This is a genomic window from Bacillus cereus group sp. MG9 (genome assembly GCF_040459995.1).
Classification (GTDB): domain Bacteria; phylum Bacillota; class Bacilli; order Bacillales; family Bacillaceae_G; genus Bacillus_A; species Bacillus_A mycoides.
In genome coordinates, this window is record NZ_JARVHC010000001.1 from 3,716,569 (window position 1) to 3,947,254 (window position 230,686).

Genomic DNA, 230,686 nt, shown 5'->3' on the forward strand with positions numbered 1-230,686 from the left:
GATAAAGCGGCGGTAAGTCATTACCGTTCATTTCAATCTCTTCTATCTCCCCGACTTCTTCTTCCAATTCCTCTAATTCAAAATCGTCATCGTTGCTAGTCCATTCCTTTTCCTCTCGAACCGTTTCTTCTATTACCGGCTTAGAGGATGGCTGCCAGCTTTGCTCTTCTCTTACGAGTGACTGTGGTGGTTGCCATTCTTGCTTCGGCGGTTGCCACAGTTGTGCTGGTTGTTTTACAGTCGTTGTTTCTTCTTGTTTCTCATCCATTCCTGTTGGTAAAACGATGTTAGGCATAGATGATTCTCTCGGTTTTGTATGCTCAAACTTGAACTGTTCTTGCACACTTTCATCTTTTTCTTTTTTCTTCGTTGTTACACCCGCATCTGGAATGAGTTGTATTTTTTTGAATGCAGCTTGCAATGTTTCTTCGATAAGCTTTAGCAATTCTTGTTCTTTACTAAAGCGTACTTCTAATTTTGCTGGATGTACGTTGACATCAACAAGCATTGGATCCATTTCAATTGATAAGAAGCCGATTGGGTATCTTCCGATTGGCAATAACGTATGATATCCTTGCTGAATTGCTTTCATTAATACGAAATTTCGAACGTAACGGCCATTTACAATCGTTGACATATAGTTACGCGACGCTCTCGTTACTTCTGGTAATGTTACATAACCTTTAATTGTAAAGTCTAGAGACTCAGCTTCAATCGGAATAAGCTTCTTCGCAACTTGAATGCTGTAAATCGATGCAAGTACTTGTCTTACATCACCGTTTCCTGATGTATGAAGCAATTTCTTTTCATTATGAAACAGTTTTAACGATACTTCTGGATGTGACATTGCAATACGATACACGATATCTGTAATGTTCCCAAGCTCTGTATGAATCGTTTTCATATATTTAAGGCGCGCTGGTGTATTAAAAAATAAGTTTTGTACAGTAATATCTGTTCCTTTTCGGCTTGCCGTTTTCTCTTGTTTTATAATGTCTCCACCTTTAATACTAAGGTGTGTACCAGGCGCATCACCTGTGCTCGTAATTAATTCTAATTCACTCACTGAGGCAATACTCGGCAAGGCCTCTCCGCGGAAACCGAGCGTTCTTATACGAAATAAATCATTTTCATCTTTAATTTTACTCGTTGCGTGTCGTTCAAATGCAACGATACAATCTTCTTCAGCAATACCATCTCCATTATCGATGATGCGAATCTTCGATAATCCAGCTTCTTCTAAGTGGATTTCAATAGATGTACTATTCGCATCGATGGAATTTTCCACGAGTTCTTTTACAACTGAGGCAGGGCGCTCTACTACTTCCCCTGCCGCAATTAAGTTAGAGAGTTGATCATCGAGTTTGCGAATTTTCCCCATCTACTTACTCATCCTTTCTTTAACTTTTTCTGTAAACGATACAGTTCATTCATCGCTTCTAAAGGCGTCATATCGAGTAAATCAATCTTTTTAATTTGTGCAAGTACTGCCGTTTCTTTTGCATCTAGAACCGACTTGTCTTGTTTTTTCGAAGACTGTTCTCCACCAAAGAATGATAATTGCGATTCTTCCTCAGTCTCTACTTTCGTCTCTTGTATTTCTGCTGGTTCTTCTTTTACAACAACTGGTTCTGGAGCGACTTCTGGCACTTTCACTTCTACTCGTTTCGGAATAACAATTTCTTCCTGTCCTTCTAGTTGTGCTAACACTTCTTTCGCGCGAGCGATTAAGCTCTCTGGAAGCTCGGCAAGTTGAGCAACGTGAATTCCGTAACTTTTATCAGCCGCTCCATCTTGAATTTTATGAAGGAAAACTACTTTTCCATTCTCTTCAATTGCTGAAACATGTACATTCTTTAGTTGGTCTAAACTTTCTTCTAACACTGTTAATTCATGATAATGTGTAGAGAATAATGTTTTCGCACCAATTTGGTCATGAATATGTTCAATGATTGCTTGCGCAAGTGCCATACCATCATACGTAGATGTACCGCGTCCAATTTCATCGAATAAAATTAAACTTCTCTCTGATGCATTTGCAATTGCATTTTTCGCTTCTAACATTTCAACCATAAATGTACTTTGACCTGAGATTAAATCATCCGCTGCACCAATTCTCGTAAAGATTTGATCGAAGACAGGTAATACTGCTTCTGTCGCTGGTACAAAACAACCAATTTGTGACATAACAGTAACAAGTGCTAATTGTCTCATATACGTACTTTTACCAGACATGTTCGGTCCTGTAATTAAAAAGACATCCATCTTCTCCGGCATAATACAATCATTCGGTACATACAATTTCCCGTTCAATACTTTTTCAACGACAGGATGACGACCATCTTTAATAAAGATTTCGCGCTTATTTGTTAAAACAGGTTTTACAAACTGCTCTTCTTCACTAACTGTCGCAAAGCTTTGCAGTACGTCTAGTTCACTAATTACTTTCGCTAAATGCTGTAATTTCGGAATGAATACTTTTACTTCTTCGCGAAGTGCTGTAAATAAATCGTATTCTAATTGTACAATTTTCTCTTCTGCTTCTAAGATTAATGTTTCTTTTTCTTTTAGCTCATCTGTTATGAAACGCTCTGCATTTGCAAGTGTTTGTTTACGCTCATAGCGCCCTTCTGGAAGTGCTGCAAGATTAGCCTTCGTCACTTCAATGTAGTAGCCGAAAATACGGTTGTACCCGATTTTTAACGATTTAACCCCTGTAATATCACGCTCTCGTTTTTCAAGCTCAGCAATCCACGTTTTTCCGTTTTTACTAACGTAACGATATTGATCAAGCTTATCATTATAGCCATCTTTAATAATATCTCCATCTTTAATAGAAAGCGGTGGGTTTTCTTGAATACTTCTTCCTAGTAATTCAGTTAAGCTCTCACATGGATCTGCACCTTGAATTAACCTTGCTGCATAAGCATTATCTAAAAGACTAATCGCTTCTAAAATAGCTGGTACTTGCAGTAAAGAACGTCTTAATTGTAATAAGTCCCGTGCATTTACATTACCAAATGCAACTTTCCCTGCTAAACGCTCTAAATCATATACTTCTTTTAACTTTTCTTTTAAATCTTCACGTAAGAAGTAATCATTTACAAACGTTTCAACCATTTCTAAACGCTCTTCAACTTTTTCTTTCTGGATAAGTGGACGTTCCATCCACTGTTTTAACATACGCCCACCCATAGCCGTTTTTGTTTTGTCTAATAGCCATAATAATGAGCCTGTCTTTTCCTTCGTGCGAAGAGTCTCTGTTAACTCTAAATTGCGTTTTGAATGCACATCAATTTTCATAAATTGATTCGTGTAATAAATTTCTACTGGTTGCAAGTGATCTAACGAACGTTTTTGTGTTCTTATCACATAGTTAAATAAGCGTCCAATTGCTTTAATTAATTTTGCTTGGGAAACACTTTTCACAAGATGTTCTAATCCTTCTGGAATAGTTGTTGTATCTTCATACGAAATCGTCATTTTTAATGTTTCAGTTAACTTATTTAATTCATCTTTTGAAAATGTAGAATCTACAACAATTTCTTTTGAACCAGTCGCATACACTTCTAATAAAATATCTTCTACTGAACCAGTTAATAACGTCACTGTATTTTGTCCAGTCGTTAAGTCATTACAAGCTAGCGCATAAGATCCATCTTCGAAATGTGTTAATGCTGCTAAGAAGTTATTCTCCTTCTCGTCTATTGTACGCCCTTCCATCATCGTTCCTGGCGTAATTAGTTGTACTACTTCACGACGTACTACACCTTTAGCTGTTTTTGGGTCTTCCACTTGCTCACAAACAGCTACTTTATATCCTTTTTCAACAAGTTGTTCAATATAATTTTTAGCTGCATGATGCGGTACACCACACATCGGTATACGTTCACTACTACCACCATCTCGGCTCGTTAATGTAATTTCAAGTTCATGAGCTGCTTTAACCGCATCTTCAAAGAACATTTCATAAAAATCACCTAATCGGAAAAATAAAAAGGCATCTTGATAGTCTGCCTTAACCTTTAAGTATTGCTGTATCATAGGCGTATATTGCGTCATGTCTTTCCTCCATAATTCTTACATAATAATCTATATTCATATATGTCACACTTCACGGACATCCATATCTCCTATTCCAGGAGTCTTTCCTCATTATAGCACATTTCATAAGGAATCATGTTCATGCAGAACCACTTATGTACTGTAAAAAGCTAGGAAGAACTTCTCCCTAGCTTTCTCTTACTCTTCTTCTGCATCGACGATAAAGTTCGGATCTAATTCTTCAAACTCATCATCATCGACTTGGAAATCCTCGTCTGATTCTACGCAACCTTCAGGATTTACACTTACACAAATTTTCGTTTCCCCAACTACTTCTGTTACAAATTCACGTTCTACCGTCACAACAATTTTATTACCATTTGGCGATACAAGAGCTTCTAAACAATTTGGCGGCTGAATTACACGAGCGATAATTTCTAAATCGTCACCAGAGAAGTTTTTATCACGATACCCAATACTTACTTCATCATTGTAGTTAACACGTTCTGTTACAACTTCAGTCTTTGTGTTTCCATCAAATGAATACCAAGTGTTTACATCATAGAAACCTTCAATTTCCACATGTTTTCCATTCTTTCTCGCTTCGTACGAATGGTTAATTACCCAGCACCCTAAAATACTTGTTGGCTCATTATTCGATTCACATGTATGCGTTGACTTTGTATACTTACGTCCTTTTCCAACCACTGCTTTTGTAATAATCTCTCTAAATTCGGACATTCGTAACCCTCCTCAATCACTATTCACTTAATCATATGCGTGACAATAGCGGAATGTGTCATTCTTTTTTTTGAGAAGAATTTCCGATATAACCCACTAAAAAAAAGAGATGTCAATAAGACATCTCTTTAACAACCACAATTTCCTTTTTTACTTTCTACTGCTGCACCAGTTTCACCCTTCAACACATCGCCGCCAGTTGAAACTAATATTTCATCTGTTACATTGTTAGAAATGGTACTAGCAACTAGCTGTAGTAAGTCATTTACATACGTTTGTGAAGATTTAAACTCCTGTACAACTGGGATATTATCTAACTTATCTTGAAGTGCATCAATTTCAGCTTCTACTTTTTTCAAAGCTTCCCATTTCCCATAATGTTGCAAGTTTACTGCTTGTTTTTGCAAAGCTTTTATTTCATCAATTGCTCGCTTTACATTTTCATTTTTATGAATTTGTGCTTCTGCTCGCTTAAAGAAATCGACTTCTTCTGTTTCAGAGATCATTTTCGCTAATTCTTTCGCTTGCTCAACAATTTCATCTTTCGTATATACTTTCATCTATTATTTCACCTCAATCGGCTCCTTAACCAATTCCCCGTTAAGAGACCAAGTTTTTGCTTCCGTTATTTTTACTTTCACAAGCTGACCAATTAAAGATTTTGAAGCAACAAAGTTTACAAGTTTATTCGTACGTGTATATCCCGCAAGTACTTCAGGATTATTCTTACTTTCTCCCTCAACTAATACTTCTACAATTTGACCTATATAACGCTTATTCTTATTAACTGCATATTCATTCACTAGTGTATTTAAGCGTTGTAATCGCTCTTTCTTCACTTCCATCGGAACATTATCTTGCATTTTTGCAGCTGGTGTACCTTCACGCGGAGAATAAATAAATGTAAATGCCGTATCAAATCCTACTTCACGATATAACGACATCGTCTCTTCAAACTGCTCATCCGTTTCATTTGGGAAACCAACGATAATATCAGTCGTTAGCACTGCATTCGGAATTGTTTCTTTAATTTTTCGTACAAGCTCTAAATAGTGTTCTCGCGAATATTTACGCGCCATAATTTTAAGCATATCTGTACTACCAGATTGAACCGGTAAGTGGATATGTTCTACTAGGTTACCACCTTTTCCAAGAACATCAATTAAATGATTGTCAAAATCACGTGGATGGCTTGTTGTAAAACGAATACGCGCGATATCGATTTTACGAAGTTCATCCATTAAATCGCCAAGACCATATTGTATATCTTCAAAGTCTTTACCATATGCGTTTACGTTTTGTCCAAGTAACGTAATTTCTTTATAACCGTTCGCAGCTAAATGGCGAATTTCTTTAATAATATCTTCTGGACGTCTGCTGCGCTCTTTTCCGCGTGTATACGGTACAATACAATATGTACAAAACTTATCACAGCCATACATAATATTTACCCAAGCTTTAATATCACCACGACGTACTTTCGGAAGGTTTTCAATTACATCCCCTTCTTTTGACCAAACTTCAACTACCGTCTCTTTTGAGAACATTGCGTCCTTTAGAATATACGGTAATCTATGAATATTGTGTGTACCAAACACCATATCTACATGCTGATTTTTTTGCATAATTTTATTTACAACAGATTCCTCTTGAGACATACAACCACATACACCAATTATAAGATCCGGATTTCTTCGCTTTAATGATTTTAAATGACCAAGTTCACCGAACACTTTATTTTCAGCATTTTCACGAATTGCACAAGTATTTAATAAAATCACATCTGCCTCTTCAGTTGAAAAGGTTGGCTCATATCCAAGTGTTGTAAAAATCCCAGCCATTACTTCTGTATCATGCTCATTCATTTGACAGCCATATGTACGAATGTAAAACTTTCTTCCTGCGCCAAAATCGCGAAACTCTTTAGGTAGGCCAAAATCTCTTTCAATTTTAACTTCTTCTTTCCCACGCTTTTTCGCCAATTTCAAGGAAGGTGGTTGGTATACACTTTCAAAGTATTTACTATAATCTTTCTCTTCCTTTTTCGTAGAGGAATTTGCTTGTCGACTTGCTAATCGTTGTTGCTCGTTCATCGGTAATCTCCTTTCACCCTTAACTATACACACACTCTGTAGTCCATTTTAATGCGCTTAGACCCATCTCAATGATGTTAGATAGCATGAAAGATAACTTGCCCTTTGAAACTTGAGTAATCGATCTAATCATCCGTAAGAATGAAGTCTTCCCCACACAAATAGACATTCCCTTTTTTATTTCATCTTGTCCTACCCAAAAGTATATTGCTTTATCCCTATACACATTATCATAGTATAGAGCCTTTAGCCAACTTTAACGAAGAAGGCTTCTTATCCTATATTTCATTTCACAGTTATTGAACATGCTATTTTTATACAACGATTTATATATTATTTTATCATTCTGAATTTTCTAAGTAAACAAATCTATTAATTATTTTTATTCACTCAAAAAGAAGGTTACCAAGCGGCAACCTTCTCTCCGATTATTACATAAATTCAGCAACAAGCTCATCAAACATTTTCTGATCCATATTCAAATCAGCTTGCACTAAAGGTTTTTCACTATAGTCTTTTACAAGCTCTTGGTAAGAAGGCTGCTTTGTGTTTTGATAAATTAAACCTGTTACTAACCCGTTCTTTTCCATTAATGTTTGCATAGCCATCATGCGGTTAGATGGATCATATCCTTCTACTGTACTTAGTTTCGTTAAATTCTCTTTAAACCAATCATAAGTATTTACTTTATTATAAGTAACACATGGACTAAATACATTAATTAATGAAAAGCCTTTATGGTTAATACCAGCTTCAATAATTTGCGTTAATTCTTTTAAATCACTTGAAAAGCTTTGCGCCACAAATGTCGCACCAGCTGTTAAAGCCATTTCCATAACATTTAGTGATGGTTCAATTGAACCTTGTGGTGTACTTTTCGTTTTAAATCCAGCTTCACTACGTGGTGAAGTTTGCCCTTTTGTTAATCCGTAAATTTGGTTATCCATTACGATGTACGTAATATCAATGTTACGACGAATAGAATGGATTGTATGTCCCATACCAATCGCAAAACCATCACCGTCACCACCGGATGCAATAACTGTTAAATCACGATTTGCCATTTTCACACCTTGTGCAATTGGAAGAGCACGTCCGTGAATACTATGCAAACCATATGAATTAATATACCCTGAAATACGACCGGAACAGCCGATACCAGAAATAACAGCTAGCTCATCTGGATTTAAACCAACGTTAGCTGCCGCACGCTGAATCGCAGCCTGCACCGAGAAGTCTCCGCAACCTGGGCACCAGTTTGGTTTTACACTGTTACGAAAGTCCTTAAATGTTGCCATTTAATACAACCCCTTTTTTACATTCGTTGTAAATCTCTTTCGGCAAGAATGGATTTCCATCGTATTTTAAAAGACTAGAAATTTTCTCGCCATTGCCAAGATTCATTTTCATAATGTTAGCAAGCTGACCAGTTGCATTGTTTTCTACTACTACAACACGCTTCGCTTTTTTCACAAGTGGATCGATTTCAGCTGTTGGGAACGGATGAATTAAACGTACATGGGCATGGTTTACTTTCATTCCTTCTTGTTCTAAACGCTGCATTGCCTCTTCGATCGCACCACGAGTTGAGTTAAAGCCTACTAACAATACGTCTGCGTCATCATGCTTAGCATTTTTGTAAATAGGGGTATTAAACTGTAAATTCGCCATTTTACGGAAACGTTTGTCCATTTGATCTTTACGATTTAACGCTGATTCAGATGGTTTACCCGTTTCATCATGTTCTACACCTGTAACATGGTGAATACCATTTTTCATACCAGGTAAAACACGTGGTGAAATTCCATCTTCTGTTACTTCATAACGCTTGAAGTATGCTTTATTTTCACGTTCTGGTAATTCTACTTCTAAATCAAGCTTACCACGACGAATTTCCACTTTATCTAACTTAAGTGGTTCTACTGTTTGCTTTCCTAAAGAAAGCTGTAAATCTGTTAAGAAAATAACAGGCACTTGATATTCTTCTGCTAAGTTAAACGCTTCTACAATATCATAGAAAGCTTCTTCAACTGTACTTGGCGCCATTACGATTTTTGGAATTTCACCATGTGTTCCGTAAATCATAGCCATTAAGTCAGACTGCTCTTGTTTTGTTGGTAAGCCCGTACTTGGACCACCGCGTTGTGTATCAATGATAACTAGCGGTGTTTCAGTAATACCTGCTAAACCAATTGCTTCCATCATTAAAGAAAGACCAGGACCAGCAGATGCTGTTAATGTACGAACACCAGCGTAGTTTGCACCGATCGCCATTGTACAAGCTGCGATTTCATCCTCAGTTTGGATTACTGTTCCGCCGACTTTCGGTAACTTTTTAATTAAATATTCCATAATTTCAGATGCAGGTGTGATTGGATATGCAGACATAAAGCGAGCGCCACCAGTTACCGCACCAAATGCGATTGCGTCGTTTCCAATCATAAACATGCGTTTCTTACCGTCAGCTTTTTCAAGCTGCATCATGTTTACTTTCTCACCAAGCAATTCTTTCATGTATTGAGAGCCGCGTTTAATTGCTTCCATATTCTTTTGAACGACTTGCTCTCCTTTACGACCAAAGATTTCTTCAACAACCTCTAAATAAGCTGTTTCGTCTAATCCTAATACCGCACTAGATGCCCCAACAGCAACCATATTTTTCATTAAAGATGTGCCTAATTCTGAAGCAATATCTGTAAACGGTATCACATATAGATTTACATCTGTATTATCAGGTATTGTCGGATTAAATTTCGCATCCGCAACTACAATTCCGCCCGGACGTAGTTCGTGGAAGTTAAAATCAATTGTTTCTTGATCAAAAGCAATTAAAATATCTAAATCATCTGAGATCGCGCGTACTTCTGTTGTACTTACACGAATTTTATTATTTGTATGGCCGCCTTTAATACGTGATGAGAAGTGGCGGTAACCGTATAGGTAATATCCTAATCGGTTTAATGCAATACAGAAGATTTCCCCTGTACTTTCAATTCCTTCACCTTGTTGGCCTCCAACTTTCCATGAAAGTTGACTAATCATCTCCTACACCCCTTTTGGCTGCATTCATTGTAGTGTATTTTTTTACAGTATTAGTTTAGCATTTTTTATGCAAATAAACTACAATGGACGCAAATTATGCCTCTTCTGTTTTCCCTGAATCTTTAGTATAATGCTATTTCGTTTACCATTCTAGTATTAGGTCTTAAAAAAATCAATAAATTCAAGTGAATTTATTTTAATTCTTCTGAATTTTTAAAACATATTCTTTAGAACGTTATACAGTCAACAAAATTTTTATACAAAAATCGCTCTACAGTTGATTCATTATACTTTTTACACAGTTGATTAATTATATTTTCATAATCCCTATATACTTCTACACCTACAACAGTTTCTAAAATCCCATCAAAATCAGAACCGAATCCTATATTTTTTTCTCCACCTAATGAACAAATATATTCCACATGCCTTAATATATCTGCTATATTCGCTTGTCTTTCATTCGTTAAAAACTGCGGTACGAAAGTAATACCAATAATGCTATTTTTCTTTATAAGGGCTCTTATTTGTTCATCGGTTAAATTGCGTGGATGCCCACAAAGTTGATAACAGTTTGAATGAGATGCAATTGGGTTTTTAGCAATTTCAATAACATCCCAAAAGCTTCTTTCATTTAAGTGAGACACATCGGTCCATAAATGTAACGTATTAAGTTCTTGTACAACTTGTCTACCAAATGTAGTTAAACCTGCTCCACGTGCCTCTAGCGCTCCATCAGCTAACAGATTGGCATAGTTCCATGTCAATCCAAAGGAACGTACACCTAAGCGATAAAACAAACGTAATTTCATCTCTTCTTTTCCAATTGCTTCGCATCCTTCTAATGTTAATAATGCTCCAATCTCGTCCTGTTTTAGCATGTTAATATCGTTTTTTGTCTGAATAAACTTCATTCCTGGTAGCGATAGAATTTCATTATGAAAAATATCTATCATTTGCAGCGCAACTTCAAAACGCTTTTCATACGCTACTGTTTCTGGTATATATATAGCAAAGCATTGTATACTTCCTTTTCTTTTCATTAATTGTTCAAATGTAATATGTAATTGTGAATCGTTTTGAAAGTCTTTTTTTCCCTTTGCACTCCATAACTGAAAGAGTACATCGCAATGTGCATCAAAAATTTTCATTTTCATTCCTCCATTACAAAAACAACCTGTTTGCATACATGCAAACAGGTTGTTTCAACTTAACGAGGTTCTACAATTAATTTTATCGCTGTACGCTCTTCACCATCAATCATAATATCTGTAAACGCTGGGATACAAATCAAGTCCAAACCGCTAGGCGCTACAAATCCTCTTGCAATTGCTACTGCCTTTACCGCTTGGTTCAATGCACCTGCACCAATAGCTTGAATTTCTGCTGTTCCGCGTTCGCGAATAACACCTGCAAGTGCACCAGCTACAGAATTAGGGACCGACGTTGCTTTAACTTTTAATATTTCCATTCCGCGTTTCCTCCTCGTTTCTATAAAAAGTAATAGCAATTATTTCACTTTAACTTATATTCACGAGGAATGGCACGTATTCCTGCTAAATTTCTGTAATTTTTCTAAAAAATTAAAATATAACGAATTCTCTAACTTTTCGTTAAAAATCAGTCAAAAAATGGCTGGTCATCATTAATTAAAATGCGCTCAATTTTCTTTGCTTTCCCTGTATTAGGATCCACATCAATTAACACTGCACTTAATTGTGTTCTACCATTCGTCACTTCAAAACGCACTGGTAAGTTCGTTAAAAACTTCTTCAATACCGCTTCGCGATCCATACCTAAAATCCCATCATATGGGCCTGTCATACCAACATCTGTAATATAAGCTGTTCCGCTTGGTAAAATACGATTATCAGCTGTAGGAACGTGTGTATGTGTACCTACTACCGCTGTAGCACGACCGTCTACATACCAACCTAACGCCTGCTTCTCACTTGTTGTTTCAGCATGAAAATCAACAAAGATAATGTTTGTACGTTTTTTTGCAATACTGATTAACTCATCCACTTTACGGAATGGACAATCAATTGGAGGAAGGAAAGTACGTCCTTGTAAGTTAATAACTGCAACTTCTGTTCCATTACAATTTACAAAGATAAGCCCTTTTCCCGGCGTTCCTTCTGGGAAGTTAGCTGGTCTTGCAAGATATTTTGCATCATCGATAAATTCAAATACTTCACGGTTATCCCAAGCGTGGTTTCCAAGCGTAACCGCTTGTGCCCCGCACTCTAAAAAGTTTCGATATATTTTTTCCGTAATTCCACGTCCACCCGCAGCATTTTCTCCATTAATAATTGTTACTGTCGGTGTATATTTCTTCTTTAATGCCGGTACGTACTGTTGAATCATGTCTCTACCAGGAGATCCTACTACATCCCCAACAAATAATATTCTCATATGTCTTACCCTTTCTATGTACTACATTTTTTATTACCATACTATAACCTTAAAGCTATTTCCTTACAACAGTTACAATTTATCTATTATAAGTTTCTTTCACTTGCATACTGCTCATAAATAATTTTCTTTATTTTACCCAATTCCAACACAAAAAAATAAAGTGGTGTTTCACCACTTTATTTTGCGTATTCCACTGCACGTGTTTCACGAATAACAGTTACTTTAATATGTCCTGGATAATCCAGTTCATTTTCAATACGTTTTCGAATATCACGAGCTAAACGATGAGCTTCTAAATCATCAATTGTATCTGGTTTTACCAGAATACGAACTTCACGTCCTGCTTGAATTGCGAAAGATTTTTCTACGCCTTCATAAGACTCTGAAATTTCTTCTAACTTTTCAAGACGACGAATGTAATTCTCAAGCGTTTCACTACGAGCTCCCGGTCTTGCAGCTGATAATGCATCTGCTGCAGCAACTAGAACTGCAATGATAGAAGTTGGTTCTGTGTCACCATGGTGAGATGCGATACTGTTTATTACAACAGGATGCTCTTTATATTTCGTTGCGAGTTCAACACCAATTTCAACGTGACTACCTTCTACTTCATGATCGATTGCTTTTCCGATATCATGTAATAGACCAGCACGTCTTGCTAGTTTTTCATCCTCACCAAGCTCCGCTGCCATAAGTCCAGTTAAATATGCAACTTCCATAGAGTGTTTTAAGACGTTTTGTCCGTAACTTGTACGGTATTTTAAACGACCTAAAATTTTAATTAAATCTGGATGTAAGCCATGAACACCCACTTCAAACGTTGTTTGCTCTCCGACTTCACGAATATACTCGTCCACTTCACGTCTTGATTTTTCGACCATCTCTTCAATACGCGCTGGGTGAATACGTCCGTCCTGTACTAGTTTATCAAGAGCGATACGAGCTGTTTCACGACGAATCGGGTCAAATCCAGATAGAATTACCGCTTCTGGTGTATCATCGATAATAAGGTCAATACCTGTTAACGTTTCTAACGTACGAATGTTACGACCTTCACGTCCGATAATACGTCCCTTCATTTCGTCATTTGGAAGATTTACAACCGAAACGGTTGTTTCAGCAACATGATCAGCTGCACATCTTTGCATTGCAAGAGATAAAATCTCTTTTGCCTTCTTATCCGCTTCTTCTTTCGCGCGAACTTCACTTTCTTTTACCATAACGGCAATTTCATGAGAAACTTCACTTTCCACTTTACCAAGAATAATTGCTTTCGCTTGTTCGCGGGTCAGATTGGAAATGCGCTCTAATTCTGTTTGTTGCTTTTGAACTAACTCTCCCACTTTGCTTTCCAACTCTTCAATCTGTTGTTGTTTCGCTACAAGAGATTCCTCTTTCTTTTCTAACTGTCGCTCGCGGTTATCGAGCGTTTCGTCTTTACGATCAAGGTTCTCTTCTTTTTGCATTAAACGATTTTCTTGTTTTTGTAATTCGCTTCTACGGTCACGAATTTCTAATTCAGCTTCTGTACGAAGTGTATGAATTTCATCCTTTGCTTCTAAAAGCGCTTCTTTCTTAAGTGCTTCAGCATCACGATTCGCTTCGTCTAGAATACGTTTTGCTTCATTAGCTGCACCATTAATCTTCGCTTCAGCAATAGACTTTCGAACAAAAAAGCCAACAACTGCACCGACTGTTGCAAGCAAAATGGAGATGAGTATCCAAACTGTACTACTACTCATGATTTCACCTCCCCTTGCTATGAATGAAAAAAGACTGTCGGCATGTACATTGAATTACAACGTACAGCAAAGACCGTCGTCCCGCTTTTTTAAGGGACTTTCTTCATTTCACAATTAAAATGTCATATTATTATTTCGGCAAGATTTAAGTCTTACTCCGAATATTACTTCTCTTCTTGAGAAGAGTATATCGTATATAAGAAAAAATATACATTCTCATTGTATCTATCGCAATTTTCATTGTCAAGCGTTGTCTACTTTTACTTTCTTTACCTTAAGCCCTGAATCTTATATGGATTTAAAAAACAGACAGCATATTATCCTGGAAAACCTTAGAAAATCCCAATTCATTCACTTAAAATACATGAATATTCCCCTTTACACATAGCCTTTTGGATAGAATAAATATTTTATCTCCAGCTATATATAACGCTTTCATAGTGGATTAAAAAATAAAAGACACGGGACCGTGTCTTTTATTTTTTAATCTTGACGAGTTGAATCTTCCGTGTCTTCAACACCAGAGTTTTCACCAATTCCGTGATGTTCACGAACAAAGAAGGCAATTTCTTCTCTTAAATCCGTATTCTCTTTTAAGAATTGCTTCGAATTTTCACGACCTTGTCCTAAGCGTTCTTCATTATAAGAGTACCAAGCACCGCTCTTTTGAACGATATCAAGTTCAGAAGCCATATCTAAGATTTCACCTTCTCTTGAAATACCTTCTCCGTACATAATATCAACTTCAGCAACACGGAATGGCGGTGCTACTTTATTTTTAACTACTTTTACTTTCGTTTTATTACCAACAATATCGTTACCTTGCTTTAACTGCTCAGCACGACGTACTTCAAGACGGACAGTTGAATAGAATTTCAACGCACGACCACCTGGAGTTGTTTCTGGGTTCCCGAACATAACCCCAACTTTTTCACGAATTTGGTTGATAAAGATTGCGATTGTTTTTGATTTGTTGATTGCACCTGAAAGTTTACGAAGTGCTTGTGACATTAAACGTGCTTGTAAACCAACGTGAGAGTCACCCATGTCCCCTTCGATCTCAGCTTTCGGTACAAGAGCTGCCACAGAGTCAATTACGATAATATCAACCGCTCCACTTCGTACAAGTGCTTCTGCGATTTCTAGTCCTTGCTCCCCTGTATCAGGCTGTGATAATAGTAATTCATCTATGTTAACACCTAATTTTTGTGCATATACAGGATCCATTGCATGCTCCGCATCAATGAACGCTGCTTGTCCACCTTGACGCTGTACTTCCGCGATTGCGTGTAATGAAACTGTTGTTTTACCTGAACTTTCAGGTCCATAAATTTCAATAACACGGCCACGTGGGTATCCGCCTACCCCTAGTGCCACATCAAGTGCTAAAGAACCACTTGAAATTGTAGAAATTCTACGCTCCGCTTGTTCTCCTAATTTCATAATTGAACCTTTACCGAATTGCTTCTCTATTTGTTTTAACGCCATATCTAATGCCGCTTGACGATCGCTCATTCAAAATTCCTCCTTAACTAAATTGCTAATCTTATTATACCTATTTTCAATTCAATTTGCCAACAAAAATCGAACATTTATTCGATTTTTTTATTTTATATCGAATAAAACTAGGTTTTCCAACAAAAAAAACTAGAAGAAATTTATATCTCTTCTAGCTTTTTAAATAAATGATAAAATCCATATTTTGTAGAGCGTTCTCTAATTTGTTGACGACTTCCACTTAAATTAAGCGAGAAGACTACAGCTGGTTCATCTTTAATCACCAATCCAATAAATACTGTTCCTGGTTCTTTATGCTCTGAAGCATCCGGTCCTGCCACCCCAGTGAAACTAATTCCGATATCTGCTTTTAACAGTTCCTTTACATTTTCAGCAAGATAGCGAGCACACTGTTTACTAACCGCGCCATCAGTACGTAACACTTCTTCAGGCACATGTAAAATTTGTTGCTTCACATCATTTTGATAACAAATGACACCGCCTTTAAATACAGACGAAACACCAGCATTTTCTGTTACTTGATTTCCAAAAAGACCACCTGTTAAACTTTCTGCACACGCTAAAGTTAACCCTTTTTCCTTCAATAGCCTTATTGCCTTGTAATGAAGGAAATCTTGGTCATATCCGTAGAAAAATTCTCCTACTCTTTCTAAAATCAAATCTTCCACATGCTGAATCAGTTTCTCCGCCTCATCAGCATCATGATGTTTGGCAGTTAAACGTAATGTCACTTCTCCATCATTTGCAAGTGGTGCAATGGTTGGGTTCGTTTGTCCATCAATTAAATCTTGAACTTTCACCTCTAATTGAGATTCCCCAATACCAAAAAAACGAAGAACACGAGAATAAATATTTTCCCCCGTTGTAAACTTACATAAAAAAGGCTCTACGTAACTTATATACATCGGCTTCATTTCTTTTGGTGGTCCTGGTAATAAAATATAAACTTTTCCATTCGTATTTAATCCCATACCAGGCGCCATACCGTGATCATTCGCAAATACAGTCGATCCATTTAAAACGAGCGCCTGCTTTTTATTATTCTCCGTAAATTCACGGCCTGTACGCTTAAAATAATCGCTTATCGATGTTAATGCCTTTTCATCATACACAAGCTCTTCATCTAAACTAGACGCTATTGTTTCTTTCGTTAAATCATCTTTTGTCGGTCCTAATCCACCTGTAAAAATGAGCATATCAGCTCGTTCTTCAGCCAATTCAATTGCCTTCTGTAATCGCTTGTTATTATCCCCAACAACAGTATGGTAGTACACGTTAATTCCGATTGAAGCTAACTTTTCAGATAAAAACTGGGCATTTGTATTTGCAATTTGTCCAAGTAATAATTCCGTTCCAACCGCAATAATTTCAGCATTCATCCCAATTCCCCCATAAACTTCTATTTTGAGTTTACAAAAGCATCTTTATTTTTCCAGAAATAATCCCATCCTGAAATAACGGTAAAGAATAATGCAATCCATATGAAAATATCTGCAACTGGAATATGAAGTAGATTTAACGGTACATCATGTAATAAGTATGCTGCAATTGCAATAATTTGTGTCCATGTCTTAATTTTCCCTAGCTGATTTGCTGCAACTACTTCCCCTGTCCCAGCAAGTACAAGGCGTAAACCTGTTACTGCAAACTCACGGCTTATAATTACAATAACGATCCAAGCAGGTACATATTGCATTTCTACCAATGTGATAAGTGCTGCCGAAACAAGTAATTTATCTGCTAACGGGTCAAGGAATTTCCCTAAATTCGTTACAAGATTATACTTTCTTGCATAATGTCCATCAATCCAATCTGTAGCCGAAGCAATAATAAAGATAAGTGCCCCTACTAAATGTTGAATTGGTAACTCTACATCACCAATTATAAATGAGCCCCACTCAAAGGGCGCTAACATAATTACCATAAAAATTGGAATTAAGAAGATTCTAGATATTGTAATTTTATTTGGTAAATTCACAGCTATTCCTCCATCATGTCAAAAACATTTGTTCATTGAAAAAAGTCATCGAAGCGATGACTGTTATTGCGCAGCTTGCCCTATCCCTTGGTTTTTTATCACCAATCTTTGGTGATATTCTTTTGCTGGATCTAATGGGAAAGTAACCACTTGGCCATTCAGTTTAATTTCAACATTCGGTGCACTTCCAATATTAAGCCGCACTTCTTTTACTGTTGATAAATCACGTTTTTCTGTTTGACCACTTTGTACTGTAGTGTTTAGAATTTCGTTACCCGCATCATCTTTAACATCTACATAGCTTGCACCCTTCGCTGAAATTTCCAGTTCTAATGTTTTATTATTATGAATTTCCAAAGTAGATACCTTACCACTCGTTCCAACTACCTTCACTTCTTGTTGTCCAGTTGGTTGCGCTGGTTGCTCTTCTTTCTTTGGTTCTTCTTTCTTTGGTTCTTCTTTTTTTGGTTCTTCCGCTTTCGCTTCATCTTTCTTCGTATCTAACGGAGAATTTTTTGCTTTTTGAACCTCAATTTTCTCACTTTGAGCATTTTGAACTTGCCTATCATCTTTTCCAGTTAACGCTTGAATAACAAACCAGACTACCACTCCAAATGCGATTACTAACAACGCAATCAAAATTTTGGGCATATGATCCGCAATTGGCCATGATGAAGATTTTTGCATTGTTTCTTGTGTTTTTTGTCCAGTTGATACTTGTGGAACTTCACGTTTTTCAGACTGTGGTATCGTACTCTGATATTCCACAAGCAGTTCCTCTCCATTTAATCCAACAGCATCTGCATATTGTTTAATGAATGCACGCGCATAAAAAGCTCCTGGCAACACATCATAATTGCCTTCTTCAATCGCTACTAAATGGCGTTTTTGAATTTTTGTAATCTCATGCAGCTGATCAATAGATAAGCCTTTCGCTTCTCTTGCTTCTGTCAGCTTTTGTCCTAATTCCGTCACTACTAACACCTCAATATTTCTTTAAAAGTCGAACATAGAGAAATTGTTTTGCGTACCTTGCTCAATTTCATCTACTAAATTATATTGAATTTCTTCATCATAATCGTTACGCAATTCGATAATATAATCAAAATCATCCAATGTGTATTCTGACTGACTCACAAACACATCCGGATGTTCCACAACTTTCGTTGCAGGCAATCTCATGATTTCACGAACGAGCTGCCAGTGTCTTTCATTTGCACGCTTTGTCGACACAATTCCATCTAGTATGAAAATATTATCGTCGCTATACTCATCTTCAATCAATTGGCTACGAACAGTTTGCTTAATGAGAGTAGATGATACGAATAACCATCTCTTATTTGCACAAACACTTGCGGCAACAATAGATTCTGTTTTTCCGACACGAGGCATTCCTCGTATCCCAATTAATTTATGACCTTCTTTTTTCATTATCTCCGCCATAAAGTCTACAAGCAATCCTAATTCATCACGCACAAATCGAAATGTTTTCTTATCATCTGCATCTCGTTGTATGTACCTACCATGTCTAACTGCTAGCTTATCTCTAAGCTTTGGCGGACGATATTTCGTTACCGTTATATTATCCATCGTATTTAAAATTGATTCAAGTCTAGAGATTTGCTCTTGATTATCACACATAAGCAAAAGTCCACGTCGTGCATTATCTACACCATTAATTGTGACAATATTGATGCCAAGCATACCGATTAACGAAGAAACGTCACCAAGTAAGCCAGGTCGGTTTTTATGTATTTCATATTCAAAATACCATTCAATCATCCAAGATCACTCCCCTACGCTTACTTTACACCTACGTACTATATTATATGATTTCACCTTAATAGGGAAGCTAAATGTATAATCTATTCCTCCTAATTACTATACAAAAAAAGTAGAGAGGAGAAGCTCCTCTCTACTTTTACTTATGTTGTACAAACTTCACCATTAAATTTGCAATTGTATGTTGCTCTTGTTCATCAGCAACTTTCCAAAGCTCAGACAATAATTTTTCTTGATCGTTGCGCGCTTCTACTTCATTTGCTAAATAATCACCAACACGAAATGCCATATCTGATACGGCACCACCATCAAGCCCTTTTCCCCCCGCTTGTTCTAAACGTTCTCCTAAAAAGCTCTTCCACTGATCAAAATTATCTAACACTGACATGTTTAAGCACCTCACTATTTTAGTAATAGAATCATGCTTAATTTGTACAATTTCTTGTTTTTTATGTAAGAATTTTTTAGCAATGCCAACCGCCATTCACTCCGATAATTTGCCCCGTAATATAAGAAGCTCCTGGCGAAACGAGGAATGATACTGTTTTTGCTACCTCTTCGGGTAGTCCTATTCTACCTAATGGAATATCTTCAGCAATTTCATTTTTATCATCTTCTGAAAATACATTTAACATTTCTGTTTCGATCGCACCTGGCGCTACCGCATTAACGCGCAATCCACTTAGAGAAACTTCTTTCGCTAAAGCCTTCACATATGAATTTTGTGCACCTTTCACCATTGAGTACAGCACCTCACAAGACGCTCCTATTTGCCCCCAAATGGATGAAATAACAACAACATTACCACTTCTCCGCCCGATCATCGGTGGAAGCGCCATCGATAAAAGTCTATATACACTCTTCACTTGAAGCTCCACCATATAATCTAATTCTTCATTCGTAACATCCGTTACTAATCCAAATATACTCTTTCCAGCTGCGTATACAATAACATCAATAGGATGTTCGATTTGTCCCCACAATTTCTCTGCTCCATCGATAGAAGCTAAATTTGCTTGCACAGGAATCACTGCATCAAACTCCTTTTGTAACCCCCTTACCTTCTCTTCGCTTTTATTGTAATGAATATAGACTGTATAACCATCCTCGATTAACTGCTTCGAAATAGCAGAGCCAATCCCTCCGCTTCCTCCAGTTACTAATGCATACTTTTTCATAAATTCCCTCTCTTATCTTTTTATATATAAATAAATAATACCCTCATCTTACCATTTGGCAATAACCAAACGTTAGATGAGGGATATAGATACTGCGTTTTTTATTCACATGTTACTTCATTTTTTTGGTAACACTTGGCAGACACTCATTTTCTCTTCAATTAATAATGTTTTTGCTGCTTGTTGTAGGTCTTGAACAGTTAATCCTTCTAACACTGTAAGAGCATCAAATAAACTAGATTCATTAAACGCATATCGTGTAAACTGATTTGCAATATATTCAGGTGAATTCAACGATCTTAAAAATCCGCCAATTTTCTTTTTCTTCACCCGTTCCAGCGCAGTCTCATCTAACTGATCATAATTCGTTTGTAGTAAAATACCTTTTAATCGCTCTGCCAATTCATCAGGGTGCTTCGTATCTCCACCAACCATTGCAAAACCGAAGTTATTTTCTTCTGTATAGTCATACGAGAACGAATCATCAATAAGACCTTCATTATATAAAGATTCGTAATGAACTGACCCTTTTCCAAATAAATAATCTAAAAGTAATGTAAGTGCAATTTCTTGTTTTAACAGAGCTTGCCCTCTTTCTTTTAAATTCGTTGCCTTAATACCAACTAAACATTTTGGAGTTTGAACAGGCATTGAAATAATCTTTTTCTTTTCATTTACTTCTTCTGGTTCCTCTTCAAAAGAGCGAACGATTTCTGGTTGATTTTCGTAATCTTTTTTCGCTTGATTTTCACGAACTAAATCCATTGTTTTTTCAGGATCAATCGCTCCAACAACAAATAATAACATGTTGCTCGGATGGTAAAAAGTCTCATAACATTCATACAGTAGGTCTTTTGTAATTTTACTAATAGACTCAATCGTCCCTGCAATATCAATTTTAATTGGATGTTTCACAAACAAACTATCGATTAACCCAAAGTATAAACGCCAGTCTGGGTTATCTTGGTACATTTGAATTTCTTGACCGATAATACCTTTTTCTTTTTCAACCGTTTTTTCAGAGAAATACGGTTCTTGTACAAAGTCTAACAACGTATTTAAATTTCTCTCTACATTTGATGTACAGGAAAAGAGATAAGCGGTTCTTGTAAAAGATGTAAAAGCGTTCGCTGAAGCACCTTGTTTACTAAACAATTGAAACGCGTCATGGTCCTCTTTTTCAAACAATTTATGCTCAAGGAAATGAGCAATTCCATCTGGTACACGAGTCATGTCTTCTTTTCCAAGCGGTACAAATGTATTATCAACAGAACCGTACTTCGTCGTAAATGTTGCAAATGTTTTGTTGAAGCCTTGTTTCGGTAAGATATATACGTCTAATCCATTCGGAAGTTTTTCATAATATAGCGTCTCTTTTAATTGCTCATACACAATTTTCTCCATTTATTCTCCCTCCGTTCCATGTAAAAAGTAAATTGTATCTAGTTCAATATTATTAGCAACTTTCACAATCTCTTCTTTCGTCACGCTTTCTATGCCCGTTAGCCATTCTTCAACTGGACGCGTACGCTCTGAAATCACCCCGTGATAAAGCATTTCAACAAAACCACGTGGTGTATCAATTGCCTCTAAGATTTGATTTTGAATTACACTTTTCGTTTGCTGAATCTCTTCCTCTGAAAAATCACCGCTTTGCATTGCTTTCATCTGTTCTTTAATAATTTCAACAGCTTTTTCAAAGTTCTTCGCTTCAATTCCAGACATAACGAAGAGCAAACCTTTATGACTTTCAAATCTCGATGCTGCATAGTACGCTAAACTATTTTTTTCACGGACATTTACGAATAACTTCGAATGAGAAAACCCTCCAAATAATCCGTTAAACAATTGTAATGCAAAATAATCTTCATCTTTATACGTAATGAATGTGCGATAGCCGATATTTAATTTACTTTGCTTTAGTTCTTGTTTTTCAACAATTTCTTTTTCTTCATTATTTCGTTTATGAAGAAGTACATTTCTCTCTTTCATAGCGCGAGGTGAGATCGAAAAATACTTATTTACAAGCTCCACAGCATCTTCCGAAATATCACCAATGATATATAAATCCATTTCATCTTCAGCTAACACTTTTTGATAATATTGATACAAACTTTCATTTGTAATAGAAGCAACACTTTCTTTTTTTCCATTTGCACTTAAGCGATATGGTTCTACTTTGCACATTTCTGCAATTAAACGCTCATTTGCATAACGCATTTTATCATCATAAGTAGCTTCAATTCGTTGCAAGAGTGCTCGTTTCTCACTTTCTACAATAGAAGATAGAAAACCGTCCCCTTCTGTTGCTGGATGTAAAACAATATCAGATAACATAGAAAGCGCTTTTTCAAATAACGGTGGTGCATCGCGTAAATATGTTTCATTTGCAATGTCTACATAAATAGAGATGATATGGTCTTCCCCTTTTTTACTTACATCTACCGCTAAAGAAGATCCATATAATTCTTCTAAATATTGACGAAGACGAATTACAGAAGGCAGTTTTTCTGTCGCACTTTGCAATACGTACGGCAATAGGGCACGCTCTGTCACCGTCTCCTCATTTAAAGGTGCTTTAAAACGAAATACAAAGGTATTTGTTTTAAATTTATCAGTCGGAATAATATGTACTCGCAAGCCACCTAATTCATGCAGTTGCTGTTCCATTAGTTTCATTAATAGCCCTCCTTTACGTATGTAGGAATATTCCTCTTCAATATACAGTTTTTAGAAATAAAAAATCAACTTTTCTTCCTTATTATGCTTACATTTGAGTCTTTCTAAAAACTTTAATATGTAAGGAACATAGTAAAATTCCGTATTAAATATATTCTATGTAAAAAAGCCCGCACTAATGTGCGAGCTTTTTTTATACTTTCTAAATACTCATCGTTTTCCTTTTTCATAAGGCGTTCCTAATGCTTTCGGAGCTTCAGATCGGCCTACAAAACCAACAAGTGCTAATATTGTAAATACATACGGTAATATCGTTAAGAATACACTTGGAATTTCTTTTAATATAGGAATTGTACCACCTGTTATCCCAAGTGATTGAGCAAATCCGAAGAACAATGCTGCTCCAAGAGCACCAAGTGGATTCCATTTACCAAAGATCATAGCTGCTAGTGCTAAGAAACCTTGTCCAGTAATTGTAGCACCTGAGAAGTTACCAGAAATCGACATTGCGAAGACCGCACCACCCACTCCTGCAAACATTCCAGATATACAAACTGCAATATAACGCATTTTATATACATTAATCCCCATCGTATCTGCTGCCATTGGATGTTCACCAACAGCACGTAGACGAAGACCGAACGGTGTTTTATAAATAATGTACCAAACAACAAATGCTAAAATAATGGCAATATACGATGTTAACGGTACGTTTGAGAAAAATATTTTTCCGATAACTGGAATATCTGATAGACCTGGGACATCGATTTTTTCAATACGGTATTGAATAAAATCTGTCTGCCCTTTATCAAAAATCTTCTTAATCGCAAATACTGTTAAACCAAGAGATAAGAAGTTAATCGCTACACCACTTACAACCTGATCAGCACGGAACGTAATAGATGCTACCGCGTGAAGTAATGCAAATAATCCACCACCAATTGCCGCAAATAGTAATGCAATCCATGGAGTCATCGTTCCCCAAGTATCACCCATTAATAAGGTTGTAACAATTCCAACAAATGCACCAAATAGCATTAGTCCTTCTAACGCAATATTTACAACACCTGATCGTTCACTAAATACACCACCTAATGCTGTAAAAATTAAAGGTGCTGATGTATATAACGTACCTGTCACAAGAATGGCTAATATATCTAAAAAGCTCATTTATTTCCCCTCCTTGCTCATGCGTGTAAGCGCCCATCTTAAAACATAACTACATGCAACAAAGAAGATAATACATGCAATAATTACGTTAATAAGTTCTGATGGTACATCTGCCTCAAAGTTCATTTGAGGGGAAGCACTTTTCAAACCACCAAATAACAATGCTGAAAGGATAATACCAAATGGATTATTTCCTCCAAGAAGCGCTACGGCAATTCCGTCAAATCCAATCCCTGTAAATGAAGACATTGCTGTCATGCTTTGGAATGTTCCTAACCCTTCCATTGCTCCACCAATCCCAGCAAATGCACCAGCAATTGTCATGGAGAATACTACATTACGAGAAACCTTCATACCTGCATATTGAGAAGCATGTTGATTAAATCCTACTGACTTTAATTCATAACCTAGAGTTGTTCGATCTAATAAGAACCACATTAAGATTGCTACTAAAATTGCAACAATAATTCCCCAGTGAAGACGTGAACCATCAGTTATTGCAGCTAACCAATCTGAAGATAAAGATGCACTCGCTTTAATATCGTATGTTTTATCATTGCCCTCATGTAAAAAGCGTTTAATTATGTCATACGTTACATATAACGCGATATAGTTCATCATTATTGTTACAATAACTTCATTAACCTTAAACTTCCCTTTTAAATAACCAGGAATAAAGCCCCATATTCCACCCACCATTGCTGCAAATAAAATAGATAATGGAATATGAAGAAACGCTGGTAGTGAGACCGCATAACCGAACCAAACTGCCGCAAGCCAACCAACTAATAGTTGACCCTCTACCCCGATATTAAATAAACCTGTACGAAATGCAAACGCCACCGATAATCCAGCAAGAATAAGTGGTATCATAGTGCGAAGTGTCTCACCAATCGCACTAGCACTGCCGAACATACCTGTCCAAAGCGCACTATAACCAACAATTGGATCATAGCCACTAACCAGCATTACAATCGCTCCAACAATTAAACCAAAAATAACGGATAGTACTGGGACTAAAATATTTATCGTTCGCTCTGTTAAAAGTTTTTTAGCCATTTGTACCCACCTGCTCTTTCTCTGTTCCTCCAGCCATTAGCAAACCAAGCTGTTGTTCATTTGTGCCTTTCGCATTCACAATTGCTACAATTTTCCCTTCATAGATAACCGCAACCCGATCACTCACATTTAAAATTTCTTCTAATTCTAAAGATAAAAGAAGAACCGCTTTCCCATTATCTCTCTGCTCGATTAATTTTTTATGAATAAATTCAATTGCACCTACATCTAAACCACGTGTTGGCTGTGCTGCAATTAATAAATCCGGATTACGATCTACTTCACGTGCAATAATAGCTTTCTGCTGATTCCCACCAGATAGAGCACGCGCTAATGTTTGTTCGCTAGGTGTACGTACATCGAACTGTTCAATAAGTGCCTTCGCTTTCCCTGTGATTTTGCTAAAGTTTAAAATCCCCTTCTTTGAAAATGGATTTTTATAGTACGTTTGCAAAACTATATTGTCTCTAACAGAAAAATCAAGAACTAGTCCGTGCTTATGACGATCTTCTGGAATATGACCAATTCCTTCTTCTGTAATTCTTCGAACAGGCCAATTCGTTATTTCTTTCCCTTTAATTGCAATAGAACCTGACTCAACTTTTCGTAAACCAGTAATTGCTTCTATTAATTCGCTTTGTCCATTTCCATCGATTCCTGCAATACCAACAATTTCCCCCGCACGAACAGTTAAGTCAAGGCCTTTTACAGCAGGCAGTTGGCGTGCATCGTGAACAACAAGATTTGCAATAGAAAGTACCTCTTCTTTGGGCGTAGCGTCTATTTTTTCTGTTTTAAAATTCACTTGACGTCCGACCATTAATTCTGCAAGTTTATGTTCATCCGTATTTGCAACGTCAACAGTTCCAATCCCTTTTCCTTTGCGAATAATTGTACAACGATCGCAAACTTCCATAATTTCTTTCAATTTATGAGTAATAAGAATGATAGATTTTCCTTCTTGCACAAGCTTTTTCATAATTTGAATCAATTCATGAATTTCTTGTGGTGTTAACACTGCAGTCGGTTCATCAAATATTAAAATTTCCGCTCCACGGTAAAGTGTTTTTAAAATTTCAACACGCTGTTGCATACCAACAGAAATATCCTGTATTTTCGCGTATGGATCTACAGCTAAACCATATTGTTCAGACAACTTTTGAATCTCTTTAGCAGCTTCTTCAACAGCTATTTTCCCTTTTTTCTTCGGTTCATTACCGAGAATGATATTCTCTGTAACTGTAAAATTATGAACAAGCATAAAATGTTGATGGACCATCCCAATACCAAGATCATTCGCAATATTCGGATTTGTAATTTTTACAGGTGTTCCTTTAATTTTAATTTCACCCTGTTCTGGCTGATACAAACCGAATAGTACATTCATCAATGTGGATTTCCCTGCACCATTTTCTCCAAGTAAAGCATGTATTTCTCCCTGTTTTACTTGCAGCGTAATATCATCATTCGCTACAATGCCTGGGAATACTTTCGTAATATTATTCATCTCAATTACGTATTCCATTTCGTTCCTCCTTTTAACAGGGAACATTCCCCTATTACACTATTAACTTATTAAGCAATTTGGAAGTTTTATACATACAAAGGTTAGTTCTAAGAACTAACCTTTGCTATTTCTCTATCTTTATTTTTTTAGAGAAGCTTCATATTCTTTATATTCTTTATCTGTAGCTGGTACTTTAATTTCTCCAGCTGTAATTTTCTTTTCAAATTCTTCTACTTTTGTTAAAATCTCAGGGTTAACTTTTTTCACGTTATCAGTTGTTTTTGCAATACCAACACCGTCATCTTTTAAGCCAAACGCTTCAATTTTACCACCTTTTAATTTTCCATCTTTCGCTTCTTTTGCTACTTTTTGTACAGCGATATCAACACGTTTTACCATTGAAGTTAATGTTACGTTTTCAGGCATACCCTCTTGATTTTGGTCACGGTCAACACCGATTACCCAAACGTTTTCACCTTTTTTCTTACGGTTTTTCGCTTCAGTGAATACACCGTTACCTGTACCACCAGCAGCATGATAAATAACATCTACGCCTTGACCATACATTGCTGACGCAAGAACTGTACCTTTTTCAGGCTTATCGAATGCTTCAGCATATTCAGATACGATTTCAATATTTGGATTCACTGCCTTAGCACCAGCTTTAAATCCATTCTCGAATTTACTAATTAAATCACTCTTCATTCCACCAACAAATCCTACTTTATTCGATTTTGTTGACATAGCTGCCACCGCACCTACAAGGAATGACCCTTCATGATCTTTAAATGTAATACTTGTTACGTTTGGTGCATCTACAACAGTATCAACAATTGCAAATTGTTGTTTTGGAGATTCTTTTGCTACTTCTTTAATTGCTCCCTCTAATTTATACCCAATACCGAAAGCTAAATCATACTTATCTTTTGAAAATTTCTTTAAGTTCGGAATATAATCCGCTTCTTTTTCAGATTGAAGATAACGATAATTTGTCTTCTCTTTTAATCCATTATCTTTACCAAACTGTTGTAATCCTTCCCAAGAAGATTGGTTAAATGATTTGTCATCAACGCCCCCAACATCTGTAACCATACCAACCTTAAACTCTTTATCCCCTTTTTTGTCACTATCCGCTTTATCCGAGTTACCACATGCACCTAACACTGTACTTGCTGCTAACGTTAACGATAATAAAAGACCTGTTTTTTTCTTCATACTAGAAACCCCTCCTGAAATGTTTTGTCTAATGATTCATACGCTGCTGTCCCTTACTTCTTGCTGTCACCTCCCTAAAAAGGAACTTCCCTACATACGTTTTCTTAATACGTGGAAGCTAAACTTATCAGCTCTAAAGTAATTAATAGAATATAAGATTGGCTCATCATTTTGATCATAGTGCATTTGTTTTAAAACTAGCAGTGCCGTTTCAGGTTCACATTCTAAAATCGGTGAAATTTTCGGATGATAACCAATCGGTTCAATGTGAGCAACTGCGTATGTGATACGCTTGTGCGTATTATTATGTATTACTGTAAGCAGCGATTCCTCATTGTATCCCGATAAATCTGGTAATATCTCTTTTGCCAGTTTATCAATGCAATATACAACTGGTTCCCCATCCGCTGTACGAACACGTTCAATCATTACTGCGCTAAAAGCATCTTCACAATTAAATTTCTCTTTTTCTTCTTCTGTTAAAGTTGTTGTAGATGATGATAAAAAGATTGTTCCTGGTGTTTTCCCCACACTAGAAATCATATCTGTAATACTAGAAAGTTGCTCTATTCCGGAAGAAAATAACGGCTTCGCATTTACAAATGTCCCTACACCATGTCTACGAATAACAACATTTTCTTCTTCTAAAATACGTAGTGCTTCCCTTAAAGTTGCCCTACTTACACCAAGTTCTTTCGCTAGATCAAACTCTGAAGGTAACTTTTGTTTTTCTTTGTAAGCCCCATCTTTAATTTTTCCTTTGATGTGATCAATCACCCGCAAATATAGGTGACGACTATCGGATTTTACTGACATAAGACTCCCCCGCATTTCAATTATTCGACCTCTGATGTAAGACTTCTTTTCTCTTTTTTCAACTTACAACATAGTATAAATTACTAAATACTAAAAATAAGCGTAATTATCGAATAAATATTAATAATTTTTCAAGATGAAATTTTCACACTTTATTCCATAAAAAAAACTTTGTACCATAAACATTTCTCATATAGAGAAAAAGTTCGGCACAAAGATTCCTTACATCCTTTGTTACACACTTTTCCCCTCATAGTCTAGCAATTCATGGTTGCCAGGTAGAAACTTATGGACCTTATCTCCAAGATTATATGAGGCAGTGATTCTTTTCGAAGTAATCTTACCACTTGCTCCCATATGTGTCAACAGATTTCAACATTTTTCTACATTAAATATCGAACGTTTTGAAAACCAAAACGATAAGCATTCGTATTCTAAAGGACCCTTAAAAATGTAAGCCCTTTCTTAGTCGATGACTATAGTATATAACAAAAACAGCATATAAAAAAGCCTAATTGTAAAAACAATTAGGCTTTTTTTAAGAACTTTTTTCTTGCACATCTTTAATGAGTACTCCCCTTGGTTTACTACCTTCATAAGGACCTACTACACCATTCATTTCCATGGCATCAATTAAACGAGCTGCTCGCGTATATCCTACTCTAAATCTACGTTGTAACATAGAAACAGATGCTGTTTGCATTTCTACTACAAGCTGAACCGCTTCATCGTATAATTCATCTTCTACTTCCTGCTTTGTTTCAGGAACATCTTGTGGAATCATATCCTCTTGATATTGCGCTTTTTGCTGCGCAATAACAGATTCTACGACTCTCTCAACTTCATCATCTGATAAAAATGCCCCTTGTACACGAACAGGTTTCGATGCACCAATTGGTATGAATAACATATCTCCACGACCTAGCAACTTTTCTGCACCACCACCGTCAAGAATCGTTCGAGAATCTATTTGGGAAGATACAGCAAATGCAATACGCGATGGAATATTCGCTTTAATAACACCTGTGATAACATCAACTGACGGGCGCTGAGTCGCAATAATTAAATGAATACCAGCAGCACGTGCCATTTGCGCTAAACGCATAATCGCATCTTCTACATCCGAAGAAGCAACCATCATTAAATCAGCTAACTCGTCCACAATTACTACAATATATGGTAATTCAGGTTGTTTCGCTTCCGATTGGCTATTATGTTCTTTAATATAATCATTATATCCTTCAATGTTACGCGTACCGCTATGCGCGAATAATTCATAACGACGCTCCATTTCACTCACAACTTTCTTCAAAGCCTGTGATGCTTTTTTCGGATCAGTTACGACTGGTGTTAATAAGTGCGGAACACCGTTATATACATTTAACTCTACCATTTTCGGATCAATCATCATTAATTTTACTTCATGCGGTTTTGCACGCATTAAAATACTTACAATAATTCCATTAATACATACACTCTTTCCACTACCAGTCGCACCAGCTACTAATAAATGGGGCATTTTATTTAAACGTGCCAATACAGCCTCTCCTGTAACATCACGTCCAAGACCGATTAATAACTTCTCTTCTGGGTGGTTATTCGCCTTTGAATCAAGAACTTCTCTCAGCGTTACCATAGAAACTTCTGAATTCGGAACCTCAATCCCTACAGCTGATTTCCCGGGAATAGGTGCTTCAATACGAATGTCTTTCGCTGCTAAAGCAAGCGCTAAATCATCACTTAAACTAACAATTTTACTTACCTTTACTCCCATATCAGGATACACTTCATATTTCGTAACTGCAGGACCTCTATGTACTTTTGTTACTTTCGCTTTCACACCAAAACTTTGGAATGTACGTTCCAATTTACGAGCATTTTCATAAATTTCCGCATTTTCATTTGTAACTTGCTTATTTTGGGGAAACTTTAATATATCAAGCGAAGGAAGCTTATAATCTTTATTTTCCACATTAGAAAATTGCATAGGAGGTGCTTTCGTTTCACCTTCTAGCGATTCAACGATTTTTTCTCCTCGTTTCTTGTGAGGTTGTTCTTCTGGCGCAGGCGGAACTGCCTCTTCAATAAACGGAGGAGTGATTAAATCATTTTCTTCTATCTGCTTTTCCGTCTCTTCACGTACTGGATAATTCTCAGTAAAATTCGAAATAATTGGTGGACCAATTTCTATTTCTTCTACTGGCTCAATAGCTTCTTCTTGTTCAGCAACACGTTCACGCCTCTTGCTTCTTGTTGTTTTTTTCTTTTCAGTTTGCTCGGCGACCCTTTGAGATTTCCAATCTTTATAATCCCCTTGCATTACTTGAAACTGACTTCTAAGAATTCTCCCTACCGGAGCAAGTACTTCTCCAATATGTTTATTTGTTATACAAAGTATTCCAAGAATAACTAAAATAATTCCAATGATATATGCCCCTACTTCGTCAAATAAGAAGTAGCACGTTGCGAACATCAATGCACCGAACATACCACCACCTAAATGAACACTATCCGGGCCCTTTTTCATTTCAAGGAAGAAGTAATCTTTTGTACTAACAATTACAGAAGTATTTTGCACAGCTCCATCTTTCGTAAGCAGGTTAAATAATGTAATATGACTAAACATTAATATTGCTAGTACAATTAAATAAACACCTATTAGCCGTTTATTTAAAAGGTTGGGCCATCCCCGCTTTATTACAAACGCAACAGATAAAGCTATTACACCTAACACACCAATTATGTACCACTCACCAAAGAAGAAGCGAAAAAATAACACAAACGATTTCCCTACAACACCTAGCTGTAAAATCGTAATAATCGAAAGTGCAAAAAGAGTCAACCCGACGATTTCATAATACAAAGTTGGCTTTATCGTACGTCTTGCCTTAGCCTTCGTCCCTCTTTGCTTTTGTTTTGCCATTTCTTCACCTCGTGTTCTAGAAATTAAGTACAACTTTCTTATAAAAAAGATCTACTTACATGTCTTTCTCTCTATTTTTCAGGTCTTTATACCTTCTATTTTTACACTTCTTGTAAAATGTTAAATAAACAGAAGAAAGCAGCCTACTCATGGCTGCTCAACCGTCTTGTTTTTTATATTATACCATAGCTCCTAAACAAAATCCTTCTTTTTGCTAAAAGGTAATTTTCTGTCCAGGCTCAAACTCTAGGTAGTGAGACGGATTCGTACTTAATACACGTACAATAGAGTAACATTGATTATCCTCCTCAGAAACCACTAATTCCACGCCATTTATATTCACAACTTTTTGGCTTTCGCATTGTGAATAATCGGCCGGATACACAAGTTGCTCTGGCATAATTGTATATAAAATCATTGTAGCATTGTCCCTTCTGTACTATTATCCTTGCGTTCATCAATTAATTCGTTTAATTTTCGAAGTGCGCTACCAATACCACCGACACCATCTATAAGACCATACTTCACTGCATCTCCACCTATTACATTCGTCCCAATATCTCGCGTCAAATTCCCTTTTGCAAACATAAGCTCTTTAAAACGATCTTCCGTTACTTTCGAATGCTTTGTCACAAATCGAATGACTCTTTCTTGCATTTTATCCAAATACTCAAATGTTTGTGGCACACCTATAACAAGACCTGTTAAACGAATTGGATGAATTGTCATCGTCGCTGTTTCGGCAATAAATGAATAATCAGTTGAGACCGCAATCGGTACACCGATTGAATGCCCTCCTCCTAAAACAAGAGATACAGTTGGTTTTGAAAGCGAAGCCACCATTTCAGAAATCGCTAATCCAGCTTCAACGTCACCCCCAACTGTATTTAATATTAACAGTAAACCTTCAATTTTTGGATTTTGTTCAATCGCGACAATTTGCGGAATGATGTGTTCATATTTTGTTGTTTTATTTTGTGGTGGCAACTGAATATGACCTTCCACCTGCCCAACAATTGTTAAGCAATGAATACGCGATTCATTCATTTGTGGTACATTTGTCTGTCCAAGTTGCTGAATTTTCTCCACTATAGAAGCCTCTTTTGGAACTTCTTTCGGCTCAGCTTCTTTTTCTTCATTTGTATAACGATCACGTTCTGTCATATCGCATCCCCTTTCACTCGTATATAACTATTATTTCTTAAGTTATGAATTTCATTCGATAGGGTTAAAAAAGAAAAAGATCACCTGTAAAGGTGACCTTCTTTATACTTCCATAATAATCGGTAAAATCATTGGCTTTCTCTTCGTTTCTTCGTACAAGAACTGCCCTAATAATTCACGAATATTTTGTTTCAACATAGACCATTCAATTGTATATTCTTTAATTGATTGTTCAACAATCATACGTACAATATCTGTGGATCGTTCGATTAATGCTTCTGATTCACGAACATATACAAAGCCGCGTGAAATAATTTCTGGACCAGAGATTATTTTCTTTTCATCCTTACCAAGTGTTACAACAACAACTAAAATTCCATCTTGAGATAACATCTTTCTATCTCGAAGAACGATGTTACCGACGTCACCTACACCTAATCCATCAATTAAAACATTACCAGCTTGCACTTTACCAGCTAATTTTGCTTCATCGTCACCAAAAGCAATTACATCGCCTTTTTCTACGATAAAGATATTCTCTCTCGCAATACCTACATCTTCCGCTAAATACGCATGTGCTTTTTGCATACGGAACTCACCATGTACGGGTACAAAATACTTCGGCTTCATTAAATTTATCATCAGCTTTAATTCTTCTTGGCTACCATGACCTGAAACGTGAACTTTTCTTTCACCGTAATAAATAACCTCAGCACCAGATCTAAATAACAAGTCAATAATTTTTGATACAGATACTTCATTTCCTGGAATTGGAGAAGCTGCAATAATAACAGTATCACCTTTACGAATTGAAATTTGTTTATGAGCTTGTTTCGCCATTCTAGAAAGGGCTGCCATCGGTTCCCCTTGACTACCAGTCGTTAAGATAGCTACCTTTTTTTCCGGGAAATTGTCTATTTCTTGTAATGAAATAACCATACCTTCTGGAACATCTAAATAACCAAGACGTCTTGCAATATCTACCACTTTCACCATGCTACGTCCTACTACCGCTACTTTCCTTCCAGTTTCAGCAGCTGCATCAAACACTTGTTGAATACGGTGTACATTCGATGCAAATGAAGCAACAATAATACGTCCTTCTGAACTATAGAATACTTTAGAAATCTCTATACCAACTTCTTTTTCCGAACCTGTATAACCAGGACGTTCAGCGTTTGTACTATCAGATAACAAGCAAAGTACGCCTTCATTTCCAATTTGCGCCATTTTCCCAAGATCTGCTCCACTATTTCCGGTTGGAGTTTGATCAAATTTAAAGTCTCCTGTATATACTACAGCACCTTTTGATGTATGGAAACAAACACCCACAGAATCCGGAATACTATGTGTCGTTCCGAAGAATGACACATTTGTTGAATTAAACTCTACTGTTGAATTCGAGTCAATTGTTTTTAAGTCTACACGGCCTAACATTCCTGCTTCGCCAAGCTTTTCTTGTATAAGTCCTACCGTTAATTTCGTCGCATATACTGGAATAGATAATTTACGAAGCACATAAACAATTCCACCAATATGATCTTCATGACCATGGGTAATAAATAGTCCTTTTACTCGCTCTTGATTTTCTACTAAATATGTAATGTCAGGAATAACAATATCAATCCCAAACATTTCATCTCCCGGGAACATCAATCCGGCATCTACAATAAAGATTTCAGAATCAATTTCAACACAGTACATGTTTTTTCCGATTTCACCTACTCCGCCAAGAGCAAATACTTTAACAGACTCATTCTCTTTTCTCTTCATGTTGTTGCCTGGTTTAAAAATCTTGCAAACACTGATTTCACTAAAATTGCAGAGACACCAGGGGAAACTCTACAACCACCATATATTCACCGTCCAAGACGAATGTCCTTACCGTTATGCGATATCATGTCCTTGTTAATTTTTTAAACCAGGTTTCACCTCTCTTTCATTATATAAATCAAATATCTTATTCGATATGATATGAAAATTTCATTAAATCTTAATTTTTACCAATTTTGCTAAGCATACCCGTACTAAGCTACTTAGCCATATTATAACTGATACAAGAAATAGAACACAAGTTAAATTATGCGAAAGACAAGAGAAGACACTAAAATGAGATTATAATTTAAGAGGGCAAAATTCATATCAGTTTTACTATTTTCCCTACGTAATAAGAGTTTGATGGAAAATATTCATGTAAATTCTTTACATAAACATGAAACGATATTCACTAAAAAAATCTTATCTCTGTAATCAGTTTCTTACTAATTCTCCCCCCTGCCATCCCCTTCTTATTACAGCCTATTAACTATAGCTAATTTTCATCACTTACATATAGTTAGTCAAAATAAAAATGACCTAGTTTCACACTAGGTCATTTTTATTAACGAGGAATAGATTGCATTACGGATTGTAACGTTATTCTTTCTTCTTCCGTTAATGGAAGAAGTGGCAAACGTACAGAACCTACATCTAATCCCACCATTTGTAATGCTGTTTTTACTGGTGTTGGGCTCGGCGCCATAAATAGTGCATCCGTTACTTTTACTAGTAATTGATGTAATTTCTGCGCTTTTTTGAACTCTCCAGCTTGGAATGCAGCAATCATTTCTTGCATTTCATTCCCGATAACATGAGATGCTACAGAAACAATACCTTTTGCTCCAATTGCCATAGCTGGTAATGTTAAACCATCATCACCGCTGTATACTGCAAAGTCGTCCGCTGTTTTTTCAATGATTTCTGTCATTGTTAATACATCGCCGCCTGCATCTTTAATCGCAACAATGTTTTCTATTTCTGATAAACGAACAACTGTATCAACGGAGATTTGTACAATAGATCGTCCTGGAACATTATATAGCATTACCGGAAGCGGAGTGCTTTCAGCGATTGTTTTAAAGTGCTGGTACATCCCTTCTTGACTCGGTTTATTATAATACGGTGCCACTAGCATAACTGCATCAACACCAACTTCAGTTGCCTTTTTTGTTAAATCGACAGAAGCATGCGTATTATTGCTACCTGTTCCAGCGATGACGGGCACCCTTTTATCGACAACAGATACGACATGGCGATATAACGCTACTTTTTCTTCTGATGTTAATGTAGGAGATTCTCCAGTCGTCCCTCCTACCACGATTGCTGTTGTACCGTTATCAATTAAATAATTTACCAATTTCGTTGTCTTTGCAAAATCGATATTACCATTTTTATCAAACGGTGTTACCATCGCGGTTGCAATTGTCCCAAAATCTATCATGATCTCACTCCTTATTGTTCCAGTTGCTTTTCTTTTGAAAGCTCAAATGCACTATGTAATGCATTCACAGCCTCCACTAAATCGGCTTCTTTTACAAGAACCCAAATTGTCGTATGACTATCTGCTGATTGCAGAATTTGAATACCTTTTTCCGCTAAAGCTGTGACAATTTTCGCTGTAACCCCTGGAATACCTGCCATTCCAGCACCAACGATAGAAACCTTCGCACAATGCTCTGTCACCACTGGATCATATCCAAGGTGCTTTAAAACCTCAACTGCACGCGCTGATACACTATCCTTTACTGTGTAAGCTACACCAGTAGGAGAAATGTTAATTAAGTCCACACTAATCCCTTCATTAGCCATTTCTTTAAACACGTGTTGTTGTAAATCATATGCAGTTTCTTTTGCAAGCACTTTAATTTGCGTTACGTTTGACACATGGGCAATCCCTGTAACAGGACGTTCTTCTACATCCTGCCCTTTTGTAGCACCATCATATGCCGCAATAAGCGTACCTTCACTATCAGAATACGTAGAACGTACACGAAGTGGTACTTTTGCATGCATCGCAATTTCAACCGCACGCGGATGAACAACTTTCGCACCCTGATAAGCCATGTTACAAATCTCGTTATATGTTACAGTTTGAAGATGACGTGCATCTTTTACGATACGAGGATCCGCAGTCATAACACCTTCAACATCTGTGAAGATATCGATATATTCAGCATGAAGCGCAACACCTAATGCTGAAGCTGAGGTATCACTACCTCCGCGTCCAAGTGTTGTCGTATCTCCATTTTTCGTTTGACCTTGGAATCCAGTCACGACGATAACATCTACATTTTGTAACTCTTCATGTATACGATCGCAATTCATTTCAATAATCTTAGCATTCGTAAAGTCATTATTCGTTACAAAACCAGCTTGCGCACCATTTAATGCTGCTGCTTTTATACCATTCTCATTCAACATGTTAGAGAAAACAATTGCTGAGATTAATTCTCCGCATGATAATAATAAATCTTGCTCACGTTTAGAAATATTAGGTTCCTCTTGATTTACAAGACTTAATAACGTATCAGTTGCATACGGTTCACCTTTACGGCCCATTGCTGATACAACAGTAACTACTTTATAACCAGCAGCTAACGATTTTTTTATATGGTGAAGCGCATGCTTGCGCCCATTGTCATCACGTACTGATGTACCACCAAATTTTTGAACAATAATTTTCATATTTTGCACCTTCTCTTAGCCGTTTACACTAATTGTAATTTTACTAAGCGCTCTGCAATTTGAACAGAATTCCATGCAGCGCCTTTTAATAAGTTATCAGATACGACCCAAAGGTGGAATCCTTTATCATTATTTAAATCTTTACGGATTCTTCCAACGAATACTTCATTTTTACCTACTGCAGTAGCTGGCATTGGATATAACTGCTCTGCTGGATTATCTTGCAGTACAATACCTTCTGCATTTGCAAGTAAGTTTTTCATTTCTTCTACTGTTACGCCTTCTTTATCTACTTCAATGTACACAGACTCTGAATGACCCGATACAACTGGTAAACGTACACATGTCGCAGCTACTTCTAATTCAGGCATATGCATAATTTTTTTCGTTTCATTAATCATTTTCATTTCTTCGAATGTAAATCCATTATCTTGGAATTTATCAATCTGTGGAATAGCATTAAAAGCGATTTGGAAATGCTTTTCGTCACCTGATACAGGTAAAACATTCGCCTTTACTTCTTCGCCATTTAAGATTGCTTGTGATTGTTCATGAAGTTCTTCAATAGCTGCCGCACCAGCACCTGATACAGCTTGATATGTGGAAACGATTACTCGTTTTAAACCATATTGCTGGCGAACTGGTTCAAGAGCTACTACCATTTGAATTGTAGAACAGTTTGGATTTGCAATAATACCATTATGTTCTTTTAAATCATTTTCATTTACTTCAGGTACAACAAGTGGCACGTTTTCTGTCATACGGAATGCACTTGTATTATCAACAACAATTGCACCGCGCTTTGCTGCTTCTGGCGCTAATTGTTTCGATACAGATCCACCTGCACTAAATAGTGCAATATCTACTCCTTCAAAACTTTCAGGAGTTGCCTCTTGAACTGTAAATTCTTCGCCTTTAAATACAAGTTTCTTACCTGCAGATCGTTTAGATGAAAGTAACGTTAACTTCCCAATTGGAAATTCTCGTTTCTCTAAAGTATTTAACATTTGTTCACCAACTGCGCCGGTTGCTCCAACTACAGCGACATGAAAAGTTTTTTGCTTTTCCATCACTATGCCCCTTTCTAGATACCAATCCTTCTATAACTTAGAATTAGAAGGAGCTTACAATGCCCCCTCTAATCTTAATAACGTTAATTTTATCATATTCTACAGTAAGAATGATGGTTTCAACAAAAATTGTACGTTTTTTTCGTTTTTTAATTCATATATCTGAATTTTTCTACAACAACAGGTTGTAATTGTTTTCCTTGTAGCGCTTCCAATACTGTATCTTCAAGTAACTCCATACGAGCTACCATTGAGTTCGGTTTTTTCTCTGGTGCATCTTGGCCAAATGGTACGAAGTAGATGTCTTTTGTAGCCATTAGGCGCATGAGGTTGACGCCAACAGGGTGATGACAATATAAACATTTTTTCTTCTATTATATATATTCATTTCAAATCCTGTAAATTTATTTTCATTTTCAAGCATGTATATCATATTTTTCATTAATACAATAAATAAATCCAAAGTTAAAGATGAAAATCTGTATATCTTATTCATGTAATTTATGTTATGGTTTCACATGTTAATTAATTACAATTCTTTTAAAAAGGAGTATACATAATGAAAGCAAAAAAACTAGCATACGTAGTTTTACCAATCATGTTACTAGGGGTAGGTTGTGGGATATCAAAAGACCATCCGAAAGAGTCAGCTTCACAAGAAACTGTATCGGAGACTTCTACGGAGTCATCAAGACACAAGACTTTAAATGATAAGTCCTTCACATATACGAATTCCTTATTTGACCTAAGTGATGAATTAAGCAAAGCTACGAGTGCTGTATATGATGCAGTTGGTGATGATAATTACAAGATTGCACTTAACGATTTAAAGAAAGTAACTCTTAAATTCGAAGATTTAGAGCCTAGTGATGATTACAAAGACATTCATGAGAAAGTACTTCAATCAATGAAAACGAGAAGAGATGGTATAGAGTTACTATTATCAAACATAGATGATAAAACAACCAGTGATTCCTTGAGAGGGTCATATCTTCTTGGGGAAGCAATTGATTCTTATATGGATGTAATAAGGGAAATAGCACATAAAAACAAAGGATAAAGTATTAAATTTCATTAAAGCTGAATGTGAAGTTAAAGAAAAGAAATAATACATACTTAATATATAATTTCTTTTAGGGGGCATCTTCATGAAAGTTGTACGCTCTATATTTAAAGGCTTTCGTTTAATAGGTTTAATTGTAAAGCCAGTACTTAAAGCATTATCTAAAAGTAAATTTTAAATCTCATAAATATTAAAATCCCCTTCTGCATATAGGTGCAAAAGGGGATTTTTTTCAAATTATTCTATTCGTTCTACAGACAGTACTCATAGATAAATAAGAAACGGTGTATATTTACACTAACATTTATAAAGATGAAAATCAATATATACTTATCTGCATATATGACCAGATAATAATTTTTATTCATAAAACTATTCTTTTGTAAGAAAATATTTAACATATATATAGGCTTCATTTACAATTAAGCAGATTCTATTTCATGCGAATATTATTATATTAATCTAAAATTTCTGTATTTACATTTTTTTCTTTTTGTCTCATAATTTTAATTGAGGAAGGGAGGAAAAAAATGGTTCAAATCAAAGTAACACCTGAAATGCTAGAAGAAGTCGCAAATCGTGCAAGTAATACCAGAATCGCATTAGAATCTATACATAATAATTTATGTAATGAAATTGATCATTTGTGTTTTCAATGGATCGGTGCCTCTAATCAACAATTCGTTCAAATGTTCAATGATGCGAGACCAAGAGCTTTTACATCTATCAATTCAATTATACAAGTGGAAGAAGATTTAAAACGAATTGCTGAAAAATTCCGTAATGCGGATGATCAAGATGTTACGTTGGAAGAAGGCGCAATGTGTGGTAAACCTTCTTCTGAAGAAAAAGGATTTGATAGCGGCAAACTAGCTCGAGATATTGCTGGTGAATTAACTGGTGAATATGATATTAAAAGAGTTTGGGATGGAGTTGACCCTTCTACTGGAGAAAAACTGTCAACCTGGGATAGAATTTTTGCAGGCGGAATGGCCGTAGCTGGTATTACACCATTCGGAAAACTCGCTAAAGTTGGAAAAGGTGTAAAAATGACTGCAGATGCAGCTCAAGCTACTAAAGCCGCTAAAACTGCTAGAGCTACTGAAAATTATAAAGCTCATCTTGAGAGACAGGACAAATTATTAACTAGTAATGGCGCATATCGTAAAGCTAGACGTAATGCCGGAATCCCAAACTCTACTCCACGCCAAAAACCTACTCAAATCTTTGATGGAACTAGTGAACATAGGTGGGTAGAAGAATATTCTAATATTAAGAATGAAAAAGTATATATAATTGAGCATAGAGAAGATAAAATGGGAAGGGGTTCCCATTTCCATACTGCAGATGATGAAAAAGGAAGCCCACTGGAAAAAGGAAGATATAACCAACACCCTGGACATTATCCGGAAGATTTTGAAGGATACAAGAAAAAAGGAAAAAAATAAGAAACTAAAGGTGTGAAAGATTTTGAGTAATATGAATAAAAGCCGAATCGAAATTCTAAAAATGAAAGCAAAAAGAAACGCTAGTAGAAAAGAACTAATAGACGAACTTTCTAATATTGTAACGATTTCTATGGACTCATTTATGGATGCAGAATCTAATGATTTATTTTGTAAAGAATTATTTAATACGCTAGAACAAAATTCAAACATAAAAAATTTTGGTAGCACTGATTATGAAGAAAACGGAAGACTATCAATAGCGCTGTTAAAAGAAACAGCTAAAAATATTAAATTCCCAGTTAATCAAGGGAGACTCTTTTTCTCTAAGGGTGGTAAAATTGAAGCAGTTAAGCTAAACATTGCTGAAGTATTTGATAATCTAGAAGAGTTATCAACCATATCAAGATTTCTAACTGGGTATGCGGATTTTGTATTAGTTGGTGATGATTTAGAATTCGGCGTATGTATCGAAAGAACGGAATATCATTATGAATTCAGTATGTGGGGAATAACGAAAATCTAAATTATGAAAACAATTGGCTTGTATCTATAAATAATTAATTAGAAGGAATTAGGGTACCTGCTGCTACTTTGATTCAAATGATATAGAATGGCGTTGAAGATAGATAAAAAGGTTCTCTTAACTGAGAGCCTTTTTTCACTTTACCTCACATACACATAGGCTTTATTTGCTGTTACATAGTTAGAGTACCATATAAAAAATAATAAAGGAGTAATAAGCAATGAATGTAAAAATAGTAGATATATCAGAAAAGTTAATAGATGGATATAAAGTATTAGTTCAAGTTGATAGCAGTCAATTTATCGCTGAGTGGGATGGCGATAAGCCAGAAGAAAATGAAAACTATAATGTAGAAATAGATATAGATGATGAATTTATATGGAATACAAATATAGCCTTTTCAGATGAAAATGCAAATGCAATAATTCGGAATGATGAAGGCTTTAAAGTCATCGCTAAGCTAGATTATAACAGTGAGGATAACTTAGCAACACTAAATGTCTATGATAGTATAGTACTAATTGATATAGAAGGAATCGAGCAAGATATAGCAAATGAATGGGTAGAAATGCAGTGCACTTCAATTAAATTATTTAATACCAATTTATAATAGAAACCAAATACAATAACTATGGCATAGTCGTTATAATGTAGTAAGATATAGCAAAAGTAAACTTGTATAAAAAAGCCGTCCAATTATGAAGTGCACCCCAATTGTTAGACACAGTCTAACAATTGGAGGTGCATTTTTTATGGCTAAATTTTCTTCAACAGAGAAAATCCAAGCAGTGAAACGATATTTAGATGGTACAGAAAGCGGAAAAACAATTGCTAAATCTATAGAAGTTACTCCTAGCTTACTTCGTGAGTGGATTAGACGATATGAATCTTCAAGTGAAAATGCTTTTGAAAAACGCTATACATACTACTCTACCCAGTATAAACTAGACGTACTTAATTATATGAATGAACACGGGACATCTATCAGAGAAACAGCGGCACTTTTCAATATTCCGTCTTTTGAAACACTTCGGAAATGGAAAATAGCTTATGAAACAGGAGGATTGGATTCCCTACATTCAAAGAAAAAGGGGCGTCCAACCATGAAAGATAAAAAAATAAAACCAGTAGTAGAGGGCTCAATAGAAGCACTACAAGCGGAAAATGAGCGTTTACGTATGGAAAATGCATATTTAAAAAAGTTGAATGCCTTAGTTCAAAACAAGAAACAATCACCAAACAAGACAAAGCCCAAGTAATCTATGAGTTAAGGCATGAATTTCCTGTCAAAGAGTTACTTCAACTCGCAAACATTCCACGTAGTACGTACTATTACTGGATCAAACGGTTCAATCGTCCTGATTCAAATGCGGAGTTAAAAGAACGGATTCAAGCTATTTATGATGAACATGGTGGGTGTTATGGGTATCGTCGTATTCGCGATGAACTGATGAATCGTGGGCACAAAGTGAATCATAAAAAGGTGTATCGTCTTATGAAAGAATTAGGGTTAAAATGTCTGGTTCGTATAAAAAAATATCGCTCTTACAAAGGGACAGTTGGGAAAATTGCGCCGAATATTTTAAATCGCAACTTCCAATCTGAAAAACCAAATGAGAAGTGGGTTACAGATATTACGGAGTTTAAATTATTTGGGGAGAAGTTATACCTATCACCAATGTTAGATTTATTTAATGGTGAAATTATTACATATACAATTGGTTCAAGGCCAACCTATTCCCTTGTTTCAACGATGTTGGACCAAGCCCTTGAACGTGTAACAGATCAAGACAAACTCCTCATTCATTCTGATCAAGGGTGGCACTATCAAATGAAACAATACCGTCATTTTCTTAAACAATGTGGCATAACACAAAGTATGTCTCGCAAAGGAAACTGTTATGACAATGCCGTTATTGAAAATTTTTTCGGTATTATGAAATCGGAATTTCTGTATCGAAAAGAATTTGAAAGTACAACACATTTCAAACAAGAATTAGCAAAGTATATAGACTACTATAATCATAAAAGAATTAAGGCAAAATTAAAGGGTATGAGCCCGGTACAATACCGGGCTCATACCCTAGAGGCTGCCTAATGAAACGACCTGTCTAACTTTCGGGGGTCACTTCAAAATCCACAACTTTTATTTAAGCACCAATGTTTTGTTAAAGGCATTTTCAAAGTTCATCCTCCCCGTAGAGTAGAAAACTGAAACAGATTAAATTTTCTTTAGGGATGGCTTTGCCATCCCTTTTCTGTTTCAGCTTCCCCTCATCAAACCGTACGTGAGGTTTTCCCTCATACGGCTTTCCGATGTTCTTCCTTCTTTGGCGTTCAGTTTTGTTCTATCCTCCTACTTTCACGAGTGCATATGTTGTTTTCTTCATCAAGTCCTTGATACGACCATGTTTCTTTCGAACATTTCTTTTCTTATTCCAAAAAAGGTTAAGTCGTTCTAGGACGTACCAGTCTATTTTACAGAGCCACTTCTGTCCAATTGAAGATAAGCTATAATAATTCTTGAATCCTTGCAGAATTCTATTTAAACCTTTCACCATCTCTTCCAATTGTAAATACAGTTTGTTCCTCGGCTCTGTGTATCTTTTAATGCGTTCCCGCATTTTCCTCATGGCTTTCTGGCTCGGAATATGTGCCATCACATGCACTTTCTTCCCGCCTTTCACATGTTTAGGGTATTTTCGGTGGTGAAATCCTAGAAAATCAAATCCCTCGTTTCCATCCCACGTATTCACTAGCTTCGACTTTTCTGTATGGATTGTAAGTTCTAACTTATTCATAATGGATTGTAGTATCCGAATACTCTCTAATGCTTGTTGTTTTGTTTGACATACGATGACAAAGTCATCCGCATATCGAATTAGTTCCCCCAAATGTTTACACTTCTTTTCCCAAATGGTATCCATATAGTTTAAATATATATTAGAAAGTAATGGAGATATCACGCCACCTTGTGGTGTACCTAATGTCGTTTCATGAAATTGCGCATGTTCCATGATTCCCGCTTTCAACCATTTTCTAATGAGTTTTAACACTCTTCGGTCACTGATTCTTCTTTCTACAAGCCTCATTAATTTGTCATGATTAATATTGTCAAAGTATCCTTGTATGTCTACATCTACAATCCAATGAGATGTTTTACTCGCTTTCCGTATCTTCGATATCGCTTGATGTGCGTTTCGTTTCGGGCGAAACCCATACGAACAGTCTTGAAAATCGGCTTCGAAGATAGGTTCTATCACCAATTTCGTTGCCATTTGTACAACCCTATCCTTGATCGTGGGAATTCCAAGCGGTCTTTGTTTTCCATCACCTTTTGGAATATACATTCTTCTTACAGCTTGTGGATGGTATGATTTACTTTTCAATTCTATATATAATTCATTGAGAAAGTTTCGTTCTCCATATTGATACACGATTTCTTCAATCGTCTGTCCATCAATTCCACCGCTTCCTTGATTTCGTTTTACCCTTCTCCATGCTTCAGCCAATATGTCAGGACGATATATTTTGTCATACAACGCGTGAAACCTACGACTTGAACTTTCTTTGGCACAAAGATATAAAGTCTTCCAAAGTTCTTGAGCTTTTACATCAGTGTAGTTAGCTAGTTTTCCAGCATTCACTCACTCTTACCTCCTTCCAACTTATGAACAAAGTAGAGGTCCTTCCCTACATAACGTTGTGTTGTCGTTATGATATTCAGTACTATGACCTCCTCCGACTCCCTCTTTACAGTCCACCATTTCGTATATGCTTATAGGTTTCCTCTCTCCTTTCTGAAAGAAAGGGCAAAGGAGGGGCTCCCCAGTTCCAGACACTACTTTCTCAACATACCGCCCTCCGTACCCCGAGGGATTCTTCGATGTCGTATTTCCAAGTTCTTTACATCTTCCATGGTCTTCGCCCATATTCACCAGGCTCGACTTCCCTTTGTCCTATTTCTAGGTTGCTTTTAACGAGGCGGCAAGGTTCACTTTATGTTACGGTCTGTTGATTCGCTCGCACTTCTAGTAGAAGTTACTTTGTCACAGGGCTTCAACCTTAGGATTTCTCCACCAGCTGCCTGTCAGCTACTAGGCGACTTGGCTCTTACCTAGGCTGGACTTTCACCAGCAAGCAGTGCCCAGCTTAGCTGGGCACGCTAAAATAAAAAGCATCCGAATGGATGCTTTTTATTATTTATTAATTTGTACTTCAATTACGGTAAATGAAGTTTTATTCTTCTTCCAACCACCTAATGTTGTTTGCATTTATCTGTTCCAACAATATTAAGTAACTGGAAGAAGAGCAAAAGCCCTTCTCCGTTTACACAACGTGAATTGCAATTGAATGTGTAATCAAGAAACAACTGTTCATCCAATCCGCAACCATCGCCACCGGTTATGACGATCCATTTTCAGTTATTAGGAATCTTGTGAGCATTGTTTTCCGCCACTACTCACAATACAAATATAACATGCTAATTCCAAAACAACCGGCACATTTACTGCCAAAAAGCGGTCATGACTCTGCCACTTATTTTAATTCGCTAATAACCTTTATTTTCCTAAACTACCTCACTGCAACAGCCATACTGAATAAATTGAATTTCCTTTCAGTAATTATGCTTGATCGGATTGTAGAACATGTAATGGAGGCGGAATAATCCAACCTTTTTTCTTATTCAGACGAAGTAATATAGCTCCAGCTTGTGCTTTTTTCATATGAAATTGACCAAACATCATTCCAACATCTTCTCGAAGAGATTGTCCCATAGCTTGACTACATGCTACTAAGCCAGCAGCAAGATCCATAGAAACTTTAGCTGCAATTTCTGCATCATTAATACGAGCACCAGGAGGAATCGTTTCAATAGATGCAACTGGTCTTTCTGGAGGTGCTGGTGGTAATGCAACACCATTCAATTTCAAGATATTTTTTAATTCTTCAACTTCTGATTGGATATCATTCTCTACAAGGTTCTCTAAAAATTTCTTTAAATCCTCGTCTCCTGTATGGTTAATAAGAACTTGATATCCAGCAATCGCGCCTTGTGCCGCTGCAAGATAACTCCAAATCCCAAAGACTTCTCCGTAATGCATTGGTTCATTTTGTGGATTTCCACTTAAAATACCCATAAAAATATTCCTCCTTAAAGAAATTAGACTTTTAGCAACAATACTTACTATAGAAAAAATTTTCCCAATCATGTTCTTGATTAAAGAAAATAAGTTCTTATAACTCATAAGGAACACCTTACCCAAATATAGTAATTACCTCTCATAGAATGTACCGTTACCAAAAATTTATGCTTATAAAGAATAAATACATTTCAATTAACTTAATCCATTATTATTAAGTACTTTTAATAATAAAAATTAAAGATATTTATCATAATTTGAATTCAAATGGTTTTATATATTTTCAACCGAATATTGTCTAAAGGAACTGGAGACATTACTAAATACGAAAGGAGGGAAAACCATGAAGAAAAAACTTTCATCTATTTTAGGTGCCCTATTACTAACTATTATGGTTTTTGGTACAAGCGTCCATGCTGAATACGATGGATATAATACGAATAGAGTTAACAATAATAATACAACTCGAGTTAATGACTATAACACGAATAGAGTTAATGACTATAACATGAATAGAGTTAATAATGATGTGAGAACTCGAAATGTAAATACGACAAATGATTTAAATGATAATCGTAATAAAAATAATAATTGGACTTGGCTTGGTTTATTGGGACTACTAGGATTATTTGGTCTTAGAAAAAAAGACAAAGATCCAGAAAGACGTTAATGTAGAACATTGTATTTAATTTTAAAAGATATTTATTTATCAAAAGAATGCAATATGAACAAATTATGAATCGCCTTTAATAAGGCGATTTTTTATTTTTTAAAATCAATAAGAATCACAATAAACAGATGCAATTAATCGGAAACAATGAATTTCCTAACTTAATAGTAATAGAGCATTACATCTATTTGACGAACTACGCTCCTTTTTTATGCCTTTTCTTCACTTACCCATATCTTATATTGTGTGTAACTGACCCCTTCGCCGAATCCCTTGTTATCATTGATTTCATTTAACTTTCTCTTTTGAGTTACACAGTACGAAAATTATGAGTAACTGTATAGGGATACCACCACATGCCCATCAAGCTAAGGTTGAGTATTCCATGAACTTCCGTTCTTGATGCCCACATGCTTGATATTTTGTTTATTTGTTTTTAAAAATACGCATTCCAAATAAACCTTGATTAGGTGTATTTTTAAAGATTATGCAGTTTTCCGCTTTAGATTGGATACAGTGCACTGATAAACAATGCCTAAAATATCAAAGACTGTCTTTTTCTCATATCGATGGGATTTCCGCCCGTTTTTCTGTAAGAGGTCAAACAAACGAAGGAAAACTTTTGATACTTCTTGGGTGTCTTGTTGGATGGCTTCATATACTAAGTACAGATGATCTTGAATCATATAAATTGCTTTATATTCACTTAATTCTTTTTGTTTTTTTTGTAGTAACAACTGTCGCATTTTGAACATAGTAGAAGAACAAAGAAAAATAGCGATTAACTGTCCATAAAGATGACATTCTAGACGCTCTCGCTTAATATTGTGACAATGATTGATACCAAAAAGAGACTTCCATGTTTTAAATACAATTTCTATTTGCCAACGTAGTGAGTAGATATCATGGACCTGTTCCATCGGAACAATTTCCCATGGTATGTTGGTAATATAAACGTTGATTTCTGTTAATCGTTTACTTTTTTCAGAGTATGTAACTCCTTTTTTCTTTTCAACATAAGATTGCTGTTTCCTACGTTTATGAATTTGAGTTGATGTAAGTCTGTATATTACAACTCGTGAGGGTAATTTTTGTTGTCCAACATAGGCATTCTGAATTTCATAAGTATCTCCTGGTTTTATCTGATGCATGATATCTTCAAGGTCAAGTAAAACATATAAAGATTGCTTTTTAACTGTCCCATCCCGAAAGAATTCTGGCGATTCATTTTTTACATATACTCTATTATTTAATTTCAACCGTGAAACATAGAATACCCCTCGTTGATCCATCTGGTCTAAATCTTTTAGAGAAAAGTATCCTAAATCTCGAATACATAAATCTCCTGGGCATAAGGTATCTAAACACTCTGTACCAAAGGTTTTATCATTATTTTTACCTGGTTCCATTTGAAAATTGAGGAATTTCCCACTCTGTAAATCATACTCTAGTTGAATCTTAATACCGGCTGTTTGTGCACATCCTCCTGAACCAGGATAAATAGGAGCTAAATGATTGGGTACTTGAAAAATAGTAGCATCTAAAATACGTATACGTTGAAAATAAGAAGTATATTGGTTTCGGATTTGAGACGAATCGTTTAGTTGGCTTTTGACTAAAAGAGAGAATACACGCTGTAGAAATAAAACAGCGCATCGGTTAAAACGTTGATTAAGTCCTTCCGGACTCATTAGTGTAGCTGTATTTGCATAAAGCTGACTACATAATCGAGTGAGAGAATCGCTTGCTACATGTCGACTGATCCAAATACATAAAGCAGCCATATCTCGTGCGCCATACTTACTTTTACGTTTTACAAAACCTGTCTCCTGTGCGAGTTGTTGGAGAATATGTGGAGATAGATATCGCTGTAGTTCTTCAGCGAATAAATGAAACTCATCTTGAATCGATAAATTCATAAAAAAACGCCATCCTTTCTATATATTTCTACAAAAAGAATAGCGTTTTTCTTATTATTTAGATACAAATTTATCTCAATTTGATAGCGATGAGATGATATCCTTATTAGTATTTAATGTATCTAGAAACCCTTCAGATTTTCTGAAGGGTTTCTTCGTTCACATAGTCTTTGCTAACAGATATAAGTATAATTCACTAAGGAAACATATTTTTACTATTCAGTAATATTTTTCATAAATAAAGCTGTCCACAGTCCAGAAATACCAAATACTTTATTCGATTGTTTTATCTCTTTCATTCTACGTATTTCTACTTCAGAAAAATCTCTAAAGATGACTCTAAGTTTTGCATCTGTAAAACCTAATCCACCTTTAAGACTTTGTAGTTTGTATACTTCCCAATCCGTTATATCTGCCCCACCCAATTCTCCGCCTTGAACAAAACAAGTGATTGCAAAATAACCACCTGGTTTTAAAGCCTTTTTCACCAAATTTATATAATTCATTCTTCTGTGTGGAGCAATATGATGAAAGCATCCTGAATCATACACAATATCGTATGTACCTTCTTCAATTTGTAAGTCAAAGATATTGTTATAAATAAAATTCACATGTACATTTTTTTCTTTTGCCCGTTCGGTTGCCCATTGAATTGATTCCTGTGATAAGTCTACCGCATCAACTAAGCATCCTTTTTCAGCAAAGTAAATTGCATTTCTGCCTGGACCGCATCCAAGTTCAAGAACTTTCCCTGGATTAAGTAATTCTTTATCGAAATAATTAACTAGGTTCTCATCTGGTTTATTAGTAAAAAAGGGAACTCCTTTTTCACGATTTGAATAAAAATTATCCCAAAATTGAGTTGGTTCACGCAATAATGAATCTAACATATCCAATAAATCTTCATAACTACTAATTGTTTCTTTCACAATAACCCCTTCTTTCCAATTAAATCTTACATTCTAATTGTACTAACAATTAGAATGATTCGTGTTTCATAGGGGTTAACAACACTTTAAATTCAAATAAGTTTGAATCCTCTACATATGCCTATTTATGTTAATTTAACGCACATAAAGATACCTAATTTTCCTTTTATATTACTTTAAAAGTATTTACCTTACTCTTTCTGAAAATCCAACCAAACAATTGGAAATACCCTTAGAATTAGAATTCTATTTCGATTTTCCAGAATTATCTTTACAATTGTTGCAATAATATTACAAATGGAGTAGCTATGCATTCTCATTAAATAAAGATGTTTCTTTGGTAATTTACATAAATTTCATTATCAGTAGCAAGAAAATGAGCACATCCCTTATTGAAATATCACCAATTTGTACCAAGCTAATACTTTGAAGTCTTCAAAAATAAAATTTAGCTTATTACATTTAGCTCATTTTTTAGTTTTGGGGAACAACCAATTTCTTAACCTGATGGTAATACAGTGGTAATTGAAAATGGCTTATATTGATACCTGCAAATGCATTAAGTTGTTTGTTATTTTCGAAGTAAGTAGTATTCCCGATTTCAGCTAACAAACGTATATCCGTATTAGTACCGATTCCCTGTATATAAAGGAGTCGATTATTAATGTTACAACTGTTTTATTTCTTAATATCTTTTGAACTTCTGCAGAAAAATTTGAAATTATTTCGAATAATTTTCTAACTAGAATTAATCTTTTTTAACAATTTTATTATGTTTAAGATTGATAGAGTTTTTACACCACAGCCTGAATTCACAACTATATATATGAGTGCTATGATTATCTAGGCAGCCACTCTGGGCGATTAGACCCACGTGGAACTAGAACAGTTTTATATTCACCAGGTGTTTCTGACATTTTTACCTGATCAGTTACGCCTTGATATAAACCGAATGGAGTTTCAGCGGTAAATAAATCTGGTGCGATATACTCATGTTCCTCTGATGAACCAGCTATTTTTTTAACAAATTGTTTATCAAAGATACCCATTGAGAGAATCCATAAAGATACTCGGTCTAAAGATACTCGTACACGATAACTGCCGCCTTCTTTTGCTCTTCTCTCTAGTGCTACTAAAGCTCCTACTTCAAGTAACCAAGAGACTGCATAGTCGTTTACAATTGAAATAGGAGGTAATTTAGGGTTGTCAGGTGAACCTTCAAGAGCCATTACGCCTGTTACACAGCCAGCTGTTTGATCAAAGCCGTTACGGTTTCCCCAAGCGCCTTCTGTTCCATGTAAATTTACTGTACAATGGATGATACCTGGGCGAATTTGAGCACAATCTTCTGCTGATAGTCCATATTGTTCAATAAACCCAGAGCGGCGGTTAGCAAAAAAGATATCCGCATCTTGTAATAATTCTTCTATTTTTTGTTTACTTTCTCCATTCCCTAAATCAAGTGTAGTAGAACGCATTCCCACATTTGATGTTGCATACACAATATCATGTTCCCAATCAGTTGGACGCCAAACGTTTAAAACATCTGCACCATGTAAAGCAAGCGCTCTTCCAAAACCTGCACCAGCAATAACATGTGCAAGCCCTAAGGCACGGATGCCTTCTAGTGGAGTTTTCGCATCTTCAGAAAGTGGCTCTGGATCACTCTCGCCAATTTTTTCAATTTCAATAAGAGGAAGCTTCGCTACTTCTTCATAAATAGATTCTTTCATAAACTCTTCAATTGTACGGACTACTGGCATAATAATTCCACGTTCAGCAGCAGCATTCTCTAAGTCATTTGAATTCCATTGTCTAATTGCATTGGCTACGGATTGACGATCTTCAGTACAATTTAAAAAATTCAATGCCTCGTGTTTAGATCGTGGATACGGATTAAGTGGCATAACCCATTTCCCGTCTTTTGTTTGATAAAAAGTAAAGTCAAAAGGATTATAAGGATCATTAGCAACACCTGGTGCTAGCCCATTGATTTTTTCCCACTGTCTATCGTAAAAAGGAGATAGTCTTCGAAGTGCCTTACGTAAATCCATGTGAATATCTTGACCTTTTCCTCCACGCATTCTCCAAATCTTAGAAACAGCAATGGATTTTGCTACTAAAGCGATTGCTGCGGTTGATGCTAGACGTAATGTACTTGGAACAATAGGGTCTTGGCCATAAAAAGTAACTGTTCCTCCACAGTCTTCTACTGATAATCCAACTTCCTCTAAAACAGTGGTTAGTTCTTTATGAATATCGAAATCATCAAGATTTGTTAATTTATTTTCATTTGCTTTAATGATAGCATCAGTAAGTTTTTTTACATCTGTATTTGTATTCATTATAATCCCTTCCTTTTTGAACATAGTGTGAAAATATATATTTATTTTTTCTCATTAAGTGCACGTAGCACAGATAATTGACGACAATCTCGCTCTTCTTCAAGCTGATTTTTAGCAATGGTACCATAAGAAGCAATAGCTTGTTCAGACAATAGCTGTACTGTGTCTTTATCTAAATGTGGTTTACCAAGGTGATCCCAAAGTACATTCATTCCCGGTCCTAAATGTTTGAGGAAAGCAGGGAATCCCCCTTCTCCGCCTCCTAAATGGAATGTTAAGAATGGCCCACCTGCTGCCCAGCGAAGACCAATTGAGCTGGTGACAATTTCATCAAGTTCCTTCATTGAAACAACGCCTTCTAATACCAAATGAATGGCTTCACGGAATAATGCTGACTGTAGACGGTTTGCTACAAATCCATCCATTTCTTTTTTCAAAACAAGAGAGTTCTTACCTAATGCTTCATAAAAATTGACAGCTTTCTCAACTGCACTAGAAGCTGTGTATTTGCCAGGTACAACCTCCACCAATGGAACCAGATGCGGTGGATTAAATGGATGACCAATTAACATACGTTCTGGATACTTCATTTTCTCTGCAATCTCACTGGCTTTTAATCCAGAAGAGGATGACAACAGTAATGTGTCTTTGCTGACAATTTGTTCAATTTTGGCGTATAATTCCTGTTTAAAGTCTATACGTTCAGGTCCGTTTTCTTGTACAACAGTGGCACCGTCAAGTGCACGTTCAAGGTTTCTCTCAATAATTAATCGATCTGTAAGACCCTCAGTTGGAAGTCCAAGCTCCTGTAATGTGGGGATAATCTGTTTTATACCCGCATGCACAACTTCTTCTAAATCAGGGCGAACGTCATTTACTCGAACTTCTAAACCCTTTGCAAGAAAATAGGCTGTCCATGAAATTCCTATGACACCAGCTCCAATAACTGTAACAGGGCTAAACATATGCAAATTCTCAGTTAACTGAGGACTGTTAGTATTTCCACTCATTTTAACCATATCTAATTTCTTTCCTTTCTAACTAGATCTTCCTTCTTCACCTGTGTTACTTACTTGTTAGATAGTCATGTACAACACTTGGAGAAGACAAAGTAAGATCTGTAATTATGTGAGAGGTAGAGACAACCTCAAGCACAGGTAAATCTGACATTGGTGCTAATGCATGTGCAAATAACTCTAAGCGTGCAGGACCTGACCAAGCACCGTGAATAGTGATATCTGTAATTTGACTTCGGACAAGTTCACAAATCCTTGGGTATCCGTCATATCCTGGCATCTTTTTAATCATAAAGTTAGGTTTACAGATTTCTTTACGTGCCTCACTTAAGTCCAGAGGGCGGTGTTTGTAACCCATCGTGGCAGTTGCTACTCTTAAAGAACCATAGTCAAGAGTACCTACTAATGTATCAGAATCCACAAATAGATTTGGTTTACCTAACTTTTTAGGATAAGCACTTATCTCTCTTCCAGAAGCGATTGCGGGAAAACTATCTACGTACATAGCATGTAAATATTCACCCTCTTCGCCATCAAAGCTTACAGGGATTACTTGCCCACATTCAGTATAGGAACCCAATCCAGTTACATCTGGCATTTTCATAATTTCAAAACGAACAAGTGAATCCGTAATCTCCAAAGGTTCAGGTACTATTTTTCTCAATGCATCTAGGTCTGTACGATATAAAATATTTAAGTATTCTCGATTATGGAATCGATAAGGACCTACTGGGAATGCTGGAGCATCCAGTGGTGTGGTAAACTGTTTGATCACTTCATCTTGTTGCATGTTTGCTCACCTTCCTATTTTGAGTTTGCTTTTTCTTCAATACACTGATTGCCTCTGGCCTGAATAACCAGTAATCAAGAACTTTTCTTTCAACATCATGTTGTTTTCACATAAATAGGATGTAAATATTTTTGATACTTTTGTTGCAAAAACAACACTTGTTGTAAATAATTATAGTTATAGAATTTACAATAACAAGAATCAAAAAGAGCTGAAATGATGCTTAAGCAACATTTCAGCTGGGTATTGTTGCAAAAGTAGAAAAATTCATAAAGGAGTTTAACGATGGTGAATAAAAAAGTAGACCCGAGGGTACGACGTACACACAATCTTCTCAGAGATTCATTAATTGAATTAATGGATGAGAAGAGTTATGAAAGCATTACAATACAAGATATTACTGAACGCGCAACTGTCAATCGAGCGACTTTTTATCGTCATTATGAAGATAAAGAAGATTTATTAAATCAAAGTATAGATAAGATGCTTATAGAACTTTTTGGAGATGCATCGAAATTTTACAGCGTGACAAAAGATCCACATGAATTACAACATTATGTGGCTTTACATATTTTTGAACATATTGCTAGGTCAAATAAGTTTTTTCACGTCATGTTAATCAAAAAAGGTATTCCAAACTTCATTCAATATCTAAAAGATTTTATTTTTCAATTTTATGATCACATGATTTTAGAAACAAATGTAAAAGAAGAGGAACTCCCTGTTAAAAAAGAAATGATAGTCAGTTATATTTCTGCTGCATATATCGGTGTTATCTCTTGGTGGCTAGAAAATGATATGCCATGCTCACCATCTTCTATGGCTAAACAAATGATTCAAATAAATTCACACGGGCCTATTCAATTATTGGAACAATATCTGGATCGTTAAAATAGACCTCCTTTTTGAAAAAGGTATATTTATAGCATCCAGTGGAGATACAGGGAGAGCATGACCTTCCTCCCAACAACAAAAAAAGGATATACCCCTGCCATAGTTCTGCGTAGGTGTATCCTTTAATTTGATTAATAGGGGTCACCATATCATCGCCATCAACTTAAGAATTCAGAATTACCCCAAAGCGGAAAAATGAGCTGACTTCTCAAAATCACTAACTGTAGAGAAAGAAAATTTTTCATTTAAAGGGTATATTAAATCCTTAAGTTGATGGATGTGGGGCCACCATATCAAAAAAAGAAAATTGTACGTTACGACACAATTTAGACACATTTAAGTCAATACCCTGTACGCTAAGGGTAAAATAGACCTAAGTAAAACGTTACAAAAATTAACATTTATGCAACACTTGCCTAAGGGTTGATTTTTATAGCGCTACAACGTTGCATATATTATGTTGCAAATTAAATCCTGAAAATGATACAAGATTTGTAGAAAAATAGATTTACGCAACGTTAGGAGAACAAAAATGAATTACGCATATATTCGAGTATCCACTCCACAACAAGACTATACATTTCAGAAAAAGGAAATTATTGCATATTGTGAAACTAATCAAATTAAATTGTTGGAAGAAGGTATTTTTGAAGAAAAGCAAAGTGGAAAAAATATGGAGAGGGAACAATTCCAAATTCTTATGGAACAACTAAATCCAGGAGATACACTTATTGTATATAAACTAGATCGTTTAGGTAGAAATCTTTCTGATATGATTCGTACTCATGAAAAACTGATTAAAAATGATATTGGAGTCATTGCTACTAATGATAACATTGCTACTCGGAAGAAAGATGACATGACTACTAAAGTAATGATTACAATCTTATCTTTATTTGCTGATATTGAACGAAACTATATACTGGAGCGAACACAGGCTGGTCGTATGAAGTATGTAGAAAATGGCGGGAAACTGGGGAGAACGCCTAAAATTAATAAGTCTAAAACTGATTTGATACTTGAGTTACTTGATCAGGGAAAAACGAAACAGGAGATTGCTGATTTTTTAAATGTTGACAGAACTACTATTTATCGCACATTAAAACGAAATAGTTATTAGACCATTTATTAATAACGAATACCATCTATGCTTCTATAGAATGTATCCATTTCTAAAACATTCGCGTTCTTGCTTAAAGACTTTATCACAACAAAAGGAGCTAAATTATAGATATCAGCTCCTCTTATTTGTAAATTATTTAATTATAAAGGATACGATTACTAAAATGACAAGCAGAATTCCGCTTAATAATTGTCCTATTCCAGAACTCTGTCCATTAATCAACAAATTGAAAAGATTTTTTCTTGTTTGGGTTTTTCCTACGAATGCATCATCTTTTTTCATTCTATATACGCCCCATAAGATTAATACCACTCCAAAAACGATACCGAATAATTTTAAAGCCATTATATTTACCTCCACTTATTATACATATATTGAATTTTTTTAGTCATTTTTTAGTTATTGTTACATCTATGAACAATACTTTCTTATTATTTCTAAAAATTTATTATCACTTCTTATGATTTTATTATTACATTTAAACATTGAAATGAACTATCTACTAACCTTACACTCTCTGTTTCGATTGCTCGGTCTTCTCTTATAAGTAAAACAAATATTTTAACAGCAAAGTACTTAAGATATTAGCTAATAAACCTTATGAACTTATATTTTTTATTCAGTTTATAGAAATCTTGCAACAAAAATGCAATTGTTATAATAGCCATTAAACCATTAACTGTAAGAGCTATTACAATCGATAATTCAATGGTAGGTAATAACATGATACATAGTGAAATAACGGATGCAATAAAAGGAACAACCTGCCTTGTTCTTGTTATGCAAAATCCTTCGCTTTTTTTAAGTTGTGGCATGATTCTACCGATAATTAACAATAAAGGAGTAGTAGCCAATATTCCTAACCATCCGAAAGCGCTTTCGATAAACCAAGGTAAAAATGGCATGGCTGAAGAAAATATAAATAAGTTCAGTACTAACAGAAATAATTGTATAAGAGATAATCTTATATATATTTGTTGCATTTTGTTACACCTCAAAGAAATGTTTAAAAATAAAATGGGTCATATAATAGACATACACTCCATAATATGACCCATTTTCACACATAGTACTTCACTCTTTATAAGAGATAAGTCTATTAAAAATCCGTTATTTTATTCAATTTTATTATATACTCACTTTTTCTGTAATTTGGTGATAACTCCCTCGTTGTTCGTTTCAATGTAGTAATCATTATTATGACTATAAACATCACCCTTGAAGTTTTGGGAAATCACACCAGTGTGATCAGTATAATACGATTTTCCTTCAAACTTATAAAGTGTATTTCTTACCTTTTCTCCATATGCACGAAGGTTGTCACCTTGTGAGAAGAGATATAGCTTGCCATCGATTTTATGAACACCTGTTACCTTTTCAGCTTTATCGTTCAGATAGAATGGTATACCATCAATGTCAACAAAACCTGTCAGAGTAGCTTGTCCCCAGTCATTAAAGTAATATGTTTTTCCGTCAATAGTTTCTGCACCATTCACCGTAGAAGATTTTCCATCTCTAAAATAATATTTTTCTCCAACAAACTCCTTCCAACCGGAATAGTTAATTCCATCTTCTAAACTAAAATATTTGACTGTATTACCTAATTTGCTAATCCCTAGTGGCTCAAGTTCACCGGTTGTCCTAAATGGTAATATTTTATTGTCCAAAGTAACATTAATTGTTCTATTTAGAGCTTTTCCATCCAACCCAGAAACAAACATAAGCACACCTTCGTCAGAAAAACGAAGAATGACACCTTGATCTTCTAAACGTAGTACATTTGTAGTAGCCTTGTAATCTTTAAAATAATAAATTTTATTATCAATTTCTTTCAAGCCTTCTTTAATAAACGCTCCTGAAGCATCGGAATAGTGTAGACCTTGCCATGCTGATTTCTGCAGAACACCTTCATCGTTGAAGTTATAGTACTCCCCATTAATTAATGATCCAGATACTGAGACCCTGTGATTACCATTTGGATCAAAATAATACTTATTCCCCTCAATTTCTTGCCAGCCCTTTAAAAGAATTCCTGAAGAATCCGCATAATAATGAGAGTCATTTCTCTTTATCCAACTATTTGTTATCAATTTCCCAGAATTGTATGCAGTCCATATAGAGCCATCTTTTGCATCAGGTTTGAATTCTAACCCGTCATATGCCTTTCCTTCATGTTTCTTTGTCTCATTTTTCTTACGAGGATGCCAATCAATCAACCAATTATTCCACTCATGTGCTGCAAGGCGAGCTGTGAGTTTACTAGCTTCATTAATATCACCAGTAGTCCACGCTGGTGCACTTTTACCACTCCTAGGAACGTATAAATATTGCCCTTTATTATTTTTCAAAGAAAACTGACCGTCTTTTCGAACAACAAGATCCCATATTTCATCAGAACTGATATCTCCATCATTTGTATAAATCCATTGACTGGTATCTCCTGATTTAGATGTAAGATATCTTACTTTTCCATTAAAGACAGATGATATAATAACCTTATTAGATCCCTTTTCAATCGGCGTAATTGTAAAATCAGTTCCTGAATTTGAATCCCAGTCACCTGCTTCATGGACATAATCCCCTGCTTGCAGGTTTATTCCATCATTTACAATTTTTATAGAAATAGAAGAATATTCCCCGTCTTTATGGTTTGTGTAGACATCAAATGTACGTTTCTTCAGATCCTCACGAGCTTCAGGATCATTCGTAGCATAATTAGAAAGAACTTCTTTGCCAACCGGTTCTGAAGTAATTGTTCCCAGCATTCGTTTTTCTTCTGGTAGTTTCTTAAACAGTTCATTCTCATCAATACGAATATCAGGCAGACCGCTATTCAGATAAGCGTTCGGGAATGTTTCTCGTAAATATTTATCTGCTAAATTATTTCTACGGCCGCTATTATCACTTTGTAGATAATAGGTTTTGAAAGTTGCAAGTGCAACACCCGTCTTTCCTTCATCTAATTGTTTTTGTGTAATATACAAAACATCATGTTTAGATAGTTCGGGTTCATCAGGAGTTAAGTCTACTATTGTGCCAGCTTGCTTAATACGAATTTGTTCCCCATGCTTAATCGTTTTATATTCAACTTTTCCATTTGGATAAACAAGTTTAACTTTCTTGCTAAAATTTTTATCTTTATAATAATCAAATACGCTAATACCAAACTCTCCCTTTTGAAACGTAGGAGCTTTGTAAGCAATGTTTTCATGCTGAGCATAATAATAGCTTTTTACATCGATTCCCTCTAACCATTTCCCAAACGGCTCTTTAATAAACGCATCATAGATACTTCCAAATGTTGTAACAATTGTTGCAAACGTATCAACATCTGCTTTCACCTTATTTTCCGTTAATGGACTTGGTAATGGGCTAGCACTGAATAAAATCCCCATTGCAATTCCTACAGGTAGGACTTTTGGTAGCCTTTTTTTGTATTTCTCATTCATAACGTCATTCCTCGCTTTATCTTTGTGTTTTTTCCTACTTATTAAACTGAATTTAATGTTCGGATGTTCATCATAATGTAAATACCTTTCAAATTTATTTCATAAATGTTACAAAAGTCTTTCGTTAAATTACAGATAAATCAGATTTTTATCGAATTTCTCAATATCGTAAACGAATTTTAATCCCTTTAATTCACTAACATAGAGGGTGTTACCAAACGACAATTCTACCTCTTTACAGTTATCCCCAGGAACATGACTCGTTCTTGCCTTTTCTAAATCTTCATGCAACTTCCCATTCTTCTATACGTTCTACAAAACACAAAAACAGGTAATAGATTTCAACTCTATCACCTGTTTTTATTATTTCTTATCTTGCGAAATAAGCTGCACCAAAGTTTTCATTAAACCTCTTACACCATACAGAAACTGCACCGTATGTACTTACATCTATCTCATTAGGAATTTCATAGTTTTGATCACCTTTGTTTCCCTTTAATTTTCCTAATTCAATATACTTATAATTTTTAACATCCTCATTATTTTTCAATTGCTTCGTAGGAACCAACACAACTCGAACGTCCGGGCCATTAGAAGTTGAAAAATTAGTAAGGCGTAAAATACGTTTTCCATCAGCTAATTGATAGATTGTTGTTACTCCAGTTGTTTCATGGACACCGTTCTGAAACTGTCCTTTGGTTACTATTTGTTCTTGTAGTTGAGATTCTTTTGATTTTATTTCTGTTTGTGGCAATGCTTGATTCACTTGCTTATCAATAAATAGTTTTTCAGGACGGAATAAAAGCAATAAAATTTCCCCAACTATTAGGAATCCCCCGATAAACAATACATATTTTATTTTCATAAAGTAAAGCTCCTCCTCTAACATAATGCTTACATGTATGTTAACAAGGAAGTCTATCATTTCGATAACATAACTATTACAAAAGTCTTGCAGCGATCTTATTTTTTTTCTGAAGTAATGGGAAGAGTAAACCAAAATTCACATCCCTGCTTACCATCCGAACGATCTCGAACGCCAACTTCTCCTTTGTGCAATTCAATTAATGATTTTACAATGGCTAATCCGAGCCCTGAACCTCCAGATTGTGAACTTCTTGATGGGTCAGTTCTGAAAAAGCGTTCAAATATGCGCAATTTATCATTAGGGGAAATGCCTTCTCCTTCATCACGCAAAATAAATTTGACTTGTTGCCTCTGTTTATTGTCTTCTACAATCAACTCGATTTTTCCAGATACAGGGGAATGTCGGATTGCATTGTTTAACAAATTACCGATAACTCGTGCTATTTTACATGGCATAATCCAAAGTCGAGGTAATGTGTCGGAAACATGTAATTGTAAATGGATATGTTTCTCCTCTAATAAGATAGAATGTGAATTTAGTACTTCTAGTAGAATGCTGTCCACATGTGATAAACTTGGATAAAACTCTTCTTGTCCAAGTTCTAACTTTGAAAGATCAAATAAGTCATTGATTAATCCATTTAATCGTTGTATTTCTTTTAGGATTGTCGTTATGTACTGCATTTTCATGTCAGGATCTTCAATTAAATTATCTTGTAATGCTTCTATCATCAATTGTATGCTAGCCATAGGTGTTCGTAAGTCGTGTGAAATATTCGCAATCAGCTCTGTACGTGCTTTTTCTCCTTCCTCTAACTTAGTAAACCCCTCTTCTAATTTTTTCGCCATCTGTTGAAAAGCTGTTGCTAATTCTTTAAACTCTCGTGGTTCTTTTCCTATTATGTATATCGTTTCAAAATGTCTATCACTAAATTGTTTTGTTAATTCAATTAAATTTTGAATAGATCTCATAATAGGGCGTGTTAGTAACCAGTAAAGAAAGGTTGAAAAAATCATTGCTATGATTGCAATTCCTGTTAATAACCGTGTTTGTTCCGGTTCAAGTAACATTTTCGTATCACTATACCATATAGCAACTACCATAACACTCGTGCTTAATAGATTCATCAGTAACAATTGATAACGTAATTTCATGTTTCATTTCCTCCATTTGAATCAAAGCTATACCCTATTCCCCAGACTGTATGAATCCAACGGTTCTTTGTTGAATTCTTCTCTAACTTTTCACGTAAACGACTCATTAACACCGTTACTGTGTTCGTACATCCTTCATACTCAAACTCCCAAATTTGTTCAAGAAGTTGTGAACGAGAAAACACTTGTTTTGGATGGGTGGCCATTATATAAAGTACCTCAAATTCTTTATTTGTTAACTCAACTTCACATCCACAAACAAGTACACATCTCTTCGTTGGATAAATCTCCAAATCTCGGAACTTTATTACTTCTGATACGGATTCTTTCGTTTCTATAATTGTCTGATTTACTCTTCTTAATATAATTTGAACCCTTAGTACTAATTCGCGAGGTGAAAACGGCTTTGTCACATAATCATCTGCTCCCATTGTTAAACCCAAAATTCGATCTCTTTCCTCTGCCCTAGCGGTTAACATAATAATAGGAACATTAGATTGTTGACGAATTTCCTCGCATAGTTCCCAGCCATCTTTTTTCGGCATCATCAGATCTAAAATGATTAAATCTGGTTGATATTGCTGAAATATAGACCAGCCCTCTGCTCCATTTACAGCTGTATATACTTCATACCCTTCCCTTTCTAAGTACCGTTTGCATATTTCCCTTATATTGTCTTCATCTTCTATTATTGCAATTCTTTTTTGCATTCGTAAAATCTCCTCGGTTCTTTTATTGATAACGAAAAAATATTTCTCTTATGTACTCTTAAAGAATACATAAGTTATTCATATAAACGTAACAGAATATTATTGCCAATTGAGAATAAAACACATTGAATGTACATTCAATAGAAATCATAATTATATACGCCAGATGGTCATTTTAACACAAGAATATTGTATACTTACAATCCCTAGAAGATTAAAGGTCCTGGTACAGACATGCTATGTTCTTGGAAAAATCATACATATCTTAAGGGGATCAAGTTTATGCAGTAATACCAAATAATTACTTGATTCTTTCTAATTTTGAACAGACTAGTTCCGTAAAATACTTCATTGTTTTTTCACCATATGCATCACTTCTATTCTAGAAATAATGAACTTTACTGTGTAAACAGACTTTAATCCTAACATAGAAGGAACTCGCTTTTTAATAAATCAACGGGATTATTCTACTATGTTGTTCAAGTATTTGAATTGCTTGATTTGTATGCCTGCTATCATCTTGTTCTCTTTTTTCAATTCTTCTATTACTACTATTAGATAAACCGGATTCTTATAGACTGGTATAGTACGAGACTTAAAAATATGAAAAGACCACAAAGCTTTCTTGAAGACTCGCTTTGCAGTCCTGCTGTCACTTGTATTACTGAGATAAAAATCAATCGTATTTTCTTCGGAATCCACGGCATGATACAGATATATCCATTGACCTTTTCTTTGATATACGTTTCATCGACTCTTTAGAAATCCTTTGTCTGCTTTAGATATTAACTACACTACTTAACACCCTTATAAGCTGTTAAGAATATGAAATTTCTACATACGGAAATCTGAAGGTAGGATACCCCTACGTAGAATCAAGTTTGGTGATGGGAATTAATGGTCATTCCTTGCGTTCTCATTGAATATCCAGTTATCAATATTCCAAATTGATTAGTTAACTGATTCCAATGTATAAACACAGTTAGCTCAGTAAAAACCATTTTTATTCTAAATTAAAGATATTCTTTTAATAACTAAGTTTTACAAAGAATATTTTTCCAAGCTGAAACACCAGTAAGATCGGCTACAAACATGCGATCATTAGAATGCAAGTGTTTCTTTAAAATATTCATAATGTTAATACATGAATCAGTGGTTGCAACAATCCAAGTAAACTCTGTGATTTTTATCCATGTTTCATAATCTTTGATAGCCTTAATAAGGTCTTCATGATCTCGTTCTGATTTACTTAAAACGTAAGTAATAATTTTTACATTACTCATAATTGCACTTCCTTATATCAAATATATTCTACAAAAATACCTAATCCACTGTGGCAGGAATTATTTTCTTTCCGATCCCATTTGTTTGAAATGTTTTTTTCATTTTTGTTGTTCACTCTTAGTACGATTTTTTACTTTTGAATAATTTAAAATCAATGTTCTGAAGTTCATGTTACTTTAAACATCTTTCATATCTCTTTCATAAATGTTACAAAAGTCTTTCATTGGTTATAAGTTGTAAAAGGGGGCACGTTACATCGCAATCAACTTAAAATTTTACAATACCCCCAGAACGAAATTTTTTTGTCTTTTATAGAAACGAAGCTGTTTAATGGAAATAAAGATCTTTAATTTGAAATAAAGTTATTTTTTATATTATAAAGTTATATAAAAATGAAAGTCGATATTCTCAAATACGAGGTTGTCATCTTTTTCCATATAAAGGTATAATGTTTGGGGTAGAGTTATTCAACAAACGGGGAGAATTAATGGGAGGACATTATGGGATTATAATCTAAAAGAACTTTAAGCTTTTTTCGTAATGTAGTTATGTGAACTCGAATAGCTCCACTAAAACTATCAGCATTTTGGTCCCATACATGTTCAATCAATTCTTCTTGACTGACTACTTTTTCTTGATTAAGCAGAAAGTATTCAAGCAATCCGAATTCTTTTATTGTGAGTATCAGTTCTTTTTCACCCACAAATGCGGTGCGTTTTGACTTGCGGTAATATATATATTACCGCAAGTCAAAAGGTTATTTTCCTGCACAAATTTCCGTCTTAATAAATTCCTTATTCTTGCTTCCAATTCCTCAAATTCAAATGGTTTAGTTAAATAATCATTCGCACCGATATCTAAGCCTTTAACTTTGTCATTTACGCTACTTCTTGCACTAAGGATTAAGACTTTTAATTCTTTATTTTCTTCTCTTAACTTTTCTAAAACCTTTAATCCGTCCATTTTCGGAAGATTTAAGTCAAGTATAATTAAGTCATAATTTTCAACATACGCCAGTTCGTAAGCATCTTCACCATTACTACAGGTATCAACCGCATACCCTTCTATTCTAAGTCCCTCTGCGAGAGCTTCCTGTAAATCCAACTCATCTTCAACAACAAGAATTCTCATATCTTAATCACCTCATTTTCATTATTATAAATAGGTGTGTGTTAAATCTATGTTAAGCAATTATTATCAAGAAATAATTTCCATCCTTGAAGGAATACATCTATGGTCACTGATTTATGCTAACATGTGCCCAACACCTATAGTAAGCTGTCACTTTGGGTGATTTGAGCTTATATAGGGATCCCTTCTTCTATTGGTTGGGGGATTTTCTGTAAATCAATTACATAATCCCCAAAACGAAAAAAATGAGCTCATTTCTCATAAGTAACCGTAAAGATATCAAATTTTCATTTTGGGGTATTTGCTTTTCTTAGCTTGATGGCAATGGGATACCACCAGCATTTTGCAAAATAACCTACGCTATGCGGAAAAATAAAATAAGCTGCCCATGTGGACAGCTTATTTACATAATTATCGTTATCGGAAGTAAAATTTAACTCGAAAATAGCTAATTTTATCAATTGTTGAATGTCTGAAAAAAATCAAATCAATGATATTGTCGAGATCCTTTGGCAACTTCTTGCTGTGATGACTATCATAGTGAGTTTTTCTCCAGCAACCACTATTAGTGGTTAATTACCATAAGGACTTATTTTTGAAATTTGCTATTTTTTAGAAAGTATGTTAATTTAAGATAGACCTATTTTTGTTCGGTTTGAGATTAAGAATAAATTTTGTTTTTCGTCTAAGGTATTTGAGCAAGGGTAGTAACATATGTGTGGGTATCCACACTAGGAGGCAACAATTATGGAACAAGGTAAAGTAAAATGGTTTAATGCAGACAAAGGTTTTGGATTCATCGAGCGTGAAGGTGGAGAAGACGTATTCGTACATTTCTCAGCTATCCAAATCGACGGTTACAAATCTTTAGACGAAGGACAAAGTGTAACGTTTGAAGTAGAAAAAGGACAACGTGGCCCACAAGCTACTAATGTTCAAAAAGCTTAATATTAGTTCATGAAAGACCCTTTTGTAGGGTCTTTTTTTGATTTTGTTATAATATTCCGAATACAACTTTTTAAGGGGATTTGGGGTGTTTAACTTTTAATGAAAAAGAAGATCTTAGAAATCATAATTTTAGCATTATGGGCTTTTTCTTTTAGTTATCTTGCAATTATATAAGGAATACTAAAAACAGATTATATATAGTCGTAGGATTTCCAATCTTATTTGTTGGTGGAATTTTGATTGTATATCTCATACACGTCTAGTTAACATAACGCATTATTATCGGCAGCAAGGAAAAGAGGAAACCGTCCGCTCACCAAGGAACCTTCTTTTTTTGTTCTATGGATCTATGCATTTTTTTATACATTCCTATCCTAGCGCGGTTTTAGAGTTCTTGTTTGTTACTGGAACTGTATAAAATCTTGCATAATCTTAGCGTGTCTTTTTCCAAAATGCTGCGATACCCCTAGATTTAAAAAGAAATAAGCAGTGATTAGATTTTAAACCTAGTCATTGCTTTATCCATTGCATCTTGGTTTACACCTATATAACGTAACGTGACCTTCTCTGACGAGTGATTGAATATCTCCATGAGTAATGCTATGTTTTTCGTTTGCATGTACATGTGATACCCGTATGTTTTTCTTAACGTATGTGTTCCTATTTCATCTAACCCGAACTTTGCCGCTGCCCCACTTAATATCTTATATGCCATGCTACGACCAATAGGACGATTCTTACCTTGTCTACTTTGTAATAGGTACTCATTATCTTCTCGCTCTTCAATAAACCACTTAAGTTCTCTTTTCAATGTTGCAGTAATTTGAATACGTTTTTGTTTACCTGTCTTCTTTTCGCGCATAGATATATGGCTACCTTTTACATCATCTACTTTCAATTTTAAAATATCACTAATTCGCAAACCTGTATTAATCCCCATGATAAACAGAATGTAATTACGATCACTCTTGTCCTTGAAGTACTCCTTTAGATACTGTATTTGCTCTGAATCTCGAATAGGTTGAACAAAATTCATAGCTCATTCCCTCCATTATGCTCTTCTGTTTCATATACTTCTAATCTAAGAGCAAATGCTAAATTATAAAACGCTCTTGATTTCCAACGACGATAAGTACGTTCAGCCATTCCAATCTCGTTATAAACCATATAATCACATACATCTTCTTCCTCTAAATAACGTTTTTTAATAATGTCCCTCTGAATACTTCCCGCTCGGCCATTACCTAAACGACTTAAAAACTGATCAATACGGAATGACATATCTTTAAGGTACTGTTCGCGTTCGCTGCGCTTTATGTTTTCTAAAGCTACATCTTCTAATGGATTTCCTACCGTATTTGTAGGACCATGATATCTCACTTCATATGAGGGAGTTATTTTCATTTCTTCTCGAACCATTCCGAACTGTTTATTAAGACGTATTTCTTCAAGAAGACTTTCTAATTTTGACTGGGTAGCTGCACGATCTATTTTAGATAAGAAAGTTAATTGATTCATATATAAATACTCCTTGTCTATTTTTTAAATAAAAAAAGCGGACACCAAACTACAGAGCGATATCACTAATGCTCTTCATAGTTCAGTGTCCGCTGGTTCTTCCAGTAGGACTAAATGTTTAATTGCTATTATTATATCATTTTCTTATTTATTTTTAACTTTTTAAGGAGTTTATTTAATAACTTGAAAACCACATCTAAATTCCATAATATTACTTTTTATGGGATATTTTTCTGATTTACTTATCGAATGCTTACAAATAAAATTGATTAGTACTAATTGATTAAATTATTAATGGGGGAACAAAATGAAAGAAAAGGAATTTAAGGATTTTATAAAAGCACTAAAATTATTGCTTATAGTGGGCTGTATTTATGCGCTTATGCTTATATTAGAATGCATTGTGAGTTCAATTTGGAATCTCTTATTACTTGTTGCAATTATTCTCGTAATATTATGGTGCTATTATAAAAAGAAAAAAGAAAAAACATATGCCAAAGGAATCCTTATACTAATAATACTAATTTTATTGGCAATTTGGTCTATTGGCCCCTGTGTTTACCAACGACACATTGCTCAAATGGAAAAAACAGAGTTAGAAGAAAAACAAAGAGAAATTGAAGGTAAACAGTACATAAAAAAAATGGAAGAAGATGCGAAGAAAGCTCAAGATGAAGTGAAGGAAGAAGATGCAAAAAGAAAAGCGGAAGAAGACAAATCTAAGAACAGCGAAAAAGAGAAAAACTCATCTACTCAAAATTACAATTTTAAAGAAGATAGGGATTGTTCCGATTTTAGGAATGCTTCTGAAGCAACTGAATTTATGAAGAAATCAAAGGCAGCTGGATTTGGAGACCATCGTTTGGATAGAAATGGAGACGGCATTGCTTGTAACTAAAGGATAGTAAGAATTGTTTTTAGGAATGCGTATTTGAATTGTTTCAATATTTTTTCTGAAAAAGCACTTTATTTTACTAAAAGGTGGTTGTGGAAACAACCGCCTTTTTATTTATGACAAAATGAAATTTCTATAAAAATTTCATTTTAAAGCAAAACTATAGAGCCTTTCGGCTCTGAACATTTTCATATACTTATTTATAGCTCCTGTCTACTGCTTTAATAAGTTCCCAATCATCTCTCAACCTCTGTTTCTTTGTTTCAATTTCATTCACAGAGTGATTTAGTTCTTTTCGTAAATACTCCAAATCCTCAATCGCTTTCTTTCCAGCTCCATTTTGCGACCAACCTGCTTGTATAAGATTATAAATATCATTTACTCTCTCTTGATTTTTATTTATATCTATAATCAAATTTGTTAAACGCCCTAATGCTGCTTCTATATGTTCCTCATTAAAATACATTTGTCTCATTTTTTTAACCACTCAAATCCTTGAAAACTTTCATCTGCTGCCTTATATTCATCGGCTTTTCTCTTTATAAAAGCTGATACTTCCCCGGCTTTTGTCGCATATACTCTACTGGTTTGATCTAAGCAATGATACAATTCTTCAATCCTTCTCTCCAGACGTTGACTCTTAGTTGAACTAAGATGCTGCATTACTTCTGAAACTACTCGTGGTATCTGATTTTGAAATTCTTCCGCACTTTGTTGCATTTTTTTTGCTGATTCTTCTAAGTATTCCATGACTATCTTGATTTCACCATGCTGTATTGAATATCTGGGAGACTTATATAATTTGTGACCCGTGTTTACGTCTACTAACATGGAATTATTAATATTACCGAAACTATCAAAGTGATAATTTCCTAGACCGTGATAATCCTTTGCTCCTATTGAATCTAAAAACCTATCAATTTGATGCATCCCATAGTCATTATTTGCTGTTTTAAAATCAGAATTGACCATATAGGTATCACCAATATGTGTTTTATCTTCTCTTAGAGCACCACCAGAAATTGAATCTTTCGGATTAATATAATTAGTTATTTGTCCTTTATATTCTCCTGCATCTACTTTTTTCTTTATGTCCTTTGGAAGCATATCATAAATGCCAGGGGCACTGTAAGTAACAGCAGGTACACCGCATATTGCACTAGCAAATTGAGCATTGGCACCACCTAAAGAATGTCCTGTAGTTGAAATTTTCGCACCCTGATATTCATTTTTTACTATTTCTAAAAGTGATACTGATTGTGTAAACTGGTTAGCTGCTATTACTTGACTTTTATCATACGGATTTATTTTCTCACCATCTTGTATCGGATTCTTACCCATTAATATATATTTTGCATCAGTTAAAAAATCAGGCACCGATCTATCTAATGATTCTTTCCCTTCCGTTCCTCTATAAGCAACAACAATTTCTTTAGTTGTTTCATTTTGAAAAACAACTGCATCGAAACCTGTTTCAGGGTCATGCAATTTTGCGCCTTTTGGGTGTATTGGCTTCCAACCGGCAATGTCTATTTTATCTTCTTTTTGATATGCAGCCTCAGATAATTTATTATAAGTTGAATCTGATATAATAGTAGTCAACCCTTCTCCCTCTTTCCTTAACCCCATTCATTTGGTAATATAAGTATAATAATAGCGGGAGGTGAATTGCAATCAAAAAATCACTAAAAATTACAATAATTATCAGTGTAATTCTTGTCGGTATGGCTTCTTGCGCAGTTATAAAATTCATACATACAGCAAATCCTTTAATGTCAATGACTCCCCAAGAAAAGCAAGAAATTAAAAATAAAGCAAACAAAGCTACGATTGAATATTTTAAGAAAGAAAAAAATATTGATGTTACTATTACAGATACTGAATTTTCAAGTGAATTGGGCGGATTAAAACTTTTTGTTAACGGATATATTTCTAATGATAAAAATAAAACTTTTTCTGTTGTAGTATCTTCTACCAATGATTACGAAGTAAGAGAACTTTCCTCACCATAAAAAAGAGACCTAGATTTGATACGCTCCCCTTATAGCAGACAGTAAAAAGAAATCACCTTGATCTGTTTACTATGGAGGGGAGTTTTCTATGAAAAAAGAAACCTATGTGATTTCAGATAGCCACCTAAACAGGGATGTCCAAGCTTCAAAACCGAATGAAAAATAGAGGTGGTAAGAAATGAAAAAACTCCTTTTAATAACGTTATTGGTTGTTTTAGGTTTAGGTTCGTGCACTATATATCAAATTTATAAGGCTACCCACCCTTATAGTGAAAAAGAACAAAATGAAATGAAAGAAAAAGCATCACAAGCCGCTATCGAGTATTTTAAAAAGGAGAAAAATTGGGATATTACAGTGACAAAAGTAGAATTTTCTACAGATATCTCTCGTAGTAGGCTTGAGGTATCTGGCTATATATCTGGTGACAAAAAGAAGAAGGTTTCTGCAAGTATAGATTACAGTAATGATTATACAGTTGGTAGTATAAGTTATTAACATTACAAATTGACTTTTTTCTCTAATAGCATTTTCACCCTCTATACTATCAAATACATAGACAAAACCCAGATAAAGATTCTAGTTAAACTTTGTCTGGGCCTTGTGTTTCATACTCTCCCATTAATTCAATTGCTTTACAATCAAAATAAACGATTATACCCTCTACCTCATATCAATTCGTATAGACCTTTTCACAGTCCTATCATCCTCGCAAATTAAAACATACTTTTTTGAAAATAAAAAGCTCATTAAGTTAGCTCCCACACTCCCTATAAATCTCACTTTATTTATTTCTCAAATCTTTTTTTCTAAAATAGTATTAAATTAATCTCGTCTTCCGCTCATCCATACGAGTCACTTTTCCACTTTTATATACAAAGGACTGTTCACCATGACCACTTGTAGGCGGCTCAATCGGATGTACTTGTCCGTCTTTAACGACATAAATCATATTTTCAACAAGCGAAATTTCCGCTCTCATTTCTGCAATATCTTCTTTAATAATCGCCACATTCACCACTCCCATGATATAATTACTTTGTCAAAAGTAGTCGGGAGTATTCTCGGCTTTTTTATTTGCTTATAAATACTGCACAACATTCTCCGGAACAAATGATTGTTCCAAGGATAGATGAAGCCGTATTGGAATCGGTTCTTTGCTATCCCTTGCTCGCTTACATATCTCTTCAGCTTCTTCCCAATCAAACTGTTTATCCTCCACTCGCTTATAACGCCAAATCCCAATTGTATAATCCTCAAATAATTCGTAACACTCATCAGGCGCTGTCGTTGGTTTTAATTCATCAATCGCTTTGGCTTGACGTGGTATTTGTACAACAACGTCAGCAAAACGTAGTTTAGAATTTAACCGATGAACATGAGCTTTCTTAGGATCAAATGACACAACTGGTTCAACATCAAAGATTGTTAGCTGCTTTGTCATCGCTTGTTCCCTCCAACACCTGCAAACTTGCTATTAAAATCCCTTCAAGCTGCGTTAACGTTAGTTGATCTAATGTTTGTCCGTTAATTTCAGCTAATCCTAATCCCAATAATTTACGAATAATTGCTAGTTTTCTACGTTCTACTTCTTGCCGTAACAACATGATTAAGCCTCCTGTTGATGATTGAACTTACGCTCTAAATTTACAAACTTACTAAATTCTTTAATGAATGCTAGTTCAACTACACCAACTGGGCCATTTCTCTGTTTCGCTAAAATGATTTCTGTTATGTTTTTATTCTCTGTTTCACGGTCGTAATAATCTTCACGATATAAGAATGCAATCAAGTCCGCATCTTGCTCAATTTGACCATTCTCACGTAAATCTGATAGTAACGGGCGTTTATCCTGTCTGCTCTCAACAGCACGACTTAATTGTGATAATGCAACCACACATACATTTAGCTCTCTTGCCATAAGTTTTAGCTTACGACTAATCTCACCAATCTCTTGCATGCGGTTTCCTCTATGCTTCGGATCACCTACAATAAGCTGTAGGTAATCAATTGCTATAAATACCTTTTTATCTGGATATTTCCGCTTTAACTTTCTCGTCTTCGCATAAATTTCTTGCATAGTCACATTTGCTTTATCGTATATTTCTAGCGGTAAATCATTTATTAATCCCATTGCCTGGCTAATTTTTTCCCAATCCTTTAAATTACATAGCTTTTTAGGATTCTTTAATTTCGTAGCATCTATATTTCCGGTACTTGAAATCATACGTTTAAGTAACTGCTCTTCTCCCATCTCTAGTGAAAAGATTCCCGTTGCTGTATGAGCACTTGCTGCATGAAAAGCGACGTTTAATACAAATGCTGTTTTCCCCATCGAAGGACGGGCACCGATAATAATTAAATCTCCTTCTTGTAACCCTGCTGTCATTCTGTTTAAGTCGTCATAACCAGTTGGTATACCGGTTAAATCACCTACATCAATTTGCATATTCTTATACAGATCAACTAGGGTTTCCTTTAGATTAAATTCATCTGAATAACCCGTTTCCTCAATGGCACTTAATTCATCAATCGATGTACTAATAGCACTTATATCTCTTTCATGCTGAAGACGATTATATAAGTTGCCAGCAACCTCTTGAGCATGTCGCATCTTCCACGCCTCAATCACTAAACCCTCGTGATACGAGAAGTTTTTTGTTGTGGTAACAACTTCTGTCAGATTTACAAAGAATTCAATTCCGCCAATTTGATTCATAAAGCTTTCATCGAATTTCCCCATGAGAGCGACAAGATCTATTGGAATCTCAGCATCCTCTAACTCTCTCATCGCTTTAAAAATCACTTGATGTGTTGGTAAAGAAAACTGTTTTACCTTTAGCTGGCAATCTTTAATTAGATCGCCTTCTTGGATAATGCTACCTAAAACACTTTGTTCGGCTTCTGCGTTACGAATCATATCGTTACTCATTGAACCATCCACCCATTTTGTTGATTAAGTGCTGCAAGTTCTTCATCCGTTGGAATGTTTTTCTCCCATGATTGTTGCTGCTGTATTACGTTTTTAGTAGATTCTGATAAGCCTTTTTGTTGATAAGGAGCCTGAATATTTTGTTGCCCTTTTGCTACTCGTTGATTACGAAATGCTTTGTCAGCTGTTTCAACGTCCGCTACGGTTTTCAATCCCTTAAGATGCCAATCTCTTAAAATCGTATTTACGTAATTCATGTTTCTTGTATTTTTCTCTAAAGCGATTTCCATAGCTTTTACAACAAGCTCTGCATTTAAATCATCTATCCATGCATGAATACCATCTGCAATAAAAGGTGTAATCAGTCCAAAGTTTTGTTCGTAAAAAGAAATCGGATTAACCTCAACAACTTCTTCCGCGCTTACGCGTTTTTCTTGTTGTTGTTCTTTTTCTTTTTCTTCTTCCTTGCTAGGGGCTTCGAAGCCCCTTATAAGCCCCTCCAAACGGACTGATAAATACTCCTTAATACGAGGGATTTTAAAACCTTGCTCTCGCTCTAATTGCAAACATGTTTCATAAAAATCAGTTAAAAAATCCTGGTCCTTCACAGATTGAATCTCTTTTAAAACACACTTTTCAATGTTTATATTTTTAATTGGATTAAACTTTAACCAGTTTATTAAGAACAACTCTTTTGTTTTTTGGTTGTAATTAATTTTTCCGTACTCAGCAAAACGTTCTAATAGCTTCATAACAGTTTCACGGTTATATCCTGTATCAGTTTCAATGATTCGAAGTGGAAGCTCATAGATTCCTGATTGAGACGTCTTACTGTTTGTCATTAAATATAAGTAGAAATACTTCTCCTCCGGTGTAAGATCTAAAACAAATGAATCCTGCCAAAATGAAACGTGGACTGGTCTATAAACTGCCATATTATTCATCCTCCCGTTTACATATCGCGAATCCGTCCTCTACACGTAATAAGCGATAATTCTTGTATCCTGTTTTGAGACATTGGTTTACTAAGTAAATTAGGTGTTGCGTTGATGTTGCTCGTTGAAACACTTTAGGATTCAGCAACACTCTATGTAATGACTTGTCTAAAAGCATGCAACACACCCCGTTGTTATACGAATACTAATTTGATATAATTAATCCTAAGATCTTTTGCAAAACCATTTATCTATCACTCTGCTAAGTGATAGATTTTTTATTTTCTACGTCTTACTAATGAGGCCTTAACTCCTCTTGCTCTTAAATCTTTAATCACTACACGATAACTCATCGAAGCCTCATGTTCTTCTTTTGTATCACGAAGCATTTTAAATTCTTTCATACATCGCTCCAGTTCTTCTTCCCAGCGATTTGATTCTTCAATTGATTCTGCATTAAACATGTTATGAATGCATCCAACCATACAGTTATGAAGTTTATTAGCGAATGAAAAGTCTCCAGGAAGAACTAGATCATGAAGACGATTGTTTTTATCGTTCATGAATTACACCTCCTTTCTAATTAACTCAATGCTGTTCTTATTAAGTTTCATAAAATATCCAAGAATCTATTATTTCGGTATAATCTTCCTTAAAAGGAGGTTTAACCAATGAAACTAAATCATGATTGTGTAAGAGATCTTCTTCTTGAATTAGAAGAAAAACTTACTATCAATGAACATTTTCTATTACCACATTTCAATAATCTAAATACCGTTTCAAAACACGGATTCGATGACACCTACTATAGTTTTTTAAAATTGCTGGAAGCTAACTATTTAAATGGAAACTATAAGTATGCTAGTGATGAATTGATTCATTTATCAATTTCTTCTATATCTTGGGATGGTCATCAATTTTTAGATACTATTCGTGACAATGAAATATGGTCAAAAACAAAAAAGGCTGTAGGATCATTATCAAGCGCATCAATTTCCATAATGTCCTCATTAGCGACTAGTTATTTAAAACAGAAGTTTGGATTAAAGTAACGAGGTAGTGATTAACTTTTTGTATTAAATTCATCTATGAATTTATTAAATGCACTCAAAAACTGTGTGAATTTATCTGGAGAGTAGTCATTGCTTTCAAACACTAAACCCAGTGTTAAATGACTCTCTCCTTTTTCTTTCGAATCCCTAATATCAAAAGATGTTTGGTTTTTAATTTCATAATTTGCAATCGAGATATGTACAAATCTTTGTTTACTTACTTCCGGAACATGATACTCCAATTAATTCACCCCGTTTCTTTTTCATTAATGCTGTACGCATCGTTACAACCAGAAAGGAACATTGTAGGAGTATGGGGGAGGAACAATCCCCTTTCTGGTCATAACGACAAGCACAGTGGCTTGTCCAAATGATTTATATAATGTTATAATTGCTTTACGATATTTTTCAGAGCTACTGTTGTCTAGGCGGTAGCTTTTTCTTTTGCCCATTTATGTTTCAAAATGAATGATGCTTCGATAATTTTGATTCGAATCTCCACTAACTTCTTCTCTTGCTTTAACGCAACTGATTTTGAATCCTCATCAAGTAATTCTGCTATTTTAATTTCACCAGTTAGTTTTGCATCATAACGAATTAATTCCTTATATTCTCTTAAACTTGGTTTCTTATAATCTACTGTCATTTTTCTTCCTCCTTTACAGCATTTTTGTTAAAGTCATTAAGCTATCCACCGATTGAATAATAACGTTCTCTGACATAGCCTTTTGCAACCAGCTTCTTTGTATTTGTTCCATAATGCCAAAATGAACTTGTTCAAGAGCTTGTACTACACATTGAGTAGCTTGAATTGTATCGAAGATTTCCTTTGCATGAACTGCGTATTCATGTCTCTTTTTTTCATCAAGCTTCCATGACCTTGTTGCAACTTGTAAGTTCATGATTTCCTTCGCTGCTATAATCCCCTCTTCAGCTTGTTTAATGTAGTTCATCAATTGTAAATTCACATCTTGAGTTAAACGTGGATCTGTAGGCGGTAACCCAACACCATAAATATGCTTAATTGCTTGTTGATTCAACCTTGCTCCTGTTGCATGGCACCAATCCATCGCAAGCTCAAATTCTGGTTTAGAAAGTCCAGATTCAATACGGGTTAATCTTTCATGTGTAATACCAAGGTACTTAGATAACCCTTTCTTCGTTTTCAGCTGAACATTATCACAACATTCTCTAGCATTCTGTAATAATTCCCCTATTGCTGAATTGCAGTATATGCTTGTTCCCATATCTGTTCGCCTCCATATTTAGTTTTCAAATGGTTACAATGAATTTAGTACATATGTAACTTGTCTATTATTCATGTAAAAAGAGAGGAACTAATCCTCAATATTTTCTTTTACTTGTATTTCTTTGATGATGGCCCAACCAGCCTTGTAATATGCTTGACGGATTTTATCAATATCCTTTTGTGATTTTGGCTCAGGAGCCACAACATGGACTTTCGTTTTCCCAAATTCATAGGTCGCCGCATATTCTTCTTGTTGGCTCATGGTGTCACCTCTTGAAGTGCTTTTTATATGTTTATGCGACGGATCTGATGGTACTGCCATGTTAGTTGACGGCATTTTCTCACCTACTTTTATACAAGTTTTATCACCCGTTCCACTTTACGTGTAATTATTACTCAAAAAAAATTGATGGATGTTCATTTAATGCTTTTGCCACAAACTTTAATTCTTGTACTTTAAACGAACGTTTCCCTGCTTCTTTCATGTTATAAGCTGATACAGAAACACTAAGTTCTTTAGCCATAAACACTTGTGAAATGCCTTTAGAAATTCTTAATTCTCGTATCCTTTGATTAATCTCCATTTTAACACCACCTCATTCCACGTAAAGTGAACCTTATATATCAATAGTAATTCCACGTAAAGTGAAAGTTAATGATAAAAATTAACTTTCAGTGAATAAAGTTTCACATAACGTGAAATGTTGTTAAAATAATTAACGAAAAGACAAATAGAAGAATGGAAGGATAAACTATGACTTTAGGCTATAGATTAAAAAAAGAAAGAGAAAGACGCAATTGGTCTCAAAAGTTTGTCGCTGAAAAAATCGGCATTACAAATACTGTCCTTTCAAATTATGAACGCGACTATCGTGACCCTGATACAACAACATTAGGAAAATTAGCTGATTTATATGAAATATCTACAGATCAATTATTGGGTAGGTCTAACAAGCTTTCGAAAAACGAAGAACGCGATATTGCACGTGATTTAGAAAAAACATTAGAAGAATTAGAAAATAGTGAAGAAGCATTAATGTTTGATGGAGAACCCATTGATGAACATACAAAAGAAATGATTCGTATTTCTCTTGAAAACTCTATGCGCATGGCAAAGCAATTAGCAAAACAAAAATTCACTCCAAACAAGTACAAAAAAGATTGAATGGAGCGCGAAATGAACATTAAAGAATACGCACTCAAAATCGTAGAAAAGCATGAAACAACAAATCCATTTGAAATTGCTAGACGAAAAAATATTATAGTGTTGTTTGAAGACCTTGGGAATACTCTTGGTTTTTACAACACATATAAACGTTTTAAATTCATTCATATTAATAATAAAATTGACGAAAATACTCAACGCTTTGTCTGTGCTCATGAATTAGGGCATGCTCTATTACACCCCAAAGCAAATACTCCATTTTTAAGAAATAAAACTCTATTTTCTGTAGATCGATTAGAAATTGAAGCAAATACATTTGCAGTCGAACTCCTACTATCTGATGAAATGATTTCTGAACATCAAAATACTACCCTCTCAATTCGAGAAGTAGCAGAAATTTATGGAATTCCAGGAAATTTTGCTCGCTTAAAATCATTTAATACATTAAAATAATTAGATACATAAATTAAGATTAGGAGAACTAAAAATGAACGCTCTATTTTCAACATTATGCTTATTAACAGTTTTAGCTGCATTAGTTTTACTAGTCACATCATTTGTTTTTCTTATTAGAAAAAAACAAAATGCCAAAAAGTTTTTCAAATTCACTGGTATTGCCTTTATTTTAGCTATCATTTTTCTTATTATAGCCGTTTCAACTCACAAGCCACAGGAAAAGAAGGAAGCAACTTCTACTGAAAATGTAAAAACAACTGCAAACAATAAAGATACTGAAACAAAGAAAAAAGAAACAACGCAACAAGATCAACCAAAACAGGTAGAAATCAGTGAAGATGCTTTTGTTGCTTATGCTCAAAACATTAAGGGCAATGCTTTTATTAAAGATATGAAATTGAATGCAAAAGAAGCAGAAATTACATTCCATGATTCATTTTCATCTTATAAATCAACAAAACCAGATAGTAACGTCACAGAAGAACAATATAAACAGTATTTTTCAACTGGAGATGCTATTGAAAAAATGCTTGTAAGTGAACCTGCAAGATTACTAAGACAATTTCCAGATTTAAATGCTGTAAAAATGACTGTTCCATTTGAAGGAAAAACATACAGTATCAACTTAGATAGAAAATCTTTAAATACATACTTAGGCTTTAAAATTGAAGATTTAAAAGTTGAAGACAAATCTTGGGTCAAAAAGTTTAACGATCCATACGTGTATGATAAGGCAAAACGTAAGGCATTCTTTAAGAAATTTGTTACTGTACAATAATATTCCCCTAAAAAAATCTAGCCTTATCCAATATCACTAATATACTCCAAAATAAAAGGCTGATATCCTCACGCCTTTTATTTTTACACGAAAAACGAACGTACGTTTTATTTTGAGTTCAAAAAATATATATTTATTCGTATCGTTTTTTATATAATAAATAATACAAAGGAGGTTCTCCGCTATGAAAACTGCAATCTACCTACGTAAATCCCGTGCCGATCTCGAAGCCGAAGCACGTGGTGAAGGCGAAACTTTAGCAAAACACCGCTCTACCCTGCTGAAAATTGCCAAGGAAATGAACTTAAATGTTTTAGCTGTTCGTGAGGAAATCGTTTCTGGTGAGAGCTTAGTAAAACGGCCCGAGATGTTAGCACTACTTGAAGAAATTGAAGATAACAAATATGATGTTGTTCTTTGTATGGATATGGACCGTTTAGGTCGTGGCGGTATGAAAGAGCAAGGAATCATTTTAGAGACCTTTAAACGCTCGAATACGAAGATTATGACACCTAGGAAGACTTATGACCTTAATGATGAGTGGGACGAAGAATACAGCGAATTTGAAGCATTTATGGCACGTAAAGAATTAAAGATCATTACACGTCGTATGCAACGCGGCCGTATAGCAAGCGTGGAGGCTGGTAATTACCTCGGTACCCATGCGCCTTATGGTTATGATATCCACCGTTTAAATAAGCGAGAGCGTACGTTAACGATTAATTCAGAAGAAGCTTCTGTCGTAAGAATGATATTTGATTGGTATACAAACGAGGATATGGGCGCTAGCGCAATCAGAAACAAGTTACATGAACTTGGCTACAAAAGTAAGTTAGGTAATGAATGGAACCCTTATAGCATCTTGGATATATTAAAGAACAATGTGTACATCGGAAAAGTAACATGGCAAAAGCGAAAAGAAGTAAAACGACCTGATGCTGTAAAAAGAAGTTGTGCACGCCAAGATAAATCAGATTGGATTATTGCTGATGGCAAACATGAGCCAATCATACCTGAAAGCTTGTTTGAGCAAGTACAAGAAAAATTAAACTCAAGATATCACGTTCCTTACAATACAAACGGGATAAAGAATCCATTGGCTGGTATTATTAAATGCGCTAAATGTGGTTACAGTATGGTCCAACGTTATCCGAAGAACCGAAAAGAAACGATGGATTGTAAACACCGTGGCTGTGAAAACAAATCAAGCTATACTGAATTAATTGAGAAGCGTTTACTCGAGGCTTTAAAAGAATGGTACATCAATTATAAAGCTGATTTTGAAAAGCATAAGCAAGATGACAAGTTAAAAGAAACACAAGTTATTCAAATGAATGAAGCTGCATTAAGAAAGCTTGGGAAAGAATTAGCGGATGTCCAAAAACAGAAAAATAATTTACATGATTTATTAGAACGTGGCGTTTACACAGTCGATATGTTTTTAGAACGCTCGAATGTAGTTTCTGATCGTATTACTGAAATTACTTCCACGATGGAAAACTTAAAGAAAGAAATTAAAACAGAAATTAAGAAGGAAAAAGTGAAGAAAGATACAATTCCTCAAGTAGAGCATGTTCTTGATTTGTACTTTAAAACAGATGATCCCAAAAAGAAAAACAGCCTCCTAAAGTCGGTTTTAGAAAAGGCTGTTTATAAAAAAGAAAAGTGGCAAAGACTTGATGATTTCGAACTTGTGCTTTACCCTAAGCTCCCTCAAGATGGCGACATATAAGCGTTTATGCTTTGTCGTCACCTTGTTGGTGTAATTAGATTTACTCCATTAAGCCCTAAAGCATCATTCGTCGAAACAGCCAATACGACAGGCTTCCCATTTCTAAGCGTCGCTTTTGCTGCCATTAATACTGGAGAGTCTGTCATTGCATTTGCAAATTTACTCATCGAATTCCCTGTTAGTGGTGCAATCACCATGCAATCTAGTGGAATTTTCGGTCCTAGTGGCTCTGCGCCAACGATTGAATTAATTGCCTTAAAACCGGTTATTTCTTCGATCTTTTTAATCCATTCTTCCCCTTCGCCAAATCTAGTATTTGTTGATTGGACAGTATAAGAAACAACGGGACGTACTTCTGCACCTTCTGCAATTAACTTCTCTAAATGTGGCATAACTTCTTCATACGTACAATGTGACCCTGTAAATCCGAAACCAATTCGTTTTCCCTTCAAACTCATTTCTCATCATCCTCCTTTGCGATTGCATCTGCTATTAATAACTGAGAAAGAACATTCGCTAATATTTGTCCTGCTGTTTTCGGTGCAACAATCCCAGGAAGACCAGGTGCTAATAGTGCCTTCACTCCACGCTTCTCCGCATAGCGAAAGTCCGTGCCACCTGGCTTAGAAGCTAAATCAATAACTAGCGTATGAGCTGGCATTTTTGAAAGAACATTCGCTGTCACAACAAGATGCGGAATTGTATTAATAACAATATCGATATTACCTACTTCTTTCTCTATGTCTTGCATATGAAAAGGAGAAAACATCATTTCTGTAATACGAGCAATATGTTCCGAACGTCTCGCTCCAACTTTGACATGTGCTCCTAATGATTGAAAGGCTCTTGCAACACTCATACCAGTTCTACCAAATCCTAAAACCATTACATTCGATCCATGAATTGTGTAATCAGTATGTTGAATAACCATCATTAGTGTACCTTCTACGGTCGGAATAGAGTTATAGATTGCAACATCATCACGATCAAATAATTTTACAAGTTTGCGATTTGTAGTAGCTACGAGATTTTCCAAGTAAGGTGTACCAATACCTGAATATATAGTGAAGTTTTCTGGCGTCTTTTCAATTTGTTCTTTCGTTATGGAAACTTTCTCATTTGAAAAAATAGTATCTACTTCTCCTCTGGCATTCGTCCCTGCAACCGGCAAAATAATTGCATCTAAAGAAGTGAAATTTAAATCTTGTATACTTTCCTTTGCTGCCCCTGTGAAGCCATGATCTAACTGTTCAAACCCTATTAATGAAAGTTTCGCGTCCAGTTCGACTAACTTGCGAATTACTTCTAGCTGCCGTGCATCTCCTCCTATGACAGCAATATGCATCTCAGTCAACATTCCCTAATTCACCTTCTTTTTCTTTCATTTATAAGAAAAATGCCTACTTTTTCTTTTTCCTCCACATCATATGTAATGTACGAGTTTGAGGTGATTGAAAAACAAAAAGCACACGTGATTTATCTTCTTTATATAAAGATAAAAAAAAGACAACCAAAATGGTCATCTTTCACTATGATCTTGAATGGTTCGTAAGATCGCAAAGTATCATATCATTTCCAACCTTCTTTATTTTTCTCCATTCTACTCTCACTTCTTGCTGTTCTCTTTTAAAACCTCCCCATTTCCCAGCAGGTATAATAAGCGCTTGTATTTTTCCATCTCTCTCATCAATTTCTAAATCTGCATGACCTAAAACTCCCATTTTTTCTGCTCTTTCTAAATCCACAATCTCTTTGCCACTTAATTCACTTAAACGCATTAAATCTCCCCCTATCCTACTTTTTATGAAGGTTATCCTATAATAAGTACCTATTCTGCATATATAAAAAAAATAACCGTATCTCATATAAAAGAGATACGGTTATTTCCGAAAGCGAATGAATTACAAGATCGATTAAAGTTTCATTCCTTTTGGCAGTTTTCCATCTGGACTAATAAGTGCCGCAGAGAATTCATCGGTAAACATATTGCGAATTAACTCGTCTACATTTTGCTTTGTTACAGTGTTTACACTTTCAATAATCTCATCAAGAGAACGATGTTTACGAAGAAGCAATTCGTTTTTACCATTACGGCTCATACGACTATTCGTACTTTCTAAACTTAACATTAAGTTTCCTTTTAATTGTTCTTTACTGTTAACAAGCTCTTTTTCTGTAATACCTGTATTTTTCAACGTATTTAACGTTTCTTGCATTGTTTCATACAGTGTATCTAATTGTTTACTACCTGTTCCACCGTAAAGTGTTAACATTCCTGTATCTTCATAAGAAGAGTGATAAGAGAATACTGAGTACGCTAACCCGCGTTGCTCACGTACTTCTTGGAATAAACGGCTACTCATACTACCGCCTAAAACATTATTTAATACAATTAAGTTATAAATATCTTCGTGTCCCATTTGCAAGCCTTTATATCCTAAACATAAATGAGCTTGTTCTGTTTCCTTCTTACGTGCTACTTTATTGAAATGGAAAATTGGGCTATGTACTTGTTCACGGTTTGTTGTCCCTTCGTAACTACCGAAATATTGCTCTACAGTTTGTAAAAATGCTTCATCAATATTCCCTGCAATTGATACAACAACATTTTCAGGTGTGTAATGATCTTTCATATATTGACGTAACGTATCACCTGTAAATGTTTCAAGCGTTTCTTCTGTTCCTAAAATAGGATATCCAAGCGGATGCGTTTCATATGTTGCTTTCGTTAACATATCATGCACAATATCATCTGGCGCATCTTCGTACATTTTTATTTCTTCACATACAACATTCTTCTCTTTTTTCAGTTCTTCCTCATCAAATGTTGAATTAAAGAACATATCTGCTAAAACATCTAATGCATATTTAGCATGCTCATCTAGCACTTTCGCATAGTAACATGTATATTCTTTTGAAGTAAAAGCATTTACTTGTCCACCAATGCTATCAAATGATTCTGCAATCTCTCTTGCACTTCGCGTTTCTGTCCCTTTAAAGAACATATGTTCCAAAAAGTGCGAAACCCCATTATTTTTTTCATTTTCATTTCTTGAACCTGCGTGGATCCATATACCAATCGCAACCGAGCGTACAGTTGGTATATTCTCCATAACAATTCTTACACCATTTTTACACGTATATTTTTTAATCAAAAACTTTCCTCCTAATGCCAGTTTCTCTAAATAATTGCTATTATTTAATGATAACAAGTTTAGAGATGAATGTCATGCAAATGTATTTAATCCACACGTTTTTCATCTAGTAATTCTGTAATATTCCCCACTTTATATCCTTGTTCCTTTAAATTTTTAATCATAGTATCTAGCGCTTCTGTTGTAGATGAAGTAGGATGCATTAGCACGATAGCACCTGGATGTATTTTTCGCATTACTCTCTGCAATAGCACACCCGGTTCTGGCCGCTTCCAATCAATTGTATCTACAGTCCACATAATCGTCCCCATTTGGAAATCATCCGCTATTTTTACTACCTCATCCCGAAAGCTTCCACTTGGCGGAGCAAACCATCTCACTTTCTGATTTGTAGCTGCTTCTATCATTCGATTCGTTTTTTGTAATTGATCTCGTATTTCATCTGTAGACAGCGTTTTCATATTAGGGTGTGTGTAAGAATGATTTCCTACTTCTTGATTTGCATCGACAATCATTTTGGCAAATCGTAAGTTTTCTTTCACCCAGCGTCCTTCTAAAAAGAAAGTCGCCTTCACATCATGTTTTTTCAATATCTCTAATATACGTGGCAAATACTCATTACCCCAGGCCACATTAATTGTTAATCCCACCATCTTTTTATTTGGATGTCCTCGATAAATGGGAGCTGGTGGTAAATCTTCTAAGTGAACACTCGGTGATACTTCCTTAAATTCAAGTTGTTTTTGATCAAACTTCTTGATTTTCTTCATATTATTATAGGACGCTTCTATATCCACTTGTTTTCCATTATACCCAGGCGTCGCCTTCCAAATCTTATCAATCATCGCATTTTGCGGCATAATCTCGTACTGTTTTACATGCTTTTGAATCTCTTCATGCAAGTTATCCTGCGCAAAAACGGAATAAGAGCCACAACCCATATATAAAGAAAATATAAATATGTACGCTAATATACGAGCTTTCATATAAACCCTCCCATTAACTATAAAAAAGAAACCATTTTCTTCTTATCTTTGTTAATTTGAGCGTTATGATGAAAACTATACCTATACTCACATAAAAATCTAAATAAATCACATTTTTTACATAACAAAAAAAGCCAGCTAAACTGGCTTTCACTTATTGTTGCTCTTGTGCGTTTTCTTCTTTAGCTGCTTCTTCTTTAGCTGCTTCTTTTTCTTGCTCTTCTTTTAGCAATACTTTTCTAGATAAGTTTACACGACCTTGTTTGTCAATCTCGATAACTTTAACTGAAATCTCATCACCGATTTTCACAACGTCTTCTACCTTACCTACACGCTCAAGTGCAAGTTCAGAAATGTGAACAAGTCCATCTTTACCGCTAAATAATTCAACGAACGCACCGAATTTTTCAACGCGTTTAACTTTTCCTAAGTAGATTTCGCCTACTTGTACTTCGCGAACGATATCTTCGATAATTTTCTTCGCTTTTTCATTCATCTCTTGATTAATTGATGAAATGAATACTGTACCATCTTGCTCGATGTCAATTTTAACGCCAGTTTCTTCAATGATTTTATTGATCTGTTTACCACTTGGTCCAATAACATCACGAATTTTATCTGGGTTAATTGCCATTGTAATAATCTTCGGAGCATACGCAGATAACTCAATGCGAGGTTCAGCGATAACAGATAACATGTGATTTAGAATGTGCATACGACCAACTTTCGCTTGTTGTAATGCTTCTTCTAAAATCTCACGAGATAAACCATCGATTTTAATGTCCATTTGTAGTGCAGTTACACCTTTTGCAGTACCTGCTACTTTAAAGTCCATATCACCTAAATGGTCTTCCATTCCTTGAATATCTGTTAAAATTGTGTAATGCTCACCAGATTTCACTAGACCCATTGCAATACCAGCAACTGGTGCTTTAAGTGGTACACCCGCATCCATCATCGCTAATGTACTACCGCAAATACTCGCTTGTGAAGTAGAACCATTTGACTCTAATACTTCAGATACAAGACGAACTGTATATGGGAAATCCTTTTCAGATGGAAGTACAGGTTCAAGAGCACGTTCTCCTAGTGCTCCGTGACCAATTTCACGACGACCTGGTCCACGCATTGGTCTTGTTTCACCAACACTAAATGAAGGGAAATTATAATGGTGCATAAAGCGTTTTGACTCTTCTACACCTAGACCATCTAAAATTTGCACATCGCCTAATGCACCTAATGTACAAATACTTAATGCTTGCGTTTGTCCACGTGTGAATAGACCAGAACCATGTGTACGAGATAAAATGCCAACCTCTGATGCTAAAGGACGAATTTCGTCACCTTTACGACCATCTGGGCGGATTTTTTCAACTGTAATAAGACGACGTACTTCTTCTTTTACAATTTTATATAAAATCTCACTTACTTGTCCTAATGTATCAGCATCAGCTTCCTCAGCTTCGTAATGCTCAATTACACGCTTTTTCACTACGCTAATTGCATCTTCACGTGCATGTTTTTCGTGCACTTGAATTGCAGAATGCATATCTGTCTCAGCCATTTCACGTACAGCTTGGTTCAAATCAGCATCCACTTCATAAAGTTTCACTGCTGTTTTCTCTTTACCGACAGCTTGTACAATCTCTTCTTGGAATGCAATTAGACGTTTAATTTCATCGTGTCCAAACATAATTGCTTCTAACATTGTTTCTTCAGGTACTTGATCCGCTCCTGCTTCAACCATGTTAATTGCATCTTTCGTACCAGCTACAACAAGGTGCATATCACTTTGTTCTTGCTGTTCTACTGTTGGATTAATAACGAACTCGCCATTAATACGACCAACTGTCGCACCTGCGATTGGACCTTCAAATGGAATATCTGAAATAGATAATGCTAATGAAGAACCAAGCATAGCTGCCATCTCAGAAGAACAATCTTGATCAACACTCATTACGATGCTGACAACTTGTACTTCATTACGGAAACCATCTGCGAAAAGTGGACGGATTGGACGGTCAATTAAACGACTTGCTAAAATTGCTTTTTCACTTGGACGGCCTTCGCGCTTAATAAAACCGCCTGGGATTTTTCCAACTGCATATAAACGCTCTTCATAGTTTACTGTAAGCGGGAAGAAATCTACATTTTTTGGCTCTTTTGATGCAGTTGCTGTAGATAGAACTGCTGTGTCGCCATATCTTACTAATACTGCTCCGTTTGCTTGTTTTGCAAGCTGACTTGTTTCAATTGTTAGCTGACGACCAGCTAAATCTATCGAGAAGACTTGCTTTTCCTGACTCATTTAAGTACCCCTCTCAATTTAAAATATTCAATTCTTCTATGTAAATGGGTAGTATATCACAATATTCTTTCCTCTAGTATTGCCGAAAATTAAGTAAGCTATAAAGAGTAGAAGATATATTTTTACCTAACAAAAAAGCGGGAATATTCCCGCTTCTTTGACTATCGACGTAAGCCAAGCTTTGTGATTAATTCACGGTAACGTGTGATATCGCTATTACGAAGGTAAGTAAGTAAGTTACGACGTTTACCAACCATCTTTAATAGACCACGACGTGAATGATGATCCTTCTTGTGAGTACGTAAGTGCTCGTTTAGAGTGTTAATTTGCTCCGTTAGGACAGCAATTTGAACCTCTGGAGAACCAGTATCAGTCTCATGAGTTCTAAATTGTGCAATGATTTCATTTTTACGCTCTTGTGTTAAAGCCATCCTATTTCACCTCCTAATAATTAAACCCCCAGTTACCTAGCAAGCATCGGTGAGTCGCAATGCCAAGTAATGGTTGTCATAAAGTACATAACATAGAATACTACTTTTCATTTGAAAAAGCAAGTATATTCTTTACGCTCGCAAAATATTCTTGGGCAACCTTTTTATCTTGAGCGATTTGCGCAACTAACTCATCAATTCCATTAAACTTTTTTTCTTCTCTTATACGCATGTGCCATTCCACTGTAACACTTTGATCGTATATGTCTTTATTAAATTCAAATAGATGCACTTCAATAGATAATTGACGCTCATTCTCTTTGAAAGTTGGTTTATATCCGATATTACATACACCATCATGCCATTCATCATGAACCTTCAACCTTACCGCATATACACCTACAGGTGGCAACAAATATTCATCACTTAAACCTACATTTGCAGTTGGGAAACCAATTTGACGTCCACGCTTATCACCGTGTACAACTGTTCCTTCTACCGTGTAAGCTCTCCCTAAAATAGATGGAATTTGTTCCATTTCACCGTTTCGAATTAACTTTCGTAATGAAGTAGAACTTACTTTTTCTTCTTGATATTCAACTTTTTCGATCACGGTCTGTGTAAACTCCCCTCTTGCATGAAATGGTAAAGTCTCCATCTTCCCTTTTCCTAAACGTCCATATGAATAATCAAAGCCTGCTACTACATGCTTTACATTTAAACCAATAATATACTCATCGACAAACTGCTGTGGTAATAATCCAGCAAATGGCTCATCGAATTTCACCACATATAAGATATCAATTCCTAAACTTGCGATGATTTCTTCTTTAAGGCGCATCGGTGTAATATACTCCACATGCGCTTCTTTTTTTCCTAATACAACAGATGGGTGTGGATGGAACGTCATGACAGCACTTTTACATCCTCTTTCATCCGCTATTTTTTTCGCTGTTCGAATCACACGTTGATGTCCTAAATGAATGCCATCAAAATATCCTAATGCCATTACAGTAGGTGGTAATTCTATTTTATTTTGTTCATGTGGATGAGTTAAATGAATAAGTTTCACGCTTGAATTCACCTTTTTCTGTAATAATCCTTCCAATAATTCATTATAGCTTTAGTTCTTGATTATTCACAAGTACTTTCATTGGCTTTAGCATTCCAGGGTGTTTTGGGTGATGTTCATAAATTGCTAAGCAACGATCATTTTTATCAAATACTGTAATAAATGGTGCTGTTGTTTCTAATTCATTCTTTAAGAACATACCGTTCTTTATTTTTTCAGCTTGCTTTTCATCTACAATCATTTTTGGAAACTTACTTAGCGCCTCATCAATTGAGATGAAAATAGACTCTACTGTTCCATTTTGCACGTTTTCTTCAATTTCTTCAAATGATATGCAATCTTCTAGTAAAAATTCACCAGATGCTGTTCTTACAAGGTGAGACATATGTGATGGAAATCCAAGTTTTTCACCTATCATTACTGCTAGTGTTCTTACATATGTTCCTTTACTACACGTTACACGGAAACGAAATGAAATATTTTCCCCTTCAAAAACTTCACGTTCATCAAGTAATACAAATTCATGAATTGTAATTGTACGAACTGGACGTTCAACTTCTTGTCCTGCCCTTGCATATTCGTATAGTTTTTTCCCGTTAACTTTTACAGCTGAGAACATCGGCGGCATTTGTTCAATTGTCCCTGTTAATTCCGCTAGTACCTCTTCTACTTCTTTACGTGTAATGACACGATTTACATCTTGTTTCTCCACAACTTCACCAGAAGCATCTTCTGTTGTTGTCGAAAATCCTAATGTCACTTCACCTTCGTATGTTTTTGTTTCACTTGTTAAAAATTGCGCAATTTTTGTTGCACGCCCAACGCAAATAGGTAATACTCCTGTTACATCTGGATCCAGTGTCCCTGTATGACCAATTCGTTTCTCACGCAATATCTTTCTTAATTTGAACACACAATCATGTGATGTCATTCCCTTTGGCTTATGTAATAATACTACACCTTCCATATACTCACCTCATCATTATTCTTTTGTAGTAATTGCAATTATGCAAAACTTATTTTACATTGAAAAAATGGATAGACAAATGTCTATCCATTATTCTTCACGTTTACCGTCTTTATTAATTTCATGTAAAAGTGTATCAATTCGATGACCATATCCGATAGACTCATCAAACTCAAAGGTAATTTCTGGTGTTTTACGAAGACGAATACGTTGGCCAATTTCTGAACGAATAAAACCTTTTGCCTTCGCTAAACCTTTTAATGTATTTTCTTTCTGTTCTTCGTCACCTAAAACAGAAATGTATACTTTAGCAATTTGTAAATCTCCACTCACTTGTACATCTGTTACTGTAACAAATCCAATACGTGGGTCTTTAATTTTACGACTGATAATGTCGCCTAATTCTTTTTTCATTTGCTCGCCCACACGGTTCGCACGTAATTTCATAACTCTTCACCTCATTCAATACCATTCCAAATGTGTTATCGTACGTTCAATTTCAGGAAATGAATCGATATACTCAAGTACACGATTCATTTCTTTTTCACAGACAACACGATTTGAGGATACGGAAACAATTGCAATTTCTGTACGTTGCCATACATCTTGATGCCCAACTTCAGAAACAGCTACATTATAGCGCTGTTTCACACGAGTTAACACACGTTGCAAAATTGCTCGTTTCTCTTTTAAAGAATGCACATCGTAAATCATACACTCGAATGAGAGTGAAGCGATAATCATCGCTTCACTTCTTCCATAACGTATGCTTCAATGATGTCCCCTTCTTTAAGATCATTATATCTCTCAATTGTAATACCACACTCATAGTTTTGTGCAACTTCTTTTACGTCGTCTTTGAAACGTTTTAACGTATCAAGTTTTCCTTCGAAGACTACTACGCCATCACGGATAATACGAACGCCACTATCACGTGTAATTTTACCGTCTATTACGTAACAACCTGCGATTGTTCCAACTTTTGTTACTTTGAATGTTTGACGAACTTCCGCTTGACCGATTACTTTTTCTTCGAATTCTGGATCCAGCATACCTTGCATTGCTGATTCAATTTCTTCGATTACTTTATAGATAATACGGTGTAAACGAACATCAACTTTCTCTAATTCAGCTGTACGCTTCGCATTCACATCAGGGCGTACGTTAAATCCAATTACAATTGCATTAGATGCAGAAGCTAAAATAATATCAGATTCTGTAATCGCACCTACGCCTGTATGGATAATTTTTACTTTTACGCCTTCAACATCAATTTTACGAAGTGATGCTGCCATTGCTTCTACAGAACCTTGTACGTCTGCTTTCACAATTAAGTTAATTTCTTTTACATCGCCCTCTTGGATTTGTTGGAATAAATCTTCCAGGCTGAATTTAGATTTCTCACCACGTTGTGCAACTAACGCTTCTTGTGCACGTGATTCACCAATTTGACGAGCTTTCTTCTCATCAGCGAATGCCATGAAACGATCTCCCGCTTGTGGCACTTCATTTAAACCTGTAATTTCAACAGGAGTTGATGGACCAGCAACTTTTACACGACGACCAATATCACTTACCATTGCACGAACACGACCGAATGATGTTCCAACAACAATTGGATCTCCAACTCGAAGTGTACCGTTTTGAACAAGTAATGTCGCGATAGTTCCTTTACCTTTATCAAGCTGTGCTTCAATTACAGTACCAGCTGCATAGCGATTTGGATTTGCTTTATATTCTTCTACTTCACTCACAAGAAGGATCATTTCTAGTAAGTTGTCAATTCCCTCGCCTTGAATCGCAGAAATTGGTACGAAAATCGTGTCTCCGCCCCAAGCTTCTGGAACTAATTCATATTCTGTTAATTCTTGCATTACACGATCAGGATTTGCCGCTGGTTTATCCATTTTATTCACAGCAACAATAATTGGTACTCCAGCTGCTTTCGCATGGCTAATCGCTTCAACTGTTTGTGGCATAACACCGTCATCAGCTGCAACAACAAGAATTGTAATATCTGTTACTTGTGCACCACGAGCACGCATTGTTGTAAATGCCGCGTGACCTGGTGTATCTAAGAACGTAATTTTCTTATCATTTACATCAACTTGGTATGCACCGATATGCTGAGTAATTCCACCAGCTTCGCCAGCAGTTACTTTTGAATTACGGATAGAGTCAAGCAATGTTGTTTTACCATGGTCAACGTGTCCCATAATTGTAACAACAGCTGGACGTTCTTTTAAGTTTTCTTCATCATCTTGCTCATCGATGAATGTTTCAAATTCAGTTTCACTTACAACTACTTCTTCTTCTACTTCAATACCGTAATCAGTAGCAATTAACTCAATTGTATCTTTATCTAAGTCTTGGTTAATTGTCGCCATAATTCCTAGCATGAAGAGCTTTTTAATAATTTCAGATGGCTCTTTGCTTAACTTTTTAGCAAGGTCACCTACTGTAAGGCTTCCAGAGAAAGTGATTTTATCTGGTGTTTCTACTATTGGTGTTTGTTGTCTTCCAGCAAAGTTATCTTGACGTTTATCTTCATTTGCTTTGCCTTTTTTCTTATTCTTATTGCTGTTCTTTTTACTGCGAACAACTTTCTCTTCTACTTCAAACTCATCTGCAACAGAAGGTTTTTCCGCTCCAGCGCTATATTGATTATCTAATTTGTTTACTACTTCATCTTCTAACATTGTCATATGATTCGAAACCTCGATATTCATCTCTTTTAGTTTTGTCATAAGATCTTTACTTGAGATATTATTTTTTTTTGCATATTCATGTACTCGAATTTTACTCATACCTTCACCCCCGGTAATTTGTATCGAGCATGCTACGTAGCTTTTTCGCAAAGCCTTCATCTAAAATAGCTACAACGACTCGCTCGTCTCTCCCAATCGCATGCCCTAATTGTTGTCGATTTTCGACTTTTCTCATTGGTATGTTGTAGTACGTGGTTTTATCAATGATACGTTTTGTAGTGTTCGCTGACGCATCTTCAGAAAGCAATACTAGCTTTGCTTTGCCACTTCGTACTTCTTTTAAAACGAGTTCTTCACCCGAAATAATTTTTCGAGCGCGGTTTGCTAGTCCTAAAAATGATTTCCAATCAGACACTTATTTCGACTCCTTCTCAACAAGCTCAAGAAGCTCTTCGTACAGAGAACTGTCGATTTTCGCTTTTAGATGATGTTCCAAAATGTTTTTCTTTTGGGCTTGAATAATGCTTTCTTTATCTTTTGATAAATATGCACCTCGTCCTGATTTTTTTCCTGATAAATCAATAGACACTTCGCCCTCTTTGGAACGAACAATGCGAACTAGCTCTCGTTTTGATTTCATCTCTTGCGTCGCAATACATTTTCGTAACGGAACTTTTCGATTGCTCATACTCATCACCTCTATTCGATTTCGTCTTCAGCTGAATCGAATCCGAATGCGATTACGCTATCTTCTTCTGTCACAATACCAAGTTGTTTCGCATCAGACTCACTTTTAATATCAATTTTCCAGCCTGTTAATTTAGCTGCAAGACGCGCATTTTGTCCACGCTTACCAATCGCTAATGAAAGCTGGTGGTCTGGAACAACAACAGTTGTTGCTTTCTCTGCTTCATCTACAAGTACTTTAACAACCTGTGATGGACTTAAAGCATTTGCAACATATTCAACTGGGTCATTCGACCAGCGAACGATGTCAATCTTTTCACCTTTTAGTTCATCTACAACGCGTTGTACACGTTGTCCTTTCGGTCCTACACAAGAACCTACTGGATCAACATCGATATTCTCTGCATATACAGAAATTTTAGAACGGTCGCCTGCTTCACGTGCTACAGAGCGAATTTCTACAGTTCCATCATAAATTTCTGGAACTTCCATTTCGAATAAACGTTTTAAAAGACCAGGATGTGTACGTGATACGTAAATTTGTGGTCCTTTTGTTGTCTTTTCTACTTTTGTAATAAATACGCGAATACGATCATGTGGTTTATATTGCTCATTTGGCATTTGCTCACTTACAGGTAATAAAGCTTCTACTTTACCTAAGCTTACATAGATGAAACGAGCATCTTGGCGCTGTACAATACCAACCATAATGTCTTCTTCACGATCACTAAATTCTGAATAAATTACACCACGTTCCGCCTCACGAACTCGTTGTGTTACAACTTGTTTTGCAGTTTGCGCTGCAATACGACCAAAATCTTTTGGCGTTACTTCAATTTCTAGTACGTCACCATCTTGGTAGTTTGGATTAATTTGTCTTGCCTCTTCTACAGAGATTTCAAGACGTGGATCAAACACATTATCTACAACGTCCTTACGTGCTAAAACTTGAATTGTTCCCACTTCTGGGTTAAAGCTCACACGAACGTTTTGTGCTTGGTTAAAATTGCGTTTATAAGCAGAGATTAATGCTGCTTCAATCGCATCAATAATAATATCTTTGCTAATACCTTTTTCTGACTCTAATACGAGCAAAGCATCTAACAACTCAGTGCTCATGAAGATCCCCCTTCTTACTAAAACGTAACAGCAAGTCGCGCATTTGCAACTTTATCCATTGGAATTTGGATTTCTTTTTTACGTGTTTTAATTGTTAATAGTAGTGTAATTGTATTACCGTCGTAGGAAAGTAGCTTTCCTTCAAACATCTTCTCACCATCAATCGGCTTATATGTTTTAATTGCCACTTGTTTTCCTACCGCTTGCTGGAAGTCTTTCTCTTTCTTTAATGGACGTTCCGCTCCAGGAGATGATACATCCAAAAAGTAAAGATGAGGAATTGGATCCTCTTTATCTAAAGCTTCGCTTAAACGTTCACTTACCGCACCGCATTCTTCAATTTCGACTCCCTTTTCAGAATCGATGAATACGCGTAAGAACCAGTCTTGTCCTTCTTGCACATACTCTACATCTACAAGTTCAAGATTTAACTCTTCAACGATTGGCTGCGCAAATGCTTCTACAATTTCTGTGACTTTCTTATCCATAAACAGCCTCCTTCCTGCCGCCATGTACCATTTACAAGAAAAGATCCCGTTCATAAAGACGGTCTATCTTATTCTTTCTCGTTAGCTAACAAAAGCCCCTGCCGTTAAGCAGGGAATATCTGTCTTAGTATTACCAAATTTAAGAAGTAAAACTTGTAACAAAATATGTATATACGACAGAAATATCTTTACTATCTACATCAGCAAAATGTAGATAGTAACACGAAAGAGTGGGTTTCCCCACTCTCTTTTTCACAAAATATACATGACATGGTTATCTCGGTTTATAGTATACCATAGCAAATGTTGATTTGCAAAGATTTTTCCTACCTATTAGAACAGTGACAATTGGTTTTGATCCGGTAAATCTCCTAGACAACCTTGACCATCTAAATACTCAATAATCGTTTTAGAAACCTTACTGCGCTGCTGTAAGTCTTCTTTTGATAAGAAATCACCATTTTTACGAGCTTCAACAATACTGAAAGCTGCGTTTGTACCAAGACCGGGAACTGCATTAAATGGAGGAATTAAAGTATCCCCATCAATTATAAATTCGGTTGCATGCGAGCGGTATAAATCAACCTTTTGGAATGAATAACCACGCTCACACATTTCAAGTGTCATTTCTAGTACCGTTAATAAACTCTTCTCTTTCGGTGCTGCATCCAATCCTTTTTGTGCAATCTCATCAATTTTTACACGTATGGATGCTGAACCTTTCGCCATCGCCTCTACATCAAAGTCATCTGCACGAACTGTAAAATATGCCGCATAGAATAAAAGTGCGAAATGTACTTTAAAGTATGCAATACGTACAGCCATAAGTACGTAAGCAGCCGCATGGGCTTTAGGGAACATGTACTTAATCTTCTTACATGAATCAATATACCAACCTGGTACATTGTTATTTCTCATTTCCTCTTCCCATTCTTCAGGTACACCTTTACCTTTACGCACCGACTCCATGATTTTGAAGGCTAATGATGGATCCAAGCCTTGATAAATTAAATATACCATGATGTCATCACGACAACCGATAACTTCACTCAGTGTACACGTACCGTTATAAATTAATTCATTCGCATTACCTAACCATACATCTGTACCATGGGACAGTCCAGAAATTTGGACAAGCTCTGAAAACGTCGTTGGTTTCGTTTCTTCTAACATTTGTCTTACGAATTTCGTACCAAACTCTGGTATACCAAGTGTACCTGTTTTACAGTTAATTTGTTCTTCCGTTACCCCTAAAGATTCTGGACCAGAGAAAATTTTCATTACTTCTGGATCATCCGTTGGGATTGTTTTCGGGTCAATACCACTTAAATCTTGAAGCATACGAATAACAGTCGGATCATCGTGTCCTAATATATCAAGTTTCAATAAATTATCATGAATTGAGTGGAAGTCAAAGTGCGTTGTTCTCCACTCAGCACCTATTGAATCAGCCGGAAACTGAATTGGTGAAAAGTCAAAGATATCCATGTAATCTGGTACAACGATAATACCACCTGGATGCTGTCCGGTCGTACGCTTTACACCTGTACATCCTGCAACTAAGCGATCAATCTCTGCATTTCGAATTGTTAAGTTATGATCATTAGCATAACCTTTCACATACCCATAAGCGGTTTTTTCCGCAACCGTACCAATTGTTCCTGCGCGGTATACATAATCTTCACCGAACAGTAATTTCGTATAGTTATGGGCGCGTGGTTGGTATTCTCCGGAGAAATTCAAATCGATATCCGGTACCTTATCCCCTTTAAATCCAAGGAACGTTTCGAAAGGAATGTCATGGCCATCTTTCACATATGGAACATTACATGTTGGGCATTCTTTATCTGGTAAATCAAAACCAGAACCTACAGAACCGTCATTAAAGAACTCTGATTGTTTACACTTTGGACATACATAGTGCGGTGGTAATGGGTTTACTTCTGTAATTTCCATCATCGTTGCAACAAATGATGAACCTACCGATCCACGCGAACCTACTAGATAACCGTCCACTAACGATTTTTTCACAAGCTTATGTGAAATTAAATAAATAACGGCGAATCCATGTCCAATAATACTTTTCAATTCTTTTTCCAAACGAGCTTCTACAATTTCCGGTAGTTCATCTCCATAGATACTTCTTGCCATTATATAGCTCATATCACGTGTTTCATCATCAGCACCTTCAATTTTCGGTGTGTATAAATCATCTTTTACTGGACGAACATCACCAATTAATGATGCGATTTTGTGTGTATTTGTCACAACAATTTCTTTTGCTTTGTCTTCACCTAAGAATGAAAAACAATCTAGCATTTCATTTGTTGTACGGAAATGTACAGGCGGTAATGAATGGCGATTTAACGGATTAGCTCCTCCCTGCGAACTGACTAAAATTTTCCGATATATCGCGTCCTCTGGATCTAAATAATGCACATTCCCAGTAGCAACAACTGGCTTATCTAACGTCTCACCTAGTTTTACTAAGTTAGAAATTATTGTTTTTAACTGTCCTTCATCTCGAACGAGTTCACGTTCCACTAAATGACGTAACACTTCTGGAGGCATAACCTCAATGTAATCGTAAAACTGTGCAATTTCTTCTACTTCTTCAGGCGCTTTTTGCATCATAGCTTCAAACACTTCACCTTTGTCACAAGCTGTCCCTACTAAAATGCCTTCACGATATTTTTTTAATAGTGATCGTGGTACACGTGGTACACGATAAAAGTAATTCAAGTGAGAATATGAAACAAGTTTATATAAGTTTTTCAACCCAACATCTGATGTGGCAAGTAACGTCATATGACTTGGACGCCCACGTTTATACGCATCCCCTTGTCCCATACTATCGTTTAGTTGATCGTGATATTCAAATCCCTTTTCAATCACATCTTTTAACATCTTCACAAGTAAATATCCCGTTGCTTCTGTATCATAAATCGCACGGTGATGTTGCGTTAATTCAATATCAAGCTTTTTACACATCGTATTTAATCGATGATTTTTCATTTCTGGGAATAAGAACCGTGCAAGTTCTAACGTATCAATAACTGGATTTTTCGATTTTTCTATCCCAGCCTTTTTAAAACCTACGTTAATAAAGCCCATATCGAAGCTTGCGTTATGAGCAACAAGTGTATGGTCACCCATCCATTCCTCAAACTTTTTAAACACTTCGTCCACTTCTGGTGCATCAGTTAACATATCATCTGTAATACCTGTTAATTCAATAATCGTCGCCGATAATGGTTGATGAGGATTTGCGAAAGATTCAAAGCGATCAATAATTTCTCCACCTTTTACCTTTACAGCAGCTAACTCAATGACTGTATCATATACAGCAGATAACCCTGTTGTCTCAACGTCAAAGACAACATATGTTTCTTCTGCAAGTAGACGATGTGCTTCGTTATATGCTATCGGCACACCATCATTAACTAAATTTGCTTCTACACCATATAGAACTTTAACTCCAGCCTTTTTACCAGCAGAATATGCTTCTGGGAACGACTGTGCAACAGCATGGTCTGTAACTGCAATAGCCTCATGCCCCCATTTTCCAGCTTGGGCAACGAGCTTAGAAACAGAAGTAACAGCATCCATTTGACTCATTGGAGTATGAAGATGAAGTTCTACTCTTTTTTCCCCTTCTTTTGCTTTATCTTTACGAGAAGGTCCCGTTATTTCATTTATATCATTTGCGATCATAACTAAATCACGCACGAATGTATCATTTTGAACTGAACCACGCGCTTTTACCCAAGTTCCTTTTTTCAAGGATTGTAACATCGGGATATCTTCTTTATCACGTGAGAACATCTTAATCATAATAGAGTCCGTATAGTCAGTTATCTTTAAAGTTAATAACGTACGTCCACTACGAAGTTCTTTCGTCTCTACATGGAAAACATACCCTTGAACGGTTTTTCTTCTTTCTTCATCTTGAATTTCACGCAGCGGCGTAATCTCTTCATCTGGCTTAATAAGATAACCAAGCACAACTGGTCCTTCGTGAACAACATCACTTTCTTCAGCTTGCCTTTTAGCCATCTCTTCCATAGCCTGTATAACTCGTTGACGATCTTCTTCCTGTGTTTGCTCACGAAACTTTTGCATTTCTTCTGCATTTTGCTTTATATGTGTGTCTAACTGAAAACGCGGGAATCCAAAAGCTTCGTATTGATCACCTACTGGTTTCGCAACGTTTTTCTTTAAAGTAGTAGATTCCAGCTCATTATTCACATTTAATAGCAACTTCACGCCATTGACCTGCGGAAGTTGCTTCTTTAAGTACGCGAACATAGGTGAAAATGTAATTCGTTCTGTACAAAGCGGCCAATATGCCTTCACTTCTTCTTCTGTAAATTGTTTATTCTCTGCTTCTAATGCAAATGTTGTTCTTGCAATATGAGAAAATGATTGCTTAAGCTTTGTTTCTAGCAACTCATATAATTCTGTCGGCAAAATACGTGGCACTTGTAAGTCAAAATGCCAACTTTTATTCGCTTTATCAATAACTAGCTTTTCAATACCACCGCCATGTAAATATTGATTTATAAGGTCTTCTGGTATTTGCAACTGTTGGAGCAAAATTTGAAATCGCTCTTGTTGTTCATTTGTTAATGACATAAGCACTCTCCTTCCATTTGCTATTATAAATTGAAACGTACTACAAAGAAAGATTTCTTCCTTCTTCTTTTACAAAATACGTTTACAAAGAAAGAGAAGGTACCTCATTACGAGGTACCTCTTCTTATTTTAAAATATTAGCAATATATGTTTGAAGTTCTTCTACTTTCACTTCTTCAGACTCGCCTGTAGCACGTACTTTCACTTCTACAATACCTTCGTCTGCTTTTTTACCAACTGTCACGCGAACTGGAAGGCCGAATAAATCTGCATCTGCAAATTTAACACCTGCACGTTCTGCACGATCATCTAGTAATACTTCGTACCCTTGTTCTTGTAATGAGTTGTAGATATTTTCACCCATTTCACGTTGTGCATCAGATTTCATATTTACTGGAATTACATGCACATGGAACGGTGCAACAGCTTTTGGCCAAACTAAACCGTTCTCATCATTAAACTGCTCTGCGATTGCTGCCACTGTACGAGATACACCGATACCGTAACAACCCATAATAAGTGGTTTTGTTTTTCCGTTTTCATCTAAGAACGTTGCGTTCATTGCTTCACTATAACGAGTTCCTAATTTGAATACATGACCAACTTCAATTCCACGTGCGAAAAGAATTGTTCCATTTCCATCTGGAGATTGGTCTCCTTCTTGGATGAAGCGTAAATCCGTATATTGACTTACTTTAAAGTCACGTTCTGGATTTACATTTACATAATGGAACCCTTCTTCGTTCGCTCCTGAACATCCGTTGACAATTGATGCTACAGCATGGTCAGCGATAATTTCGATATCCCCTGTAACACCAATCGGTCCTAAAGAACCCACTTCACAGTTTAATAACTCTTTTATTTCTTCATGTGAAGCAAGCTCAACGACTGAAGCTCCGTATACATTCTTCACTTTTACATCATTGACTTCATGATCGCCACGAACAAGTACTACTACTAATTTCGCATCTACTTTAAACACCATAGATTTAATGCATTTTTCCGCTGCGATATTTAAGAATGCAGATACTTCTTCAATAGCTTTTTGATCTGGAGTTGCTACTTTTTCAAGTGCTTTTTCGGCTTCATCACTCTTCGTATACGTAGCAACAACAGGAGCCATTTCAATATTTGCCGCATAATCAGATGTATCAGAATACGCAATTGTATCTTCACCTACATCAGATAACACCATAAATTCGTGTGTATCTTTTCCACCCATTGCTCCAGAATCAGCGATAACTGCACGGAAATTCAAACCACAACGAGCAAAGATATTAGAATACGCTTTGTATAAACCGCTATATACTTCATCCAAACTTTCTTGTGTTGCATGGAAAGAATACGCATCTTTCATTAAAAATTCTCTTCCGCGTAATAAACCGAAACGTGGTCTTTGCTCATCACGGAATTTTGTTTGAATTTGATATAATGTTAATGGTAGTTTTTTGTATGATTTAATTTCATCACGTACAAGATCTGTAATTACTTCCTCATGAGTTGCCCCTAGCGCAAACTCGCGAGCATTACGATCTTTCATACGCATTAATTCTGATCCGTAAGAATACCAACGACCTGATTCTTGCCATAATTCAGAAGCTTGCATAGCTGGCATTAATAGTTCTACTGCCCCTGCGCGCTCCATTTCTTCACGAACAATACGTTCTACTTTGTGTAACACTTTTAAACCAAATGGTAGAAAACTATAAATACCAGAAGCATTTTGACGCATAAACCCTGCGCGAAGTAATAATTGATGACTCTTAATTTCAGCATCTGCTGGAACTTCACGTAATGTAGGACTGAATACCATACTTTGTTTCATTTATTCGCACCTCTTCATTTTACTCTTACACGCAATAAAATCCCTCACCTCGAGTTAGGTGAGGGATTTTATTCTATGAGCTCTATTTCATTATAAACTTCTTCTTATTTTACAAGAAAAACTTACGGATGTCATTCCATGTTACAACTAACATAAGCAACATTAATAATGCAAACCCAATAAAGTGAACCATTCCTTCTTTTTGACGATCAATTGGTTTTCCTCGTAATGCTTCAATTAAGAAGAAGAACAAACGTCCACCGTCTAAAGCTGGGACTGGTAATAAATTAAATAAACCAAGGTTAATACTTAAAACTGCCGCTAAACTTAGTACACGCGTAAATCCATAATCTACAACTTGATCTGTTAGATTATAAATTCCTACTGGACCTGACAACTCATTAATAGAAAATTGACCCGTTACTAATTTCACAAGAGAATCAAAAATTAGTTTCGTCCATTCGTATGTTTGTTCAAACCCTGATTTAATAGAACCCATCACTGTTTTCTCTACAGGAGAATAAACACCAATTCTACCAACTTCGTCTTTTCCTTCTTTATCAAGCGTTGGTGTTACTTTCACATTAAATTGCTCACTATCACGCTTTACATGTAACGTAATTTCTTTATTTGGGTTTTCACGTACAATCGTTACAACATCTTTCCATGTACTAGTGTTTTTCCCATTGATTGCTTGAATTGTATCGTTTTCTTTTAATCCAGCTTGTTCTGCAGCACTATTCTCCATTACTTTTCCGACCATTGGTTTGTCAACAGGAACTCCTTGTACAAATCCAAGAATCACAAAAATAACAAATGCTAGAATAAAGTTCATTGCAGGACCTGCAAAGATTGTTAGAGCACGTTGGCCCAATTTTTTAGAGCCAAATTGTCTATTGTACGGAGCGATTTGAATTTCTTCTCCCGCAGAAATGATACGAGCTTTTTCATTTACTCGGAATGTTTGCAGCTCTTCCTCGTACTCTTCATAACCCAAAATTGTAAGATTATGCTCTAAATCAGCTTGTTCGACTTCAATGACACGAACATTTGGATATTTTTCATGTCCGTCAAAAACTAATTTCACAACTTCGTCTTTTTCATTTAATACAAGTCCAACCTTTTTTCCAGGTTTTAACTCAACTGTGTCCGCATCCTCGCCAGCCATTCTTACATAGCCACCAAGGGGCAGTAATCGAATCGTATACACCGTTTCATTCTTTTCAAATGAGAATATTTTCGGACCAAAACCAATCGCAAACTCGCGGCACAAAATACCTGCTCTTTTTGCGAAATATAGATGCCCTAGCTCATGGAAAAATACGAGTGCACCGAAAATTAATATAAAGGCAATCGCTGTATTCAATTCCATAACCACCTTTGCTAAATTTGTTCCATCACAAACCGTCTTGTGGCTGCGTCAATTTCCTGAATTTCCTCTAAGCTCGGACGTGCAATGACAGTGTGATGGTGCATTGCTTTTTCAATGAGGTCTTCCACTGTTAAGAAACCAATTCTCTTTTGTAAAAAAGCTTCAACAGCTACTTCATTTGCCGCGTTCATTACAGCCGGCATACTTCCACCTGTCTTTCCAGCTTCATACGCAAAACGTAGACAACGGAAACGCTCTTGATTCATTTTCTCAAAATGCAATGTTCCCATTTCCCATAAATTTAACTGTTTCGTGTCTGAAAGAGGCAATCTATCAGGATATGTAAGCGCGTATTGAATCGGTACTCGCATATCAGGTGAGCCAAGCTGTGCCATTACACTACGATCTTCAAATTCAACCATAGAATGAATAATACTTTCTTTATGTAGAACAACATCGATTTGCTCATAAGGGATACCAAAAAGCCAGTGTGCTTCAATTACTTCTAGCCCCTTATTCATCATTGTAGCAGAATCAATTGTAATTTTCGAACCCATTGACCAGTTTGGATGACGAAGTGCATCTTCTACGGTCACTTGATGCAATTCATCTCTCGTTTTATCACGAAAACTTCCGCCTGAAGCAGTTATAATTAAGCGAGAGATTCTTTTTTCATTTTCACCATTCAAGCATTGAAAAATAGCTGAATGTTCACTGTCTACTGGAAGTAACGATACATTATGTTTTCGTGCTGCTTCCATTACAAGATGCCCTGCAGTTACTAACGTTTCTTTATTTGCAATTCCAATTGTTTTTTTCGCCTCAATTGCGCGGAGTGTCGGTAACAACCCTACGCTACCTACAACAGCATTCACTACAATTTCTGTATCTGGGTGCAGCGCTACTTCTAATAAGCCTTCGCTACCATATACTACTTTTGTATTACCAGAAACAGCTTGTAATTTTAAAACATCTTCCTCTCTTTGCACAGAGACAATTTGCGGGGAAAATTCTTGAATTACCTTTACTGCATAATCAACATTTTTCCCTACAGAAAAAGCAACGAGACGGAATTGGTCTGGGTGCGAGCGTAACACATCTAATGTTTGTGTACCGATTGATCCGCTTGCACCTAGTAAACTAATGTTTTTCATGACTCCAACCCCTCGTTCATTTATTAATTGTATTGTAATAAGAAGTATAGAATTGGTAACACAAATAACCAACTATCTGTTCGATCTAAAATACCACCATGTCCAGGTAAAATTGTACCTGAATCCTTTACACCATAATGGCGTTTAAATGCAGATTGCACTAAATCACCAATTTGTCCAAAAATAGAAATGATAATCGTCAGAACGATTAAAACTCCTACATTCGCTTCAACTGGGAAGAACATATTGTAAACAAGTGCAACAACAATTCCACAAACAATACCGCCTAATGAACCTTCAATCGTTTTATTCGGACTAATTTCTGGCCATAATTTTCTTTTTCCAAATGCTTTCCCTATGAAATATGCACCTGAATCAGTTGCCCATATGACAAATAGTGCACAGAACACATATTTGATTCCTAATATTCTCGTTTCATTTAAATATAAGAATCCCATTCCAACATATGTCGTTGCCATAAGTAAAAATGAAGCATTGTCAAAAGTAAATGTATTCTTAGAAAGGACTGTATATGATAAAAGTAATAAAACAATCACAAATGTGATTTCTAATTTACCTAACCCAATCCACGTAAACAGTTCTGATGCACTACTCGGAATTAAAATAATCCACAATAATACTGCAGCTAAAACTGTTGGTACCGAAATAAGCGTAAGCTTGTTCATACGAATTAATTCATATAAACCTATAGAAGCAAGTGCATACACTAAAACTGTAAAAGGCACGCCACCGTAAATTACGATGGGAATGAATAGCGCGGCAGCAATCACTCCAGTAATAATTCTCTGTTTCACTACCAAACCCTCTCTTTCTACACGCCTCCGAATCTGCGCCCTCTATGTTGAAAGTCTGTAATCGCATTTAGCAAATGTTCCTCGGTAAAATCTGGCCAATACACATCTGTAAACCAAAATTCCGAATAAGCAATTTGCCATAACATGAAATTACTAATACGTAGCTCTCCGCTTGTACGGATTAACAACTCTGGATCAGGTAAAGAACTCGTCATTAAGTAAGAAGAAATCTTTTCTTCACTTATTTCTTCCGAACGAATTTTTCCTTCCTCACTATCTTTCATCATATGTTGCACAGCAGAAACGATTTCATCTCGACTTCCATAGTTTAACGCGAAATTAAGAATTAATCCCGTATTCTCTTTCGTATCTTCCATGGCTTTTTCCATCGCTCTGCGCGTATGCGTAGGAAGACGATCTTTTTGCCCTATTACTCGGACTTGTACGTTTTCTTCAATCAACTCTGGTAAAAATGAACCTAAAAATTCTTCTGGAAGCTTCATCAAATAATCAACTTCTTTTTTCGGTCTTTTCCAGTTCTCAGTCGAAAAAGCATAAAGAGTTAATACTTTCACATCAAGCTTACTTGCAAATTTTGTGATTTTCTTCACAACTTGCATACCTTCATGATGACCAGCAATGCGAGGCATGGCTCTTCTCTTTGCCCATCTTCCATTACCATCCATAATAATAGCAATATGTTCTGGGATATATCCTTTTTTCACTTTTTCAATGAGATGATCAAACGATGTGACCTTTTTACTTTTAAAAAAAGGAAACTTTTTAAACATCATTCATACCCTCCAACAAGCAGACGTATGCCTAAAAGTGTAAAAAGACCCCCTTAAGAAGAGGGTCATATTTGCGAAATTATCGCTATTACACTTCCATAATTTCTTTTTCTTTGTTTTTTGCGATTTCGTCAACTTTTGCAATATATTTATCTGTTTCTTTTTGGATATCTTCAGTATATCCTCTTAAATCATCTTCTGTAATGTCGCCAGCTTTTTCAAGCTTCTTAAGGTCATCATTACTGTCACGACGTACGTTACGAACAGCAACTTTTGCTTCCTCAGCATATTTCTTCACAACTTTTACAAGATCGCGACGACGCTCTTCTGTTAATGCAGGGAATGCAATACGAATTACAGTTCCATCATTAGAAGGGTTTAAGCCTAAATCTGCTTTTAAAATTGCTTTTTCAATATCACCGATAGAAGTTTTATCATAAGGTTGAATTACAAGCAAACGTGCTTCTGGAACTGTAATGTTCGCTAATTGCACAACTGGTGTTGGTGCACCATAGTAATCAACTTGTACCTTATCTAATACAGACGAGCTTGCACGACCAGCGCGAACTGTTGCTAATTCACGAGAATAAGCAGCAACTGCTTTTTCCATTTTTTCATTTGAAGACTTCAATACTTGTTGTCCCATAATTTATTTCCCCCTTACAACTGTTCCAATATTTTCGCCTAAAACGGCACGTTTAATGTTACCTTTTTCCATAACCGAGAATACAATTAATGAAATATCATTATCCATACATAAAGAAGAAGCTGTAGAATCCATTACACCTAAACCTGCTTTTAATACATCTAAGTAAGTAAGTGTTTCGTATTTCGTAGCTGTTGGGTCAATAGATGGATCTGCACTATATACGCCATCCACATTATTTTTCGCCATTAAAATAACGTCCGCTTCGATTTCAGCTGCACGTAATGCTGCTGTTGTATCTGTAGAGAAGTATGGGTTACCTGTACCTGCAGCAAAGATAACAACACGTTTTTTCTCTAAGTGACGAATTGCTTTACGACGAATGTAAGGCTCTGCCACTTGACGCATCTCAATTGAAGTTTGTACGCGAGTTTGAATTCCAATATTCTCTAAGCTATCTTGAAGAGCTAATGAATTCATAACTGTTGCTAACATGCCCATGTAATCTGCTCCTGCACGATCCATGCCCATTTCACTTCCAATTTTCCCACGCCAAATGTTACCGCCACCAACAACAACAGCAACCTCTACATCAAGTTCTGCAATTTCTTTCACTTGTTCCGCAACTGACTTAATAACAGCTGGGTTAATTCCAAATCCTTGCTCGCCAGCTAAAGCTTCTCCGCTCAGCTTTAAAACGACACGATTATATTTCGGTTTACTCATAATGAACCTCCAATTGCTTACATCTTTATTTTAAAAAAGGGAACACAATGTGTTCCCTAATCTGTATTAGTTGTTACCTTTTACTTGGTTCATTACTTCTTCAGCAAAGTTGTCTTCGCGTTTTTCGATACCTTCACCAACAGCGTAGCGAACGAATCCTTTTAATGTTCCGCCTTTAGACTCAACGAATTGACGAACTTTCATGTCAGGATTCTTAACGAATGTTTGGTCAAGTAAGCAAATCTCTTCAAAGAATTTGCCAAGACGGCCTTCTACCATTTTCGCAACGATTTTTTCAGGCTTGCCTTCGTTTAAAGCTTGTTGTGTTAATACTTGACGCTCATGCTCAACTTCTTCAGCTGTTACAGCATCGCGGTCGATGTATTTAGGGTTAACTGCTGCGATGTGCATTGCTACATCTTTAGCAGCTGCTTCGTCAGTAGAACCTTCAAGAACTGTTAATACACCAATACGTCCACCCATGTGTAGGTAAGCGCCGAATGCATCAGCATCAGTTTTTGATACGATTTCGAAACGACGAAGTGTAAGTTTTTCACCAATTTTAGCGATTGCTTCGTTGATGTGCTCTTCTACTGTTTTGCCGCCTTCGATTGTTTGAGCCATAGCTTCTTCAACGTTAGCAGGTTTGTTAGCTAATAAGTGAGCAGCTAATTCTTTAATTAACGCTTGGAAACCTTCGTTTTTCGCAACGAAATCAGTCTCAGAGTTTAATTCTAAGATTAAACCTTCGTTACCGTTTGTTTCGATGAAAGTTAAACCTTCAGCAGCGATGCGGTCTGCTTTTTTAGCAGCTTTCGCAATACCTTTTTCACGTAAGAAGTCAATTGCTTTCTCCATGTCGCCGTTAGTTTCTGTTAAAGCTTTTTTGCAGTCCATCATACCTGCGCCAGTTTTTTCGCGAAGTTCTTTTACCATTTGTGCAGTGATTGCCATATTTTTCATCCTCCTAAAATATGTATTTATACCTTTTATAAAGGTGTTTATACCTTAAAAAAGGTGATAAAAGGCCGAACCCCTTATCACCTTTCCAAATTTGTTACGCAGTAACAGTTTCTTCACCTTGTTTTGTTTCAAGGATCGCGTCTGCCATTTTAGATGTAAGAAGTTTTACAGCACGAATTGCATCATCGTTTGCTGGAATAACGTGATCGATTTCGTCCGGATCACAGTTTGTATCAACGATACCGATGATTGGAATGTGTAATTTGCGTGCTTCAGCAACTGCAATACGCTCTTTACGAGGGTCTACTATGAATAATGCACTTGGAAGACCTTTCATATCTTTAATACCGCCTAAGAATTTCTCAAGACGCTCTAACTCTTTTTTAAGTTGAACAACTTCTTTCTTAGGAAGTACTTCGAAAGTACCATCTTCTTGCATTCTTTCGATATCTTTAAGACGCTTGATACGCTTTTGGATTGTTTGGAAGTTTGTTAAAGTTCCACCTAACCAACGTTGGTTAACGAAGTACATACCAGCACGAGTTGCTTCTTCTTTAATAGCTTCTTGTGCTTGTTTTTTAGTACCTACGAATAAAATGTCTCCACCTTCAGCAGCGATGTCACGCATCGTTCTGTAAGCTTCCTCAACTTTTTTCACAGTTTTTTGTAAGTCGATGATGTAGATACCGTTACGCTCTGTGAAGATGTAACGCTTCATTTTTGGGTTCCAACGACGAGTTTGATGTCCGAAATGAACACCAGCTTCAAGCAATTGTTTCATAGAAATTACTGACATAATTTAGTTCCTCCTAAATGGTTTTTTTGATATCCTCCGTTTACTTCATCTCTAAGCGAAACTACGAACGTAGCACCAACACTTAAATCAGTAAACGTGTGTACTTTGTACTGACACCACTGCTTACTATATCATACTGAAATATTACAATCAAGTCGAAAATGCGAACAATGTAAAACTTTCTTTTTTTCACGCTCAAATCCTAGTATTACCAACCTTCAATTCCTTTAAGCAAGGAATTGAAGGTTAATTAATAGTTTTCTAATGAATGTTGTCATGACGCCTTACGTAAGCAAAATCATTCACTTAAAAAAAACAAAAAACTCTCCTCAAGCGAGGAGAGTTTTTTTATAAATTAGTTTGTTTTTAATTTAGCAAGTTCCTGTAGAAACTTGTCGTTTAGCACTTTAATGTATGTTCCTTTCATACCTAAAGAGCGAGACTCAATAACACCAGCACTTTCTAATTTACGTAGTGCATTTACGATTACCGAACGAGTAATTCCTACGCGATCAGCAATTTTACTTGCAACAAGTAAACCTTCTGTTCCATTTAATTCTTCGAAGATATGCTCGATTGCTTCTAACTCACTGTAAGATAATGAGCTAATCGCCATTTGAACAACAGCTTTACTACGTGCTTCCTCTTCGATTTCTTCTGCTTTTTCACGTAAGATTTCCATACCTACAACAGTTGAGCTGTATTCAGCAAGAATTAAATCATCGTCTAAGAACTCTTGACCAAGACGAGCTAATACTAGTGTACCTAGACGCTCACCGCCACCAACGATTGGTACGATTGTAGTTAAACCTTGACCGAATAATTCTCTATTTTCTACTGGGAATGCTGTGTAGTCACTATCCACACCTAAATTTGAAGATGTTTCTGTAACATTGAATAAACTTTGCGTATACTCTTCTGGGAATTGACGCTCTGCAAGCATGTGCTTCATACGTTCGTTTTCGATTTGTTGGTGAATCGCATATCCTAATAATTTACCGCGACGACTTACAACGAACACGTTCGCTTCAATTACTTCACACATTGTGTCAGACATCTCTCTAAAGTTTACAGGCTTTCCTGCTGCGCTCTGTAATAACGCATTTAATTTTCTCGTTTTTGCTAATAATTCCATTTCAAAATTTCCTCCTACATGTTACTTACATATTTTTTCATCACTTGGAAACTAGGGCGAGTCACCTGATGACACTATTACAAAATAAACTGGCTCACATCTTTATTTTTAGCTATTGTCGCTAATTTTTCCTCAACATATTGAGGTGTTATCGTTATTTTCTCTAACGTAATTTCAGATGCCTCAAACGATAAATCTTCAAGGAGCTTCTCCATAACAGTATGAAGTCTTCTCGCTCCAATATTATCTGTATCCTGATTAACTTGATAAGCAATCTCAGCAATCTTACGAATAGCTTCGTCTGAAAATTCAATTTCTATACCTTCAGTCGCTAATAACGCCGTGTACTGTTTAATTAGCGCATTGTCAGGCTCGATTAATATTTTAACAAAATCATCCGCCGATAATTTTGTTAATTCTACTCGAATCGGAAATCTCCCTTGCAATTCCGGAATTAAATCCGACGGTTTAGACATATGGAACGCTCCAGCTGCAACAAATAAAATATAATCGGTTTTTACTGATCCGTATTTCGTTGCTACATTCGATCCTTCTACAATCGGTAAAATGTCACGTTGCACACCTTCACGCGATACATCTACGCTATTCGACTGCTTACCAGCAATTTTGTCAATTTCATCGATAAAAATAATCCCGAGCTGTTCAGCACGATAAACAGCCTCTTGTGTAACTTCATCCATATCAATTAAGCGCTGTGCCTCTTCATTTGTCAAGAGTTTTCTTGCTTCTTTTACAGAAAGTTTACGTTTTTTCGTTTTTTTCGGCATGATACTTCCTAGTGCATCTTGGAAATTCATTCCCATTTGCTCCATGCCAGTTCCTTGCAACATATCAAACATAGAAGACTGTTGTTCCGTCACTTCAATCGATATCACTTCATCTTCAAGAAGGCCTGCCGCAAGCTTTCTTTCCACATCTTGACGTTTCTTTTCGATTTCATCATCTTCCTGTGCATCAGATGTTTGGTTTGAATTTTGATTACCACCAAAAAGCATTTCTAATGGATTTTTAAATCCAGATTGCTTCTCCGGACTCGGCACTAAAATTTCAACAAGACGTTGATTCGCTTGCTCTTCTGCTTTATCTTGAACTTTAACTACCATTTCCTCTTTCACAATGCGAACAGACGTTTCAACAAGGTCACGGACCATCGACTCTACATCTCGACCCACATATCCAACTTCTGTAAATTTCGTCGCTTCAACCTTAATAAAAGGTGCTCCAACGAGTTTCGCCATTCGCCGTGCTACCTCTGTTTTACCAACACCTGTCGGTCCAATCATTAAAATGTTTTTAGGTGCAATTTCATCACGTAAATTTTCAACTAATTTACTGCGACGGTATCGATTTCGTAGAGCTACAGCAACCGCTTTCTTTGCATCTTTTTGACCGATGATGTATTGATCTAATTTTTCCACAATTTGACGCGGAGTAAAATGTAAATGCATATAAAATGCCTCCCTTACGATTCTACAATTCTTCAACAATTATGTTGTGGTTCGTATAAACACAAATATCGCCTGCAATTTCTAAACTGGCCTTCGCAATTTGTTTCGCTGTTAAATGTTCACTTGCATGTTGCTTTAAAGCACGACCAGCAGCAAGTGCATAATGTCCGCCTGAACCAATTGCTAAAATACCATCATCTGGTTCAATCACTTCTCCTGTACCTGAAACAAGGAGCATCGTTGTTTTATCCATGACAATGAGCATTGCTTCTAGCTGACGTAGCATTTTATCACCACGCCATTGTTTCGCCATCTCAACTGCAGCGCGCTGCAAGTTGCCATTATACTCTTCTAATTTTCCTTCAAACATTTCAAAAAGAGTAAATGCATCAGCAACTGATCCTGCAAAACCAGCTAAAACTTTCCCTTGGAAAAGTTTGCGAACTTTGCGAGCTGTATGTTTCATTACAACAGCATTTCCCATCGTTACCTGACCATCTCCAGCCATTGCACATTCTCCATTATGATGAACTGCAAATATCGTTGTAGCGTGGAAATTTCCCATAGAAAAAACTCCTTTATATGTTTTTATAGCCTTAAAAGCAATTTATGCCCGCGGGTGATGCTTCATGTACACAGAACGCAATCTTTCTTTAGAGACATGCGTATAAATTTGTGTGGTTGACAAATTCTCATGACCTAATAGCTCCTGCACAGTACGTAAATCCGCTCCTTCATCCAACATATGTGTAGCAAATGTATGCCTTAACATATGGGGACTTATCCGCATTGTAAGTGAAGCTTTCTTAATGAGTTCGTTCAAAACATAACGTACACCCTGATCTGTTAACGGCTTACCTTTCGCATTTAAAAATACCATATGAGATTGTTCTTCAGTCTTTTGAGCTAACTGTTTTCTCCCGTTCTCTATATAAGTAATTAAAGCATCTTGTGCATAGCTTCCGAACGGAATATATCTTTGTTTTTTCCCTTTTCCCATCACTAAAATTGTTCCCACTGCAAAGTCAATGTCGGTAAGTTGCAAATTAACGCATTCGCTTACACGAATCCCAGTTGCATACATCAACTCTAATAAAGCTTGATTCCTTTGACCTAATGGTGCCCCTGTATCAGAAACTTCAAACAATTCCTCTAACTCTTCAGCATATAAAAACTTTGGGATTGACAATTCTTTCTTGGGAAGTGACGTAAGTGCAAACGGATTATCTTTTTGATAACCTTCACGCATCAAAAAACGATATAAACTTCGTAAGCTTGATACTTTCCTTGCGACAGATTTACGGGCTAACTTCTGATCGTGCAACGTCGTCAAGTATAAACGAACATCCGCGTATGTAACATCTAAAAAAGAGGATATGCCTTCTCGCTCCATAAATTGCACAAAATGTTCTAAATCATTTTGATAACTTGCAATTGTATATTTTGAATAATTTCTTTCAATTTGTAAATAACCAACGAATAATTGTAACAATTTCTTCACATTCACATCCATATAATTCACCTCAATAAAGGCTACTAAATCGTATCACAACTTAGTAGCCTTTGCAAGAAATTTAATTAAATATTTACAAAATTTTGAATTGTTTCCAAAGCGCGTGTAGCATATGCTTCATTTCGCTCTTGTTTCTTTTTAATTTTCTTCTCTAACGGTGTAAATAAACCGAAGTTTGCATTCATTGGCTGGAAGTTTTTCGCATTTGTCGCAGTAATATAATTTGCCATACTTCCCATTGCAGTTACAGGTGGTAATACAACTGGCTCTTCACCTTTTACAAGTCGAGCAGCGTTAATACCCGCTAATAATCCTGATGCTGCTGATTCAACATAACCCTCTACACCAGTCATTTGACCAGCGAAGAATAAATCATCACGTTGTTTATATTGATATGTTGGACGAAGTAAATTAGGCGAATTAATAAACGTATTACGATGCATTACACCATAACGTACAATCTCTGCGTTTTCTAGTCCTGGAATTAGCTGTAACACTTCTTTTTGTGGCCCCCACTTTAAATGTGTTTGGAAGCCTACAATATTATATAATGTTCCTGCTGCATCATCTTGACGTAACTGAACAACCGCATACGGTGTTTTCCCTGTTTTCGGATCTTCTAACCCAACAGGCTTCATCGGTCCAAATACTAACGTCTGTCTTCCTCTACTTGCCATAACTTCTACTGGCATACAACCTTCAAAGAAAATTTCTTTTTCAAATTCTTTTAAAGGCACTGTCTCAGCAGCAATTAAAGCCTCATAAAAACGATCAAACTCTTCTTCTGTCATTGGACAGTTTAAATATGCCGCTTCACCTTTATCATAACGGGATTTTAAATATACTTTATTCATGTCAATGCTGTCTTTCTCAACGATTGGCGCTGCAGCATCATAGAAATAAAAATAATCTTCACCTGTTAGTTTTTTTAATTGTGCAGAAAGATCCGGAGACGTAAGTGGACCTGTCGCGATAACAGTTGGTCCCTCTGGAATTTCAGTGATTTCCTCATTCATTACAGTTACGTTCGGATGATTTTTCACATATTCAGTCACTTTCGCCGCGAATTCATGACGGTCTACAGCTAAAGCACCTCCTGCTGGTACAGAGCACTCATCAGCTGCACGAATAATGACAGAATCCATTAGACGCATTTCTTCTTTAATAACACCAACAGCATTTGTCAATGTGTTTGCGCGAAGTGAGTTACTACATACTAATTCAGCAAATTTATCTGTATGATGAGCTGGTGTTTGCCTTACTGGTCTCATTTCATATAATTTTACTTGGACACCACGCTTTGCAATTTGGTAAGCTGCTTCGCTTCCTGCAAGACCTGCGCCAATGACGTTTACTACTTGTGTTGTCATATATATCACCTTTCCTTTTCTTCCCGAAAAAAATGTGAGCAGTTACGCTCACATTTGTTGTTCTTCTTCATAATCACACGAAATACATTGTACTTGCACGCCTTTTTTTAACTTTTTCTCTACGAGCATACCTTCACACTTCGGACATTTACGACCAATCGGCTTATCCCAAGATACAAAGTCACATTCTGGATACGTACCGCATCCGTAGAAAAGGCGTTTCTTTTTATTACTACGGCGTTCAATAATTTGCCCTTTATCACACTTCGGACAAGTAACACCGATTTCTTTTACAATCGGTTTTGTATTACGACATTCCGGGAAATTTGAACAAGCCATAAACTTCCCATATTTACCCATTTTAAAGACCATCGGGTGACTACATAATTCACAGTCTTCCCCAGCTGGTTCATCTTTAATTTCCACTTCACGCATTTCTTTTTCCGCTTTTTCTAAGCGCGGTTCAAATCCTACGTAGAAATCATCAACAATTTTCACCCAATTTGCATTTCCTTCTTCTACTTCATCAAGGCTTTGCTCCATATTGGCAGTAAATTCAATGTTAATAATTTCTGGGAAAAACTCTAAAATAAGTTCGATTACTATTCCACCAAGCTCAGTCGGAACGAAGCGTTTATTATCTAAAGCAACGTATCCTCGTTTTTGGATTGTTTCAAGTGTCGGTACATAAGTAGACGGTCTCCCAATTCCAAGCTCTTCAAGTGTTCTTACTAGACGAGCCTCTGTGTAACGCGGCGGAGGCTGTGTGTAATGTTGCTTTGGTTCTATATCTTTTGAAAATACAGTTTCACCTACTTCTAACGGTGGCAACATCTTATCCTTTTCTTCCGCACCATCATCTTTCGACTCTACGTACACTTTCATAAATCCTGGGAACTTTACAACTGATCCACTTGCACGGAACTGAACATTGTTATTAATGAGTTTCGCTGTAACAGTATCCATTATAGCAGATGCCATTTGACTTGCAACAAATCGCTCCCAAATCAGTTTATACAAACGGAGTTGATCACGACTTAAGAAACTTTTTAGTTCCTCTGGCTTTCTCATTACCGAAGTAGGACGAATCGCCTCATGCGCATCTTGTGCTTTCGACTTTTTCGTTTCTTTCCTCTTCTCTGTTCCTATGTATTCCGCACCAAACGCCTCAGTAATGTAATCACGAGCCTCTGTTTGAGCTGTTTCTGAGATACGTGTTGAATCAGTTCTCATATACGTAATAAGACCTACAGTCCCTTGTTTTCCAAGATCTATCCCTTCATACAGCTGCTGTGCAAGCATCATTGTTTTCTTTGCTCGCATATTTAACTTACGCGCTGCCTCTTGTTGCAAGGAAGATGTTGTAAACGGTAATGCAGGGTTACGCTTTCGCTCTTTTCGCGTTACATTTTCAACCGAAAACGCATTGTCTTTCATCTTTTCGATTATTTCGTTCACTTGTGCTTCGTTCGTTAATTGAACTTTTTCACCATCTACACCGTAAAAGCTTGCTTCAAATGTGTCTTTCCCTTTCACAAATTCTGTTTTAATTGTCCAGAATTCTTCAGGTTCAAAACTTTGAATTTCTTTTTCACGTTCGATGATTAAACGAACTGCTACAGATTGTACGCGTCCTGCACTTAATCCTTTTTTTACTTTCTTCCATAATAAAGGACTAATATTGTAACCAACAAGACGATCGAGTATACGCCTTGCCTGTTGTGCATCTACTAAATCCATATTAATTGCACGAGGATATTTAAATGATTCTTTTATTGCATCTTTTGTAATCTCATTAAATACAACTCGGCAATCTGATTCAACGTCCACATTTAACGTATTTGCTAAATGCCAAGCAATTGCTTCTCCTTCACGATCCGGATCGGCCGCGAGATAGACTTTCTTTGCTTTTTTTGCCGCTGATTTTAAATCTTTTAAAACGGGACCCTTACCACGAATGGTAATATACTTCGGGGTGAAGTTATTCTTTACTTCTATCCCCATTTGGCTTTTAGGTAAATCGCGGACATGTCCCATGGACGCGACGACTTTGTATTTTTTCCCTAAATATTTTTCAATGGTCTTCGCCTTAGAAGGCGACTCCACGATTACGAGGTAATCTGACATGCTAGTGCCTCCTTAAGAGGTGGATTCAAGTCTTCATCAATCTTATTGATTTCTCTTGTTTTTGTCAATCAAGAATGAATATACCATACAGCGACAATCTACCATTTGTCAATAATTGTTTAATAAAAACATAAAAATATATGGTTAATTTAAAATTTCTTCAAGGATATCCTCCGCATTTCTTACTAGCTTTGCGCCTTGTTGAATTAGATGATTCGTTCCCGCTGCACTCTCTATAAATATAGGTCCAGGAAGCGCAAACACCTCTCTATTTTGTTCTAGCGCAAGGTCTGCAGTAATAAGGGATCCACTTCTCGTTTTTGCTTCTACAACTAAAACACCTTTACTTATACCGCTAATAATTCGATTTCTTTTTGGGAAATACCATTTTTTCGGCACATAATGGGGCGGATACTCTGTCAATAACAATATATAATCTTTCCACGTGTCATATAAACCTCTATTCTCCTTTGGATACATATAAGATAATCCATGTCCTAATATTGCAATGGTCGGGCAATGCTGCCTTACTGTAACTTCATGAGCAATTGTATCTATCCCTCTTGCAAACCCACTAACAATAAGCCATTCTTTTTCAAGTAAAGGTTGTAAAATAAACTTCATACTCTCCTTTCCATATAAAGACGGTTCTCTCGTTCCAACAATCGCTAATTTATTTACTTTATTTAGAAAATCTCTTTCTCCTTTTCCGTATAAAACAAAAGGGGGATCTTGTATTTCTCGCAGTAATTGTGGATAGTCCTTATCCCATATTGTTATATAAAATATTCTCTTTTTTTCTAACTGGGATACATATTGTTGGAGATTTGAAATTTGAAGAAAATTTACTAGTTCTAAAGATTTTTTCGAGGATATTCCAGCGTAATATTCAAATTGTTTCGGACTAAAAGTGTATATTCCCTTCAGTTCTGGATCAACATATAGTAGTCTCTCCATCGCCTTCCAATGATCCGCCAACATGTAATGAAGGTGCAATAAACGTTCTCTTTTCATCTCAATTCTCCTTACCCATAATTTTTATTATGTAAACAAAAAATGTGTAAAAAGACACCCTCTAATAAGAAGGTGTCTTTCAAAAAGATTAGTAGTTTTTACAAGTCTCAAATAATCCCTTTTCTTTTAAAACAGAGATTAATGTTTCACCCATAACAGCTGGTGTTTCCGCTACTTTAATACCACAAGCTTCCATTGTTTTAATCTTTTCAGCAGCAGTTCCTTTGCCGCCAGAAATGATCGCCCCAGCATGACCCATACGTTTGCCTTCAGGCGCTGTTTGACCACCAATGAAGCCTACAACTGGTTTTGTCATATTAGCTTGTACCCATTCTGCTGCTTCTTCTTCTGCCGTACCGCCGATTTCACCAATCATAATTACAGCATGCGTTTCTTCATCTTCATTAAATGCTTTTAACGCATCAATAAAGTCCGTACCGTTAACAGGGTCTCCCCCGATACCTACAGCAGTAGATTGGCCAATACCTTCTTGCGTTAACTGATGTACAGCTTCATACGTTAATGTACCAGAGCGAGATACGATACCAACATGACCTTTTTTGTGAATATATCCTGGCATAATACCAATTTTACATTCGTCAGGTGTAATGACACCAGGGCAGTTTGGTCCAAGTAAACGTGTATGTTTACCCGCCATATATCTCTTTACATTTACCATATCTAATACAGGGATTCCTTCAGTAATACATACTACTAAATCAACCTTTGCATCAACAGCTTCCATAATTGCATCAGCCGCAAAAGCGGGTGGAACGTATACAACTGAAGCGTTTGCGCCTGTTGCTTTCACAGCATCTTCTACTGTATCAAATACTGGTACGCCTTCAATATCAGTGCCACCTTTACCTGGTGTTACACCACCTACAATTTTCGTACCGTATTCAATCATTTGCTTTGTATGGAATAACCCTTGAGAACCTGTAATACCTTGAACAATAACTTTTGTATCTTTATTAACTAATACGCTCATTTTTCTCCCCCGCTTTCTATTAGCCCACTAGTGAAACAATTTTTTGTGCACCGTCTGCCATAGATTCTGCTGCAACAATATTTAAACCAGACTCATTTAAAATTTTCTTTCCTAGCTCTACGTTTGTACCTTCAAGACGTACAACTAAAGGCAACTCAAGGCCTACCTGCTTCGTCGCTTCAATAACACCTTCTGCGATAACATCACACTTCATAATGCCACCAAAAATGTTAACGAAGATACCTTTTACATTTTTGTCAGAAAGGATAATTTTGAATGCTTCTGTAACTTTTTCAGCTGTTGCGCCGCCACCAACATCTAAGAAGTTAGCTGGGTCACCATGGTAATGTTTAATGATATCCATTGTAGCCATTGCTAAACCTGCACCATTAACCATACAACCGATATTTCCATCTAAAGGAATGTAGTTTAAGTCATATTTAGAAGCTTCAATTTCTTTTGAATCTTCTTCTTCAAGATCACGAAGTTCTAAAATATCTTTATTGCGATATAACGCATTAGAATCAAAGTTTAATTTTGCATCTAACGCCATAACTTTACCGTCACCTGTTGTAACAAGTGGATTAATCTCAGCGATAGAGCAATCTTTTTCGATAAACGCACTGTATAAGCCCATCATAAACTTCACAGCTTGTCCTACAAGTTCTTTTGGAATATTGATGTTAAACGCGATTCTACGCGCTTGGAAACCTTGTAAACCTACTGCTGGATCAATATATTCTTTAAAGATTTTTTCAGGCGTTTTTTCTGCTACTTCTTCAATTTCTGTTCCACCTTCTTCAGATGCCATTAAAACAACTTGAGAAGTTGCACGATCTAATACAAGACCTACATAATATTCTTTTTTAATATCGCAACCTTCTTCGATAAGTAAGCGTTTTACTTCCTTACCTTCAGGACCTGTTTGATGCGTCACAAGTGTAGTTCCTAAAATGCTTTCTGCATATGTACGAACTTCTTCTAAATTTTTCGCAACTTTTACACCGCCAGCTTTGCCGCGTCCACCAGCGTGAATTTGCGCTTTAACTACACATACTTCCGTTCCTAATTCTTTCGCTGCTTCTACAGCTTCTTCTACTGTAAATGCAACCTTCCCGTTCGGAACGCTAACCCCATAGCTTCTAAGGACTGCCTTACCTTGGTACTCATGGATATTCATGGTCCCATCCTCCCCTGTTTTCCTGTTTTACTCGAAAAGTTTTTTAATGTTTAAAAAACATTACATTGCCATTGTATAAGATGATTGGCACGCTGTCTACAATAAAGTGTCAGAAAACTGAAATCGCTTTATTCTTTTTCGAAAATAATAATGTTTATATACCAAAATAAAAAATAAGCTGTGAATATACAGCTTATTTTTGAATCATATCTTTAATTGGCGCGAATGATTTTCGATGTTCTTCTAATACTCCATGTACTTCAATCGCTTCTAAATGCTGTTTCGTCCCATATCCCATATGTTGTTCGAATCCATATGCAGGATACTTTCCTCCTAACTCTTTCATCATGCGATCTCTCGTCACTTTCGCAATAATAGATGCAGCTGAAATAGAGACACTTTTCGCATCACCTTTAATGATTGATGTTTGCGGAATTGATGTAGGAAGCTTCATCGCATCGATTAATAAATATTCTGGTGTACATGATAAATTAGCAACGGCATCTAACATCGCTTGCTTCGTCGCTTGATAAATATTTATTTCATCAATAACTTGTGGTGATATAATTCCAACTCCAATCGCAATTGCATGATCTTTAATTTCATCATAAAAACGCTCACGTTTCGCTTCACTTAATTTTTTCGAGTCATTTAATCCTGGAATATAAAAATCTTCCGGAAGGACGACTGCCGCCGTCACAACCGGTCCTGCTAACGGCCCACGACCCACTTCATCAATACCAGCAATGTATGTGAGCCCTTTTTCACGTAACTCATTTTCGTACTTTGACATTTCTAGAAATTTTTCTCTTTCTTTTTGCGCTAACTCTTTTTGTTTATACCACTTCAAAATTAGTTTTTGAACACCTTTTCGCTCATCTTTCACTAACATTTGAAAACGCTCGTCTTCTTCATTCATAATTTCTTGCAGCAAACATTCCGCTTCATGAATAGTCATTTTTTGCATCTATTTACACTCCTTTTAAACGTAACCAAAAAGAAAAGACGTACAAACGCACGTCTTATACTTCTTCTACTTTTTCCGCATCTTCTACCTGCTCTGCAAACTCTTCTGGTGTTTCAAATGTCATTTTTCCTAATCTTCCACCACGAAGCTCACGAAGTATAAGCTCAGATGTTTTATCATAATCAATCATTCCGCCGCCCATTAAGCAACCTCTATTTTTTCCAATTGCATCAAATAACTCCACAATTTCTTCTGGAATGTCATTTAAATTATATCGCTCTTTTAAACGTTCCGGATAATGTTTTTCCATAAAACGTAACGCATAAATAGCTACATCCTGTAGATTTAATATAGAATCTTTAATTGCACCAGTCGTCGCTAAACGAAGACCAACTAATTCATCTTCAAATTTAGGCCACAAAATACCTGGTGTATCTAATAATTCCATTTCTTTCCCAACTTTAATCCACTGCTGGGCCGTTGTCACACCAGGACGATCTCCTGTTTTTGCTATATTCTTCTTCGCTAATTTATTAATCAGTGTAGATTTACCAACGTTTGGAATACCTACAATTAAAGCACGAATTGCTCTTGGTCTAATGCCTTTAGCAACCATTTTATCGAATTTTTCTTTGACAAGAACTTTACAAGCTGCTGCAATTTCTTTCATACCTTGTCCAGCTTGCGCATTAATTGAAATTGCCTTTTGACCTCTTTCATCAAAATATGCAATCCACTGCTTTGTAAGACGATCATCCGCCATATCCGCTTTATTTAAAACAACAAGCCTTGGTTTATGTGTAATAATTTCATCAATCATTGGATTACGAGAAGATAAAGGTAATCGAGCATCTACAAGCTCAATTACAACATCAATTAACTTTAATTTTTCTGTTACTTGGCGTCTAGCCTTTGCCATATGTCCTGGGAACCATTGAATTACCATGTTGCCACCTTCTTTTTCTTTTATTTCACAATACGTGCATCTTTTAACGGCCAATATAGCATATTTGCTTTACCAATCACTTGGTCCATTGAAATTGTACCAATCGAACGGCTATCTTTACTAAAACGACGATTATCGCCTAAAACAAATAATTGACCTTCTGGAACAGTTTTCTTTCCTGTCATTTCTTCAAGAGTAAAATCATATGTAAGCGGTCCGTCAGCAAGTTGTTTTTTCTGCTTATCTAAATACGGCTCCTCATAAGGTTTCCCGTTAACATATAGTTTATCATTACGGTATTCGATTTCGTCGCCTGGCAGGCCAATAATACGCTTAATATAATCTTTTTCTTCCGTCGCTCGGAATACAATAATATCAAAGCGTTTCGGATCACCTATGTGATAGCCAATTTTATTAACAATCATTCGATCACGGTCATGTAAAGTCGGCGACATCGATACACCGTCTACGAGAATTGGGGCAAAGAAAAACTGTCTAATTACGCCCGCTAATACAACAGCAATCAAAATTGCTTTGATCCATTCCCAAAGTGAGCTCTTCTCTTTCTTCATGCTTTCCCCTCCACTGTTATGTAAGCTGCTCGTATTATACCAAAATTTCATATAGATTGGAAAAAGGGAGCTTGTGTATTTACAAGCTCCCATACATGTCTTATCGAATTTCTTTAATACGTGCTTTTTTACCGCGAAGGTTACGTAAGTAGTATAACTTAGCACGACGTACTTTACCACGGCGAAGTACTTCGATGTTCGCGATTCTTGGCGTGTGAACTGGGAATGTACGCTCAACACCTACACCGTAAGAAATCTTACGAACTGTGAATGTTTCACTGATTCCGCCACCACGACGTTTAATTACAACACCTTCGAAAAGCTGAATTCTTTCACGAGTTCCCTCAACTACTTTTACGTGTACACGTAAAGTGTCTCCAGGACGGAATGAAGGAAGGTCAGTTTTCAATTGGCCTTTTGTGATTTCTGTGATTAATTGTTGCATATTAAATTCTCTCCTTTAAACAGATGCTCTTATAAAGTCTTATTAAATTACAGCGGAACATCGTTAATACGGCTACTGATTTCAGTAGCACAAATGTTATAATAGCATATTGCTAGGACTGTTGCAATAGAAAATATATCAAGCCCTTATCGGTCTTCTTTAATCTGTTCCAGCCATTTCTCTTCTTGCTTAGATAGTTCTCGTTCTTCCAGTAAATCCGGTCTACGTGTGTATGTACGACGTAGTGACTCTTTATGGCGCCATTCATCAATGTTTTTATGATTTCCTGACATTAGTACATCCGGTACCTTCATACCACGAAAATCAGCAGGACGTGTATAATGTGGGTGTTCTAACAAACCTGTGCTAAAAGAGTCTTCCACTTGTGACGTTTGATTCCCAAGCACTCCTGGCAAAAGACGTACAACACTGTCAGTGACTACCATAGAAGCCAATTCTCCACCCGTTAATACGTAATCCCCAATAGAAATCTCATCTGTTACAAGATGCTCACGAATTCGTTCATCGTATCCTTCATAATGGCCACATACAAAAATAACATGCTCTTCTCCAGCAAGCTCTTCTGCCTTCTTCTGCGTGAAACGCTCTCCTTGTGGACACATTAAGACGATTCTCGGCTTACGGTCTGTTTCCTTCGTTAACTCTTCTACTGCGTCAAAGATAGGCTGTGGGGTTAATACCATACCAGCGCCCCCACCATACGGATAATCATCTACACTATTATGCTTACTAGTTGTATACTCACGAAAATTGACAACACGAAGCTCTACCGCTTCTTTTTCTTGTGCTTTCTTTAAAATTGAAGAACCAAATACACCCGTAAACATATCTGGAAACAATGTTAAAATGTCAATTTTCATTATAGTAGCCCTTCCATTACATGAATGGTTACTAATTTATTTTCAATGTTAACTTGAAGTACAACGTCATCAATATAAGGAATTAACAAATCTTGACCCTTTGGACGTTTAATCACCCAAACGTCATTCGCACCAGGAGATAGAATCTCTTTGATTGTCCCTAACGCTTCTCCTTCTTCCGTTACAACGTTGCAACCAATAATTTCATGGTAGTAGTATTCACCTTCAGCTAGTTCGCCTAACTGCTCTTCTGGTACTTTTATTAAAGAACCTTTTAACTTCTCTACTTCATCTACATTGTTGTATCCTTCAAGTGTTAATAAATCAAATGTCTTATGTTGACGATGAGAAGTTACCTTCACTGTAAGGTAGTCTGTACCTTTCTCATCCCATATGTATAACGTGTTCCCTACTTTATATCGCTCTTCTGGAAAATCAGTACGAGAAATAACACGAATTTCTCCTTTTACGCCATGAGTATTTACAATTTTCCCTACATTAAACCATTTTGTCATAAATAGTATGTCACCCCTGGTTTCTATATAAATTAAGCATTTCCATTTTATATATGGACCATGCAATTTCTCTTTAAATGTTAAAAAAGGGAGAGGAAATAACTCCTCGCCCTTTTTACGTTTATTGAATTTCCAGTGTGACGTTCTCATCATTATGATGTCCCACTGAATACAAGAGCATTCTAATCGCTTTCGCAACTTTCCCTTGCTTTCCAATGACTTTTCCAACATCCTCAGGATGTACAGTTAATCGATACTTTATTTCTCCGTTGCAAAGTTCCTGTGTAACTTTTACATCTCCAGGATGATCCACAAGAGGTTTAACAATTGTCTCGACTAACATTTTCATTGTCATTGCCTCAATTACTTACCTTGTTTAGATAAGTGGAATTTCTCCATGATACCTTGGTTAGAGAAAAGGTTACGAACTGTATCAGATGGTTTAGCACCATTTCCTAACCATTTTAATGCTGCTTCTTCGTTGATCTTAACTTCCGCTGGTTGAGCAACCGGATTGTAAGTACCGATTTCCTCAATGAAACGTCCGTCACGAGGAGAACGAGAATCTGCAACAACTACACGATAGAAAGGAGTTTTTTTAGCTCCCATACGTTTTAAACGAATTTTAACTGCCATTTATAAAGCACCTCCGAATTTATTTCACACAGATAATTATATTAGCAAAAAGACTATTGCTTTGTAAAGTATTTTTTCTTAACAGAGCCATCTTTTTTCCTTACATGAATGGAAACTTCAATCCACCTAGTCCTTTTTTCTTACCTTTTTGCATTCCCGTCATCGTCTTCATCATTTTTTTCATATCATCAAATTGCTTGATTAGACGATTGATTTCTTGTACCGTTGTACCGCTACCTTTGGCAATGCGCTTTTTACGACTAGCATTGATTATTTCCGGTTGTTCTCGTTCTACTTTAGTCATAGAACGAATAATTGCCTCAATATGCCCAATTTGTTTTTCATCAACTTGTGCATTTTTCAGCCCTTTAATTTTATTTGCACCAGGAAGCATTCCTAACAATTCGTCAAGCGGTCCAAGTTGACGCACTTGTCCAAGTTGTTCTAGGAAATCGTCAAGCGTAAACGAAAGCGTACGCATTTTTTGCTCAAGTTCTTTTGCTTTCTCTTCATCAACTGTAGCTTGCGCTTTTTCAATTAATGTTAAGACGTCGCCCATCCCTAAAATACGGGATGCCATACGTTCTGGATGGAACGCTTCAATTGCATCTAGTTTTTCACCCATACCAGCAAATTTAATTGGTGTATTTGTTACAGCCTTAATAGATAATGCCGCACCACCGCGCGTATCACCATCTAATTTCGTTAATACAACACCTGTTAATCCTAACTGTTCATGGAAACTTTGTGCTACATTTACCGCGTCTTGTCCTGTCATCGCATCGACAACAAGGAAAATTTCATCCGGTTTCGCAACTTCTTTGACTTTCGCTAATTCACCCATTAGTTCTTCATCAATATGCAGGCGACCCGCTGTATCGATTAAAACGTAATCGTGATGATCTTCTTTCGCTTTCGCAATCGCTTGTTTCGCAATTTCAACCGGACTTACTTGATCTCCTAAGGAGAAAACAGGCATGTCCAATTGCTTCCCTAATGTTTCAAGCTGTTTAATCGCTGCTGGACGGTAAATATCCGCTGCAACAAGCATCGGTTTACGATTATGCTTTTTACGAAGCAAATTTGCAAGCTTACCTGTCGTCGTTGTTTTACCCGCACCTTGCAGACCAACCATCATTATAACAGTAGGTGGCTTATTAGCAACAGCAATTTTGCTTTGCTCTCCGCCCATAAGTTCTGTAAGTTCTTCCTGTACGATTTTAATTACTTGTTGTCCAGGTGTCAAACTTTTCATTACATCTTGTCCGACAGCACGCTCAGACACACGCTTTATAAAATCTTTTACTACTTTAAAGTTAACATCCGCTTCTAAAAGAGCTAGACGAACTTCTCTCATCATTTCTTTTACATCGGCTTCAGAAACTTTTCCTTTGCCGCGGATTTTTTGCATTGTCTGTTGAAGTCGGTCGGCTAATCCTTCAAATGCCATATTGCCGCCCTCCTAATCTAATTTTTCGATAGCTTCAACAACTTGTTTCATTTCTTCATTTACATGCTCTTCTTCGCTGATTAGCTGTTTTAGCTTTGCAACAAGTCGCTGTCGCTCTTGAAACTTTTGAAGTAATACTAATTTATCTTCATATTCTTCAAGCATCGCTTCAGTCCGTTTAATGTTATCATACACGGCTTGGCGACTTACATCAAATTCTTCCGCAATTTCACCAAGAGATAAATCATCTAGATAATAAAGCGACATATAACTTCTTTGTTTTTGCGTTAACAACGATTGATAAAAATCAAATAAATAGTTCATTCTCGTTGTTTTCTCGAGCATGTTGGATCATCCTTTGTTAAGTGATTTCCCTTTACATGACTTAGTTTACATGGAGTATAAAAGAGTGTCAAGTTTTTTTCTTAACATCACATATTTTTATAAAAAAAGAAGCGGAAATACCGCTTCTTTCACTTACACTTCTTCTGTTTCTACTACGTTCGCAAACAAACCATAAACATATTGTTCTGGATCAAACTGTTGCAGATCATCCATTTGCTCTCCTAGCCCAACAAATTTCACCGGAACATCCATTTCGTTACGAATCGCTAAGACGATACCACCTTTAGCAGTTCCATCTAACTTCGTTAAAACAATACCAGTAACATTCGTGGCTTCACGGAATGTTTTCGCTTGACTTAAACCATTTTGCCCTGTTGTTGCATCAATAACAAGTAATACTTCATGAGGAGCCCCTGGTACTTCACGCTCAATTACGCGCTTCACTTTCTCTAACTCATTCATTAAGTTTACTTTATTTTGTAAGCGTCCCGCTGTATCACATAGCAATACATCCACTTTACGGGCCTTTGCCGCTTGTACAGCATCATACATAACAGCCGCTGGATCAGATCCTGACCCTTGTTTAATTACTTCTACACCAACACGATCGCCCCATACTTCTAATTGCTCAATCGCCCCAGCACGGAATGTATCTCCTGCCGCCAATAGGACAGACTTACCTTCTGATTTAAATTTATGTGCAAGCTTACCAATCGTCGTCGTTTTCCCCACACCATTCACACCAACAAATAAAACTACTGTTAATTGATCCTCTTGTATATTAACTTCATTACTAAAATCGCTGTCACCTTTGTAAATGCCCACTAGCTTTTCAGAAATAACAGCCTGTACTTCTTTCGGATCTTGAATGTTACGACGTTGCACTTCTTCTTTCAACTGATCAATTAATTCCATCACTGTCGAAACTCCGACATCCGCACTAATTAAAATTTCTTCTAATTCTTCAAAGAAATCTTCGTCTATTTTGCGGTAACGGTACACTAAGTCATTTACTTTATCAGCAAATGAATTTCTCGTTTTTTCTAATCCTTGTTTAAACTTCTCTGTTACCGTATCCGTTTGTTTTGAAATTTTTTCTTTTAATTTTTTTAAAAAGCTCATACTTCCCATCCTTCCTATCTACTTGCAACAAGTTCTTCGCCATCATCTAAACGAACAGAAACAAGCTTCGACACCCCTGATTCTTGCATTGTTACACCGTACAATACATCAGACTCTTCCATTGTACCTTTTCGGTGTGTAATTACAATAAACTGCGTTTCATCACTAAATTTCTTTAAATACTGCGCAAAACGAGCAACGTTTGCCTCATCAAGAGCTGCTTCCACTTCATCTAGAACACAGAATGGAACTGGGCGTACTTTTAAAATACCAAATAAGAGCGCAATTGCCGTTAAAGCACGCTCTCCCCCTGAAAGTAAACCTAAATTTTGTAGTTTCTTCCCTGGTGGTTGCGCTACAATATCAATACCCGTATTTAGTAAATCTTCTGGGTTTGTCATTACTAAATCCGCTCTTCCACCTCCGAATAATTCAGAGAATACAGATTGAAACTCTGTTCGAATCCCTTCGAACGTAGTAGAAAAGCGTTTTTTCATCTCTTCATCCATTTCCGTAATAAGTTGATGCAATGTCGATTTCGCTTCTTCTAGGTCATCTCTTTGCTCTAATAAGAATGTATGGCGCTCTGCTACACGTTCATATTCATCAATTGCCCCTAAATTTACTGCGCCTAACTCTTCAATGGATAGTTTAATTAGTTTCACCTTTTTACGTGCATCTTCTGCAGGCATCATCATTGTATACTTAAGTTTTGCTGCTTCAAATGAAATAGTATATGTTTCACGTAAATGTTGCAATCTATTTTCCAGCTCTACATCAAGTCGGTTAATTTTCACTTCTTGATCTTTCAGCATCTCAAGAATATATTTATGTTTACCTATTGTTTCTTTCACACCGCGCTCTAAATGCTCGACTCTTTCTTGCAATGATACGCGTTGTTCACGACGAGAGCGAATTAACTCCGAAGTTTGATTACGATCATACGCTTTCTTCTCAATCATATTCGTAATTTGTTCTTCGCCACTTGAATTAGATGTCATCTCTTGCTTTAAGAACGCTAAATCTTCTTTCGTTTTTACAAGCGTCGCATCAGTCTCTTCTTTTTCCTTCGTCAAACGTTCGACTTTTTCTTTTTGATTAGACAAACGTTGTTGTTGTTCAGCAGCTTGTACTTTTAGCTCCGTCATTTCCTTCTGAACTTTTTCTTTTGAAGAATATTGTTCACTTTTTTGTTTCGTTAAAACGACGATTTTGCTATCTAATTCCCCAATCTCAACTTGAAGAGTCGCTAAAATCTTTTCTAACTCTTCTTTGCGCCCTTGCATTTTTACTTGATCTTGTAAAAATCCTTCAATCTCTAAATCGTAAATCGATAAACGATCATTAATACGATGTTCATCTAATTCTAAACGATTAATTTCTTCTCTTAGCTTCTGTTCATCTACACGTTCGGTCTCTACACCTTGGCGTAGCTCTCGTATTTGTACTTCTTTTTCTTGAATCTCTTGCTTTACTGCTTTAACAAAGTTTTCTAGCTTTGTTGTTTTTTCTTCCATGTCAGTTAGTTTTTTAGTCCACTCTTCAAGTTCACGTTGACGTCCCAATAAAGAGGATTTCGCCTGTTTTACAGCTCCACCCGTCATAGAACCACCCGGGTTCACTACGTCACCTTCGAGTGTTACAATACGATAGCGGTATTGCAGTTGTTTCGCTAACTCATTTGCTCCGCGTAAATCTTTCGCAACAACAACTGTACCTAATAAACTTGAAACTACATTCTCATATTTATTATTGTACTGCACAAGTTCTGCCGCTACACCGACAAACGATGGATGCTGATTCACAATGCGTAATTGATCAAATGATAGCGATCGGCTTTTAATAACAGCTTGAGGTAAAAACGTTGCACGGCCATGTTTATTTTGCTTTAAAAATGCAATTGCATTACGAGCATGCTCTTCTGTTTGTACTACGATATGTTGCATCGCTGCCCCAAGGGCGATTTCCATTGCGATTTCATATTCTTTCGGCACAGTCAGAAGTTCTGCAACAGCTCCCTCAATACCTTGTAGTCTATTTTCTCTAGCCTTTAATACTTCACGTACCCCTTGATAGAAGCCAGAGTAGTCCTCTTGCATCTCTTCTAACATTTCTTTACGAGAGCGCGCCTGTTGCACAAATTGATACGCTTGATACAGTTTCGTTTCATTTTCACTATACTGTGACTTACATTTCCCAAGTGCCGTTTCTGTCTTCTGTATGTTAGAAATAATGCCAGCTATTTTCTCTCTCGCTTGCTCATAGCTGTCTACAAGTTTCGCCTTTTTCGCTGTAATTTCCACACGCATCTGTACATACTTTTCATTTTCTTCATCAAGTCGTTCGTTTTTAGAGTTTTGCTGTTTTGATTGTTCTTCAATCATAGATAATTCATTACGAAGACTTGCTTGTTGATTTAAAAGTTCAATATAGTCACCTTTTAAATTCTCAATTTGTTCCTCTAAATTCTCAGCAAAAGTCGCAAGTAATTGCTCGTTATCATGCAATTTCTTCTCCAATTCTTTTACTTGATTCACAAATTGCATTAAAGCTTTTGTACTTGTTTCAATTTCGCCATCATAACTTGTAGTTTTCTCTGTTAACTCAACAATTAGCTTTTCAAGCTGCGCACAATGTGTCGTTGCATTTTGCTTTCTTTCCTTTAACAGCTCGCGTTGCCCTTCTAGTTTTTCTAGTTCTTTACTAGACAGAAGTAGAACTTCTTGTAAGGAATTTACAGATTCATCAACGGCTTGTAATTGCCCGCGTAATTCCTCAAGCTCTTCTTCACTTTTTTGTAAGTTCGCCGACATTTTAGCTTCTTCATCTTTATTATGCCCAAATTGATTTCGAAGCGCTTCCCACTTTTCATGTAATTCTTCAATTTCATGTACAATAAGCGCAGCTTCTACTTTCTCTAATTCTTCTTTTTTCTCAAGATAATCTTTCGCAATAGAAGCTTGTCTTTCTAGTGGTTCTACTTGACTACTTAATTCGTGAATAATATCTTGTACACGATTTAAGTTTTCTTGTGTTTCCGCCAATTTCCCTTCAGCTTTCTTTTTACGAAGTTTATATTTCAGCACACCCGCAGCTTCTTCAAATACACCACGACGTTCTTCTGATTTACTACTCAAAATCTCTTCGACTTTCCCCTGGCTAATAATCGAAAAAGCTTCCCTTCCCATACCAGAGTCCATAAATAAATCAATAATATCTTTTAATCTACAAGATTGTTTATTAATATAAAAATCACTATCACCCGAACGAGATACACGACGCGTTACACACACCTCGTTATACTCAATCGGTAAGCGTTGGTCTTCATTATTTAAAGTTAATGTAACTTCAGCAACATTAACCGCTCTTCTCGTATCACTGCCGGCAAAAATAATATCCTCCATCTTTGCACCGCGTAATGACTTTGCAGATTGTTCACCAAGTACCCAGCGAATTGCATCAGTAATATTACTTTTCCCGCTCCCGTTAGGTCCTACTACAGAAGTTACACCTGGAACAAAATCGACAGATACACGCTCAGCAAAAGACTTAAATCCTGCTATTTCTAATCTTTTTAAAAACACGAAAGGCCTTCCTCCTATTCTCCGTTGTTGTAAACGTTGTCTATACGAAAACAAACTACTATACGGATTTCCCACTCCTTTTATTTATAAATAAAAGGAAAGTTTCATTCTATGCATAAGGAATCCCCCTCATTCAAAGGGGGATTCCTCATGATTGTTCTTTTAATTTTTTCAATGCTTCTGCAGCAGCTTGTTGCTCTGCCTCTTTTTTTGACTTACCACTTCCAAGACCTAATGCCTCATTATTTAAAGTTACACGGGACACAAATTCTCGGTTGTGGGCCGGTCCTTTTTCTTGCAAAATTTGATACTCAACATTGCCACTACCATCACGCTGAATCAATTCTTGCAATTGACTCTTATAATCCATCACATGAGAAAAAGCACCTTCATTAATTTTTGGATATACAACTTCTTTTAAGTATCCCCAAACTGTTTCTAGCCCTTGATCAAGATAAAGGGCACCAATAAACGCTTCAAAGACATCCGCTAATAAAGCTGGTCGTTCACGTCCACCCGTCATTTCCTCACCTTTCCCTAATAAAACAAGGCTACCAAATGACATTTCGTTTGCAAAACGAACAAGAGATGGCTCACATACAATAGCTGCACGTAGTTTTGTTAACTCTCCTTCGCTCATTGTCGGATATTTTTGAAACAGATACTGTGATACAGTGAGTTCCAATACAGCATCGCCAAGAAACTCAAGACGCTCATTGTCCTCATGCGGTTTTTTTCGATGCTCATTCACATACGATGAATGCGTAAACGCTTGAATCAATAATTTTTCATCTGTAAACGTAATACCTATCTCTTCTTGAAATACTTTAAAAGCTTCACGATATTTTGCTTCGTATTTTTTTTCTCTATGTTTTCGGTACGGCATAGGTCCCTCCAGATATAAGCCGAGAAGCCCCGTTAAAAAACGGGACTTCACTTAAGCATTATAGATGACTCTCTATGTAAGTCACAGCATCGCCAACAGTAGCAATCTTTTCAGCATCTTCATCAGAAATTTCCATTTCGAATTCATCTTCTAATTGCATTACAAGTTCTACTACATCTAGGGAGTCTGCGCCTAAATCTTCTTTGAAGCTTGCAGCTGGTACTACTTCAGTTTCTTCTACTCCTAAACGATCAACGACAATTTTGGTTACACGCTCTAAAACATCTGCCATTCTATTCACCTCCCCTCAAATATTATATAAAATATTGTCCAAAAAAACTAGGTGAAATCGATTCTTTTATTACATTACCATACCGCCATCAACATTTAACGTTTGACCTGTAACATATTTACTTTGATCAGAAGCAAAAAACGTTACAGTATTTGCGATATCTTGTGCTTCTCCAAACTGAGCTGCAGGAATTAATTTTAACATTTCGGCTTTTATATTTTCATCTAATACATCCGTCATATCAGTCGCAATAAACCCTGGAGCAATTGCATTTACAGTAATATTTCGGCTCGCTAATTCTTTTGCTGATGTTTTTGTTAATCCAATTACACCAGCTTTAGCAGCAACATAATTTGCTTGTCCTGGGTTTCCTGTTACACCAACAACAGAAGCGATATTAATAATACGTCCATGACGTTGACGCATCATATAGCGCGATACTGCTTTCGTACATAAGAAAACACCTTTTAAGTTTGTATTAATAACTGTATCCCATTCTTCTTCTTTCATACGCATTAATAAATTATCTTTTGTTACACCAGCGTTATTTACAAGAATATCAACTTGTCCAAACGTATCTACAGTTTGTTTCACCATTGCAGTAACATCATCAGCATTTGCAACATCTGCTCTTACTGCAATGGCATCTGAACCTAATTTCTTTATTTCATCAACTACTTCATTCGCCTTTTGCTCATTACCAGCATAATTTACTACAACATTTGCCCCTTGTTTCGCTAAATCAATAGCAATCGCACGACCAATCCCACGTGAAGCACCAGTTACTAATGCTACTTTCCCTTTTAACATCAGCTTTCTCCTCTCAAATTTGAAATGGTATCTCTTAATGTCTCTTCATCATATACCGCATATGCTTTCACTGAAGAATCAATCGACTTCATAAGACCAGCAAGTACTTTTCCAGGTCCGATTTCAATAAATGTATCTACCCCTTGATTCACCATATACTCAATAGATGGGTACCATAATACAGGCGAATAGAGCTGTTCAATTAGCTTTGCTTGAATATCTGTACCACGCGTAATAACATCTGCCGTAACATTTGCAATAACAGGAATATTCGTGTCTTGAATTGTAATTTCATTTAAAACACTTTGGAATTTCTCAGCAGCTGGTTTCATAAGCGAGGAATGAAACGGTCCACTTACTTTGAGCGGAATTGCTCTTTTAGCACCATTTTCTTTCGCTCTTTGAGAAGCAAGTTCTACTCCTTGCTTTGTTCCAGAAATAACAATTTGCTTCGTACTATTCATATTAGCAATTTGTACTGCATATCCTTCACTTGTTACTTCTTCTGTAACTCGTTTCAGCATATCCGGATCCGCACCTAAAATAGCTGCCATTGCACCTTCCCCGCCTGGAACAGCTTCTTCCATATATTCCCCGCGTTTCCTTACAGCATATACAGCGTCTTCGAATGTTAATGCACCAGCAGCTACAAGAGCGCTATATTCACCTAAACTATGTCCTGCGACAAAATCAGGTGTAATATCATACTCCTTCAAAGCTGTTAAAATTGCAAAGCTCGTTGTTAATAGTGCCGGCTGCGCATTTGTTGTTAATGTTAACTTTTCTTGCGGTCCTTCAAAAATCACTTCTGAAAGAGAATCATGCAAAACCTCATCCGCTTTTGCAAACACTTTCGCAACCTCTTTATTATTCTCCGCTAACTGTCTACCCATTCCAACTGCCTGTGAACCTTGGCCCGGAAAAAGAAATGCTATTTTTCCCATTTCAAATCCTCCTCTTATTGAAGCGGCTCCTTCTCCATTACACTTGAAATTGTAGGAATTACTTCTTTCGCTACCATTTCTCTCGTTTGACGAATCGCACTAAATATCGATTGGTCATTAGAAGAACCGTGAGCCTTAATGACAGGAGCTTTCAATCCAAACAACGCCGCTCCCCCATACTCCGAATAATCCATTTTATCTTTCAATACCATAAGTTTTGGTTTTAATACCGCTGCTGCTAATTTGCTCGTAAACGAACTCATTAATTGTTCTTTTAACATAGAGAATAACGCAAGTGCTGTTCCTTCTAATGATTTTAGCGCTACATTACCCGTAAAACCATCACATACAACAACGTCTGCTACACCTTGCAATAAATCTCTTGATTCAACGTTTCCAACGAAATTAATTGGTGCATCCTTGAGCATAGCAAAGACTTGTTTTGAAAGCTCGTTTCCTTTACCATCCTCTGTTCCAACGTTTAAAAGTCCAACGCGTGGATTTTTAATTCCTCTTACCTTCTCTGCGTAAACAGAGCCCATTACTGCATATTGATATAAATGAATTGGTTTTGCATCAACGTTGGCTCCAACATCTAACATAACAAAACCTTCTCCATCAACAGTTGGCATTGTAGGTGATAAAGCTGGTCGTTCAATTCCTTCCATACGACCAACAACAAACAATCCAGCTGCCATCAAAGCTCCTGTACTACCTGCTGATATACAAGCATCCGCTACGCCGTCTTTTACTTGCTGCGCCGCTAGTACCATTGAAGCTTGTTTTTTTCGACGAACCGCTCTTACTGGTTCGTCTGTCGATTCAATTTTTTCGTCCGTATGAAGTATAGTAATTCGCTCTTCACTCGTTAAATATTGACGAATTCCCTCTTCTTTCCCTACTAACGTAATATGTAAATCTGAGTATTCCTTAATAGCTTTCATTGCTCCTAATACTACAGCCTTTGGTGCATGATCGCCGCCCATTGCATCTATTGCGATTTTCATAAGTTGTTACCTTCCTCACTATAATTACTAGATCGATACATTTCAAAAGTGCCTGTAAAGACAAGTTCTTCTCCAACAAAACTACGCACTTTGACAACCGTCCGTCCTTTATCATTCTCTACATCTTCAACACGTACTTTTGCAACAACACGCTCTCCTAATTTTACAGGACGAATATATCGAATGGTGGACTTTGCAGTTAAAGCTAATTCTTCATCAATAACCGCAACAGCTAGTGAGTTTGCTTGTGCAAACAAATGATGCCCACGAGCAATTTGATTTCTTTTAAATACATGCTCTACCTTTACTTCAAAGATAGAAATCGCATGTCTATCTAATTCTATATCAATAATTTCTCCGACAACCTCTTCTAACGGTAAAGATTTCACATCTTCTTCATGTTGTTTTGTAGCCACATGCTTAATTCGTTCTCTTAATTCAGGAATAGATAATTCCATACGATCAAGACGAACAGTTTGTATGCTCACTTGAAATTTTTCCGCTAAATCTTCATCCGTTATAAAAGGATTCGTTTCTATTGTTTGTTGTAATAATTCTTGTCTTTCTTTTTTACTTCTTCTTTTTTTCATACCGCACCATCCATTTTTATGACTAGGTACTAAAAGTAGTATATAATCATTAAAAGTAGAATGCAACAAAAACTTTTGCAGACTACTTTTAATCGAGCTTCTCTCCCTGGAACACACCTGTCCCATCAAGATAAGTACGCAGCGAAGCATACTGATCATTATGCCAAAACGCTTCTGAATCAACTAGTATCGCTGCATCTTGTCTTGCTGTTTCTAACGCCCGATAATCATGTACCATATCAGCAACCTTAAATTCTGGTAGACCACTTTGCTTACTTCCAAAGAAATCCCCAGGACCTCGTAACTCTAAATCTTTTTCTGACAATACAAATCCATCATTTGTTTCAGTCATAATGCGCATTCTTTCTTTTCCCGTTTCTGATTTCGGGTCCGCAATTAATAAACAATATGATTGTTCACTACCACGCCCAACACGCCCCCTCAGCTGATGGAGCTGTGATAAACCGAAACGTTCCGCGTCATAAATAACCATAACAGTCGCATTTGGTACATTCACGCCTACTTCAACAACTGTTGTCGACACAAGAATTTGCACTTTATTTTCACTAAACTGTCCCATTATCTCTTCTTTTTCTTGAGATGATAGTCTCCCATGCATTAATCCAACTTGGCATTTCCCTTGATAATGATGAGTCAGCATACTATGTAAGTCGATAGCATTTTGTACATCAAGCTTCTCAGACTCTTCAATAAGAGGGCAAATAACATATGCCTGTCTTCCTTTTTTTATCTCTTTCTCCACAAAGCCGAGGACACGATCTAACATATCATGTTTTGCCCAGTACGTTTCGATTACCTTTCTACCAGCTGGCATTTCGTCGATAATAGAAACGTCCATCTCTCCAAATGCAGTGATAGCTAACGTACGCGGGATTGGGGTCGCCGTCATAAACAATACATCTGGACTTTCACCTTTCTCACGTAAAACCCGGCGCTGCGCCACACCAAATCGATGCTGTTCATCGGTAATAACGAGACCTAACCTATGAAATATAACTTCGTCTTGAATTAAAGCGTGCGTTCCAACAAGGATGTCTACTTCTCCCTGTTCTAATCTCGACAAAATTTCTCGACGTCTCGCACCTTTAACAGAACTTGTTAGCAATTCAACCTTCATACCGAAATGTGAAAACGTCTCCGCGAGCGACTGATAATGTTGCTCGGCTAAAATTTCTGTAGGAACCATCAAAGCACCTTGATAATGAGCCAATTTCGCCGCATAAAGAGCAATCGCAGCAACAACTGTTTTCCCAGAACCTACATCCCCTTGCAATAATCGATTCATTCGGTACGGAGATATCATATCTTTCATTATTTCATCTACAACCCGGCGTTGTGCGCCAGTTAATGGAAACGGAAGCGCATCAGTAAACTCTTGCAATTCTACTAATGAAATTTCCTTTTTCGTCCCTTTCGAGTTTTCCCTTTCCATTTTCCGTAATGTTTGCATTTTCAACTGAAACAAGAAAAACTCCTCATATACAAAACGGCGACGCGCTTGCTTTAAGTCTTCCTGTCCCACTGGAAAATGTAACCCTCTGAGCGCTTCATAGCGTGATAATAATTTATATCGACTTAACAAACCATCTGGTAACACTTCGACTATAGAATCTCCATACTCCTTAAACGCTTGTGCAACAAACCGGCGCATCTGTTTTACTGTCAGTTTTCCTTTCACTGAATATACAGGTTCTACTTCTTGTTGTCGTACAACCGGTCCAAAATTCAGTTCTGATACAGCAATTGTTTGGCGATGCTGATCCCATTTACCAGTAATCGTTACCGTTTCATCTAAATTTAACTTTTGTTTATAGTATGGTCTATTAAAACATACAGCTGTAATTAAATAACGACCGACGAGAACACGAACTGTAAGACGTGACTTCTTCTTCCCATAATATTGCAGTAAAGGAGCACTATGAATTTTCCCCTCAACCGTTACACGCTCGTCATGCTTTACTTCAGCAAGATCTTTCATCGCATAGTCTTCATAGCGGTACGGAAAATGTTCTAATAGATGAGAAACTGTATAAATTCCCATCTCGTGTAACAACTCAGATGTTTCTCCTCCGATTCCCTTTACATTCGTAACAGGAACTTGTACAACTTCATTCAAGATTCTCACGCTCCGTCACATTATTTTCTTTGATTCATTCTATTGATTATCCATTATTATCATTGACATCTGTAATCGCTCTCTTTCACCTTATATATTCTATCATAGGCATTCTACGAGAAACTACTCTAATCCCTCTATATAAAGTGAAACTATAATCAGTGGGCGTTTACGGGCAGTTAATCTCCCACTTAACTTCTTTGCTCCAGCCGAATATAGGGGGTGGAAGTTTTACTGCCCACAAATAGCGGGATAAAACAAAGTTGTACAATACGTAAGAAAAGAGCCTCACTATTAGCAGCAAGGCTCTTTTCTATCATCAATATGCTAGCCTTTTGAATAAAAACTAGTAATCAACTTCATATCACTATTTCTTATCTATTAGCAAGTAAGTAACCCATTTATTTTCAAATCGAATCTTTTCTTATTCTACAGAGAAGATGAAAGAATACACCGGTTGGTTCCCTGCATGTACTTCTACTTCTGCATCTTCAAAGTTCTCTTCTACAAACGCAACTAATTTAGCCACTTCTTCATCTGTTGCATCTTCACCTTGTAGAATCGTTACGATTTCAGAATCTTCATCAATTAGCGCTTCTAGTAATTGCTTTGCAGCTCCTACTTTCTCAGCATTTGTAGATACAATTTTCCCATCTGCAATACACATGAAATCATCTTTTTGAATCGCTACACCGTCAATTTCCGTATCACGAACAGCATACGTAATCTGACCTGTTTTCACATGAGCTAAAGCTTCTTTCATGTTTTCTTCATTCTCTTCTAGCGTTCCAACTGGATTAAATGCTAACATTGCAGCCATACCTTGAGGAACTGTTTTTGAACGAATAACAATAACTTCTTGTTCTACAACTGACGCTGCTTGTTCTGCTGCCATCACGATATTCCCGTTATTTGGTAAGATGATGATTTTTTCAGCATTCGCCTCTTCAATCGCCTTCACAATATCCTCCGTACTCGGATTCATCGTTTGGCCACCTTCGATAACTTTCGTTGCACCAATGCTCTCAAATAGAGTTTTAATACCCGATCCCATAGCTACAGTTACAATACCATACGGTTGTTTCTCTATTGGCTGATTCGTTTGTTCAGGTACCATGCTAGGTTCATCTAATAAAGCAGTATGCTGTTCACGCATATTTTCTACTTTGATCTTAATTAGACTACCGTAACGTTGTCCATAGTTCATAGGATCTCCAGGATGTTCCGCATGAATATGAACCTTTACAACCTCATCATCCGATACAACAAGTAGTGAATCTCCGTACACACTAATATCTTCACGGAATTTTTGTTCAGAGAAATTATGTTCCTTCATTTTTCCAGGCTCTAATTTCACCATGAACTCCGTACAATATCCATACTTAATATCTTCTGTACTCAATTGGCTTTGTACACTACGGTGATGTTCTGCACGTACCATGTCATTCATAGATGGTTGGGCAGGCATATCAGAAGAAATCGTTTCTCCTTTTAAGTCAGCTAAAAATCCTTCATATACAACAACAAGACCTTTACCACCGCTATCTACAACGCCAACTTGTTTTAATACAGGTAATAAATCTGGCGTACGATTTAACGATGCGTTTGCTTCTTTTACAACGTCTTCCATAAACAAAACAAAGTCGCGCTGTTTTTTCGCAACTGTCACTGCATATTTACCCGTTTCTCTTGCAACCGTTAAAATCGTTCCTTCAATTGGTTTCATAACCGCTTTGTAAGCTGCCTCTACTCCAGCTTCTAAAGCTGCAGCAAAATCAACTGTCGTTAATTCTTCTTTTTGTTCAATGGATTTAGAGAAACCACGGAATAACTGAGATAAAATAACCCCAGAGTTACCACGAGCTCCCATTAATAATCCTTTGGCTAAACTTACACCGACTTTACCAGCATGCTGCGAAGGATTTGCTTTCACTTCACGTGCGCCTGAAGTCATTGATAAGTTCATGTTTGTACCGGTATCGCCATCTGGAACTGGGAATACGTTTAATGCATCAACAAGCTGAACATTATTTGTTAAATTATTGGCTCCTTGAATGATCATTTGTGATAAACGTTTTCCATCAATTTTTTGAATTGACACAGATTTTCCTCCTTAATGCACATTACAAGTTTATTACTTTAACTCCTTGTACGTAGATGTTTACAGAATCTACTGCTAGTCCTACAGTTTGATCTAATGTATATTTCACTTTAGTCTGCACGTTATGTGCTACTTCTGAAATTTTCGTACCATAGCTCACAATAATATACATATCAATATGTACTTCATCTTCATTTTTACGAACAATAACGCCTCTAGTGAAGTTTTCTTTTCGTAAAATTTCTGTTAATCCATCTTTTAACTGATTTTTTGATGCCATACCTACGATACCGTAGCAATCTACTGCGGCACCTCCAGCAATTGTTGCAATTACATCTGTACTAATATCAATTTGACCGTACTTCGTTTTAATTTCAATTGACATCTCGTTTCCCCCTTCATAAATGGTGAAAGTGAGCTAGACTACTTTAGTTACTATCATATAATCTTTTTAAAGAAAATTCCATCGTTCTTTCTTTTTCACTCTCATATTTTATGTTTTAAATTACATTTTTTTATGATGAGCAAAATAGTCCATTGTTATTATACAACATGTACCACTATAATATGTCAAGCAATTTTTCTTGATTTCACCTTTTCTTCATTGACATATAGTGTCAAGTATTTTTTCTTGATTTCTTTTTCCTACGGTGTTGCATTCTCTTTTTAGTTGTGTTAAATTATAGTAGTGTTTTTAGCATCGCATAAAAGACTAATATTGAAAAATTACGTATGTTACGGTAGTTAAGGGAGGGAAATATAAATGGCTCGTGTTTGTGCTATCACTGGAAGAAAAGCTCGTTCTGGTAACTCTCGTTCTCACGCAATGAACGCTACAAAACGTAAATGGGGCGCTAACCTTCAAAAAGTTCGCGTACGCATCGACGGAAAAGTTCAACGTGTTTACGTTTCTGCTAGAGCATTAAAATCTGGCAAAATCGAACGTGTTTAATAATAAAAAAAAGAGCCGCTAGGCTCTTTTTTTATTATACCATTGGAAAAAGCACCGGTAATAGGTGCTTTTTTTAGTCTTTTTTGAAGGTATTTAACATCGCACGAACAATTCCACCAAGAAATTTAGGTAACTTAATTGTATAAAATCTCATGGTTTCCCTCCTAATCCCCATTACTCCACTTGTTCACTATATGATGCAAGGAGCAAAATTGTTTCTTCAATCAGTGCTTCTTATCATCATTAATATGCCAGAAGTGAATGAAAAAGTACCTTTTTCCTCAACGAGTTCATTACTAATACAAAGTGTCGATCCCCACTCTATTGTTTTATTAGTAAGGGGATACTTAAAACCGTGAAGTGTAATACCTTCTACCCTTTCAGTAACTGGTACAAATGATACGTATGGAAAATGTTCGTTTCCTTCAATTATATACATACCAAACTTTTTCACCATTATTTCATTTTTATTGTCCACAATACACATTTCTATATTTACTTCTAATCCCTTTAAAAGCATCTGAATATTTGCTAAACCATGATCAAGTCTTCCACCAGTAGCACCAAAAATACGAATTAATTTTGGTTTCTGTTCTAAAGCCCAGCTAATTGCAATTTCTAAATCTGTTTGATCTTTTTCTCGCGGGACGATATGTAATTCATTTGTTTGCTGCCTCATCCATGCTAATTCCTCATCAGTAACTGAATCATAATCCCCAAACGCAACAGCCGGAGTGATTCCTCTTTTCAACAAACGGTACACTCCTCTATCAACGGCCGCCCAAACTACTTCTTCATTTTCATACCGCGAAAAATCTGCGCAGTATTCTGCAGGTCCTCCCGCTAAAATATGAATAATCATTTTTCCTTCCCCTTCTATTGTAAAAAGGCAATCTGCCATTCGGTAGATTGCCTTTCTCCTTATTTGCCACTCTAACATGTATAAATAGTGAAGTCTTAATGAACTAGAAGCTTCACTAGGATAAAGGTTCGTTCATTCTTTATCCGCGAATTACACGAATTGCTTCACCGCGGTCTTTTTGATTGTATACTGCTGATCCCGCTACAAGAACATTCGCTCCTGCTTCAATACAAAGTCTTGCCGTTTCAGCGTTGACACCACCATCAACTTCAATTTCCACTTCTAGATTTCGCTCTTTAACCATTTCTGCAACTTGTTTGATTTTCGGTAATACAGAATGAATAAACTTCTGCCCGCCAAATCCAGGATTTACTGTCATAAGTAATACCATGTCTATATCTTCTAATACATGCTCAATCGTTGAAACTGGAGTATGCGGATTTAATACAACCCCTGCTTTAATGTCATGAGATTTAATTAACTGAATTGTACGATGTAAATGAGGACACGCTTCTACATGAACAGTAATAATATCCGCTCCCGCTTTTGCGAAAGTTGGGATATAGTTATCAGGATTTTCAATCATTAAATGTACATCTAACGGTAATGATGTAATCGGACGGATTGCTTCTACAATTAATGGTCCAATCGTAATATTTGGTACGAAATGCCCATCCATTACATCGACGTGAATGTAGTCAGCTCCGCCTTTTTCTACATCTTTAATCTCTTCCCCTAATCTTGAAAAATCTGCTGATAAAATCGATGGTGCAATTTTAATCATGACTAATACCTCGGCTTTCTCTCTCTAATTTCTTCTACGAATTGTTTGTAATTCTTATAACGATATTCGGTAATCTTTCCTTCTTCAACCGCAGCTTTCACCGCACATTTCGGTTCAGCAAGGTGTGTACACCCTCTAAATTTACAGTATTGGCTCGCTTCTTTCAACTCTGGAAAACAATATGTAAGATCTTCTACCTCTATATCTATGAAATCAAGCGAACTAAAACCAGGTGTATCCGCAACAAGTCCGCTTCCAACTGTAATTAGTTCTACGTGTCTTGTCGTATGCTTTCCACGTCCTAAATGTGAAGAAATATCATTAGTTTTCAATTCTAAATCTGGACGTAATACGTTTAGCATTGAAGATTTCCCAACACCAGATTGGCCTGCAACGACGGAAATACAACCTTCTAAGAAAGGTTTCAGAATATCAATACTTTCCGATGTATTTATAGAAGTAAACAACACATCATAACCCATTTCACGATAATCATTTGCATAAGATTCAACAGTTTCTCTCATTTTTTCATCTACTAAATCCATCTTACTAATACAAATAATTGGTTTAATGTTATGATATTCAATTAATACTAAAAATCGATCTAACAGTCCTGGATTAAAATCTGGTTCTACCGCAGAGAAAACAAGAATAGCTTGATCAACATTAGCAATAGGAGGTCTAACAAGTTCATTTTTCCGATCAAATACTTCTAACACATAACCTTCATTCGGATTATCCGCTTGAAAAACAACTTGGTCTCCTACAAGTGGCGTAATTTTATTCTTTCTAAATACACCACGCCCACGACATTGTGTAATCCCTTCCTCATTCTGCACATAATAAAACCCACTTAGAGCTTTTACAATTTTTCCTTCTGGCATATAATTCTCCTTTATTTTGTATAAAATGAAACTGCAATTAAATATGAATAGACTAGCGTTCTGTAAACAATTAGTTCAAAGCCCACCAAATATATATCCAGGTTCATATATTTAATCTACCATCAAATTTAAAATATTATTTACAACAGTATCACTTTTACAGCTTTTTGAATCATATATTTTTGCCTGTTATACAGTCCACGATGTAGACAGCATAACAGGCAAGAGTAATAAATTCCATCTTCTATATAAGGACGATGGAATTCACTATTATTGAGCTGGATATGGTACTTCCTTGTCCATAATCGTTACTCCATCTCGGACAATTTTATAGTGTCCCTTTGCACCTTCTTGAATTACAAATTCTAAAGAAATAATCGCTGACTCAGTAATTGTTCTCGTTTCAACTGGTTTATCCATTTTTTGCTGCATATCTTCTTTATAAATTTCTATTGTTTGCGGCTTTTTCTCACCTGTTGCAGAAGCTTCATATGGGATAGAAATGTTATCCACTTTTACCGTTTTCGTCACTTTAGGCTTCGGACCATCGGAGATAACAATCGATACTTTATCTCCTTCTTTTAAAGGTGTCCCAGGCTTTGGTAACTGTGAAATAACAAGACCTTTATCAACCTTATCTGAATACTCTCTTTGTATATCAGAAACAAGCTTTCTTTCATTTAAATAACCTTTTACACTATTTTCAGTCCATCCTGAAAAATCACCTGGTCTTATTTGATAAGGTCCTTTACTTACCCAAATTTTCAGCTCTTGTTCTGTCTCTATAACCATTTGATCAGGCGTTGGTATTTGCTCTACAATTTCACCTTTCGGCTTATCATTTTCAATATAATTTATTGTAACTTGTTTATATTTTTCTTCTAACTCAGCTCTTATACTCTCGAAATCTTTTCCTGTCAAATCACTCATCTTACTTTTCTTTTTCCCACCTGATTGATAGATAGTAATTTTAGAGTTTTCTTTCACTACTCTTCCTGCTATAGGATCTGTTTTTATCACGTTTCCGGCTTCAACATCATCTGTATATACAAGATTAGGTTCAGTAACTTCAAAACCTTTTTCAACTAATGTATTTACAGCTGTCGTATATTTCATACCAGCCACATCAGGAACCTTCACATCTTTCGGAATAAAGAAGCCTGGAATAACAGTAAGTGCTAATGTTATCCCTATCGCTAAAAGTAAAAATGTTGTAATTAAAACTTTCAGCCATTTATTATTTCGCTTTTTCTTCTTACCTGATTTGGTCTCTTCTTTTCTTACTTGTTCATCCACTTTACTTCCTTTTAATACAATCGTTTCATCACTTACATTTTGAAATAGTTGTTCTTGTTGAATAATTGGAATCGCTTTCGTTGCTTCCATATCTTCTGGTATGTAAAATGGTTGTTCATTTATTCGTTCTGGGTATAGTGCTGTTTCAATATCTCGTTTCATCGCGTTAGCAGATTGATATCGATGGAACGGATCTTTCGCAGTTGCCTTTAATATAATATTTTCAACACTTTGTGGAATATTTTCATTCCATCTTTTTGGAGATGGCATTTCATTTTGTAAATGTTTTAACGCAATTGCAACAGCAGATTCACCAGAAAACGGTTGTCTTCCTGTTAACAATTCAAACATAACAATCCCAAGTGAATAAATATCTGATTGTTTATTCGCTATACCGCCGCGCGCTTGTTCTGGTGATAAATAATGCACCGAACCGAGCACCGAATTTGTATGTGTAATCGTTGCTGCACTTGTAGCTGTCGCAATTCCAAAGTCTGTTACTTTGACCACTCCGTCATCTCGAATCAAAATATTGTGCGGTTTAATATCACGATGTACAATCTCAAAATGATGGGCGTGTGCCATAGCGGACGTTAACTGCTCCATTATATCAAGAGCCTCTCCTATCGGTAACATCCCTCGATCAATTATGTATTGCTTCAATGTTCGTCCAGGTACATATTCCATTACAAGATAATATATATCATCCTCTTCCCCAACATCATACATATTCACAATATTTGGATGCGACAACGTTGTAACAGATTGCGCTTCTCGATGGAAACGTTTAATAAACTCTTCATTATTTGAATAGTCGAGTCTTAATATTTTTACCGCTACATCTCGGCCGAGTATATCATCATGAGCTAAATATACATTGGCCATTCCTCCACCGCCAATCATTTTCAGCAGCTTATAACGGTCATTTAAGCGTTTTCCAATCAGCACGTTGCACTTCACCTACTTTCGTTTGTCGAATCCGTATAATCAATAATAACGAGGGTAATATTATCTTCTCCACCACGATCATTTGCTAATTGAATGAGATGCTCTCCCTTCGCCTCGAGCTGTTCATTCAATTGTAAAATTTGTTGCATATCAGCAATAGAAACTTTGTTAGACAATCCATCCGAGCAAAGAAGTAATTGATCATCTTCTTCAAGCACCAATGTTTTAACATCTAATCCAACTGTTTCTTCATTTCCTAATGCTCTTAACAAAACATTCTTTTTCGGGTGATATTCTGCATCTTCCTTTGAAATTTCGCCATGTCTCACAAGTTCATTTACAAGCGAATGATCTTCCGTTACAAGCGTCATTTTCCCCTCTGATACCATATAACACCGACTATCTCCTATATGACCTATCGTCACAAAATTCGATGTACAAATGGCTATTATAAGTGTTGTTCCCATGCCATTACATTCTGCATGCTGCTTAGAGTAAGCATATATGCGCTCATTAATAATTCCAACGTTAGTATGTAACCACTTTTCTACCTTTTTAGGCTCATTCATATTATGCGTTTGCTTCCAATAATCATGGAATAATTGAATAGCCATCGAGCTAGCTACATCGCCAGCTCGATGACCTCCCATTCCATCTGCTACTACCGCTAAAATATTTCCATCTAAATTGCGAAAAACTCCTGCACTATCTTCATTATGTTGACGAACTTTTCCTTTATCCGATAGAAACACGGCTTTCATCTAGTCACCTCGTCTCTTCTTTGCGCTCCTTTGCACGCAACTGACCGCAGGCTGCATCAATATCATGACCTTGTTCACGGCGAATGGTTACATTCACTCCACGATCTTTTAGCGTCTTTTCAAATAAGAAAATTTGCTCTCGTGGCGTACGTACATAATCACGTTCTGGCACGTAGTTTACCGGAATTAAGTTTACATGACATTTTACACCTTTTAAGAGCGCAGCAAGTTCTTCAGCGTGCTCAACTTGGTCATTTTCTCCTCCAAATAAGCCATATTCAAATGTAATACGACGCCCTGTTCTATTTACATAGTATTTAACAGCTTCCATTAAATCAGGTAGCTTATAAGCACGGTTGATCGGCATTAATTTTGAACGTATCTCTGTATTTGCAGCATGCAATGAAATCGCAAAATTAATTTGCATATCTTCTTCAGCGAACTTATAAATTTTTGGAACAATTCCACTTGTTGAAACTGTCATATGTCTTGCACCAATATGAATTCCTTTTTCATGATTTACAATGCGTAAGAATGACATTAAGTTATCATAATTATCAAATGGTTCTCCAATTCCCATAACAACAAGAGAACTTACACGTTCTTCTGTTTCATCAAGCGCACGCTGAACTTCTACTACTTGCGCTACAATTTCTCCAGCCTCTAAGTTTCGTTTTAACCCACCAAGTGTAGAAGCACAGAACGTACAGCCAATGCGGCAACCCACCTGTGTTGTTACACAAATGGAATTTCCATATTCATGTCGCATTAGTACAGTTTCAATAGAGTATCCATCGTATAACTGGAATAGGAATTTAATCGTTCCATCCGAAGACGTTTGTTTTACTAAAGTGTTTAAAGTAGTAATATCAAAGGAATTCGACAATTTATCGCGCAATCCTTTAGCAAGGTTTGACATATCCTCATAATTTTTTACACGTTTTTTATATAGCCAATCAAAAATTTGTCCTGCACGGAACTTAGGTTCTCCTTGTTCCTTTAACCAATCTTGCATTTCATGAAGTTGTAAAGAATAAATTGATGGTTTCTTTGTTTCTAGATTTTTCTTTTGTTTTTTTACAGTCGTTTCCATGATGCTACACCTTCTTTCTTAAACAAGCAATATAAAAGCCATCTGTTGCAAAATAATGCGGTAAAATTCGTACTTGACCTTCATCAATATACGGATTTAACTTTTCTGGCATGCGATCTTTTATCGTAGTATCCCATTCAAATTCAGGATGCTCTTGTAAAAATTGCTTTATTACTTGTTCATTTTCTATTTTTTCAATTGTGCACGTACTATAAACAAGGCGACCACCTTGTTTTAACAATGGTGCTATTTTTTCTAGTATCGCAAGTTGAATCGTTGATAACCTTTCACTATCGCCCTTATCTTTACCTAACTTAATATCAGGTTTACGTCTAATAACACCAAATCCAGAACATGGTGCATCTACTAATATTTTGTCAAAAGATTCATTTGCAAAATGCTCTTGAACTTTTCTAGCATCTAAAGCCATCGTTTCTACATTTTCTAAACCAAGTCTCTTCGCCTGTTGTTCAATTAAACGTACTTTATGTGCGTGTAAATCAAGCGACATTACCTTACCAGTTCCGTCCAAACGCTCTGCAATATGAGTTGTTTTTCCGCCAGGAGCAGCACAACTATCTAGAACTGTATCTCCTTTATTCGGTTCTAAAGCACGTGCTACAAGCATTGAGCTTTCATCTTGAATAGAAAGGAAACCTTTTTTGAACGCTTCTGTATGTGCGACATTTCCTCTTTCAATTTGAATTGCATCCTCTGACAATTCGCCACGTTTTGCTTCTATACCCTCATCAGCTAATAACGCAACCGCTTCTTCTACCGTTACTTTATCAACATTTACACGTGCTGTTGGTACAGGTGGCAACATATTTACTTCACACATTTTCTCTGCTGTCTCTAAACCATATTCGGATGCCCATTCTTGTACAAGCCACATTGGATGACTCGTTGCAATCGCAAGTCGTTCTACTGGATTTTCGATTTCTTCTAACGAAGGTACACCTTCTCGCTGAATCGAACGCAATACTCCGTTCACCATGCCTGAAATCCCTTTATGCCCACGACGCTTTGCAATCTCAACTGCTTCATGAATAGCCGCTCTTTCTGGAACTCGGTCTAAATATAGCATTTGATATAGAGATAGGCGAAGCAACACTCTTACCCACGCTTCAACCTTTTTTCTTAAAAATGGTTGTAAATAATAATCTAGTGTGTCACGACGTTGAATTGTTCCATATACCATTTCAGTTAATAAACCAATATCTTTTCTGTCAATTGTATTTTTTTCAATCAAATTATTTAAAAGTAAGTTGCTATATGCACCACTTTTTTCTACTTGAATTAAGCCATCCAGAGCTAACTCACGAACATTTTGTCTCATGCATTTTCTCCTAACTTCGTACCAATTTCAGGTTTTGTTCCACGTAAAAATTGTGAACAACTCATACGCTTTTTACCAGATGGTTGCAATTCAGTGATTTTAACGCCTGTCTCGTTCCCTGTTGCAACAACAAATCCATCTTCTTCAAGAGCTACTATTGTACCTGGTTCAGCTTTCTCTGTAATAGAGACCTTCTCTCCCCACCATACTTTAATAACTTGTCCTGCCAAAGTCGTATAAGCAACTGGCCATGGATTCAATCCGCGAATGTGATTGTATACTTCTTCACCTGTTTTTGTCCAATCAATTATCTCTTGCTCACGTTTTATATTATATGCAAACGTCACTTCAGCTTCACTTTGTTTAATTGGTTCTAGTTTACCCTGAATTAGTAAAGGAACCGTTTTAGATAAAAGGTGTGCTCCTGCTTCGCTTAACTTATCAAATAATGAACCTGTTGTTTCACGCTCTTCAATTTCTACTTCTACTTGCGTTAATATATCGCCCGCATCTAATTTTTCTACCATATACATAATTGTAATACCTGTTTTCTCTTTACCTTCCATGATCGCATAATGAATTGGTGCACCACCGCGAAGTTCTGGAAGTAATGATGCGTGGACATTAATACATCCATACTTTGGCGCTTCTAAAATTTCATTCGGTACGATTTGTCCAAATGCTGCTGTTACAATTAAGTCTGGCTCTAGTGCTAATACTTTTTCATATTCGTCTTTTTCACGAATTTTTAACGGCTGTACTACTGGAATACCATGTTTCTCCGCTTCTACTTTAACAGGAGTAGGTGTTAAAACCTTTTTTCTACCAACTGGACGATCAGGTTGCGTTACAACACCAACTACGTCATATCCGTCCTCGATAAGACGACGAAGCACCGGCACAGAAAAGTCCGGTGTCCCCATAAATACTACTTTCATCATTCAAAAACCGCTCCTTTTAAACCTATTCTAATTCGCCTGCTTCATAATACCTTTTCACTTTAGATGTAAATAAAACACCGTGTAAATGATCGATTTCATGCTGAATTGCACGCGCTAAGAAGTCATCCGCTTCTAATAAAAATATTTTACCGCGACGATTTTGTGCACGTACTTTAATGTAATCTGCACGCTCCACTTCACCATAAAGTCCCGGAAAGCTTAAGCAGCCTTCGGGACCTACTTGTTCACCACGTTTTTCTAAAATAACAGGATTAATTAATTCAATTTTACCCGTATCATCACCTATATCAACAACAGCAACTTGTAAGCTTACACCCACTTGTGGCGCAGCTAGACCAACTCCGTCTGCAATTAACATTGTTTCATGCATATCTTTTAACAATTTCACTAACTTTTTATCAAAGTTAATTACTCTTTCGCATGGTGTTTCTAACACTTCATTTGGATGCTTTACAATTTCTAAAACTGCCATATTTCCCTCCGCTACATTAACATTGTTGGATTAAAATCAATTGAGATTTGTAGCTCTTTTTGCATTTCTGCTTGATAATGTTCATTTACCATTTTGAGCACGTTCTTTAAGTTTGGTTCCCGTTTGTATTTTATCATGCATTGGTAACGATATCTATCTTTTATCCTTGGAATTGCTGAAGCAACCGGCCCTAACACCATTGTTTGCCTTGAACAATGCGTTCGTAAATGACCGACAATTTTTTCCGTCACTTGGACTGCCTTTAATAACTCCGGATGAGATACAGTTACAAGTACAACGTAGTAATATGGCGGATATTGTCTCATTTGCCTCATTTGCATTTCGTGCTCATAAAATACATCATATTGTTGATTCTTTGCTAATTCTACACTGTAATGTTCCGGCGTATACGTTTGAATTACAACTTCACCTGGCAATTCATGTCTTCCTGCACGTCCACTTACTTGTGTCAATAGCTGATACGTCTTTTCACTCGCCCGAAAATCAGGTAGATGAAGCATCGTATCCGCCGTTAAAACGCCAACAAGCGTCACCTTCGGAAAATCAAGCCCTTTTGCAATCATCTGTGTTCCAAGTAATATATCTGCTTTCTCTTCACCAAACGCCTTTAATAATTTTTCATGCATTCCTTTACGGCTTGTTGTATCCACATCCATTCGAATGACCCGCGCCTCAGGGAATAGTTTTGTGATTTCTTCTTCAACCTTTTGCGTCCCTGTACCAAAGAAACGAATATACGTACTATTACAAGCGGGACACTCCGTTGGCATATTTTCCTCATGACTACAATAATGACACTTTAAACGATGGTTCATTTTGTGATATGTCAACGAAATATCACAATGCGGACATTGTACGACATACCCACAATCACGACACATCACAAACGTAGAATGACCCCTTCTATTTAAAAAGAGAACCATTTGTTCTTTCTTTTCTAATCGATCTGCTATTTTTTCATGCAGTGCCTTTGAAAACATTGAGCGATTTCCATCACGAAGCTCTTCACGCATATCAACAATTTCTACAGTCGGCAAAGCTTGTTTGTTCATACGTTTTTCCATTGTAAGCAACCCATAGACACCTTTTTTCGCTCTAGCAAACGATTCAAGTGTCGGCGTTGCACTTCCGAGAACGATTGGACACTTATGGTATTGTCCTCTCCACACTGCTACATCTCTTGCATGATACTTTGGGTTATCCTCTTGCTTATAACTTGATTCATGCTCTTCATCAATAATAATGATTCCTAAATTTTCGAATGGAGCAAAAATAGCTGAACGCGCACCAACTACAACTTTCACTTCTTTTCTTAATATCTTTCGCCATTCATCATATTTCTCGCCAACAGAAAGCGCACTGTGAAGAACTGCAACTTGCGAACCGAACCTACCTTTAAAGCGATCTACCATCTGGGGCGTTAGCGCAATTTCAGGAACAAGCACAATTGCTTCTTTTCCTTTCTCGAGTACCGCTGCTATAGATTGTAAATACACTTCAGTCTTACCACTTCCTGTAACACCATATAGTAAAAATGGATTGTAAGTTTCATTTGTAATTGATGACAAAATCGGTGTAATTACTTGTTTTTGTTCCTCAGTAAGCGGAAATGGTTTCGTTTGTTCAAAATCATCATCGTCATACGGATTCCGGTATACTTCTACATACTTTTCTGAGATTAGACCCTTTTTAACAAGTGATTTTATTGGAGCATCTGTTATTTGTAATTCTTCTGTTAAATTTTTTAACGGTACACTTTTGTAGTTTTCTACAAAATAATAGAGTACGTCTTGTTGTTTTTTACTTTTCAGTTCAAATGCTGCTAATTCCAATTTATCTGCCGGTAACTCCGGTTGAACTACTCTTTGTTTCTTCTTCTGCACTTTATCCTTTACTTGATAAACCACTTCAGTCGTACCATTTTTAATTTCTTGTTGAATAGTACGATATAGGTGCGGCTGCGCTTCGATAGCTTCCCAATCTATCGTTTCCTTCCCTTGAAATAAAGAAAGAATTTCTGGCGCAACTTCTTCTTGGTTACGAAGTTGCAGACGCTTTTTATATGTTGCTTTTATCGCCGTTGGAAGCATCACCTGAAAAGCTGAAATCATATAACATAACGTTTCACTTGTAAGCCAATACCCAAGCTTTAATAATTCATCATTTAAAACCGGAGTGACATCTAATATTTCATACAACGCTTTTAACTTTTTACTTTCTAGATCAACCGAATCCTTTATGCCAATAATAAAACCTTGCAATTTCCTCGGACCGAATGGGACTACTACACGCATTCCTGTTTGCACGATATCTTCCCATTTTTTAGGGATAATATAATCAAACGGTCGATCTGTTTGACGTGCAGGTACATCAACAATCACACTTGCAAACTTCATACACGATCATCTTCTAACATCATTTCTATTTGCTTTAATATTTCACGAGCCACTTCTTTCTTCGTTAAAAGTGGCAACTCAATAATTTCTCCATCTTTTCTATACATTGTCACAATATTTGTATCTGTACCAAACCCAGCTCCTTGCGCTTTCACGTCATTCGCAACAATCATATTTGCATTTTTCTCACGTAATTTTCTCGTTGCGTATTCCTCTATGTTTGTCGTTTCAGCTGCAAAACCGATAAGTAACTGTTGGTCCTTCTTCTCACCTAACGTTTTTAAAATATCCACTGTTCTTTCTAATTCAATTACAGCATCGCCATTTTTCTTTTTCATTTTATTATCATGCACATATTTTGGGCGGTAATCTGCAACTGCTGCTGTTTTGATGACAACATCCACATTCTGATAATGTTGAAGGACTGCCTCTAACATATCTTGTGCAGATTCTACTTGTATTCTTGTTACATGTAATGGTGACTCTAATGCTGTCGGTCCTGACACAAGTATGACATCAGCACCTAAGCCTGCTGCAACTTCTGCGATCGCATACCCCATCTTTCCAGAAGAAAAATTCGTCATAAAACGAACCGGATCAATCTTTTCACGTGTCGGTCCAGCTGTTATTAATATTCGCTTTCCTTGCAATGGTTTTTGTTCTGAGAAAGCCTCTTCTAGCCGTCCAATAATCGCTTCAGGTTCTTCCAGTCTTCCTTTTGCTACATAACCACATGCTAAAAAACCTTCCCCAGGCTCAATAAATGTATATCCTAATGTTTTTAACGTCATCATGTTTTTTTGAACAATTTTATTTTCATACATATGCACATTCATAGCCGGTGCAATCCACACTGGAGCTGTAGTAGCTAACAAAGTAGTTGTAATCATATCATCAGCAATACCGCCAGCTAACTTTCCAATGCAATTAGCTGTAGCCGGTGCAACAAGTACAACATCTGCCCAATCCGCTAAATCAATATGAGCGATAACAGCCGAGTCTCTCTCATCAAACGTATCCGTATATACATCATGGCGAGAAAGTGCTTGAAATGTAAGAGGCGTAACAAACTTCATTGCCGACTCACTCATCATTACTTTTACAAGAGCGCCAGCTTGTGTCAATTTACTTGTTAACGCAGCCGCTTTAAAAACTGCAATGCCTCCTGTTACACATAGAAGTATCTTTTTCCCTTTTAGCATATGACTCGTCCTCTTTCTTTTTCAAACTTATTCTACTGAAATAGAATTTCCAGCTCGTCAGTACCAGTATTTCGTTCCGTCTTTTTCAATTCCTTTTCATCCCTATCGTAAAAAAATAACAACCTACTTGTAAATAGGTTGTTACCGTTACATAGAAAATTATAAAGTCTATGTTTTAATTTGTCGAAAAGAATGTCTTAATCGATTATTTTGTCATCGCATGGTATATATTTTAATACTTCTAAATCGATTTCTTCTAATGCTTTACCTACGCATTTATAAGAAACAGGCTTTTCAATAACACAATTGTCAGCAATTTGCATTTCACGTGCACGCTTTGCAGCTACTGTTACAAGTGTATATTTAGAATCGATTTTTGTTAATAATGAGTCAATTGATGGATTTAACATAATTATAGACCCTCCGTCATTTCTTTATAGTATTTTGCCACTCTTTCGCGGCGGCAATGTTCACCAACCACAATTGCTTTAATTCGGTCGCAAGCTAATTCAACTTGATCGTTTTCTACAACATAGTCATAAGCGTCCATCATTTCGATTTCTTCTTTCGCTACAGTTAAACGATTTTCAATAACATCTTCAGTTTCTGTACCACGGCCGACAATTCGGTTCTTTAGTTCAGATAAACTTGGAGGTGCTAAGAAAATAAATACACCTGCTGGGAAGGCTTTCTTAACTTGAATTGCTCCTTGCACTTCAATTTCTAAGAACACATCTTTTCCTTCTTGTAACGTTTTTTCAACATAATCAATCGGTGTTCCGTAATAATTACCAACGAACTCAGCCCATTCAAGTAACTTTTCATTACGAATCATTTCTTCAAATTCTTCTCTCTCTTTAAAGAAATAATCCACACCATCTACTTCACCTTCACGCGGTTTACGTGTCGTTACTGAAATAGAGTACTGAAAACGTGTGTCTTCATGGCTAAACAGCTCTTTTCGAACCGTTCCTTTCCCGACACCAGAAGGTCCCGAAAGAACGATGAGCAATCCTCTTCTACTTCTCATAAATATGTAAAACCTACCCTTCCTCACTTAAATCTTCTTTATTATTCAAACGATGTGCAATCGTCTCTGGCTGAATTGGACTTAATACTACATGCCCATCATCCATAACAATAACCGCCCTTGTTTTTCTCCCATACGTAGCATCAAGCAAAGCATTATGTTCACGCGCTTCCTGTACTGTCCGTTTAATAGGAGCTGACTCCGGACTTACAATAGCAATAATTCGATGAGCAGATACAATATTTCCGTATCCAATATTTAAAAACCGCATGGCCATAGTTTGCGCCTCCTAGTAAGTCTATCCGATTTCTCCACCACGTATAACTTTATATATTTTTTGAAAGCTACTCAATATTTTGTACTTGTTCACGAATTTTTTCAAGGTTATTTTTCATTTCTACGACATATTTTGAAATTGTTAAGTCATTTGCCTTAGAACCTATCGTATTAACTTCCCTATGCATCTCTTGCACGATGAAGTCCATTTTCCTTCCAACAGGCTCTGTAATTTGCAGTGCTTCACGAAATTGATCTAAATGACTTTGTAATCGAACTAATTCTTCGTGAATATCTGAACGCTCTGCAAATATTGCTACTTCTGTCAACAATCGTTGTTCATCTAAATCTTGGTTATGTAATTCTTTTAAGCGATTTTCTAATCGTTCACGATATTTTTGTGTAACAATTGGTGCATGTGGAATAATTGCATTTACACAATTATGAATCTCTTGCAAACGATATGCTATATCTTTATGTAATCGTTCTCCTTCGCCATCTCTCATCGTTTTCAACATATGAGCAGCTTGGCGAACAGCTTCATATAAACCGGTTTCAAATTGTTCATTTACATTTTCTATTTCTTCAACTGCCGTTACTTCTGGCATTCCCATTAGTTGCCCGAGTGTAATAGAATCTTGTAATTGAAATTTCCCTTTTATATCTTCCATAATGGATTGGTACTGCTTGAGAAGTTCCCAATTCACAGTTAATTTTCTTTCAACAAGCCCTTCACCTGTTATACTAATAGACACTTCAATACGTCCACGGCGAACTTGCTTTGCAATTATTTTACGAATCTTGTCTTCAAACGCCATCATTTGCTTCGGAAGCCGAATACTCATTTCTAAAAAACGATGGTTCACCGACTTCATTTCTACTGTTATTTGAAAAGTATCGTTTTCTACCTTCGATCTTCCAAATCCTGTCATACTACAAATCATCTTTATCACATCCAAGCCATGAAATAACTCAATGAAAAAGGCAATAGAGATGCGACTCTACTACCTTCTGTAAATTATATCATATTTTCATATCATTGACTATTTCAAGTTTAATCCCTTCTTATATAACAGCGGCTTTTTCTTTTTCTCCTTTTTTCTTGTTAATAAGGATCCTACTAATAAGAAGGTCGGAATAGATGATAATCCTCCAATTAACAACCAATCTCGTGCTTGTATCGGCATTGTGCTAAAAATCGGCTGTAATGGTGGATAATATATAACTACAAGCATTAACAGTAAAGAAATAATAACCGCCCCTACTAAATATATATTTCCAAACGGGTTGCGGTGAAATATAGAATGTTCACTACGACAATCAAATACATGAATAAGCTGAGCCAGTACTAATGTTGCGAAGGCTACCGTTTGTGCATACTTCAATTCATTCGGATGCTGGTTAAATGCAATAATAAACGCTACTAATGTCACTGCTCCGATTAGAAAACCACGACTTATAATTTTCCACGCAAGCCCTCTAGCGAACACCCCTTCTTTCGGATGGCGTGGTGTTCTCTTCATCACATCTCCTTCAGCCTTATCCAAACCTAATGCCATCGCTGGTAAACCGTCAGTAACTAAGTTCACCCATAAAATTTGAATTGGAACCATCGGCAATGGCAGTGCAAGTAACATCGCAAATAACATAACTAAAATTTCACCAACGTTAGATGCTAACAAATACCGAATAAACTTCCGAATATTTTCATATATGTTTCTACCTTCTTTAATCGCCGATTTAATCGTAGCAAAGTTATCATCTAACAACACAAGTGACGAAGCTTCTTTTGCAACATCTGTCCCTGTAATTCCCATCGCAATCCCTATATCAGCTGTTTTAATAGCTGGAGCATCGTTCACTCCATCACCTGTCATAGCTACTATATGTCCCTTATTTTGCAGCGCCTTAACGATTTTCAATTTATGCTCAGGAGACACACGAGCGAATACATACGTATCTTCTACAATATCTTCTAATGCCTCTACATCCATATTCGCAAGTTCTACACCTTCAACAACGCGTCCACCCGCCGGTAAAACCCCTAACTGTTCCGCAATTGCCATTGCCGTCACTTTATGATCTCCCGTAATCATTACCGTTCTAATACCAGCTTCCTTACACTCTTTCACCGCTTGCGCCACTTCTAGTCTTGGTGGATCTATCATTCCTTGTATTCCAACAAGCATAAAATCCTGCTCGACTTCTCTTTCATGTTCAATTGAATCTGTAGCTTTTAACGGTTTAAATGCCACCGCAATCGTTCGTAAAGCTTGACTTCCCAAACTATGAATCGCTGCCTGCACTTCTTTTCGATACATTTCACTTAAAGGCTGCTGCTTATTTCCCCACAAAATTGTTTGACTCATTTGCAAAAGAACATCTGGTGCTCCTTTTGTAATAACAAATTTTTTGCCTTCACGATCACGAACAATAACACTCATCATTTTTCTAGTTGAATCAAAAGGAAATTCACGAATGACTTCAAACTTTCCTTTAAGAGCTTCACGTGATATTCCCGCCTTCATTGCAGCAGCAACGAGAGCTCCCTCTGTTGGATCTCCATCTAACACATACGTCTTTTTCTTTTGAATAACATTCGCATTATTACATAAACAGCCAAATGTAAGTAGTTGATACAGTGATTTCGTCTTAGTAGGGTCAATTACTTCTTCACCTTTCATAAACGAACCTGTTGGCTCATAGCCTTGACCTGTTACTTTCCACAATTCTCCGCCTGACCACATATGTGTTACCATCATTTTATTTTGTGTCATTGTTCCTGTTTTATCTGAGCAAATAACAGAAGCACAGCCTAACGTTTCTACAGCTGGCAACTTTCGCACAATTGCCCTCTTTTTAATCATACGCTGTACACCAAGTGATAGCGCAACCGTAACGATAGCTGGTAATCCTTCTGGAATAGCTGCAACAGCAAGCGAAACTCCAGCCAAAAACATGTGATACACTTCATTCCCTTGATATACACCAGCTAGTACAACAAGAGCCGTCAAAATAAGAGCAACAATAATTAAAATTTTTCCAAGCTGTTCTAATCTTCTTTGTAATGGCGTTTCCATTTGCTCAGCATTTTGCAACATATTTGCAATTTGCCCCATAGCTGTATTCATTCCAGTCGCTACGACTACCCCTGTTCCAGCACCTCTCGTTATCATCGTTCCCATAAATGCCATGTTTTTTTGATCACCAATTGAAACATCTTGGCCTTGTAACGCCTCTACCTTCTTTTGTACAGGCAATGACTCTCCTGTAAGAGCCGATTCTTCAATATATAAACTTGAAGATTCCACAAGGCGAACATCCGCGCCAATACGGTCACCACTAGAAAACTTAATAATATCACCTAGTACAAGCGCTTTTGACGGCGCTTTTATCCACTTCCCATTTCTTAGTACAGTAACTTGAGGGGCTGCCAATTCTTTTAAAGCTTCCAACGATTTTTCAGCTTTCCTCTCTTGAAAGAAACCGAGGACACCATTAATAATAACAATTGCAACAATTGCAATCGAATCAATATACTCTCCTAAAAAAGCTGAAATAATTGTAGCACCAAATAAAACAAGTACCATAAAATCTTTAAATTGCGCTAAAAACACCATAAGCGCAGAAGGCCGCTTTGCTTCTTGCAATTCATTTGTACCAAATTTCTTTAATCGGCCCTCTGCTTCTTGCTCTGTAAGACCTACCTCCACATTCGTATTCGTTCTTTCCTCCACTTCATGTGCTCGCATTTCATACCAGTTCATCCTGCCATCGACCTCCTGATTCCAGACATACTCTAATGAAAGCTTATTCAGCCTCGTCCAAAAAAATGCTATAATTAACTTTTAGTTAGAAAGGAGTGTTCATTCATGGCATTCGATGGATTATTTACAAGAGCAATTACACATGAAATTGCAAATTCTCTTCAAACAGGAAGAATTTCAAAAATATATCAACCCTCAAAATATGAAGTTTTATTACATATTCGAGCAAACGGAAAAAACCAAAAGCTAATTCTTTCATCTCACCCTACATATGCGCGTATGCACTTAACAAATCAAAACTACAATTCACCAGCGCTACCGCCGATGTTTTGTATGCTTCTTCGCAAACATTTAGAAGGTGGATTTATTGAAAAAATTGAACAAATTGACTTAGAACGTATTATTCAAATTACAGTCCGTAGTCGCAATGAAATCGGTGACGAATCAGTAAAAACATTAGTAATCGAAATAATGGGACGACACAGTAATATTATCTTAGTAGATACGAAAACAAATGTTATTTTAGATAGCTTAAAACACGTTTCTTTAGCGGTAAACCGACATCGTACTGTATATGCTGGAGCTGAATATGTTGCCCCACCGGCACAACATAAAATTAATCCGCTTCTTATCGAAACAGAAGATGATTTTATTAAACCGCTAGACTTTTTATCTGGCAACATGGACAAACAACTTGTCGGAGCATTCATGGGAATTTCCCCATTATTTGCAAAAGAAGTTGTAAAAAAAGCAGGTATGGCAAATGAAAAAGCATTATCTGAAGCTTTCTTCAGCTTGCAAAAACCTTTGCTAACACATCAGTACGTGCCAGCAATGATAACAGCAAATGGAAAAGAGTTCTTTTACCTATTCCCTCTTTCTCACTTACAAGGAAACGAAAAAACATTTTCATCTGTTAGTGAATTATTAGATCGCTTCTTCTTTGGTAAAGCAGAGCGCGATCGTGTAAAACAACAAGCTCACGATTTAGAACGCTTTATGCAAAATGAAAAAACAAAAAACGAAAAGAAGCTAATTAAACTAGAAAAAACATTACAAGATGCCGGAAAAGCAGATAAATATCAACTATTTGGAGAGCTACTTACAGCCAATATGTACGCTTTGAAAAAAGGTGATAAAGAGATAGAAGTCGTTAACTATTACGACGAAAATGGTGGGACTGTAAAAATCACATTAAATCCTTTAAAAACACCATCTGAAAATGCACAACGCTATTTCCAAAAGTACCAAAAAGCGAAAAATTCAGTTGCTATTGTAGAAGAACAAATCGTAAAAACAAATGAAGAAATTCTTTATTTCGATAGCTTACTTCAACAAATGGAAGTTGCTTCTTCAAAAGATATTGAAGAGATTCGTGAAGAACTGGCCGAAGAAGGTTATGTACGTAATCGTAAGAAGAAAAACACAAAGAAAAAACCGACAAAACCAGTATTGGACAAATATTTAGCTAGTGATGGTACAGAAATTTTCGTCGGTAAAAACAATAAGCAAAATGATTATTTAACAACGAAATTCTCCCGTCGCGATGAAATTTGGTTACATACGAAAGACATACCTGGGTCCCACGTTGTCATTCGTTCTCTTGAACCTACGGAAGAGACTTTACATGAGGCCGCTAAAATCGCTGCTTATTACAGTAAAGCAAAAGATTCTAGCTCTGTTCCTGTAGATTTCACAAAGGTACGCCACGTCAAAAAACCGAGCGGTGCAAAACTTGGATTTGTTACATATGACAATCAACAAACATTATATGTAACACCAGATGCTGATACAGTAATGAAATTAAAAGCGTAAATTAAAAAATGCGTTGCTTGCTAGCAACGCATTCTTTAATTTAGTTCATATATCCATTAACTAATTCGTAACATCTTTCTTTTGTCATCTTATATTTCTCTTCCGAAGCCTCTATACGTCTCATCGTTCCATTATTTGGATCTGTACCAATTGCTGTAACTTTACTTTCTTTTTCTTTAACCCATACAATCTGTTTTGTTTTTAATGACTGAAATGCATCAGCTGACATCGTATTTTTTAATGTACTGTAAATTTCATTTAGTTTATTATCCCATAGTTGATAATTTCCTTCTATTTCATTTACTATGTCATTTGTTGACATAACATTCGTATGTTTTTCTTCGTTTTCTAGAGCAACTAACTCATTTAGAGCCTTAGTTTTACCTAATACTGAAGAAGATTCTTTTTTTTGCTGCTTCTCTTCTTTTGAACTAGTATACGTACTGGAATCATTTCCCTTAGCTGTTTCTTGCTCTTGAATAAAATCTTGTTTCGTTACCTTTTCTTGCTCTTCATCATCTACATTGTGAGTAATAACAGATGTTTGGGCATCCACAGCAACTACTCCGTTACTTTCTTTAAAAATATATTTCTTATTTCCACTATTCTCTTCTCTAACGAAAGAGACATTCTTGAAACCTTGAACTCTAAGAATTTCGTTAGCTTCTTCTTTAGTTAACTTTAAATCTACTGGCGTATTTGATGACCATTTATCCATTAACCATTTTCCATCGGTATAAACTAAAACAAATTCCCACGTCTCCGCTTCATTCCCCATATCATTTGCAAGGATAAGCGTCTCAATCTTTAAAACATCATTTTTCTGTGAACAAGTTATTCTCACGTCTGGCTCAATATGAATTGGGAATGGCAACATATCCGTCTCTCTAGACCTATTAAATGTGTCAAGCGACTTAGGAAGCTGATTTTCTACAAACTTATCTGTAACTAATCCCTTAACTCCTTTTTTCGCTGTCTCCATATCTCCAGGATTATTTCGGCTCCATCCATTTTCTTTTTCCATCTCACTAAAAGCGTTTGCTATCCTATCTACGCTCTTTCGTACAATCTTTTTCGCTTCTTTTCCTGTCACTTCTGGTGCTTCATCAAGCTGTTCAATCTTTTCATTTACTTGAACTTTGTTTTCACTTTTTTCACAACCTGCTAGAACAAACATACTAACTACCAAGCAAAATGACATTACTTTACTTAATTTTTTCATATACTCACATTCCTTAATCCTATTTATTCGTTACGTATCCCTATCTTCGAGAGAAACCCAACAATTACCTATTGTATCAATAATTTTTTTATTTATATATTAATTTTTATATTAAAATAAATAATAAATGTAATGTTATTTTCAAATATACACTCTAAACATCGCTTATCCTTTTCTTTCCTAACTTCGATATTCCAAAAAAATTTGACATTATTTTCTTGTATTTGTATAAATTTTTTTACAGTGTGTAAAAAAATCGATTCGATGTTCTTTTCATTTGCTCACTAATATTTTGAAGCAATCCGTAGTTTTCAAATAGTCCTTCCCACAAATAGCGGACAGAACTTTACTTTACCTTCCCTTATATATATATTCCCCACTATCCTTTCTCTAAAGTTATCTTTTGGCACGCTATTTGCTTTATTCAATACTGTGAAAAGGGGGAAATTAACATGAATTTAAGAATTACTAAAATCCAAAATCAACTACAAAAATATGAAATTGACGGATTACTTATTACCAAAAAAGAAAATCGCCAATATGCAACAGGCTTTACAGGTAGCGCTGGCGTCGTCTTAATCTCTGCGGATAAAGCGGTTTTTATAACTGATTTTCGCTATGTAGATCAAGCGAAATCACAAATAAAAGAAGCTGAAATTATTATGCATAAAGGAAATCTAGAAAAAGAAATCGCAAATCAAGTATCGAAATTAAACATTCAAAAACTTGGAATTGAAGAAAATAACATGACATTACAACAATATAAAAACTTACAAAAATACATACATGCGGAAATGGTGCAAGTGTGCGAAATCATCGAAGATATTCGCATTATTAAAGACATACCTGAAATAGAAACAATGAAAATTGCGGCTAATATTGCTGACGAATCATTTCACCACATCCTTACGTTTCTAAAGCCAGGAATAAGTGAGACTGATGTCCGAGATGAATTAGAATTTTTCATGCGAAAGAAAGGGGCTACATCCTCATCATTTCAAATTATTGTAGCTTCTGGCGTTCGCTCTTCACTTCCTCATGGCGTTGCATCGAATAAAATAATCGAGCACGGCGATATCGTTACCTTAGATTTCGGTGCACTTTATAACGGGTATTGTTCCGATTTAACACGTACTGTAGCAATCGGAGAACCATCGGAAGAATTCAAAAAAATATATAATGTTGTATTAGAAGCATTAAAGCGTGGAACTGCAGCCATTAAACCTGGAGAAACTGCGAAAAGTATCGATGATATAACGAGAGATTACATTACAGAACATGGATACGGTCAATATTTCGGCCACTCTACTGGTCATGGGCTTGGGTTAGAAATTCATGAACCTCTCCGTCTATCCCAAGAAAGTAAGGCTACTTTAGAAGAAGGTATGGTTGTTACAGTTGAACCAGGTATTTATATACCAAACTGGGGCGGGTGTAGAATTGAAGATGATATTGTCATCACAAAAGAGGGCTATGAGGTTATTACAAAGGCAAATCGGGAACTAATTGTCATTCCCTGTTAAAAATCATGAACTTTTTAACAGGAGTTTTTCTCTACACATAGAATTCCTTCTCTGGAGTAATCGTTTAAAGAGGGGGAATTTTAATTGAACTTTGTAATCGATAAGATAGATGGTTTACATGTAGAATTTTCAAAACTTGTTTCCATGATGAATTACGCTCGTTATACCACAATGCAAGCGGTGGAAGGCTTAACAATTGAAGAACTTGATTATTTATATGATGATGAAGCAAATTCAATTGGTATGCTTTTGTACCATATGGCTGCTATTGAATTTTACTACCAAATTCATACTTTTGAAGATCGTGCACCAACAAATGCTGAATTAGAACGTTGGTTACCTGCTGTTGAGTTAGGAAATCTTGGACGCGAGAAAATAAAAGGCAACTCAATAGAATTTTACATAAATACGTTACAAGAAGTACGTTCCAAAACGATTAAAACTTTTCAATCATTACCTGATGAATGGCTATTTAAAACGACAGACTTTTGGCATGACAAACCAGCAAATAACTACTTTAAGTGGTTTCACGTATTTGAAGATGAGATCAACCATCGCGGACAAATTCGTTTAATTAAAAAGATGCAAAAAGCTCATTCAGTAAAGTAAGAAAATGCCACCGAATAAGGTGGCATTTTCTTTTATTCATTAACGAATAACTTTTCGTTTACTTTTTTAGCGACTACCGCTACCGATATTAAAATGCATATTAAATATAGCAATTTCGCAATAAATAACCACCCTTGAAACATTACAATTCCATCTATTATCTCATTTCCTTTCAATAACAAAAACGGAATCGTGCTAATTATAATGACAAACTCGATGCTGAAAACAATTTTCTTTTTTCGACTATATGCTTTCCATTCATCCCAGCGATACATAGGAGCAAAAATCAATACTCCTATACATAATATTACTGGTACCCATTCACTTTTAAGAAATTGCCCCGAAATAACTGATAATATTAAACAACCGAGCACACCATAATACCCTATTTTCTCTCTCATTCGTACTCCCCCATTCTACTTCTCCTTTAATATGTAACTTGCTATTCTTATCATGACTCTTAGAAAAATAACGACTACAATTACAAGATAAAGACCTTTCGCAGAAGACATCCAATCTTGAAAAATAGACATTTTCTCCATTTGCTTTTGGCCCTCTATTAAAATAACCCCTACGACAAATGAACAAACAACAATGATACCTATCATAATTCCAATACTTTTTTTACCATGTTGTTTCATGTCATCCCAACGATATAACAGTATAAAAACAAACCCGAGAACAGGTATGATACTTATCCATTCATTGTTTGTAAATAAATTTAAAATGATTACTAGAATACAAGATACGATAAAGTTGAACCAATCGGGCTTTTATGGGCAGTTGATCTCCCACCTAACTCCCTCGCATTCGCAAATTTTGAGGTGGGAGTCTTACTGCCCGTTAATGCGGGATGAATCCCCAAAAACCAATTCTTTTGCGCATAAGTCCTCATTTAATTCCATTTTTAGGATTAATTGTATTGTAACATCCATTTATTATTCTTACCATTACAGTACATGAAATTTCACTTTTTTCTTTTTCCTATACTCACATACTTTCACTGCTTCCATACAATGAACTACACGAATGCCTAAAGGATGTGAATGTTATGGGAGTTGAATTAACGCTTTTACATGCTCTCTATATTCTTTGTTTACTAACCATTATTACCTTTTTTATTTTTAGAAAAGATACGACGATCATTTGTATCGTTTTTATCTTTTTATTAGCATTAACCGCTACAAGTTCTATCCCTCTTGCCATTAGTGGTATCTTTCAAAGTTTCATTTACGCCATTACCGAACTATTACCAACTATATTAATCATCTCCATTATCGTATCAATGAGCAACCTACTCGTTCATACCGGCATAAATGATACGATGATTTCACCATTTACAAAGATGATTCGTACACCTGCACATGCCTACTGGATTATCGGTCTTTTAATGATGACAATTTCCTTTTTCTTTTGGCCTTCTCCAGCTGTCGCCTTAATGGGGGCCATTTTATTACCAGTCGCTGTACGCGTCGGCCTTCCGCCAATTGGAGTCGCAATCGCTATGAACTTATTCGGACACGGCATCGCCTTATCTGGTGACTTCGTTATTCAAGGTGCACCGAAATTAACTGCAGATGCTGCTGGTCTTCCTGTTTCCAGCGTTGTTTCAGCCAGTGTTCCCCTCGTTATCGTTATGGGTATTGTGACAACTTCCGTCGCATTTTTCTTCTTACGAAAAGAATTTCATACAGGCTTATCTATACAAGAATCTATTCCATCAACTGAGTCTTCTAAAACGCTCACTTCATTATCTCCTCAGACAAAAAAATGGCTCGCTATTTGTATTCCGATCGTATATGCCATAGATATCCTTTGCATGATTCAATTTAAACTACAAGGAAGCGATGCAACTGCACTTATCGGCGGGACGACTGTTATCATGATTATCATTATTTCTCTCATCGCCTACAAAGGTAATGGACTGAATAAAACGACCGATTATTTTATAGAAGGGCTCCAATTTGGATTTAAAATCTTTGGTCCAGTTATCCCAATTGCTGCACTCTTTTATTTAGGAGATAGCGGCTTTGTGAAAATTATCGGGGACTATTTACCGAAAGGTTCACATGGAATCATTAACGACTTAGGAATCGCCTTATCTCAAACTGTTCCTTTAAACCAATATGTATCGGCAGGAACATTAACTATCGTTGGTGTCATAACAGGCTTAGATGGATCTGGATTTTCCGGTATATCACTTACTGGTTCGATTGCCAATCTTTTCGGAACAGCACTTGGGCATGGAACAGCTACATTAACAGCACTTGGGCAAATTGCAGCAATCTGGACTGGCGGTGGCACTTTAATTCCTTGGGCGCTTATTCCTGCCGCTGCCATATGCAAAGTAGATCCGTTTGAACTTGCGCGCCGAAACTTTTTACCAGTTGTGATTGGCTTAATCGTCACCACGATCGTTGCGATGTTTATTCTATAGCGTAAGCGAGTATTCTCTTGCTTACGTTTTTCATTGTGAAATCAATCATTTATTACTGACTTTCAAAAGGGATTATGTATATGTTAGCGAAGTGATATTAGGAGAGTATTTATTTCAAAACGTTTACGAGAAACAGATTACTTCAATTAGAAAAGGGGACATAACTATGAATGAATTGATTTTTGTCTTATTAATTTGTCCATTACTTATCTTTATCGTTTCTGTTATTGGAACACGTAGAACGAGAACGTACTATGTAATGCCAATTGTAACGTTTGCTAGTTTTTTAATAGTAGGTGCTATCGCCTTCCCTCCAAAGTTTTTCTTTTGGGTCGGTATGTATAGTATCTTCTCATTTATTATTTCTTATATGACTCTATTGTTTGTGAGAGGATATGAAGTTGCAGAAAACAATAAGTAGTTATTAGTGAGGAGATTGTACTATGATTTTCTTTGATATCGATGGAACTTTACATAAAATTTTAGCAATGATATAAAAAAGACGACCGCGTTCCCCCGCGGTCGTCTTTTTTCGTGTTACGCTGTAATCCAAGCTTCATTTGCTGGATTTTTACGCCACTCTTGTAATTTTTTCGTTTCAGCTTGTCCGATCATACCTTTTTCTGCTGCAACTTCAGTTAATGCACTGTAATCACTTAAAGAATATGATGCTACGTTTGCTGCTTCTAGTTTCTCTTTTCCTGACTCAAGCTCGTATGTGAAGATTGATACGATTCCTAATACTTCACAGCCAGCTTCGCGAAGTGCTTCTACACATGTAATTGCACTACCGCCAGTTGAAATTAAGTCTTCTACTACTACTACTTTTTGACCTTTTTCAGCTTTTCCTTCGATTTGGTTCCCTTTACCGTGACCTTTTGCTTTACTACGCACGTAGCACATTGGTAAATCCATACGATCGCTTACCCATGCAGCGTGCGCAATACCAGCAGTTGCTGTTCCTGCAATAACTTCTACAGTTGAGAAGTGCTCTTTAATTAACTCTTCTAATCCAGCTGCAATCGCTTGGCGTACTTTTGGATAAGATAAAGTTAAACGATTATCACAATAAATTGGTGATTTTATACCAGAAGACCAAGTAAATGGGTCATTCGGTTGTAAAAATACTGCTCCAATTTCTAATAAATGCGATGCGATTTCTTTTTTCATACTGTTACACCTTCCCACTGTTGTTTTACTGTTTTATACGCTTCAAGCGGATTTTCTGCTTTTGTAATACTACGTCCAACTACGATGTAGCTTGAACCAAGTTCCCTCGCACGTTTCGGTGTTGCTACGCGCACTTGGTCATTTACATCATCGCTTGCAAGACGAATCCCCGGTGTTACTGTTACAAATTCATTTCCGCATACTTCACGTAATTTTGGTACTTCAAGTGTTGAACAAACAACTCCATCAAGTCCACTTTCTTTCGTTAATTTTGCATAATGAGCAACCGCTTCTTCTAACGTTTTCTCAATGCCAATCTCTTTTTTCATCATAGCTTCCGAAGTGCTTGTTAATTGTGTAACTGCAATACAAATCGGTCTCTCTTTTCCTTCTTGCTTACCTTCCTCTAATCCCTCAATCGCAGCTTTCATCATACTGCTTCCCCCAGCAGCATGAACATTTACCATATCTACATCTAGACTAGCTAGGCTACGCATAGCGCTTTTTACCGTATTCGGAATATCATGAAGTTTTAAATCTAGGAAGATTTTATGTCCTTTTTCTTTTAAGTACGTAATAATTGCAGGACCTTCTTTGTAAAACAACTCCATACCAACTTTGACAAATAACTCTTCCCCTTCAAAGTGGTGTAAGAATTGTTCTACCTCTTGTTTCCCTGGAAAATCTAGTGCAACGATTAACGACTGTGACATGTTTGCTTCCAGCTCCTTCCTTGACATTCCGAAATATGATCAAATCCTAATTCATCTAGTAATGCTGGTAATTCTTCAATAATTGTCGGACATACGAACGGATCGATAAAGTTCGCCGTTCCAACTGCGACCGCGCTTGCGCCCGCATAGAAGAATTCAATTACATCTTCCGCTGTTTCAATACCACCCATTCCGATGATCGGAATGTTAACCGCTTGACTTACTTCATGTACCATACGAATTGCTACTGGCTTAATCGCAGGCCCGGATAGTCCGCCCGTACGGTTTGCTAAAATTGGTTTTGCAGTTTTTAAATCTAGACGCATACCAAGCAATGTATTAATCATCGTTAAACCGTCCGCACCCGCATTTTCAATTGCTTTTGCAATTTCCACAATGTTTGCCACGTTCGGTGACAATTTCACATATACCGGTACTTCAGAAACCTCTTTTACTCGCTTCGTTAAATCAGCAGCAATTTCAGGATTTGTACCAAAAGCGATACCACCCGTTTTTACGTTTGGACAAGAAATATTTAATTCTAGCGCATGAACATTAGGTGCCTTTGAAATCGCCTTCGCAACCGCTACGTAATCCTCAGCTTGTGAACCCGCAACGTTTGCAATAATCGGAAGATCAAATTGCTCGAGAAAAGGTAATTCAGAATTCATTACCTTTTCTAATCCAGGATTTTGAAGCCCGATTGCATTTAGCATTCCGCCTGGTGTTTCAGCAACACGAGGCGTTGGGTTTCCATAACGAGGTTGTTCTGTTGTCGCTTTAATCATAATTGATCCAAGTACACTTAAATCATAGAACTGTGCATACTCACGACCAAATCCGAAGCAACCAGATGCTGGGATGATTGGATTTTTTAATGATAACCCTGGTAATTCAACTTGCAATCTGTTCATAGTACAACCTCCCCGATTGGAAATACTGGTCCGTCGCTACACACCTTCTTGTAAGAATGTCCACTCGGATCTGCTTGCAAATGGCATACACATGCGAAACATGCTCCGATACCACAGCCCATACGTTCTTCTAATGAAATGTAGGCTTTTCTCTCCTTATAGCGTCCTTCTAATGCACGAAGCATCGCTAAAGGTCCACATGAGTAGAGAATGTCAAAGTCAATTCCATAGCTATCGATTACATCTGTTACAAACCCTTTTGTACCATGTGTACCATCAACTGTTGCAACATACGTATCACCAAGTTCTGCGAATTTCTCTTCATAGAAGACAACATCTTTCGTTTGGAAACCTAAGATGTGAATAACGCGTACTCCTTTTGCTACAAGACGCTGTGACAATTCATATAGTGGTGGTACACCAATTCCCCCACCAACTAATAGAGCCGTTTGTCCAGATTCCGCTTCTTCTACAGGAAATCCATGACCAAGTGGTCCTAACACATCTACAAGTTCACCTTGTTTTCTTTTCGCTAATGTTTTTGTCCCTTGTCCTTCCGCACGATATAGCATTGTAAATTCGTTCTTGTCTTGATCGACATTACAAATACTAATTGGGCGGCGCAGAAGGGGCGTAATGCCCTCTGCTACCTTAATGTGTACAAACTGTCCTGGATCGTTCATTTGCTGCACTAAATCCCCTTGAAGCACTAATTCGTAAATGTTTTTTGCGATTTCTTTTTGGTTAACGACGATCATATTTTGCTTTTGCATCATGCATGTACCACCTCGTGACGCTTCGTTTGCGTAATTTCTTTCATTGAATGAGCTGAGAATGTCATAGATTCTAATACTCTCAAGATTGCTCTCGTTGTATCAAGTGATGTTAAGCAAGCCACACCATTTTCTACTGATTCACGGCGAATGCGGAAACCATCACGCGCTGGTTGTTTTCCTTTTGTTAATGTATTGATTACAAACTGCGCTTTCCCTTGACGGATAATATCAAGTAAGTTGTAGTCTTCAGAATCAATTTTGTTTACAACTTGCACCGGAATGTTTTGTTCTGTTAGCGATTGTGCTGTTCCTGCTGTTGCTAATAAGTTATAGCCGATTTCATGGAAGCGTTTTGCAATTTCCAACGCTTCTTCTTTATCTTTATCCGCTACAGTGATGATTACTGATCCGTGCGTTGGGATGTTAATTCCTGAAGCAACAAGTCCTTTATATAATGCTTTTTCAAGCGTTAAATCTTTACCCATTACTTCCCCTGTTGATTTCATTTCAGGCCCTAATGTTGTATCAACTGAGCGTAGTTTCGCAAATGAGAATACCGGTGCTTTTACATACACTTCCTTCTCTTCTGGGTGATAGCCAGTTCCATATCCTTGTTCTACAAGGTTTTGACCTAAAATAACTTTCGTTGCGATATTTGCCATCGGTACGCCTGTAATTTTACTTAAGAATGGTACTGTACGGCTCGCACGTGGATTTACTTCAATTACATACACTTCATCTTTGAATACTACAAACTGAATGTTTAGTAATCCAACAATGTTTAAACCTTTTCCAAGCCCAATTGTATGTTCAATAATTTGTTCTTTTAGTTTTTCAGATAAGCTCTGTGGTGGATATACTCCAATTGAATCCCCAGAGTGAACTCCAGCGCGTTCGATATGTTCCATAATACCTGGAATGAATACATTCTCACCGTCTGAAATTGCATCTACTTCAATTTCTTTACCAACCATATAACGGTCGATTAATACTGGGTGATCTGCGTGAACTTTAACCGCATTTTTCATGTAGTGCAGTAATTCTTCTTGACGATATACGATTTCCATCGCACGTCCACCTAGTACGTAAGATGGTCTTACTAATACTGGGTAACCAATTTTGTCAGCGATCGCTACTGCTTGCTCTACAGTCGTTGCTGTTTTACCAACTGGTTGCGGGATACCAAGCTTTGTTAAAGCTGCTTCAAACTTATCACGATCTTCTGCACGGTCTAAATCTTCAAGTGATGTTCCTAAGATTTTCACACCATGTGCTTCTAATTTAGCCGCTAAGTTAATTGCCGTTTGTCCGCCGAATTGGACGATAACACCTTCTGGCTTTTCTAAATCGATAATGTGCATTACATCTTCGATTGTTAATGGTTCAAAGTATAATTTGTCAGAAATACTGAAGTCTGTTGAAACTGTTTCTGGGTTGTTATTAACAATGATTGCCTCATATCCAGCTTCTTTTATTGCCCATACAGAGTGAACTGTTGCATAATCAAACTCAACACCTTGACCAATACGGATTGGACCAGATCCTAGTACAACTACACTCTTACGATCTGTTACAATCGATTCATTCTCGTCACCATATGTGCTGTAGTAGTATGGTGTTGCAGATTCAAACTCTGCCGCACAAGTATCTACCATCTTATAAACAGGAGTCATATTGCTTTCTTTACGCATATCGTAAATTTCACGCTCTGTTTTGTTCCAAGCATTGGCGATGTAATGGTCACTGAAGCCCATTTCTTTCGCAGATTGTAACACTTCCATATTTCCTACATTCGCTTTTACTTCGCGTTCCATGTTTACGATATTTTCAACTTTTTGTAAGAAGAAGAAGTCCATTTCACACCATTCGTTGATTTCTTCTTTCGTTACACCTTGACGGATTGCTTCTGCTACAACGAACAGACGCTCGTCATCAGCTTTTATAATACGCTTTTTCATCGTTTCTTTATCAAGCTCTTTTAAGTGGTCTAACTCTAGGTGATAAACGCCAAGCTCTAAAGAACGAATCGCTTTTAATAATGATTGTTCTAAGTTACGTCCGATTGACATAACTTCACCAGTTGCCTTCATTTGTGTACCAAGTGTTCTGTTTGCTGATTCAAACTTATCAAATGGCCAACGTGGAATTTTTGAAACAACATAGTCTAATGCTGGCTCGAAGCAAGCGTATGTTTTTTGTGTTACTGGGTTTATAATTTCATCTAATGTTAAACCGACTGCAATTTTCGCCGCTAGCTTCGCAATTGGATATCCAGTTGCTTTAGATGCTAGTGCAGACGAACGACTCACACGCGGGTTTACTTCGATTACATAGTATTGGAAGCTATGTGGATCAAGTGCAAGCTGAACGTTACATCCACCTTCAATTCCTAATGCACGAATAATTCTTAATGAAGTGTTTCGTAACATTTGATACTCACGGTCACTTAATGTTTGGCTCGGTGCTACAACGATAGAATCACCTGTGTGAACCCCAACCGGATCGATATTTTCCATGTTACATACTACAATCGCGTTATCATTCGAATCACGCATTACTTCATATTCAATTTCCTTACAACCGGCAATACTCTTTTCTAATAAACATTGTGTTACTGGACTATGTTTTAATCCACCTGATACGATTTCAATTAGTTCTTCTTCATTATTACAGATTCCGCCACCTGTTCCCCCCATTGTAAATGCTGGGCGAACAATAACTGGATAACCAATTTCTTTTACAAATTCATGTGCTTCTTCCAGCGTATGAATAATCGTGCTAGATGGAATTGGTTCATTTAATTCCTGCATTAATGTACGGAATAAATCACGATCCTCGGCTTGCTCGATTGCTGATAATTTTGTTCCTAAAATTTCAACTCCGCACTCTTCAAGTATGCCTGATTTCGCAAGTTCAACAGCCATGTTTAGGCCTGTTTGACCACCTAATGTTGGTAGGAGTGCATCTGGACGTTCTTTACGAATGATACGGCTTACGAATTCTAATGTTAATGGTTCTATATATACTTTATCTGCTGTTGCAGTATCTGTCATAATTGTTGCTGGGTTAGAGTTAACAAGGATTACTTTGTAACCTTCTTCTCTAAGAGATTGACAAGCTTGTGTACCAGAGTAATCAAACTCTGCTGCTTGCCCAATTACAATTGGTCCTGATCCGATTACTAAAATTGTGTTAATGTCTAGGCGTTTTGGCATAACTCTTCCCCTTCTTTCTTGAAGTTTTCAATCATTGCTAAGAAATCTTCGAATAAATCATTTGCATCTTCTGGTCCTGCAGAAGCTTCTGGATGGTATTGCACTGTAAATGCTGGGAACTTCGTATGACGAAGACCTTCTACTGTTCCATCATTTAAAGCAACATGTGTAATTTCCAGTTCTGTATTTCCAACTGATTCTTCTTCTACTGCGTAACCATGGTTTTGAGATGTAATTGCTACTTTTCCAGTTGCAAGATTTTTTACTGGATGATTTAAACCACGGTGACCGAATTTTAACTTACTTGTATTCGCACCAGATGCCAGGGCGAACAATTGATGTCCTAGGCAAATCCCGAATAAAGGAACTTTACCAATAATTTCTTTTAACATTTCAATTGCTTCTGGTACATCTTTTGGGTCCCCAGGTCCATTACTTAACATAATTCCATCTGGGCTAAGGCGTAGAATTTCTTCTGCTGTTGTATTGTAAGGTACAACAATTACATCACAATCACGCTTATTTAATTCTCGTAAAATACCATGTTTCATTCCGAAGTCTACAAGTACAACTCGGTGTCCACGGCCTGGACTTGGATATGGATCTTTTGTTGATACGCGTTTCACATGATCTGTAAAGACAGTTGCTTTCAATTGGCTAACGATGTCCTCTACATCCACATCCATATTGCAAAGACGTCCGCGTAAAGTTCCATATTGACGAATTTTTCTTGTTAATTTTCTCGTATCAATTCCTGCTAATCCTGGGATATTTCTTTCTTTCAAGTAATCATTTAGCGAAATTTCATTACGGAAGTTTGATGGGTGATCACAAATTTCGTTTACGATTAAACCATTTACAGATGGGTGAATTGATTCAAAATCATCACGGTTAATGCCGTAGTTTCCGATTAATGGATACGTAAATGTTACGATTTGACCGCAGTATGATGGATCAGATAAAGTTTCTTGATATCCAGTCATCCCAGTTGTAAATACAACCTCACCTGACTTTTCTATTTCTCCTCCGAAACCTTTTCCAATTAATACTGTTCCATCTTCTAAGATAAGTTGTCTTTTCATACTAATGCACTCTCCTTTTGCCATGCGATCTTACCACCAACGATTGTCATAACCGGCCAACCTTGGCATTTCCAACCTGCGAATGGTGTGTTTTTTCCTTTTGATAAGAATGTTGTTGGATCAATTTCTTCTTCTTGTTCTAAATCGATAATTGTAATATCAGCTGTTCTACCTTCTGTTAGGCGCCCTGCTTCTAAACCGAATGTGTCAGCTGGTTTTTCTGTTAAGAATTGAATCAGTTGCTCTAATGTAATGATTCCTTTTTTCACAAGGTTCGTATATAAAAGCGGGAATGCTGTTTCAAAACCAGTAATTCCGAACGGTGCTCTTTCAATCCCTTGCGCTTTCTCTTCTACAGTATGCGGTGCATGGTCAGTTGCGATCATATCAATTGTTCCATCTAATAGTCCTTCAATTAACGCTGCATGATCTTCTTTTCCTCGAAGCGGTGGATTCATTTTAAAGTTAGGATCAGCCGATGGGATATCATCTTCACATAATACTAAGTGATGCGGTGTTACTTCTGCTGTCACCTTAATTCCAGCACGTTTCGCGTCACGGATTACACGTACAGATCCTTTTGTACTTACATGACATACGTGGTAGTGACAATTTGCAGCTTCCGCAAGTAAGATGTCCCGGGCAATATGTACGGATTCACATACTGATGGGATACCGTTTAATCCGTGTTTCTCAGAAAACTTCCCTTCATGTACACATCCTTTATTAATAAGTGTGTTCTCTTCACAGTGTGCAACAACTGCCATATTTAATTTCGATGCACGCTTCATTGCAGCTAACATCATGCTTGCATCTTGCACGCCTACGCCATCATCAGTGAAAGCAAACGCTCCAAGTTCTTTTAACGTTTCAAAATCGGTCATTTCAGAACCTGCTTGACGTACTGTAATTGCTCCATATGGTAATACATTTACATGTGCTTTTTCTTTAATACGCTTTTGCAGGTCTTCCATATGTTCTTTACAATCTGGTACTGGGCGTGTGTTTGGCATTGCGCAAATTGTAGTAAATCCACCTTTTGCTGCTGCAAGTGTTCCTGTTTCAATTGTTTCTTTATGTTCACCACCTGGTTCACGAAGATGAACGTGTACATCTACTAATCCAGGTGCGATTAACTTTCCATTTACATCGATTACTTTAGCATTATCTGCCGTAATATTTTCTGCTACCTTCGCAATTTTACCGTCTTGTACGAGAAGATCTGTTGCTACGATTGTTCCTTCTGCATTCATATAACGACCATTTTTAAACAAATAATTCATGTTTCATTCCTCCTAATACATTTGGTAATGCGCGTTTTAGTACAGCCATTCTTACGTAGACCCCGTTTTCCATTTGCTTGAATATGCGTGAGCGTTCACACTCGACAAGTTCACTCGCAATTTCAACATCACGGTTTACAGGGGCTGGATGCATAATAATGCTTCCTTCTTTCATACGTTTTTCTCTTTCAACTGTTAACCCATGTTGCTCGTGATACTCTTTCATAATGTCTGTTTCATAATGGTCATGACGCTCATGTTGTACACGAAGTAACATCATCACATCCACTTCTGGAACAAGTTCATCTAAACTCTTGTACGTTCCAAATGTGTTCTCTTCATCTTTCCACTCTTCTGGGCTTGCAAAGTAAATTGTCGCGCCCAGTTTCGTTAATGCTTCTGCATTAGAACGTGCTACTCGGCTATGACGAACATCCCCAACTATTGCAATCTTCAAACCTTCAAATCTTCCAAACTCTTGTTTAATTGTTAGAAGATCGAGTAGACATTGCGTTGGATGATTTCCACATCCATCTCCAGCGTTCAAGATTGGGATATTCACCTGATCTTTTAATTCATCGAAGTAACGATCTTGCTCATGGCGGATGACTACCGCTTTTGTTCCGATTGATTCTAGTGTTCTTATCGTATCGTATAAAGTTTCTCCTTTTTGTACGCTAGATGCATCTGCGGAAAAGTCTAATACTTCAAGTCCTAATCTCTTCTCAGCAACTTCAAAGCTAAATCTCGTCCTCGTACTATTCTCAAAGAACAAGTTCGCAACAAATGTTTGCTCTGTCGTTTTTCTCTCTTTTCCATTCGCGAAATCTTCTGCGTCTTTTAGGATTTCTGAAATTTCTTGTTCCGATAATTCACTCATCGTTAACAAATGGCTCATCGTCATCCCTCATCTTTCTGTTTTTTATGATAACACCATTGAATTTATATAACAATAACTGTATAAAAATACCCTAGTCTTTGAGACTAGGGTGCGTTAAAGTAGCCACCCTTTTCTATCTCACAGGACTGAATTAAAAGGTTATTTTTATGAAGCAATCTGCTTAGATTGTTTTGTTTTATTTGTTTGTTTTGTCTCTGGTAGTAGTAGATTTAATAGTACACCTACAATTGCTGCTAGCGCCATTCCTTCTACTTGGAACGATTCACCTACGTGCAGTACCGCTCCGCCAATACCGATTACTAGTATAACTGATGCAATCATTAAGTTTCGTTTGTCACCTAAGTCTGTTTTATCGTCTACCATCATACGTAAACCACTTGATGCGATTACACCGAAGAGTAAGATTGATACACCACCCATAACTGGTGTTGGAATCGAATGAATCAGTGCTGAAATCTTCCCGATAAATCCAAACATGATTGCGAACACTGCTGAACCGATGAATAAGTATACACTGTATGCTCTCGTAATTGCTAGCACACCGATGTTTTCACCGTACGTTGTATTCGGTGGTCCTCCTATTAGTGATGCGATCAATGTTGCTATCCCATCACCGAAGATTGAACGATGTAAACCTGGTTTTTCAATTAAATCTCTTTTAATAACATTTCCAAGTACAATTTGATGTCCGATATGTTCTGAAATTGTTACAAGTGCAACTGGCACCATTAAGAGTACAATTTTCCATGAAAACTCCGGAGTATATGTTACAAACGGTACTGTGAAGTCTGGTATGACAAACCATTTTGCCTCAGCTACTGGCTTTAAATCTACTAGCCCTTGGAAGTAAGCGAATATATACCCGCCGATGATTCCAAGTAGCACTGGTATGATACTGAAAAATCCTCTCCCGAATATGGAGCAAATGATTGTAATTGCTAATGTTACTAATGCTACTGAAAAGTGTGTAATGCTATACTTACCATCCGCACCGTTCATCGCCATGTTCACTGCTGTATGTGCTAAAGATAAACCGATTACCATTACGACTGGCCCAACTACGATTGGCGGAAGTAATTTCATAATCCATTCTGACCCAGATTTCTTAATTCCGAGTGAGATTAAGATGTAAACAAGTCCCGCAAGCATTCCTCCAAGCATCGCTGCTCCAGGTCCACCTGCTGTTTTCGCTGTAATAATTGGTGCAATAAAGGCGAATGATGATCCTAAATATGCTGGTACTTGACCTTTCGTTATTAGAAGAAACGCTAGCGTTCCTAATCCACTTGATATTAAAGCTACTGATGGATTCAGTCCTGTTAAAAACGGAACAAGCACTGTTGATCCAAACATCGCGAACAAATGTTGTATACTTAATAATAACCATTTTCCCGGTTTCGGTACTTCATGAATGTCTAGCACTGGCTTTTGCTCCATTGTTACATCCTCCTTCAGTTTTAATTTTTGCAATAAAAAAACTCTTTGTGCCTGTGCACAAAGAGTCCTACACTTTCGTATGCCAAATTTGACATATGAAAGCCAAGACCCTTTGGCAGCCTCACAGGACTACATTTAAAAGGGCTTTACTTATCGTATATGCTTACTCGATCTTGTTGATCTGTCTCTTGCAAATCAACTTCGATACGCTCTTCACTAGATGTTGGAATGTTCTTTCCTACATAATCAGCGCGAATTGGTAATTCACGATGACCTCTATCAACAAGAACAGCCAATTGGATTTGTGATGGTCTACCTAAATCCATAAGAGCATCCATTGCTGCTCGAACTGTTCTACCTGTATATAACACATCATCCACAAGGATAACTTTTTTCTTCGTAATATCTACAGGAATATCAGAACCTTTTACAAGTGGTTCTTTATGTTTCGATTGTAGTGTTAAATCATCACGATATAACGTAATATCTAACTCTCCTACTTCCATCTCTTTTCCTTCAATTTGACCAATTCGTTCTGCCAAACGTTGTGCAATAAAAATTCCACGTGTTTTTATTCCGACAAGAACACAATTATCGACACCTTTATTTCGTTCCACGATTTCATGACTAATTCGTGTTAAAGCGCGGCGAATCATTTGGTCATCTAAAACGACAGCTTTCTCTTGCATGCTCTACACCTCCAAGCTTTTTTTCTTGCGTGAGAGTAATGGTATAAAAAAAGTCCTCTCAGCGTGTGCGAGAGGACTTTTGAAAAAAGGGTACAACATACCCTAAGTATTTCAAACCGTTACCTTCTCAACCTCACGGGGCTGTGTTAAAGGATCATTATTTAACTGTTGTCAGTATCTCAGTTTTCTTATGATTTGTCAATACTATTTCCGTAAAACATTTAGCGCTTCTTCAAACACTTCTGGAATCGGTGCCTCAAACTCAATATATTCACCAGTACGAGGGTGATCGAAACCTAAAATCCCTGCATGAAGTGCTTGTCCATTCATATCTAATGTTTTCTTCGGACCATACTTTGGATCTCCTGCAAGTGGATAACCAATATATTTCATATGAACACGAATTTGGTGTGTACGTCCCGTTTCTAAGCGGCATTCTACAAGTGTGAAATCCTTAAATCGCTCTAACACTTGGAAATGTGTAACTGCATTCTTACCATTTTCATCAACAGTCATACTTTGACGTTCTTTTTTATCACGACCAATTGGAGCGTCAATTATTCCTTTATCATGTGGAATTACACCATGTACAATCGCTTTATAACGTCTTGTTACCGTTTTTGCTACAAGTTGATTTACAAGTGATTCATGCGCCATATCATTTTTAGCAACCATTAATAATCCAGATGTATCCTTATCAATACGGTGTACTATACCAGGACGCATTACACCGTTAATACCTGATAGGTCTGTACAATGATGCATAAGTCCGTTTACAAGCGTACCCTTCGTATGCCCTGGTGCTGGATGTACTACCATGCCACGCGGCTTATTTACAACTAGTACATCGGCATCTTCATAATAAACTTCTAAATTCATATCTTCCGGTTGAATATCTAACTCTTCTGGCTCGGGAATTGTTACTGTAATTTCATCATTTCCTTTTACTTTATAATTCCCTTTAACTGATTTCCCATTTACTGTCACAACAGCATCTTTAATCCATTGCTGCACTTGTGAACGTGACCATTCACTGTTTATTTCTGCAACGAATTTATCAATTCGCTCGCTTTTTTGTTCTTCTGCAACTGTTACTTGTACTACTTCACTCATTCAATTACTCCTTCGCTTTCTTTCCTTCTAATACTGTTTGAATAATAATTAATACAACTCCAATACATAATGCTGAGTCAGCTATATTGAATACCGGATAGTTGTACGAGAAAATATACACGTGAATGAAATCCACTACTTCTTGTCTAAATACACGATCAATAAAATTGCCAATTGCTCCGCCTAAAATTAGACCTAATGAAATACCTAGAAGCTTGTCCGTTTTCGCATATTTTTTCATATAAAATACGATAAATGCTACGAAAATGACTGTAATAATGTAGAAAAACCACATTTTATTTTCTAAAATACCCCAGGCAGCTCCTCTATTTCGATGAGATGTTATGTATAATACATTATCGATAATCGGAATGCTCGTACCCAATTCCATGTTCTTTACAATTAGCCACTTCGATATTTGATCGATGGCAATGACAAATAACGCTATTACATAATATATCATTTTCATTTCCCCCACAAAGACAGTGTACCTCAAAATTTTAGCATAGCTGCTACCTTTTCACAATGAACCTTTGTAGAAGAATAAAATAAATTAAAAAAAGGTAACATAATATCGTTGTGCGTATTTCATACATTTACCTTTTCATAGAAAAATTCATGAATAGTACGAGCAGTCGGCATTGTTTTCATTTGTTTTGTAGAAATCGCTCTTCCAGTTTCTTCACAAATACCGTACATATCTATTTCCATTTTAAACAATGCACGTTCTACATCTTTTAAATCCTCTTTTATATCATGTAATAGCAATTTTTTCTTTGTCTCTTCCTTTATTTCGTATCCAAGTTCTTGCCCAAATTCCATATAGTATGTGTGCATTACTTCTTTCGCCAATCTATCTTGCAACTCTTTTCTCATCAATTGCAATTCTTCTTTTATTTCCATATAAATTTCATTCACGTGTACATTCCTCCCAGCTGCAATGTACAATTAGTGTGTCCGAAATTTCTACGCTTACCTCACACACATTTTTCCTTCATAGGAAAGAGAGTGAAAGTTATTTCGATATATCATCAACAAAAAACTGACTGCTATTATGAGCAGTCAGCTTTTTTTCATTATTTTACATAATTTTCTTTAACAACCGTTGCACAACGCTCACATAATGTTTCATGTTCTGCATCTTTACCAATTGTTTCTGAAACAACCCAACAACGTTCACACGTCTCACCTGTCGCCTGTGCTACAACTACAGCTGTATGCTCATACTTTGGTGCATCTGTTGGTGCTTCTTCAATTGTACCACCAAGTTTATACTCAGAGACGATGAATAATTGCTTTAAGTCTTCGCTAATAGACTCTAACATAGCCTTCATTTCTGCAGTCGGATATAGCGTAATGCTCGCATTTAATGACTTACCAATTACTTTCTCATTACGAGCTACTTCTAACGCTTTTAAAACGTCATCACGTAATGTCATAAATGCATCCCATTTTGCTCTTAACGCTTCTGAACCCTCTACTTCTGTAGCTTCTGGCATATTAGTTAACTGTACGCTTTCTTCTTCTGCACCAGGAACATATGGCCATACTTCATCAGCTGTATGAGGTAAGATTGGCGTTACAAGTTTCGTTAATGCAACAAGAACATCATATAATACAGTTTGAATTGCACGACGATCCGCGTGATCTGCACCTTCAATGTATAAAATGTCTTTTGCAAAGTCTAAGTAGAATGAACTTAGATCAATTGTACAGAAGTTGTGAATTGCATGATATACAGCAGCAAAGTCATATGTTTCATATGCATCTTTTACTTTTGTAATTAAGTCATTTAACTTCACTAACATGTAACGATCTACTTCACGAAGTTCAGCTACCGCTACTGTATTTTCACTTGGATTAAAATCATCTAAGTTTCCTAATAAGAAACGGAATGTGTTACGGATTTTACGATACACTTCTGCTACTTGTTTTAAAATATCATCTGAAATACGTACATCAGATTGATAGTCAACAGAAGATACCCATAAGCGTAAAATGTCTCCGCCTAATTGATCCATAATTTTCTTCGGTACGACGATGTTTCCAATCGACTTACTCATTTTACGTCCTTCACCATCTAGTACGAAACCATGGCTTAGTACGCCTTTATATGGAGCTTTACCAGTTACAGCAACTGCTGTTGATAATGAAGAGTTAAACCAACCACGATACTGGTCAGATCCTTCTAAATATAAATCAGCTGGACGTTGTAAGTCTTCGCGCTCTTCTAATACCGCTTGGTGAGAAGAACCTGAATCGAACCATACATCCATGATGTCTGTTTCTTTACGGAATTCACCATTTGGGCTACCTGTATGTGTAAATCCTTCTGGTAATAAATCTTTCGCTTCACGCTCGAACCATACGTTAGAACCGTTCTCACGGAATAAATCTGCTACATGATTAATTGTTTCATCTGTAATAATTGGATCACCATTTTCTGCATAGAATACAGGAATTGGCACACCCCATGCACGCTGACGAGAAATACACCAGTCACCACGGTCACGAACCATATTATGAAGACGAGTTTCTCCCCATGCTGGTACCCATTTTGTTTCCGCAACAGCTTCTAATAATTCTTTACGGAACGCTTCAATAGATGCAAACCACTGCGCTGTCGCACGGAAAATAATTGGTTTTTTCGTTCTCCAATCATGTGGGTATGAATGCGTAATGAATGTTAGTTTCAGTAACGCGCCTACTTCTTCTAATTTTTCCGTAATTGGCTTGTTAGCTTTATCATAGAATAAGCCTTCAAATCCAGGTGCTTCATTTGTTAATACACCTTTATCATCAACTGGGCAAAGTACTTCTAAGCCATACTTTTTACCAACAACGAAGTCATCTTCCCCGTGTCCTGGTGCTGTATGAACACAACCTGTACCTGCATCTGTTGTTACGTGCTCTCCTAGCATAACTAATGAGTCACGATCGTAGAATGGATGTTTTGCAACTGTATACTCAAGTTCGCTACCTTTTACCGTTTTCACAACTTCAGCATTTTCCCACTCTAACGTTTTTGCAACTGTCTCAAATAGTTCAGAAGCGATGATATATTTCTCATCATTTACTTTCACAATAGCATATTCAAGTTCTGGGTGAACAGAAATACCTAAGTTTGCAGGTAATGTCCAAGGCGTTGTTGTCCAAATAATGTATTTCTCATCACCTTCTAATACGTTCTTTCCATCTTTTACAGGGAATGCTACGTAAATAGATGCTGATTTTTTATCTTGATATTCAATTTCAGCTTCTGCTAAAGCTGATTCACTTGTTGGAGACCAGTAAACTGGTTTTTGTCCTTTATAGATATAACCTTTTTTCGCCATGTCACCAAACACTTTAATTTGTTGTGCTTCATAAGCTGGCTCTAAAGTAATATATGGATTATCCCAATCTGCACGTACACCTAAACGCTTAAATTGTTCACGTTGACGTTCCACTTGCTCATATGCATACTCTGCACATAACTTACGGAACTCAGCAACTGTCATTTCTTTACGCTTTACACCTTTATTTGTTAAAGCTTGCTCAATTGGTAAACCGTGTGTATCCCAACCTGGTACATATGGTGCACAGTATCCAGTCATTGATTTAAAACGAACAATAAAGTCTTTTAACACTTTATTTAGTGCGTGTCCCATATGGATGTCACCATTTGCATATGGAGGTCCATCATGTAGTACAAATAAAGGACGGCCTTTCGTATGTTCTTGTACCTTTTCATAAATATTCATTTCAGCCCATTTTTCTTGCATTGCAGGCTCACGTTTCGGTAAATTCCCACGCATCGGGAATTCTGTTTTTGGCATTAGTAATGTATTTTTGTACTCCATGCTCAATTCCTCCTTAAATATATAAACGACAGACCTTAAAAAAGGGAATAAAAAAGAGACCTCTCATCCCCAAAAAGGGACGAGAAAGTCTCCCGCGGTACCACCCTAGTAGACCATATACAAATGCATAAGGTCCTCTTTATATTCTTAACGCGAATATACGCCTACGCTTACTAAATTTGTTCAGCGCGGAACTCCAGGGTGATATTCCCATTATCTCCTTATCCTGAGCTTACACCATCCTCAGTTCGCTATATAAGGTATGAAAAAGGTACTTATCCCTATCTTCGTTTTTCTTAATAAATATGCTGTTTAAAATTATATGTAATAATGAGAAAAACGTCAAGCTTACACTGTTTCTTCTTTTTTCAACAGTTCGTCCACTTCGTCTTCTAATTCAATTAGTTTATCCCAATCATCGTTGTTTAACATTTCAAGTTGTGTTTCTAATAACATACGGAAACGAGTTCGGAATACTTTCGCTTGTTTCTTCAACTCTTCAATATCAAAAGCAACTTTTCTTGATTTCACTAACGCTTCATTAATGATACGATCTGCATTTTTTTCTGCTTCACGTACAATTAATTTTGCTTCTTTTTGTGCATTACGCTTCACTTCTTCAGCAGCTTCTTGTGCGACAATGATAGATTTGTTCAGAGTATCTTCAATATTAGAAAAATGATCTAACTTTCCTTCTAATTGTGCAACCTTTTCTTCTAAAGCTTTTTTCTCACGAATGACTAATTCATAATCTTTGATGATTTGATCAAGAAACTCATTTACTTGATCTTCATCGTAGCCACGAAACCCGCGACCAAATTCTTTGTTATGAATATCTAATGGTGTTAACGGCACAACGCCACCTCCAAGTAGTTATCTAAATTTCCTCTTTCAATTATATCTTTTCTTCGACAAAATAAGAGAATTTCCTTCTAAAAAACCAATCATTTTAGTATACCATACAAAACTCTCCATTTGTCGCGCTTCGTTTTACCTTCTACAGAAAATAATTTACTTCGTCCATACCCTCTAACCGAGAAAACATCCCCTGGAAAACATTCATACGAAGTTTGCTCTACTGTTTTCCAATTGACTTTTACTAAGCCACCTTTTATAAGAGGCTGTACCTTCTGCCTAGATATATGTAGCATTTCAGCTAATAAAACATCTAGACGAAGTGACGAAACAGTCCCAGATTTTTCTCCCCATTTTTCACCTACACGCAAAATTTTCTCTACTTGTATAGGAGAGAGTGTGACTTTCATTTTCCCTATTGATTGTAAGTTCATTTCAATATACGATACAACTTCTTTGGCAACTGCAATTTGGGCACGGTCTTCTTGAAGCAAAATATCACCACATTTTTCCCTTGTTAAACCAAGCGACATGAATGCACCTAATATTTGCCTATGTTCTAGCGTAAAAAACTTGGAAGGATAGTCAATTTCTAATACTTCTACTTGAAATTCCTCTTCATTTAATTCTAGATAATCTGGATAAATTAGTGCTCTTTTCCGTTCGGCTTCAGGCATCGCACCATCAAACCGTACAGCTACATCTCCTTGCCCTATTACCATAGAAACAATTTGTTGCTGTCTTGGATCAAGAAAATCTGTTAACTTGACTTGATGATACTCAGCAGCCTGTTTCCACTCTAATACTTTATCCACAAAGACCTCTTCATCAGGTCTAAAATGCTCATAGATGCTCATGTATTTAACCTCACACTATAAAAAATAGTTGAATAAACTCACTAAACCACCTCTAGCAAGTTTCAAGGCAACAATAGCAACAAGTGGAGAAATATCAATCATACCAAATGGTGGAATAAACCTCCTAAACGGCTCTAAATACGGTTCGCAAATACGCGCAAGAAAATCTCCAAAAGCCGATTCCTTTGCGCCAGGAAACCATGATAGGAGAATGTAAATAATTAGTGCCCACGAGTAAATCTCGATAGCAGTAAGTAACACTGTTAAAACTGTTGTCATGGCGTATTACCACCTCTTTATATTTGTCTCTTCTTCTTCACCGAATAACTCTGAAATCGCACCAACGATATCAACATTTTCAGGTGTACACATAAATGTTTTCGGGCCTATTTTTTGAATATCCCCGCCTATAGCGTATACAGTACCACTTAAAAAGTCAACGATACGTACAGCTTGATCTGTAGACATTCTTTGCAAATTAATTACAACAGCTCGTCTACCTTTTAAGTGATCCGAAATGCCTTGCGCTTCCGAATATGTACGTGGTTCTAGTAAAACAACTTTTGAAGATTGCTTCGCTGTTTCAATACTCACTACATTTTGCTTCGGTTGCACTTTCGCAAACGGAACATCTTGTTGTTCTGGGGGATCTTGTTGCTTTTTCATGTCTGTTTGCTCCTTTTCATAACTATATTGAGCTGCTTCTTTTTCTTCCGGTGTGTCAAAAAAGAAGTATTTTACTTTTGACCAACTCATAATAACTTTCTCCTTCCTCCTACGCTTTTCCTACTAAAACCGTTCCCAAACGAATATATGTAGCGCCTTCCTCAATTGCAATCGTGTAATCATTTGACATTCCCATTGATAATTCTTTACATGGTGCATGTAATAATTCTAGCTCCTGCACCTCTGTCTGTAGCATGCGCAATTCCTTAAAGCAGCGACGAATCTCTTCCTCTTCTCCTGTAAACGGAGCCATTGTCATTAATCCTACCACTTCAATCTTATCCAATTCTTGCAAACTTTGAATAAAAGAAATTGTTTCTTCTATCGCCAATCCTTGCTTTGATTCTTCAGATGATGTTTTCACTTGAATAAAGCATTTAACTTTCTTATCAGCACGTTTTTGAATTTCTTTTGCAAGCGAAAGACGATCTAATGAATGTAAATAATCAATCTCATTAATGATTTCTTTTACTTTTCTCGTTTGCAATGATCCAATAAAATGCCAATTCACTTTTGAACCGAAATGCTCGTATTTTTGTAAGAAACCTTCATTTCTATTTTCACCTAAATCAATAATTCCTGTTTCAATTACTTCGCTTGTTTTTTCAATCCCTACAGTTTTTGTAACTGCAACGAGCTTAATATCTTTCATCGAACGTCCAGCTCGTACACAAGATTCTTTAATTACTTCGTTTACATCTGCTAAATTCCCTTGCACTGTCACTTACTTCACTCCTCCTTAAAACCTATGAAACTCAACATTCTCCCCGTCTTACCTTGATCATGACGATGAGAGAAAAATAATTGTTCTTCACAGCTTGTACAAAGAGATGACATTACAATATGTTCTTCTTTTATGCCTGCTTGTACACATAATATACGATTAACTTCTTTTAAATTAATTGCATACTGACCATCAGAAATTACTTTATGAGGAACAGATCCGTTTACTACTTGCTGTGCTGCTGTTAATACACGATCATCAACAACATAACAACATGATCCGATTGCAGGACCAATTGCGACATGAATTTCATCACTTGAAACACCTTCTGCATTCCACTTTTGAATCATTTCTTTCGCAATCTCTGTTACAGTCCCTTTCCACCCAGCATGCGCAAGTCCTATCATATCATGTGATGGTGCATAAAAATAGAGCGGAACACAATCAGCGTAACAAGATGTTAAGAGAACATCTTTGTTAGTCGTATAAATGCCATCCGTTTTTGGAATACCGTCTTCATATGAATAAACGCCTTTCCCTTTTTCTTGCAGTCCTACTTTCTCAACATGATGGTCATGAACTTGTTCAGAGCAAATCCATTTTTCTAATGGTTTTTGTAACTTATTAGCTAAAATGCGTCTGTTTTCATGAACATTCTCCACGATATCATTCACATGTAATCCTAAATTCATCGCATGAAAGGAGCCTGTACTTACTCCACCATCTTTTGTCGTAAATCCAACAGTAATGTTTCCAAGTTCTTTCCACGCTTGTAAATACAGTATACCGTCCGCATATTTAAATGGTTCTCTCATAAAGCGACTCCTTTTAATTAAAATAACAGAAAAAAGTATGGTACTTCCTGTCTATTTTACCATACTTTTATTTTTTCATAATGACAACAGAAAAAAAAGAGGAATTTGTAATATTCTTTATGAAATTGTCGGTGTTTGTATTGATTCTGTTACAGAATTAACATGATCTACTTTTACAAGTATGACATCTTCTCCAATTTTCATAATTTGCTCCCAAGGAATCACAAATTCTACTTCCTTCCCAAAGAGTCCAAGCATTCGTGCCTGCTTAGAAATAATAACCGCCCTAATCTTTCCTGTGTCTATATCAATATCAATATCTCCAATATTCCCAAGCCTCTTTCCATCTGAAACATTTACAACATCCTTCATTTGAAACTCCGAAATCCGTATCATATTCATCCTCTCCCTTATATCATGAATCGTAAGTACGCTCTCAAATAAAGTGAAACCTTAATCAGTGGGATTATCCCCATCCCTACTGATTATTAACCCATGCCAATCGGACTTTTACGGGCAGTCCCGCTTCCATCTAACTTTTTACTTCAGCCTAATTTCGAAGCGGATAAACAGTATATAACCGCTACTAATAGAACATCCATTTTATTTTCATTATATGAACCTACCCAATCTACTATGAGCGCAAAATATTATATATAAAAAAGACCTCACCATAACTGGTGAGGACCTTATCCTTGAATCGTCTTATTCATTTGCTTAATAGCAGACTTCTCCAAACGTGATACTTGCGCTTGAGAAATCCCAATTTCTTCGGCAACTTCCATCTGTGTCTTTCCTTGAAAGAAACGTTTTCGAATAATCATTTTTTCACGATCATTTAAACGCTTCATTCCTTCTTTCAACGCCAGTTCTTCAACCCACTGCTCGTCCTTTTGTTTTTCATCCTTTAATTGATCCATAACAAAGATAGGATCTCCTCCATCGTTATAAATCGGTTCAAATAATGAAACCGGATCTTGAATCGCATCTAGTGCAAAAACAATCTCTTCATGTGTCACTTCAAGAACTTTCGCAATATCCATTGCTGTTGGTTCTTTTGAATTTTCAGCAATCAATTTTTCTCTTACTTGCAACGCTTTATACGCAATATCTCGTAATGAGCGAGATACACGAATTGGATTGTTATCACGCAAATATCTGCGTATTTCTCCAATAATCATCGGCACAGCATACGTTGAAAACTTTACATTTTGGCCTAAATCAAAGTTATCAATGGATTTCATAAGTCCAATGCAACCAACTTGAAATAAATCATCAACATATTCTCCTCTGTTATTAAATCTTTGGATGACGCTCAGTACAAGACGTAAGTTTCCATTCACTAATTTCTCTCTGGCGCTTATCTCTCCACTTTGCATTTCACGAAATAATTTACGCATCTCTTCATTTTTTAGTACTGGAAGTTTAGCTGTATCAACACCGCAAATTTCTACTTTGTTTCTCGTCAAAGTGTTCCCTCCTATCGGGAGTTGCTGTACAGTGTAAAGTATTTCCTTTGAAGGGGATTTTATGCATACGGTTTTTCCATCATTTTTCACAAATATCATATTTCCTAATGCACAAAAAAAGAATAAGACCAGTCTAGATACCGACTGGTCTTATTCTTCACACCATTTTATTAAATTCTTTTCGTAATCTTTTTATAATTCTTTTTTCCAAACGAGAAATATAAGACTGTGAAATTCCAAGCATATCAGCCACATCTTTTTGTGTCTTCTCTTCGCCACCAGCGAGTCCAAACCGAAGCTCCATAATTTGTTTTTCACGGTCATTTAATTGATGCAATGCTTTCATTAAAAGATGACGATCTACAGTAGCTTCTAAATCTTTTGTAATAATGTCATCATCTGTACCTAAAACATCTGATAGTAACAGTTCATTTCCGTCCCAATCAATGTTAAGCGGTTCATCAAAAGAAACTTCCGAACGATTTTTATTATTTCGGCGCAAATGCATTAAAATTTCATTTTCTATACAACGAGATGCATATGTTGCTAATTTAATTTTCTTTTCTGGATTAAATGTATTCACTGCCTTAATAAGACCAATTGTTCCTATACTAATCAAATCCTCAATATTGATCCCTGTATTTTCAAATTTTCTTGCTATATATACAACAAGCCTTAGGTTACGTTCAATAAGCATCGACCTCGCAGCTTGATCTCCATTCGGTAATTTATTCAAAAGAACTGCCTCTTCTTCTTTCGTTAACGGCGGTGGCAACGCTTCACTTCCACCAATATAATAAATTTCATCGGTCTTAATTCCTAATTTCAGCAATACTTTATACCAAAGGTATACCAAATAAAATTTAAATTTCACCATATTATCCCGCCTCTCATAATTAAGCAATTACCATCTTTTGCGAAATCAACATTTTCGGATGTACAATGCATTGATACTCTCCATTAGTAGATAATTGTTGTGTATTTAATCCAATCAGTACTTTGTTTACAACAACCGAACTACCTTCATGATAAACTCGCACACAATCTGGCTTAATTGCCCATAAAAATTGATTCTCTACTCCTACTGCTCGGAAAGGAATTAAACGTAGTTTCGTCGCCCATCCAGAATCATTTTCTGGTATTTGAGGAATTTCTGTTTTGGAATAAATTTGTTCTGTTAACCAAGCTGGCAAACAATGTTCTAATGATGAAATATGCATAATCATAACGGGTGTTTTCGTTAACGGGTCATAAAGTTGGTTCCCACTATCAATTAGACCTGCTAATTCTAGTTCCTCTCCAGCTAATTGAATTTCCACTTTCACGATTTGATCATAGTGTATCTTTGTGACCTCTACGCTTTCTATACGCTTTTTAGAAAAATAATAAATTACTGGAAAACCAAAAATAACAAATACCCAACTAATTGGATCACCGTAAGAAACTGATTTAGATTGAACTAATCCATTTACCATTTCGTTCGTTTGCAAAAAGTAATGCGTTCCAATTAATCCTCCACCAACCATAAAGGTTACAAAATAGAAAGTAAAAACAGTTTGTGTATAATTTCTAAATGTCGAAAACCCAAATGCTGTATACACAATAAGTAACGAGTACAATAGTTTCATAATTGGATGTGTCATCATAGAAGCAAAAGGCGTAAAGGCGAAAATAACAATAGTTGAACCTATAAATGCCCCTAACACAAGCCTCCATCTTTTGATTCTCTTTTTTAACACGGTGGCTGTTAATAAAAGTAAAAGAAAATCAATGCAGGCGTTTAACAACCAGACAATGTCGGCGTAAACAACCAAACAATTCACCTCTTTTTTTAAGTTGAGACTAGTATAATGCATATCCAATAGGAAAGTGTGTCAATTGGTGGAGGGATTTTTTTGTTATTTTGTGATTTCTAGACATAATCTGTCGGTAAAAAATAAAAGTGTATTTTTCATAGAATAATATAAATTTTTTACTTGTATACATAATAATTGAATTATATATATACAAAGTTTATCTTGCTATTTGCGGGCAGTAAGACCCTGCCTCAAAATTCAGCTATAAAAAAGGACAGAAGTTAAGTGGGAGTCGGGCTAACAATCATTTTTGGATGAACACCCCCGACTAATTAAAGTTTCAATTTATCACAGCTTATGGCTTAAAAATAGGACTGGGCTCTCCATATGCAAAATAATAAAAAAAGATCTGCTTAGCAGATCTTTTCCATTTAGACAACAAAAAAAAGGAGCATGAAAGCTCCTTTTCTTTTATCGTCTACGACGGTTACGTAAGAATGCTGGAATATCGATGTCATCTGAATCTGTATGACGATCATGCACAACCGGCTCTTCACGTTTCATTTCACGCTTAACTTCACGTTGTTTTGAAGGTTGAGCTACTGGTTGTTGTTGCTGTTGTGTGTGATTCGCAGTCGGACGGATAATTGGTTTTGGTGGTTGTGTCGAAGCACTATCATCAAAACCAGTTGCAATTACAGTGACAACGATATCATCTTTTAATCCTTCATTAATAACAGAACCGAAGATCATATTTACTTCTGGATCCGAAGCTGAAGCTACAATGTCTGCTGCTTCTTGTACTTCATATAAACTTAAGTTTGCGCCGCCCGTAATGTTCATAATAACACCTTGAGCTCCATCAATAGATGTTTCTAGTAATGGACTAGAAATCGCTTTTTTCGCAGCTTCAGCAGCACGATTTTCACCATTACCAGAACCGATACCCATTAAAGCAGAACCTCTATTAGACATAATTGTTTTTACGTCTGCAAAGTCTAAGTTAATTAGACCTGGTGTAGCAATTAAATCAGAAATACCTTGAACACCTTGACGTAATACGTTATCTGCTTCACGGAACGCTTCTAACATTGGCGTATTTTTATCAACAATCTCTAATAAGCGATCATTTGGAATTACGATAAGTGTATCTACATTTTCTTTAAATGACGCAATACCAGATGCAGCTTGAGTTGCACGTTTACGCCCTTCAAATGTAAATGGACGTGTTACAACACCAACTGTTAACGCGCCTAGTTCTTTTGCAACTTGAGCAACAACTGGAGCTGCACCAGTTCCAGTTCCGCCGCCCATACCAGCAGTTACGAAGACCATATCCGCGCCACGAAGCGCTTCTTGAATCTGTTCTTTACTTTCTTCTGCAGCTTTTTTCCCTACTTCAGGGTTTGCGCCTGCACCAAGTCCACGCGTTAATTTTCCACCAATTTGCATTTTCGTTTCAGCTTTTGATAGATTTAATGCTTGTGCATCAGTATTCACAGCGATAAAGTCTACACCTTGTACACCGTGTTCAATCATACGGTTTACAGCGTTGTTTCCGCCACCGCCGACACCGATAACTTTTATATTCGCTAATTGATCTTGAGTAGTATCAAACTCTAACATGTCGAAATCCCCCTAGAACCTCATTTTTCGTGTCCAATTTTAATCCCATAAATAACGGAATGCACGTTTTACTTTTGACATCATGCGGTCATCATTTTGATTAGTATTGTTTTGATTACGAGTTTTTTGTTTCGCAGGTTGCTGTTGTACCGGCATTGGTGCTGGTACTGGTTCAAAATGTTCTTGCTTTTCCTGCACATTTTTCCCACGTAATTTAGCCTTTTGATAAGAATGTTTAATTAATCCAACTCCACTTGTATATTGAGGCTCACGAACACCAATATAATCAGGAGTTGCTATACGAACATTTTCATGTAAAATATCGTATGCAAGATCAAGAACACCTGGCATAGAAGCTATCCCACCAGTTAGTACATATCCAGAAGCAGCTTGCTTTACTCCTAACTTATGCACTTCATCTTGAACAAACATTAAAATTTCCTCTACACGAGCCTCTATTATATCCGATAATTCCAACTGAGAATATTGTTCTGTTTGATCGCTTCCCATAATAGGAACCGTAAACATCTCTTCTTCAGATGCTGTATCATAAAAAGCATGTCCATATTTCAGCTTAATTTGATCTGCATTTTCTGTTGAAGTTTTCAGCCCAATCGCTATATCCTTCGTTATATGATCTCCACCTAATGGCAATACGCTCGTTGCTTGCAACTCTCCATCTTTAAAAATAGATAAGGTTGTAGATCCTCCGCCCATATCAACAAGGGCTACCCCTCTATTTCTTTCATCCGAAGATAACGCAACTGTCGCTGCCGCTAAAGGTTGCAGACAAATATCAACAATTTCAAGACCTGCTTTTTCTACACAACGAAGTAGGTTATGTAGTAAAGTTCTCGAGCCTGTAATAAGTGTACCTTCCATTTCTAATCTTACACCGATCATCCCGCGTGGATCGTTAATCTCGTCAAGACCGTCTACAATGAACTGTCGAGGTACCACATCAATAAATTCACGTTCAGGAGCAATTGACACAACTTGCGCTGCATCTAGAACGCGTAAGACATCTTCATTCCCGATTTCACGATCTTCATTTGAAACAGCGACTACTCCGTGACACGGGAGCAACTGTACCTGGTTTGCATTGACACCTACTACAACTTGCTCAATGTGGATACCCACCATGCGCTCAGCTTGTTCAATTGCTTTTTTAATTGATCGAACAGTTTCATCTATATCAACTATCGATCCCTTTTTCAAACCATTTGATTTTACGTTTCCAACACCAATAATGTTTAAGCTATCATTAACCATTTCACCAATGATGACTTTAACATTGGATGTACCGATGTCAAGACTAACATATATTTCATTGCTGTTCATTCTTTGGCACCTCCTTCTTTATTTATACCATACAACTCAATATATGGAACAACAATCGCAACTTTACTATTTATAAGAAAAATATTCAACGTCTTTGTACGTTTCCCTTTTTTAACCCTATATTTTTCTTATTTTTATTTAACATTCATTTAAGAATATCGCAGTAACCTGTGAATAACTGCTCTATCTTGAAATAATTATATTTCAAGTGTAAAGATTACCGCCAAGTATAAGTCTACACTAAGATGTACTTGTAGAAAAGTGAAACTTGTACCAATCCTAGTATGAATCTAAGAAAATTTACATTTTTTTCATCAAATTAAGCATTCTTGCAAATTAGCATCCATATAAAAGAACGTTTGTTTCATTTCATACGTAATAACGCAGTAAAAACTATCATTCTATTCTTTCTTTTCTTCAGCACCTAGTTCCTTCGTATATGCACCCACTTCTAAGTCAATTAAAACCTTCTTACCAGGTTCAATTGTTTTTAAAATAAGTGGATAAGCTTCCATTCGCTTTGCGAAATTTTGAATAGTGGTGCTCACTTCATATCCTTCATTCATATATAAAGTAAGATGATCTTCATTTGCGTTCGTTGGTGTATAACGAATTTCAGAAATAGACCTTAAAATAGTTGGCGTTAATTTTTCTAGTTCTGCAATTAATTCCTTCATTTTTTCCTCTTTAAATGGTTCAAAAATTGGTGCTGCAACTGGAAGCTTTCCGTTCGGAAGTACATCGAGTGTTTTCCCATTTTCTAATAACGGTTGTAATTTCCCATCTTTGTTTATATAGCCAATTGTTAAATATTCTTCGATATGAACATCAATTTTGTTTGGGAAACGTTTTTTTACATTTACCTCTTTAATTTCTTTTCGTTTCGTTAAGTTTTCTTCTGCTTTATGTGCTGTTACTCGGAAATAACTCGTATCATATGTCACACCTGATTCCTTCATAACTTGTTCATCTGTCATATAATGATTTCCAAAGACACTTATCTTTTTTATATTACTAAGCGGAGACCGAAAATAAATTAAAAAGAGTACTAATAAAAATAAAATCGATATGTATAAAATTAACCGATGATTAACAGGTTTCTTATTTTTTTTATTTTGATTCTTTAATTTTGGTACACGATCTTGTAGTTTAATCACTTTACTATTTTTCATGTACGATCCCCCTATGTAACATAAAGAACGGCATGTTCCTCATGCCGTTCTTATCTTCTTATTATAACATAAATGATAATGAGCGGAACGAACAACCGTTATCTTCCAATTATTTCTACTTCTGTATGCATATCAACACCAAATTTATCTTTAATTGTACGCTTTACCAATGCGATTAAGTCTAATACATCTTGCGCTGAGGCCACACCAGTATTAACAATAAAATTCCCATGCATTTCAGAAATTTGAGCTCCACCTATTGTATAACCACGAAGCCCTGATTTTTCTATTAAATCTCCTGCAAAATAGGGGACTGGATTTCGAAATATACTTCCTGCACAAGGGTGATTCCAAGGCTGCGTTTCACGGCGATACTCTTTATTCTTTTGCATGCTTCTTACAATTCCCTCGCGTTCGCCTACCTCCAATTGGAATTCAGCTTCCAAAACAATACCAGGGCGTTTCATTTGCAATACAGATGTGCGATAAGAAAAGCCCATTTCGGTATTCGTCAACCAATTAATTGTTCCATTGTCAAACAAAATACGAGCTTTCGTTAATACACTCGATATGTCGGACTTATGAGCGCCTGCATTCATATACACTGCACCGCCAACACTTCCTGGAATACCACTTGCAAATTCCAGGCCCGCTAATCCCTGTCGACTAAGTAAAGTTGACAATTTAATAAGGGGATATCCAGCACCGACTCTTACTCTATGTTTTTCGACTTCTAAATGGTCTAATCCTTCTCCTAAACGAATAACCACACCTTCTATACCTTGATCAGATACGAGAAGATTTGAACCACGACCAATTGCAGTCCACCTTGTCTTGTACTTCTTTACTAACTCTAGAGTCTTCTCAATACCAGCAACATGCTTTGGTACAATTAAAATATCAGCTGGTCCGCCTATTTTCATAGTCGTGTAACGCGCTAACGGTTCATTAACTAACACGCGACCAACATTTGCTTCTAAAAGCTCTTTTACTAATTGTTCCATAGACAATCTCCCCCATATCAAGTCTCCTTATTACAGTAATATGCGGGGCGTTCACCTAATGTTATTTTTTAATAAGCTTGTTCATTACTTCATATAGCTTATTTGCTGCATCTGGAATACCAAGTTGCTTAGTAGCCAGTTTCATATTTTGTAATGTTTGTGTATCCAATAAAATCTCATCAATGTCACGAATAAGCGTTTCAGATGTTAAATCTTTTTCAAGTAGCATTTTAGCTGCTCCTTTATCAACAACTGATCGTGCATTTTTTTCTTGATGGTTATTTGTTACGTACGGACTTGGAATTAATACACTCGGCTTTCCTAACGCTGTTAATTCTGCAAGCGTTGTAGCCCCTGCCCTTGAAACAACAAGATCTACACCCGTCAGTACCTCTGGCATATTATGAATAAAAGGTTTAATAATAACATTATTCGGATTCCCTTTTTGTTTCACGGCTTCCATAACTTTATCATAATGTACTTCGCCTGTTACATATAATACTTCGTAACTTTTATTCCCAAATTGTTCAATCGCTTCTACAAAAGCATCGTTAATCGGTCTAGCCCCGCGGCTCCCACCAAAAATAAGCACGGATTTTTTAGAAAGGGATAGTCCTACCGAACGTTTTCCTTTCATTCCATTTTGGTCCATTACTTCTGATGCACGTGGATTACCTGTCATAACCACTTTTGACTGTGGAAAATGTTCTGCAGCTGCTTCAAAACAAACTGCAACTTTATCGACATAACGACTTAAAAATTTATTCGTTACACCAGGTACACTATTTTGTTCATGGACAATAGTCGGAATACCTAATTTAGCCGCAGCATATACAACTGGCCCACATACGTATCCACCCGTACCAATCACAATATCAGGGTTAAAACGACGAATATATCGTTTACTATCTTGAACACCTTTTAGGAAACGCATCACGGTTTTTACATTATCAAGAGATATTTTTCGTTTAAATCCACTTATAACAATAGATTGGAACGGAATACCCGCTTTCGGTACGATGGTACTCTCTAATCCATTCTCTGTACCAATGTATAAAAATCTTGCTTCCGGATTTAGTTTTTTTATTTCTCTAATTAAAGCAAGAGCTGGATAAATATGTCCTCCAGTACCCCCACCACTTACTAATACTCGCACTACTGATTCCTCCACTTCCCTGTTCTTATTCAATCGTATTTATTTCTATATACATATTGTATTTTCACACACACACGAAAAACCCTGTCTTTTAAACAGGGTTTAATAGCGAGAATGGCGACTTATATTCAATAATACACCTACTGCCATTAACATTAAGGTCAAACTTGATCCACCATAACTTAAAAATGGCAAAGTAATACCGGTAACAGGCATCAGTCCTGTTACAACACCAACATTAATCATTACTTGAATCGCAATCATCGCCACAATACCTACTGCTAAAAACGTACCATATAAATCTGGCGCTCCTAATGCTATACGAATCCCACGCCATAATAATAGACTAAATAATAATAACACAAATGAACCACCAATAAAACCTAATTCCTCGGATAAGATTGCAAATATAAAGTCTGTTTGTGGTTCAGGTAAATAAAGAAATTTTTGTCTACTTTGTCCAAGTCCAAGCCCAAATAAACCACCAGGTCCAATTGCGAGTAACGATTGGATAATTTGAAATCCACTTCCGAGCGGATCCGACCACGGATCTAAATATGATGTGATGCGTTTCATTCGATATGGCGCTGATGCAATTAACCCTACAAATCCCGCTGCACCAAGCAAACCAAACATTGCAAAGTGAAAGACCCTTGCTCCCGAAATAAATATCATAATAATACATGTCCCAATCATTACCGTTCCCGTACCAAGATCTGGCTGTAACATAATTATCCCAAAAGCAAGAAATACAAAACTAAGAGCCGGTAGTAAACCTCGTTTAAAAGATGTAATTAATTTTTGTCGTTCCGCTAAAAATTTTGCTAAGAAAATAATCATCGCGAATTTCATAAACTCTGATGGTTGGATAGAAAATGCCCCGATTCCAATCCAACTTCGCGCCCCTCCACGAACGAGACCTACTCCAGGAATAAGAACGAGAATAAGAAGAACGAAACAAACTAGTAAAATTACTTTTGAATACGTACGCCATACCCAATAATCAATTTTCATCAGAAAAAACATAGCTACTACCCCAAGACTTGCAAATAACAATTGTCTTTTTGCAAAAAAGAATGAATCCCCCATTTTATAAGAGGCCCAAACCGCACTCGCACTATAAACCATAATCATTCCGATTGTTAACAACGCAAGTGTAACGATGATGAGAATAAAATCAGGCGTTTTCTTCATTACCCATGAACACCACCTCTTTGGGCAGAACCTTTTGCCCTATGTAACAAAACATCAGTAGGTGTTAGCCTACTGATGTTTTGATTTACTTTATATAAGTTTATGCACAGCTTGTATAAAAATGTCTCCTCTTTCTTCAAATGTTTTAAATTGATCCCAGCTTGCACATGCTGGTGAAAGAAGAATTACATCACCATCGGTAGAATGAGCATAAGCTTTCACTACTGCATCATCTAAAGTATCGACACTTTCAATTACATCTAATCCTGCTTTTTCTGCCGCTCTTACTAATTTTGGTGCAGTTTGTCCAAATGTCACAATCGCTTTGACATGTTTAAAATATGGAATTAAATCATCAAATTCATTACCACGATCAAGTCCACCAGCCAATAATACAATCGGTTGTGTAAATGCAGATAATGCTTTTTCTGTCGCTAGCATATTCGTCGCTTTTGAATCATTATAAAATTTACGATTATTAATCGTTGTTACATATTCTAAGCGATGTTTTACACCTGTAAAACTTTTTAACACAGCAGTAATTGCTTCATTAGAAACACCTAGTAATTTAGCAATACTCATTGCTGCTAAAATATTTTCTAAATTGTGCTTACCAGGTAAAACAATATCACTTACTTTAACTACTTTTTCGCCTTTAAAATAAAGAGCGTTATCTTTTATATACGCACCATCTTCAATTTCTTTCGTCGTCGAAAATAATACTTTCTGTCCTTTACTATATGCCGATAACGCCATGACATCTGCATCATCTGCGTTAATTATACTATAATCTGCTTCAGTTTGGTTTTTGAAAATATTCGCTTTCGCCAAACCATACTCTTTCTTCGTCCCGTGATAATCTAAATGCGCTTCAAATAAATTTAAAAAGGCTGCAATTTTTGGTTGGAACGATTCCACTCCCATCAATTGAAACGATGAAAGTTCCGTAACGACAACTTCATTTTCCTTCGCCAATTGTGCAACTTCACAAGCTACAGTACCTATATTCCCCGCAATAACTGGGTGCTTTTGTCCTTCTTTTAACATTTCAAACGTTAACATTGTCGTTGTTGTTTTACCGTTAGATCCCGTAATCCCAACAAACGGTGCTGCTGAAATGGAATATGCTAATTCAACCTCAGTTACAATTGGAATTTGTTTTTCTTTCGCCGCCACTAAGAGTGGATTAGAATATGGAATTCCTGGATTTTTTACGACAAGTGAAATGTTTCTCTCCAGCAATTCTAATGGATGCCCACCACACACAACATCCATTCCTTCCGCTTGTAACTCAGCTGCAAGCACATTACCCGCTAATGGTTTCCCATCATTTACAATGACGTTTGCCCCTAACTTTTTTAATAAAGTAGCTGCTGCATAACCACTTTTAGCAATACCTAATACAAGAACATTTTTATTTTGATATTCAGTTACAGTTTTCAATTACATCCACACCCCGATATAAATTCCTAGCACAGCTAATAAAAATCCTACAGACCAAAACGTTACAACAACGCGCCACTCTGACCAACCACATAATTCATAATGATGATGTAATGGACTCATTTTAAAGACACGCTTTCCTGTTGTTTTGAACGAAATAACTTGGATAATAACAGATAAAGTTTCCGCTACGAATACACCGCCAATAATAACGAGTAACAATTCTTGTTTTAACAAAATCGCTACAGCTGCGATAGCACCACCTAAAGCTAGAGAACCAGTATCCCCCATAAATACTTTCGCTGGATTCGCATTGAATACTAAAAAGCCAAGTACAGCTCCTACGACTGCCATACAGAAAATCGCTACCCCAAATTGTTCTTGAGCTACAGCAATAATACTAAATGCTCCGAATGCAATAGCAGCTGTTCCTGATAATAAACCATCTAAACCATCTGTTAAATTAACCGCATTTGATCCACCAATAAGCATAAATAATACGAGAACAAAATACGCCCAGCCTAATTCAAATTTAACATCAGTTCCTGGAATCATGATATACGTGTGAAATGCTTGCCCTTTTCCAATTAAAAAGAACGCAATAGCAATTACAAGCTGACCAATCAATTTTTGTTTTGATGTTAAACCAAGATTTCTCTTCTTTACTACTTTTATGTAGTCATCTAAAAATCCGATTAATCCGTACCCAAATGTAACTAATAATAACAATGATACTTCTGCACCTAAATTGTTAAATTTAATCGCCATAATAAGCGTAGTCACCATCATAGATACATATATGACAATACCACCCATCGTTGGTGTCCCTGATTTCTTTTGGTGTGACTTCGGTCCTTCGTCACGAATACTCTGTCCGAACTTTAACTTTCTTAAAAATGGAATAAATAATGGCGAAAGGGCAACAGAAATTAAAAATGCTACCCCAGCCGTTACTAATAAACCTTGTTCAAGCACATGTAGTCCTCCTCTCATGCTGTTACACTTCGTTGTTTAAACGCTCCGTGATTGCTTCTTTAGCAACTTCACGATCGTCAAAATGATGAACTTCTTTACCAATAATTTGATACGTTTCATGCCCTTTACCAGCAATAATAATAATATCTTCTGCTTTTACTTTCGAGATAGCGGAACGTATCGCTTCTTTTCGATCGACAATTACTTCATAATTATTCCCATTCACATCATTTACCATATCATCTAAAATAGCCTTCGGATCTTCACTTCTTGGATTATCTGATGTATAAATTGCATGAGTTGCATATTCGGTTGCGACACTTGCCATTATTGGTCTTTTCGTTCTATCTCTATCACCACCGCAACCAACGATACAATATACATCGCCTTTTGCAAACTGTTTTGCTGTTTTTAGTACGTTCTCTAAGCTATCAGGTGTATGCGCATAGTCAACAATAACTGTGTAATTTTGTCCACCATCTACAACTTCAAAACGTCCAGGAACGCCAGCAAGCTCTTTAATTACATCAATAATTGTTTGTAAGCTCACTCCTGAAACAAGACCTGCTGCTGTAGCAGCTAACACGTTGTATACATTAAACTTACCAATTAATTTCATCGTAACATTTACAGTTTCATACGGTGTTACAAGTGTAAATGTTGTACCGCCACTCGTCATTACGATATCTCGTGCCATAATGTCGCTTGCAACATCTATACCGTATGTTACAACAGTAGCTGCTGTACTTCTCATATACTCTTCTGCTACTGGATCATCACTGTTTAATATAGCGTATTTTTCACGATTATGATGATAACTATTGCCAAGCTGTGCGAAAAGCAACCCTTTCGCATGTTTATATTCTTCCATCGTTTTATGATAGTCTAAATGATCTTGTGTTAAATTCGTAAATACTGCAACATCATAATCGCACCCGTGTACACGGCCAAGATCTAAAGCATGAGACGAAACTTCCATTACTGTGCTATCCACACCTTGTTCAACCATTTTTGAAAATGTCTGTTGAAGTGTTAGTGCATCTGGTGTTGTATTTTTCACCTCAAATGTTTCATCACCGATTTTCATATTAATCGTTCCAATTAGCCCTGTTTTATGACCATGTGCGCGCATAATTTCATCCATAATATGCGATGTTGTTGTCTTTCCATTTGTACCTGTAATACCGATTAAATGTAACTTGTGTGTTGGTTGGCCATAAAAATAATCAGCTAAAACCGCTAGCGAACGAAAAGTATTTTTCACAAGTACAACTGGAACGTCAACATCAATTGGTCTTTCCGCAACAATAGCAGCCGCTCCTTGTGCGGCTGCTTGCTTAGCAAAGTCATGGCTATCAACCGTATATCCTTTCATACATATAAATAAGCTTCCCTCTTTCACTTTACGTGAATCCGCTTCAATAGATGTTATTTCTGGATTTTCTGTTGGAACAACTGGAAAATCATGCAAACATGATACAAGTGTATGCAACTTCATTTCACTAAACCCTCTCTACATTGTTTATTTATCTCTTATTTTAGCAAGTAACACGTTACCTCCTAGTTATATAAAAATAGGAGGTAAGTGCTACTATAGTCTAATCAATAGATTTATTTATTAATGAGACACTTATCGTCTCAAGTAAAGCAATTTTTCTATAAAGAACTCACTTCCACCAATTGTACCATAAAACACAATCAGTTACCTTTAATTCCCGAAGTAAATTCTAACTTTTGAACCCTCTTTTACTTTAGCTCCTGCTTCTGGTGATTGTTTAATTACTTTCCCACCATCACCACTTATATCAAGCTTCAAGTCTACAAGTTGCGTTTGTAAATCTTTCTTTTTCATACCAATTAAATTAGGAACTTCCACAGTTGGTGTATCGCCCCATTTATATTCTTTCTCAACTTGCTCTTTTCTCGGTTCCACTCCCATTACAGGAAGTGCGTCACGAAGAATATTCCCAACAATAGGTGCTGCTACAACTCCACCAAATTGAGTGACTCCTTTTGGATTATCCACTGCTACATAAACAACAATTTGCGGATCGTCAGCTGGAGCAAAACCGATAAATGATACAATATAGTTATTATCTAAATATTTTCCATCTTTCACCTTTTGAGCAGTTCCAGTTTTTCCACCTACACGATATCCATCAATATAAGCCCCTTTACCCGAACCTTTCGCTACAACATTCTCTAATGCGTAACGAACTTTCTCTGAAGTTTCCTTGGAAATAACTTCCCTTTTCGCAACAGGTGTCTTTTTGCTGACAACTTGATTATTCTTCGGATCAATAAATTCCTTCGCTATATATGGCTGATACAAAGTTCCACCATTTACAGCGGCCGCTACAGCTGCTACTTGTTGAATCGGTGTAACAGAAACACCTTGCCCAAATGAAGTCGTCGCTTGCTCGACTGGACCAACTTTATCTAAATTAAATAAAATACCGCTACCTTCACCTTGTAAATCAATTCCGGTCTTCTGTCCAAACCCGAAATTGCGAATGTATTTAAACAATCGATCTTTACCAAGACGATCACCGAGTTCAATAAATCCTGGGTTACAAGAGTTTTGAACTACCTCTAAAAACGTTTGGCTACCATGGCCTCCAGCTTTCCAACACCGCAATCTAGCTCCACCAACTTCAGCTGCCCCATCATCATAAAATGTATCTTTCTCTAAGTCTACTAAATTTTCATTCAAGGCTGCAGCTAATGTAATAATCTTAAATGTTGACCCCGGCTCATACGTACTCCATACAGGTAAGTTTCTGTTATATACTTCCGGAGAAACACTTTGGAAATCTGCTGGATCAAAACTTGGTCGACTTGACATACCTAAAATTTCACCATTTTTCGGATTCATTGCAATTGCTATCATACCATCAGGATTATACGTTGATTCCGCAATATTCATTTCTCTTTCCATAATCCTCGTAATGCGTGAATCAATTGTTAATCCTAAATTCAAGCCGGCTTCTGGTTTTTTGAAATCATCTCCAACGTTAGGCATTCTCTGTCCTTTCGCGTCTGCAAAAAATCGCACATGACCTTTATCACCATTTAGCTCTTTATCATAATATTTCTCTAGTCCCATAAGCCCTTGATTATCACTGCCCGCAAATCCTAATACGTGTGATAAAAAATTACCGAATGGATAGTACCGGATAGAATCCTCTGCGATGTACACACCCTTTAAACTTAATCCGCGTACTTCTTTCGCTTTGTCATGCGATATTTTCCTTCCGCCTTTATCAAGCCTTACAATCGATTCTTTTTTTGTAATCCGCTTATAAACATCATCTTTTTCCACACCTAATACTGCAGCTAACTTCTCTGCAGTCTCTGCTGGTTTTTCAATTTGCCTCGGCACAACAAAGACGGTCGGTGCACTTTTATTCGTAGCAAGCTCCACACCATTTCGATCTAAAATTTTCCCTCGCTCTGGTTCAAAAGTAATATTACGACTCCATGAATCCTTCGCACGATCCGTTAACATATTTCCAAGAAAAAATTGCACATATCCAAGACGAATATCGATAATGGTGAAAATGAGTATACCCGATATAAGTATAAAAATAAGTCGTTTTCTAACTGTTACATTTGATACACGCATATTGGAACAAGCCTCCCTTACGCCTAGCTTGTTCCAATATATGCTTGTACTTATTTAATTAGAACTTCTTCCCTATTACCATTATGGCTTTTCTGCTTCTTGCTGCGGTTCAAGTGGTGGTACGAGTGTTACACCTAATTCTGTACCAGGTTGCAACAATGTCCCTTCCGCTACACTTTGCTCAGTTACATATCCTGTACCAGAAGGTTTTAAGTTAAGCTTTAATGTTTTTGCTAAATTCATAACATCACGCAGTGCCCATCCCTGTATATTTGGCATTGTAGGTTTATCTCCTACTAAGAAGACTCGATCACCCTTTAATGTTTGTTCAGTTGCTTTTGGCACTTGCTGCTGCACTTTACCTTCACCTAATACGATTGGACGAAGTTTTGCTTTATCAATTGCTTTTTTCGCTTCTTCCATCGTTTTTCCGGTTACATCTGGAACGACAGTTTGTTGTTCTTTCACATATTTTTTCGGGTCTTTTACTTCATTCGGCTTAATCTTTAAGTACTCTAAGCTATTTTTCGTTACATATTTAAAGATATCTGCTAAAGGTTTAGCCCCGTTTTCATCATCTTTTAATTTTGGTTGTTTAACGGACACATACACAACAAGTTGCGGATCGTCCATCGGTGCCATACCTAAGAATGAGAATATATAATTCTCTCTTCCCGTCATATAGCCACCTTTCCCGTCAGGAATTTGTGCTGTACCTGTTTTCCCCCCGACTGAATACCCATCAACTTTATATGCAGTTCCTGTTCCTTTCGGTGATGTAACAACACGTTCTAGTAATTGCCTTACTTGCGCTGCTGTCTCTTTGGAAACAGGTTTCCCTACTTCTTTTGGTTTATGCTCTAGCTGTACTTTACCTGTTATTGGATCCACAATTTTATCAATTGTATAAGGTTTCATCATTTTCCCATCATTTGCAATCGCTGTTGCAGCTTGTACAAGTTGAATTGGTGTAACTGTAGAACCTTGTCCAAACGCTGTTGTTACTTGTTGTATTTGTTGATCAAATAAAATTGTATTTGACCCTTCACCAAGTAAATCAATGTTTGTTTTTTCATCTAATCCAAAATTATGAATATATTTCTGGAAACGATCTGGACCAAGCTTTTGATCACCTAAAATTGCAAACGCTACGTTTGAAGAGCGCTCTACCCCTTCGTCAAAAGTAATAGAACCCCATCCAGCGCCGCCGTTATGATCTTTTATTTTGCGATTACCTACTTGATATGTACCAGACTGATAAAAGTCTTGTCCCTTGTATACACCTTCATTAATGGCCGCTGCTAATGTGAAAATCTTCATTGTTGATCCTGGTTCAAATGCATTTGCAATGGCATCATTATAAAAATATTTATTATTCTCTTGGTTCGGATCATAACTAGGTTTACTAGACATCGCTAATATTTTCCCTGTTTTGGGGTCTGCAACAATTCCTATTAAACTTTCTGGTTCATAATGTTTACTCGCTTCTTTCATTGCGTCTTCTAAATAACTTTGAATACGTTGGTCAAGCGTTAAATACACATTATCTCCATTTTTAGGTGCCTTTACATTCACTTTTCCACCGTCAAGAGATACTCCTTTACGGTCACCTGTATAAGCTACCTCACCATTAGAAGCCCCTAAATACTTATCCAAACTCTTTTCTAAGCCAAATTCACCTACTGCGATTCCATTATCATCAGGTCTGGCATGACCTATGACGTAAGATGCGAAATCACCGTTTGGATACACTCTCGCATTTTCGGTAATAAAAGTTATTCCCGGCAATTTCAATGCTTCTATTTGTTCTTTCTTTTCTTTCGTCAAGCCCTTACCCAATGTTCCAAATTCCACTTGACTTCTATCTTTATTTAAAGCGGCTAAGATCGCGTCTTCGCCCGTTCCGAGTACTCCAGCGATTTTCTTTGCAGTATCCTCTTTATCCTCAACAGGCTTAGCACCTTTTAATTCCGCTACCATTCTATAGGAATTTGCGTCTTGTGCTAGCACATGACCATTTTGATCATAAATTGTTCCTCGATTCGCTTCGAGAACTCCCTTTTTACTATGTTTCTGCTCAGCAAGTTTCTTCAAATCATGATTGTCCACTGTTCCTGTTGCTTGTATGTAAAAAAATCGGGCTAATAACAGCAAAAAGAGCAGGAGGAAAAATATCATAAAATAACCTGCTCCCTTATTGGTATGAAATTTGGTCATATTTCTCTTCATCTTTTCTTCACACCTATTTGCCTTACTTTAGGCCTTTCACATTATTCGCATTAATTTCTAGCCCGTGTTTTTTTGCAACTTCAGCGATACGTTCATAACGACTTAACTTCTCTACTTCAGCCTGCAATTCTTGATTTTCCTTTTGTTTTTTCACAATTTGTTCTTCTATCGTCGCTGCTTCTACATTAACTTGATATAGACCCGCTTTATTCCCAATAAAAGCTACACAAGCATATAATAAAAACCCAATAAACGTTACGTACAATAGCTTTTCAATTCTTGTAATTTTCGTTTTAACTTTTGGCTTAACCATCTGCTGTGGCGGCGCTTGAATTTGTACCTCTTCTTGCGCCTGTTGTTTATACTTTACAGCTAAATTAGTCATACCTCTCTCTCCTTTTTATCGTTTTTCAGCGATTCTCAACTTCGCAGAACGCGCTCGATTATTTTCTTCTAATTCAATGTCAGAAGGTAAAATCGGTTTCCTTGTAATAAGCTTTAATTTCGGCTTAAATTCATCCGGAATAATCGGTAGTCCCTGTGGTAATTGCGGCGTTGTGCTATTTCGCTTAAACGTCGTTTTACAAATACGATCTTCTAAAGAATGGAATGTTATAACACTAACTCTTCCACCAGGCTTGACCATATCAATTGCAGATTCCAACGCTTCTTCAAATACTTTTAATTCATCATTTACAGCAATACGAATCGCTTGAAATACTCGCTTCGCAGGATGTCCACCTGTTCTACGTGCCGGAGCTGGAATACCTTCTTTAATTAATTCCACTAATTCTCCTGTCGTTTCAATAGCCTTATTCTCGCGATAAGCTTCAATTTTCCTTGTTATTTGCTTTGAAAATTTTTCTTCTCCGTATTGGAAGAAAATTCTTACGAGTTGTTCATATGACCAGCTGTTCACAACATCATATGCTGTTAATGGGGCATCTTGATCCATCCGCATATCTAACGGTGCATCATGATGATAACTAAAGCCACGCTCTGGTGTATCTAATTGTGGGGATGAAACACCTAAATCGAATAAAATCCCGTCTACTTCTGTGATACCTAATTCATGTAGTTTTTCAGATAAATAACGGAAGTTGCTCTTCACTGTTACAAATTGTTCACCATAAGAAGAAAATTTTTCCTTCGCATTTTGAATCGCTATTTCATCTTGATCAAATGCTATTAACTTTCCACCATCTGTTAGCTGAGATAATAAATAAGAACTATGTCCTCCTCCACCCAGTGTACAATCTACATATGTACCACTCGGTTTTATATCTAAGCCATCTACTGTTTCTTTCAAAAGTACTGTTACGTGTTTGAACATTGCTGCACCTACTCTTTTTCCAATTAATTATGTTAAATACATTTCTCACTCTACAAACACAATTTACTACTAGAGGATGAAATGCTACTAAAGAACGACTCATTTAACTTCCAACAAGGTAGTACGCTATACAAATCGCTATTTTATTTTATTATATACTAAATTTTATCATTTTTTGCGGGAATTTAAACAAAAACCTGTCGAAAAAGATATTAATCCGTTTACATTTTGTGCTATTTTGTCATATATATATACCTGATACATAGCGATTCATTACATTAACATAAGATGGATAATTCAGAAATATTTCACTTCACAGTTAATTCAACAGAATAAAAATAAAATCCTGCTCAAAAGAGCAAGATTCTATAGTTTTATTACATGATGTTTTCCATCCCACGAAAAAGATTGTTCCATTACCCGGTCAACAAAATCAAGGCCGAACTGATTTAAATAATAACACACATTCCACACACGTTCTTGCGGTGCTCCTAATGGACGAAGCGCGAATTGTAAACGGCGGAATTTATTCAGTTGAACCTCATGTTTCTTCTCAACATTTCTTTTCAACATTTTTTCTAACAGTTCAATTTGCTCATTAATTTTCAGTTCATTTTTCCCCGCAAACTCATTTAACCCTGGATCTATTTTTTTCACGAATTGTTGTAATGATGTATGAATATCCATTATTTCTTTTTTCGCTTCTATAAATCGCTCGTCTATCGGTTCCTCTATTTGATTAGAAAGCCAATTGTCACGCAGATTATCTATATTATTTAGAAATGGATCAATTTCTTGCAAATCTAAATCATATAAATCTGTCGCTATATCTCGCTCCATATAAGTAATTGTAAGCCGCGGAACAACAGGTGGCATTTGGAAACCTGCCGTATGAAACACTTGTTGCAATTCACTCCAATAAGCTAACTCCCCTGGACCGCCAATAAACGCTAACGTAGGAAACACATATTCTTGCATAAGAGGGCGCGTTACAACATTATTACTAAAACGTTCTGGACTTCTTTCCATCTCTTCCATCAATTCTTCATACGAAAATGAATGCACTCCATCTTTTCCAATAAACTTCCCTTGATTCTCTTCAAGCAATACTCGCTCATTATCAATTTCCATAAATATATGCACTGCATTTGTCTTCGTTTCAATAATCGGTTTAAATCCTAATTCCTTAAGTACTTCCTGTTGATTACGAAGCCCTACTTGAATTTCTTTATATTTACTTATAATCTGTTGTAAAAACGGCACTTCTAATTTTCTTAATGCAGGATGATGTGAATCTACAAGAATTAAACCAGAATTTGCGAACATTTTCGTAATAAGGTGCGCAAAGAAATCTACATATGTATGCGATTTACCTAAAGCATCATCAACAAATTGTAATACATCCTTTGTAAAATTCGTTTCCGGATATGTTTTAAAAATCTCTTCGACCCATTTTCTACAGTCTTCAATAGAAAACTCAGACTCAGAAGCACTCGCCTTTTTCGGATAACGATCATGAAAAATGGTCTTTTTTATTTTTTTATTTTTCGTTACAAATGTATGATTAATTTCATCCATATCATGGTCTTCACCAGCAATCCAAAAGACAGGAACAACCCGAACCCCTAAGCTCTCTTCTTTTTCTTTTGCAAGCTGTAAAATTGAAATGATCTTATGAACTGTATAAAGCGGACCAGTTAATAACCCAGCTTGTTGTCCAGCTATAACTACATATGTATTTTCATCTTCAAGCGCTTTTATATTTTGAATTGTAAATTCTCCCGCTTGCAATTGTGTATTATATTCTAATAAATGCGTTACTAAATCTTGACGGAAAAACTCTCTCTCACGTAAATCATGTAAACGCTGTTTAAAAGCATCCTCTGTTAACAGATAATCAAAACATGACTGTATCTCTTTTTTACCGTTCATATAGTCCGCTACAACACCTTGTAGTGGAACAGAGATTTCTTTTATCTCCATATAATTCTTCCTTTCGTATCCTGTTCTCTCACCAACCCACATTGTATTCAATGTTTCACGTAAAAGCAAAGAAAAACACTTATAATTCCATTCCTTTTATTGCATTGAACAAAAATTGAAGTGTCGGAACAGATTGTTGTTGTTCCTTAGCTTCTTCTAATACATATCCAACAATCGCATTAACTTCCGTTTGTCTATTCGCTCTTACGTCCGCTAACATAGATGAAGTATTATGGGATGTTTTTTCACATACTTGGCATACCATTTTCCATAGCATTTCCTTATCTTCTTCTTTAACAAGAAATGCAACTTCCTGAAATACTTGCTCCATCATTTGATAAAAAAGCGGGTTTGAAATTAACTCCCCGTTCTCAACCCGCAATAATGCCGTCAACGGATTAATACATACATTGACTACTAATTTATTACGCATAATCCCCTTCCAATCATCTTCTATCTGAATCGGAAAATAATCAAAAGGAAAACAATTAAATACCTTTTTAAAACAACTAGATTGACCACGCACTACACCAAACTTTGTAACACCTATTCCAGTATGACGAACTGTATGTCCATCCTCTTTTTTTGCACCATGCTCCACAATCCCGACTGCTATACGTTCATTTCCTATTTTTTGCATAACGTGAAGATGTGACATTCCATTTTGCAAAAAGATTAATGACGATTCTCCCTGCACAAAAGGTAATATATCAGTTACATGATATTGCTTTACAGCAATAAATATATAATCTAACTGTTTATCCAGCATACTTTCTATCGGTAAAATAGATGGAAATACCGTTTCACGTTCTCCATTCCTAATACAAGTTACACCCGTTAAGTTTAATTCTTCTGCTTGCTTATCGTTTCTTGTAAACAACGTAACATCTTGATTACTTTTTTGTAAATAAAATGTATATAGGAGACCAATAGCTCCCGGTCCAACAATTCCAATTTTCATCTTCACACAAAGAACTCATATTAACAAGTGATATAAGTTCCCTTGCCTTTCCCCCTTTATATCTTATTAAATTACAATTACATAGTTGAGGATTCAATTACCTTTTAACAAATGTAACCTCTTCTTTCACTACGTATATACTACCTATATACATAGTTCTATTCTTAGTTTAGCAAATCCTCAAAAAAATAATGAAAGAAATATTCTATCTTCTTCATAAAAATTTAAAAATGAGTTATAATATTATTATAAATATTTTAACTTTTCTGCATTCAACAAGATAAGAAAAGGACGTGATGTAATGGGATTCCCAAAAGTTGAACGCTTGCTCATCAATTATAAAACATTAGATGAATTTAAAAAATTTAAAGGGTGCGGAGCTCAAGAACTATCCATGTTGGAAGAATTACAAGCAAACATTATTGAAAATGATAGTGAGTCTCCATTTTACGGTATTTATTATGGTGGATCGCTAATCGCACGTATGAGTCTATATATGAAAAGGAACGGTGGAGAACCATTTGAAATTACAGGTACTTACCTAGAACTTTATAAACTTGAAGTATTGCCGACTTTTCAAAAACAAGGATTCGGACAAATGCTTGTTAATTATGCGAAACAACTACAATTCCCAATTAAAACGATAGCACGTATCCAGTCATCTGGTTTTTGGGATAAATTAAGTTTCCAGCCAGTATCAGTAACTGATGGTGATTTTTATATTTGGCATCCAGAAACAAATTCGAATGCGATTACAAACGAAGAATCTGCATAAGAAACAAAAAAAACAGCTGTTACGCAGCTGTTTTTATTTCTTTAATTTTTCTAATTCTCCATTCGAGCGAGCGCCATTTCTTTCCGCTACCATTACACTTCTTTTTTGATCGATATAATCAAGTAATGTTCTATATTCTTCCTCATATACTGATAATCGCTCCAGAAGATGTTCTTTCTCTGTTTGCAACGATTCAATTTGTTGTTGCAACACCATTAAAGAGCTTTCATCTTTATAATTTCGCAAAAATTCAATAACATCATTCAATGTAATTGATGTAGGCTCTAATACCTTTGTCTCTTTCACTTCATAATTTTCTACTTTACGAAGTTGCTTTGCTTCTTCAATACGTTCTTTGTATTGCTTTCTAACATAAGAATTCCACCTAAATCCACATGCTGCTGGTGTGCGAGACAAATGTCTCCCCACTTCTTTAAAGGCAGAAAGTTGCGTTCCACCTTCTTGAATATGCCGGAGTACTACTTCTGCCAGAAGCAAATCTTCATCATCAGTCCAAGCATCTTGTCTTGTTGTCGCCATCTCTCTAGTCCTCCCTATGCATTTTTTATTAAGCATATGCAGTTACTAGAAAAGATAGAATACAACAAATAAAGAATAAGACAAAAAAAATAAACGTAGAAGATATCTTCTACGTTTATTTTCCCGCAATTACTTGCTGATTACTTCTTTACCTTTGTAAGTACCGCATGCTTTACATACACGGTGAGCTAATTTCGCTTCACCACAGCTTGGGCACTCTACCATACCAGGTACTGATAATTTGAAATGCGTACGACGCTTTCTTTTTACTGTTTTAGAAGTTCTTCTAAAAGGTACAGCCATTCTTCCCACCTCCTTAAAAGAAATAGTTATTTTCATATGAAGGCCTAAACCAGTCTTCCGATTATTTGTCAAAAAACTTTGCAAGTCCTGCTAATCGTGGATCAACAGTCTTTTCTTTGTTTTCTTCCGAAATCACTTGCCAGTCTTGACCTTGCATCGGTGCTCCACCAGAAACATCATCACTGAAAATTTGCATTGGAATCTCCAAAAGTATATTTTCCTTGATTACGGGCAGTAAGTCAAGTACTTCTCCTTCTAAACAATGAATTTCAGCTTCTGTTTCAAATTCTTCTTCCGAAGTTTGGAACACCTCAGTTGTTTTAATGTCAAATGGTAATGTCACATCTACTAAAGAGCGAGAACATGGTAAAACCATGCTTCCAGTTATATGTAGATGAAACGTAAACTTACCGGAGCCAAAATCAACTCTTCCTGTTACATGAGCAGGATTAATTTCACGAATATCTTTCTCGACCTCTTTTAGCTCACTTACATCTACCATTTCATTTAATGTCAATCCTTTATTTCTCAATTTATTCAATTGATGGATGGACCATTTCATATCATATCACCTCAAGGCAACAAACAAAATTATAGCTAGCCATTTTATATTTGTCAATGTTTTTTCTTTACACTATAATGAAGTCATCATAGGAAATAATATATAGACTATCACGTTTTCCAAAAAGATGCTACATCGAAAGGAGAGATTACCATAAAATCCAGTGGTATTGTTGTTGAATATAACCCTTTTCATAACGGTCATGCTTATCATGTGCAACAAACAAAAAAGTTAACACAGTCTGATATTATTATCGCCGTTATGAGTGGTCCTTTTTTGCAGCGTGGTGAGCCCGCACTCATCTCCAAATGGTATCGTACCAAAATGGCCTTAACAAACGGCGTAGACCTCGTTGTAGAGCTTCCATATGCATTCGCAACACAAAAGGCCGAAACTTTCGCAAATGGTGCAATTTCGATTTTAAACGCCCTTGGTGTTTCTGAAATTTGTTTCGGTAGTGAAGATGGACAAGCTGAAAATTTCTACAATACCATCGCTATACAAAAAAATGAAGAAGAGACTTTTAATCGTCTTGTGAAGCAATTTATGAATGCAGGTAATAGTTATGCAAAAGCTACATCTGAAGCCTTTCTACACATCTTACCACCCGAAAAAAACGTAGATATGTCACAACCAAATAACATTTTAGGCTTACAGTACATTAAAGCAATTCTCTTACAAAACAGTTCGATGCAAGCACAAACTATAAAAAGATTCGCCTCTCATTATCATGATGAAACATTTCACGATCAACATATTGCAAGTGCAACAAGTATTCGCAAACAGCTATTTAATGAAAACAGTTCCTCTACAACTATTGAGCCTTTTATCCCGAAAATGACTGCTTCTCTTTTAGAAAACTACAAGCAAAACTACGGGACGTTACATAACTGGGAAAAATACTTTTCATTTTTTAAATACAAACTTATGACGATGTCTTCAGAGGACTTACAACATATATATGAAATGGAAGAAGGTTTAGAGCATCGTATTTTATCAAAAATACAAAACAGTTCATCTTTCTATTCATTCATGGAAGCATTAAAAACAAAACGTTATACATGGACTAGATTGCAAAGAGCTTGTACACATATTTTAACAAATACAACGAAGGAAGAAATACACAAAGCAAATATAGAGCAACATGCGCCGTATATCCGTCTTCTCGGAATGTCACAAAAAGGACAAACTTATCTTTCTAGAAATAAGAAAAAAATAGAACTCCCAATCCTTACTCATACAAAAACATTCGAACATCCAACTTTAGACATAGAACGAAAATCAAATGCTGTATATTTCTCCATAATGCAAGAACCTTTGCGGACACAACTGCTAAAACAAGACGCAACGCATCATCCAATTCGTTATGATGAAATAACGAAAAAATTCCTATAAGAAAAACCTCTCTTCTTCAGAGAGGTTTACTTTGTTTTACCCATTTTTTCCAAATACGTTAATGCATCCTCCAGTGTGTCCACCGGTACAATTTTCATCTTCGTTTTAATATCTTTCGCAGCTTCAAGAGCATCTTTATAATTCGATTTCTCTACACCTTTTTCATTGGGCGCAAAAAACACTTCAGCTCCCGCATCACTAGCAGCTACTACTTTTTGCTGAATACCACCAATTGGACCAATTTCTCCTTTATCATTGATTGTACCTGTTCCAGCTATTTCATGTCCGTTTGTTAAATCTTCTTCAACGAGCTGATTATAAATTTCTAGTGTAAACATTAACCCCGCTGATGGACCGCCTATTTCATGGGAATCAATTTTCACTTTCGGATCTACTACTAACTCTCTTTCCGTAACGATAGAGACCCCTATACCGACGCGTCCATTCCCATTAGGGATCGTCTTTACATTTAAATTTTCTTTAAACTGTTTTCCGCCCCGCTTGTATTCAATATTTACTGTGTCCCCTTCTTTTTTCCCTGTCATATACTCAATAAATTGTTCCGTCTTGTCGAATATTTTTCCATCGACAGCTATAATAACATCTCCAAGCTTAAGCTTTCCCTCTGACGGCATACCCTTTGCTACACCAGCAACTAGTACACCTTTATTTTCAAAAGAAACAGAGCGATTTGCACGTTTATAAGCATTATAGATTGCTGCATTTTGCGAATCTTTCATTGCATAATTTTGGCGAAATTGATATTCTTCATCACTCTCGCCTTTTTGCAATATTTCTTCCGCCTTCGAAACGTGTGTATATTTATTAAATTGCGCGGCTATTAAGTTCACCACATTAGCAGGTCCCATTGAGACAGTGACAAGCATGAAATCACCAGACTCTTTAGTTCCACCGTCAACTTGCACGTACGGCGCTAATTTCGCGGCCATACCTGGTTTTGTCACATAATACGGCAAGCGCACATAAACAAGTAGCATCGCCAATATAACCCCTATTAAAATTGCATATATAAACCGAAAACGCTTAAACATTATGTTTCTCCTTCCACTGCTCAATTAGTAAATAAATGTTTGAAATATGTTGTTCCGCTTCCACTTCTCCGACCCTAATAATGTCTTCAATATGTGTAAAAGCACGCGAACTAAATTGTTCCACTGCTGGCCGCATCATTAAATCTGATGCTATTTGCCGATTCATCACAAGTTCATGTTGCATAATTTCAATACTTTGCATAATTACATCATAAATCGATGTAACCTCTCCATTCACCTTAATTGGAGATACATCAACAGCAATAACAATATCAGCACCTAAATCTTTTACAACCGATACGGGAATACGGTCAATTACCCCTCCATCCACTAATAAGCGGCCATCTATTTTTTCTGGAACAAACACCCCTGGTACAGATATACTAGCTCGAACCGCCTCCGCAATCGGACCACTTGTAAAAACAACTTTCTCCCCCTTCAAAATGTCAGTAGCCACAACAGCTGTCGGGATATCTAACTCTTCTAAATTTTTATTATATGTAAACATTTTAATCATATCTTTAATACGTTTTCCAGCAATAAATCCCATTTTAGGAACTGTAAAATCCAAATAATATTTCCTTTTGAAAACAGCTGCCAATTTATACAGTCTTTCAACGTTACAACTCGCTGCATAAAATGTACCAATTAATGCCCCTATACTACTACCTGCTATCATGTGAATAGGGATGCCAGCTTCCCTCAACACTTTTATTACCCCTATGTGAGCAAAGCCTTTTGCACCTCCGGATCCAAGCGCTAAACCAATTTTTGGTTCCTTCATTTTTCTCACCCTTTAATTTTTTTCATTCCTTTTTCATACTTATGGTCTAAATTCACCACATATCCACGTATACTGAAATGAACGTTTTTGGGACAAAGGGGGATTTTCTTACATGTACGAAAAATGGAAAACTGCTTTTCTTACCATATCAATGTTGTTTTTAACCTTTTCTCTTGTACTTCACCCCCAAGATGCTTTGCAAGCTTCAATTCGCGGGTTAAATATATGGTGGGAAGTTGTATTCCCTTCACTACTACCGTTTTTCATCATTGCGGAACTTCTAATCAGTATTGGTATTGTAAAATTTATCGGTGTTATATTAGAACCACTAATGCGTCCACTGTTTCGTGTTCCAGGGATAGGCGGATTTGTTTGGGCAATGGGAATGGCTTCAGGATTCCCCGCTGGCGCCAAATTAAGCGCTAGACTACGCAAGAGCAATCAACTAACACAAATTGAAGCGGAACGACTCGTATCTTTCACAAATTCTTCTAATCCACTTTTTATTTTCGGAGCGGTTTCTATTGGTTTTTTCAATAATCCGAAATTAGGACTCGTATTAGCAGCAGCACATTATATAAGTAACTTTATCGTCGGATTACTTATGCGCTTTTATGGTAATAACGATACTTACATAAAAGACAAACATACGAATCAAAAGCGTGCCTTTCAAAACCCTTTTTCCATCCTCCACCAAACACGTATGCAAGAAAAAAGACCAATCGGAAAACTACTCGGTGACGCTATCGTTTCTTCTATTCAAACACTGCTCATGATTGGTGGGTTTATTATTTTATTCTCTGTTTTAAATAAAATGATTACTGTTTTCGAAATTACAGAAGCGCTTTCTTTTATTATGCAACATATTTTATCATTCTTCCAACTTACCTCCCAATTTAATATTCCGATATTATCCGGTATTTTTGAAATGACGCTCGGAAGCCAAATGATTAGTCAAATTAATGAATCAACACTTCTTCAACAAGCGATGGTAACAAGCTTCATTTTAGCATTTAGCGGTCTTTCTATTCAGGCACAAGTAGCAAGCATATTAGCAGAGACAGATATCCGCTTTAAACCATATTTTTTAGCTCGAATTATCCAAAGTATTCTCGCTCCTATTTTCACTTTTATATTTTGGGGACCATTTTATGAAAAAGTTCATTCTTTCTCGCCTACGCAAGAAGATCTTCCCGTATTTTTATTGAATCATTCTTATACACTAACTGATATTTGGACATCATTTATACACTACGGACCAATCTTCACCTTATTTTGTTTATATTTATATGTCATCTTATTGTTTTTACGCATTTATAAAGAAAAACCCCGTTCACTTTAACGGGGTTTTAAACTTTTCTTTTAAAGCACGCTCTACAATCGGAGGAACAAGGTCTACTACACTCCCACCATATCTCGCAACTTCTTTCACAATACTTGAACTTAAAAATGAATATTGATTATTTGTCATAATGAAGAAGGTTTCGATACTTTCGTCTAGTTTTCGATTCATTGAAGTAATTTGCATCTCATATTCAAAATCAGAAACTGCTCGTAAACCACGTAATATTGCATTTGCATTACGCATTTTTGCATATTCCACCAATAATCCACTATGTGAATCAACTTTTACATTCGGAATATCCTTTGTCGCCTCTCGAATTAACTCTAGGCGTTCTTCTACCGAAAAGAATGGTTTTTTTGATGAATTGTTTAAAACAACTACATATACTTCATCAAATACTTTTGCTCCCCTTTTAATAATATCCAAATGTCCAAGGGTAATTGGATCAAAACTCCCTGAAGAAATAGCTATACTTGTCATTCTGTCCCCTCACCTTCATACTTATAAATCGAAATTGCTGTAATCCCGTAGTTTTCTGCCCGTACTTTTACAAGTTCTCCTATAGAATCAGGTAAAACCACGTCATCCCCATGCTCTGCCATAATGATGCCATCTTTATTTAACAATCCATGTTGATCCATTACACTAACTAAAGACACAATTTTTTGAGCTTTATATGGAGGGTCTATTAGTATAAGATCGAATGAGATTTCACGCTTTATAAGCGCCTTTACCGCACGCTCTGCATCATTTCGGTACACTTCAGCTTGTTCTTGTAGTCTACAGCTTTCTAAATTTTGATGAATGACTTTTATCGCTTTACTATCTCGGTCAACAAAAATCGCTTTATCAATCCCTCTACTTATGGCCTCAATTCCAAGACCACCGCTACCACCAAATAAATCAAGAGCGATACCACCATCATAATAAGGACCTATCATATTAAAAATAGATTCTTTCACTTTATCTGTCGTTGGACGCGTTGTATTACCAGGTACCGCTTTAAGTGGGTGCCCTTTACATTTTCCTGAAACTACTCTCATCTGTTGTCACTACCTTTATTTCAATCTATAGAGCGATTACAGCAAATTCATTTCAATTCGGTAACCGCTACTGATTCATACTATTTCATACATTTTTTCATTAATCTGTTATTTAACTAATTGAAAACCTCAGTTAAAATAATCGCTCGCTATTTCTTTCATATCCATTTCACTATTTGCAAGCAACAACCCTCTATGTACATCAGTTCCACTTTACCTTTTTTATCCTATCATAAAATAAAAAAAAGAAAAATAAAAAGCCTAACATAAATTTTAATTTCATTATGTATATCTTCATTTTAGATTGGACATAAATAAATATAACAACATCATTTTCGATGTTGTTGCCAACCGCGGAGAAGACTTACGTTTCCCCATAAGTTCTTCCTCCGGTTTCTCCTCTCCCTTTGCCTTCTTACTAGTAGTACATACTAGTATTAGAAGGGCCCTGCTTTGCAGGGTTTTTTTATTTGTCTACTTTTCATTTAAAAAGTGAGGTGGTACAGTAAAAGAAAGAGGAGGAAAAAATATGATTCAACGCTTTATAGAACTCGGAGAAGGCTACTCTGACTTATATGAATTACTTGAAATTGCCAAAACAAACCAAGAACGTGTAACACATATGTTACAATTCGAAACTGTAAAAAACGAAAAAAAAGTGTGTTCACTTGTTGTAATACTAAAACCGACAACTACTGGTGATTTCCAACCATTATACATATGTCGTGAAGGCATTCCTGTACTTGAAAATAAAAAAAGTAAACGTGTCGTTTTATTTGAAGAAATGGCGGAACAAATAGGGAAAAAAGTTACTCCCTTTACTGTAAAACCATCAACAACTTTCCCTGAAAAAGAACTATTTTTTAATCATCTAATTGGTATTTTACGAATGAACAATTTCATTCCTCCAATGAAATAACACGTTATTTCAAGCAAAAAAATCCCCCGCTAAATTTAGCAGGGGATTTTTTTACTTAGCTATAATCGTATTCTTTTGCCCGATCAGGACGCGAATTTTCGAATTCCGTTTTTAAAAATGGGCGATACGACTGTTCTACTTTTTTTACAAAAGGAAGTTTATTCAATTTTTGCATCATATGCTCAATTTGTTCCATATCACAATATACAACGGCATATTTCAAACGTTTTGATATGTAATGAATGTTACCATATTTCCTTAAAATCTTGGCATGTTTCAATGAATGTAAATAAACAATCATACTTTGTCGTTGCCCGAACATAATCTTCTCCATCTTCTCCTTTTAAAAACTTATATTCTTATATTTTATGAAAACCAATCATAAATTTATGACATTAAAGAACAAACTCTGTATACGTTTTCTTCTATATTCTAAAAAACGGGGTAAATTACCCCGTTTTTTTACAACCACAACCGCCTCCGGTACCACAACCACCGCCACAGCCACCCGCATCAAAAAACGGATTTCCTGTTGGAACTTTAACGGAAGAAGACACCTCAGAACCAATTGCTACACTAACTTCATCTAATAACTTCTGTAAAGCTGTTTCTGCTCTTTTAAAGGTTGCAACCTTATCATGCATATCTACAGAACGCTTTAATTCCCTCATTTTCGTCGAAACGAAAGTATAATCAGGATGATATTTACCAAAACGTTGCACTTCTTCGTATCGCTCTTTCATCGCTGTAAATTGCTGAATTAGCGTCTGGACTTCTATATCTTCTTGTAAATCCTTATAATACTTACGGTAATCTTCTGCTATATCTGAACAGATGATCGCTTTTGCAAGCTGCTCTGCCTTATCTAAAATCAATACGCTTTCCAGCGTCGCTACAATCATGAGAGACACCTCCGAGTATTCATCATAACACATTTGGAACAGAACTACTAATTGAAGTGTCTCACCTAAAAGAAAGATATGATTCTAATTACTTTTCATACAATCTCCTTGCACTCTTATACACTAATATGCTCCGCAATATTATATTTAAGAACATCCCATTTCCCGCTATTCTCTTTCACGTAGCTAATACATGCGTTTTTTAACGGCGTTTTAAATGTAATTTCATTTGGTGCAATTGCGTGTAAAATAGCTTTTATTGCATGTGAATGCGCAACAATGATAATACGTTTATCTCCATGTGCTGCTGCAACTTGTTGTAAAGCCGTAAAACAGCGCTCTACGATTTCTTCATCCTGCTCCATTCCTTCTACATTACCTTCTGTAATTAACTCTCTAACGGCTGCAACTGGTTTCCCAGAAGCTTCCCCAAAATTACGTTCCATAAATCGCTCATCTAATAAAATAGATGGTAATCCAATAGCCCCAGCAATTTCCTTAGCTGTTTCTTGCGCTCTAATTAACGGGCTACTTATAATTATATCCCACGATTCCGCTTGCAAGGCAGCTGCACTTTGACTCGCTTGCTTCTTCCCAACTTCATTGAGTGGAATATCTTCGCGCCCTTGAATAATCTCTTGAAAGTTCCAATCAGTTTGTCCATGTCGTACTAAACAAATTTCCGTCATGCTGCAACTCCTTTTTTAAATAATCCGATTCTATTGTAACAAAAGTTTTGCATAACGGACATAGTTTTCCCTTCCAATTACGTCGTATTTTGCTGCTTCATATACTGGAACATATCAATCATAATTGAAGCAACGGCCAATTGATTTTGAAATTTTTCCACTTTATCTGGTATCGTTTTTTTGAAATGCTGCATGGCAGCTAACTCAAAAGCTTCTTTTTCTTCTGGGTTACGCGTCAATTTCCGGTACCAGTATGGCTGTTCCCGAATATAGCGAGCTAAATCCTCATCAGCTTTTATAAACTCCATAAGCTCTGCTCTCATTCTCTTTCCCCCTAATCCTTTTGAAAGAAAAAAGGATTATTTTCAGAAGTACTTTGTTCTTGCTGCGCACGGTTTCCTTGAAATTGTTGAATAACTTGTTGCACGCTACCAATCGCACTCGTTACATTTGCTAAATGATGTTGCATTTGTTCTACGTCTAGCTTTTTAAAGAAAGAAAGCATTTGCCCCATCACATCAGCAGTTTTTTCCTCTTCTGTTCGATTTTCTTTTTCTTCTTTATTTTCTTTTACCGAAGAAAAAGCAGGTGCTCCATCAGGTCTATATGCTGTCCATATTTGATCTTCTTCACCAAGTAAGTACCATTCTTCATAAAATTGCTGCCAAGTTTTTTGACCACCTCTAACCTCATGAACCATTTTAGGGTGATGGTTTACAAACTCTTTAAACTGTTGAACCGATGGATGTAACGGCCCTTTTGTTGTTGGCATAATCCTCACCTCTTCATGTATATCTACTATATTGTAAGAAAAAAAAGGCACATGGTTCGCCTATTTTTAGACGATTCATGCACCTTTTTATCTTCCTATTTGTGGACAATTAAAGCCCGATTGGTGAAGACTAATAATCAATGAAGGATGCCCCGACTGATTAAAGTTTCATTTTATTTTCGGATAAAGTTTTGAGTATAAAATTTATCATATACCCCAACACCTAATCCAGTAAATTGTTCGTTTAATAAATTCTTTCTATGCCCCTCACTATTTAACCAACCCTGTACCGCCGCAATTCCATCACTATGTTGCGCCGCTATATTCTCACCAGCAAGTTGAAAAGCCACTTGTCCACGTTGCAAGCGATCTCCTAACGTACCAAAAGTAGGTGAATCGTGCGAAAAATAATTATTATCCTTCATATCTTTACTATGGCCAAATGCAACATCTGCAGTTTGTTGATCCAATGTTAACAACGGTAATTGATGACGACTCCGAATAATATTTGTTAAATCGAGAATTTGTTGCATATTTCCATTTTCTACTTGCTTCATTTTTTCTGGCGTCAGCGGCTGTTCCGCTATTAATTCACCTGAATAAACAAGTTGATATGGTCTTTGTCGTAATAACGTTTCATCATCCATATAACGAAGACCAACAAGCTCATGTGTAAAGTGATCAAAGTATAATTGTGCCCATCCATCTTCTACAGGTACTAGCGGTTGTTCCATTACTTCCGTATCAGATAACTCAAATTGATAACTATTCTTTCCTCTTTTTAATGAAATCTCATGTGAAAGTGGATTCTTTTTATATACCTCTTCATACTTTTCATTTATATAATAGGGAGCCACCTTAACTTGCTCACCAGCAACATACGCCGTTACAACTTTACGTTCAGCAACTCCAAATTGAACATACTGAGCTAAATCTTGATTATACACCCACCATTCATATCCATAAGCAGACGGCTCTATTCGAGATGGTTCGCCCCACTTCGCTAATAAATTCTCAGAGTCCCCGCCAATCATATTTAAAACAGTGTCTGTGGATTCTTCATTTACTTGCTTCTTCTTTTTCACAATTTTATTTTCTTGCTTAGAGTGAGATGGGGTTAATATATATTGTGACACGAGTAACTTCCCGTATAAATCAACAGCTAAAATTAAAAATGTAATCATTACGATACGCAATAATTTCTTCAAACGATATACCTCCTGAACAAAGCATAAAATCGAGATATACACAAATCCTTTTATTTCCTTTTTTTGTGTGTACCGTACTCTTTTCACTATATCATATTTTCACGAAAAAAGTCTGGATTATCCCTTTTCTCGCAATACGAATTGCACTTTCTTATTATTCGTACTATTATAAAAATAATGAACTAACATTAAAATAAGGAGGTATTCTATGCAATTTACAAATACAAACTTTACTGATGCAGTCGTTGATCTAACTCTTTTAACTGAGATTATGGAAAACAATCATTTTGTACTTGCTGGACAATGGGATTACGAACGCGTTACATATGATTATAAATTTGAAATATTAAAGGATATTTATTATTTACGTGTACAAGGATTTGCTGTTGAAGGTGACATCGGCGGCAGACACGCTCAAGTAAAACTATTGCCACCCTTATTAGGAAAACATTATTATCCTCATGGCGTTGAATATGGAGATGATGAGATTTTTCCAACGAATGTACTTCAAAAAAGCGAACAACTCCTACAAAATATTGAAAAAGGGTTAAAAGAATTTCAAATTATTGAATAACAAAAAAACTAGCGCATTAACACGATGCGCTAGTTTTTATTTCGTCTGTAAATAAGGAGGTAACTCTTGCAGCTGCTCTTTATCCTTTTCACGCTCTCTACGTGCCCATTTAAAGAACACATAACCGATAATCGTACCGTACACTATTTCCTGGACAATTTTCATAATAATACCACCTGTTTGCTGGTCTTGTACTACCGGCATCCAATGTAAAAATTCTGGTCCAGTTATATTTAAATCTGATAAAGTACCCGCCGGTACACAGAGTTCCATTGCCTTCATCCAAGCGGCCGGATCTGTATATGTTGCAAATAATGGTGCAGTCGCAAAAATTATTAACGCACAAGCTGGCGTTAATAAAATACCATTAGCAAACATGTAACCAAGCTTCTTAATATCACTTAAAGTTTGATATTCTGGCAGTGGATTTAACATCGGCCACCACATCATCATTGCTGCAAAAAACAGTATAGCAAGGCAAATAGGATGCGCTATTTGACTTTGTTTTACTGCATCAAAAACAATTGGCAAATGATAAAAGGAAAACAGGCCATTAAATACAAACAATGCAATAAGCGGCTTAGCAAAAAACTTTATCACAATTTGAACGAACTTAAAAGAAGTAATATAACGATATAACCAAACAGGTATACCAAGCAGTAATAACGGAGGAACCGCAATATACATTACTGCCATCTCAAACATATGTGCACTAAATATGATATGACCAATTAAATCAATAGGTCCTCCCTTTACAACATACAAAAGAACAATCCCGGTCGTAAAATAAAAAATTTGCTTCTTACTTACCTTCGTCGCATTTTCAAATCGCGTTCTATACGGTCCAATAATTAAAAAATAACTAATAAGAATCGAGATCATAAATAATAAAAAAATTGGACTCCATAAAGCTTGAAAACCAAATACCCATAAGTTTTCCATTTCCACACCTACCTTTTCAAAATTCTTATATTTCATATAAAAAGAGGGCTTTGATATATCAGAGCCCCCTACTATCACTGTTTAAATCCACACAATTGTCATAAAGGCTAATATTGTTAATAAACCAATTAACAATCCAGAGTACAAGAAGAAACTCGCCGCTTCATGCCCTTTATGACTCATATGCATGAAATAATATAACTGAAATATAACTTGAATGACTGCTAACAATAATATAAATGGAACCGAAAAAATCGGGCTAAATGTTTTCGGATATGCCACCGCTGCAAATGCAACTAATGTTAAAAAAATCATTAGTGAAAATGTAACAACTTGGTGCTTCATTTCCTCTGCACTTTTTCTCTTCCGATAAACAAGATCCACCTTAGGATTATTCGTTTGCTTAACCGCCATTGTTTATCCCACCATTCCCATCAAATATACTACAGTGAAAATAAACACCCAAACTACGTCAATAAAGTGCCAATAAATTGATGCAACATAAAACTTTGGTGCGTTGTATAAATTTAAGCCTCTCTTCGCGTTTCTAAAGATTAATGTTAAAATCCAACATAATCCAAACAACACGTGGAGCCCGTGTGTACCAACAAGAGCATAAAATGCAGAACCAAATGCACTACTTCTCATAGTATGCTTAAATTCATGCGTATAATGATAAAACTCATATATTTCAAACCCCAAAAATCCTAAGCCAAGCAACACTGTTACAAGTAACCAAAGTTGCATTTTCTTAAAGTTAAAATTTTTCATATGATACATTGCGTATACACTCGTTAAACTACTTGTTAACAAAAGCATCGTCATAATGAAAACGAGTGGCATTTGAAACATCTCTTGAGATGTTGGTCCACCATTTGTAGAGTTCTTTAACGCTAAATATGTGCCAAATAAGGAAGCGAACAACACTGTTTCGCCTCCAAGAAATAACCAAAAACCAACAAACTTATTTTTCCCCTCAAGGGTTGCTTTTTCAGGCTCTGCTGGAAATGTTTCATTCGTTAATTTCTCATCTACATGCATTACGCCTTGCCCCCCTTATCATCTAAATCTTCCTTATGAATATGATATCCATGATCATCAATTACTGAACGAAGGAACATTGTACCAAACGTAATGATTAAACCGATAATCGCTACTAATAACCAAAATTTATCTTTGCCACCCTGCATATACATCGCACCGAATGCTGCTATGAATAAGCCTAGAGAAATGATAAATGGTGAAAATGAAGCATTTGGCATATGAATATCACCAACTGGTTCCGCTGCTGTCATCTCTTTATTACCTTCACGTTTTTCAATCCAAAACGGATCTAACCCGCGAACAAATGGCAATTGTTTAAAATTGTATTCCGGTGTAGGTGCTGGCATTGTCCATTCTAATGTACGTCCATCCCATGGATCACGGCCAGCCTTCTCTTTTGATACCGTTGTTTTTATTACATTGAATAAAAGAACAATCGTTCCAAGAGCCATAAACACAGCTCCGATAGAACTAATCATATTCCCCATTTCCAACCCTTGGCCCTCAAGATATGTGTAGTAACGACGTGGCATACCGATTAGACCTAGGAAATGCTGAATAAAGAATGTTAAATGGAAACCGATAAAGAATAACCAAAATGTTATCTTACCTAATGTTTCATTTAATACTTTATTAAACATAAGTGGCCAATAATAATGCGCACCTGCAAGTAAACCAAATACAACACCACCAACAATTACATAATGAAAGTGTGCTACTACGAAATAATTATCATGAAACTGATAATCAGCTGGTGCAGAAGCAAGCATAACACCTGTAACTCCACCCATAACGAAGGATGGAATAAAAGCTACCGCCCACATCATTGGTGTTGTAAACCTAATACTTCCACCCCACATTGTAAAGAGCCAGTTAAATATTTTAATACCCGTTGGAACTGCAATTGCCATTGTTGCAACCGAGAAGATAGCATTTGCAACAGGCCCAAGACCAACAGTAAACATATGATGCGCCCATACCATAAATCCTAAAAACCCTATTAATACTGTCGCGAACACCATAGAGGAATAACCGAATAATCGTTTTTTCGAAAATGTGGCGAAGATTTCTGAGAATATTCCGAAAGCTGGGAGTATAAGAATGTATACTTCCGGATGACCGAAGATCCAGAATAAATGCTCCCATATAATCGTGTTCCCACCTAGTGCCGGATTAAAGAAACTTGTGCCAAATAAACGATCTAACATTAAAAGTCCTAATCCTACAGTTAATGGTGGAAATGCAAATAAAATAAGTGAAGATGTTACAAATGTTGTCCATGTAAACATCGGCATGCGCATGTACGTCATCCCTGGCGCGCGCATATTAATAATTGTAACAAGGAAGTTAATACCTCCAATTAATGTACCAATACCTGATATTTGCAAGCCGAGTACATAAAAATCAACACCATGTCCTTTAGAGGCTAAAGCTAAAGATGCATACGATGTCCACCCTGCATCAGGCGCTCCTCCTAAAAACCAACTTAAATTTAAAAATAATCCACCAAAGAAAAATAACCAAAATCCGAGCGAATTCAAAAACGGGAACGCCACATCACGTGCTCCAATTTGAAGTGGTACAGCGGCGTTCATAAATGCAAACACGAGTGGCATAGCTGCGAGGAAAATCATTGTTGTACCGTGCATCGTTAATACTTGATTATAAGCATCCCCAACAAGAAAAGCATTGTTAGGAATCGCTAACTGCAGGCGAATAAATAGTGCTTCTATTCCACCTATTACAAAAAACAATCCACCTGCAATTAAATAGAGAATGGCAATCTTTTTATGGTCTACTGTCGTTAAATAATCCCATATGACAGCACCCATCCCCTGTTTTTTTGCTACAGAACTCACGTTTTCAACCTCCCCTTCGCAAATGATCCCTCTTTATTTTTCAATCTTTAACGTTTGTAAATATGCATTTAATGCATTAATTTGATCATCCGTTAAGTTGCCATATTTACCAGTCATTTTATTACCTGGTTTCATATTTTCAGGATCTTTGAGCCATTTTTTTAAGTTCTCTTCATTATTTTCGGCAATACCAGCAACCATATCGCGATCTGCGAAGTTTGCTAAGTTCGGTGCGATACGAGCAGAAGGTGGTCTACTATCATTTGATCCAACTGCATGACAACCAATACAGCTTTTATTAAATATTTCTTGACCCTCTTGCGCCTTTGTAGAAGCTACTTCTTTTTTTCCATCAATCTTCTTCATGTCAGCAAGCCACTTTTTGTACTCGCTTTCATCCAGAGCTTTCACTTTGAACTGCATTAAAGAATGTGATGGGCCACAAAATTCTGTACAAAAACCATTATAAGTGCCCGATTTATCTGCCTTTAACCACATTTTGTTTACATTATCTGTATTTGTATCCATTTTCCCAGCTAAAGATGGAACCCAAAACGAATGTTTAATATCGGCACCCTTCAAATTCAAATACACTTTCTTACCTGTGGGGATAACTAAATCTTGAGAAGTTACTATTTTTTCTGATTTATAAGAAAATTCCCACCAATAAAGATTCGCTGTTACATCAACAACGATAGTATCTTTATCAATATTCTTTTTCTCCATCGCACTTACATCAGCAAGCTTGAATGTATATGTAACAGTCGGAACAGCCAAGATTAACAAAAGAATAATCGGAATGACTGTCCATATAATTTCTAGTTTGTGATTTCCTTCAACTTGCTCTGGAATATAATCTTCCTCACCCTTTTTTTGTCGGAAACGCACAATTACATATAAGAAAATAATAGTAACTACAAGTACTACTCCTACCATGATTGCACTCGCTAGCAAGAGCAAATCATATTGCATTTTTGCTACTTCCCCTTGCGGAATTAAAGTAGACTGAAAAGCTTTACCGCATCCCCCTAACAGTAAAGCCAGCAGTGAAACGAACGAAAGCAGTCGCCACTGTTTCTTCATACAAACAACCCCCACTTTCTTTGTGAATTAGATTGTACTTTATAGTTAAGTAAAGTAAATCTCAACGTAAAGAAATCCAATCATGTCGTTGTCTTAGAAGAATGTAACTACAATCATTGACACAAATAAGATTGTTAAGTAATTCAGGGAATAAACAAACATTTTTACGGACCACTTGATGTCATCTTGCTGACGGAAGCCATAAAGCCCTAATGCGATCCATCCGATGTTAAGCAATGTTGCAATTACCATGAATGTTATTCCAAGTCCACTCATATAAAATGGTAGTGGTAATAAACATACTGTCCAAATCATAATCTGACGTTTCGTAATATCAAATCCCTGTACAACAGGAAGCATTGGGATTCCTGCATTTCGATATTCATCAACACGCTTCATCGCTAATGCGAGGAAATGTGGGATTTGCCAAATAAACATAATTAAAAATAACATCCAAGCAATTGGATGATTTAAAGACGGATCAATTGCCGCCCATCCAATTAAAGGTGGAACTGCTCCTGATATACTACCTACAACAGTATTTAACGTATATTTTCTCTTCGTCCATAACGTATATAAAACAACATATGTGAAGGCACCAATAAATGAGATTAACACTGCCATCGGTGTAGTAAGTAATAAAAATGCAAAGCCAAGAAGTAAAATTACAAGTCCAAATGCAAGTGCAAAGCCAGGTTTATATTTACCTGTTACCGTTGGACGGTTTTTTGTTCTTTCCATTAATGGATCGATATCTCGGTCAATGTAGTTATTTAAACAACATACCCCTGCCATAATTAATGCCGAACCAACGATTGTGAAAAATAACTTATCTAGATTGTCCATAACACTCAATCCATTAAAATGTAAAGCCAACCAAAATCCTGTAAATACAGTAAGTGTATTTGAGTTTACAATCCCCATTTTAACGAGCGCTGATAAATCTTGTAACCGAGTTGTTTCCGGTACAATTGAAACAGCTGACTCATCATGCAGCTCACTTGTTGCATGGTTCATCACTTTAACCCCCTCTTAAACCTATCATCTTTCTAAGCATATATTTCATGTGAAATATTTCGCTTCTATATAGCAATATTATTACAGTAGAAATATTGTTAACCCATTCTACTACTAATCTACGCCCATACTCCAATATATTAAATCACATTTCCCGAACATTTTGTGAAGAAAACATGAACTTTTTGTGTCAAACATTAAAAAACTTTATTCTAATTTATCCTTATCATAACATGATGTTATCTTCTATAATAAACTATTTTGTCATATTTAGCATGTATTCTCCCCATTTCTTTTCAAAATAGCCTGAATTCCTCCTAAAATATGTATTTTAAATCCCATTTTTTTCTTTATAATACGTACGTTGTCCTCGCCCTCCATTTCTTTGCTATTTTATTATTTTTTATATATCATAGGACTGTAGCACGTTTTATTCTATACATAATGGAATGAAAATATTTCGCAATAACTTCATAGCAGAAAGATGGTGAAAGAGATTGCAACGCTTTATTAAATGGTTAGCAGTCATTACAAGTCTCGATTTATTAGTAGTTTTACTAGGAGGCGCTTTAGTTACAAAAACGGGTTCAGGCCAAGGATGTGGCAAATCATGGCCTCTTTGTAACGGTGAATTTGTTCCATCTAATTTATCAATGGAGACTATTATTGAGCTAAGTCACCGCTTAACATCTGGATCAGCAGGAATCCTTGTTACTCTTCTTTGTATCTTGTCCTGGAAATATTATAAACATGTGCGCGAAACAAAGACGTTAGCAATTTTATCCTTCGTATTTTTAGTTGCACAAGCATTAATGGGGGCGGCGGCGGTTGTTTGGGGTCAAATGCCTGCTGTATTAGCTATTCATTTCGGTATTTCCTTAATTTCATTTGCTTCTGTCATCTTGTTAACGTGTCTTATTTTTGAAATTGATAAGAAATTTGATGCACGTTCACTTATTATGGACAAAAAAATGAAATTTCATATTTATGGTGTAACAATTTACAGTTATATCGTTGTCTACACAGGAGCTTTAGTACGTCACGAACGAGCTACCTTAGCCTGTCCAGACTTCCCTTTATGTAGCAAAAATAGACCTATTCCAACTCAACTACATGAGTGGGTTCAAATGGGACATAGAGTTGCAGCGATGTTAATTTTCGCTTGGATACTATATGCGATGATTATCGCTATTCGCCATTACAAGCAGCAACGTGTAGTATACTGGGGATGGATTATTTCATTTATCCTTGTTACACTTCAAGCTATAGTAGGGATTTTGGTCGTATTTACAAATGCTAGTTTAGCAATGGCATTATTACATTCGCTCTTCATTTCTTGCCTGTTTGCTGTACTATGCTATTT

The 230,686-nt window shown here is 36.4% G+C and carries 225 protein-coding genes, 4 pseudogenes, 1 riboswitch and 1 other annotated feature (2 of these 231 running past the window's edge); of the genes and pseudogenes, 29 read left to right on the plus strand and 200 right to left on the minus strand.

All coding sequences use genetic code 11. From position 1 onward, the window contains the following. From mutL to spoVFB, 33 genes and pseudogenes are all read right to left on the minus strand, one after another. Nucleotides 1-1,381 carry the 5' portion of a DNA mismatch repair endonuclease MutL gene (mutL, locus tag QCI77_RS18955; RefSeq protein ID WP_002033700.1) on the minus strand. It extends 563 nt beyond the left edge of the window, so the window shows 1,381 of its 1,944 coding nt (coding positions 1-1,381); it begins with the start codon at nucleotides 1,379-1,381; the stop codon falls past the left edge of the window. Between the two features lie 8 nt (nucleotides 1,382-1,389). Further along, on the minus strand, nucleotides 1,390-4,062 hold the full coding sequence (gene mutS / locus QCI77_RS18960; protein ID WP_002190482.1) for a DNA mismatch repair protein MutS: 2,673 nt from the start codon (nucleotides 4,060-4,062) through the stop codon (nucleotides 1,390-1,392). A 180-nt stretch (nucleotides 4,063-4,242) separates the two neighbouring features. Further along, nucleotides 4,243-4,785, minus strand: coding sequence for an outer spore coat protein CotE (gene cotE, locus QCI77_RS18965; RefSeq protein ID WP_002014610.1), 543 nt, complete (start codon nucleotides 4,783-4,785; stop codon nucleotides 4,243-4,245). 128 nt (nucleotides 4,786-4,913) lie between these two features. Further along, nucleotides 4,914-5,345 (minus strand): YlbF/YmcA family competence regulator, encoded by a 432-nt coding sequence (locus QCI77_RS18970; protein WP_002033698.1) that lies wholly within the window; start codon nucleotides 5,343-5,345, stop codon nucleotides 4,914-4,916. Nucleotides 5,346-5,348: 3 nt separating this feature from the next. Next, nucleotides 5,349-6,878: a tRNA (N6-isopentenyl adenosine(37)-C2)-methylthiotransferase MiaB gene (gene miaB / locus QCI77_RS18975; RefSeq protein WP_033731185.1), complete on the minus strand. Its 1,530-nt coding sequence runs from the start codon at nucleotides 6,876-6,878 to the stop codon at nucleotides 5,349-5,351. Nucleotides 6,879-7,309: 431 nt separating this feature from the next. After that, the gene (locus tag QCI77_RS18980) at nucleotides 7,310-8,176 is read right to left on the minus strand and encodes a 2-oxoacid:ferredoxin oxidoreductase subunit beta (RefSeq protein ID WP_002088040.1); all 867 of its coding nucleotides are present in this window, start codon (nucleotides 8,174-8,176) and stop codon (nucleotides 7,310-7,312) included. Continuing rightward, nucleotides 8,163-9,920: a 2-oxoacid:acceptor oxidoreductase subunit alpha gene (locus QCI77_RS18985; protein WP_002014603.1), complete on the minus strand. Its 1,758-nt coding sequence runs from the start codon at nucleotides 9,918-9,920 to the stop codon at nucleotides 8,163-8,165. Before QCI77_RS18985 ends, QCI77_RS18980 begins: the two co-directional genes overlap by 14 nt. Before the next feature lie 227 nt (nucleotides 9,921-10,147). Continuing rightward, complete coding sequence (locus QCI77_RS18990; RefSeq protein ID WP_012261534.1) at nucleotides 10,148-11,071, minus strand: dipeptidase; 924 nt, start codon at nucleotides 11,069-11,071, stop codon at nucleotides 10,148-10,150. Nucleotides 11,072-11,130: 59 nt separating this feature from the next. Continuing rightward, the gene (spoVS, locus tag QCI77_RS18995) at nucleotides 11,131-11,391 is read right to left on the minus strand and encodes a stage V sporulation protein SpoVS (RefSeq protein WP_000404341.1); all 261 of its coding nucleotides are present in this window, start codon (nucleotides 11,389-11,391) and stop codon (nucleotides 11,131-11,133) included. A gap of 149 nt (nucleotides 11,392-11,540) precedes the next feature. Then, entirely contained in the window at nucleotides 11,541-12,335 is a 795-nt protein-coding gene (locus QCI77_RS19000; protein ID WP_002014601.1) for a TIGR00282 family metallophosphoesterase, read from the minus strand. 179 nt (nucleotides 12,336-12,514) lie between these two features. Continuing rightward, nucleotides 12,515-14,080 (minus strand): ribonuclease Y, encoded by a 1,566-nt coding sequence (gene rny / locus QCI77_RS19005; RefSeq protein WP_002014600.1) that lies wholly within the window; start codon nucleotides 14,078-14,080, stop codon nucleotides 12,515-12,517. Between the two features lie 483 nt (nucleotides 14,081-14,563). Beyond that, nucleotides 14,564-15,595, minus strand: a complete 1,032-nt coding sequence (recA, locus tag QCI77_RS19010) for a recombinase RecA (RefSeq protein WP_002014599.1) — start codon at nucleotides 15,593-15,595, stop codon at nucleotides 14,564-14,566. Between the two features lie 143 nt (nucleotides 15,596-15,738). Next, nucleotides 15,739-16,977: a competence/damage-inducible protein A gene (locus QCI77_RS19015; protein WP_002014598.1), complete on the minus strand. Its 1,239-nt coding sequence runs from the start codon at nucleotides 16,975-16,977 to the stop codon at nucleotides 15,739-15,741. A gap of 20 nt (nucleotides 16,978-16,997) precedes the next feature. Further along, on the minus strand, nucleotides 16,998-17,576 hold the full coding sequence (pgsA, locus tag QCI77_RS19020; protein ID WP_002014596.1) for a CDP-diacylglycerol--glycerol-3-phosphate 3-phosphatidyltransferase: 579 nt from the start codon (nucleotides 17,574-17,576) through the stop codon (nucleotides 16,998-17,000). Nucleotides 17,577-17,639: 63 nt separating this feature from the next. Continuing rightward, nucleotides 17,640-18,551 carry a helix-turn-helix domain-containing protein gene (locus QCI77_RS19025; protein ID WP_002142844.1) on the minus strand — a complete coding sequence of 304 codons (912 nt, stop codon included), beginning with the start codon at nucleotides 18,549-18,551 and terminating at the stop codon, nucleotides 17,640-17,642. 21 nt (nucleotides 18,552-18,572) lie between these two features. After that, a complete protein-coding gene (locus QCI77_RS19030; protein ID WP_000574107.1) occupies nucleotides 18,573-19,358 on the minus strand; it encodes a DUF3388 domain-containing protein in 786 nt (261 codons plus the stop codon). Nucleotides 19,359-19,497: 139 nt separating this feature from the next. Then, complete coding sequence (locus tag QCI77_RS19035; protein ID WP_000114449.1) at nucleotides 19,498-19,746, minus strand: DUF3243 domain-containing protein; 249 nt, start codon at nucleotides 19,744-19,746, stop codon at nucleotides 19,498-19,500. 76 nt (nucleotides 19,747-19,822) lie between these two features. Beyond that, nucleotides 19,823-20,536 carry an elongation factor P 5-aminopentanone reductase gene (gene ymfI / locus QCI77_RS19040; RefSeq protein WP_353825362.1) on the minus strand — a complete coding sequence of 238 codons (714 nt, stop codon included), beginning with the start codon at nucleotides 20,534-20,536 and terminating at the stop codon, nucleotides 19,823-19,825. A gap of 117 nt (nucleotides 20,537-20,653) precedes the next feature. Continuing rightward, nucleotides 20,654-21,940 carry an EF-P 5-aminopentanol modification-associated protein YfmH gene (yfmH, locus tag QCI77_RS19045; protein ID WP_353825363.1) on the minus strand — a complete coding sequence of 429 codons (1,287 nt, stop codon included), beginning with the start codon at nucleotides 21,938-21,940 and terminating at the stop codon, nucleotides 20,654-20,656. After that, nucleotides 21,941-23,215 (minus strand): EF-P 5-aminopentanol modification-associated protein YfmF, encoded by a 1,275-nt coding sequence (gene yfmF / locus QCI77_RS19050; protein ID WP_002033691.1) that lies wholly within the window; start codon nucleotides 23,213-23,215, stop codon nucleotides 21,941-21,943. 210 nt (nucleotides 23,216-23,425) lie between these two features. Continuing rightward, a complete protein-coding gene (locus tag QCI77_RS19055; protein WP_002033690.1) occupies nucleotides 23,426-24,385 on the minus strand; it encodes an ABC transporter permease in 960 nt (319 codons plus the stop codon). Next, nucleotides 24,386-25,444 (minus strand): ABC transporter permease, encoded by a 1,059-nt coding sequence (locus QCI77_RS19060; RefSeq protein WP_002190491.1) that lies wholly within the window; start codon nucleotides 25,442-25,444, stop codon nucleotides 24,386-24,388. After that, complete coding sequence (locus QCI77_RS19065; RefSeq protein WP_002142848.1) at nucleotides 25,437-26,969, minus strand: ABC transporter ATP-binding protein; 1,533 nt, start codon at nucleotides 26,967-26,969, stop codon at nucleotides 25,437-25,439. The genes QCI77_RS19060 and QCI77_RS19065 overlap by 8 nt, the downstream gene beginning before the upstream one ends. A gap of 120 nt (nucleotides 26,970-27,089) precedes the next feature. After that, the gene (locus QCI77_RS19070) at nucleotides 27,090-28,166 is read right to left on the minus strand and encodes a BMP family lipoprotein (protein ID WP_002190493.1); all 1,077 of its coding nucleotides are present in this window, start codon (nucleotides 28,164-28,166) and stop codon (nucleotides 27,090-27,092) included. Between the two features lie 90 nt (nucleotides 28,167-28,256). Then, entirely contained in the window at nucleotides 28,257-28,982 is a 726-nt protein-coding gene (locus QCI77_RS19075) for a GntR family transcriptional regulator (RefSeq protein WP_002088063.1), read from the minus strand. A gap of 233 nt (nucleotides 28,983-29,215) precedes the next feature. Continuing rightward, nucleotides 29,216-29,317: riboswitch (purine riboswitch) on the minus strand. Between the two features lie 203 nt (nucleotides 29,318-29,520). Next, nucleotides 29,521-31,905, minus strand: coding sequence for a DNA translocase FtsK (locus QCI77_RS19080; protein WP_002014584.1), 2,385 nt, complete (start codon nucleotides 31,903-31,905; stop codon nucleotides 29,521-29,523). A gap of 214 nt (nucleotides 31,906-32,119) precedes the next feature. Next, nucleotides 32,120-32,323 carry a YlzJ-like family protein gene (locus QCI77_RS19085; RefSeq protein WP_002088064.1) on the minus strand — a complete coding sequence of 68 codons (204 nt, stop codon included), beginning with the start codon at nucleotides 32,321-32,323 and terminating at the stop codon, nucleotides 32,120-32,122. Continuing rightward, a complete protein-coding gene (tepA, locus tag QCI77_RS19090) occupies nucleotides 32,320-33,069 on the minus strand; it encodes a translocation-enhancing protein TepA (protein WP_002014582.1) in 750 nt (249 codons plus the stop codon). Before tepA ends, QCI77_RS19085 begins: the two co-directional genes overlap by 4 nt. Nucleotides 33,070-33,171: 102 nt before the next feature. Beyond that, complete coding sequence (locus QCI77_RS19095; protein ID WP_353825364.1) at nucleotides 33,172-34,842, minus strand: ribonuclease J; 1,671 nt, start codon at nucleotides 34,840-34,842, stop codon at nucleotides 33,172-33,174. Between the two features lie 607 nt (nucleotides 34,843-35,449). Next, nucleotides 35,450-36,328 (minus strand): 4-hydroxy-tetrahydrodipicolinate synthase, encoded by an 879-nt coding sequence (dapA, locus tag QCI77_RS19100; protein WP_002014579.1) that lies wholly within the window; start codon nucleotides 36,326-36,328, stop codon nucleotides 35,450-35,452. Between the two features lie 11 nt (nucleotides 36,329-36,339). Further along, nucleotides 36,340-37,572: an aspartate kinase gene (dapG, locus tag QCI77_RS19105; RefSeq protein ID WP_033731191.1), complete on the minus strand. Its 1,233-nt coding sequence runs from the start codon at nucleotides 37,570-37,572 to the stop codon at nucleotides 36,340-36,342. Nucleotides 37,573-37,595: 23 nt separating this feature from the next. After that, entirely contained in the window at nucleotides 37,596-38,642 is a 1,047-nt protein-coding gene (asd, locus tag QCI77_RS19110; protein ID WP_002014577.1) for an aspartate-semialdehyde dehydrogenase, read from the minus strand. A gap of 149 nt (nucleotides 38,643-38,791) precedes the next feature. Beyond that, nucleotides 38,792-38,980 (minus strand): annotated as a pseudogene (gene spoVFB / locus QCI77_RS19115) (dipicolinate synthase subunit B); the annotation flags it as partial. Between the two features lie 221 nt (nucleotides 38,981-39,201). Here spoVFB and QCI77_RS19120 point away from each other — a divergent pair. The 5 genes from QCI77_RS19120 (at nucleotide 39,202) to QCI77_RS19140 (ending at nucleotide 43,774) form a co-directional block, all read left to right on the plus strand. Further along, nucleotides 39,202-39,702 (plus strand): DUF6376 family protein, encoded by a 501-nt coding sequence (locus tag QCI77_RS19120; RefSeq protein WP_098210988.1) that lies wholly within the window; start codon nucleotides 39,202-39,204, stop codon nucleotides 39,700-39,702. A 533-nt stretch (nucleotides 39,703-40,235) separates the two neighbouring features. Then, nucleotides 40,236-41,153: a WXG100 family type VII secretion target gene (locus QCI77_RS19125; protein WP_242200184.1), complete on the plus strand. Its 918-nt coding sequence runs from the start codon at nucleotides 40,236-40,238 to the stop codon at nucleotides 41,151-41,153. Nucleotides 41,154-41,175: 22 nt separating this feature from the next. After that, entirely contained in the window at nucleotides 41,176-41,676 is a 501-nt protein-coding gene (locus QCI77_RS19130) for a YxiF family protein (protein ID WP_000069067.1), read from the plus strand. A 220-nt stretch (nucleotides 41,677-41,896) separates the two neighbouring features. Continuing rightward, the gene (locus QCI77_RS19135) at nucleotides 41,897-42,286 is read left to right on the plus strand and encodes a hypothetical protein (protein WP_074603726.1); all 390 of its coding nucleotides are present in this window, start codon (nucleotides 41,897-41,899) and stop codon (nucleotides 42,284-42,286) included. Nucleotides 42,287-42,428: 142 nt separating this feature from the next. Next, nucleotides 42,429-43,774 (plus strand): IS3 family transposase gene (locus QCI77_RS19140; RefSeq protein ID WP_353825365.1). Its coding sequence is split into 2 segments (ribosomal slippage): nucleotides 42,429-42,870 and nucleotides 42,870-43,774, totalling 1,347 coding nucleotides; the frame shifts between segments, so codons are not numbered across the junction. A gap of 250 nt (nucleotides 43,775-44,024) precedes the next feature. Here the strand turns inward: QCI77_RS19140 and ltrA are convergent. Both ltrA and QCI77_RS19150 read right to left on the minus strand, forming a co-directional pair. Continuing rightward, nucleotides 44,025-45,323, minus strand: a complete 1,299-nt coding sequence (gene ltrA, locus QCI77_RS19145; RefSeq protein WP_088031616.1) for a group II intron reverse transcriptase/maturase — start codon at nucleotides 45,321-45,323, stop codon at nucleotides 44,025-44,027. A 978-nt stretch (nucleotides 45,324-46,301) separates the two neighbouring features. Then, nucleotides 46,302-46,817, minus strand: a complete 516-nt coding sequence (locus QCI77_RS19150) for a DUF3231 family protein (protein WP_000512143.1) — start codon at nucleotides 46,815-46,817, stop codon at nucleotides 46,302-46,304. Nucleotides 46,818-47,163: 346 nt separating this feature from the next. Between QCI77_RS19150 and QCI77_RS19155 the strand changes: the two genes are divergently transcribed. Then, nucleotides 47,164-47,490, plus strand: a complete 327-nt coding sequence (locus QCI77_RS19155) for a WGxxGxxG family protein (protein ID WP_353825366.1) — start codon at nucleotides 47,164-47,166, stop codon at nucleotides 47,488-47,490. A 485-nt stretch (nucleotides 47,491-47,975) separates the two neighbouring features. Here QCI77_RS19155 and QCI77_RS19160 read toward each other — a convergent pair whose 3' ends face one another. The 6 genes and pseudogenes from QCI77_RS19160 to QCI77_RS19185 all read right to left on the minus strand — a co-directional run bounded on the left by QCI77_RS19160 (nucleotide 47,976) and on the right by QCI77_RS19185 (nucleotide 54,489). Further along, entirely contained in the window at nucleotides 47,976-49,409 is a 1,434-nt protein-coding gene (locus tag QCI77_RS19160; RefSeq protein ID WP_353825367.1) for an IS4 family transposase, read from the minus strand. A gap of 215 nt (nucleotides 49,410-49,624) precedes the next feature. Beyond that, nucleotides 49,625-50,338 carry a class I SAM-dependent methyltransferase gene (locus QCI77_RS19165; protein ID WP_353825368.1) on the minus strand — a complete coding sequence of 238 codons (714 nt, stop codon included), beginning with the start codon at nucleotides 50,336-50,338 and terminating at the stop codon, nucleotides 49,625-49,627. A 525-nt stretch (nucleotides 50,339-50,863) separates the two neighbouring features. Further along, nucleotides 50,864-50,992: pseudogene (locus QCI77_RS19170) on the minus strand (transposase); the annotation flags it as partial. A 185-nt stretch (nucleotides 50,993-51,177) separates the two neighbouring features. Next, complete coding sequence (locus QCI77_RS19175; RefSeq protein ID WP_353825369.1) at nucleotides 51,178-52,683, minus strand: CoA transferase; 1,506 nt, start codon at nucleotides 52,681-52,683, stop codon at nucleotides 51,178-51,180. 41 nt (nucleotides 52,684-52,724) lie between these two features. Continuing rightward, nucleotides 52,725-53,693, minus strand: a complete 969-nt coding sequence (locus tag QCI77_RS19180) for a 3-hydroxyacyl-CoA dehydrogenase NAD-binding domain-containing protein (RefSeq protein ID WP_353825370.1) — start codon at nucleotides 53,691-53,693, stop codon at nucleotides 52,725-52,727. Nucleotides 53,694-53,748: 55 nt separating this feature from the next. Further along, the gene (locus QCI77_RS19185; protein ID WP_113770998.1) at nucleotides 53,749-54,489 is read right to left on the minus strand and encodes an acetoacetate decarboxylase; all 741 of its coding nucleotides are present in this window, start codon (nucleotides 54,487-54,489) and stop codon (nucleotides 53,749-53,751) included. A 285-nt stretch (nucleotides 54,490-54,774) separates the two neighbouring features. Here QCI77_RS19185 and QCI77_RS19190 point away from each other — a divergent pair, with 285 nt between their 5' ends. Both QCI77_RS19190 and QCI77_RS19195 read left to right on the plus strand, forming a co-directional pair. Next, nucleotides 54,775-55,380 carry a TetR/AcrR family transcriptional regulator gene (locus QCI77_RS19190; protein ID WP_113770999.1) on the plus strand — a complete coding sequence of 202 codons (606 nt, stop codon included), beginning with the start codon at nucleotides 54,775-54,777 and terminating at the stop codon, nucleotides 55,378-55,380. A gap of 535 nt (nucleotides 55,381-55,915) precedes the next feature. Beyond that, entirely contained in the window at nucleotides 55,916-56,503 is a 588-nt protein-coding gene (locus QCI77_RS19195) for a recombinase family protein (protein ID WP_353825371.1), read from the plus strand. A gap of 135 nt (nucleotides 56,504-56,638) precedes the next feature. On the opposite strand, the gene QCI77_RS19200 is transcribed toward QCI77_RS19195, so the two are convergent. From QCI77_RS19200 to QCI77_RS19245, 10 genes and pseudogenes are all read right to left on the minus strand, one after another. After that, complete coding sequence (locus QCI77_RS19200) at nucleotides 56,639-56,851, minus strand: hypothetical protein (protein ID WP_353825372.1); 213 nt, start codon at nucleotides 56,849-56,851, stop codon at nucleotides 56,639-56,641. A 239-nt stretch (nucleotides 56,852-57,090) separates the two neighbouring features. Next, nucleotides 57,091-57,489 carry a hypothetical protein gene (locus tag QCI77_RS19205; protein ID WP_353825373.1) on the minus strand — a complete coding sequence of 133 codons (399 nt, stop codon included), beginning with the start codon at nucleotides 57,487-57,489 and terminating at the stop codon, nucleotides 57,091-57,093. A gap of 153 nt (nucleotides 57,490-57,642) precedes the next feature. Next, a complete protein-coding gene (locus QCI77_RS19210; RefSeq protein ID WP_353825374.1) occupies nucleotides 57,643-59,955 on the minus strand; it encodes an N-acetylmuramoyl-L-alanine amidase family protein in 2,313 nt (770 codons plus the stop codon). Nucleotides 59,956-60,325: 370 nt separating this feature from the next. Beyond that, nucleotides 60,326-60,820, minus strand: a complete 495-nt coding sequence (locus tag QCI77_RS19215) for a DM13 domain-containing protein (RefSeq protein ID WP_353825375.1) — start codon at nucleotides 60,818-60,820, stop codon at nucleotides 60,326-60,328. A 98-nt stretch (nucleotides 60,821-60,918) separates the two neighbouring features. After that, entirely contained in the window at nucleotides 60,919-61,977 is a 1,059-nt protein-coding gene (locus QCI77_RS19220; protein ID WP_353825376.1) for a sensor histidine kinase, read from the minus strand. After that, nucleotides 61,974-62,687 (minus strand): response regulator transcription factor, encoded by a 714-nt coding sequence (locus tag QCI77_RS19225; protein WP_353825377.1) that lies wholly within the window; start codon nucleotides 62,685-62,687, stop codon nucleotides 61,974-61,976. The genes QCI77_RS19220 and QCI77_RS19225 overlap by 4 nt, the downstream gene beginning before the upstream one ends. 348 nt (nucleotides 62,688-63,035) lie before the next feature. Beyond that, nucleotides 63,036-63,472 (minus strand): annotated as a pseudogene (locus QCI77_RS19230) (DDE-type integrase/transposase/recombinase); the annotation flags it as partial. 249 nt (nucleotides 63,473-63,721) lie between these two features. Next, on the minus strand, nucleotides 63,722-63,970 hold the full coding sequence (locus QCI77_RS19235; RefSeq protein ID WP_353825378.1) for a CRISPR-associated protein Cas2: 249 nt from the start codon (nucleotides 63,968-63,970) through the stop codon (nucleotides 63,722-63,724). Nucleotides 63,971-64,455: 485 nt separating this feature from the next. Continuing rightward, entirely contained in the window at nucleotides 64,456-64,674 is a 219-nt protein-coding gene (locus QCI77_RS19240) for a winged helix-turn-helix domain-containing protein (protein WP_353825379.1), read from the minus strand. Further along, the gene (locus QCI77_RS19245; RefSeq protein WP_353825380.1) at nucleotides 64,656-65,102 is read right to left on the minus strand and encodes a response regulator; all 447 of its coding nucleotides are present in this window, start codon (nucleotides 65,100-65,102) and stop codon (nucleotides 64,656-64,658) included. Before QCI77_RS19245 ends, QCI77_RS19240 begins: the two co-directional genes overlap by 19 nt. 747 nt (nucleotides 65,103-65,849) lie before the next feature. Here QCI77_RS19245 and QCI77_RS19250 point away from each other — a divergent pair. After that, a complete protein-coding gene (locus QCI77_RS19250; protein ID WP_002130770.1) occupies nucleotides 65,850-66,050 on the plus strand; it encodes a cold-shock protein in 201 nt (66 codons plus the stop codon). Between the two features lie 493 nt (nucleotides 66,051-66,543). Here QCI77_RS19250 and QCI77_RS19255 read toward each other — a convergent pair whose 3' ends face one another. Continuing rightward, nucleotides 66,544-67,086 carry a site-specific integrase gene (locus QCI77_RS19255; RefSeq protein WP_353825381.1) on the minus strand — a complete coding sequence of 181 codons (543 nt, stop codon included), beginning with the start codon at nucleotides 67,084-67,086 and terminating at the stop codon, nucleotides 66,544-66,546. Then, nucleotides 67,083-67,568: an ArpU family phage packaging/lysis transcriptional regulator gene (locus tag QCI77_RS19260; protein WP_353825382.1), complete on the minus strand. Its 486-nt coding sequence runs from the start codon at nucleotides 67,566-67,568 to the stop codon at nucleotides 67,083-67,085. Before QCI77_RS19260 ends, QCI77_RS19255 begins: the two co-directional genes overlap by 4 nt. Before the next feature lie 307 nt (nucleotides 67,569-67,875). Here QCI77_RS19260 and QCI77_RS19265 point away from each other — a divergent pair, with 307 nt between their 5' ends. Next, nucleotides 67,876-68,466: an excalibur calcium-binding domain-containing protein gene (locus tag QCI77_RS19265; RefSeq protein WP_353825383.1), complete on the plus strand. Its 591-nt coding sequence runs from the start codon at nucleotides 67,876-67,878 to the stop codon at nucleotides 68,464-68,466. A 193-nt stretch (nucleotides 68,467-68,659) separates the two neighbouring features. Here the strand turns inward: QCI77_RS19265 and QCI77_RS19270 are convergent, their stop codons facing one another. Beyond that, nucleotides 68,660-68,938, minus strand: coding sequence for a hypothetical protein (locus QCI77_RS19270; RefSeq protein WP_002161963.1), 279 nt, complete (start codon nucleotides 68,936-68,938; stop codon nucleotides 68,660-68,662). Beyond that, nucleotides 68,935-70,065 (minus strand): Tle-like phospholipase domain-containing protein, encoded by a 1,131-nt coding sequence (locus QCI77_RS19275; protein WP_353825384.1) that lies wholly within the window; start codon nucleotides 70,063-70,065, stop codon nucleotides 68,935-68,937. The genes QCI77_RS19270 and QCI77_RS19275 overlap by 4 nt, the downstream gene beginning before the upstream one ends. Before the next feature lie 122 nt (nucleotides 70,066-70,187). Between QCI77_RS19275 and QCI77_RS19280 the strand changes: the two genes are divergently transcribed. Together QCI77_RS19280 and QCI77_RS19285 are read left to right on the plus strand one after the other, a co-directional pair. Next, a complete protein-coding gene (locus QCI77_RS19280) occupies nucleotides 70,188-70,475 on the plus strand; it encodes a hypothetical protein (RefSeq protein WP_016512406.1) in 288 nt (95 codons plus the stop codon). A gap of 178 nt (nucleotides 70,476-70,653) precedes the next feature. Then, on the plus strand, nucleotides 70,654-70,971 hold the full coding sequence (locus QCI77_RS19285) for a hypothetical protein (protein WP_016512405.1): 318 nt from the start codon (nucleotides 70,654-70,656) through the stop codon (nucleotides 70,969-70,971). A 322-nt stretch (nucleotides 70,972-71,293) separates the two neighbouring features. On the opposite strand, the gene QCI77_RS19290 is transcribed toward QCI77_RS19285, so the two are convergent. The 6 genes from QCI77_RS19290 to QCI77_RS19315 form a co-directional block, all read right to left on the minus strand. After that, on the minus strand, nucleotides 71,294-71,485 hold the full coding sequence (locus tag QCI77_RS19290) for a DUF3954 domain-containing protein (protein WP_016512404.1): 192 nt from the start codon (nucleotides 71,483-71,485) through the stop codon (nucleotides 71,294-71,296). Nucleotides 71,486-71,554: 69 nt separating this feature from the next. Continuing rightward, entirely contained in the window at nucleotides 71,555-71,917 is a 363-nt protein-coding gene (locus QCI77_RS19295; RefSeq protein ID WP_016512403.1) for a hypothetical protein, read from the minus strand. After that, entirely contained in the window at nucleotides 71,892-72,080 is a 189-nt protein-coding gene (locus tag QCI77_RS19300; protein ID WP_016512402.1) for a hypothetical protein, read from the minus strand. Before QCI77_RS19300 ends, QCI77_RS19295 begins: the two co-directional genes overlap by 26 nt. Before the next feature lie 2 nt (nucleotides 72,081-72,082). Beyond that, entirely contained in the window at nucleotides 72,083-73,405 is a 1,323-nt protein-coding gene (gene dnaB, locus QCI77_RS19305; RefSeq protein WP_353825385.1) for a replicative DNA helicase, read from the minus strand. Beyond that, entirely contained in the window at nucleotides 73,402-74,340 is a 939-nt protein-coding gene (locus QCI77_RS19310) for a DnaD domain-containing protein (protein WP_353825386.1), read from the minus strand. Before QCI77_RS19310 ends, dnaB begins: the two co-directional genes overlap by 4 nt. A 278-nt stretch (nucleotides 74,341-74,618) precedes the next feature. After that, nucleotides 74,619-74,903 (minus strand): hypothetical protein, encoded by a 285-nt coding sequence (locus QCI77_RS19315; RefSeq protein ID WP_353825387.1) that lies wholly within the window; start codon nucleotides 74,901-74,903, stop codon nucleotides 74,619-74,621. Nucleotides 74,904-75,011: 108 nt separating this feature from the next. On the opposite strand from QCI77_RS19315, the gene QCI77_RS19320 reads away from it, so the two are divergent. Further along, on the plus strand, nucleotides 75,012-75,392 hold the full coding sequence (locus tag QCI77_RS19320; protein WP_000773057.1) for a DUF2513 domain-containing protein: 381 nt from the start codon (nucleotides 75,012-75,014) through the stop codon (nucleotides 75,390-75,392). An 11-nt stretch (nucleotides 75,393-75,403) separates the two neighbouring features. Here QCI77_RS19320 and QCI77_RS19325 read toward each other — a convergent pair whose 3' ends face one another. From QCI77_RS19325 to QCI77_RS19345, 5 genes are all read right to left on the minus strand, one after another. Then, nucleotides 75,404-75,634, minus strand: a complete 231-nt coding sequence (locus QCI77_RS19325; RefSeq protein WP_353825388.1) for a hypothetical protein — start codon at nucleotides 75,632-75,634, stop codon at nucleotides 75,404-75,406. Nucleotides 75,635-75,816: 182 nt separating this feature from the next. Next, nucleotides 75,817-76,038 carry an RNA polymerase subunit sigma gene (locus QCI77_RS19330; protein ID WP_353825389.1) on the minus strand — a complete coding sequence of 74 codons (222 nt, stop codon included), beginning with the start codon at nucleotides 76,036-76,038 and terminating at the stop codon, nucleotides 75,817-75,819. Nucleotides 76,039-76,051: 13 nt separating this feature from the next. Beyond that, nucleotides 76,052-76,639, minus strand: coding sequence for a sporulation sigma factor-processing peptidase (locus QCI77_RS19335; protein ID WP_353825390.1), 588 nt, complete (start codon nucleotides 76,637-76,639; stop codon nucleotides 76,052-76,054). Between the two features lie 90 nt (nucleotides 76,640-76,729). After that, nucleotides 76,730-76,978, minus strand: coding sequence for a hypothetical protein (locus tag QCI77_RS19340; protein WP_353825391.1), 249 nt, complete (start codon nucleotides 76,976-76,978; stop codon nucleotides 76,730-76,732). A 55-nt stretch (nucleotides 76,979-77,033) separates the two neighbouring features. Further along, the gene (locus QCI77_RS19345; RefSeq protein WP_353825392.1) at nucleotides 77,034-77,225 is read right to left on the minus strand and encodes a helix-turn-helix transcriptional regulator; all 192 of its coding nucleotides are present in this window, start codon (nucleotides 77,223-77,225) and stop codon (nucleotides 77,034-77,036) included. A 170-nt stretch (nucleotides 77,226-77,395) separates the two neighbouring features. Between QCI77_RS19345 and QCI77_RS19350 the strand changes: the two genes are divergently transcribed. The 4 genes from QCI77_RS19350 to QCI77_RS19365 all read left to right on the plus strand — a co-directional run bounded on the left by QCI77_RS19350 (nucleotide 77,396) and on the right by QCI77_RS19365 (nucleotide 80,772). Then, entirely contained in the window at nucleotides 77,396-77,806 is a 411-nt protein-coding gene (locus QCI77_RS19350; protein WP_353825393.1) for a helix-turn-helix domain-containing protein, read from the plus strand. A gap of 12 nt (nucleotides 77,807-77,818) precedes the next feature. Continuing rightward, entirely contained in the window at nucleotides 77,819-78,259 is a 441-nt protein-coding gene (locus tag QCI77_RS19355) for an ImmA/IrrE family metallo-endopeptidase (protein WP_353825394.1), read from the plus strand. 34 nt (nucleotides 78,260-78,293) lie between these two features. Further along, nucleotides 78,294-79,040, plus strand: a complete 747-nt coding sequence (locus QCI77_RS19360; protein ID WP_353825395.1) for a hypothetical protein — start codon at nucleotides 78,294-78,296, stop codon at nucleotides 79,038-79,040. A gap of 184 nt (nucleotides 79,041-79,224) precedes the next feature. Continuing rightward, nucleotides 79,225-80,772, plus strand: a complete 1,548-nt coding sequence (locus tag QCI77_RS19365; protein ID WP_353825396.1) for a recombinase family protein — start codon at nucleotides 79,225-79,227, stop codon at nucleotides 80,770-80,772. A 32-nt stretch (nucleotides 80,773-80,804) separates the two neighbouring features. Here QCI77_RS19365 and dpaB read toward each other — a convergent pair. From dpaB to QCI77_RS19645, 56 genes and pseudogenes are all read right to left on the minus strand, one after another. Further along, nucleotides 80,805-81,230, minus strand: a pseudogene (dpaB, locus tag QCI77_RS19370) (dipicolinate synthase subunit B); the annotation flags it as partial. Then, nucleotides 81,227-82,129 carry a dipicolinic acid synthetase subunit A gene (gene dpaA / locus QCI77_RS19375; protein ID WP_002088148.1) on the minus strand — a complete coding sequence of 301 codons (903 nt, stop codon included), beginning with the start codon at nucleotides 82,127-82,129 and terminating at the stop codon, nucleotides 81,227-81,229. The gene dpaA and the pseudogene dpaB, both read right to left, overlap by 4 nt. Nucleotides 82,130-82,301: 172 nt before the next feature. Continuing rightward, a complete protein-coding gene (locus tag QCI77_RS19380; RefSeq protein WP_050000361.1) occupies nucleotides 82,302-82,550 on the minus strand; it encodes a YlmC/YmxH family sporulation protein in 249 nt (82 codons plus the stop codon). A gap of 135 nt (nucleotides 82,551-82,685) precedes the next feature. Next, a complete protein-coding gene (locus tag QCI77_RS19385) occupies nucleotides 82,686-83,927 on the minus strand; it encodes a M16 family metallopeptidase (protein WP_002088150.1) in 1,242 nt (413 codons plus the stop codon). Nucleotides 83,928-84,013: 86 nt separating this feature from the next. Beyond that, nucleotides 84,014-84,913, minus strand: a complete 900-nt coding sequence (locus tag QCI77_RS19390; protein WP_002033683.1) for a polysaccharide deacetylase family protein — start codon at nucleotides 84,911-84,913, stop codon at nucleotides 84,014-84,016. 154 nt (nucleotides 84,914-85,067) lie between these two features. After that, on the minus strand, nucleotides 85,068-87,221 hold the full coding sequence (gene pnp / locus QCI77_RS19395) for a polyribonucleotide nucleotidyltransferase (RefSeq protein ID WP_002033682.1): 2,154 nt from the start codon (nucleotides 87,219-87,221) through the stop codon (nucleotides 85,068-85,070). Between the two features lie 161 nt (nucleotides 87,222-87,382). Beyond that, on the minus strand, nucleotides 87,383-87,652 hold the full coding sequence (rpsO, locus tag QCI77_RS19400) for a 30S ribosomal protein S15 (protein WP_001229392.1): 270 nt from the start codon (nucleotides 87,650-87,652) through the stop codon (nucleotides 87,383-87,385). A 100-nt stretch (nucleotides 87,653-87,752) separates the two neighbouring features. Continuing rightward, on the minus strand, nucleotides 87,753-88,724 hold the full coding sequence (gene ribF, locus QCI77_RS19405) for a bifunctional riboflavin kinase/FAD synthetase (protein ID WP_002128800.1): 972 nt from the start codon (nucleotides 88,722-88,724) through the stop codon (nucleotides 87,753-87,755). Nucleotides 88,725-88,767: 43 nt separating this feature from the next. Next, entirely contained in the window at nucleotides 88,768-89,691 is a 924-nt protein-coding gene (gene truB / locus QCI77_RS19410; RefSeq protein WP_353825397.1) for a tRNA pseudouridine(55) synthase TruB, read from the minus strand. Nucleotides 89,692-89,781: 90 nt separating this feature from the next. After that, nucleotides 89,782-90,138, minus strand: coding sequence for a 30S ribosome-binding factor RbfA (gene rbfA / locus QCI77_RS19415; RefSeq protein ID WP_000776437.1), 357 nt, complete (start codon nucleotides 90,136-90,138; stop codon nucleotides 89,782-89,784). A 15-nt stretch (nucleotides 90,139-90,153) separates the two neighbouring features. Then, complete coding sequence (locus QCI77_RS19420; protein WP_002088157.1) at nucleotides 90,154-90,435, minus strand: DUF503 domain-containing protein; 282 nt, start codon at nucleotides 90,433-90,435, stop codon at nucleotides 90,154-90,156. Beyond that, nucleotides 90,432-92,498: a translation initiation factor IF-2 gene (gene infB, locus QCI77_RS19425; protein ID WP_002014558.1), complete on the minus strand. Its 2,067-nt coding sequence runs from the start codon at nucleotides 92,496-92,498 to the stop codon at nucleotides 90,432-90,434. Before infB ends, QCI77_RS19420 begins: the two co-directional genes overlap by 4 nt. Nucleotides 92,499-92,502: 4 nt before the next feature. Beyond that, nucleotides 92,503-92,814, minus strand: coding sequence for a YlxQ family RNA-binding protein (locus QCI77_RS19430; protein ID WP_002111365.1), 312 nt, complete (start codon nucleotides 92,812-92,814; stop codon nucleotides 92,503-92,505). Then, nucleotides 92,815-93,087: an RNase P modulator RnpM gene (gene rnpM, locus QCI77_RS19435; RefSeq protein ID WP_002088161.1), complete on the minus strand. Its 273-nt coding sequence runs from the start codon at nucleotides 93,085-93,087 to the stop codon at nucleotides 92,815-92,817. 11 nt (nucleotides 93,088-93,098) lie between these two features. Further along, nucleotides 93,099-94,205: a transcription termination factor NusA gene (nusA, locus tag QCI77_RS19440; RefSeq protein WP_002014554.1), complete on the minus strand. Its 1,107-nt coding sequence runs from the start codon at nucleotides 94,203-94,205 to the stop codon at nucleotides 93,099-93,101. 17 nt (nucleotides 94,206-94,222) lie between these two features. Then, the gene (rimP, locus tag QCI77_RS19445) at nucleotides 94,223-94,693 is read right to left on the minus strand and encodes a ribosome maturation factor RimP (protein ID WP_002088165.1); all 471 of its coding nucleotides are present in this window, start codon (nucleotides 94,691-94,693) and stop codon (nucleotides 94,223-94,225) included. 333 nt (nucleotides 94,694-95,026) lie between these two features. Then, on the minus strand, nucleotides 95,027-99,328 hold the full coding sequence (locus QCI77_RS19450) for a PolC-type DNA polymerase III (protein ID WP_113769750.1): 4,302 nt from the start codon (nucleotides 99,326-99,328) through the stop codon (nucleotides 95,027-95,029). A 124-nt stretch (nucleotides 99,329-99,452) separates the two neighbouring features. Beyond that, complete coding sequence (locus QCI77_RS19455; protein WP_078175371.1) at nucleotides 99,453-101,153, minus strand: proline--tRNA ligase; 1,701 nt, start codon at nucleotides 101,151-101,153, stop codon at nucleotides 99,453-99,455. Nucleotides 101,154-101,262: 109 nt separating this feature from the next. Beyond that, the gene (rseP, locus tag QCI77_RS19460) at nucleotides 101,263-102,519 is read right to left on the minus strand and encodes an RIP metalloprotease RseP (protein ID WP_002088169.1); all 1,257 of its coding nucleotides are present in this window, start codon (nucleotides 102,517-102,519) and stop codon (nucleotides 101,263-101,265) included. 17 nt (nucleotides 102,520-102,536) lie between these two features. Next, nucleotides 102,537-103,679 (minus strand): 1-deoxy-D-xylulose-5-phosphate reductoisomerase, encoded by a 1,143-nt coding sequence (dxr, locus tag QCI77_RS19465; protein ID WP_002014547.1) that lies wholly within the window; start codon nucleotides 103,677-103,679, stop codon nucleotides 102,537-102,539. A 23-nt stretch (nucleotides 103,680-103,702) separates the two neighbouring features. Then, nucleotides 103,703-104,494: a phosphatidate cytidylyltransferase gene (cdsA, locus tag QCI77_RS19470; protein WP_002088171.1), complete on the minus strand. Its 792-nt coding sequence runs from the start codon at nucleotides 104,492-104,494 to the stop codon at nucleotides 103,703-103,705. Between the two features lie 17 nt (nucleotides 104,495-104,511). Beyond that, complete coding sequence (locus QCI77_RS19475) at nucleotides 104,512-105,288, minus strand: undecaprenyl pyrophosphate synthase (protein WP_002088173.1); 777 nt, start codon at nucleotides 105,286-105,288, stop codon at nucleotides 104,512-104,514. Nucleotides 105,289-105,373: 85 nt separating this feature from the next. Continuing rightward, a complete protein-coding gene (gene frr, locus QCI77_RS19480) occupies nucleotides 105,374-105,931 on the minus strand; it encodes a ribosome recycling factor (protein WP_000531506.1) in 558 nt (185 codons plus the stop codon). 3 nt (nucleotides 105,932-105,934) lie between these two features. Beyond that, the gene (pyrH, locus tag QCI77_RS19485; RefSeq protein ID WP_002014544.1) at nucleotides 105,935-106,657 is read right to left on the minus strand and encodes a UMP kinase; all 723 of its coding nucleotides are present in this window, start codon (nucleotides 106,655-106,657) and stop codon (nucleotides 105,935-105,937) included. A gap of 66 nt (nucleotides 106,658-106,723) precedes the next feature. Then, nucleotides 106,724-107,611 carry a translation elongation factor Ts gene (tsf, locus tag QCI77_RS19490; RefSeq protein WP_002088177.1) on the minus strand — a complete coding sequence of 296 codons (888 nt, stop codon included), beginning with the start codon at nucleotides 107,609-107,611 and terminating at the stop codon, nucleotides 106,724-106,726. Nucleotides 107,612-107,714: 103 nt separating this feature from the next. Continuing rightward, nucleotides 107,715-108,416 (minus strand): 30S ribosomal protein S2, encoded by a 702-nt coding sequence (gene rpsB, locus QCI77_RS19495; RefSeq protein WP_002088178.1) that lies wholly within the window; start codon nucleotides 108,414-108,416, stop codon nucleotides 107,715-107,717. A gap of 355 nt (nucleotides 108,417-108,771) precedes the next feature. Beyond that, complete coding sequence (gene codY / locus QCI77_RS19500) at nucleotides 108,772-109,551, minus strand: GTP-sensing pleiotropic transcriptional regulator CodY (RefSeq protein ID WP_002014541.1); 780 nt, start codon at nucleotides 109,549-109,551, stop codon at nucleotides 108,772-108,774. 77 nt (nucleotides 109,552-109,628) lie between these two features. Then, nucleotides 109,629-111,020, minus strand: a complete 1,392-nt coding sequence (gene hslU, locus QCI77_RS19505) for an ATP-dependent protease ATPase subunit HslU (RefSeq protein WP_002014539.1) — start codon at nucleotides 111,018-111,020, stop codon at nucleotides 109,629-109,631. Between the two features lie 22 nt (nucleotides 111,021-111,042). After that, complete coding sequence (hslV, locus tag QCI77_RS19510) at nucleotides 111,043-111,585, minus strand: ATP-dependent protease proteolytic subunit HslV (RefSeq protein ID WP_002014538.1); 543 nt, start codon at nucleotides 111,583-111,585, stop codon at nucleotides 111,043-111,045. A gap of 42 nt (nucleotides 111,586-111,627) precedes the next feature. Further along, nucleotides 111,628-112,527, minus strand: a complete 900-nt coding sequence (gene xerC / locus QCI77_RS19515; RefSeq protein ID WP_353825788.1) for a tyrosine recombinase XerC — start codon at nucleotides 112,525-112,527, stop codon at nucleotides 111,628-111,630. A gap of 71 nt (nucleotides 112,528-112,598) precedes the next feature. Further along, the gene (gene trmFO / locus QCI77_RS19520; RefSeq protein ID WP_002014534.1) at nucleotides 112,599-113,903 is read right to left on the minus strand and encodes an FADH(2)-oxidizing methylenetetrahydrofolate--tRNA-(uracil(54)-C(5))-methyltransferase TrmFO; all 1,305 of its coding nucleotides are present in this window, start codon (nucleotides 113,901-113,903) and stop codon (nucleotides 112,599-112,601) included. Between the two features lie 48 nt (nucleotides 113,904-113,951). Continuing rightward, nucleotides 113,952-116,030 carry a type I DNA topoisomerase gene (gene topA / locus QCI77_RS19525; RefSeq protein ID WP_002088184.1) on the minus strand — a complete coding sequence of 693 codons (2,079 nt, stop codon included), beginning with the start codon at nucleotides 116,028-116,030 and terminating at the stop codon, nucleotides 113,952-113,954. Nucleotides 116,031-116,174: 144 nt separating this feature from the next. Then, nucleotides 116,175-117,044 carry a DNA-processing protein DprA gene (gene dprA / locus QCI77_RS19530; protein ID WP_002014531.1) on the minus strand — a complete coding sequence of 290 codons (870 nt, stop codon included), beginning with the start codon at nucleotides 117,042-117,044 and terminating at the stop codon, nucleotides 116,175-116,177. 88 nt (nucleotides 117,045-117,132) lie between these two features. Next, nucleotides 117,133-118,035, minus strand: coding sequence for a succinate--CoA ligase subunit alpha (sucD, locus tag QCI77_RS19535; protein ID WP_002033796.1), 903 nt, complete (start codon nucleotides 118,033-118,035; stop codon nucleotides 117,133-117,135). Nucleotides 118,036-118,054: 19 nt separating this feature from the next. Beyond that, complete coding sequence (gene sucC / locus QCI77_RS19540; RefSeq protein WP_002014529.1) at nucleotides 118,055-119,215, minus strand: ADP-forming succinate--CoA ligase subunit beta; 1,161 nt, start codon at nucleotides 119,213-119,215, stop codon at nucleotides 118,055-118,057. Between the two features lie 193 nt (nucleotides 119,216-119,408). Continuing rightward, complete coding sequence (locus QCI77_RS19545) at nucleotides 119,409-120,182, minus strand: ribonuclease HII (protein ID WP_002142917.1); 774 nt, start codon at nucleotides 120,180-120,182, stop codon at nucleotides 119,409-119,411. A 55-nt stretch (nucleotides 120,183-120,237) separates the two neighbouring features. Continuing rightward, a complete protein-coding gene (gene ylqF / locus QCI77_RS19550; protein WP_002014526.1) occupies nucleotides 120,238-121,128 on the minus strand; it encodes a ribosome biogenesis GTPase YlqF in 891 nt (296 codons plus the stop codon). 20 nt (nucleotides 121,129-121,148) lie between these two features. Next, entirely contained in the window at nucleotides 121,149-121,700 is a 552-nt protein-coding gene (gene lepB, locus QCI77_RS19555) for a signal peptidase I (protein WP_002066791.1), read from the minus strand. A gap of 100 nt (nucleotides 121,701-121,800) precedes the next feature. Beyond that, on the minus strand, nucleotides 121,801-122,145 hold the full coding sequence (rplS, locus tag QCI77_RS19560; RefSeq protein WP_002014524.1) for a 50S ribosomal protein L19: 345 nt from the start codon (nucleotides 122,143-122,145) through the stop codon (nucleotides 121,801-121,803). A 146-nt stretch (nucleotides 122,146-122,291) separates the two neighbouring features. Further along, nucleotides 122,292-123,026: a tRNA (guanosine(37)-N1)-methyltransferase TrmD gene (gene trmD / locus QCI77_RS19565; protein WP_002014522.1), complete on the minus strand. Its 735-nt coding sequence runs from the start codon at nucleotides 123,024-123,026 to the stop codon at nucleotides 122,292-122,294. After that, nucleotides 123,026-123,541, minus strand: coding sequence for a ribosome maturation factor RimM (rimM, locus tag QCI77_RS19570; RefSeq protein ID WP_002014521.1), 516 nt, complete (start codon nucleotides 123,539-123,541; stop codon nucleotides 123,026-123,028). Before rimM ends, trmD begins: the two co-directional genes overlap by 1 nt. A 121-nt stretch (nucleotides 123,542-123,662) precedes the next feature. After that, a complete protein-coding gene (locus QCI77_RS19575) occupies nucleotides 123,663-123,890 on the minus strand; it encodes a KH domain-containing protein (protein WP_002088196.1) in 228 nt (75 codons plus the stop codon). A 14-nt stretch (nucleotides 123,891-123,904) separates the two neighbouring features. Continuing rightward, complete coding sequence (gene rpsP / locus QCI77_RS19580) at nucleotides 123,905-124,177, minus strand: 30S ribosomal protein S16 (protein ID WP_000268750.1); 273 nt, start codon at nucleotides 124,175-124,177, stop codon at nucleotides 123,905-123,907. Nucleotides 124,178-124,277: 100 nt separating this feature from the next. Further along, nucleotides 124,278-125,627, minus strand: coding sequence for a signal recognition particle protein (gene ffh / locus QCI77_RS19585; protein WP_002014519.1), 1,350 nt, complete (start codon nucleotides 125,625-125,627; stop codon nucleotides 124,278-124,280). A 12-nt stretch (nucleotides 125,628-125,639) separates the two neighbouring features. Continuing rightward, entirely contained in the window at nucleotides 125,640-125,972 is a 333-nt protein-coding gene (locus tag QCI77_RS19590; protein WP_000891061.1) for a putative DNA-binding protein, read from the minus strand. Between the two features lie 132 nt (nucleotides 125,973-126,104). Further along, nucleotides 126,105-127,094: a signal recognition particle-docking protein FtsY gene (gene ftsY / locus QCI77_RS19595; RefSeq protein WP_002088200.1), complete on the minus strand. Its 990-nt coding sequence runs from the start codon at nucleotides 127,092-127,094 to the stop codon at nucleotides 126,105-126,107. Between the two features lie 14 nt (nucleotides 127,095-127,108). Next, on the minus strand, nucleotides 127,109-130,678 hold the full coding sequence (gene smc / locus QCI77_RS19600; RefSeq protein WP_113769752.1) for a chromosome segregation protein SMC: 3,570 nt from the start codon (nucleotides 130,676-130,678) through the stop codon (nucleotides 127,109-127,111). A gap of 148 nt (nucleotides 130,679-130,826) precedes the next feature. Continuing rightward, complete coding sequence (rncS, locus tag QCI77_RS19605) at nucleotides 130,827-131,564, minus strand: ribonuclease III (RefSeq protein WP_002033792.1); 738 nt, start codon at nucleotides 131,562-131,564, stop codon at nucleotides 130,827-130,829. A gap of 58 nt (nucleotides 131,565-131,622) precedes the next feature. Beyond that, nucleotides 131,623-131,856: an acyl carrier protein gene (gene acpP / locus QCI77_RS19610; protein ID WP_002014515.1), complete on the minus strand. Its 234-nt coding sequence runs from the start codon at nucleotides 131,854-131,856 to the stop codon at nucleotides 131,623-131,625. A 69-nt stretch (nucleotides 131,857-131,925) separates the two neighbouring features. Continuing rightward, nucleotides 131,926-132,666, minus strand: coding sequence for a 3-oxoacyl-[acyl-carrier-protein] reductase (fabG, locus tag QCI77_RS19615; RefSeq protein WP_002014514.1), 741 nt, complete (start codon nucleotides 132,664-132,666; stop codon nucleotides 131,926-131,928). Beyond that, nucleotides 132,666-133,610, minus strand: a complete 945-nt coding sequence (gene fabD, locus QCI77_RS19620) for an ACP S-malonyltransferase (protein ID WP_002190506.1) — start codon at nucleotides 133,608-133,610, stop codon at nucleotides 132,666-132,668. Before fabD ends, fabG begins: the two co-directional genes overlap by 1 nt. Nucleotides 133,611-133,624: 14 nt before the next feature. Continuing rightward, a complete protein-coding gene (gene plsX, locus QCI77_RS19625; protein ID WP_002128828.1) occupies nucleotides 133,625-134,617 on the minus strand; it encodes a phosphate acyltransferase PlsX in 993 nt (330 codons plus the stop codon). After that, the gene (gene fapR / locus QCI77_RS19630; RefSeq protein ID WP_000747354.1) at nucleotides 134,614-135,207 is read right to left on the minus strand and encodes a transcription factor FapR; all 594 of its coding nucleotides are present in this window, start codon (nucleotides 135,205-135,207) and stop codon (nucleotides 134,614-134,616) included. The genes plsX and fapR overlap by 4 nt, the downstream gene beginning before the upstream one ends. A gap of 88 nt (nucleotides 135,208-135,295) precedes the next feature. Beyond that, nucleotides 135,296-137,344: an ATP-dependent DNA helicase RecG gene (gene recG / locus QCI77_RS19635; RefSeq protein WP_353825398.1), complete on the minus strand. Its 2,049-nt coding sequence runs from the start codon at nucleotides 137,342-137,344 to the stop codon at nucleotides 135,296-135,298. A 424-nt stretch (nucleotides 137,345-137,768) separates the two neighbouring features. After that, complete coding sequence (locus tag QCI77_RS19640) at nucleotides 137,769-139,445, minus strand: DAK2 domain-containing protein (protein WP_002014508.1); 1,677 nt, start codon at nucleotides 139,443-139,445, stop codon at nucleotides 137,769-137,771. Nucleotides 139,446-139,467: 22 nt separating this feature from the next. Then, on the minus strand, nucleotides 139,468-139,830 hold the full coding sequence (locus QCI77_RS19645; RefSeq protein ID WP_002014507.1) for an Asp23/Gls24 family envelope stress response protein: 363 nt from the start codon (nucleotides 139,828-139,830) through the stop codon (nucleotides 139,468-139,470). 378 nt (nucleotides 139,831-140,208) lie between these two features. Here QCI77_RS19645 and rpmB point away from each other — a divergent pair, with 378 nt between their 5' ends. Further along, nucleotides 140,209-140,397, plus strand: coding sequence for a 50S ribosomal protein L28 (gene rpmB / locus QCI77_RS19650; RefSeq protein WP_000124776.1), 189 nt, complete (start codon nucleotides 140,209-140,211; stop codon nucleotides 140,395-140,397). A gap of 73 nt (nucleotides 140,398-140,470) precedes the next feature. Here the strand turns inward: rpmB and spoVM are convergent, their stop codons facing one another. The 17 genes from spoVM to QCI77_RS19735 all read right to left on the minus strand — a co-directional run bounded on the left by spoVM (nucleotide 140,471) and on the right by QCI77_RS19735 (nucleotide 158,490). Next, entirely contained in the window at nucleotides 140,471-140,551 is an 81-nt protein-coding gene (spoVM, locus tag QCI77_RS19655) for a stage V sporulation protein SpoVM (protein ID WP_001213599.1), read from the minus strand. 66 nt (nucleotides 140,552-140,617) lie between these two features. Next, complete coding sequence (locus tag QCI77_RS19660) at nucleotides 140,618-141,298, minus strand: thiamine diphosphokinase (RefSeq protein ID WP_002014506.1); 681 nt, start codon at nucleotides 141,296-141,298, stop codon at nucleotides 140,618-140,620. A gap of 100 nt (nucleotides 141,299-141,398) precedes the next feature. Beyond that, on the minus strand, nucleotides 141,399-142,043 hold the full coding sequence (gene rpe / locus QCI77_RS19665) for a ribulose-phosphate 3-epimerase (RefSeq protein ID WP_002014505.1): 645 nt from the start codon (nucleotides 142,041-142,043) through the stop codon (nucleotides 141,399-141,401). A gap of 2 nt (nucleotides 142,044-142,045) precedes the next feature. After that, entirely contained in the window at nucleotides 142,046-142,927 is an 882-nt protein-coding gene (gene rsgA, locus QCI77_RS19670; RefSeq protein ID WP_002014503.1) for a ribosome small subunit-dependent GTPase A, read from the minus strand. A 270-nt stretch (nucleotides 142,928-143,197) separates the two neighbouring features. Beyond that, nucleotides 143,198-145,171 carry a Stk1 family PASTA domain-containing Ser/Thr kinase gene (gene pknB, locus QCI77_RS19675; protein ID WP_113769753.1) on the minus strand — a complete coding sequence of 658 codons (1,974 nt, stop codon included), beginning with the start codon at nucleotides 145,169-145,171 and terminating at the stop codon, nucleotides 143,198-143,200. Nucleotides 145,172-145,179: 8 nt separating this feature from the next. Continuing rightward, nucleotides 145,180-145,932 carry a Stp1/IreP family PP2C-type Ser/Thr phosphatase gene (locus QCI77_RS19680; RefSeq protein WP_002014501.1) on the minus strand — a complete coding sequence of 251 codons (753 nt, stop codon included), beginning with the start codon at nucleotides 145,930-145,932 and terminating at the stop codon, nucleotides 145,180-145,182. Between the two features lie 4 nt (nucleotides 145,933-145,936). Next, nucleotides 145,937-147,025, minus strand: coding sequence for a dual-specificity RNA methyltransferase RlmN (gene rlmN, locus QCI77_RS19685; protein ID WP_002014500.1), 1,089 nt, complete (start codon nucleotides 147,023-147,025; stop codon nucleotides 145,937-145,939). 4 nt (nucleotides 147,026-147,029) lie between these two features. Continuing rightward, nucleotides 147,030-148,364 (minus strand): 16S rRNA (cytosine(967)-C(5))-methyltransferase RsmB, encoded by a 1,335-nt coding sequence (gene rsmB, locus QCI77_RS19690; RefSeq protein WP_002128834.1) that lies wholly within the window; start codon nucleotides 148,362-148,364, stop codon nucleotides 147,030-147,032. Further along, entirely contained in the window at nucleotides 148,361-149,305 is a 945-nt protein-coding gene (gene fmt, locus QCI77_RS19695) for a methionyl-tRNA formyltransferase (RefSeq protein ID WP_002014498.1), read from the minus strand. Before fmt ends, rsmB begins: the two co-directional genes overlap by 4 nt. Nucleotides 149,306-149,327: 22 nt before the next feature. Further along, on the minus strand, nucleotides 149,328-149,798 hold the full coding sequence (def, locus tag QCI77_RS19700) for a peptide deformylase (RefSeq protein ID WP_002014496.1): 471 nt from the start codon (nucleotides 149,796-149,798) through the stop codon (nucleotides 149,328-149,330). 11 nt (nucleotides 149,799-149,809) lie between these two features. Continuing rightward, nucleotides 149,810-152,215 (minus strand): primosomal protein N', encoded by a 2,406-nt coding sequence (gene priA, locus QCI77_RS19705; RefSeq protein WP_113769754.1) that lies wholly within the window; start codon nucleotides 152,213-152,215, stop codon nucleotides 149,810-149,812. Then, complete coding sequence (gene coaBC, locus QCI77_RS19710) at nucleotides 152,212-153,417, minus strand: bifunctional phosphopantothenoylcysteine decarboxylase/phosphopantothenate--cysteine ligase CoaBC (protein ID WP_113769755.1); 1,206 nt, start codon at nucleotides 153,415-153,417, stop codon at nucleotides 152,212-152,214. The genes priA and coaBC overlap by 4 nt, the downstream gene beginning before the upstream one ends. A gap of 197 nt (nucleotides 153,418-153,614) precedes the next feature. Next, nucleotides 153,615-153,827, minus strand: coding sequence for a DNA-directed RNA polymerase subunit omega (rpoZ, locus tag QCI77_RS19715; protein WP_113769756.1), 213 nt, complete (start codon nucleotides 153,825-153,827; stop codon nucleotides 153,615-153,617). A gap of 2 nt (nucleotides 153,828-153,829) precedes the next feature. Continuing rightward, nucleotides 153,830-154,447 carry a guanylate kinase gene (gmk, locus tag QCI77_RS19720; RefSeq protein WP_002014492.1) on the minus strand — a complete coding sequence of 206 codons (618 nt, stop codon included), beginning with the start codon at nucleotides 154,445-154,447 and terminating at the stop codon, nucleotides 153,830-153,832. 13 nt (nucleotides 154,448-154,460) lie between these two features. After that, nucleotides 154,461-154,724 (minus strand): extracellular matrix/biofilm regulator RemA, encoded by a 264-nt coding sequence (remA, locus tag QCI77_RS19725; RefSeq protein WP_001251456.1) that lies wholly within the window; start codon nucleotides 154,722-154,724, stop codon nucleotides 154,461-154,463. Between the two features lie 67 nt (nucleotides 154,725-154,791). Next, nucleotides 154,792-155,667, minus strand: a complete 876-nt coding sequence (locus QCI77_RS19730; RefSeq protein ID WP_002088227.1) for a YicC/YloC family endoribonuclease — start codon at nucleotides 155,665-155,667, stop codon at nucleotides 154,792-154,794. 99 nt (nucleotides 155,668-155,766) lie between these two features. Continuing rightward, complete coding sequence (locus QCI77_RS19735; RefSeq protein WP_088034467.1) at nucleotides 155,767-158,490, minus strand: calcium-translocating P-type ATPase, SERCA-type; 2,724 nt, start codon at nucleotides 158,488-158,490, stop codon at nucleotides 155,767-155,769. 105 nt (nucleotides 158,491-158,595) lie between these two features. Here QCI77_RS19735 and QCI77_RS19740 point away from each other — a divergent pair, with 105 nt between their 5' ends. After that, the gene (locus QCI77_RS19740) at nucleotides 158,596-160,305 is read left to right on the plus strand and encodes an Rqc2 family fibronectin-binding protein (RefSeq protein WP_353825399.1); all 1,710 of its coding nucleotides are present in this window, start codon (nucleotides 158,596-158,598) and stop codon (nucleotides 160,303-160,305) included. 40 nt (nucleotides 160,306-160,345) lie between these two features. Here QCI77_RS19740 and QCI77_RS19745 read toward each other — a convergent pair whose 3' ends face one another. Continuing rightward, nucleotides 160,346-161,527 carry a lysozyme inhibitor LprI family protein gene (locus QCI77_RS19745; protein WP_113769759.1) on the minus strand — a complete coding sequence of 394 codons (1,182 nt, stop codon included), beginning with the start codon at nucleotides 161,525-161,527 and terminating at the stop codon, nucleotides 160,346-160,348. Between the two features lie 452 nt (nucleotides 161,528-161,979). Here QCI77_RS19745 and QCI77_RS19750 point away from each other — a divergent pair, with 452 nt between their 5' ends. Both QCI77_RS19750 and QCI77_RS19755 read left to right on the plus strand, forming a co-directional pair. Next, complete coding sequence (locus tag QCI77_RS19750; protein WP_113769760.1) at nucleotides 161,980-163,050, plus strand: M24 family metallopeptidase; 1,071 nt, start codon at nucleotides 161,980-161,982, stop codon at nucleotides 163,048-163,050. An 84-nt stretch (nucleotides 163,051-163,134) separates the two neighbouring features. After that, nucleotides 163,135-163,659 (plus strand): DinB family protein, encoded by a 525-nt coding sequence (locus QCI77_RS19755; RefSeq protein WP_113769761.1) that lies wholly within the window; start codon nucleotides 163,135-163,137, stop codon nucleotides 163,657-163,659. A 32-nt stretch (nucleotides 163,660-163,691) separates the two neighbouring features. Here the strand turns inward: QCI77_RS19755 and QCI77_RS19760 are convergent, their stop codons facing one another. Together QCI77_RS19760 and QCI77_RS19765 are read right to left on the minus strand one after the other, a co-directional pair. Beyond that, the gene (locus QCI77_RS19760; RefSeq protein WP_060749564.1) at nucleotides 163,692-164,060 is read right to left on the minus strand and encodes a YoqO family protein; all 369 of its coding nucleotides are present in this window, start codon (nucleotides 164,058-164,060) and stop codon (nucleotides 163,692-163,694) included. A 15-nt stretch (nucleotides 164,061-164,075) separates the two neighbouring features. Next, nucleotides 164,076-164,411: a YoqO family protein gene (locus tag QCI77_RS19765; RefSeq protein ID WP_113769762.1), complete on the minus strand. Its 336-nt coding sequence runs from the start codon at nucleotides 164,409-164,411 to the stop codon at nucleotides 164,076-164,078. Nucleotides 164,412-164,710: 299 nt separating this feature from the next. Here QCI77_RS19765 and QCI77_RS19770 point away from each other — a divergent pair, with 299 nt between their 5' ends. Next, nucleotides 164,711-166,096 carry a hypothetical protein gene (locus QCI77_RS19770; protein WP_353825400.1) on the plus strand — a complete coding sequence of 462 codons (1,386 nt, stop codon included), beginning with the start codon at nucleotides 164,711-164,713 and terminating at the stop codon, nucleotides 166,094-166,096. A gap of 166 nt (nucleotides 166,097-166,262) precedes the next feature. Next, nucleotides 166,263-166,517, plus strand: coding sequence for a YbeF family protein (locus tag QCI77_RS19775; protein WP_002033769.1), 255 nt, complete (start codon nucleotides 166,263-166,265; stop codon nucleotides 166,515-166,517). Between the two features lie 116 nt (nucleotides 166,518-166,633). Here QCI77_RS19775 and pyrE read toward each other — a convergent pair whose 3' ends face one another. The 39 genes from pyrE to panE form a co-directional block, all read right to left on the minus strand. Then, nucleotides 166,634-167,266: an orotate phosphoribosyltransferase gene (pyrE, locus tag QCI77_RS19780; protein ID WP_012261599.1), complete on the minus strand. Its 633-nt coding sequence runs from the start codon at nucleotides 167,264-167,266 to the stop codon at nucleotides 166,634-166,636. Next, a complete protein-coding gene (pyrF, locus tag QCI77_RS19785; protein WP_000083510.1) occupies nucleotides 167,263-167,979 on the minus strand; it encodes an orotidine-5'-phosphate decarboxylase in 717 nt (238 codons plus the stop codon). The genes pyrE and pyrF overlap by 4 nt, the downstream gene beginning before the upstream one ends. After that, nucleotides 167,964-168,893 (minus strand): dihydroorotate oxidase B catalytic subunit, encoded by a 930-nt coding sequence (gene pyrD, locus QCI77_RS19790; RefSeq protein ID WP_002088238.1) that lies wholly within the window; start codon nucleotides 168,891-168,893, stop codon nucleotides 167,964-167,966. Before pyrD ends, pyrF begins: the two co-directional genes overlap by 16 nt. Continuing rightward, nucleotides 168,890-169,669 carry a dihydroorotate oxidase B electron transfer subunit gene (gene pyrK / locus QCI77_RS19795; protein WP_002088239.1) on the minus strand — a complete coding sequence of 260 codons (780 nt, stop codon included), beginning with the start codon at nucleotides 169,667-169,669 and terminating at the stop codon, nucleotides 168,890-168,892. The genes pyrD and pyrK overlap by 4 nt, the downstream gene beginning before the upstream one ends. Next, nucleotides 169,666-172,884, minus strand: coding sequence for a carbamoyl-phosphate synthase large subunit (gene carB, locus QCI77_RS19800; protein ID WP_002165154.1), 3,219 nt, complete (start codon nucleotides 172,882-172,884; stop codon nucleotides 169,666-169,668). The genes pyrK and carB overlap by 4 nt, the downstream gene beginning before the upstream one ends. Then, nucleotides 172,869-173,966: a carbamoyl phosphate synthase small subunit gene (locus QCI77_RS19805; RefSeq protein ID WP_002111416.1), complete on the minus strand. Its 1,098-nt coding sequence runs from the start codon at nucleotides 173,964-173,966 to the stop codon at nucleotides 172,869-172,871. The genes carB and QCI77_RS19805 overlap by 16 nt, the downstream gene beginning before the upstream one ends. After that, nucleotides 173,963-175,249 carry a dihydroorotase gene (gene pyrC, locus QCI77_RS19810; RefSeq protein WP_113769764.1) on the minus strand — a complete coding sequence of 429 codons (1,287 nt, stop codon included), beginning with the start codon at nucleotides 175,247-175,249 and terminating at the stop codon, nucleotides 173,963-173,965. The genes QCI77_RS19805 and pyrC overlap by 4 nt, the downstream gene beginning before the upstream one ends. Next, nucleotides 175,233-176,147 (minus strand): aspartate carbamoyltransferase, encoded by a 915-nt coding sequence (gene pyrB / locus QCI77_RS19815; protein WP_002128846.1) that lies wholly within the window; start codon nucleotides 176,145-176,147, stop codon nucleotides 175,233-175,235. Before pyrB ends, pyrC begins: the two co-directional genes overlap by 17 nt. Nucleotides 176,148-176,294: 147 nt before the next feature. Next, nucleotides 176,295-177,587, minus strand: coding sequence for a uracil permease (uraA, locus tag QCI77_RS19820; RefSeq protein ID WP_002014712.1), 1,293 nt, complete (start codon nucleotides 177,585-177,587; stop codon nucleotides 176,295-176,297). A gap of 146 nt (nucleotides 177,588-177,733) precedes the next feature. Beyond that, the gene (pyrR, locus tag QCI77_RS19825; RefSeq protein WP_001156489.1) at nucleotides 177,734-178,276 is read right to left on the minus strand and encodes a bifunctional pyrimidine operon transcriptional regulator/uracil phosphoribosyltransferase; all 543 of its coding nucleotides are present in this window, start codon (nucleotides 178,274-178,276) and stop codon (nucleotides 177,734-177,736) included. Nucleotides 178,277-178,480: 204 nt separating this feature from the next. After that, nucleotides 178,481-179,389 (minus strand): RluA family pseudouridine synthase, encoded by a 909-nt coding sequence (locus QCI77_RS19830; RefSeq protein ID WP_002128848.1) that lies wholly within the window; start codon nucleotides 179,387-179,389, stop codon nucleotides 178,481-178,483. A gap of 4 nt (nucleotides 179,390-179,393) precedes the next feature. After that, on the minus strand, nucleotides 179,394-179,852 hold the full coding sequence (lspA, locus tag QCI77_RS19835; RefSeq protein ID WP_002128849.1) for a lipoprotein signal peptidase LspA: 459 nt from the start codon (nucleotides 179,850-179,852) through the stop codon (nucleotides 179,394-179,396). 125 nt (nucleotides 179,853-179,977) lie between these two features. Next, complete coding sequence (locus tag QCI77_RS19840) at nucleotides 179,978-180,307, minus strand: TraR/DksA C4-type zinc finger protein (protein ID WP_002014715.1); 330 nt, start codon at nucleotides 180,305-180,307, stop codon at nucleotides 179,978-179,980. 158 nt (nucleotides 180,308-180,465) lie between these two features. After that, nucleotides 180,466-183,231 (minus strand): isoleucine--tRNA ligase, encoded by a 2,766-nt coding sequence (gene ileS2, locus QCI77_RS19845; RefSeq protein ID WP_353825401.1) that lies wholly within the window; start codon nucleotides 183,229-183,231, stop codon nucleotides 180,466-180,468. A gap of 72 nt (nucleotides 183,232-183,303) precedes the next feature. Next, nucleotides 183,304-183,528 (minus strand) — a binding site (T-box leader). Between the two features lie 51 nt (nucleotides 183,529-183,579). Then, on the minus strand, nucleotides 183,580-184,086 hold the full coding sequence (gene divIVA / locus QCI77_RS19850) for a septum site-determining protein DivIVA (RefSeq protein WP_001131609.1): 507 nt from the start codon (nucleotides 184,084-184,086) through the stop codon (nucleotides 183,580-183,582). Between the two features lie 89 nt (nucleotides 184,087-184,175). Then, nucleotides 184,176-184,943 (minus strand): YlmH family RNA-binding protein, encoded by a 768-nt coding sequence (locus QCI77_RS19855; RefSeq protein WP_002033759.1) that lies wholly within the window; start codon nucleotides 184,941-184,943, stop codon nucleotides 184,176-184,178. A gap of 15 nt (nucleotides 184,944-184,958) precedes the next feature. Further along, nucleotides 184,959-185,222, minus strand: coding sequence for a YggT family protein (locus QCI77_RS19860; protein ID WP_002014720.1), 264 nt, complete (start codon nucleotides 185,220-185,222; stop codon nucleotides 184,959-184,961). 6 nt (nucleotides 185,223-185,228) lie between these two features. Next, nucleotides 185,229-185,699: a cell division protein SepF gene (locus QCI77_RS19865; protein ID WP_002014721.1), complete on the minus strand. Its 471-nt coding sequence runs from the start codon at nucleotides 185,697-185,699 to the stop codon at nucleotides 185,229-185,231. A gap of 19 nt (nucleotides 185,700-185,718) precedes the next feature. Further along, on the minus strand, nucleotides 185,719-186,393 hold the full coding sequence (locus QCI77_RS19870; protein ID WP_002033757.1) for a YggS family pyridoxal phosphate-dependent enzyme: 675 nt from the start codon (nucleotides 186,391-186,393) through the stop codon (nucleotides 185,719-185,721). 5 nt (nucleotides 186,394-186,398) lie between these two features. After that, on the minus strand, nucleotides 186,399-187,208 hold the full coding sequence (gene pgeF / locus QCI77_RS19875; protein ID WP_353825402.1) for a peptidoglycan editing factor PgeF: 810 nt from the start codon (nucleotides 187,206-187,208) through the stop codon (nucleotides 186,399-186,401). A gap of 117 nt (nucleotides 187,209-187,325) precedes the next feature. Then, nucleotides 187,326-187,604, minus strand: coding sequence for a YlmC/YmxH family sporulation protein (locus tag QCI77_RS19880; protein WP_012261605.1), 279 nt, complete (start codon nucleotides 187,602-187,604; stop codon nucleotides 187,326-187,328). 293 nt (nucleotides 187,605-187,897) lie between these two features. Then, a complete protein-coding gene (gene sigG, locus QCI77_RS19885) occupies nucleotides 187,898-188,677 on the minus strand; it encodes an RNA polymerase sporulation sigma factor SigG (protein WP_002014725.1) in 780 nt (259 codons plus the stop codon). Between the two features lie 157 nt (nucleotides 188,678-188,834). After that, nucleotides 188,835-189,554, minus strand: coding sequence for an RNA polymerase sporulation sigma factor SigE (gene sigE / locus QCI77_RS19890; RefSeq protein ID WP_002128857.1), 720 nt, complete (start codon nucleotides 189,552-189,554; stop codon nucleotides 188,835-188,837). Between the two features lie 19 nt (nucleotides 189,555-189,573). After that, entirely contained in the window at nucleotides 189,574-190,491 is a 918-nt protein-coding gene (gene spoIIGA / locus QCI77_RS19895) for a sigma-E processing peptidase SpoIIGA (protein WP_002165147.1), read from the minus strand. Between the two features lie 453 nt (nucleotides 190,492-190,944). Beyond that, the gene (gene ftsZ / locus QCI77_RS19900; RefSeq protein ID WP_002014730.1) at nucleotides 190,945-192,099 is read right to left on the minus strand and encodes a cell division protein FtsZ; all 1,155 of its coding nucleotides are present in this window, start codon (nucleotides 192,097-192,099) and stop codon (nucleotides 190,945-190,947) included. Nucleotides 192,100-192,138: 39 nt separating this feature from the next. Then, nucleotides 192,139-193,440 carry a cell division protein FtsA gene (ftsA, locus tag QCI77_RS19905; protein ID WP_002014731.1) on the minus strand — a complete coding sequence of 434 codons (1,302 nt, stop codon included), beginning with the start codon at nucleotides 193,438-193,440 and terminating at the stop codon, nucleotides 192,139-192,141. A gap of 401 nt (nucleotides 193,441-193,841) precedes the next feature. Then, nucleotides 193,842-194,612 (minus strand): cell division protein DivIB, encoded by a 771-nt coding sequence (gene divIB, locus QCI77_RS19910; RefSeq protein WP_002014733.1) that lies wholly within the window; start codon nucleotides 194,610-194,612, stop codon nucleotides 193,842-193,844. Nucleotides 194,613-194,710: 98 nt separating this feature from the next. Further along, nucleotides 194,711-195,616, minus strand: coding sequence for a UDP-N-acetylmuramate dehydrogenase (gene murB / locus QCI77_RS19915; RefSeq protein WP_002033752.1), 906 nt, complete (start codon nucleotides 195,614-195,616; stop codon nucleotides 194,711-194,713). A 61-nt stretch (nucleotides 195,617-195,677) separates the two neighbouring features. Next, nucleotides 195,678-196,772: an undecaprenyldiphospho-muramoylpentapeptide beta-N-acetylglucosaminyltransferase gene (gene murG, locus QCI77_RS19920; RefSeq protein ID WP_002088269.1), complete on the minus strand. Its 1,095-nt coding sequence runs from the start codon at nucleotides 196,770-196,772 to the stop codon at nucleotides 195,678-195,680. 102 nt (nucleotides 196,773-196,874) lie between these two features. Continuing rightward, nucleotides 196,875-197,966 carry a stage V sporulation protein E gene (spoVE, locus tag QCI77_RS19925; protein ID WP_002014736.1) on the minus strand — a complete coding sequence of 364 codons (1,092 nt, stop codon included), beginning with the start codon at nucleotides 197,964-197,966 and terminating at the stop codon, nucleotides 196,875-196,877. 90 nt (nucleotides 197,967-198,056) lie between these two features. Then, nucleotides 198,057-199,409, minus strand: coding sequence for a UDP-N-acetylmuramoyl-L-alanine--D-glutamate ligase (murD, locus tag QCI77_RS19930; RefSeq protein ID WP_002142942.1), 1,353 nt, complete (start codon nucleotides 199,407-199,409; stop codon nucleotides 198,057-198,059). After that, a complete protein-coding gene (gene mraY / locus QCI77_RS19935) occupies nucleotides 199,410-200,384 on the minus strand; it encodes a phospho-N-acetylmuramoyl-pentapeptide-transferase (RefSeq protein WP_002014738.1) in 975 nt (324 codons plus the stop codon). It abuts the gene before it with no gap. A gap of 22 nt (nucleotides 200,385-200,406) precedes the next feature. Continuing rightward, on the minus strand, nucleotides 200,407-201,882 hold the full coding sequence (murE, locus tag QCI77_RS19940; RefSeq protein WP_002014740.1) for a UDP-N-acetylmuramoyl-L-alanyl-D-glutamate--2,6-diaminopimelate ligase: 1,476 nt from the start codon (nucleotides 201,880-201,882) through the stop codon (nucleotides 200,407-200,409). Nucleotides 201,883-202,092: 210 nt separating this feature from the next. After that, on the minus strand, nucleotides 202,093-204,009 hold the full coding sequence (locus QCI77_RS19945) for a stage V sporulation protein D (protein WP_002014741.1): 1,917 nt from the start codon (nucleotides 204,007-204,009) through the stop codon (nucleotides 202,093-202,095). Between the two features lie 81 nt (nucleotides 204,010-204,090). After that, the gene (locus QCI77_RS19950) at nucleotides 204,091-206,238 is read right to left on the minus strand and encodes a penicillin-binding protein (protein WP_483298983.1); all 2,148 of its coding nucleotides are present in this window, start codon (nucleotides 206,236-206,238) and stop codon (nucleotides 204,091-204,093) included. A gap of 22 nt (nucleotides 206,239-206,260) precedes the next feature. Continuing rightward, the gene (gene ftsL / locus QCI77_RS19955) at nucleotides 206,261-206,623 is read right to left on the minus strand and encodes a cell division protein FtsL (protein WP_002014745.1); all 363 of its coding nucleotides are present in this window, start codon (nucleotides 206,621-206,623) and stop codon (nucleotides 206,261-206,263) included. 15 nt (nucleotides 206,624-206,638) lie between these two features. Then, nucleotides 206,639-207,571 carry a 16S rRNA (cytosine(1402)-N(4))-methyltransferase RsmH gene (rsmH, locus tag QCI77_RS19960; RefSeq protein WP_002014746.1) on the minus strand — a complete coding sequence of 311 codons (933 nt, stop codon included), beginning with the start codon at nucleotides 207,569-207,571 and terminating at the stop codon, nucleotides 206,639-206,641. A 366-nt stretch (nucleotides 207,572-207,937) separates the two neighbouring features. Beyond that, complete coding sequence (bshC, locus tag QCI77_RS19965) at nucleotides 207,938-209,554, minus strand: bacillithiol biosynthesis cysteine-adding enzyme BshC (RefSeq protein WP_002128861.1); 1,617 nt, start codon at nucleotides 209,552-209,554, stop codon at nucleotides 207,938-207,940. Nucleotides 209,555-209,633: 79 nt separating this feature from the next. Continuing rightward, the gene (gene panE, locus QCI77_RS19970; RefSeq protein ID WP_033709393.1) at nucleotides 209,634-210,521 is read right to left on the minus strand and encodes a 2-dehydropantoate 2-reductase; all 888 of its coding nucleotides are present in this window, start codon (nucleotides 210,519-210,521) and stop codon (nucleotides 209,634-209,636) included. Nucleotides 210,522-210,816: 295 nt separating this feature from the next. On the opposite strand from panE, the gene QCI77_RS19975 reads away from it, so the two are divergent. Further along, the gene (locus QCI77_RS19975) at nucleotides 210,817-211,290 is read left to right on the plus strand and encodes an N-acetyltransferase (RefSeq protein WP_002014751.1); all 474 of its coding nucleotides are present in this window, start codon (nucleotides 210,817-210,819) and stop codon (nucleotides 211,288-211,290) included. Nucleotides 211,291-211,323: 33 nt separating this feature from the next. On the opposite strand, the gene QCI77_RS19980 is transcribed toward QCI77_RS19975, so the two are convergent. The 3 genes from QCI77_RS19980 to QCI77_RS19990 all read right to left on the minus strand — a co-directional run bounded on the left by QCI77_RS19980 (nucleotide 211,324) and on the right by QCI77_RS19990 (nucleotide 212,695). Beyond that, complete coding sequence (locus QCI77_RS19980) at nucleotides 211,324-211,830, minus strand: RsfA family transcriptional regulator (protein WP_061674434.1); 507 nt, start codon at nucleotides 211,828-211,830, stop codon at nucleotides 211,324-211,326. Nucleotides 211,831-211,959: 129 nt separating this feature from the next. Beyond that, the gene (rpmF, locus tag QCI77_RS19985) at nucleotides 211,960-212,133 is read right to left on the minus strand and encodes a 50S ribosomal protein L32 (RefSeq protein ID WP_001984764.1); all 174 of its coding nucleotides are present in this window, start codon (nucleotides 212,131-212,133) and stop codon (nucleotides 211,960-211,962) included. Nucleotides 212,134-212,194: 61 nt separating this feature from the next. Then, a complete protein-coding gene (locus QCI77_RS19990) occupies nucleotides 212,195-212,695 on the minus strand; it encodes a YceD family protein (protein ID WP_002014753.1) in 501 nt (166 codons plus the stop codon). Nucleotides 212,696-212,848: 153 nt separating this feature from the next. On the opposite strand from QCI77_RS19990, the gene QCI77_RS19995 reads away from it, so the two are divergent. Beyond that, on the plus strand, nucleotides 212,849-214,090 hold the full coding sequence (locus QCI77_RS19995) for a nucleotidyltransferase (protein WP_164081469.1): 1,242 nt from the start codon (nucleotides 212,849-212,851) through the stop codon (nucleotides 214,088-214,090). 26 nt (nucleotides 214,091-214,116) lie between these two features. Here the strand turns inward: QCI77_RS19995 and QCI77_RS20000 are convergent, their stop codons facing one another. Together QCI77_RS20000 and QCI77_RS20005 are read right to left on the minus strand one after the other, a co-directional pair. Continuing rightward, nucleotides 214,117-215,142, minus strand: coding sequence for a SepM family pheromone-processing serine protease (locus tag QCI77_RS20000; protein WP_113769771.1), 1,026 nt, complete (start codon nucleotides 215,140-215,142; stop codon nucleotides 214,117-214,119). After that, complete coding sequence (locus tag QCI77_RS20005) at nucleotides 215,135-215,926, minus strand: patatin-like phospholipase family protein (protein WP_016096200.1); 792 nt, start codon at nucleotides 215,924-215,926, stop codon at nucleotides 215,135-215,137. Before QCI77_RS20005 ends, QCI77_RS20000 begins: the two co-directional genes overlap by 8 nt. A gap of 112 nt (nucleotides 215,927-216,038) precedes the next feature. Here QCI77_RS20005 and ylbJ point away from each other — a divergent pair, with 112 nt between their 5' ends. Then, entirely contained in the window at nucleotides 216,039-217,268 is a 1,230-nt protein-coding gene (ylbJ, locus tag QCI77_RS20010) for a sporulation integral membrane protein YlbJ (RefSeq protein ID WP_113769772.1), read from the plus strand. On the opposite strand, the gene coaD is transcribed toward ylbJ, so the two are convergent. Next, complete coding sequence (gene coaD, locus QCI77_RS20015; protein WP_002142952.1) at nucleotides 217,260-217,751, minus strand: pantetheine-phosphate adenylyltransferase; 492 nt, start codon at nucleotides 217,749-217,751, stop codon at nucleotides 217,260-217,262. The two genes, ylbJ and coaD, sit on opposite strands and share 9 nt — an antisense overlap. After that, nucleotides 217,748-218,314: a 16S rRNA (guanine(966)-N(2))-methyltransferase RsmD gene (gene rsmD / locus QCI77_RS20020; protein ID WP_001266992.1), complete on the minus strand. Its 567-nt coding sequence runs from the start codon at nucleotides 218,312-218,314 to the stop codon at nucleotides 217,748-217,750. Before rsmD ends, coaD begins: the two co-directional genes overlap by 4 nt. Before the next feature lie 529 nt (nucleotides 218,315-218,843). Between rsmD and QCI77_RS20025 the strand changes: the two genes are divergently transcribed. Then, nucleotides 218,844-219,233: a DUF7147 family protein gene (locus QCI77_RS20025; protein WP_002014762.1), complete on the plus strand. Its 390-nt coding sequence runs from the start codon at nucleotides 218,844-218,846 to the stop codon at nucleotides 219,231-219,233. Between the two features lie 55 nt (nucleotides 219,234-219,288). Here QCI77_RS20025 and QCI77_RS20030 read toward each other — a convergent pair whose 3' ends face one another. The 6 genes from QCI77_RS20030 to QCI77_RS20055 all read right to left on the minus strand — a co-directional run bounded on the left by QCI77_RS20030 (nucleotide 219,289) and on the right by QCI77_RS20055 (nucleotide 222,804). Continuing rightward, on the minus strand, nucleotides 219,289-219,555 hold the full coding sequence (locus tag QCI77_RS20030; protein ID WP_002088292.1) for a YlbG family protein: 267 nt from the start codon (nucleotides 219,553-219,555) through the stop codon (nucleotides 219,289-219,291). A gap of 127 nt (nucleotides 219,556-219,682) precedes the next feature. Beyond that, nucleotides 219,683-220,135 (minus strand): YlbF/YmcA family competence regulator, encoded by a 453-nt coding sequence (locus tag QCI77_RS20035; protein ID WP_002014765.1) that lies wholly within the window; start codon nucleotides 220,133-220,135, stop codon nucleotides 219,683-219,685. Between the two features lie 116 nt (nucleotides 220,136-220,251). Then, complete coding sequence (locus QCI77_RS20040; RefSeq protein WP_002014767.1) at nucleotides 220,252-220,824, minus strand: histidine phosphatase family protein; 573 nt, start codon at nucleotides 220,822-220,824, stop codon at nucleotides 220,252-220,254. 77 nt (nucleotides 220,825-220,901) lie between these two features. Further along, a complete protein-coding gene (locus QCI77_RS20045) occupies nucleotides 220,902-221,147 on the minus strand; it encodes a YlbE-like family protein (protein WP_002014770.1) in 246 nt (81 codons plus the stop codon). An 11-nt stretch (nucleotides 221,148-221,158) separates the two neighbouring features. Next, nucleotides 221,159-221,596 carry a YlbD family protein gene (ylbD, locus tag QCI77_RS20050; RefSeq protein WP_002014771.1) on the minus strand — a complete coding sequence of 146 codons (438 nt, stop codon included), beginning with the start codon at nucleotides 221,594-221,596 and terminating at the stop codon, nucleotides 221,159-221,161. 173 nt (nucleotides 221,597-221,769) lie between these two features. Further along, the gene (locus QCI77_RS20055) at nucleotides 221,770-222,804 is read right to left on the minus strand and encodes a CAP domain-containing protein (protein ID WP_002088298.1); all 1,035 of its coding nucleotides are present in this window, start codon (nucleotides 222,802-222,804) and stop codon (nucleotides 221,770-221,772) included. Between the two features lie 208 nt (nucleotides 222,805-223,012). Between QCI77_RS20055 and QCI77_RS20060 the strand changes: the two genes are divergently transcribed. Next, nucleotides 223,013-223,378, plus strand: a complete 366-nt coding sequence (locus QCI77_RS20060; protein WP_353825403.1) for a YugN family protein — start codon at nucleotides 223,013-223,015, stop codon at nucleotides 223,376-223,378. 36 nt (nucleotides 223,379-223,414) lie between these two features. On the opposite strand, the gene ctaG is transcribed toward QCI77_RS20060, so the two are convergent. The 6 genes from ctaG to cyoE all read right to left on the minus strand — a co-directional run bounded on the left by ctaG (nucleotide 223,415) and on the right by cyoE (nucleotide 229,323). Then, the gene (gene ctaG, locus QCI77_RS20065) at nucleotides 223,415-224,320 is read right to left on the minus strand and encodes a cytochrome c oxidase assembly factor CtaG (protein WP_033708188.1); all 906 of its coding nucleotides are present in this window, start codon (nucleotides 224,318-224,320) and stop codon (nucleotides 223,415-223,417) included. An 81-nt stretch (nucleotides 224,321-224,401) separates the two neighbouring features. Beyond that, nucleotides 224,402-224,734, minus strand: a complete 333-nt coding sequence (gene ctaF / locus QCI77_RS20070) for a cytochrome c oxidase subunit IVB (protein ID WP_002014776.1) — start codon at nucleotides 224,732-224,734, stop codon at nucleotides 224,402-224,404. A 3-nt stretch (nucleotides 224,735-224,737) separates the two neighbouring features. Next, entirely contained in the window at nucleotides 224,738-225,361 is a 624-nt protein-coding gene (ctaE, locus tag QCI77_RS20075; RefSeq protein ID WP_000557861.1) for a cytochrome c oxidase subunit III, read from the minus strand. Next, the gene (ctaD, locus tag QCI77_RS20080; protein WP_002014777.1) at nucleotides 225,361-227,196 is read right to left on the minus strand and encodes a cytochrome c oxidase subunit I; all 1,836 of its coding nucleotides are present in this window, start codon (nucleotides 227,194-227,196) and stop codon (nucleotides 225,361-225,363) included. The genes ctaE and ctaD overlap by 1 nt, the downstream gene beginning before the upstream one ends. 60 nt (nucleotides 227,197-227,256) lie before the next feature. Further along, nucleotides 227,257-228,306, minus strand: coding sequence for a cytochrome c oxidase subunit II (gene coxB / locus QCI77_RS20085; protein ID WP_002088304.1), 1,050 nt, complete (start codon nucleotides 228,304-228,306; stop codon nucleotides 227,257-227,259). A 93-nt stretch (nucleotides 228,307-228,399) separates the two neighbouring features. Next, nucleotides 228,400-229,323 (minus strand): heme o synthase, encoded by a 924-nt coding sequence (cyoE, locus tag QCI77_RS20090; RefSeq protein WP_002033731.1) that lies wholly within the window; start codon nucleotides 229,321-229,323, stop codon nucleotides 228,400-228,402. 497 nt (nucleotides 229,324-229,820) lie between these two features. Here cyoE and ctaA point away from each other — a divergent pair, with 497 nt between their 5' ends. Then, nucleotides 229,821-230,686 carry the 5' portion of a heme A synthase gene (ctaA, locus tag QCI77_RS20095; RefSeq protein ID WP_113769773.1) on the plus strand. Its footprint extends 70 nt past the window's final position, so the window shows 866 of its 936 coding nt (coding positions 1-866); the start codon lies at nucleotides 229,821-229,823; its stop codon lies beyond the right edge, outside the window.

What these genes read in the sequence shown, in the direction of transcription:
- QCI77_RS19095 (WP_353825364.1), bottom strand. Translation starts at nt 34,842, where the DNA reads ATGAAGAGAAAAGAGAATGAGTCTGTTAAAGTATTTGCTCTTGGCGGA.
- QCI77_RS19770 (WP_353825400.1), top strand. Translation starts at nt 164,711, where the DNA reads ATGGGAGTTGAATTAACGCTTTTACATGCTCTCTATATTCTTTGTTTA.
- lepB (WP_002066791.1), bottom strand. Translation starts at nt 121,700, where the DNA reads ATGAAGAAAGAGAAGAGCTCACTTTGGGAATGGATCAAAGCAATTTTG.
- carB (WP_002165154.1), bottom strand. Translation starts at nt 172,884, where the DNA reads ATGCCAAAACGCCTAGACATTAACACAATTTTAGTAATCGGATCAGGA.
- QCI77_RS19475 (WP_002088173.1), bottom strand. Translation starts at nt 105,288, where the DNA reads ATGATGTTTAAAAAGTTTCCTTTTTTTAAAAGTAAAAAGGTCACATCG.
- sucD (WP_002033796.1), bottom strand. Translation starts at nt 118,035, where the DNA reads ATGAGCGTATTAGTTAATAAAGATACAAAAGTTATTGTTCAAGGTATT.
- coxB (WP_002088304.1), bottom strand. Translation starts at nt 228,306, where the DNA reads ATGAAGAAACAGTGGCGACTGCTTTCGTTCGTTTCACTGCTGGCTTTA.
- rsmD (WP_001266992.1), bottom strand. Translation starts at nt 218,314, where the DNA reads ATGAGAGTAGTTTCAGGAAAATGTAAAGGGCACCCACTTAAAGCGGTA.
- ileS2 (WP_353825401.1), bottom strand. Translation starts at nt 183,231, where the DNA reads ATGGAGTACAAAAATACATTACTAATGCCAAAAACAGAATTCCCGATG.
- QCI77_RS20005 (WP_016096200.1), bottom strand. Translation starts at nt 215,926, where the DNA reads ATGAAGGAACCAAAAATTGGTTTAGCGCTTGGATCCGGAGGTGCAAAA.
- QCI77_RS19185 (WP_113770998.1), bottom strand. Translation starts at nt 54,489, where the DNA reads ATGCAACAAGATGAAGTGATCAAACAGTTTACCACACCACTGGATGCT.
- QCI77_RS19085 (WP_002088064.1), bottom strand. Translation starts at nt 32,323, where the DNA reads ATGATTTTATATACAATTATGCCAGAGCAACTTGTGTATCCGGCCGAT.
- rpmF (WP_001984764.1), bottom strand. Translation starts at nt 212,133, where the DNA reads ATGGCTGTACCTTTTAGAAGAACTTCTAAAACAGTAAAAAGAAAGCGT.
- QCI77_RS19865 (WP_002014721.1), bottom strand. Translation starts at nt 185,699, where the DNA reads ATGAGTTGGTCAAAAGTAAAATACTTCTTTTTTGACACACCGGAAGAA.
- QCI77_RS19080 (WP_002014584.1), bottom strand. Translation starts at nt 31,905, where the DNA reads ATGGCAAAACAAAAGCAAAGAGGGACGAAGGCTAAGGCAAGACGTACG.
- yfmH (WP_353825363.1), bottom strand. Translation starts at nt 21,940, where the DNA reads ATGGAGAAAATTGTGTATGAGCAATTAAAAGAGACGCTATATTATGAA.
- rsmB (WP_002128834.1), bottom strand. Translation starts at nt 148,364, where the DNA reads ATGAGACAAAATGTTCGTGAGTTAGCTCTGGATGGCTTAATTCAAGTA.
- miaB (WP_033731185.1), bottom strand. Translation starts at nt 6,878, where the DNA reads ATGAACGAGCAACAACGATTAGCAAGTCGACAAGCAAATTCCTCTACG.
- QCI77_RS19015 (WP_002014598.1), bottom strand. Translation starts at nt 16,977, where the DNA reads ATGAATGCTGAAATTATTGCGGTTGGAACGGAATTATTACTTGGACAA.
- yfmF (WP_002033691.1), bottom strand. Translation starts at nt 23,215, where the DNA reads ATGAAACTAATGGAACAGCAACTGCATGAATTAGGTGGCTTGCGAGTA.
- QCI77_RS19120 (WP_098210988.1), top strand. Translation starts at nt 39,202, where the DNA reads ATGAAAGCAAAAAAACTAGCATACGTAGTTTTACCAATCATGTTACTA.
- QCI77_RS19175 (WP_353825369.1), bottom strand. Translation starts at nt 52,683, where the DNA reads ATGAATACAAATACAGATGTAAAAAAACTTACTGATGCTATCATTAAA.
- pyrE (WP_012261599.1), bottom strand. Translation starts at nt 167,266, where the DNA reads ATGAAAAAAGAAATCGCATCGCATTTATTAGAAATTGGAGCAGTATTT.
- rpoZ (WP_113769756.1), bottom strand. Translation starts at nt 153,827, where the DNA reads ATGTTAAATCCATCAATTGACTCATTATTAACAAAAATCGATTCTAAA.
- sigE (WP_002128857.1), bottom strand. Translation starts at nt 189,554, where the DNA reads ATGGTGAAATTTAAATTTTATTTGGTATACCTTTGGTATAAAGTATTG.
- QCI77_RS19260 (WP_353825382.1), bottom strand. Translation starts at nt 67,568, where the DNA reads ATGAATCAATTAACTTTCTTATCTAAAATAGATCGTGCAGCTACCCAG.
- QCI77_RS19265 (WP_353825383.1), top strand. Translation starts at nt 67,876, where the DNA reads ATGAAAGAAAAGGAATTTAAGGATTTTATAAAAGCACTAAAATTATTG.
- asd (WP_002014577.1), bottom strand. Translation starts at nt 38,642, where the DNA reads ATGGAAAAGCAAAAAACTTTTCATGTCGCTGTAGTTGGAGCAACCGGC.
- QCI77_RS19735 (WP_088034467.1), bottom strand. Translation starts at nt 158,490, where the DNA reads ATGAACTGGTATGAAATGCGAGCACATGAAGTGGAGGAAAGAACGAAT.
- QCI77_RS19035 (WP_000114449.1), bottom strand. Translation starts at nt 19,746, where the DNA reads ATGTCAGTGTTAGATAATTTTGATCAGTGGAAGAGCTTTTTAGGAGAA.
- QCI77_RS19295 (WP_016512403.1), bottom strand. Translation starts at nt 71,917, where the DNA reads ATGACAAAGCAGCTAACAATCTTTGATGTTGAACCAGTTGTGTCATTT.
- QCI77_RS19335 (WP_353825390.1), bottom strand. Translation starts at nt 76,639, where the DNA reads ATGGGAACAAGCATATACTGCAATTCAGCAATAGGGGAATTATTACAG.
- rsmH (WP_002014746.1), bottom strand. Translation starts at nt 207,571, where the DNA reads ATGTTCAAACACGTAACAGTACTTTTGAAAGAAACAGTAGATGGCTTA.
- priA (WP_113769754.1), bottom strand. Translation starts at nt 152,215, where the DNA reads ATGAAGTTTGCAAGTGTGATTGTTGATGTACCTGCACGTCAAACAGAT.
- QCI77_RS19740 (WP_353825399.1), top strand. Translation starts at nt 158,596, where the DNA reads ATGGCATTCGATGGATTATTTACAAGAGCAATTACACATGAAATTGCA.
- QCI77_RS19125 (WP_242200184.1), top strand. Translation starts at nt 40,236, where the DNA reads ATGGTTCAAATCAAAGTAACACCTGAAATGCTAGAAGAAGTCGCAAAT.
- QCI77_RS19590 (WP_000891061.1), bottom strand. Translation starts at nt 125,972, where the DNA reads ATGCTCGAGAAAACAACGAGAATGAACTATTTATTTGATTTTTATCAA.
- bshC (WP_002128861.1), bottom strand. Translation starts at nt 209,554, where the DNA reads ATGGAGATAAAAGAAATCTCTGTTCCACTACAAGGTGTTGTAGCGGAC.
- pyrR (WP_001156489.1), bottom strand. Translation starts at nt 178,276, where the DNA reads ATGCAAGAGAAAGCTGTCGTTTTAGATGACCAAATGATTCGCCGCGCT.
- uraA (WP_002014712.1), bottom strand. Translation starts at nt 177,587, where the DNA reads ATGGAGCAAAAGCCAGTGCTAGACATTCATGAAGTACCGAAACCGGGA.
- trmFO (WP_002014534.1), bottom strand. Translation starts at nt 113,903, where the DNA reads ATGACAACACAAGTAGTAAACGTCATTGGCGCAGGTCTTGCAGGAAGC.
- QCI77_RS19245 (WP_353825380.1), bottom strand. Translation starts at nt 65,102, where the DNA reads ATGAGAATTCTTGTTGTTGAAGATGAGTTGGATTTACAGGAAGCTCTC.
- QCI77_RS19390 (WP_002033683.1), bottom strand. Translation starts at nt 84,913, where the DNA reads ATGAAAGCTCGTATATTAGCGTACATATTTATATTTTCTTTATATATG.
- pyrF (WP_000083510.1), bottom strand. Translation starts at nt 167,979, where the DNA reads ATGTCACAGTCGTTAATCGTTGCACTAGATTTTCCAGGGAAACAAGAG.
- ylbD (WP_002014771.1), bottom strand. Translation starts at nt 221,596, where the DNA reads ATGCCAACAACAAAAGGGCCGTTACATCCATCGGTTCAACAGTTTAAA.
- QCI77_RS19945 (WP_002014741.1), bottom strand. Translation starts at nt 204,009, where the DNA reads ATGCGTGTATCAAATGTAACAGTTAGAAAACGACTTATTTTTATACTT.
- ctaD (WP_002014777.1), bottom strand. Translation starts at nt 227,196, where the DNA reads ATGGGTGCTGTCATATGGGATTATTTAACGACAGTAGACCATAAAAAG.
- mutS (WP_002190482.1), bottom strand. Translation starts at nt 4,062, where the DNA reads ATGACGCAATATACGCCTATGATACAGCAATACTTAAAGGTTAAGGCA.
- truB (WP_353825397.1), bottom strand. Translation starts at nt 89,691, where the DNA reads ATGGAAGGTGTAGTATTATTACATAAGCCAAAGGGAATGACATCACAT.
- ftsA (WP_002014731.1), bottom strand. Translation starts at nt 193,440, where the DNA reads ATGAACAGCAATGAAATATATGTTAGTCTTGACATCGGTACATCCAAT.
- murE (WP_002014740.1), bottom strand. Translation starts at nt 201,882, where the DNA reads ATGAAGTTGCATACACTTGTATCATGTTTGCATGATTTTCCAGTTGTT.
- acpP (WP_002014515.1), bottom strand. Translation starts at nt 131,856, where the DNA reads ATGGCAGATGTTTTAGAGCGTGTAACCAAAATTGTCGTTGATCGTTTA.
- rlmN (WP_002014500.1), bottom strand. Translation starts at nt 147,025, where the DNA reads ATGGAAACGACTGTAAAAAAACAAAAGAAAAATCTAGAAACAAAGAAA.
- pyrD (WP_002088238.1), bottom strand. Translation starts at nt 168,893, where the DNA reads ATGAACAGATTGCAAGTTGAATTACCAGGGTTATCATTAAAAAATCCA.
- ymfI (WP_353825362.1), bottom strand. Translation starts at nt 20,536, where the DNA reads ATGAAAAAGTATGCATTAGTAACTGGAGGAAGCGGAGGGATTGGCTCT.
- QCI77_RS19855 (WP_002033759.1), bottom strand. Translation starts at nt 184,943, where the DNA reads ATGAGCATCTATGAGCATTTTAGACCTGATGAAGAGGTCTTTGTGGAT.
- ftsZ (WP_002014730.1), bottom strand. Translation starts at nt 192,099, where the DNA reads ATGTTAGAGTTTGATACTACTCAAGATCAATTAGCGAATATAAAAGTT.
- QCI77_RS19220 (WP_353825376.1), bottom strand. Translation starts at nt 61,977, where the DNA reads ATGAAATTACGTTATCAATTGTTACTGATGAATCTATTAAGCACGAGT.
- QCI77_RS19355 (WP_353825394.1), top strand. Translation starts at nt 77,819, where the DNA reads ATGAACATTAAAGAATACGCACTCAAAATCGTAGAAAAGCATGAAACA.
- nusA (WP_002014554.1), bottom strand. Translation starts at nt 94,205, where the DNA reads ATGAGCACTGAGTTGTTAGATGCTTTGCTCGTATTAGAGTCAGAAAAA.
- QCI77_RS19030 (WP_000574107.1), bottom strand. Translation starts at nt 19,358, where the DNA reads ATGATTGAATGGTATTTTGAATATGAAATACATAAAAACCGACCTGGC.
- recA (WP_002014599.1), bottom strand. Translation starts at nt 15,595, where the DNA reads ATGAGCGATCGTCAAGCGGCATTAGATATGGCGTTAAAACAAATAGAG.
- QCI77_RS19340 (WP_353825391.1), bottom strand. Translation starts at nt 76,978, where the DNA reads ATGCCGTCAACTAACATGGCAGTACCATCAGATCCGTCGCATAAACAT.
- QCI77_RS18985 (WP_002014603.1), bottom strand. Translation starts at nt 9,920, where the DNA reads ATGATTAGTCAACTTTCATGGAAAGTTGGAGGCCAACAAGGTGAAGGA.
- def (WP_002014496.1), bottom strand. Translation starts at nt 149,798, where the DNA reads ATGGCAGTTTTAGAAATTGTAAAGCATCCAAATGAAGTGTTAGAAACA.
- QCI77_RS19760 (WP_060749564.1), bottom strand. Translation starts at nt 164,060, where the DNA reads ATGAGAGAGAAAATAGGGTATTATGGTGTGCTCGGTTGTTTAATATTA.
- codY (WP_002014541.1), bottom strand. Translation starts at nt 109,551, where the DNA reads ATGGAATTATTAGCAAAAACGAGAAAATTAAATGCGTTATTACAGAGC.
- QCI77_RS20045 (WP_002014770.1), bottom strand. Translation starts at nt 221,147, where the DNA reads ATGAGAGCAGAGCTTATGGAGTTTATAAAAGCTGATGAGGATTTAGCT.
- QCI77_RS20030 (WP_002088292.1), bottom strand. Translation starts at nt 219,555, where the DNA reads ATGTTCGGGCAACGACAAAGTATGATTGTTTATTTACATTCATTGAAA.
- frr (WP_000531506.1), bottom strand. Translation starts at nt 105,931, where the DNA reads ATGGGACAACAAGTATTGAAGTCTTCAAATGAAAAAATGGAAAAAGCA.
- QCI77_RS19065 (WP_002142848.1), bottom strand. Translation starts at nt 26,969, where the DNA reads ATGGAATACGTAATTGAGATGAATAATATTACGAAAGTATTCCCAGGC.
- pyrB (WP_002128846.1), bottom strand. Translation starts at nt 176,147, where the DNA reads ATGAGCCATTTGTTAACGATGAGTGAATTATCGGAACAAGAAATTTCA.
- QCI77_RS19060 (WP_002190491.1), bottom strand. Translation starts at nt 25,444, where the DNA reads ATGGCTAAAAAACTTTTAACAGAGCGAACGATAAATATTTTAGTCCCA.
- sucC (WP_002014529.1), bottom strand. Translation starts at nt 119,215, where the DNA reads ATGAATATCCATGAGTACCAAGGTAAGGCAGTCCTTAGAAGCTATGGG.
- rncS (WP_002033792.1), bottom strand. Translation starts at nt 131,564, where the DNA reads ATGCCGTACCGAAAACATAGAGAAAAAAAATACGAAGCAAAATATCGT.
- QCI77_RS20025 (WP_002014762.1), top strand. Translation starts at nt 218,844, where the DNA reads ATGATTCAACGCTTTATAGAACTCGGAGAAGGCTACTCTGACTTATAT.
- murB (WP_002033752.1), bottom strand. Translation starts at nt 195,616, where the DNA reads ATGGAACAATTAGTAAAAGAGCTTTTAGAAGCAAATGTTGGTCGCGTG.
- fabG (WP_002014514.1), bottom strand. Translation starts at nt 132,666, where the DNA reads ATGTTAAAAGGGAAAGTAGCATTAGTAACTGGTGCTTCACGTGGGATT.
- QCI77_RS19150 (WP_000512143.1), bottom strand. Translation starts at nt 46,817, where the DNA reads ATGGGTATTTTAAGTGGAAATCCACAAAATGAACCAATGCATTACGGA.
- QCI77_RS19575 (WP_002088196.1), bottom strand. Translation starts at nt 123,890, where the DNA reads ATGAAAATGTTAGTCGAGACAATTGTTAAACCTCTTGTGGATCATCCT.
- QCI77_RS19950 (WP_483298983.1), bottom strand. Translation starts at nt 206,238, where the DNA reads ATGAAGAGAAATATGACCAAATTTCATACCAATAAGGGAGCAGGTTAT.
- QCI77_RS19680 (WP_002014501.1), bottom strand. Translation starts at nt 145,932, where the DNA reads ATGAAAGCCGTGTTTCTATCGGATAAAGGAAAAGTTCGTCAACATAAT.
- QCI77_RS19315 (WP_353825387.1), bottom strand. Translation starts at nt 74,903, where the DNA reads ATGAACGATAAAAACAATCGTCTTCATGATCTAGTTCTTCCTGGAGAC.
- pgeF (WP_353825402.1), bottom strand. Translation starts at nt 187,208, where the DNA reads ATGAGAGAACCATTTAAATATGCGGACGGTATACTGTATTTACAAGCG.
- rnpM (WP_002088161.1), bottom strand. Translation starts at nt 93,087, where the DNA reads ATGAGCAATCGAAAAGTTCCGTTACGAAAATGTATTGCGACGCAAGAG.
- rimM (WP_002014521.1), bottom strand. Translation starts at nt 123,541, where the DNA reads ATGACAAAATGGTTTAATGTAGGGAAAATTGTAAATACTCATGGCGTA.
- rbfA (WP_000776437.1), bottom strand. Translation starts at nt 90,138, where the DNA reads ATGAAATTACGTGCGAACCGTGTGGGCGAGCAAATGAAAAAAGAATTA.
- rny (WP_002014600.1), bottom strand. Translation starts at nt 14,080, where the DNA reads ATGAGTAGTAGTACAGTTTGGATACTCATCTCCATTTTGCTTGCAACA.
- fapR (WP_000747354.1), bottom strand. Translation starts at nt 135,207, where the DNA reads ATGAAAAAAAGAAGAAGTAAAAAAGAAAGACAAGAATTATTACAACAA.
- QCI77_RS19270 (WP_002161963.1), bottom strand. Translation starts at nt 68,938, where the DNA reads ATGAGACAAATGTATTTTAATGAGGAACATATAGAAGCAGCATTAGGG.
- QCI77_RS19070 (WP_002190493.1), bottom strand. Translation starts at nt 28,166, where the DNA reads ATGAAGAAAAAAACAGGTCTTTTATTATCGTTAACGTTAGCAGCAAGT.
- dpaA (WP_002088148.1), bottom strand. Translation starts at nt 82,129, where the DNA reads ATGTTGACTGAGATGCATATTGCTGTCATAGGAGGAGATGCACGGCAG.
- QCI77_RS19250 (WP_002130770.1), top strand. Translation starts at nt 65,850, where the DNA reads ATGGAACAAGGTAAAGTAAAATGGTTTAATGCAGACAAAGGTTTTGGA.
- pnp (WP_002033682.1), bottom strand. Translation starts at nt 87,221, where the DNA reads ATGAGTCAGGAAAAGCAAGTCTTCTCGATAGATTTAGCTGGTCGTCAG.
- QCI77_RS19830 (WP_002128848.1), bottom strand. Translation starts at nt 179,389, where the DNA reads ATGAGTGAAGTAGTACAAGTAACAGTTGCAGAAGAACAAAAAAGCGAG.
- dprA (WP_002014531.1), bottom strand. Translation starts at nt 117,044, where the DNA reads ATGAAAAGAGAACGTTTATTGCACCTTCATTACATGTTGGCGGATCAT.
- QCI77_RS19155 (WP_353825366.1), top strand. Translation starts at nt 47,164, where the DNA reads ATGAAGAAAAAACTTTCATCTATTTTAGGTGCCCTATTACTAACTATT.
- QCI77_RS20040 (WP_002014767.1), bottom strand. Translation starts at nt 220,824, where the DNA reads ATGACGGAAATTTGTTTAGTACGACATGGACAAACTGATTGGAACTTT.
- ctaG (WP_033708188.1), bottom strand. Translation starts at nt 224,320, where the DNA reads ATGGAAAACTTATGGGTATTTGGTTTTCAAGCTTTATGGAGTCCAATT.
- tsf (WP_002088177.1), bottom strand. Translation starts at nt 107,611, where the DNA reads ATGGCAATCACTGCACAAATGGTAAAAGAACTTCGCGAAAAAACTGGC.
- QCI77_RS19450 (WP_113769750.1), bottom strand. Translation starts at nt 99,328, where the DNA reads ATGTCATTAACAAATGAACAACAAGAGCGATTTCAAATTTTGCTCCAA.
- QCI77_RS19750 (WP_113769760.1), top strand. Translation starts at nt 161,980, where the DNA reads ATGAATTTAAGAATTACTAAAATCCAAAATCAACTACAAAAATATGAA.
- pyrK (WP_002088239.1), bottom strand. Translation starts at nt 169,669, where the DNA reads ATGATGCAAAAGCAAAATATGATCGTCGTTAACCAAAAAGAAATCGCA.
- rpmB (WP_000124776.1), top strand. Translation starts at nt 140,209, where the DNA reads ATGGCTCGTGTTTGTGCTATCACTGGAAGAAAAGCTCGTTCTGGTAAC.
- QCI77_RS19330 (WP_353825389.1), bottom strand. Translation starts at nt 76,038, where the DNA reads ATGACAGTAGATTATAAGAAACCAAGTTTAAGAGAATATAAGGAATTA.
- QCI77_RS19745 (WP_113769759.1), bottom strand. Translation starts at nt 161,527, where the DNA reads ATGAAAAAATTAAGTAAAGTAATGTCATTTTGCTTGGTAGTTAGTATG.
- QCI77_RS19860 (WP_002014720.1), bottom strand. Translation starts at nt 185,222, where the DNA reads ATGACAACAGTTTTAACAGTGTTACTTACTGCTATCGAGATTTACTCG.
- QCI77_RS19775 (WP_002033769.1), top strand. Translation starts at nt 166,263, where the DNA reads ATGAATGAATTGATTTTTGTCTTATTAATTTGTCCATTACTTATCTTT.
- QCI77_RS19160 (WP_353825367.1), bottom strand. Translation starts at nt 49,409, where the DNA reads ATGAATTTATCGATTCAAGATGAGTTTCATTTATTCGCTGAAGAACTA.
- QCI77_RS20035 (WP_002014765.1), bottom strand. Translation starts at nt 220,135, where the DNA reads ATGATTGTAGCGACGCTGGAAAGCGTATTGATTTTAGATAAGGCAGAG.
- QCI77_RS19320 (WP_000773057.1), top strand. Translation starts at nt 75,012, where the DNA reads ATGAAACTAAATCATGATTGTGTAAGAGATCTTCTTCTTGAATTAGAA.
- ctaF (WP_002014776.1), bottom strand. Translation starts at nt 224,734, where the DNA reads ATGGCGGTTAAGCAAACGAATAATCCTAAGGTGGATCTTGTTTATCGG.
- ctaE (WP_000557861.1), bottom strand. Translation starts at nt 225,361, where the DNA reads ATGCATGTAGATGAGAAATTAACGAATGAAACATTTCCAGCAGAGCCT.
- remA (WP_001251456.1), bottom strand. Translation starts at nt 154,724, where the DNA reads ATGGCCATGCGGTTTTTAAATATTGGATACGGAAATATTGTATCTGCT.
- rpsP (WP_000268750.1), bottom strand. Translation starts at nt 124,177, where the DNA reads ATGGCAGTTAAAATTCGTTTAAAACGTATGGGAGCTAAAAAAACTCCT.
- gmk (WP_002014492.1), bottom strand. Translation starts at nt 154,447, where the DNA reads ATGAGAAGTAGAAGAGGATTGCTCATCGTTCTTTCGGGACCTTCTGGT.
- spoVE (WP_002014736.1), bottom strand. Translation starts at nt 197,966, where the DNA reads ATGAAGAAAACGCCTGATTTTATTCTCATCATCGTTACACTTGCGTTG.
- QCI77_RS19660 (WP_002014506.1), bottom strand. Translation starts at nt 141,298, where the DNA reads ATGGCAGATTGCCTTTTTACAATAGAAGGGGAAGGAAAAATGATTATT.
- pyrC (WP_113769764.1), bottom strand. Translation starts at nt 175,249, where the DNA reads ATGAATTATTTGTTTAAAAATGGTCGTTATATGAATGCAGAAGGAACA.
- rpe (WP_002014505.1), bottom strand. Translation starts at nt 142,043, where the DNA reads ATGATTAAAATTGCACCATCGATTTTATCAGCAGATTTTTCAAGATTA.
- QCI77_RS19075 (WP_002088063.1), bottom strand. Translation starts at nt 28,982, where the DNA reads ATGTCAGTAAAATCCGATAGTCGTCACCTATATTTGCGGGTGATTGAT.
- QCI77_RS18990 (WP_012261534.1), bottom strand. Translation starts at nt 11,071, where the DNA reads ATGAAAATTTTTGATGCACATTGCGATGTACTCTTTCAGTTATGGAGT.
- QCI77_RS19000 (WP_002014601.1), bottom strand. Translation starts at nt 12,335, where the DNA reads ATGAGAATATTATTTGTTGGGGATGTAGTAGGATCTCCTGGTAGAGAC.
- QCI77_RS19345 (WP_353825392.1), bottom strand. Translation starts at nt 77,225, where the DNA reads ATGGAGATTAATCAAAGGATACGAGAATTAAGAATTTCTAAAGGCATT.
- ylqF (WP_002014526.1), bottom strand. Translation starts at nt 121,128, where the DNA reads ATGGTAATTCAATGGTTCCCAGGACATATGGCAAAGGCTAGACGCCAA.
- QCI77_RS19190 (WP_113770999.1), top strand. Translation starts at nt 54,775, where the DNA reads ATGGTGAATAAAAAAGTAGACCCGAGGGTACGACGTACACACAATCTT.
- QCI77_RS20060 (WP_353825403.1), top strand. Translation starts at nt 223,013, where the DNA reads ATGCAATTTACAAATACAAACTTTACTGATGCAGTCGTTGATCTAACT.
- ftsY (WP_002088200.1), bottom strand. Translation starts at nt 127,094, where the DNA reads ATGAGCTTTTTAAAAAAATTAAAAGAAAAAATTTCAAAACAAACGGAT.
- QCI77_RS19545 (WP_002142917.1), bottom strand. Translation starts at nt 120,182, where the DNA reads ATGCAAAAAATGACTATTCATGAAGCGGAATGTTTGCTGCAAGAAATT.
- rpsB (WP_002088178.1), bottom strand. Translation starts at nt 108,416, where the DNA reads ATGTCAGTAATTTCTATGAAACAATTGCTTGAAGCTGGTGTTCATTTC.
- coaD (WP_002142952.1), bottom strand. Translation starts at nt 217,751, where the DNA reads ATGACAAGTATAGCTATTTCTTCAGGGAGTTTTGATCCAATTACCCTT.
- dnaB (WP_353825385.1), bottom strand. Translation starts at nt 73,405, where the DNA reads ATGAGTAACGATATGATTCGTAACGCAGAAGCCGAACAAAGTGTTTTA.
- QCI77_RS19135 (WP_074603726.1), top strand. Translation starts at nt 41,897, where the DNA reads ATGAATGTAAAAATAGTAGATATATCAGAAAAGTTAATAGATGGATAT.
- ftsL (WP_002014745.1), bottom strand. Translation starts at nt 206,623, where the DNA reads ATGACTAATTTAGCTGTAAAGTATAAACAACAGGCGCAAGAAGAGGTA.
- cyoE (WP_002033731.1), bottom strand. Translation starts at nt 229,323, where the DNA reads ATGAACCATGCAACAAGTGAGCTGCATGATGAGTCAGCTGTTTCAATT.
- QCI77_RS19730 (WP_002088227.1), bottom strand. Translation starts at nt 155,667, where the DNA reads ATGATTTGTAGTATGACAGGATTTGGAAGATCGAAGGTAGAAAACGAT.
- trmD (WP_002014522.1), bottom strand. Translation starts at nt 123,026, where the DNA reads ATGAAAATTGACATTTTAACATTGTTTCCAGATATGTTTACGGGTGTA.
- hslV (WP_002014538.1), bottom strand. Translation starts at nt 111,585, where the DNA reads ATGGGAAATTTCCACGCTACAACGATATTTGCAGTTCATCATAATGGA.
- fabD (WP_002190506.1), bottom strand. Translation starts at nt 133,610, where the DNA reads ATGGGAAAAATAGCATTTCTTTTTCCGGGCCAAGGTTCACAGGCAGTT.
- hslU (WP_002014539.1), bottom strand. Translation starts at nt 111,020, where the DNA reads ATGCATTTACATTTTACTCCGCGTCAAATTGTGGAAAAATTAGATCAA.
- QCI77_RS19255 (WP_353825381.1), bottom strand. Translation starts at nt 67,086, where the DNA reads ATGAATTTTGTTCAACCTATTCGAGATTCAGAGCAAATACAGTATCTA.
- plsX (WP_002128828.1), bottom strand. Translation starts at nt 134,617, where the DNA reads ATGAAAATCGCAATAGATGCAATGGGCGGCGATCATGCACCAAAGGCT.
- QCI77_RS19990 (WP_002014753.1), bottom strand. Translation starts at nt 212,695, where the DNA reads ATGAAATGGTCCATCCATCAATTGAATAAATTGAGAAATAAAGGATTG.
- coaBC (WP_113769755.1), bottom strand. Translation starts at nt 153,417, where the DNA reads ATGCTAAAAGGGAAAAAGATACTTCTATGTGTAACAGGAGGCATTGCA.
- QCI77_RS19420 (WP_002088157.1), bottom strand. Translation starts at nt 90,435, where the DNA reads ATGATTATCGCTTCACTCTCATTCGAGTGTATGATTTACGATGTGCAT.
- ylbJ (WP_113769772.1), top strand. Translation starts at nt 216,039, where the DNA reads ATGTACGAAAAATGGAAAACTGCTTTTCTTACCATATCAATGTTGTTT.
- lspA (WP_002128849.1), bottom strand. Translation starts at nt 179,852, where the DNA reads ATGATATATTATGTAATAGCGTTATTTGTCATTGCCATCGATCAAATA.
- spoVM (WP_001213599.1), bottom strand. Translation starts at nt 140,551, where the DNA reads ATGAGATTTTATACAATTAAGTTACCTAAATTTCTTGGTGGAATTGTT.
- QCI77_RS19285 (WP_016512405.1), top strand. Translation starts at nt 70,654, where the DNA reads ATGAAAAAACTCCTTTTAATAACGTTATTGGTTGTTTTAGGTTTAGGT.
- QCI77_RS19280 (WP_016512406.1), top strand. Translation starts at nt 70,188, where the DNA reads ATGGCTTCTTGCGCAGTTATAAAATTCATACATACAGCAAATCCTTTA.
- QCI77_RS19195 (WP_353825371.1), top strand. Translation starts at nt 55,916, where the DNA reads ATGAATTACGCATATATTCGAGTATCCACTCCACAACAAGACTATACA.
- cotE (WP_002014610.1), bottom strand. Translation starts at nt 4,785, where the DNA reads ATGTCCGAATTTAGAGAGATTATTACAAAAGCAGTGGTTGGAAAAGGA.
- spoVS (WP_000404341.1), bottom strand. Translation starts at nt 11,391, where the DNA reads ATGGAAATATTAAAAGTTAAAGCAACGTCGGTCCCTAATTCTGTAGCT.
- QCI77_RS18970 (WP_002033698.1), bottom strand. Translation starts at nt 5,345, where the DNA reads ATGAAAGTATATACGAAAGATGAAATTGTTGAGCAAGCGAAAGAATTA.
- QCI77_RS19235 (WP_353825378.1), bottom strand. Translation starts at nt 63,970, where the DNA reads ATGAGTAATGTAAAAATTATTACTTACGTTTTAAGTAAATCAGAACGA.
- infB (WP_002014558.1), bottom strand. Translation starts at nt 92,498, where the DNA reads ATGAGTAAAATTCGAGTACATGAATATGCAAAAAAAAATAATATCTCA.
- QCI77_RS19645 (WP_002014507.1), bottom strand. Translation starts at nt 139,830, where the DNA reads ATGTCAATTGAAATTAAAACGAAGTACGGTCAAATTGATATTAGTACA.
- tepA (WP_002014582.1), bottom strand. Translation starts at nt 33,069, where the DNA reads ATGACAGAACGTGATCGTTATACAAATGAAGAAAAAGAAGCTGAGCCG.
- topA (WP_002088184.1), bottom strand. Translation starts at nt 116,030, where the DNA reads ATGTCAGATTACCTCGTAATCGTGGAGTCGCCTTCTAAGGCGAAGACC.
- QCI77_RS19055 (WP_002033690.1), bottom strand. Translation starts at nt 24,385, where the DNA reads ATGAGCTTTTTAGATATATTAGCCATTCTTGTGACAGGTACGTTATAT.
- QCI77_RS19455 (WP_078175371.1), bottom strand. Translation starts at nt 101,153, where the DNA reads ATGAAACAAAGTATGGTATTCAGTCCTACATTACGTGAAGTTCCAGCA.
- QCI77_RS19300 (WP_016512402.1), bottom strand. Translation starts at nt 72,080, where the DNA reads ATGTTGTTACGGCAAGAAGTAGAACGTAGAAAACTAGCAATTATTCGT.
- QCI77_RS19975 (WP_002014751.1), top strand. Translation starts at nt 210,817, where the DNA reads ATGGGATTCCCAAAAGTTGAACGCTTGCTCATCAATTATAAAACATTA.
- rpsO (WP_001229392.1), bottom strand. Translation starts at nt 87,652, where the DNA reads ATGGCTTTAACACAAGAGCGTAAAAATGAAATCATTGCACAATTTAGA.
- ffh (WP_002014519.1), bottom strand. Translation starts at nt 125,627, where the DNA reads ATGGCATTTGAAGGATTAGCCGACCGACTTCAACAGACAATGCAAAAA.
- rimP (WP_002088165.1), bottom strand. Translation starts at nt 94,693, where the DNA reads ATGGATAAGAAAGTCACAGAAATTGTAGAAGCATTTGCGCAGCCAATC.
- dxr (WP_002014547.1), bottom strand. Translation starts at nt 103,679, where the DNA reads ATGAAAAACATTAGTTTACTAGGTGCAAGCGGATCAATCGGTACACAA.
- QCI77_RS19380 (WP_050000361.1), bottom strand. Translation starts at nt 82,550, where the DNA reads ATGCGTTTAAGTGAATTAAGTGGCAAAGAGATTGTGGATTTAGAAAGA.
- QCI77_RS19350 (WP_353825393.1), top strand. Translation starts at nt 77,396, where the DNA reads ATGACTTTAGGCTATAGATTAAAAAAAGAAAGAGAAAGACGCAATTGG.
- QCI77_RS20000 (WP_113769771.1), bottom strand. Translation starts at nt 215,142, where the DNA reads ATGTTTAAGCGTTTTCGGTTTATATATGCAATTTTAATAGGGGTTATA.
- QCI77_RS19880 (WP_012261605.1), bottom strand. Translation starts at nt 187,604, where the DNA reads ATGATACGGATTTCGGAGTTTCAAATGAAGGATGTTGTAAATGTTTCA.
- QCI77_RS19360 (WP_353825395.1), top strand. Translation starts at nt 78,294, where the DNA reads ATGAACGCTCTATTTTCAACATTATGCTTATTAACAGTTTTAGCTGCA.
- dapG (WP_033731191.1), bottom strand. Translation starts at nt 37,572, where the DNA reads ATGAAAATTATTGTTCAAAAATTTGGTGGTACATCAGTACGTGATGAC.
- rplS (WP_002014524.1), bottom strand. Translation starts at nt 122,145, where the DNA reads ATGCAACAATTAATCACAGAAATCACAAAAGGCCAATTGAAAACTGAC.
- QCI77_RS18980 (WP_002088040.1), bottom strand. Translation starts at nt 8,176, where the DNA reads ATGGCAACATTTAAGGACTTTCGTAACAGTGTAAAACCAAACTGGTGC.
- QCI77_RS19180 (WP_353825370.1), bottom strand. Translation starts at nt 53,693, where the DNA reads ATGAGTGGAAATACTAACAGTCCTCAGTTAACTGAGAATTTGCATATG.
- QCI77_RS19310 (WP_353825386.1), bottom strand. Translation starts at nt 74,340, where the DNA reads ATGGCAGTTTATAGACCAGTCCACGTTTCATTTTGGCAGGATTCATTT.
- dapA (WP_002014579.1), bottom strand. Translation starts at nt 36,328, where the DNA reads ATGATAGATTTTGGGACAATTGCAACCGCGATGGTAACACCGTTTGAT.
- QCI77_RS19365 (WP_353825396.1), top strand. Translation starts at nt 79,225, where the DNA reads ATGAAAACTGCAATCTACCTACGTAAATCCCGTGCCGATCTCGAAGCC.
- QCI77_RS19200 (WP_353825372.1), bottom strand. Translation starts at nt 56,851, where the DNA reads ATGGCTTTAAAATTATTCGGTATCGTTTTTGGAGTGGTATTAATCTTA.
- fmt (WP_002014498.1), bottom strand. Translation starts at nt 149,305, where the DNA reads ATGATGAAAGTAGTATTTATGGGGACACCGGACTTTTCTGTGCCGGTG.
- divIB (WP_002014733.1), bottom strand. Translation starts at nt 194,612, where the DNA reads ATGAAAAATAGTAAAGTGATTAAACTACAAGATCGTGTACCAAAATTA.
- QCI77_RS19980 (WP_061674434.1), bottom strand. Translation starts at nt 211,830, where the DNA reads ATGGCGACAACAAGACAAGATGCTTGGACTGATGATGAAGATTTGCTT.
- QCI77_RS19210 (WP_353825374.1), bottom strand. Translation starts at nt 59,955, where the DNA reads ATGAATGAGAAATACAAAAAAAGGCTACCAAAAGTCCTACCTGTAGGA.
- pyrH (WP_002014544.1), bottom strand. Translation starts at nt 106,657, where the DNA reads ATGAGTAAACCGAAATATAATCGTGTCGTTTTAAAGCTGAGCGGAGAA.
- QCI77_RS19225 (WP_353825377.1), bottom strand. Translation starts at nt 62,687, where the DNA reads ATGCAAAAAAGAATTGCAATAATAGAAGATGAAGACAATATAAGGGAA.
- QCI77_RS19805 (WP_002111416.1), bottom strand. Translation starts at nt 173,966, where the DNA reads ATGAAAAGACAACTTATCTTAGAAGATGGAACAGTATTAATTGGAAAA.
- rsgA (WP_002014503.1), bottom strand. Translation starts at nt 142,927, where the DNA reads ATGCCAGAAGGAAAAATTGTAAAAGCTCTAAGTGGGTTTTATTATGTG.
- QCI77_RS19215 (WP_353825375.1), bottom strand. Translation starts at nt 60,820, where the DNA reads ATGAAAATAAAATATGTATTGTTTATCGGGGGATTCCTAATAGTTGGG.
- QCI77_RS19205 (WP_353825373.1), bottom strand. Translation starts at nt 57,489, where the DNA reads ATGCAACAAATATATATAAGATTATCTCTTATACAATTATTTCTGTTA.